This is a genomic window from Rhodococcus ruber (assembly GCF_016804345.1).
GTDB lineage: Bacteria > Actinomycetota > Actinomycetes > Mycobacteriales > Mycobacteriaceae > Rhodococcus > Rhodococcus ruber.
In genome coordinates this window covers 2924013-3154698 of sequence record NZ_CP044211.1, presented here as the reverse complement: position 1 = coordinate 3154698, position 230686 = coordinate 2924013, and the positions used below count along the sequence as shown (strand labels likewise).

The following is a 230686-nucleotide window of genomic DNA, read 5'->3' as shown; positions in this document are numbered from 1 at the left end:
CGGCGGATGTCCTCGGTGAACTGGGCGGCGTCGGTGGGCTTGTCGCCGAGGGTGCCGGAGGCCAGGCCGCGGGCGGCGGCGCGCTGGGTGCGGGAGCCGGACAGGGCGCGGGCGAACACGGCCTCGGCGATGCCGGTGACCGGGACGCCGAGGTCGAGGGCGGACTTGACGGTCCAGCGGCCGGTGCCCTTCTGCTCGGCGGCGTCGACGATGACGTCGACGAGGGGTTTGCCGGTGCTCGCGTCGGTCTGGCGCAGGACGTCGGCGGTGATCTCGATCAGGTAGGACTCGAGGGTGCCGGTGTTCCATTCGGAGAACACGTCGGCGATCTGCGGGGCGTCGTGGCCGAGCGCGTCGCGCAGCAGGTGGTATGCCTCACCGATGAGCTGCATGTCGGCGTACTCGATGCCGTTGTGCACCATCTTCACGAAGTGGCCGGAACCGTCGGGGCCGATGTGGGTGCAGCACGGGGTGCCGTCGACGTGGGCGGAGATGGACTCGAGGAGCGGGCCGAGGGCCTCGTAGGACTCGGCGGGGCCGCCGGGCATGATCGACGGGCCGTTGAGGGCGCCTTCTTCGCCGCCGGAGATGCCGGCGCCGACGAAGTGCAGGCCGCGGGCGCGCAGTGCGGCTTCGCGGCGGATGGTGTCGGTGTAGAGGGCGTTGCCGCCGTCGATGATGATGTCGCCGGGTTCCATCGCGTTGGCGAGTTCGTCGATGACCGCGTCGGTGGCGTCGCCGGCCTTGACCATGACGAGCACCCGGCGCGGCTTCTGCAGGGCGGCGACGAACTCGTCGATGGTTTCGGTGCGTACGAAGTCCCCGTCGTCGCCGTGGGCTTCGAGCAGGGCGTCGGTCTTGGCGACGCTGCGGTTGTGCAGCGCGACGGTGTGGCCGTGGCGGGCGAAGTTGCGGGCGATGTTCGACCCCATGACGGCCAGGCCGGTCACGCCGATCTGGGCGCGGGGATTCTCGGTGCGTTCGACGGTCATGGGTACAGCTTCCCCCGAACCCGGACGGGATCGAAATCGGGGGCGTGCTACCGGTGCGGACGGCGGGGGGTCACCAGGCGCGCAGCAGGCGGCTCAGTTCGGTCAGCCACGGCACGGCGACCGCGATGGTGGGCACGACGAGGATGGCGGCGGCCGCGGTGTAGGCGGTCACGGCGGTGCGCAGGTCCGGGCCGGGTTCGGCGAGGCGCTTGACGCGCAGCACGGTGGAGGGGCCGCCGACGGCGAGGGCGCCCTGGGGGGTGCGGGCGCCGGCGCAGGCGACCAGGGCCCGGGCCAGCGGGGTGGGGCCGGTGACGCGCACGGCGGAGTCGTCGGCGAGCATCTCGACGAGCAGCTGCACCGAGCCGAGCGCGGACCGGGACCGTACCCACCGCGGGAAGGCCTCGTAGACGGCGGTGAACGCCTCGAGGACGAGGTCGTGCCGGGCCCGCAGGTGGGAGTGCTCGTGGCGGAGGATGGCGCGGATCTCATCGTCGGCGAGGTGGTCGAGGGTGCCTTCGCTGAGCACGACCCGGTGCCGCAGGCCCGGCAGGCAGTAGGCGACGGGTTCGGCGGTGTCGAGGACGCGCACGTGGGACAGCTGCCGCACCGAGGCGCCGCTGTCGCGCCGGTCGAGCAGATCGACGAGCATGCGGTGCCGGGCCCGGCGGCGGCGGGTGCGGACACCGACGCGCAGAATCGAATACATCAGCCGTGCACCGATGAGCAGGGTGAGGGCGAAGACCACGACGTAGGTCAGCCACAGGGGCAGGCCGAGCGCGTCGATCTCCTGGAGTGGGGCGGTGGTGGGGCGGCCGTCCTCACCGGGGACGAGCAGCAGCGATGCGATGGCCAGGCCGGAACTGAACGCGGACAGCACGGCCGCGAGCGCCACCGCCTGCCACAGCACGAGGGCGGGGCGGGGGTTGCGGTACGGCCAGGTGGCGCGGCTGAGCAGGGCCGGGACCGGCCCGGCCAGCAGCAGCGCGAGGATGCCGAAGACCAGCGCGGTGGTCGCGTTCATGGCACCGAGTGTGCCAGTCAGCTCGCCCGACCGGTACCCGGGTCGGCGACGGTGGGACGGGTGGGCCCGTCCTGCTGGGCCTCGAGCGCGGCGAGGGCCTCGCGCAGCGCGGCGGCCTCGTCGGGGTTGACACGCCCGATGAAGTGGACGAGGGCGGCGACCCGGCCGGCGGACTCGTCGGCCTGGTCGAGGGCGTCGACCATGAGGCTGGCGACGAGTTCTTCGCGGCCGTGCACCGGGACGTACCGGTGGGCGCGGTCGTCGCGCTGCTGGATGACGAGGTTCTTCTTCGCGAGGCGCTGGAGAACGGTCATGACGGTGGTGTACGCGAGGGAGCGCCGGGCGGCGAGGGCCTCGTGGACCTGCCGGACGGTCTGCGGTTCGGTGGAGGACCACAGGTGGTCCATCACTGCGCGTTCGAGTTCTCCGAGTGCTGCCATGACACGAGTTTACCGGGTCTCCGACGAGCGTGTCGTACTACCCGAAGTAGTACGTGTTCTCGTCCGCGGTCCGCCCGCCGTGCCGAACACGTGCCGGGTGCCGATCGGCACGACCAGCGGCCGGTCCGAGACCGGGTCGTCGATCACCGCCGCGTCGAGCGCGAACACCTCCCGCAGCAGCTCCTCGGTGATCACCTGCGCCGGCGGGCCCGCGCGCACGATCCGGCCCTCCTTCATCACCACCAGGTGGTCGCTGTAGCGGATCGCGAGATTCAGATCGTGCAGCACCATCACCACGGTGCGGCCGAGTTCCGCGTGCAGGCGGTCGACGAGGTCGAGGACCTCCACCGAGTGCGCCAGATCGAGATAGGTGGTCGGCTCGTCGAGCAGCAGCACGTCGGTGCCCTGCGCCAGCGCCATCGAGATCCATGCCCGCTGACGCTGTCCGCCGGAGAGCTGGTCGACCGGGCGGTCGGCGAGCTCGGTGATGCCGGTCCGGTCCAGTGCGACGGCGACCTCACCCTCGTCGTCGGCGGACCACTGCCGCAGCCACGACTGGTGCGGATGCCGCCCCCGGGCGACGAGGTCGGCGACGGTCAGGCCCTCCGGCGCCACCGGCGCCTGCGGCAACATCCCCAGCACCCGCGCGACGTCGCGGGTGCGCATCGAGGAGATCGCGTGCCCGTCGAGCAGCACGCTGCCGCGACGCGGGCGCAGCAACCGGGCCAGCGCCCGCAGCAGGGTGGACTTGCCGCACCCGTTGGGCCCGATCACGGTGGTGATCACCCCGGGGGGCACGGTCAGGTCCAGGCCGTCGACGATGAGCCGGTCGCCGTAGCCGAGCGCGAGGTCCCGCGCGACGAGCCGCGGCGGCGGGGCGGCGCTGTCCACGGCCTCGGATGGGGGCGCGGCGGTGGGCGCGGCGACGTCGTCGGTGCGGGGGATTCTGGTCACAGCGACACCTTCCGGTTCGAGCGCACGAGCAGATACAGCAGGAACGGACCGCCGAGGGCGGAGGTGACCAGGCCGACGGGCAGCGCGACGGGCAGCACCGTGCGGGCGAGGATGTCGGCGCCGGTGACCAGGGCCGCTCCGGTCAGGGCGGAGGCGATCAACGGCGGACCGGGGGAGCGCACGAGGCGCAGCGCGATCTGCGGGGCCGCGAGCGCGACGAACCCGATCGGCCCGGCCGCCGTGGTGGCGACACCGACCAGGGCGCAGGCGGACAGCAGCAACACCGCCCGCTGGGTCTGCAACCGCACGCCGAGCGACCGGGCCGTCTCGTCCCCGAGCCGCAGGGCACCCATCGTGAAGGCGGCGGTGGCGAGCCAACCGGTCAGGACGGCCAGCGCCACCGCCGTCGGCACGACCTGCGACCATCCGGCGCCGTTGAGCGACCCGGTGAGCCACACCTGCGCCTGGGACACGTCGTTGATGTCGGCCGAGACCAGCATCCAGTTCGTCAGCGCCACGAACAGCGCGTTGGCGCCGATCCCGATCAGCACCAGTCGGAAGCCTTCCACGCCGCCACGCCAGGCCAGGACGTACACCGCCGCGGCGGTGCACAGGGCCCCGCACAGCGCCGCGAGGGGCAACCCGAGCGCGCCGAGCATCCCGGCGAGCGTCCCGGAACCGGCGGCGACGATGAGCGCGACCGCGGCCGCGCTCGCACCGGCGGTGACGCCGAGGATGTCCGGGCTGGCCAGCGGATTGCGGGACACCGTCTGGGTCAGGGCGCCGGCGACGGCGAGCGCCGCGCCGACGAGCACCGCCGCGAGGCCCCGCGGCAGGCGCAGCTCCAGGACGATGAACCGGTCGAGTTGCTCCCCACCGCCGGCGAGCACCGAGACCACCTGCGGCACCGACAGCGGATAGTCGCCGCGGCCGAGCCCGACGCACAGCAGCAGGAACGTGGCCGCCACCAGAGCCAGGCACAGGAACACCGCGCGCGGTCGCCACACGAGCGAGAGCGTGCCGATCCGCAGTGCCGGCCGGGACGGGACCGTCGCCCGGGTCGGGCCGGTGCGTGCCGGCGCGGTGGCGGTCACAGGGCCACCAGCCGGCGCCGGCGCACGAGGGCGATGAAGAACGGTGCGCCCATCAGGGCGAGGACGATGCCGACCTGCAGCTCCCCGGGGCGGACCACGATCCGGCCGACGACGTCCGCCAGGACGAGCATCACCCCGCCGAGCAGCCCGGCGTAGGGGAGCAGCCAGCGGTAGTCCGGTCCGGTGATCGCCCGGGCGACGTGCGGGACCACGAGCCCGACGAAGGCGATCGGTCCGCAGGCCGCGGTCGCGGCGCCGGTGAGAAGGGTGATGGCGACGATGCCGACGGTGCGGGCGGCGACGACGTTCGTGCCCAGGGACCGGGCGACGTCCTCGCCGAGGCCGAGCACATTGAGGCCGGGTGTGTTCACCACGGCCAGCAGCAGTCCGGCCGCGAGGAACGGCAGCACCTGCCACAACACCTCGAGGTCGCGGCCGGCGACCGAGCCGACGATCCAGAACCGGTATCCGTCGAGCGTGGTCTGGTCGAGCAGCACCACCGCATGCGTCATCGCCTGCAGGAAGAACGCCACGGCCGCGCCGGCCAGGGCCAGGGTCAACGGTCCGGCGCGGCCGCCTCCGAGGGAGGACAACCCGAAGACCACGACACTGGCGGTGAGCGACCCGGCGAAGGCGAACCACAGGTACTGCCCGGGGGTGGCCATCCCGAGCAGGTAGATCGAGAGCACCACGAAGAAGGCTGCTCCGGCGTTGAGTCCGAGCAGGCCCGCGTCGGCCAGGGGGTTGCGGGTGTGACCCTGGATGAGGGCGCCGGCGACGCCGAGAGCGATGCCCACCACGAGTCCGAGCACGGTGCGCGGGATCCGCAGGGTGTGCACGATGACGTCGGTGTCGGAGCCGTCGTCGGTGGTGAGAGCGTGGACGACCTCGGCGATGGTCATCGGCCGGGCGCCGACGGCGATCCCGGCGAGCAGCACCACCGTCAGTATCGCGGCGATGGCCAGCAGACCGAGCAGGCGGCGACGGCGGACGGCGCCGACGCTCGTGTCGGCGGCGAGGGGGACGAATCCGTCGGCGGCCGCGACGCGCTCGGTGACGACCTCGGTGCCGCGGCGCAGGAGGGCGCGCCGCGCGCCGACCGGCCCGCCGTGGCCGCGGTCGCGGGTGACCAGTCCGGTCCACTGTTTGCCGAGGCTGCGTCCGGTGGTGCCTTCGCGGTGCCCGCGGTTGTACCACCACAGGCCGACGGTGACGGCGAGGGCCGTTCCACCGAAGACGACACGGTCGGTCTGTCCGCCGCCGTGGGCGTCGGACAGGGCGCGTACGAGCAGCACACCGACGACGGCGGGCACGGCGAGCAGACCCAGGTCGCCGGCTTCGGCGGCGAGACGGCGGGGGAGGGAGGGGGCGTCCGCGACGGGCGGCGGCGTCTCCGGGGGGCGGAGGGTGGTCACAGGCGGTGGGCTCCTCGGGGACGCGTACTCGGCCGAACGAAGGTTAGGTTACCGAAGCCTATCTTCCAGGCTTGCATCCCCCACGACGTAATGGCATGGTTAGGCTTACCTAATTGTGACGATCCGCCGATCGGGAGGTGTGGATGACAACCCTGCTGCCACCGAGATCCACCGCGGTGCAGATCCCCGCGTTCGAGGACACCGACGCCCGCCTGAGGCTGCTGATGCCGCACGCTCCCCGCGTCTACGCCGTCGCCCGCATCGACGACGAACCCCGCCGACGCTGGTGGCGGCTCGCCGACGCCGACCGGGACCGGCGGATCGCGCTGTTGTACGCCCGCGCGCTCGAGGACGTCGCGGACCCGCGGATCGCCGTCGACCAGGTGGCGGCCGCCCTCGTCCACGTCGTCGCGGGCCGGGTCCTCGCCCCCTATCTGCTCGAGGCGCGCTGCTGGGATCCCGGGCTCGAGAACCTGTGGATCCACCAGGACAGCGACGGCGGCATCGACTGGGCCGCGGTCGCGGACGACACCCTGCGTGTACTACCCGACGATCCCGCCGTCGCCGACGACGCGGTCGTCGTGCTGCCGTGCGAGGAGGCGCTCGCCCGGTGGACCGCCCACCGTGCCACCACGGCGCTGCGTGCCGTCCACGCGTCGCTGGCGCAGTGCGCCCCCGCCGAGCAACTGCGCCTGTGGTCCCTGCTCGGCCGCACCGTCGTGGCGGGCGCGGCGCAGCTCCCCGCCCTGGCCGGCACCTCCCGCACCGTCGCGGCGCGCCGCGGCCAGGTTCTGCTGGATGCGTTCCTGACGCTGGGGGTGCCGGTCCGCGGACTTGCTAAATTAGGCAAGGCTTACCTATAGTTACGAGGCGTTGCTACTGCCGGACCGCGCCGGAGTCCTGAGGGCTGCAGAGACCCCCGGTCCTTCCCACGGCGGGCCTCGCGTGCACCACGCGAGGCCCGCCGGCTCGTCCCGGCACTGCGTGCCGCCCGCGATGTCCTAGCATCCCTTCCAGACCCGGCGACCGGCGCCGGGCCCGCGCCAGGGAGCTGGCACGACCCGGACGGAGTGACACATGACCGATCTGCCCACCCAGGAACAACTCTCCGACCCCGCGGCCGTCACCGCCCAGCACAACGACGGCTTCGGGTCCGTCCTCGGCCTCGAGTTCACCGAACTGAGCCCCGACCGGGTCCGCGCCCACTGGACCGTCACCCCGAACCAGCACCAGCCGTTCGGCATCGTCCACGGCGGCGTCTACTGCGCCGTCGTCGAATCCGTCGCCAGCTTCGCCGGCAGCATCTGGCTCGGCGACCGCGGCAAGGTGGTCGGCGTCAACAACAACACCGACTTCATCCGCGCCACCCGCGACGGGGTGCTCACCGCCACCGCCACCCCCATCCAGCGCGGACGCAGCCAGCAGCTGTGGCAGGTCGCGATCACCGACGAGCAGCACCGCACCGTCGCCCACGGGCAGGTGCGCCTGGCCAACATTCTCGATCCCGACGCCCTGGGCAACTGACCTGCGCCGCGGGCCTCGAGCCCCCGGCGCCCGCCGCTCAGCCCGCGGCGCGTCGCCCGGCGCTGCCGCGCTCGGCCTCCTCGGTACGCCGCTGCAGCCGGTCGATCGCGTTGCGGGCAAACACCTGCTGCTCCGTCGAGGCCATCTCGTTGCGGCCCCGGGTCAGGAACGTCGTCGCCCACGACAGCAGGGTCGACAGCTTGCTCGAGAAGCCCACCAGGTACAGCAGGTGGATCCCCAGCCAGGCCACCCAGCCGACGAACCCGCTGATCTCGAGCTTGCCGACCTTCGCGACCGCGCTGAACCGGCTGATCGTGGCCATCGACCCCTTGTCGAAATACTTGAATGGCTTGCGTTCGGCCGGATCGTGACCGGACAGGCCCGCCACGATCTGCCGCGCCGCGTACTTGCCGCCCTGCATCGCCACCTGCGCCAGGCCCGGCAGCTTGTCCAACGACATCATGTCGCCGATGACGAACACATTCGGATGACCGGGCAGCGACAGGTCCGGATTCACCAGGACCCGGCCCGCCCGGTCGATCTCGGCGCCGGACTGCTCCGCGAGCCGGCGGCCCAGCGGACTCGCCGACACGCCCGCCGACCACACCTTGCACTGCGATTCGATCCGGCGCTCGGTGCCGTCCTTGTCCTTGACCGTCAGGCCCGTCGCATCCACGTCGGTGACCATCGCGTTGAGCTGGATCTCCACCCCCAGCTTCTCGAGGGTCTGGCGGGCCTTGGCGCTGAGCTTGCCCCCGTACACCGGCAACACGTCCGGTGCCCCGTCGAGCAGCACCACCCGGGCGGCCGCCGGATCGATGTTGCGGAACGCGCCCCGGAGCGTGTGATGGGACAACTCGGCGATCTGTCCCGCGAGTTCCACCCCGGTCGGTCCCGCCCCGACCACCACGAACGTCAGCAACCGGCGCTGCTCGGCCGGGTCCTCGGCCAGCTCCGCCTGCTCGAACGCCCCCAGGATCCGGCCCCGCAACTCGAGCGCGTCGTCGATCGTCTTCATGCCGGGCGCGAACTCGGCGAAGTGGTCGTTGCCGAAATACGACTGGCCCGCCCCGGCGGCCACGATCAGACTGTCGAACGGCGTGACCGTCTCCCGCTCGAGGAATCGGGACGTCACGGTCTGCCGCGTCAGATCGATCGACTCGACGTCGCCGAGCAGTACCTGGGCGTTCTTCTGCTTGCGCAGCACCAGCCGGGTCGGCGGCGCGATGTCACCCACCGACAGGATGCCCGTCGCCACCTGGTACAGCAGCGGCTGGAAGAGGTGATGGGTGGTCCGAGCGACGACGGTGACGTCCACGTCGGCACGTGCGAGGGCCTTGGTAGCGAACAGACCCCCGAATCCGGATCCGATCACCACCACATGGTGACGACGTGGCTCAACCGACTGGATGCTCATTCCGTGCTCCTCGATGTCTCGGGTCGACCGGGCAACCGGTGGCGGAGGAGCAGCGGGGCTCCCGCGCCGCCCCCAGTCTGTCAGCTATACCCACTCGCCACAGGCTTACGCGTCCCGTGACCGCGCCGCCCCGACGTCACTCGCGCCGGTCCAGCAGCCCGTAGACCGGGTTGTGCCGGGCGGCGTGCCGGACCGCGTCGTCCGTCGCCGAGGTGTAGATCTGCACGGTCTGCAGTGACCGGTGGCCGAGCAACTGCTGCAGCTCCACCATCGTCGCCCCGCCGTCGGCCAGGCTGGTGGCGAAGGTGTGCCGCAGCGCGTGGGCGAGGGCGCCGCGCTTGCGCTCGCTCTCGATGCCCGCCATCCGGTACATCCGCCGCACCCGGTACTGCAGGGTGCCGCGCGTGATACGCCGGCCGTCGGCGCCGACGAACAGCGGATCGGCCGGGGGATAGCGCTCCCACACCGCGAGTGTCTCGTCGTCGCCGCGCCGGGGCCGATGCGTCGGCGGGAACCGGGTGTAGCGCTCCTCGAGATACGCCGAGACGATCGCGGTCCAGCTCTGCTCGAGCGGGATCTGCCGCTCCACGGTGCCCTTGCCCATCACTCGCAGCACGGGGGCACGGGTGCCGCCGAGCACGCTGCCGAGGTCGAGGCGGATCAGCTCCTCCGAACGGATACCGGTCAGCAGCAAGGTCGCGATCAGCGCCAGGTCGCGCTGCGGCCACTCCCGGCCCGAGGCGGCCGGGCGCTGCGCCTCGACGGTGAGGGTGTCCACGAGTTGCCCGATCGCCTTGGGCGTGAACGACTTCGGGGTGTGCTGGGGGCGCTTCGGCTGGGCGATCGACGCCATCGGGTTGCCCTCCGACACGCCTTCGGAGACCAGGAAGTTGCAGAAACTGTTCCACACCGACCAGGCCCGCCGCACCGACGCCGGCTGCCGCTCCCGCGCGAAGGCGGCGAACGCCGAACGCATCGCCCGGATCGTGATGTCCTGCACGCACAGCTCGTCCGGGGCGACCGAGAGGCGGACGGCGAGTTCCCCGCACACCGCCTGCAGATCCAGCCGGTACGCCTTGATCGTGTGCGCGGACCGCTTCGCCGTCTGCAGCGTCTCGAGGTACGCGGCCACCCAGTCCAGCAACCCCGGATCCACCCGGCCCGTCATGACCCTCCCCGCATCCCGGTCGTACACCTGTGCGATACCAGTGTGACATCCGGGGCCGACGGGAACGGTGCGACCCGGCGGGCGGCCACGGCCTACCGGTGTGACCCGGCCCCGCCCAGGCGCTGGGGTCCCGGGCCCCGGGCGCCCAGCACATCGCCGGGGTTGGCCAACGGGCACGACGCCAGGCTCAGGCAACCGCACCCGATGCACTCGGTGAAACTGTCCCGCAGGGCGGTGAGGGCCTCGATCCGCTCGGTGAGCCGGTCGTGCCACTGCCGCGACAACCGCGCCCAGTCCGCCGCGGTGGGCACCCGGCTGTCCGGCAGCGAATCGAGCGCCTCCCGGATCTCGTCGAGGGAGACCCCCACGCCCTGCGCGACCCGGATGAAGGCCAGGCGACGGAGCGTGTCGCGCCGGTAGGTGCGCCGGTTCCCCGAGGTGCGTCTGCTCTCGATCAGGCCGCGGGCCTCGTAGTAGTGCAGCGCGGACACCGCCACCCCCGACCGGGACGACAGCTCGCCCGGGGTCAACCACACGTTCGGCGGCATCGCCGTTCCTCCCGAATCCGGGGCCGGCCCCACGGACCTGCCGTTCGTCGAACCGACTGTACGACGAGGGGAGCGGGCCGGCGACGTCGCCGATCCACCCGTCGAGGGGGAGGTGGTGGTGGTGGTGTGCGACGGCCCGCGCCGGGACATCGCGGGCGGCGTGGGCGCGGCGGTCCGGGGGCCGGGGGCGGGGAACGAATCGGGGCGTGCTGAGGCCCGGCGTTGGCGGCGGCGTCGTGCCGGGAATGCGCGCATGCTCGCGCGCCGTGGGCGTGTGATGGATAACGGTGATTATCCATCAGTATTGTTATCAGCAATAGGTGAGTGGGTCCGCACGGGAGTGCTCGACGGGGAGAGGGCCTCGTCCGGCCCACGCAGGACGGGCGCCGACGGGTCGCGCGGTGCCGACCGACACGCCGGACGACCGCCGGTGCGAAGCGGCGATCCGGTCGATCGACGAGACGACGCGGGCGACCGGCCGGACGCCGCGCCGCCGGCCGACGGTGCGGCGAGGCCGGACGCGTCCGCCGGGGGCACTCCGGTGCGCGCCCGGTTCGAGCACATCCACCGGTTCGAGCGCCTGCATCGGTTCGAGCACCCGGGGTCCACCTTCCCGCGGGGAGGCTTCCGGCACACTACTTGACATAATGTGAATTATCGGCAATTTCGGATGTGGGGTTGACCAGCCGTTTGTCCGCGCGGCCCGCTCGGGTGTCGAAGCTTCCGGCGACCCGTGTCCGCACTGCGGGCGCTCGGCTTCCGCAACCGCGGCGCTCGCGCCGCCCGGCGTTCCTGCCGGCGTTCGCCACCGGATCGTGCGGGTGCGGGCATCCGACGGGACCGGACGCCGGCTGCCTTCCACGGATCTCCACGCGGCCTCGCTCACGTTCCGGCGTTACCCGCCTCGCCCCTCCACGGCCCCGGCCCAGACGGGACCTAATTCGTCACGGTGACGATTACCGGGTCGGGCCCGTGTCCGACCGCTCGTGCTCCAGCGTGCCGAAGTTCGACCCGCGGTGGTCCGGTGACCCGTCCGCGACCGTGGGCTGCACGCTTCGGAATCGCCCGACCGGGTCGGCGTCGCGCGGGCCGGTCGACCGGGTCCGCAATGCGGGCTCCATCCTCTCCCCTCGCCCGGGGGTTCTCCCGGGACTAATTCGTCACAGTGACGTAAATCAGTCGGGTATGTCGACCGGTGTTCGACGGGACGATCGACCCTCGATGTCACGGTGTCGATCACGTTAGGCTTTCCGGACATTCGCCGAAGGAGGCATCCGTGAGCAGCCATGAAGTGAAGATGATCGTGCTGTCGACCGACGATCTCGACGAGTCCATCAGGTTCTACAACGAGACCCTGGGCATGGCGTTGAAGTTCCGGGACGGCGCCCATTTCGCTGCCCTCGACGGAGGCGGGGTCACCCTCGCGCTCGCGACCGCAGTCGATCATCCGATCCACGGCCAGGTGGTCGTCGGCATCAAGACCGCCGACGTCGATGCCGCCGCGAAGGCCATCGAAGAAGCCGGCGGCGGCATCGTGCAGGGCCCGTACGACGACGCGCACGAGCGCCGCGCCGTGGTCTACGACAACAAGGGCAACGGGTTGGTCTTCTACAGCCCGCTGAGACGGTGATCGGGCGCCTCGGACGGTGACCGGGCACTGATCTCGGGGCACCGCCGCGACACGTCCGTCGATCGCCGGGGTCCCCTCCTTCGCTGCGGGACCTCACCCCGTCCGTGACCGTCCGCGGGGATACGGAAGATGCTGTCCCGACGGCGATTTCAGTTCCGTGGGCCCGCGCCGGTGACCGCCGGGTCCGCCAGTCGCGCCGACAGGACCTGCACGATCGCCTCGACCGCGTGCGGGGACACCATCTCGTGGTGATCGCAGTCGATCCGGTACTGGTGGATCTCCCCCGACACCACGTTGTGCCAGGCCGCGACCGCCGCGACCGGAGCGGCGGACCGGACGGCGGTGAAGAACAGCACGTCCCCGTCGAAGGTGGCGGGCGCGTGCCGGCGGGCGGCCCGCAACGCGGCGGCCGAGCCCCGGTGGATCCGCTCGAGGTGCGCGGCGGTCAGACCGGTGTCGCCGCCCAGCGCCGCATCGAGCAGCTCCGACGCCTGCTCGTAGGTCGGTTCCTGTTCGGCGTCGAACGGCACACCCAGATCGCGGAGCATGTCGCGGATCCCGACCGAGCCGGCGCCCCGGACGCTGAGGTGACTGTCGAGCAGGGCGAGGGTGTCCACCCGCTCCCCTCCCCGGCGCAGTTCCACGGCGACGGCGTGGGCGACGACGCCGCCGAGCGACCAGCCGAGCAGGTGATAGGGGCCGTGCGGCTGGATACGGCGGATCTCCTCGACGTACCGCCGGGCCAGCGCGGTGACCGACTCCGGGGCGGGACCACCACTGAGAGTGGGCAACTGGAGCCCGTAGACGGGGCGGTCGCCGCCGATGCGCTGGGCGAGCGGCGCGTAGGCCCACGACAACCCGGCGGCCGGGTGGATGCAGAACAGCGGTGCGCCGGTGCCGTCGCGCAGGGGGACGAGCACCTGCAGGGCCTCGTCGATGCCGGTGCGTTCCTGCGGGCCACCGAGGTGGGCGGCGAGGCCGGCGGGGGTCGGATGCGTGAAGATCGAGTGCAGCGGGACGGGCCGCCCGAGGCGCTCACCGAGTGCCGGCAGCATCCGGGTGGCGAGCAGCGAGGTGCCGCCGAGGTCGAAGAAGTTGTCGTCGACCGAGACCCGGTCCAGGCCGAGATAGTCGACGAATACCCCCACCACGGTGTGTTCGAGTTCCGTGGCCGGGGCGCGGTAGGTGCCGCCGAGCGCGGCGAAGTCCGGCTCCGGGAGGGCCCGCCGGTCCAGTTTGCCGGCCGGCGTGAGCGGGATCCTGTCGAGCACGACCACGGCGGTCGGCACCATGTGGCCCGGAAGCTGTTGCGCTGCAAATGCTTTTATGTCGGCGGGATCGGGGGCGCGGCCGGGGGCCGGCAGGACGTACGAGGCGAGGACGGTCTCCCCGGACGGGGCGGTGCGGCCGACGGTGTGTGCGAACACCACGTCCCGGTGCCCGGTGAGCGCGGCGTCGATCTCGGCGAGTTCGATGCGGAACCCGCGGACCTTGACCTGGAAATCGGAGCGACCGACGTATTCGAGGCTGTGGTCCTTGGTCCAGCGCACCACGTCGCCGGTGCGGTACAGCCGCTCCCCCGGCGCCCCGAACGGGTCGGCGACGAACCGCGCGGCGGTCAGGTCGGGGCGGGCGTGGTAGCCCCGCGCGAGGCCCGGTCCCGCGACGTACAACTCACCGGCGACCCCGACGGGCACCGGTCGCAGCCGGGCGTCGAGGACGACGGCGTGGAAGGCGCGGGTGGGCCGGCCGATGGTGACGGGTTCCCCCGGCGCCAAAGGATCGCTGATGGAGGTCATGATGGTCGCCTCGGTGGGGCCGTAGGCGTCGACCAGGCGGCGGCCTGGGGCCCACCGGGCGACGAGTTCGGGAGGGCAGGCCTCACCGGCGACGAGGAGAACCCCCACGCTGTCGACGGTGTCCGGGTCGAGGGAGGCCAGCGCGGTCGGGGTGATGAACGCGTGCGTGACCTGTTCGGCGTGCAGGACCTCGGCGAGTTCGTCGCCGCCGTACACGGCCGGGGGCACGATCACGAGGGTGGCACCGGCCGAGAGGGCCATCATCTGTTCGAACACCGAGGCGTCGAAGCTCGGCGAGGCCAGGTGCGAGACGCGGCTGCCGGGCCGGACGTCGAGGTGCAGGTGTTCCTCGACGGCGAGGTCGGACAGGCCGCGGTGGGTGAGCACGACGCCCTTGGGGCGGCCGGTCGACCCGGAGGTGTAGATCAGGTAGGCGGGATGGTCGGGTTCGAGGGTCGCGGTGCGCTCGGCGTCGGTCGGGGGCTCGGGTGCGTACGGCGCGAGTTCGGCGACGGTGGTGGCGGAGTCCAGCGCGAACCACGGCACGGTGGCGGGCAGCCCGTCGCGATGGGCGGTGACGGTGAGGCCGAGGGCGGCACCGCTGTCGGTGAGCATGTACTCGATGCGTTCACGCGGGTAGCTCGGGTCGACGGGCACGAACGCGGCGCCGGTCTTGGTCACGGCCCACAGGGCGGTCACGGAGTCGAGGCTGCGGGGCAGACCGAGGGCGACGACCGTCTCGGGGCCGACACCGTAGTCGACGAGCATCCGGGCGAGGCGGCTCGAGTGGGCGTCGAGTTCGCGGTAGGTGGCGCGGCGGGGCCCGTCGACGACGGCGAGGGCGTCCGGGTCGACGGCGACGGCGTCGGCGAGGATCTGCGGCCACACCCGGGTGCCGAGGGTGTGCGGGCCGTGGGCGGGGACCAGGGCACGACGCTCCTCGTCGGTGACGAGGTCGATGTCGCCGACGGGGGTGTCGGGGGCGGCGGTGACGGCGTCGAGCAGGCGGACGAACCGGTCCGCGAAGGCGGTGACGGTGTCGGCGTCGAACAGGTCGGTGGCGTAGACGAGGGCGGCGTCGAAGCCGGCGGGGGCGCCGGTGTCGTCGTGGTTCTCGCCGAGGAGCAGTTCGAGGTCGAAGTTGGCGACCGTCGGGTCGAGCGGCACGCCACTGACGGTCAGGTGCGGCAGTTCGAGGCGGGGACGTGCGGTGTTCTGGAATTCGAGCGAGACCTGGAACAGCGGCGCGTGGGCCGTGGAACGGGCCGGGTCGACGGCTTCGACGACCTGTTCGAAGGGGACGTCGGCGTGGGCGAAGGCGTCGAGGTCGGTGGTGGTGACGGCGGTGAGCAGATCGGCGTAGGTGCGCTGTCCGGGAACGTGGGTGCGCAGCACCAGGGTGTTGACGAACATGCCGACCAGATCGTCGAGGGCACGATGCCCCCGGCCGGCGATGGGAGTGCCCACCGCGATGTCGTCGCTGCCCGACAACCGCGCCAGCAGCACCGCCAGCACCGCGTGCACGGCCATGAACACGGTCGTGCCGCGGGCGGCGGCGAGGCGGGTGAGGCGTTCGTGCAGGGCGGCGTCGATCGGGAAGCGGACGACGTCGCCGCGGAAGGACTGCTGTGCGGGCCGCGGCCGGTCGGTGGGCAGGGCGAGGACTTCGGGCAGGCCGGCCAGGGCGGTGCGCCAGTAGTCGAGCTGGGTGGCGGCGAGGGAGCCGGGGACGGCGGCGTCGCCGAGGCGGCCGACCTGCCAGAGGGTGTAGTCGGCGTACTGCACGTCCAGTGGCGCCCAGGCGGGGGCGTCGCCGCGGGTGCGTGAGCGGTAGGCGGTCATCAGGTCGCGGGCGAGGGGCCCGGTGGAGAAGCCGTCCCCGGCGATGTGGTGGACAACGAGGACGGCGAGGTGCTCGTCGCGGCCGAGCGCATACACCCGCGCCCGCAGCGGCACGTCGACGGTGACGTCGAATCCGGTGGCGGCGAACTCCGCGGCGGCAGCGAGGACGGTGTCCTCGGTGGCGGGCACGACGTCGACGGTGAGACCGACGTCGTCGGCGTCGAGGATCCGCTGCACGGGCCCGTCGGGGCCGGCCGGGTAGACGGTGCGCAGGCTCTCGTGCCGGGCCAGGACGTCGCGGACGGCGGTGTCGAGCGCGGCGACGGACAGATGACCGGTCAGCCGGATCGCGAGCGGAATGTTGTAGGCCGGGGAGCTGGTGTCGAACTGGTTGACGAACCACATCCGTTGCTGGGCCGGGGACAGGGGGATGCGGTCCGGGCGGGGGCGGCGGACCGGTCCGGCACCGGTGGCCGGTTCGGTGCCCGGGGTCGCGGCGAGCCGGGCCGCGAGGGCGCGGACGGTCGGGGCTTCGAACAGGGCCCGTACCCCGAGGTCGACGCCGAGGGCGGCGCCGAGACGCGACGCGGCGCGGGTCGCGACGAGGGAGTTGCCGCCGATGTCGAAGAAGTTGTCGGTCACCGAGACCCGGTCGAGGCCGAGGACGTCGGCGAACACCCCGGCGACGGCGGTTTCGAGTTCGTCGGCCGGTGGGATGTAGTCCCCGCTGCCGCCGGACAGGTCCGGTGCGGGCAGGGCGCGGCGGTCGAGTTTGCCGACCGGGGTGAGCGGGATCTCGTCGAGGACGACGACCGCGGCGGGCACCATGTGCGCGGGCAGCCGGTCGCCGACGTGCGCGCGCAGGATGTCGGTGCCGATTTCGTGGCCAGGGGTGGGCAGCACGTAGGCGACGAGCACCGTCTCCCCGGAGGGCGCGGTGTGGCCGAGGGTCGCGGCGAACGCGACGTCAGGGTGGCTGCACAACGCGGCGTCGATCTCGCCGAGTTCGATGCGGAACCCGCGGACCTTGACCTGGAAGTCGGAGCGGCCCACGTATTCCAGTTCGAGGGCGTCGGTCCAGCGCACCACGTCGCCGGTGCGGTACAGCCGCTCCCCCGGCGTCCCGAACGGGTCGGCGACGAACCGGGCGGCGGTCAGGTCGGGGCGGGCGTGGTAGCCGCGGGCCAGGCCGAGGCCGCCGAGGTACAGCTCGCCGGCGACGCCGGCGGGCACGGGGCGCAGGGCGGCGTCGAGGACGACGGCGCGGACACCGCGCAGCGGTCCCCCGAGGGTGAGGGGGCCGGCGGCGGTCATCGGGGCGCTGATCGCGGCCATGATCGTGGTCTCGGTGGGGCCGTAGGCGTTGACCAGGCGCCGGCCGGGTGCCCAGGTGTCGCGTAGTTCGGCCGGCCAGGCCTCACCGCCGACGGCGAGGTCGGCGAAGGCGTCGAGGTCGGCGGCGGGCAGGGAGGCGAGGGCGGCGGGGGTGATGAAGCCGTGGGTGACGCTGTGCTCGCGCAGGACGCGGGCGAGTTCCTCACCGCCGTACACGGTGGGCGGTACGACCGCGAGGGCGGCGCCGGAACCGAACGCGAGCAGGTACTCGAAGATCGAGGCGTCGAAGCTCGGGGAGGAGAAGTGCATGACGGTGGCGTCGGGTCCGGCCCCGAACCGCTCCCGCTGGTCGAGGGCGAAGTTCTCGAGGCTGCGGTGGGTGGTCACCACACCCTTCGGGCGGCCGGTGGAACCGGAGGTGTAGATGAGGTAGGCGGGGTGGTCCAGCCGCAGGGGGCCGCGGCGGTCGGCGTCGCCGAGGGGCCCGGCGGGGGTGTCGGCGAGCCGGGCGGCGAAGTCGTCGGTGTCGACGGTGAGCCAGCGGACGGTGCCGGGCAGGGTGTCGTGGTGTGCGGCGGTGGTGAGCCCGAGGGCGGCGCCGCTGTCGGCGAGCATGAAGGCGATGCGGTCGGTGGGATAGTTCGGGTCGACGGGCACGAACGCGGCACCGGTCTTGGTCACGGCCCACATCGCGGCCACCGAATGCAGCGACCGCGAGATGCCCAGGGCCACGAAGGTTTCCGGGCCCACGCCGAGGTCGGTCAGGACGCGTGCGGCGCGGGTGGACCAGTCGTCGAGGCGGCGGTAGGTCCACCGGGTGGCGCCGTCGACGATCGCGACGGCGTCCGGGTGCGCGGCGGCGGTCGCGCCGAACAGCTCCGGCAGGGTGTGGGTGGTGCCGCCGACGGGACCACGGACCGGGGCCAGGGCGGCGCGTTCGTCGCCGACGAGCACGTCGACGGCCGCGGCCGGGGCGTGCAGATCGCCGGCGAGGGCGGTCAGGACCTTCTCGATGCGGTGGGCGATGGTCTCGACGGTCGCACGGTCGAAGACTTCGGGCAGGTACTTCAGCCGCAGGTGCAGGGTGGCGGTGTCCCCGCTGCCGGCCGGGTGGGCGACGATGCTCAGCGGGTAGTGCGTGGCGTCGTGGCCGCTGATCCCGGCCACCCGCATCCCGGCGATGTCGGTGTCCTCGGTCAGACCGGCCCGGTCCACCGGGTAGGACTCGAACACGGTGAGGGTGTCGAAGCCGGCGGCGGCGCCGACCCGGCGTTCGATGGTGCTCAGTCCGATGTGGTGGTGGTCGAGCAGGGCCGCCTGCTCGGCCTGTACTCGGTCGAGCAGGGCGCCGAGGGTCTCGGCGGGGCGCACGGTGACCCGGACCGGGACGGTGTTGATGAACAGCCCCACCATCGACTCGATTCCGGTGACCTGCGGGGGCCGGCCGGAGACGGTGGCGCCGAAGACGACGTCGTCGCGGCCGGTGAGCGCACCGAGCACGAGCGCCCACGCGGTCTGCACCACGGTGTTGACGGTCACGCCGCGGTCGGCGGCGACGGCGTCGAGGCGCGCGGCGAGCCCACCCGGAAGGTCCAGGTCGAGATCTTGCGAGACCGCGGCGGTGCGACCGGGCCGGTGGGTGGGGGCGAGCAGGGTGGGTTCGTCGAGGCCGGCGAGGGCGTGGGCCCAGGCGTCCGCGGCGACGTCGGTGTCCTGCCCGGCCAGCCACCGCAGGTAGTCGCCGTAGCTGCGCGGGCGGCCGAGGGCCGCGGTGTCGCCGTCGGTGGCGTAGAGCAGCAGCAGATCCTTGACCAGCAGCGGAGTGGACCAGCCGTCGAGCAGGATGTGGTGGTTGGTCAGGGCCAGTCGGTACCGGTCGGCGGCGACCCGCACGAGGGTGGCGCGCAGCAGCGGGGCGACGGCGGTGTCGAAGCGGGTGCGGCGGTCCTCGTCGAGCAGGCGCGCCGCCTGGCGGTCCGGGTCGTCGAGGCCGGTCAGGTCGAGCACCGTCCAGGGCAGGTCGACGCGGGCGGGCACGACCTGCACGAAGCCGCCGGAGCCGTCGTCGGCGAACGCGGCCCGCAGGTTGGGGTGGCGGTCGAGCAGCAGTTGCGCGGCGCGGCGCAGCCGGTCCGGGTCCACGGTGCCCTGCAGGTCGAGGACGAGTTGGACGACGTAGGCGTCGGCGGACTGCTCGGCGAGCAGGGCGTGGAACAGCAACCCGGCCTGCAGCGGGGCGACGGGCCACACGGTGGCCAGGCCGCCGGCGTGCCCGGCCGCGCGGTAGTGGCGTTCGAGGCGGTCGAGGGCGGGCTGGTCGAGGGCGACGAGGGGCACGTCGGACGGGGTCAGGCCCCCGGCGTGCGGGCGGTGGACGTGTCGGGCGAGGGCGGCGGCGGCGGCCGCCCACCGCTCGGTGAGGGCGGCGACGTCGGCGTCGGTGAGCAGGTGCTGCGGGTAGGACCAGGTGGCGCGCAGCACGGGCCCGTCGGTGGTGGGCACGGTGACGGCGTTGATGTCGACGACCGCGGCGGCCGGCATGTCCGGGCTCTGCGCGCCGCCCCGGTCGAAGGCGTCGACCGGGAGCCACGGGGTGTCCGCGTCGGTGACGCCCGGGGTGAGCCGACCCAGGTAGTTGAAGCTGATCTGCGGGGCGGGGCGGGTGCGCAACCGGGCGGCGGTGTCGGCGTTGAGGTAGCGCAGCAGGCCGAACCCGATGCCGTGGTCGGGGACGGCGGCGAGTTGTTCCTTGACGGCCTTGACGGCGGCGCCGGCAGCGTCGCCGCCGTCGAGCGCATCCGGCAGGTCGACATCGCTCAGGTCGAACCGGACCGGATGAATGGTGGTGAACCACCCGACGGTGTGGGAGAGGTCCGCGCCGGGGGCGACGGCGGTTTCGCGGCCGTGGCCCTCGAGCGCGATCAGGACGTGGTCGGTGACGGTGCCGCGGTCGCGGCGCCAGGCGGTGACCGCCAGTGCCAGGGCGGTGAGCAGGCCGTCGTTGACGGTGCCGTGGAACGCGCCGGGCACCGTGGTCAGCAGCGCTGCGGTGACGTCGGCGGGCAGGTCGGTGGCCAGGGTGCGGACCGTGGCGTTGGTGTCGACGACCGGGTCGAGCGGACGGTCCCCGAGCAGCGGGTCGTCCCCGTCGAGGATCGCGGTCCAGCGGTCGAGTTCGGCGACACGGTCGGCGCGGTGCGCGGCGTCGACGAGGGCGTGCGCCCAGCGTCGCACGGAGGTGCCGGCGGGGGTGTCCTCGATCGCGGTGCCGTGACGGGCGGCGGCCCACGCGGTCGCGAGGTCGGGGACGAGGATGCGCCAGGACACCCCGTCGACGGCGAGGTGGTGCACGACCAGCAGCAGGCGCCCGGCGCCGGCGGCGGCGTCGAACCACACCGCCTGCAGCAGGATTCCGGCGGCGGTGTCGAGGCGGTCGGCGGCGGCGTCGAGTTCGGCGGCGGCGAGGGCGAAGAAGTCGTCGGTGTCGGCGGCGGTGGTGACGGGGACGCGGTGGATGAGCGGGTCGGCGGTGACCGCGCCGGGGCCGCGGACCTGCAGGCCGACGCCGGCGGGGTCGTCGACGTCGGGGACGAGGCGGGCGCGGAGGATGTCGTGCCGGTCCAGCACCGCCTGCAGCGTGGCCGTCAGGGTGGCACGGTCCAACCCGGCGGGCAGCCGCAACAGCGCGGCCTGCGAGTAGCGGTCGATGCTACCGCCGCGTTCGAGCATCCACCGCACGATCGGGGTCAGGGGGACGGCGCCGACGCCGCGGCCGGGCAGCTCCGCGAGGACGGCGGGGCCGTCGCCGAGGGTGGCGACGGCGGCGAGGGAGGCGGGGGTCTTGCGTTCGAACACGTCCCGGGGGCTCAGCTCGATGCCGTCGGCGCGGGCGCGTGAGACCAGCTGGATGGACATGATGCTGTCCCCGCCGAGCGCGAAGAACGAGTCGTCCACGCCGACCGTGTCGAGGCCGAGGACCTGCGCGAACAGCTCGACGAGCTGCCTTTCGAGGTGGCCGGCGGGGGCGCGGGTCGTGGTGGCCAGCGCGCCGAAGTCGGGGTCGGGCAGTGCCCTGCGGTCGAGTTTGCCGGTGGCCGTGACCGGCAGGGTGTCGAGGACGACGAGGGTGGCCGGGACCATGTAGGCGGCGAGACCGACGGCGACCTGCTCGAGCGTGGCGGCCACGTCGACGGTCGCGCCGGTCTCCGGAACCACGTATCCGACGAGGCGGTCGGCGGCCCGCTCGTCGCGGTGGAGCACGACGACGGCGCGGGCGACGCCCGGGCAGCGCAGCAACGCCGCCTCCACCTCCCCCAGCTCGATGCGGAAACCGTGCAGCTGCACCTGGAAGTCGCTGCGGCCGAGGTATTCGAGCCGGCCGTCGCGGCGGCGGCGGGCGAGGTCGCCGGTGCGGTACATGCGCGCGCCCGGGCCGGCGAACGGGTCGGCGACGAAGCGCGCGGCGGTCAGGTCGGGGCGGCCGAGGTAGCCGCGGGCGGCCTGGTCCCCGGAGACGTACATCTCGCCGATCACGCCCGTCGGCACCGGGTGCAGGCGCCGGTCGAGGACGTGCACCGTCAGGCCGGGGATGGCGTCGCCGATGACGCTGGCCGAGGCGGTCGCGGCGAACTGCCGGTCCAGCGGCTGCAGGGTCACGTGCACGGTGGTTTCGGTGATGCCGTACATGTTCACCAGCGCCGGGGCGGTGTCCGGGTGGCGGCGATACCAGCGTTCGAGCTGGGCGAGGTCGAGGGCCTCGCCGCCGAAGACGACGTAGCGCAGCGACAGGGTGTGGTCGCCGGCGGCGCGGTCGGCCTCGATCAGCTGGTAGAACGCGGTCGGTGTCTGGTTGAGCACGGTGACGTGCTCGCGGCGCAGCAGGTCGAGGAATGCCTCCGGGGAGCGGGCGGTGTGGTGGTCGACGACGACGAGGCGGCCACCGTAGGCGAGGGCGCCCCACAGTTCCCACACCGAGAAGTCGAAGGCGTAGGAGTGGAACATGGTCCACACGTCGTGCTCGTCGAACCCGAACCGGCCCTGGGTTTCGGCGAGGAGGGTGACGACGTTGCGGTGCGGGACGACGACGCCCTTGGGGCGGCCGGTCGAGCCGGAGGTGTAGATGACGTAGGCGGCGTGGTCGGGGTGCAGCGCTCCGAGCCGGTCGGCGTCGGTGAGCGGGCCGTCGGGTAGGTCGGCGAGCCGGGCGGCGGTGTCGGGGGTGTCGAGCAGCAGCACCGGGGTGTCCCCGGCGGGCAGGGCGGCGGTGTCGGCGGTGGTGCTGACGATGCACACCGGCCGGGCGTCGTCGAAGAGGAACGCGAGCCGCTCCGGCGGGTAGGACACGTCGACGGGCAGGTATCCGGCGCCGGTCTCGAGGACGGCGAGCAGGGTGACGATCAGGTCGGTGGAGCGGGGCACGGCGACGGCGACGAGCCGGTCGGGTCCGGCGCCGTGGGCGATCAGGTCCCGGGCCAGGCGGCGGGCCCGCGCGGCGAGGTCGCGGTAGGTCAGCGCCGGGGTGGCCGGGTCGGTGGGGGCGGTGATCGCGACCGTGTCGGGTCCGGCGGCGACGGACCGCGCGAAGACGGCGGTGAGGGTCTCGGCGTGCCGGACGGGGCGGGGCGCGGGCGCGGGTCGTTCGGCCGGGTCGAGCAGGTCGAGGTCGCCGACGGGCCGGGCCGGGTCGGTGGTGACGGCGGTGAGCAGCCGCACGAACCGCTCGGCGAAGGTGGTGACGGTGGCGGCGTCGAACAGGTCGGTGGCGAAGGTGAAGGCGCCGGTCATGCCGGCGGGGTCGGGACCGGCGGGCGGGTTCTCCCCCATCGTCAGCTGCAGGTCGAACTTGGCGACGGGGGCGTCGGCGTCGAGGGCGTCGACGGTCAGGTCCGGCAGCTGCAGGTGGGCGCGTTCGTTGTTCTGGAATTCGAGGACCACCTGGACGAGCGGGGCATGGTCGGTGGCGCGGGTGGGGGCGAGAGCGTCGACGAGCTTCTCGAAGGGCAGGTCTGCGTGGCCGAAGGCGGCGAGATCGACCTCGCGGGTGCGTTCGAGGTGGTCGGTGAACGGCAGGGCCGGGGTGACCGGGGTACGCAGCACCAGGGTGTTGACGAACATGCCGACCAGATCGTCGAGGGCACGATGCCCCCGGCCGGCGATGGGAGTGCCCACCGCGATGTCGTCGCTGCCCGACAGTCGCGCCAGCAGCACCGCCAGCACCGCGTGCACGGCCATGAACACGGTCGTGCCGTGGGCGGCGGCGAGGTCGGTGAGGCGGCGGTGCAGGTCGGGTTCGACGTCGAAGCGGACGGTGGCGCCGCGGAACGACTGGTGCGGCGGGCGGGGCCGGTCGGTGGGCAGCGGCAGGATCTCCGGCAGGTCGGCCAGGGCGGTGCGCCAGTAGTCGAGCTGCCGGGCGGTCAGCGAGTCCGGGTCGGCCGGGTCGCCGAGGACCTCCCGCTGCCACAGCGCGTAGTCGGCGTACTGCACCGGCAGCGGGGTCCACGCCGGGTCCTGTCCCCGGGTGCGGGCGGCGTAGGCGGTCATCAGGTCCCGCGCCAGCGGCGCCATCGACGCCCCGTCCGCCGCGATGTGATGCACCACGAACACCAGCACATGCTCCCCGTCGCCGAGCACGAACAACCGCACCCGCACCGGCACCTGCGCCGCCACATCGAACCCCGCGGTCACCTCCGCCGCCACCCGCTGCGCCAGTCCATCGGCGGACACCGGGACCGGATCGAGGTCGGGGGTGGCCTGGACGGGGTCGGTGACCAGCTGCGCCGGTCCGGTGTTCTCGCTCGGGTACCAGGTGCGCAGGGTTTCGTGACGGGCGATCAGGTCGTGCACGGCGGCGGTGAGCGCTGCCCGGTCGAGGCGGCCGGTCAGCCGGATCGCCAGGGGGATGTTGTAGGCGGCCGAGGTGGTGTCGAACTGGTTGACGAACCACATCCGCTGCTGCGCCGGGGACAGCGGGATCCTATCCGGGCGCGGGCCTGCGGTGAGGGGGACGCGGGGGCCGCCGGCGTGGTCGTCGAGGATGCGGGCGGCCAGGGTCCGCACCGTGGGGGCCTCGAACAATGCCCGCACGCCGGCGTCGGTGCCGAGGGCGGCGTTGATGCGGGCGACCACCCGGGTGGCGATCAGCGAGTTCCCGCCGAGGTCGAAGAAGCTGTCGTCGACGGAGACCTTCTCGTGGCCGAGGGCCTCGGCGACGATCTCGGCGATGACGGTCTCGGTCTCGGTGGCCGGGGCGCGGTATTCGCCGGTGGCCGACAGGTCGGGTACCGGCAGGGCGCGGCGGTCGAGCTTGCCGACGGGGGTGAGCGGGATCTCGTCGAGGACGACGACCGCGGCGGGCACCATGTGCGCCGGCAGTTGCGCGGCGACGTGGGCGCGCAGCGCGGCGGTGTCGACGTGGTGGCCGGTCTCCGGCAGCACGTAGGCGACGAGGGCGGTGTCGCCGGACGGGGTGGTGTGCCCGATCGTCACCGCGAACGCGACATCGTCGTGGGCGGTCAGGACGGTGTCGATCTCGCCGAGTTCGATGCGGAACCCACGGACCTTGACCTGGAAATCGGAACGCCCGAGGTACTCGACGGTGCCGTCGGTGCGCCAGCGCACCACGTCGCCGGTGCGGTACATCCGCTCCCCCGGCGCCCCGAACGGGTCGGCGACGAACCGGGCGGCGGTCAGGTCGGGGCGACGATGGTAGCCGCGGGCGAGGCCGGCGCCGGCGATGTAGAGCTCACCGGCGACCCCGGTGGGGACAGGCCGCAGTCGTTCGTCGAGGACGACCTCGTGGAAACCGATCGCGGGGCCGCCGACGGTGACGGTGGTGTCCGGACGCATGTCGGGGCTGACGCTGGTTTCGATGGTGGCCTCGGACGGGCCGTAGCCGTTGTACATGTGCCGGCCCGGCGCCCACCGGTCGACCAGTTCCGGTGGGCAGGCCTCCCCGGCGACGACGAGCACGCGCAGCTCGTCGAGCCCGGTGGGGTCGAGGGAGGCGAGGGTGGTGGGGGTGACGAAGGCGTGGGTGATGTGTTCCTCGCGCAGGATGCGGGCGAGTTCCTCGCCGCCGTAGACGGTGGGCGGCACGATGACGAGAGTGGCGCCGGCGCAGAACGCCTTGGTCAGCTCGAACAGGGACGCGTCGAAGCTCGGCGAGGCCAGATGCGACACGCGGGCCCGGTGGGTGATCGAGAAGTGTTCGCGCACTTCGGCATTGAGGTTCGTCAGGCCGCGGTGGGTGACGACGACGCCCTTGGGTCGACCGGTCGAGCCGGAGGTGTAGATCAGGTAGGCCGGATGGTCGTACCGCAGCGGGGCCCGACGGTCGTCGTCGGTGACCGGGGCGGGCGAGACGTCGTCGAGTCCGCGGCGCAGGCCGGGGTCGTCGAGCAGCAGCCACGGCACCGAGTCGGCGGGCCACACGTCACGGTGGGCGGTGGTGGTCAGTCCGAGGACGGCCCGGCAGTCGTCGAGCATGTAGGCGATCCGCTCGGGCGGGTAGCCGGGATCGACGGGGACGAACGCCGCCCCGGACTTGGTCACCGCCCACACCGCCGCCACCGACTCGATCGATCGGGAAATCCCCAGCGCGACGAAGGATTCGGGTCCGACGCCGCGCTCGACGAGGACCCGGGCCAGCCGGTTGGACCAGGCGTCGAGCTCACCGTAGGTGACGGTGCGGCCTTCGAACGACAGCGCGACCGCCTCCGGCACGATCGCCGCCACCGACGACAGCAGTTCGGGCCACAGCTGGGGGGAGACCGCGGGCCGGCCCCGCGCCGGGGCGAGGGTGGCGAATTCGCGGGGGGTGACGATCTCCACGTCCCCCACCGTCACGGCCGCATCCGCGGTGACGGCGTCGAGGATCCGCACGAACCGGTCCGCGAACGAGGCGATTGTGGCCGCGTCGAACAGGTCGGTGGCGTACGTGAACGCCGCCTGCACGCCGGATCCGGCGGGCCGTTCGGCGATCGACAGCTGCAGGTCGAACGGGGACAGGCCGGGATCGAGGTCGAGCACGCGGGCCGTCGCCCCGGGCAGGGCGATGTCGGGGCGCTCGATGTCCTGGAATTCGAGCAGCACCTGGAACAGCGGCGGGTAGGACGTCGACCGGGGCGGGTCGAGGGCCTCGACGAGCCGCTCGAACGGGACGTCGGCCTGGCCGAAGGCCGCCAGGTCCGCCGAGCGGACGCGCCGCAGCAGCGAATCGAACCGTTCGCGTTCGTCGACCGGGGCCCGCAGCACGACGGTGTTGACGAACATGCCGACGAGATCGTCGAGGGCGCGGTCGCCGCGGCCGGCGACGGGGGTGCCGATCACGATGTCGTCGCTGGTGGACAGCCGGGCCAGCAGCACCGTGAGCGCCGCATGCACGACCATGAACAGCGACGCGTCGTGCGCGCGGGCCAACGCGAGCATCCCGCGATGGGTGTCGGTGCCGATCTCGAAGGCCACGCGGGCACCGCGGCCGGACTGCTGCACCGGGCGCGGCCGATCCCACGGCAGCTCGAGCAGTTCCGGTGCCCCGGCCAGGGTGTCGTGCCAGAACGCGAGCTGCCTTGCGGCGAGGGAGGCGGGCTCGGACTCGTCGCCCAGCACGGTGTGCTGCCACAGCGTGTAGTCGGCGTACTGCACCGGCAGCGGCGACCAGGTGGGGGCGTGCCCCTCGGCGCGGGCGGCGTACGCGGTCATCAGATCCCGCCCCAGCGGTCCCATCGAGAATCCGTCGGCGGCGATGTGGTGCACGACCAGGACCAGCACGTGGTCGGTGTCGGTGACGGTGAGCAGCCGGATCCGCACCGGCACCTCGGTGGCGACGTCGAAGCCGGTGCCGACGATCCGGTCGATGTGCGCGGGCACCGTGTCCTCGGTCTCGACGGGGGTGACGGTGAAGTCGGGCTGCCACACCGCGACGGGCAGCACGACCTGTACCGGGCCGTCGTCGGTGAGCGGGTAGCGCGTGCGCAGTGTCTCGTGCCGGGCGGCGACGTCGGCGGCGGCGGCCCGCAGCGCGGCGTGGTCCAGCGTCCCGGCCAGGCGCAACGCGACGGCGATGTTGTAGGCCGGGGACGTCGTGTCGAACTGGTTGATGAACCACATGCGCTGCTGCGCCGGGGACAGCGGGACCACCGGCGGCCGGGTCGCGGCGGCGAGCGGGGGCCGGGCGGCGGCGTCACGGTCACGTAGCCGCTCGGCCAGGGCCGCGACGGTGGGTGCGTCGAACAGGTCCCGCACGCCCACCTCGGCGCCGGTCGCGGCGGCGATCCGCGCGGCCATCCGCATGGCCAGCAACGAGTTTCCGCCCAGTTCCAGGAAGTTGTCGTGCACACCGACCCTCGGTACCGCGAGCAGATCGGCGAAGATCTCGGCCAGCACCTGTTCGACCGGGGTCCGCGGCGCGACGTGTTCCGCCGCCCGGTCGGCGGCGAGATCCGGGGCGGGCAGGGCCTTGCGGTCGAGCTTGCCGTTCGGGTTCAGCGGGAGCCGGTCGAGGACGACGACGTGGGTGGGCACCATGTAGCCGGGCAGCCGGGCGGCGGCCGCCTCGAGCAGGGCCGCGGTGTCGACGGTGCGGTCGGACTCGGGTACCACGTACGCCACGAGCACCCCGTCGGAACCGTCGGCGGCGCCGGTGGGCCGGTGCACCACGACGGCGGTCTGCGCGACGACCGGGTCGGCGAGCAACGCGTGCTCGATCTCGCCGAGTTCGATTCGCAGCCCCCGGAGCTTGACCTGGAAGTCGGAACGGCCGAGGTAGACCAGGTTGCCGTCGCGGCGCCAGGACACGAGGTCGCCGGTGCGGTACATGCGGGTGCCGGGTGGACCGAAGGGGTCGGCGACGAACCGGTCGGCGGTCAGGTCGCCGCGCCCGACGTAGCCGCGGGCGAGCTGGATGCCGGACAGGTACAGCTCGCCGACGGCACCGACGGGGACGGGGTGCAGCCGCGCGTCGAGGACGTGGACGCGGGTGTTCCACACCGGTGCACCGATCGGCACGACGTCGGCGTCGTCGTCGGTGCACGCCCACGAGGTGACGTCGACGGCGGCCTCGGTGGGCCCGTACAGGTTGTGCAGCGCGGCGGCGGGGAACGCCGCGTGGGCGGCGGTGACCGTGGCCGGTGGCAGCGCCTCGCCGCTGCAGAACAGCAGCCGCAGCGACGGGCAGCGGCCCGCGTCGGTGGCCGCGACGAACACCGCGAGCATGGACGGCACGAAATGCGCCACGGTGACGTGCTGCTGCTCGACGACGGTGGTCAGGTAGGCGGGGTCGCGGTGCCCGTCGGGTGCGGCGACGACGAGCCGAGCCCCGGTGTGCAACGGCCAGAAGAACTCCCACACCGACACGTCGAACGTGAACGGGGTCTTCTGCAGGACGGTGTCCTCGGCGGTGAGCGGGTAGGCGTGCTGCATCCACCGCAGCCGGTTGACGATCGCGGCGTGCGGGACCGCGACCCCCTTGGGGCGGCCGGTGGAGCCGGAGGTGTAGAGCACGTAGGCGAGGTGGTCCCCCGTCAGCGGGGCGGTGCGCTCCTGCGGGGTGAGGGCGGCGGCGGACTCGCCGCTCGGCTCCAGCCGGTCCAGCTCGAGGACCGGGACGGAGGTGGGCAGCGGTGTCCGGTCGGCGGTGGTGGTGAGCACGCACACCGGGCGGGCGTTGTCCAGGACGTACTCGAGCCGGTCGGCGGGATGGTCGGGGTCGAGCGGCAGGTACGCGCCGCCGGCCTTGATCACCGCGTACATCCCGACGAGCAGCTCGACCGAGCGGCGCATCGCGAGACCGACGAGACGGTCCGGACCGACCCCGGCGGCGATCAGGTGCCGGGCGAGCCGGTTGGTGCGGGCGTCGAAGTCGGCGTACGTCACGGTCTCGTCGCCGAACACGACGGCGTCGGCGTCGGGCGTGCGGGCGGCCTGTCGGGCGAACAGGTCGGCGAGGGTGTGCGCGGTGCGGGGCGCGTCGGTGGCGTTCCAGCGCCGCAGGATCAGCTCCCGTTCTCCCCCCTCGAGCAGGTCGAGGTCGCCGACGGGGACGTGCGGGGCGGCGGTCACGGCGGTGAGCAGCCTCACGAACCGCTCGGTGAGGGCGGTGACGGTGCCGGGGTCGAACAGGTCGGTCGCATACGACAGGGCGCCGGTGAGGGCGGCGCCGTCGTGGCCGGGGACCTCGGTCAGGGTCAGGTGCAGATCGAATTTGGTGGTGCCGGTGTCGATTTCGGAGACGTCGACGGTCAGGTCGGGTAGCTGCAGGCGGGCCGACTCGGTGTTCTGGAATGCCAGCATCACCTGGAACAGCGGCGCGTACGCCTCGGACCGGTGGCCGGGGACGGCATCGACCAGGGCGTCGAACGGCAGGTCGGTGTGGGCGAGGGCGTCGAGGTCCCGGTCCCGCACGCGGGTCAGGTGTTCGGCGAAGGTGTGCTGCGCGTCGACGGGGGTGCGCAGCACCACGGTGTTGACGAACATGCCGACCAGATCGTCGAGGGCACGGTCGCCGCGACCGGAGACGGGGGTGCCCACGGTGACGTCGTCGCTGCCCGACAGCCGGGACAGCAGCACCGCCAGGGCGGCGTGCACGGTGATGAAGGGGGTGGCGCCGTGGGTGCGGGCCAGTTCGCCGACGGCCCGGTACAGCTCGGCACCGACGTCGAAGCGGACGGTGGCGCCGCGGAACGACTGGTGCGGCGGGCGGGGCCGGTCGGTGGGCAGCGCCAGCACTTCCGGTGCCCCGGACAGGGTCTCGCGCCAGTAGTCGAGTTGGGCGGCGGCGAGCGAGTCCGGGTCGGCCGGGTCGCCGAGGACCTCCCGCTGCCACAGCGCGTAGTCGGCGTACTGCACCTCGAGGGGCGTCCAGGCGGGCGCGGAGCCGTCGGTGCGGGCGGCGTAGGCAGTCATCAGGTCCCGCGCCAGCGGCGCCATCGACGCCCCGTCCGCCGCGATGTGATGCACCACGAACACCAGCACATGCTCCCCGTCGCCGAGCACGAACAACCGCACCCGCACCGGCACCTGCGCCGCCACATCGAACCCCGCGGTCACCTCCGCCGCCACCCGCTGCGCCAGCCCACCGGCGGTGACGGTCGTCGCGGTGAGATCGACGGGCACCTGCTCGACCGGGCGGATCCGCTGGACGGGTCCGTCGGCGGTGGCCGGGAACTCGGTGCGCAGGGCCTCGTGGCGGGCGAGCACATCGGTGACGGCGGCGGTGAGGGCGTCGCGGTCGAGTCGGCCGCGCAGCCGGATCGCCATCGGGATGTTGTAGGCCGGGGAGGTGGTGTCGAGCTGGTTGACGAACCACATCCGCTGCTGCGCTGCGGAGACCGGGAGCACGTCCGGGCGGGGCCCGGCCACCAGCGGCGCCCGGGTGCCCGCGCCGGCGCCGGCGGTCAGGGCGGCCAGGGTCCGCACCGTGGGGGCCTCGAACAATGCCCGCACGCCGGCGTCGGTGCCGAGGGCGGCGTTGACGCGGGCGACCACCCGGGTGGCGATCAGCGAGTTCCCGCCGAGATCGAAGAAGCTGTCGTCGACACCGACGCGGTCGACGCCGAGGAGTTCGGCGAACACCTGCGCCACCGTCCGTTCGGCGTCGGAGGACGGCGCGACGTAGGTGCTGCCGTCGGGCGCGAGCACGGGCACCGGCAGCGCACGCCGGTCGAGCTTGCCGACGGGAGTGAGGGGGATCTCGTCGAGAACGACCATCGCCGTGGGCACCATGTGCGCCGGCAGGCTCCGCGACAGGTGCGCGAGGAGGGCGCCGGGTTCGGCGGTGTGCCCGGCCGGCGGCAGCACGTAGGACACCAGGACGGTGTCGCCGGACGGGGCGGTGTGCCCGATCGTCACCGCGAACGCGACATCGTCGTGGGCGGTCAGGACGGTGTCGATCTCGCCGAGCTCGATGCGGAACCCACGGACCTTGACCTGGAAATCGGAACGCCCGAGGTACTCGAGGTCGCCGTCGGTGCGCCAGCGCACCACGTCGCCGGTGCGGTACATCCGCTCCCCCGGCGCCCCGAACGGGTCGGCGACGAACCGTTCGGCGCTGAGCCCGGGCCGGCCGCGGTAGCCGCGGGTGATGCCCGGTCCGGCGATGTAGAGATCGCCGGCGACCCCGACCGGCACCGGCCGCAGTCGGGAGTCCAGGACGACCTCGTGGGTGCCGCGCACGGGGGTGCCGATCGGGATCGCCGGTGCCGGCGTCAGCGGGCCGCAGATGTTGACGACGATGGTGGCCTCGGTCGGGCCGTACGCGTTGAACATCCGTCGGCCCGGGGCCCAGCGGGCGACGAGTTCGGGCGGGCACGCGTCCCCGGCGACGGTGACCGACTCGGCGGCGACGCCCTCCGGGTCGACCGAGGCCAGCGCCGCGGGGGTGGAGAAGGCATGGGTGATGCGTTGCTCGCGGAAGAAGCGGGCGAGTTCCTCGCCGCCGTAGATCGTCGGGGGCACCACGACGAGGGTGGCGCCGATCGCGAAGGCGGTCATGTACTCGTACACCGAGGCGTCGAAGCTCGGCGACGAGAAGTGCGAGACCCGCGAGTGCAAGGTGGGGCCGTGCCGGCCGTGCAGTTCGGCGCACAGGTTCGCCAGACCGCGATGCGGGACCACCACGCCCTTGGGTCGACCGGTGGACCCGGAGGTGTAGATCAGGTAGGCGGGATGGTCGAAGTGCAGCGCGCCGCGCCGGTCGAGGTCCGACAACGGGCCGTCGGGGACCGAGTCCAGCGCCGTGACGAACTCCGCGTCGTCGAGCACCAGCCACGGCACGTCGTCCGGCAGGCCGTCGCGGTGGGCGGTGGTGGTCAGCCCGAGCACCGCCCCGGAGTCGGCGAGCATGTACTCGATCCGCTCGGCCGGGTACGTCGGGTCGACCGGCATGTAGGCGGCACCGGACTTGGCCACCGCCCAGATCGCGGCCACCGATTCGAGGGATCGGGCGATGCCGAGGGCGACGAACGTCTCCGGCCCGGCGCCGGCGTCGATCAGGACCCGGGCGACCCGATCGGACCAGGCGTCGAGCTGCCCGTACGTCATCGTGCGGCCCTCGAACTCGAGCGCACTCGCCTCCGGGACGTGCGAAGCCACCGCGGTGAGGATCTCGGGCCACAGCTGCGGGGACACGCCGGGCAGTCCGCGGACCGGGCTCAGCTGCGCCGCTTCGTCCGGGAAGACGATGTCGACGCTGCCGACCGGGGCGGTGGGGTCGGCGGCGACGGTGCCCAGAACCCGCAGCAAACGTTCGAAGAACGATCGTGCGGTGGCGGGGTCGTAGAGGTCGGTGGCGTACGTACCCCGCAGGTGGGTGCCGTCGGGGCCGGTCGCGGTGTGCAGCGCGAGTTCGGCGTGCGCGAGGCCGTCGTCGGCGGCGGTGCCGCCGGGGTCGAGAAGCACCGGCAGGGCCGGCACGTGCTGTGCGTCGAAGCACCGGGCGAGCCGGTCGGCCGGGACGTCGGCGTGGGCGGTGGCGGCGGCGTGGATCGCCGCGACCCGACCGAGCAGCTCGGCGAACGGCTCGTTCTCGTCGAGCCGCACCCGCAGCGGCAGCGCCCCGGCCGGGGTGGACAGTCCGACGAGGGTGTCGGCGCCGGCGGTGAGCCGGGCGACGAGGACCGCGGCGGCGGCGTGCAGCACCTCGGTGGCGGTGACGCCGTGGCGCCGGGCGAGGTCGCCCACCCGGTCCCCCAGCTCGGCGGGGACGGGTAGGTCGAGGCGGGCGGCGACGGGGGTGCTGCGCGGACCGGTGCGGCGACGGTCGGCGGGCAGCTCGAGGTGTTCGGGCGCCCCGGCCAGGGCGGCCCGCCAGAACCGCTCGAGGTCGGCGTCGCGGCGCAGGCGCTCGGCGACGGCGGCGGTCGCGGGGTGGATGCGCGCGACCGGCGTGTCCGGTTCGGCCCGCAGGAACTCGCCGAACAGCTCGACAAAGCGAGCGTGGTGCTCGCGCAGCTCGTCCGGCTCGTACTGGTGGGGATTGCCGCGGAAATCCACGAACGTCCGGGCGGGGGTGCCGCTCTGATAGATGTTGACCAGCAGGTCCTCGACCGGACCCGAGGTCATGATGTGGAACTCGCCGCGGATGGGGCCGAGCGCGATCTCCTGGCGGAAGAGCATCACGTTGATCATCGGTCCGCCGTAGCTGCGGGCCCGGCCGGTGGTGCCGGTCTCGCGGCGGATGTCCTCGAGGCTGAACCGCTGGTGCCGCAGCGCACCGGTCAGTTCCAGCTGGGCGCGGTGCACCAGGTCGCCGCGGGTGTCGGTGTCCTCGAGGCGGATGTGCAGCGGCGCGGTGTTGACGAGCATGCCGCCGGAGCGCTTGGCCGCCACGGTGGTCCGCGCGAACACCGGCAGGTTGAGCATCACGTCGGCGCGGCCGGTGATCCGGGAGAGGTAGCACGCGAACGCCGCGACCACCGTCGCGGCCGCCGACGATCCGCTCGTGGCGTCGGCGTCGGTCAGCCGGGCGACCAGGTCGTCGGGCAGGGTGACGCTGTCGAGGGTGCTGCGCGCGGCGGTCGGGGCCGTCCGCCGCGCCAGGGTCGATCCGTCCTCGAGCCCGGCGACCCGCCCGATCCAGTAGTCGCGGTCGCTCGTGTACCGGCTCGAACCGCGGTAGTCGAGGTCGGATCGGTAGAGGGAGTGCAGGTCGGCGGCGGTGGGCGGCTCGGGGGCCCGGTCCTCGTGGGCCGCCGAGTACAGGGCGGCGATCCGGTTGACCATCGTCATGGCGCCGAAACCGTCGAGGGCGACGTGGTGGATCCGGCTGTACCACAGGTGCCGTCGCTCGCCGAGCCGCAGGATCGTCATGTTCACCAGCGGGTCGCGGGCCAGATCGACCGGGGTGGCGTAGTCGGTGTTCATCCACTGCTGCGCCGCGGCCATCGGGTCCGGGGCCCCGGAGAAGTCGAGCAGCGGGACGTCGCTGCGGTCGAGGTCCGGATCGACGTACTGGTAGGGCTCGCCGTCGACCTCGACGACGCGCAGGTACGGCGACTGGAACTCGCGCGCGGCCTCGTGCGCGACGGCGCGCAGCAGATCCAGGTCGAGGTCTCCGGGCAGGTCGACGTACTGGGCGATGCAGACGGGGACCTCGGGTGCCAGCTGTTGCGCGACCCAGATCGAACGCTGGGCGGAGGACAACGGGAAGGCCCCGGGCGGAATGTACGGCCGCTCTTGCAACGAACTCCCCTTCACGAAAGTGATTCCAGTGCTGTCCTGGCACCCCCCGGCACCGTGCAGGAAAACCTCTCGGTCGGATCGACGTGGCTGTAGCTCTCTCCCCTTCGATCGTCCGCGCCCTCGAAGATGTGACAGCGGGCGCTCCCTCAAGCTAGACCACCGCGACGACATCCCGACCCGAAACCGGAGCGAAAAATCGACCCCCCGGGCCGCATCGTTTCCGAGTCGAGACCTCGACGGGGACCTGTCGCCGTCTCGACCGCAGATCGACGGGAAACTGTGACCGTTCCATCGCGGTCCGGTCACCGAATGAGCGCGAATCACGGTTTCGAGAGCCGTCTTTCGAGCCGGTTCACGGAAACGGCCCGCGCCGGCCCCGACCCCCCTATTGTCGAGCCGACCACGTCGTCGCCCGTGCCCGTCCCACCCTCGAGGAGCTCTGGATGCAGCAGCGTCGATGGACCGTTCGTTCGCTCACCGCCGCAGCCGCTGTCGCGGCGGCGGTGGCCGTGCCCGCGCACGCCGTCGCGGAACCCGAGCCCCCGGGACTGCCGCCGGACGCGTTGCGTGCGGCCGCGGCCGCGGAGTCCCCCGAGGCGCTGCGGGCGGTGGAGTCGCTGCTCGACGCGGCTCGCACCCCGGCGTTGTTCGAGCCGCCACCGCGCAACACTCCGCAGCCGTTCATGCAGCCCGCCCCCACGTTCGGGCTCGGCTGCGGGGGCGGTTTCACCCCCTACGCGATGACCACCGGATGGGCCCAGCCCGGCCCCAACGCGGTGCCCCCGGTGCAGATCGGCCAGCTGAAGATCTTCGTCTCCCCCACGATCCCCACCCTGCCCGCGCGGGCCGACCTGAAGTTCGTGTGGCTGAACATGGAGAACTTCCGCGGCGGCGTGGACACGCTCGACGACACCGTGGGCGGGGTGCCGCAGCTGTCGAAGACCCTCGACACCGGCACCGGTCCGGTGCTGTCGGCACTGTTCGGGTCCGTGCAGTACGTCGACGGCACCTTCTGCCAGGTGGTGTACACGATGGGGGCGTTCTTCGCCTGAGCGGGCCGGCTCAGCGGAGCCGTTCGGCGGCGCGGGCCAGCCGCACGAGCTCGTCGCACAGGGCGGCCAGTTCCGCCGGACCGGCGCCCTCCGCCACCGCGGTCGCGACGTCCTCGGCCGCGCACCGCACCTCGAAGGCACGGTCGGCGACAGCGCTCGCCTCCGCGGCGGTCAGGATCACCGCGTCCTCCGGCAGTCCCGCTTCCCGGGTGAGGGTGCGTTGCTCGTAGGCCCGCTGACGGCACGAGCGGCGGCAGTAGCGGCGACGGCGCCCGAGGGGGGCGTCGGCGACCGGCCGGCCACACCAGAGGCAGTTCTCCGGTTCACGGGTACGTCCGGTCATGGCCGTCCACCCTACCGGCCGGCGGAGCCGCGGCGGCCGGGGCGGTAGACTCACCCGCGCCCACGGCCGCGGGGCGGTCGGGAACCGATTCGACCGCGTGTGCGTTGACAGAAGAGGTCGGCATCCGCCGATGTCGACCGCACTGTGGACGCGCGCTCGCCCCGGAGGCGAGCGCACCGGGCGGAGCACACAAGAGAGGACACCACCATGGCAGATCGTGTACTGCGAGGCAGCCGGCTCGGGGCGGTGAGCTACGAGACCGACCGTGACCACGATCTGGCGCCGCGGCGGATCGCCCGCTACCGCTGTGACAACGGCGAGGAGTTCGACGTTCCGTTCGCCGACGACGCGGAGATCCCCGGCACCTGGATCTGCAAGAACGGTCTGGAAGGCTCCCTGGTCGAGGGCGCGGCGCCCGAGGCGAAGAAGGTCAAGCCGCCGCGCACCCACTGGGACATGCTGCTCGAACGCCGCTCCATCGACGAGCTCGACGAGCTGCTCAAGGAGCGCCTCGAACTGCTCAAGACCAAGCGGCGCGGCGCCTGACCTCAGGTCGACCGGTACGCACGAGGCCGCCCCCGGGATCCGTCCCGGGGGCGGCCTCGTGCGTACCGGGGGCGGTGCGTGTCCTGCCGGGTCGGCCGTGTTGCGCGCACGGCACAAATGGATCAAACGCCGACAGCGGCTCCGCGCGCGTGTCATCATGATCGAACACCGGCCGGATTCTCGGACCGGCGACCTCGGACGACGCGAAACGGAATGACCCACTGGGGTTTCGGGCCGCGGTACAGGGGGCGAGAAGCGATGGACAACAGCAACGACCACCGGGCGGACGCCACCGCCGAATCCGCACCGGACGACCTGCTCGACGGGCTGCGCACCGAACTCGACCGGGTCGACGCCCGGCTCCTCGATACCGTTCGGGACCGGCTGCGCATCTGTGCCCGCATCGCGCACCTGAAACAGCGGCACGCGATCCCGATGCTGCAACCGGGCCGGATGCAGGTCGTGCATGCCCGCGCCGAGTCCTACGCGCACCGCAACGACATGTCGCCGGAATTCCTGCACTCGTTGTACGCGCTGCTCATCGCGGAGGCGTGCCGGGTCGAGGACCTCATCATCGACGGTCCCGGCGCGGCGCCCGCCCAACTGCGCGAGACCCGGACCTGAGACCGGTCATGGCCGCCCCGCCGCCCGCCGGTTCGATCCGCACCCTGCTGATCGACAACTACGACTCGTTCACCTACAACCTCTACAGTCTGCTGGCCGAGGTCAACGGTGTCCCGCCCACGGTCGTCAGCAACGACACCCCGTGGGAGTCCCTGGATCTGGACCGGTTCGACAACATCGTCGTCTCCCCCGGGCCGGGCCGCCCCGACCGGGCCCGCGACTTCGGGATCAGCTCGCACGCCCTGCTCGACTCCGGTCTGCCCGTGCTCGGGGTGTGCCTCGGTCATCAGGGCCTGTGCAACCTGTTGGGCAGCGAGGTGGTGCGGGCACCGCAGCCGGTGCACGGCCGGCTGTCACGGATCCGGCACGCCGGCACCGGGCTGTTCGCCGGCATTCCCTCCCCGTTCGAGGCGGTGCGCTACCACTCGCTGGTCGTCGACCGGGTGCCCGACGACCTCGAGGCCGTCGCCTGGACCGAGGACGGACTCCTGATGGGGGTCGCCCACCGGACCCGGCCGCTGTGGGGGGTGCAGTTCCACCCCGAGTCGATCTGCACCGAGTACGGCCGCGAGCTGCTGGCGAACTTCCGCGACGCGACCCCCGCCCGGCCGCACCCACCCGAGCCGGTCCCGCCGCCCGCGCCGCCCGCGCCGCCCCCGGCGCTGGTCCTCGAAAGCCGCCGGATCGACCACCACCCCGACCCGCAGCGGGTGTTCGAGACGTTGTTCGCCGACGGTCCGCACAGCTTCTGGCTGGACGGCAGCGCCGCCACCGAACCGAACTCGCGGTTCTCCATCCTCGGGGACGGGTCGGGTCCGCGCGCCGAGTTCGTCACCTACAGCGTCGCCGAGACCCTGGTGCGCGAACAGCGCACCGGGCAGCCGGTGGCCGAGTTCCACACCACCTTCTTCGACCACATCGACCGCCGCCTCGCCGAGCGCACGGTCGCCCGGCGCGGCGACCTGCCGTTCGCGTTCGCGCTGGGCTACGTGGGCTACCTGGGGTACGAGCTCAAGGCCGACACCGGCGGGCAGCTCGTGCACACCTCCCCCATCGCGGACGCGGCGATGGTCTTCGCCGACCGCGCCGTGGTCCTCGACCACGAGACACGCTGCTGCTACCTGCTGGCGCTGAGCGAGCGGGCCGGGGAGCCCGCCACGACCGCGTGGTTCGACGCGACCGCTGCCGTGCTCGGGTCCCTGGCCGAATCCGCCGCGGCACCGGTCGCGGCCCCGCTGGTGCGGGCGGAGCAGGATCCGCGGGTGCGGTTGCGGCACGAGCCGCAGCGCTACCTCGAGCTGATCGCCCAGTCGATCGCCGAGATCCGCAGCGGCGAGACGTACGAGGTGTGCCTGACCAACGCGGCGACCGTGGACCGCAGCGTCGATCCCCTGCGCACCTACGAGACGCTGCGCGAACTGAGCCCGACCCCGTACAGTGCCCTGCTGCGGTTCCCCGAGGTGTCGGTGCTCAGTGCCTCGCCGGAGCGGTTCCTGCGGATCGGCCCGGACGGGGTGGTCGAGTCCAAGCCGATCAAGGGCACCCGGCCGCGCGGCACCACCGAGGACGCGGACCGGGCGTTGCGGCAGAGCCTGCTCGACAGCGAGAAGGACCGGTCGGAGAATCTGATGATCGTCGACCTGGTGCGCAACGACCTGTCTCGGGTGTGCGTGCCCGGTTCGGTGCACGTGCCGAAGCTGTTCGACGTCGAGACGTACGCGGCGGTGCACCAGCTGGTCTCCACGGTGCGGGGGACGTTGCGCCCGGATGCGACCGCGGTGGACTGCGTGCGGGCCGCCTTCCCGGGGGGATCGATGACCGGGGCGCCGAAGCTGCGCACCATGGAGATCATCGACAAGCTCGAGGACGGCCCCCGCGGCGTGTACTCGGGTGCGCTGGGATACCTGTCCCCGACGGGAGCGGCGGACCTGTCGATCGTCATCCGCACCATGGTCGCCACCGAACACGAGGTGGGCTTCGGCATCGGCGGCGCCATCGTCGCGTTGTCGGACCCGGCGGACGAACTCGAGGAGACGATGGTCAAGGCGGTGGCGATGCGCCGCACCCTGTCGGTGAACGAACCCTCCGAGGACGGTTCCCGCGCGTGAGCGACACGACCGGCCTCGTCGTCGTCGCCGGGGGTGCCGGCGCGGTCGGCCGGATGCTCGGTGAGGCGCTGCGCCGCGACGGCGCCGATGTGCTGGTGGTCGACCCGGCCGCCGGCGACGATCCGGGCGCGCTGCGCGACGATGTCACCGTCCCCACGGCGGCCGTGCGGGACGCGGTGCGGTGCGCCTCGATGCTGGTGCTGGCCGTGCCCGAGGCCACGGCGCTGGCGGCCGCCGCCCGGCTCGGTCCGCTGCTGTCGCCGGACGCGGTGCTGGTGGAGACCCTGTCGGTGAAGTCGGCGTGGGCGCAGGCGGGACGCGGGCGGGGGTGGTCCGCGCAGTGTGTCGGGCTGAACCCGATGTTCGCGCCGGCGCTGGGCATGGCGGGACGACCGGTGGCGGTGGTCGAGCACCGGCCCGGCCCGGCCGTCGACGCGCTGCTCGCGGCGCTCGACCGGTGGGGCGCGCGGGTGGTGCGGATGACGGCGGACGACCACGACCGGGTCGCGGCGGCCACCCAGGCGGCCACGCACGCGGCGGTTCTGGCGTTCGGGCTGGCGCTGGGACGGCTCGGCGTCCCCCCGTCGGTGGCGGCGGCGACCGCCCCGCCCCCGCACGTGCTGCTGCGGGCGCTGCTGGCGCGGATCGCCGGCGGCGCCCCCGAGGTGTATCTCGACGTGCAGGCCGGCAACCCGCACGCGGCGGCGGCCCGGTCGGCGCTGCGGGCCTCCCTCGACGAGCTCGAGGCGGTGGTCGAGACCGGATCGGTGGCCGGGTTCGCGGACCTGCTGGGCCGGGCCGCAACGCCGCTGGGCGCGGACACCGGCCGGTATCGTGAGCTGTGTGCGGAACTGTTCGCGGAACTGACGCACGAGGAAACGGAGAGCCGTCATGGCCGAGCCTGATCTGCCCGCCGCGCAGGGTCCGCTGCTCGTACCCGCGCTGCCCGACCACGATCCGCACGACGTCGTCGAGAGCGCCGTGGTGCGGGGACTGGCCCGGTCGTGGGGGCGGCGCGCCACGGTCAAGAAGAGCGAACCGGATCTGGACGAGCTGTTCGATCCGGGCCGGCTGGATTTCCCGGACGAGCTCGTGCCGTTCCACACCCATCCCGCGTACCGCGCCCTGGACGAGGGGCGCCGGGCCCGGCTGCGGGGCTGGGGCTGGATTGCGTACAACAAGAATGTCATGGACATCGAGCAGTACGTGGTCAACCCCGGTTTCGCGCTGATCACGACGGACTTCTTCGGGGTCGGGCCGTCGGACACCGTGACCGCGGGGGTGCTGCAGGCGATGGTCGACGAGCAGTACCACACGCTCATGCACCTGAACGCGAGCGCGGTGATCCGCCGCCGCCGTGGCTGGCACATGCCCGAGTCGGTGCTGCCGCCGTGCCGGACCGTGCGCGAGCACCGGGCCGCGGTGGCGGCGGCGCCCGATCCGCGGGGGCAGGCGCTGATCCGGTTGGCATTCACCACCGTCGCCGAGACCTCCATCAGCGCGTTCCTCGCTCTGATGACCGAGGACGCGGAGCTGCAGCCGGTCAATCGCACGACGGTGGCGCTGCACCGGCGGGACGAACTCAGTCACGCCTCCCTCGCCGCGGAGCTGCTGAAGATGGTGTTCACCGAGCTCGGGCCCGGCGACCGGGCGCAGCTGCTCGCGGCCCTGGCGGCGGGAATCGAGGCGTTCACCGGCTCGGATCTGGGCACCTGGGCGGCGATCGTGGACGCGGAGCGCGTTCCGGGTGGGCGGGCGATGCTCGCGGACGTGGCCGCGACACCCCCGCGGCGGGTGGTGCAGGACTGCAGCGCGATCCGCCGGTTGTGCACCGAACTGGGCGTCGTGGACGAGCTGCCCGTCACCTGGTAGAACGATCGAATCCGAACGAACGACACGATCGTTCGAGCGGTGTCCGGTTCGTGACCCGGCGCCGTTCCTCGAACGTTCGTGCGGGGGTTCGTCCTGGTAGTCTGCGGTGGTGAGCGACGCCTCCTCGGCGCCCGGCACGCCGATCGGGGCCACCCCCGCGACGGGCGGCCGCCGCAAGCAGTACGCCAACAGCGCCGAACGTGCGCGCGCCTGGCGCGAACGCCAGCGCCGGACCGCCACCCCGTCCCCACCCGCAGCGACCTCCGACCCGCCCCGGTCGGCGTCCTCTTCGCCGCCGGAGCGTGCGGGTACCCGCCTCGGCGCCGCCCCGGACCCGCCCCGGGCGGCCGGCACCGGGGCGGTGGACCTCGAGGCGACCCGGCTGCGCACCGAACGCGACGAGGCGCTGCGCTCGGCTGCCGAGGCCTGGCAGCGGGTGGCCGAACTCGAGGCCGATCTCGCGATGGTGCGCGCCGAACTGGCCGACGAGCGGGCCACCCAGCTACGCGAGGCGCGGATCCACATCGCCGAGCTGCGGATGCAGGTGGCGGAACTGCGGCGCGAACGCGGCCGCCCGGACCGGATCCCGACTGACGAACGTTCGCCGAACGCGTAGGCCCGAGTCCGAACGATCGTTTGGAGGGCTACCGGGGGTGCGAACGTTCGGATCTCGGGGGTCGGGACTTCCGGCCCTGTCGGGCGCGTCCCGCACGGAGTCGAATGGACACGGACCGACCTTCCGCCGATCCGTTTCCCAGGAGAGGAGCAGACATGTCCACTGTGCCAGCGCGCCGTTCCCGTTCGGTGTTCCCGGACCTGTCCGAGTTCTTCGACGCCTTCCCCTTCACCGGTCTACGTCCCGCTCTCGGCGGCAACCTCATCCGGGTCGAGGACCGTGTCGAGAACGGCCGGTACGTCGTGCGGGCCGAGCTGCCCGGCCTCGACCCGGAGAAGGACATCGACGTCGCGATCAACGCCGGGCAGCTCGAGATCACGGCCGAACGGACCGAGGAGAAATCCGAGGGGGGACGCTCGGAGTTCCACTACGGCTCGTTCCGGCGTTCGGTGGCCCTGCCACCGGGTGCGAAGGACGACGACGTCGAGGCGTCCTACGCCAAGGGCATCCTCACCGTCTCGATCGCTCTGGCCGAGCAGCAGCAGGCCGGGAAGAAGATCGAGGTCAAGAACGCCGAATGAGCCCCGCCGCCCGGATGGGGGTGACCGGTCCTCGACCGGCCCCCAGCCCGGCGGCGCTCAGCGGCGCAGCAGGCCGCGCAGTTTCGTCCACCGGTTGCGCACGCCCCACACGGTGACCTTGATCAGCGCCTCCTGCACGATGCTGCCGCTCATCTTCGATTCGCCGATGATCCGCTCGGTGAAGGTGATCGGCACCTCGGCGACCGTGAACCCGGCCTGCACCGCCCGCCAGGCGAGGTCGACCTGGAAGCAGTAGCCGTGCGAGGCGACCGCGGCGAGATCGAGGTGCTCGAGCACCTCGCGCCGGTAGGCGCGGTAGCCGCCGGTGATGTCGTGGATCCGCACCCCCAGCGCGAGCCGCGAGTAGATGTTGCCGCCGCGGGAGAGCACCTCCCGATGCCACGGCCAGTTCACCACCGCACCGCCGGGCACGTACCGCGAGCCGAGCACCAGGTCGGCGCCCGCGTCGATCCTCTCGAGCAGCAGGTGCAGCTGCTCGGGGGCGTGGCTGCCGTCGGCGTCCATCTCCACCAGCACGGTGTAACCGCGCTCGAGTCCCCACCGGAAACCGGCGATGTACGCGGCCCCGAGACCGTTCTTCTCGGTGCGGTGCATCACGTGGATGCGGTTCTCGCTCGCCGCGGCGAGACGATCGGCGACGTCGCCGGTGCCGTCCGGGCTGCCGTCGTCGACGATCAGCACGTGTGTGTGCGGCAGCGCGGCGTGCAACCGGCCGACGATCAGGCCGATGTTGTCACGTTCGTTGTACGTCGGGATGATCACCAGGGTCCGGGCGCTCGGCGCGCTGTCGTTCCCGGCCGGCGTCGCCGCTGCCATCGAAGGTCCTTCCTGTCGCACCGGCCGGCGGCCGGTCATCTCGCGGTGCCGGCTGCGGCCGGCACGGTGGTGCTCCGCCCGCGTGTGCGCACCAGCGCCACGCCGACGGCGGCGACGGCCCCGACGCAGAGCACGAGCTCCGGGATCGGTCCGAGCCGAGTAGCCAGCGTAGCCGTCGCGCGCAGCGGCACCTGCGCCACCAGTACCTCGGGCACGAACAGGGCGCTGCGCGTGGTGACCGTGCCGTCGGCCGCGACCACGGCGCTGACCCCGCTCGTGGCGGCCACCACCACGGCCCGGCCGTGCTCGACGGCCCGCACCCGGGACATCGCCAGCTGCTGGTAGGTCATCTCCGTGTCGCCGAACGTCGCGTTGTTGGTGGGCACGGCCAGCAGGTGCGCGCCGGCGCGCACCGAGTCCCGCAGTGCCCGGTCGAACGCCACCTCGTAGCAGGTGGCCACCCCGATCGGGATGCCCGCGGCGTGGACGGTGCCGTCGCCGCTGCCCGGCACGAAGTGCCCGGCCCGGTCGGCGTAGTCGGAGAACAGCCGGAAGAACGAGCGGTACGGCAGGTACTCGCCGAACGGCTGGATGATGCGCTTGTCGTGCCGCTCCCCGGGCCCGGTCGCCGGATCCCACACGATCACCGAGTTGGTCGTGGTGCCGTCCCCGTTTACCAGCACGGCACCCACCAGGATCGGGGCGCCGACCGCGGCCGCCGCGGCGCCGATGTCGGCGGCGGCGTCGCGGTTGCGCAACGGGTCGATATCGGAGGCGTTCTCCGGCCAGATCACCACGTCCGGGCGCGGCGCGGTGCCGCCCCGGACCCGGTCGGCCAGCTCGAGGGTGCGCGCCACGTGGTTGTTCAGCACGGCCTTGCGCTGGGCGTTGAAGTCCAGACCCAGCCGCGGCACGCTGCCCTGGATCGCGGCGACCGTCACGGTGCGCTCACCCGCCTCGGGGGCGGGCAGCGCCGGCCAGGTCGCCAGGGCGAGCAGCGGTGCGGCGACGGTCGTCGCCGCGGCCCGCAGCAGCGGCGACCGCTCCCGGTGCCCGCGGGTGTAGCGCAACCCGGCCCGCGCGCACGCCCACAGCCCCGTGCCGGTCAGCGCCACCGCGAACGACACCAGCGGCGCACCGCCGACCGCGGCGAGAGCGACCAGCGGCCCGTCCGGCTGACCGAACGCGAGCCGGCCCCAGGGGAACCCGCCGAAGGGCACGCTCGCCCGCAGGTACTCGGTCAGGCTCCAGCCGGCCGCGATCCACACCGGTGCCCCCGGCAGGGCCCGCACCTGCACCGCGACCACCCCGAACAGGCCGACGAACACCGCCTCGGCGGCGGCGAGCGCCAGCCACGGCACCGGGCCGACGTACTCCCCGACCCACGGCAGCAGCGGCACGAAAAATCCCAGGCCGGCGAGGTAGCCGTAGCCGAAACCGCCGCGGCGGCGCAGCGTCCGCGCCCCCAGCACCGCGGTGAGCAGGGCGATGCCCAGCGGCGCGAGCAACCACAGCGGACGCGGCGGGAAACTCGCGAACAACAGCAGCCCCGCCGTGACGGCGGCGAGGCTGCGGACCACCACCGGCCGGGCGGCGGCGCGCGACCCGATCACCGGGCGTACACGACGCGGCCGCGGTGCACGCTGCGCAGCAGCACCGGATCGGGCGTGCCCGGCTCGAGATCCGGCAGCGGCGCCACCCGCGACCGCGGGTCGGTGGACCAGCGCTGCACACTGTCCTTCGGCGCGCTGACCACGAGCTCGTCCGCGTCCCAGACCGCGTACGACGCGGGCGCCCCGGGGTCGAGGGTGCCGGCGATCCCGTCCCGCACCCCGCCGGCGCGCCACGCCCCACGGGTGGCGGCGGCGAACGCGGCGCGGGGGGAGATCCCGCTGCCCGGGGTGCGGTGGTGCACGGCGGCGCGCAGCATCGGCCACGGCCGGGCCGCGGTGACCGGCGCGTCCGAGCCGAACGCGAGGGACATGCCGGTCGCGGCGAGCGGCGCGAACGGGTTGAGGCCGGCGGCGCGGTCGGCGCCGAGGCGGGTGGCGTACAGCCCGCCCGGTCCGCCCCACAGCGCGTCGAAGCTCGGTTGCATGCTGGCGATCACGCCCCAGCCGCCGAGCCGCTCGCCCTGCGCGGCGGTGACCATCTCGAGGTGTTCGAGCCGGTGTCCGCGGGCCGCGACGGCCGGGCCGCCGAGGTCGGCGACGACCGCGGCGAATGCCTGCACCGCGGCGTCGACGGCGGCGTCGCCGATGACGTGGAAGCCGGCCTGGATGCCGGCTTCGGTGCAGGCCCGCAGGTGCGCGGTCATCTGTTCGACGGTGAGGTAGGCGGTGCCGCAACAGTCGGGGCGGTCGGTGTACGGCGCGGCGAGCCACGCGGTGTGGGAGCCGAGGGCGCCGTCGACGAACAGGTCGCCCCCGAGGGCGTGCCCGCCGGTGGCGGTGAGCAGCGCCCGGGCCTGCTCGGCGGTGGTGACGGCCTCCCCCCAGTAGCCGCGGACCTGCACCCCGTGGTCGGTGGCGAGCAGTTCGGCGAAGTCGTCGCGGCCGGCGATGTCCGGGCCGCCGCATTCGTGCACGGCGACGATGCCGTGTGCCGCGTAGTCGTCGAGGGCGGCGGCGCGGGCCCGGGCGCGTTCGGTGGGGGTGAGCAGGGCGCGGGCGGCGGCGCGGACACCGTGGTGCGCGGCCGCGGTCAGCGGGCGCTGCGGGTGGTAGCCGTCGAGTCCGGCGAGGTCGGCGGCGGCGCGCAGCGCGGTGGAGGCCGCCGCGGAGTGGGCGTCGACGCGGGTGAGGTAGACGGCGCGGCCGGGGGCGGCGGCGTCGAGGTCGTCGGTGGTGGGGGCGGTGGGGTCCAGCCAGCGGGTCTCGTCCCACCCGTGCCCCCACACGACGGCGCCTGCGTGCCGGGCGGCATGGTCGCGCACCTGGTGCAGCGCCTCCTCGCGGGACCGCGTGTCGGACAGGTCGAGACCGGTCAGGGCCAGGCCGTGCGCGGTGACGTGCACGTGGGTGTCGACGAAGGCGGGTGCGACGAACGCCCCGTCGAGGTCGACGATCTCGGCGTCCGGGTGCAGGGCGCGGCCGGGCCGGTCCTCCCCCACCCACACGACCTGCCCGTCGGTGACGGCCATCGAGGTGGCGTCGGGGGCGCTGGCGCTGTAGATGCGGCCGCCGACGAGGAGCTGAGTGTGCGGTGCGGGGGACTTCACGGCTACCCAGTGTGCCCCGTTACGGCAGGTGCGGACGGTGCGGGGGGTCGACGATCTCGCCCTCGAGCACGGTCCCGGCTCCGGAGGCGGGGGTGTCGAGGCGGGCCGGGCCGACCACGGTGTGCTCGACGACCTCGCCGTCGACGATGACGACGCGTTCCCCGCGGAAGGTGCCGCCCCGGGCGGCGGAGGCGGCGACCCGGCGGGCGGCCAGCGCCCGCACGAGCGGGCGCAGCAGCGCGCGGGTCGGGGGCAGCAGCAGCAGAATTCCCGCGGCGCTGGTCACCGGTCCGGGTACGAGCACGAGCCCGGCACCGGCGCCGACCAGTGCGCCGTCGGTCAGGGCCCGGTCCGCGCCGGCGGCGCTGCGGACCCGGCCCAGATTCTGCAGGGCACGGCGGCCCTGCGCGGCGAGCACCAGGTAACCGAGGACGCTCACCCCGAGGAACACCAGGATCGTCGTGCCGATGCCCAGGGTGGACCCGAGCCACGCCAGCACCCCGATCTCGACGACGACGTAGGCCAGGAACAGCAGCGCGATCATGGGGTGATCCTTCCAGCTGCCGGGAACGGTGCGGCGGTCATATCCGCTCAACGAGCGGCGCCGCGGTTTTGCTCCCGGCCGCTGTGATCGAATGGCCGCGTGGGTGCGGGCGACTGGGCGGTTCTGATGGTGGCGGCGACCGCCGCCGGGTGGGTCGACGCCGTCGTCGGTGGGGGCGGGCTGATCCTGTTGCCGGCGCTGTTCGTCGTCGCCCCGCAGCTGACACCGGCGGCCGCGCTGGCGACGAACAAGCTCACCGCCCTCTGCGGCACCGGCGCGGCGGTGGTGACCTTCGCGCGGCGGATCCGGCTGCAGTGGCCGGTCCTGGCTCCGGCGGCGGTCCTGGCCGCGGTCGCGGCGGCGGCGGGTGCGGCGACGGTCTCGCGGATCGACAAGGACCTGTTCGTTCCGATGGTGATGGTGGTGCTGGTGGCGGTCGCGGTGTTCGTGACGCTGCGGCCGCAGGTCGGCACGACCCTGGCGCACGAACCGCCGACGATGCGGCGCACGGTCCTGGTGGTGCTGACCGCGGCCGCGGTGATCGGCTTCTACGACGGCCTGCTCGGCCCGGGCACCGGCACGTTCCTGATCATCACGTTCGCGACGCTGCTCGGCACCGAATTCGTGCGGTCGGCGGCGATGGCGAAGGTGATCAACCTCGGGTCCAATGTCGGGGCGCTGGTGTATTTCGCGGCGGCCGGGTACGTGTGGTGGTCGCTGGGGCTGGCACTGGCGGTGTGCAATATCGCGGGCGCGGTCGTCGGGTCGCGGACCGCGCTGCGCCGCGGCGCGGGGTTCGTGCGGGCGGTGCTGCTGATCGTGGTGCTGGTGATGGTGGTGCGTCTGGGCTGGCAGCAGTTCGGGTGAGCCGACGCGCCGGGTGCGACCCAGTACGGTGGTGCCCGTGAGCACCGTCGACGCCGACTTCCTCGCCCTGCCGTTGCGGACGCTCGCGGACGCGGCGCTGTCCGCCGCCCGCGCCGCCGGTGCCTCCCACGCGGATCTGCGGGTGCACCGTCTGCACAGCCAGTCGCTGAGCCTGCGGGACGGCGCCGTGCAGGCCGCCGTCGACAGCATCGACACCGGGCTGGCCGTGCGGGTGGTGGTCGACGGCACCTGGGGGTTCGCCTCGCACGCCGAGCTGAGCCCGGCCGTCGCGGCGGCCACGGCGCGGCAGGCGATCGAGGTGGCCCGGACGTTGCGGGCGCTGAACCGGGACCGGGTCGAGCTCGCCGACGAGCCGGTCTACCCGGACGCGGTGTGGGTCTCGCCGTACGAGGTCGACCCGTTCACGGTGCCCACGGCGCAGAAGGTGGCGCGGCTGGCGGAGTTCTCCCGGCACCTGCTCGCCGCCGACGAGGTCGATCATGTGACGGCGCACTGTGGGCAGGTCAAGGAGCAGACGTTCTACGCGGACCTGGCCGGCTCGACGATCACCCAGCAGCGGGTGCGGGTGGCCCCGCAGCTCGAGGCGACCGCCGTGGACCGGCGCACCGGCGAGTTCGAGACGATGCGCACCCTGGCCCCGCCGGTGGGGCGGGGCTGGGAGTATGCGGCCGGCGACGCGCACTGGGACTGGAGTGCGGAGCTGGCGCAGATCCCCGGGTGGCTGGCGGAGAAGGCGTCGGCCCCCAGTGTGCAGGCGGGGCCGACGGACCTGGTGATCGACCCCACCAACCTGTGGTTGACGGTGCACGAATCGATCGGGCACGCAACGGAGTACGATCGGGCCATCGGGTACGAGGCGGCCTACGCGGGCACCTCGTTCGCCACCCCGGACGGGCTCGGCACGCTGCGCTACGGCACCGAGGTGATGCAGGTGACGGCGGACCGCACCGTCGCGCACGGGCTCGCCAGCGTCGGCTGGGACGACGACGGGGTCGCCGCCCAGTCCTGGGACCTGGTGCGGGACGGGATACTGGTCGGCTACCAGCTCGACCGGGTGTTCGCGCCGCGGCTGGGGCTGCCGCGTTCGAACGGCTGCTCGTACGCCGACTCGGCGCATCACGTGCCGATCCAGCGGATGGCGAACGTGTCGCTGCAGCCGGACCCGGCGGCCGACACCACCACCGCCGAGCTCATCGCCCGCGTCGACGACGGGCTCTACGTCGTCGGCGACAAGTCCTGGTCGATCGACATGCAACGCTACAACTTCCAGTTCACCGGGCAGCGGTTCTACCGGATCCGGGGTGGCACGCTCGCCGGGCAGGTGCGCGATGTGGCCTACCAGGCCACCACGACCGACTTCTGGGGCTCGCTCGAGGCGGTGGGCGGGCCGTCGACGTGGCAACTCGGCGGCGCCGTGAACTGCGGCAAGGCCCAGCCCGGGCAGGTCGCGCCGGTCAGCCACGGCTGCCCGTCGGCGCTGCTGCGGTCGGTGAACGTCCTCAACACCCGCGCGGAGGGCCGGCGATGATCGAGGCGCAGGAACAGCTCGAGCGGGCGTTGCGCTGCTCGACCGCCGACGAGACGATCGTGCTGGTCACCGACACCGGCGAGGCGTCGCTGCGGTGGGCCGGCAACTCGATGACCACCAACGGGATCTCTCGTTCCCGCAGCTGGACGGTGATCGCGGTCCTGCGCGGCGACACCACTCGCGTCGGGGTGGTGACGTCGAGCAGCGTCGACCCGGCCGACATCGCCCCGACCGTGCGGGCGGCGGGGGCGGCGGCCGCGGCGGCGGCCCCCGCCGAGGACGCGGTGCCGCTCGTCGGCGGGGAGGGCGAGCCCGGCGACTGGGCCGACGCCGCGGCCGGGACCGACATCACGGTGTTCGGGCGGCTCGTCGACGATCTCGCCGCCGGATTCGACGGTGCCGATCAGCTCTACGGCTTCGCCCACCACCGGATCTCGACGACCTGGCTGGGCACCTCGAGCGGGGTGCGACGCCGGTTCAGCGCGCCGGAGGGATCGGTGGAGATCAACGGCAAACGGGGCGGGCTGAACGGGGCCAGCGCGTGGGCCGGGGCCGGCACCCGCGACTTCACCGACGTCGACACCCCCGCCCTGCTGACGGAACTGTCGCGGCGGCTGGACTGGGCGCGCCGCACCGTCGAGCTGCCGGCCGGGCGTTACGAGACGCTGCTGCCGCCGTCGGCGGTGGCGGACCTGATGATCTACCTGATGTGGTCGATGGAGGGCCGCGGCGCCGAGGAAGGGCACACCGCGCTGTCGCGGCCCGGCGGCACCCGCGTCGGCGAACGGCTCACCGCGCTGCCGTTGACGCTGTTCTCCGATCCCGCCGCCCCCGGCCTGGAATGCGCGCCGTTCGTCACGGCCACCGCGTCGTCGAACTCGGTGTCGGTGTTCGACAACGGCATGGACCTCGGGCGGGTCGACTGGGTGCGGGCGGGGACGGTGCACGCGCTGGCGTACCCGCGGGCCGCCGCCGCCGAGTTCGGGGCGCCGGCCGCCGCGCCCGGGGAGAACCTGCTCCTGACCGGCGGCGGCACGGCCGGCGTGGACGAGATGGTGGCCCGCACCGAGCGGGGACTGCTGCTGACGACCCTGTGGTACATCCGGGAGGTCGACCCGGCGACGTTGCTGCTGACCGGACTGACCCGCGACGGCGTGTATCTGGTCGAGGACGGTGCGGTGACGGCGGAGGTGAACAACTTCCGGTTCAACGAGAGCCCGCTGGATCTGCTGCGGCGCACCACCGAGGCCGGTGGCACGCAGCGCACCCTGCCGCGGGAATGGAAGGACTGGTTCACCCGCACCGCGATGCCGCCGCTGCGGATCCCCGACTTCCACATGTCGTCGGTCAGCCGCGCCCGCTGATCCCGCGGCGACGCCCGTGTGCCGCCGCGGTCCGCTCACCCGCCGGGACCGGGATCCGGGGTGGGGTCGTCCGCCTCGACGACACAGGCGAGCCCGACGGTGCCGGCGCGCCCGCGGCGCAGCACACTGCCCTTGACCGTGAGCCACCCGAGGATCCCGTACTTGCGGGCGATCGTCGCCCGCGCCCGCTCGGTGCCGGCCGCGTCGAGCACCGTGGCGGTGCCGGGCACCGCGTCGCTGCGCGGTGTGCCGCGCACGTCGCACACCGCGACGGTGATCCGCGGATCGCGGCGCAACCGCCGGACCTTGTAGGAGTCGGTGACGGTCCACACCAGCAGCCGGTCGGCGTCGGCGGCGGCCCACACCGCGGTCGGCACCGGGGTGCCGTCCCTGCGGAAGGTGGTCAGCAGCACGTACTTCGCGGCGGCCAGGTCGGCGAAGGTCGGGGTCATGGGCCACACCCTACGGACGGGCGGGCCGCGCCGACCGCCGCCGTCTAGCCTGGAGGCCATGGCGCCCGCTGACGAACCCGTCGACCTGGTCGAGGTGTCCCTGCCCGGCGGTCGGCTCGCGGCGGCGCAGCTGCAGATCCTCGCCGAGCTCGCCCACGACCACGCCGGGGGCGCCCTGGTCCTCACCGCCGACGGTCTCGGGCTGCGCGGAAACCGGGCCGAACTCACCGCGCAGCTGTCCGGCCACGGCTTCGACCTGCCCGGACCGCATCGGCGCCGCCTGCTCGCCTCGCCGCTGTCCGGCCGCATCGGCGGGCATGTCGACGTGCGGGACATCCTCGCCGAGGTGCACCGTCGACTCACCGCGCTCGCGCCCGGCCGCGACCTCGTCGTCGGGATCGACGACGGCAGCGGCGACATCGCGGCCCTGGCCCCCGAGGTGGGGGCGGCGGCGCTGCCCGACCGGCGGTGGGCGCTGTTGCTCGACGGCACCGACACCGGCGTGCGCCTGCCCCCCGACGACGTCGTCGAGACGCTGGTCGCGGCGGCGCAGCGGCCGCCGCGGGCCGGGGTCGCCGCGACCCTCGCCGCTCTGGGCGTGGAGCCGTCGGCGCCGCCGGCGCGGCGCCCGTCGGCCCCGGCCCGGCCCGTGGGCTGGTTGGACCAGCCCGACGGTGCGGTCACCCTCGGCGGCGGTCTGCCCGGGGCGGTGCTGCCGGCGCGGACCGCGGAGTTCCTCGCGGCCGTGGATCGTCCCCTGGTGGTGACGCCGTGGTCGGTGGTGCTGCTGTGCGATCTCGACGAGTGGGCCGCCGAACAGGTGGTGCGGGTCCTCGCCCCGATGGGACTGGTCTTCGACGCCGACTCCCCCGAGCTGCGCTGAACCGCGCCGCGGCGGTCGTGTTCCGGGCCCGCACCGCCCGCACGCCGCCTACCGTGGGTTCATGAGCATCGGTGCGGGGTCCGAGTCCGAGGTGTTCGATGTCGTCGTCCTCGGCGGCGGACCCGCCGGGGAGAACGCCGCCGCCTACGCCATCGCCGGCAGCGACCGCACCGCCGTCCTGGTCGAACACGAACTCGTCGGCGGTGAATGCTCCTACTGGGCGTGCATGCCGAGCAAGGCGCTGCTGCGCCCGGGACAGGTGCTGGCCGCGGCCCGGCACATGCCCGGCGTCGCCGCCAAGGTCGCCGCCCACGGCGTCGACGTCGCCGACGTCCTCGCCCGCCGGGACGCGTTCACCGACGGCCGCGACGACACCGCCCAGGTCGAGTGGGCGCGCGGCGCCGGGATCGACGTCGTGCGCGGGCACGGCCGCCTCACCGCCCGGTGCGAGGTCACCGTGGACGGCCCGCAGCCGCGGCGGCTGCGGGCACGGCACGCGGTGGTGGTGGCCACCGGCAGCACCGCGTCCGTGCCCGATGTGCCGGGGCTGCGCGCGGCCCGGCCCTGGACCTCGCGGGATGCGACGAACCTGCAGCAGGTGCCGCGGCGCGCCGCGATCGTCGGCGGCGGCGTCGTCGCCTGCGAGATCGCGACCTGGCTGCGCGAGCTCGGCACCGAGGACCTGACGATGCTGGTGCGGGGGGACCGGCTGCTCGCCCGCACCGAGCCGGTCGCCGGCGCCGCCGTCGCCGAGGCGCTGCGCGAGCACGGCGTGCGGCTGCGGTTCGGCACCACGACGGCGGAGGTGTCCCGCCCGGACGTCGCGGACACCGGCATCGGACGCATCCACGGCGGCCCGGTGCGGCTGCGCCTCGACGACGGTGGCACCCTCGAGGTCGACGAGCTGATCGTCGCGGCCGGGCGCCGGCCCGCGACCGCCGGACTCGGACTCGACACGGTCGGGTGGGCCGGGGAGGGCCCGCTGCGCACCGACGACCACATGACCGTCGCCGGGGTGGACGGGCGCTGGCTCTACGCCGTCGGCGACGTCACCGGCCGGACCGCGCTGACACACATGGGCAAGTACCAGGGACGGGTGTGCGGCGACGTGATCGCCGCCCGCGCCGAGGGACGCGACCTCGACGCGCCGCGGTTCCGGGCGCGCGCCGACCACGGGCAGGTGCCGCAGGTGGTGTTCACCACCCCGGAGGTCGCGGCCGTGGGCCGCACCGCGGCCGACGCCCGCGCCGACGGCCTCGACGTCGAGGTGCTCGAGGTCGACATCGCCGTGGCCGGATCCGCGCTGGCGCGGGACGATTTCACCGGACGCGCCACCCTCGTGGTCGACCGCGCCGCCGACACCGTGGTGGGGGCGACGTTCGTGGGCACCGACGTCGCCGAGCTGCTGCACGCCGCGACGGTCGCGGTGGTCGCCGCGGTGCCGCTCGAGACGCTGTGGCATGCGGTACCGGCGTATCCGACGGTCGGCGAGGTGTGGTTGCGGCTGCTCGAGTCGCGCCGCCGCTGAGCGCGCCGGTCAGCGCGGCAGTCGCCGCCAGATCGGCCGCGGCAGCAGCCGCATCCCGACGAACACCGGCCGCAGCACAGCCGGCACCCACACCTCGCCGCGGCCGCGGCGCAACGCCCGCACCGTCGCGTCCGCGACCCGGTCCGGGGTGCTCGACAGCGGCGCGGGGCTCATCCCCTCGGTCATGCGGCCGACGACGAACCCGGGTCGCACCAGCAGCAGCGACACGCCGCTGCCGTGCAGCGCGTCCGCCAGGCCGGAGGCGAATCCGTCGAGACCGGCCTTCGCGGAGCCGTACACATAGTTCGCCCGGCGCACCCGCACCCCCGCCACCGACGAGAACACCACGATCCGGCCCGATCCCTGGGCCCGCAGATGCCCCGCCAGCCGCGTGAGCAGGGCCACGTGGGCGACGTAGTCGGTGTGCACGATCGCCACGGCATGGGCCGGGTCGTGTTCGGCGCGGTGCTGGTCGCCGAGGATGCCGAACGCGAGGACGGCGACGTCGATCGGCCCGTACAGCATCGCGAGGTCGGCGAGGGTCTGCTCGTGGGTGTCGAGCCGGTCGGCGTCGAACTCGACGGTGTGCACGGCGACGGCACCGGCGTCGAGCACGGCGCGGCGCTGCGCCTCGAGATCGCCGGCGCGACGCGCGGCCAGGACCACGGTGCGGCCGCGGGCCAGCCGGGCGGCCACCGCCGTCCCGATCTCGCTGCGGCCCCCGAAGACGACGATCGAACCCTGCCCGTTGTTCACCGCACCAGTGTGCCGGGTGGCGCCGCGGGGCGCGCGGGCCGGGTTCGGCTACCGTCGCAGGCATGGCCCGCACCCCCGCCGCGCTCGGCGACGCCGCGTTGCAGTTCCTCACCGAATACCATCTCGGGACGCTGACGACCCTGCGCAAGGACGGCAGCCCGCACGTGGTGGCCGTCGGTTTCACGTGGGATCCGGAGGCCGGGGTGGTGCGGGTGATCACCGATGCGACCTCGCAGAAGGCGCTCAACGCCGACCGCCGCGGATACGGTGCCGTCAGTCAGGTCGAGCGGGGCCGCTGGCTCACCCTCGAGGGGCCCGCCCGGGTGCGGGCGGAACCGGAGGCCGTCGCCGAGGGGGTGCGTCGTTACACCGCGCGGTACCGGACGCCGCGGCCCAACCCGACGCGCGTGGTGGTGGAGATCACCGTGGCACGGGTGATGGGCTCGGTACTCGACAAGTAGGGTCGCTCACCCCGGCAGCACCGTCAGTCCGTGCGGACGGTGGTTGAGCGGCTCGCAGCCGTCCTCGGTGACCACCACGATGTCCTCGATGCGCGCACCCCACTCGCCGCGGAAGTAGATGCCCGGTTCGATGCTGAACGCCATCCCGGGCCGCAGCACGTCGGCATTGCCGTCGACGATGTACGGCTCCTCGTGGACGGACAGTCCGATGCCGTGCCCGGTCCGGTGCACGAAGACCTCGGCGAGGCCGTGCGCGGCGAGGGCGTCGCGGGCGGCGGCGTCGACCGAGGCGGCGGTGACCCCGGGCCGGACCGCGTCGACCGCCGCCTGCTGCGCCGCCTCGAGCAACGCCACCTTCGCCGCGACGTCGTCGGGGGGCGCGCCGAGGCTGTAGGTGCGGGTGGAGTCGGAGTAGTAGCCGGGCTCGACCGGGCCGCCGATGTCGACGACCACGACGTCGCCGGGTTCGAGGACCCGGTCGGAGACCTCGTGGTGGGGATCGGCGCCGTGCGGGCCGGACCCGACGATGACGAAGGCGGCCTCGGTGTGGCCCTCGGCGACGATCGCGGCGGTGATGTCGGCCGCGACCTGCGCCTCGGTGCGGCCGGGCCGCAGCCACCGCCCCATCTGCGCGTGCACCCGGTCGATGGCGGCGCCGGCGCGGCGCAGCGCCGCGACCTCCTCGTCGTCCTTGACCATGCGCAGCTGCCGCACCACCTCGGTCGCCAGCACGGGCGGCACCGCGAACCGGGCCGCGAGGGGCACCAGGTGCAGGGCGGGCATGGCGTCGACGACCGCGGTGCGCGGACGCTGCGGCAGCAGCGCGGCGACCTGCGCGTACGGGTCCTGTCCGTCGACCCAGTCGTGCACCGGCAGGTTCAGGTCCGTGGCCGCGGAGTCGGTGAGGGAGGCCAGCTCGAGGCGCGGCACGACGACGGACGCGCCCTGCCCGTCGGTGGGGATCACCAGGCAGGTGAGCCGCTCGAACGATTCCGCGCGTGAGCCGAGCAGGTAGCGCAGGTCCGGTCCGGGAGTGACGAGCAGCGCGTCGAGACCGGCGTCGTGGCCGAGGGCGGCGGCCCGGGCGAGGCGGTCGGCGTAGACGGGGGCGGGGAAGCGGCGCTCGGGGGAACTCATGCGGACAGCGTAGTGGCGTTTGGCAGGATGACCGGTGTGACTGCGACGCCGGCCTCCGCCGCCCCCGTGCCCCCCACCGGCCCGTTGATGCTGCTCGACGGGGCGAGCCTGTGGTTCCGCGCGTTCCACGCGCTGCCCGAATCGCTCACCGCCCCGGACGGCCGCCCGGTCAACGCGGTGCGGGGGTTCACCGACATGGTGGCGTCGCTGATCACCAAGCATCGGCCGGCGCGGCTGGTGGTGTGCCTGGATCTGGACTGGCGGCCGGCGTTCCGGGTGGCGGCGGTGCCGAGTTACAAAGCGTACCGGGTGGCCGCCGGTTCGGACGGCACCGCCGAGGAGGTGCCGGCGGCGCTGCCGCCGCAGGTGCCGATGATCCTCGACGTGCTGGCCGCGGTCGGGCTCGCCACCGCCGGGGCGGCCGGGTTCGAGGCCGACGACGTGATCGGCACTCTCGCCGCCGGCGAGGCCCGCGACCCGGTGCTGGTGGTCAGCGGCGACCGGGATCTGCTGCAGGTGGTGCGCGGCGGCGCGGTGCCGGTGCGGGTGGTGTACGTCGGGCGGGGCCTGGCCAAGGCCGAGGTGTTCGGTCCGGCGGAGGTCGCGGCCCGGTACGGGCTTCCGCCCGGGCGGGCCGGAGCGGCCTACGCCGAGCTGGCGGCGCTGCGCGGGGACCCCTCGGACGGGTTGCCGGGCGTCAAGGGGATCGGGGAGAAGACCGCGTCGACGCTCCTGCAGGAGTACGGGTCGCTCGCGGCGCTGCGCGCGGCGGCCGCGGACCCGGCGTCGGGGCTGGCGAAGGGGGTGCGCGCCAAGCTGATCGACGCCGGCGAGTATCTGGACGCGGCGGTGCCGGTGGTGCGGGTGGCCACCGACGCTCCGGTCCGGGTGTCGCGCCCGGACACGATCCCGGGGGCCCCCGTCGATCCGCAGGGACTCGAGCGGCTGGCCCAGGATCTGGGGATCGGGCGGTCCGCCGCCCGGTTGACCGCGGCGGCGGCCGGGGTGTGAGGGCGACGGACCGGCGTGCTCAGTTGGGCCGGCTGACCTCGTAGGTGCCCTCGTCGTCGGTGAAGGTCAAGGTCACCGTCCGGAACTGCCCGTCCACCGTGAGGGTGCACTCGAAGCTGTTGCCCGCCTTGACTTCTTCGCCGTCCGGGCACTGCACGTCGGAGACGTCGGTTGCGCCGTACGACTCGGTGAGGACCTTCTCGACGCCGGCCTGCGCGGCCTCGGGGTCGAGGGTGTCGGTGCCGCCGAAGAGCAGGACGGCGCCGATGATCGCCCCGATCAGCACGAGCGCAGCGACGGCCAGGCCGACGATCAGGCCGGTCTTCGACTTCGTCTGCGGTGCACCGGCATTCCACTGGTTCGCGCCGGTCCATTGCTGGCCTTGCGGCTGACCGGGTTGCTGCTGTCCCCACTGGCCCTGTTGCGGCTGGCCCTGCTGCGGTTGTCCCCACTGCTGGCCGGGCTGCTGTCCCCATTGCTGGCCTTGCGGCTGACCGGGTTGCTGCTGTCCCCACTGGCCCTGCTGCGGCTGGCCCTGCTGCGGTTGTCCCCACTGCTGGCCGGGCTGCTGCCCCCATTGCTGGCCTTGCGGCTGACCGGGTTGCTGCTGTCCCCACTGGCCCTGCTGCGGCTGGCCCTGCTGCGGCTGCCCCCACTGCGGCTGGCCCTGCTGGGGCTGGCCTGGGCCCTGCTGAGCCCACGACTGCCCGGGAGCCTGGCCCTGCTGCGGTGTGCCGAACGCCTGCGTCGGTGCCGGCCCCTGCTCGGCTCCGGAGGACGGCGGGGGCGACGGCGCCCACTGCTTGGTCGAATCGTCGGAATCCTGCGGGTCGTGCGGACCGCTCATTGTCGCCTCCACCTGCCTTCGCTGTGTCCAATTACCGTAGTCGTAGCACCCCACCCATCACGAGGAAGCCGTGTGGCAGCGCGCGTATCAAACCACACGCGGTGTCTTCACGCCGCATCGACCGCGACGACACCGCGCCGGATCGCGCCGATCGCGCGGGCGGCCGTCTTGGCGAGCTGCGGGTCGACGGCGCCGGTGCGGATCTGATCGAGCAGATCGATGACCTGCCGGCACCAGCGCACGAAATCGCCCGCCGACAGGTCACGTCCGGCGGTGCCGGCGGCGAGCAGAGCCTCGGTCAACGACTGGGTGCTCACCCACGTGTAGATGGCGTCGACGAATCCGGGATCCGGTTCCCGGGTCGGGGGCAGCTTGAAGCGGACCTCGTCGGCGCGCAGCTGTCCGCACAGACGGACGGTGTCGGCGAGCGCGCGACGCAGCGGCCCGGTCGGCCCGTACTCGGTGGCGCCCTCCTCGGCGCGGGCTTCGTACACCACGGCCGAGACGACCGCGGCGAGCTCGGCGGGCGAGAGCCCGGCCCACACCCCGTGGCGCAGGCATTCGGCGACCAGCAGGTCGCTCTCGCTGTAGATGCGGGCGAGCCGCTCCCCCGCCTCGGTGGTCGACGGATCGTCGCCGGCGGTGAGGTAGCCCCGCTCGGTCAGCAACGCGACGATCCGCTCGAAGGTGCGCGCGAGGGAATTGGTGGTGGCCGCGGATTGGCGGCGCATCTGGGCCACCTCCCGGCCCAGCCGGTTGTAGCGTTCCCCGAGCCGGGCGAGACGGTCGAGATCGGGATGCTGGTGGGCCGGATGCCGGCGCAGCCGCCGCCGCAGCGTGTCGATTTCGCGGCTGTCGCCGTGCTTGGCGCGCTTGGGTCGGCGCGGCGCGGAAATCCCGGTGCTGCGCAGCGCCGATGCGAGGTCCCGGCGGGCCCGGGCGGTGCGGGCGTCGGCGTGCCGGGGCAGCCGGAGCTTCCCCAATGCGGTCGCCGGGGCCGGGAAGTCCGCGGCCGACACCCGGCCGGACCAGGCGTCCGCGGTGACCACGAGCGGCCGGGGATCGGTGACATCGGTGTCGGTCTCGAGGACGACGGCCAGGCCCGTGCGTCGGCCGCCGGGGATGGCGACGATGTCGCCGCGGCGCAGCGCGAGCAGCGACGCGACCGCCGCCTGCCGGCGGTCCTGCCGCGCCTGGCGTTCGCGGGCACGTTCGAGCTGGGTCAGTTCCTCGCGCAGCTGCAGGTAGTCGAGGATCTCGCCGTCCTCGCCGCCGAGCTGGTCGCGCAGCTTGGCGAGGGTCTTCTCGTTGCGCTCGATGCCACGGGTCAGGCCGACGACCGACTTGTCCGCCTGGAACTGCGCGAAGGACCGTTCCAGCAGTGCCCGCGAGTGTTCGGCGCCGACCGCGTCGATCAGGTTGACCGCCATGTTGTACGACGGGCGGAACGAGCTGCGCAGCGGGAACGTGCGGGTGGAGGCGAGCCCGGCGACGTCGGCGGGCTCGAGACCCGGCTGCCACAGCACCACCGCGTGGCCCTCGACGTCGATGCCGCGCCGTCCGGCCCGCCCGGTGAGCTGGGTGTACTCGCCCGGGGTGAGTTCGGCGTGGGTTTCGCCGTTGTACTTGACCAGCTTCTCGAGCACCACGGTGCGGGCCGGCATGTTGATGCCCAGGGCGAGGGTTTCGGTGGCGAACACCGCGCGCACCAGGCCGCGGACGAACAGATCCTCGACGGTGTGCCGGAACGCCGGGAGCATGCCGGCATGGTGGGCGGCGATGCCGCGTTCGAGGGCGGCGCGCCACTCCCGGAAGCCGAGCACCTCGAGGTCTGCGCGCGGCAGGTCGCCGGTGTGCTCGTCGACGACCGCCCGGATCTGCGCGATCTCGGCCTCGGAGGTCAGGTGCAGCCCGGCGCGCAGGCACTGACCGACGGCGGCGTCGCAGCCGGCGCGGCTGAAGACGAACGTGATCGCCGGCAACAACCCCTCCCGGTCGAGGCGGGCGACGACCTCCGGGCGCGGCAGCGGCCGGAACCCAATGCGCCCGCGGGGCCCGCCCCACCGGCCGGCCGAGTCGAGGACGGCGCGGCGGCGCACCTGCTCGACGAGTTCCCGGTTGACCACGACCCCGCGGCGACCGGTGCCGTCCGCCGCGTCCGGGTGTGCGGCGGATTCGAACAGGTCGAAGATGCGGGGACCGACCATGACGTGCTGGTGCAGCGGAATGGGCCGCACCTCGTCGACGACGACGGCGGTGTCCCCGCGCACGGTCTCCATCCAGTCACCGAACTCCTCGGCGTTGGAGACGGTCGCGGACAGGCTGACCAGGCGCACGTCCTCGGGCAGGTGCAGGATGACCTCCTCCCACACCGCGCCGCGGAACCGGTCGGCGAGGAAGTGCACCTCGTCCATCACCACGTGGGTCAGCCCGATCAGGGTGGTCGAGGACGCGTAGAGCATGTTGCGCAGCACCTCGGTGGTCATCACCACCACCGGGGCGTCCGGGTTGACGGACTGATCACCGGTGAGCAGCCCGACCGCGGCCTTGCCGTAGCGGGCGACCAGATCGGCATACTTCTGGTTGCTCAGTGCCTTGATGGGGGTGGTGTAGAAGCACTTGCTGCCGGCACGCAGCGCCAGATGCACGGCGAACTCCCCGACCACGGTCTTGCCGGCGCCGGTGGGGGCGCACACGAGCACGCCGTGCCCGCCCTCGAGGGCGCGGCAGGCCTGCACCTGGAACGGGTCGAGCGGGAAGGGCAGCCCGGCGGTGAACTCGGCGAGCCGGGACGCCGGCGGGGGCGTGGTGGATCCGGTGTCGGGTGAATCGGTCACAGGCGACTAGAGGGTGTCGGAGTAGTCGGCGGACGCGGGCCCGGGCGGCGGCGTGGAGGTGGGCGCCGGCACCGGGGCCGGCGGGGTGATCGGCGAGCTCTCGTCGTCGTCGAGGTCACCCCAGCCCTGTTCCCGGTCGCGGCGGGCACGGCGCTTGTCGTTGAGGCGGGCGATCTGGATGGCCAGCTCGAGCAGCACGGTCAGGGCCGCGGCCAGCGCCAGCATCGAGAACGGGTCCTGCCCCGGGGTGGCGACGGCCGCGAAGACGAACATCGCCATGATCAGCCCCCGCCGCCACGCCTTGAGCTTGGCGTAGCTGAGGATCCCGACGGCGTTGAGGGCGACGATGACGAGGGGGATCTCGAAGGACACCCCGAAGATCACGAGCAGGTTGATGATGAACCCGAAGTACTCCGAGCCCGACAGCGCGGTGACCTGCACGTCGTTGCCGACGGTGAGCAGGAACGACAACGCGTGCGAGACCACCAGGTAGGCCAGGACGGCGCCCGCGACGAACAGTGCCGCGCCGGAGACGACGAACCCGATCGCGTAGCGGCGTTCCTTCGCATACAGCCCGGGGGTGATGAACGCCCACAGCTCGTACAGCCAGATCGGGCAGGCGAGCACGATGCCCGCGGTCAGCGCCACCTTCAGCCGCAGCATGAACTGCTCGAACGGCCCGGTGGCGAGCAGCCGGCAGCTGTCGTCGGGGCTGATGTCGGCGCGCGCGGACGCCGGCAGATCACAGTAGGGGCCCCGCAGGATCTCGCCGAGGCTCGGCAGCCCGAACAGGCCGGTGCTGTACCAGACGAACCCGACGATCGTGGTGAGGACCACCGCGGCGAGGGCGATGAGCAGACGGGTGCGCAGTTCGTAGAGGTGCTCGACCAGCGACATGGTGCCGTCGGGATTGGTCTTGCGTCGGCTTCGACGCGGATCGAACGGGATGCGCACGGTGCGGTTCTCAGCTCCTGTCACGGCCGCCGGGATCAGCGGAGGACCGGGACATCCGCGCGGATGTCCCGGTCAGGGTAGTACGGTCAGGCCGAACGCGATTCGGGCTGCGACGTCTGCGTCTGCGGCTCCACGGGGGCCTGGGGCGGCTGGGCCGGCGGCAACGGGCTCGGAGCCGGCTGCTGCGCGGGGCGCGCATCGTCGTTCTGCATCTCCTTGACCTCGCTCTTGAAGATGCGCAGCGACCGGCCGAGACCGCGAGCCGCATCGGGCAGCTTCTTCGAACCGAACAGGATGATCACGACGATCGCGACGATGGCCCAGTGCCAGGGGCTCATTGCACCCATTATCAACCTCCACTGATCTGCTGGCGTCGATGCTACCGGACCGCCCTTGCCGCGGCGCGCCGCACAGGGGCGTTCACAGGGAGTTCGCAGCGGCTTCACACACCGTTCCCGGCGAGCGCGTCGTACGCCGTCAGCGCCGCCTGCGCCCGGTCCCGCACCGCCGCGACCAGCTCCGGCGGGCCGAGCACCCGCACCCCCGCGCCGAGGCCGACGGCCAGGCGCGCCATCCAGTCCAGCGACGCGTAGTGCATCACCGCGTCGACGACGCCGTCCTCGTGGGCCTGCACATCGGTGAGCGGATAGTAGTCGAGCAGCCACCCGTAGCCGGACTCGATGCGCAACCGTGCCGCCGGCAGCGCCGGGTCCCCCGCGAACAGGTCGAGGTGGTCGTCCTCGTCCAGCGCCCGCTCGGGCGGATCCGCCGGTTCGTCGAGTTCGGTGGCGGCGTCGATGCGGTCGAACCGGAACAGCCGCACCCCGTCGGCGGCGCGGCACCAGGCCTGCAGGTAGGTCTGCTCCCCGACCAGCACGATCCGGATCGGATCGACGTCGCGTTCGGACACCGCGTCGCGGGAGGCCGAATAGTAGGTCAGGTGCAGCGCCCGTCCGTGCTGCACGGCCGACCGCACCGTCGCCGCCACCGGATCCTCGGCGACCGGAGGTGTGGGGGCCGGGGGGCGGGCGGTGGCCGCGGCCGTGCCGGCCGCCGCCTCGATCTTCGCGATCGCCCCGAGCGCCGCGGTGGGGTCGACCACACCGGGCATCTCCACCAGCGACCGCAACGCCACCAGCAGCGCCGTGGCCTCGGTGGACGTCAGCCGCAGCGGCCGGTCGATCCCGGCGGTGAAGGTGACCACGATGCTGTCCTCGGAGAACGACAGATCGATCAGGTCGCCGGGACCGTAGCCGGGCAGCCCGCACACCCACAGCTGATTCAGGTCGTCCATGATCTGCTTCGGGGTGACCCCGAGATCGCGCGCGGCCTCGGCGGCGCTGATCCCCGGATGGGCCAGGAAGTAGGGCACCAGGTTCAGCAGCCGGGTCAGCCGACCGGACAGACGTGTGCTCATCGGTGCTCCCCCCGCTCGGCGGCCACGCCGCTGTTCGTGCCGGCGCCGGCCGCGACCGTCGGGGTGGCCAGCACCCGGCCCAGGGTGCGGCGCACCTCCTCGCGCAACTCCGGCGGGTCGAGCACCAGCGCGTCGGCGCCCTGCCCGGCGATCACCCGCCCGATCCACTCCCACGACCGCACCGGCACGTCCAGGACCGTGCCGGGCCGGGCGCCCACCACGCGGCGCTCGTGCTCGGTGCCGAGCCGGCGCAGTTCGAATGCGCGCCCGTCCGCGACCCACACCCGGGCATGACCGGTCACGTCGCCGGTGGCGGTGGCGGCGCGGGCGTGCGCCCGCAGGTCCACCCCCTCGGGGATCCGCACGGCCCCGGCAGGACCGAACTCGGTGATGTCGTCGTCGATCCGGGAGAGCCGGAAGGTGCGCGGCGCCCCCCGGTCCCGGTCGAACCCCACCAGATACCAGCGACCGTGCACCGTGACCACCCCCCACGGCTCGACGGTGCGCTCGGTCCACGGGTCGGTCGGGGAACTGCGGTGCCGGAACCGCACCGCGCGGCGCGCGTCGACGGCGGCGAGCAACCGCCCCAGCACCGGCTCGGAACCGCGACTGCGGGTGGGCATCGCGGTGATCGCGCCCGCCGGATCGGCATCGACCTGCACCCCGGCGGCGCGCAGCTTGAGCAGCGCGCCCTGCGCCGCGGAGGTGAGCTCCGGCGACTCCCACAGCGCCGCCGCCACCGCGACCGCCGCGGCCTCGGCGCTGGTCAGTTCGATCTCGGGCAGTTCGTAGGCGTCGCGGTTGATGCGGTAGCCCTCGACGGTGGAGAACCGGGACGGCATGCCGGTCTCGAGGGGGATCCCCAGATCGCGCAGCTCGTTCTTGTCGCGTTCGAACATGCGACTGAACGCCTCGTCGCTGCCCGAGTCGTCGTATCCGGCGACGGAGGCGCGGATCTTCTCGGCGGTGAGGAACTGGCGGGTGGACAACAGGCAGATGACCAGGTTCACCAGCCGCTCGACTTTGGAATTCGCCACGCGGTGCAGCCTAATCCCCCGCCCGCCGGTCGACCCGGTTACCGGACGCAGGCCCCTCTGCCGGCGACCCCGGGGCGCTCCTACATCGAGGCGATGAGCCGTTCGACGCGTTCGTCGACCGAGCGGAACGGGTCCTTGCACAGGACCGTGCGCTGCGCCTGATCGTTGAGCTTGAGGTGCACCCAGTCCACGGTGAAGTCGCGGCCCGCGTCCTGCGCGGCGGCGATGAAGTCGCCGCGCAGCTTCGCCCGGGTGGTCTGCGGCGGGGTGTGCACGGCCGCGTCGACGGACTCGTCGTCGGTCAGCCGCGTGGCCAGGCCCTTGCGCTGAAGCAGGTCGAACACCCCGCGCCCGCGTTTGATGTCGTGGTACGCCAGGTCCAGCTGGGCGATCTTCGGGTCGGACAGCTCCAGGTCGTAGCGGTCCTGGTAGCGCTGGAACAGCTTGCGCTTGATCACCCAGTCGACCTCGGTTTCGACCTTCGCGAAGTCCTGCGACTCGACCGCGTCGAGCACCCGGCCCCACAGATCCACCACCTGCTCGACGTGCGGATCGGGTTCGCGGGTGCGCAGGTACTCCACCGCCCGGCCGTGATACTCGCGCTGGATGTCGAGGGCGCTGGCCTGCCGGCCACCGGCCAGGCGCACCGGCCTGCGCCCGGTCAGGTCGTGGCTGACCTCCCGGATGGCCCGGATCGGATTGTCGAGCGCGAAGTCGCGGAACGCCACCCCGGCCTCGATCATCTCGAGCACCAGCGACGCGGAGCCGACCTTGAGCATCGTGGTGGTCTCGGACATGTTCGAGTCCCCGACGATCACGTGCAACCGCCGGTACTTCTCGGCGTCGGCGTGCGGCTCGTCGCGGGTGTTGATGATCGGCCGGGACCGGGTGGTCGCCGACGACACGCCCTCCCAGATGTGCTCGGCGCGCTGCGACAGGCAGAACGTGGCCGCCTTGGGGGTCTGCAGCACCTTCCCGGCGCCGCAGATCAACTGCCGCGTCACCAGGAACGGCAGCAGCACGTCCGAGATGCGGGAGAACTCCCCCGCCCGCACCACGAGGTAGTTCTCGTGGCAGCCGTAGGAGTTGCCGGCCGAGTCGGTGTTGTTCTTGAACAGGTAGATGTCCCCGCCGATGCCCTCCTCGGCGAGGCGCTGCTCGGCGTCGATCAGCAGTTCCTCGAGCACCCGCTCGCCGGCGTGATCGTGCTCGACGAGCTGGAGAAGGTCGTCGCATTCGGCCGTGGCGTACTCCGGGTGCGACCCGACGTCCAGGTACAGGCGCGCCCCGTTGCGGAGGAACACGTTCGAGCTGCGCCCCCAGGACACCACCCGGCGGAACAGATACCGGGCGACCTCGTCCGGGCTCAGCCGCCGGTGCCCGTGGAAGGTGCACGTGACGCCGAACTCCGTCTCGATGCCCATGATTCGTCGCTGCACACTTCGACAGTACCGCGCGGAATCACCGAGCATGAGCCGCAACGGGATTACCGTCGAACCCGTGATGTTCGCCCCCGCACTGTTGACACGCCTGGACCGGTCCCTGTTCGCGGGCAGCGCCGCCCTGCGGCCCTCCCCCGCCGACCCCGTGCTGCGCGGCCTGAGCCGCGCCGCCGACCACGGTCGGCTGTGGCTGGGCTGCGCCGCGGCGTGCGCCGCGATGGGCGGACGGCCCCGGCGCGGCGCCGTCCGCGGCCTGCTGGCCCTGGGCGGGGCCAGCGCCCTGGCCAACGGGGTGCTCAAGCCGCTGCTGCCGCGCCGCCGCCCCCCGGCCCGGCAGGACGGGCCGCTGCGCCGCTCGCTGCCGACGCCACGCTCGTCGTCGTTCCCGTCCGGGCATTCGGCGTCGGCGGCGGCCTTCGCCACCGGGATGGCCCTCGAATCCCCGCTGGCGGGGGCCGTGCTCGCGCCGGTGGCCGCGGCGGTCGCCTACTCCCGGGTGCACACCGGGGTGCACTGGCCGGCCGACGTGGTCACCGGCGTCGCCCTCGGCACGGCGGTGGCCCTGGCCACACGGCGCTGGTGGGCGGTCCGCACCGAGGAGCCCGCCCGGCTGGGCCCACCCGCCCCGGCCCCCGCCCTGCCGCAGGGCCGGGACCTGCTGGTGCTGGTCAACCCCGACGCGGGCCGGGACGACGGCGCGGACGCGATCGCCGCGGCGCTGCCCCGGGCACGGGTGATCGTCCTCGACCCGGACCAGGAGTTCACCGCCCAACTCGACCGGTACGTCGCCGAGCACGCCCCCGCGGCGCTCGGCGTACACGGCGGGGACGGCACCGTGCGGGCCGCGGCCGGCGCGGCCGTGGCGCACGGCCTGCCGCTGGCGGTGTTCCCGGGCGGCACCCTGAACCATTTCGCGCGCGACGCCGGGCTGCTCGACCTGGAGCAGACCGTGCGCGCGGTCGAGCGCGGGCAGGCCCAGCGCGTGGATCTCGGCCGGGTACAGGTCGACAGGTCCGGGCCGGAGGGTGGCCCGGTGTTCGTCAACACCGCCAGCGTGGGCGGCTATCCGGACTCGGTGCGGCTGCGCGAACGCTGGGAGCCGCGGATCGGCAAGTGGCCGGCCGCCGCGGCGGCGTTGGCCGCGGTCCTCGCGACCGCGAGCCCGCTGCGGGTGTCGCTGGACGGGGTGCCCACCGCGGTGTGGTTGCTGTTCGTCGGCAACGGACGGTACGCACCGGACGATCGGGTGCCGATGTCACGGCCCCGCCTCGACACCGGGACCCTGGACGTGCGGTATCTGCGGGCCGATCTGCACTGGTCGCGGACGCGACTGCTCGCGGCCGCGGCCACCGGCAGCCTCGCCGGGTCCCCGATCCACGTGCGGCGCGATGCGCCGGCGCTGTCGGTGCGGGTGCGTGACGGGCGGGTCGCCCTGGCCACCGACGGTGAGGTCCTCGCCGAGGGCACGCGGTTCGAGTTCCGCAGCGCCCCCGGCGCGCTGACCGTCTACCGGCCCGTCGATCAGGAACCCTGAGCGGGCTCCGCTCCGTCCGCCCCGGCGGTGTCACTGCCCGCCCCGGCGGTGTCACTGCCCGGCAGCAACTGGTCGAGCGCGGCGCCGGTGATGCGGCGGAACGCGCGGCGCGGGCGGGGCTTCTCGAGCACCGCCACCTCGAGTTCGGCGCGGCCGAGCACCCGGGTGCCGTTCTCGGGTCCGGCGGCGGGCACCTGCTGCAAGGCCTGCACTGCGACCTGCACCGCCTCGGCGAGGGACAGCCCCGGCCGGTACGACTCGCGTAGCGCGGTGGCGATGGGTTCGGTGTGCCCACCCATCACCACGAACTGCGGTTCGTCGACGATCGACCCGTCGTAGGTGATGCGGTACAGCTGCGCCGTGTCGGCGGACTCGGCGCGGCCGACCTCGGCGACGCAGATCTCCACCTCGTACGGCTTGGGCTGCTCGGTGAAGATGGTGCCCAGGGTCTGGGCGTAGGCGTTGGCCAGCGACCGCACGGTCACATCGCGCCGGTCGTAGGAATAGCCGCGCATGTCGGCGTGCACGATCCCGGCGCGCCGCAGGTTCTCGAACTCGTTGTACTTGCCGACCGCGGCGAATCCGATGCGGTCGTACAGTTCACTGACCTTGTGCAGGGCCTTCGACGGGTTCTCGGCAACGAACACCACCCCGTCGGCGTAGATCAGCACGACCACACTGCGGCCCCGCGCGATGCCCTTGCGCGCCAGTTCCGAGCGATCGCGCATGATCTGCTCGGCGGACGCATAGTACGGCAGCGTCACAGCGCACCTCCCTGCCCGGACTCGGTGACGGTGCGGTCCGCGACGACGGTGCGGGCCAGCTCGGACAATGTCTGCTCCGGTACCTCGACAGCGCCGTCGGCGGTGATGACCACCGCGGTGGGATAGATGCCGCGGGCGGTGTCCGGGCCGCCGGTGGCGGTGTCGTCGTCGGCGGCGTCGTAGAGGGCCTCGACGACGGTGCGCAGCGCCGCCGCCTGGTCCGCGTCGGCGCGGTAGAGCTTCTTGAGCGACGACTTGGCGAACAACGACCCCGAGCCCACCGCGTGGTAGCCGGCGCGCTCCTCGTAGCGGCCCCCCACCACGTCGTAGGACACGATCCGGCCGGCGCGCTGCGGGTCCGGTGCCTCGAGGTCGTAGCCGACCAGCAGCGGGACCACCGCCAGGCCCTGCATCGCGGCCCCGAGGTTGCCGCGCACCATCGACGACAACCGGTTGGCCTTACCGTCGAAGGTCAGCGGGACACCTTCGATCTTCTCGTAGTGCTCGAGTTCCACCGCGAACAGGCGCACGAGCTCGACGGCCAGCCCGGCGGTGCCGGCGATCCCGGCCGCGGAGTAGCTGTCGGTGACGAACACCTTCTGCACGTCCCGGCTGGCCACCATGTTGCCCATGGTGGCGCGCCGGTCACCGGCGATCAGCACCCCACCGGCGAACGTCACCGCGACGATCGTGGTGCCGTGCGGGGCGATGTCCGCGTCGGCGCCGCGCAGCCCGGGACGGTTCTCCGGCAGCAGTTCCGGCGCGTGCAGGCGCAGGTGGTCGGAGAACGAGGACAGCGGGGAACCGAACGGCATGTGCGGCGGGTGGACGGGGAACGGGATCGGCGAACGCTCCGCTGTCACTGGCCGCCCTTCTGCACGTACGCACGCACGAAGTCCTCGGCGTTCTCCTCGAGCACGTCGTCGATCTCGTCGAGCAGGTCGTCGGTCTCGGCCGCGAGCTTCTCGCGTCGTTCCTGACCGGCACCGCCGTCGCCGACGACCTCGTCGTCGTCGCCTCCGCCACCGCGTGTGGTCCGCTCCTGAGCCATAGCGGTCGACCTCCTCGTTCGTTCGTGGGGCCCGCCCCGGCCGCGACCGGCGCGAGCACCGACTGCTCGGACCTCCACCCTACCGAGCAGATGCGACACTCCGCGCGACTACGCGCGTGTCGCGCCCGCCCGGGCGGGTCAGCTGGTCAGTTCGTCGACCAGCGCGGCCGCCGAATCCACCGAGTCGAGCAACTTGCCGACGTGCGCGCGGCTGCCGCGCAGCGGCTCGAGGGTGGGGATGCGCACCAGCGATTCGCCGCCCAGGTCGAAGATCACCGAGTCCCAGCTGGCGGCGGCGATGTCGGCGCCGAACCGGCGCAGGCATTCGCCGCGGAAGAACGCGCGGGTGTCCGACGGCGGGGTATGCACCGCGTCGAGCACATCCTGCTCGGCGACCAGGCGCTCCATCGAGCCGCGGGCGACGAGCCGGTTGTACAGGCCCTTGTCCAGCCGCACGTCGGAGTACTGCAGGTCCACCAGATGCAGCCGCGGTGCCGACCACGCCAGGCCCTCCCGGTTGCGGAACCCCTCGAGCAGGCGCAGTTTCGCCGGCCAGTCCAGCAGGTGCGCGCAGTCCATGGGGTCGCGTTCGAGCAGGTCGAGGACCATCGCCCACTTGTCGAGGATGTCGCGGACCCGCTTGTCGTCGGTGCCGTCGTGGAACGTCGCGACCCGCTCGTGGTAGATCCGCTGCAGGGCCAGGCCGGTCAGCTCCCGGCCGTCGGTCAGGGCCACGGTCTTGCGCAGCGTGGGGTCGTGGCTGATGTGGTGCACGGCGGTGACCGGCCGCGCCAGCTGCAGATCCGACAGGTCCACACCGGCCTCGATCAGATCCAGCACCAGCGCGGTGGTGCCGACCTTGAGGTAGGTCGACATCTCGGCGAGGTTGGCGTCGCCGATGATCACATGCAGGCGCCGGTACTTGTCGGCGTCGGCGTGCGGCTCGTCGCGGGTGTTGATGATGCCCCGCTTGAGGGTGGTCTCGAGCCCGACCTCGACCTCGATGTAGTCGGCGCGCTGCGACAACTGGAATCCGGCCTCGTCGCCGGACTGGCCGATGCCGACCCGGCCGGAGCCGGTGATCACCTGCCGGGAGACGAAGAACGGGGTCAACCCCGCGACCACCGCCGAGAACGGCGTGTCGCGGGCCATGAGGTAGTTCTCGTGGGTGCCGTACGAGGCGCCCTTGCCGTCGACGTTGTTCTTGTACAACTGCAGGCGCGGCGCGCCGGGCACGCTCGAGGCGTGCCGGGCGGCCGCCTCCATCACCCGTTCGCCGGCCTTGTCCCAGATGACCGCGTCGAGGGGGTCGGTGACCTCCGGCGCCGAGTACTCCGGGTGGGCGTGGTCGACGTACAGCCGGGCGCCGTTGGTGAGGATCATGTTGGCGGCGCCGACCTCGTCGGCGTCGATGACCGGGGCCGGGCCGTTGAACCGGCCCAGGTCGAAGCCGCGGGCGTCGCGCAGGGGGGATTCGACCTCGTAGTCCCAGCGGGTGCGCTTGGCGCGGGGCACGCCCTCAGCGGCCGCGTACGCCAGCACCGCCTGGGTGGACGTGAGGATCGGGTTCGCTGTGGGCTCGTTGGGTGAGGAGATCCCGTACTCGACCTCGATGCCGATGATCCGCTGCATGACGTCGAGGTTAGGCGATCGGCGCCGGGTCGGGCGGGCCGGGACGGGCGGAAGGTGGGGCGACGGCGGTGTCGAGAAACTCCACCGAGCCGGTCGCGCGCAGAACCTGGCGGACCCCGGGCGGCGCCCAGCCCGCCGTCGGGTCGCGGCCGAGGACGGGGTCGACGAGGTCGAGACGGCGGCCGCGGTGGTGCAGGGTGCAGCCGCCCGCGGCACGCACGTTGCGCACCCAGTCGGTCCGGGAACCGTAGGTCAGTGCGATGCGGTAGCCGCCTGCGCGGCCGAACACCAGCACCGGGGTGCGATAGCGGCGCCCGCTGCGCCGGCCGCGATGTTCGACGACCGCCGTGCCCGGCAGGTGCCCGGCGACGGGCCGGGCGAGCCGGTTGGTGACCACCCGGTTGAACCGGGCGAGGGCAAAGGGCAGCGGCACGCTCACCCTCCTGCCGGTCGCGTCGGGGCCCGGTGGGGCCGCCGCTCGGTGCGGCGGCCCCACCGGGACCGCGTCACAGGTACTGGCCGGTGTTCGACTCGGTGTCGATCGCCCGGCTGGCGCTGGCGTTCTTACCGGTGACCAGGGTACGGATGTAGACGATGCGTTCGCCCTTCTTGCCCGAGATCCGTGCCCAGTCGTCCGGGTTGGTGGTGTTGGGCAGGTCCTCGTTCTCGGCGAATTCGTCGACGATGGAGTCGAGCAGGTGCTGCACCCGCAGACCCGGTGCCCCGGTCTCGAGCACCGACTTGATCGCGTACTTCTTGGCGCGGTCGACGATGTTCTGGATCATCGCCCCGGAGTTGAAGTCCTTGAAGTACAGGACCTCCTTGTCACCGTTGGCGTACGTCACCTCGAGGAAGCGGTTCTCCTCGCTCTCGGCGTACATCCGGTCGACGACCCGTTCGATCATCGCGCGCACGCACGCACCGCGGTGCCCGCCGAACTCGGCGAGGTCGTCGGCGTGCACCGGCAGTCCCTCGGTGAGGTACTTGGAGAAGATGTCCAGTGCCGCCTCGGCGTCGGGCCGTTCGATCTTGATCTTCACGTCGAGCCGGCCGGGCCGCAGGATCGCCGGGTCGATCATGTCCTCCCGGTTGGACGCGCCGATCACGATGACGTTCTCGAGGCCCTCGACACCGTCGATCTCCGACAGCAGCTGCGGCACCACCGTGGTCTCGACGTCGGAGGACACCCCGGAGCCGCGGGTGCGGAAGATCGAGTCCATCTCGTCGAAGAACACGATCACCGGGGTGCCTTCGGACGCCTTCTCCCGCGCCCGCTGGAAGATCAACCGGATGTGGCGTTCGGTCTCGCCGACGAACTTGTTGAGCAGTTCGGGGCCCTTGATGTTGAGGAAGTAGGACTTGGCCTCCTTCGAATCCTCGCCGCGGGCCTCGGCGATCTTCTTGGCGAGCGAATTGGCGACGGCCTTGGCGATGAGGGTCTTGCCGCAGCCGGGCGGGCCGTAGAGCAGCACCCCCTTGGGTGGGCGCAGCGCGTATTCCCGGAACAGGTCCTTGTGCAGGAACGGCAGTTCCACCGCGTCGCGGATCTGTTCGATCTGCCGGCCGAGGCCACCGATGTCGTTGTAGTCGACGTCGGGAACCTCTTCGAGGACGAGGTCCTCGACCTCGGCCTTGGGGATGCGCTCGAAGGCGTACCCGGCCTTGCTGTCGACCAGCAGCGAGTCGCCCGGCCGCAGCTTGAACGACGCTTCGGTGTCCTCGCCGCCCTCGCCGACCTCGACGATCCCGGCCGCGGCTGCCGCCGCGGCGGCCAGCGGCGCGGCCAGCCACACGATGCGTTCCTCGTCGGCGTGTCCGACCACGAGGGCGCGGGTGCCGTCGTCGAGGACCTCGCGCAAGGTGGTGATCTCCCCGACCCGCTCGAAGCCGCCGGCTTCGACGACGGTCAGCGCCTCGTTCAACCGGACCGTCTGTCCGGAGACGAACGACTCGGGTTCGAGGTTCGGGGACACGGTGACCCGCATCTTGCGGCCGGAGGTGAACACGTCCACGGTCTGGTCGTCGTAGATGCCGAGCAGCACCCCGTAACCGCTGGGGGGCTGACCGAGCCGGTCGACTTCCTCGCGCAGGGTGATCAGCTGCTGGCGGGCCTCTTTGAGGGTGTCCATCAGCTTGCCGTTGCGCACGGTCAGGGAGTCGATCCGGGCCTCGAGGTCACGGACCTGTTCGGACGGTTCGACGAGCCGCCGCCGCAGGGCGGTCGCCTCGGCGCGCAGCGCTTCGAGTTCTTGTGCCGCCGCAACCGAATCCGGGTTCTCTGTCGAGCTCATGTGCGACTCCCTCCACTATCGGTCATTCCACGCTACCGGCAGACGGCCGACTGTGTGGTGCGACGCGAAATCGGCATGCGGCGAATGCGTGTCGGATTCCTCACGGCGGCGATCCAGGACCCCGCGACCGATGTTAGCCTTGCCTTTCTCGCAGCCGGGTCGAAAGGACTTCCGTGACCACTCGCACCAGGTGGGCAGCTGCCGCCGTCGCCGCCACCGCACTGACCGCGCTGCCGGCCTGCGCCACCGGCGACTCCACCGGTGCCGGCGGGTCGTCCACCGCCGTCCAGTCCACCGCCGTCCAGTCCACCGCCGCCCCGTCCGCCGCGTCCGCGGCCGAACTCGACGCCGTGCTGGCGACGTTCTTCGACCCGGCGGTGCCGGCGGCCGACAAGACCGCGATCGTCGAGAACGGCGCGGCGCGGGCCGCGCTGCTCGAACAGTTCAACGGGGTGCTCGCCGGCTACCCGCTCACCGCCGACGTCGACACCGTCGAGTCCGTCGACGGCGACACGGTCACGGCGACCGTGCAGGTCACCGGCCCGCACGGCGGCGCCCCGATGCCGATGACGTTCGAGCGGGAGGACGGAACCTGGCACCTGGCGGACGAGAGCACCTGCCAGGTCCTGGCGATGGGGTCCCTGACCTGCCGGTGACCGAGCGCTCGGCCCCCGGCCGGATCAGCCCTTGCTCGGCCGGCGCTGCGGCTTCGGCGTGACGGTGCCCTCGGCGAGACGGCGGGCGCTGACCAGGAACGCGGTGTGCCCCTGCATCCGGTGCTCCGGCCGCACCGCCAGACCCACCACGTGCCAGCCGCGCACCATCGACTCCCACGACCGCGGTTCCGTCCAGCAGGTCTGCTCCCGCAGCGCCTCGACCACCTTCGACAGCTGAGTCACCGTCGCCACGTACACGATCAGCACCCCACCGGGCACCAGCGCCTTCGCCGCCGTCGGCAGAGCATCCCACGGGGCCAGCATGTCCAGCACCACCCGGTCGACCGGACCGTGCCGGTCCAGGTCGTAGTCCGCGACGTCCCCCACCGTCAGATCCCAGTTCCCGGGACGCTGCCCGAAGAAGGTCTCGACGTTGCGCACCGCATGCTCGGCGTGATCCTCGCGCACCTCGTAGGACACCACCCGGCCGGTCGGTCCCACCGCCCGCAGCAGCGAACAGGTCAGCGCACCCGAACCGGCACCGGCCTCGAGTACCCGGGCGCCGGGGAACACATCACCCTCGTGCACGATCTGCGCGGCGTCCTTCGGGTAGATCACCTGCGCCCCACGCGGCATGGACAGCACGTAGTCCGTCAGCAGCGGCCGCAACGCCAGATACGGGGTGCCGTTCGTGGAGGTGACGACGCTGCCCTCGTCCGCGCCGAGCAGCGCGTCGTGCAGGATCCCGCCCCGGTGGGTGTGGAACTCCTTGCCCGCCTCGAGCACCACCGTGTACTTGCGGCCCTTGGCGTCGGTGAGCTGCACCCGGTCACCGACCTCGAACGGTCCGCTGCGCCCGAGTCCACCTGCTGCCATCGCCGTATCCACCTTCGTCCGCTCCACCGGGACCGACACCGTGTCGGTCCCGGGCCATACCCTGCCAGGTGTGAACCCGGCCGCGACCACGCCCCCCACCGACGACCGGCCCGCGGCACCGCGGCCACCGGCGCTGTCGCCGTCCCGTGCCGCCGACTTCAAACGCTGCCCCCTGCTCTACCGGTTCCGGGCGATCGACCGCATCCCGGAGGTCCCGTCGCGAGCCCAGCTGCGCGGCAGTCTCGTCCACGCAGCCCTCGAAGCGTTGTTCACCCTGCCCGCCGCCGACCGGCTGCCCGCCCCCGCCGCCGAGCTGGTGGCACCGGCCTGGCGGCGGCTCGTCGAGCACGAACCCGCCCTCGCCGAGGTGATCGGCGAGGACCAGCGCGACCGGTTCCTCGCCGAGGCCCGCGCCCTGCTCGCCCGCTACTTCACCCTCGAGGACCCCACCGCGTTCACCCCCGAGGCGTGCGAGCTGCGGGTGGAGACCGACCTGGACGACGGGCCGCGGCTGCGCGGCTTCGTCGACCGGCTCGACATCTCCCCGCAGGGCCTGCTGCGCGTGGTCGACTACAAGACCGGCCGCTCCCCCCGGCCCGACGGCGAGGCGGCGGCACTGTTCCAACTGAAGTTCTACGCCCTGGTGATGCTGCGCACCCGCGGCGTGGTGCCGGCGCGGCTGCGACTGCTGTACCTCGCGGACGGACAGGTGCTCGACTACACCCCCGACCGGGACGAGCTGCGCCGCTTCGAGACCACCCTGCGCGCCCTCTGGGCGGCCGTGCGCACCGCGACCGACGCACAGGACTTCCGGCCCAACCCGGGACCGCTGTGCCGGTGGTGCGATCATCGGGTGCGGTGCCCGGCATTCGGCGGCACCGCCCCGCCCTATCCGGACCGCCCGGACGAACACGCCGGTGCGGACCGCACCGAGGAGGAGACGAACGAGTGAGCGACGCGGCGTACTTCGTGCCGATCGACGGGAGCAACCCCAGCGCCGACGTCGAACGCTTCCAGCCCACCGCGCACACCGTCAGCACGTGGGCACCGACGATGCAGCACGGCGCCCCGCCGTCCGCGCTGCTGGCCCGCGCCCTCGACCGCCACGGCCGACGACCCGACGCCCGACTGACCCGCATCTGCGTCGAACTGCTCGGCCCGGTGCCGCTGACCGAGATCGAGGTCCGCACCCGCATCGACCGCCCCGGCCGCAAGGTCGAACTCGTCGTCGCCGAGCTGTGGGCCGCCGGCCCCGACGGCACCGCCCGCGCCGTGGCCCGCGGCACCGCCTGGCGCATGCAGACCACCGAACTGCCCGAGGTCGCCCACACCGCCGACGCGCCGCTGCCGCCACCCGCTCGCGGCACCGTCGAACACCCCGACGCCGACTTCTGGCAGACCGGGTTCGTGCGCACCCTGGACTGGCGCACCATCACCCCCATCGGGGCGCCCGGGCCGTCGGCAGCGTGGCTGCGCACCGACGTCGCACTCGTCGAGGGCGAAGCCCCCACCCCCGTGGAGCGGCTGTTCACCGTCGCCGACGTCGCCAACGGTGTCGGCTCCAAGCTCGACCCCGCCGAGTGGACATTCCTCAACACCGACCTGACGGTGCACCTGTTCCGGGAACCGACCGGCGAATGGATCGGCATCAGCGCCGAGACCTCCACCGGCCCGGACGGGGTGGGCATGACCGCCGGCGTGCTGTACGACGAGGACGGCGCCGTCGGACGGATCGCGCAGACCGTGCAGGTCCGCCCCCGCTGACCCCGCCGCGGGCACCGACCACCGATCACCGGGCGGACGCCCGCGGACCGTGCCACACTCGACCGGACATTTCGGTCGGCGCCAGGGGAGGACGACATGCCCGCGACCGGTCCCCACCGCCGAGCCCGCGCCGCCACCGCCGCGCTGCGCACGGCACCGTGGTGGACGTCCGTGCTCCTCGGACTCGTCTGTCTGCTGCTCGGCCTGCTGCTCACGACGAGACCGCTGACCTCACTGTCCGCGCTGGGCCTGCTGATCGGCCTGGCCGCGATCACCGCCGGCGCCGCCGACCTGCTCGCCGCGCACCGCTCCCACGCCGGTGCGGCGGCCATCGCCACTGCCCTCGCCTGGATCGGGTTCGGCATCGTCGTCCTCGCCTGGCTCGGCCGGACCCTGGATCTGCTCGCCCCCGCCGTCGCGCTCGCCCTCGTCGTCGGCGGCGCCCTGCGTCTGGCCCGCGCCGCCCGCGGCGACCTCGACGAGCGACTCACCACCGCAGTCCTCGGCCTCGCCGACATCGTGTTCGGTGTCCTCGCCTGGCGCTGGCCCGACGTCACGGTCCTCGTCGTCGCCTTCCTGTTCGGCATCCGCACCGTGTTCTTCGGCCTCACCCGCATCGGCGACGGACTCGCCGCCCTCGACGACCGCACCCCCGGCCCCACCCCGACGGCGCCCCGCCGCACCCCGGCCCGGTACCGGCGACCGGCCGTGGCGGTTCTCGCGCTGCTCGTGGCCGTCGCCGCAGCCGGCGTCGCGGTCCGCCTGCGCGCCGGCTCCCCCGTCGTCGACGCGTTCTACACCGCACCGCACCGGATGCCCGATCATCCCGGCGCGCTGCTGCGCGCCGAACCGTTCACCCGCGCCGTCCCCGACGGCGCCGAGGCCTGGCGCATCCTCTACACCACCACCCGCGACGACAACCAGCCCGCCGTGGCCAGCGCCCTGGTCGTGGTCGCGAAGAACGCCCCGCCCGGACCTCGACCGGTGATCGCCTGGGCCCACGGGACCACCGGTTTCGCCGAACCCTGCGCGCCCACCCTCCTCGACGACCCGCTCGGCGCCGGCGCCCTGCCCGCCGAGTCCGCGCTCCTCGACCGCGGCTGGGCTCTGGTGGCCACCGACTACGTCGGCCTGGGCACCGCAGGCCCGCACCCGTACCTGATCGGGCAGGGCGAAGGACGCTCGGTGCTCGACGCTGTGCGCGCAGCCCACCAGCTCGACCACCTCGACCTCGCCGACCGCACCGTCGTGTGGGGGCACTCGCAGGGCGGGCACGCGGCCCTGTGGGCGGGGCTGCTCGCCCCCACCTACGCCCCGGACACACCCGTCGCCGGGATCGCCGTGATGGCCCCCGCCAGCGACACCGTCGCGCTGACCACCGGACTCGACACCGTTCCCGGCGGCAGCGTGTTCGCCTCGTACGTCCTCGCCGCCTACACCGCGGTCTACGACGACGTCGACGGCGACACCTACGTCGGGCCCGCCGCCCGCACCCTCGTGCGCGAGATGGCGACGAGGTGCCTGTCCGAACCCGCCGTCTACGTCTCGGTCCTGTCGGCACTCTCGCTCAGTCGCGACCGATCCGTGCTGCGCACCGACCCCACTACCGGACCCCTCGGCCGCCGCCTCGCGGAGAACGTCCCCACCGGCACGATGGCCGTGCCCGTCCTGCTCGCGCAGGGCGCCACCGATTCCCTCGTCACCGCCGCCGTGCAGGACGGCTACGTGCGCGACCGCTGCGCCGAGAACTGGGCCCTGGACTACCGCACCTATCCCGGCCGGGACCACCTCGGGCTCGTCGCCGAGGACTCCCCGCTCGTACCCGACCTGCTCACCTGGACCGAACAGCGTCTCGCCGGCACCGCCGCCCCCGGCACCTGCCCCGGGCGCTGACGCGCCGGGCGCTCGGCCGCGGCTACTCGACGCCGCGCATCGCGCGGCACGACCGGATGTCCGTGGCCAGGATCGCCCGCGCCCCGATCCCGGCGAGCCGATCCATCACCGCGTTGTGACCCTTGCGCGGCACCATCGCCCGCACCGCCACCGACGAATCGTCGGCCAGCGGGGAGATCGTCGGTGACTCCAGCCCCGGCGTGATCTGCACGGCCTCGTCGAGCACCGGCTTGGGGCAGTCGTAGTCGAGCATCACGTACTGCTGCGCGAACACCACGCCCTCGATGCGGGCGACGAGCTGATTGCGCGCCGAATCCCCGCGGCTCGCGCCCTCCTGTTCGATCAGCACACCCTCCGAGTCGCACAGCGACTCCCCGAACGCCACCAGATCGTGCTGGCGCAGCGTCCGGCCCGAGCCGACGACATCGGCAATCGCGTCGGCGACGCCGAGCTGAATGGAGATCTCCACCGCACCGTCGAGACGGATCACCGTCGCCTCGATCCCCCGCGCCGCCAGGTCCCGCCGCACCAGATTCGGATACGAGGTGGCGATCCGCAGACCGGCCAGATCCTCGACCTTCCAGTCCCGGCCCCTGGGCGCGGCGTACCGGAACGTGGAGTACCCGAAACCCAGCGCGAGACGCTCGGTGACCGGCGCCGCCGAATCCAACGCCAGATCGCGGCCGGTGATCCCCAGATCGAGCTCGCCGGACCCGACGTAGATGGCGATGTCCTTCGGGCGCAGGAAGAAGAACTCGACGTCGTTGACCGGGTCGATGACGGTCAGATCGCGCGAGTCGGTGCGGCGCCGGTATCCGGCCTCACGCAGGATCTCGGCGGCGGACTCGGACAACGAGCCCTTGTTCGGAACTGCGACGCGCAGCATGGACGGTCCTTTCGGCAACGGTGCGAACAGCAAGGGGCGGGAAAACGTGCGGGAGGTCTCGCGGGCACGACGGCCGGCCACGGGCCACGGCCCGGCGGCGCGCCGTCACAGATGCTTGTAGACGTCCTCGAGCTTCAGTCCCCGGCCGACCATCAGCACCTGCACCCAGTACAGCAACTGCGAAATCTCCTCCGCCAGCTGTTCGTCGCTCTGGTACTCGGCGGCGATCCACACCTCGCCGGCCTCCTCGATCACCTTCTTGCCCTGGGCATGGACCCCGGCGTCGAGGGCGGCGACGGTGCCGGACCCCTCGGGACGGGTGACGGCACGCTCGGACAGCTCGGCGAACAGGGAATCGAAGGTCTTCACGGGGGTTCATTGTTTCATGACCGCGGCACGCTCCCGCACCCAGTGTCCCCCGCCGGACCGTCAGAACCCGAGGGTGAGGCCGCTGTCGAACCGGCGCCGCCGCCCGGTGCGCGGATCGTCGAACTCGACGGTCCGCGCCAGCAGGCGCAACGGATCGGAGAAGTCGTCCGGCGCGCGGCGCCGCAGCCGCGGATAGAAGTTGTCCCCCACGATCGGCGCGCCCAGCGAGTTCAGGTGCAGCCGCAGCTGATGGGTGCGCCCGGTCCGGGGATGGAGCCGGTACCGGGCCAGCGCGCCGCGCCGCTCCACCAACTCGATCCACGTCTCGGAGTTGGCCTCGCCGGGCTCCTCCACCGCCGTGAGCTCACCGTGCCGCTTCCGGATGCGGCTGCGCACCGTGCGGGGGAACTCGAGTCCGGGCCGGTAGGGGGCGATCGCCTCGTACACCTTGCGCACCCGCTGCCGTTCGAACAGCTGCTGGTACAGCCCCCGCAACGCCGGGTCGACGGTGCACAGCAGCACGCCCGCCGTCATCCGGTCCAGACGGTGCACCGGCACCAGCTCCGGCAGACCGAGTTCGCGGCGCAGCCGTACCACCACCGTCTCCCGGATGTGCGCGCCCCGCGGGATCGTCGCCAGGAAGTGCGGCTTGTCCACGACGACCAGCCCCTCGTCGCGGTGCAGGACGGTCACCGGGAACGGCACCGGCACCTCCGGCGGCGGCTCGCGGTAGAAGTACACGAACCGACCCGGCTGGTAGCCGGTGTCCTCGGTCACCGGCCGGCCGTGCTCGTCGACGAGTTCCCCGGCCGCGACGTGGCGCTGCCAGTCCTCACCGGGTTCGGCGCGGTGCAGGAACCCCAGGATCGTGCGGGCCGGATCGGTCACCGGCAGCCGCAGCCGATCGGGGCCGAGACCGTCGCGCACCGGCAGCGGCGGCGCGGCCACGGTCAAGGCCCGGCCGGGTCCGGCACGCACGCCTCGCACACCAGGCTCAGCTCCCGGCCGTTGATGTCCGGGTGGTTGCGGTAGCGCGAGGTCGGGGCCCCGCACACCGCGCACCGCCCCAGCACCGCCGCCGCGTCCGAGAACTCGACGTTCATCCGGCCGTCGAAGACGTACAGCGAACCCTCCCACAGCCCGTCGTCGCCGAACGTCTCGCCGTAGCGGACGATGCCGCCGTCGAGCTGATACACCTGCTCGAACCCGCGGTTGCGCATCAACGCGGACAGCACCTCGCAGCGCACCCCGCCCGTGCAGTAGGTCACCACCGGCCGCGACTTGAGATGGTCGTAGCGGCCGCTGTCGAGCACCGACACGAACTCGCGCGTGGTCGCCACGTCCGGCACCACCGCCCCACGGAACCGGCCGATCTGCGCCTCGAACGCGTTGCGTCCGTCGAAGAACACCACCTCGTCGCCGCGCTCGCCGATCAACTCGTGCAGCCCGTGCGGCGACAGCGGCACACCACCGCCGACCACCCCGTGCTCGTCGACCTTCACCTCGTGCGGCGCCCCGAACGTCACGATCTCCGGCCGCACCCGCACCGACAGGCGCGGAAAGTCCCGCCCGGTCCCGTCCGACCATTTGATGTCGGCGTCGGCGAACGGCGCGTACGCGCGGGTGCCGCGCACGTACCGCTTCACGGCGGCGATGTCGCCGCCGACGGTGGCGTTGATGCCGTGCTCGGAGATGAGGATGCGGCCGGTGAGCCCGTTCGACGCCGCCAGGGTGTGCTGCCACAACCGGATCGCCTCCGGATCGGCCAGCGGGGTGAACCGGTAGAACAACACGATCTTCGGGATCGCCACCTCAGTACGCTCCGGGCAGGTGCAGCGCGTGCAGGTCCGCGGCGGTCAGCCCGTCCAGACTCTCCCGGAACACCCGTCGCGGCGAGCCGGGCACCTCCGTCAACGACGGCACCACCAGCACCGTGCAGCCCGCGGCCTCCGCGGCCGCCGCCCCGGTGGGCGAGTCCTCCACCGCCAGACAGTGCACCGGATCGAGACCGAGCAGCTGTGCCGCCCGCAGGTACGGCGCCGGGTCCGGCTTGCCGGCCGGCACCTCGTCGCCGCACACCGAATGGTCGAAGTGCTCGCGCCCCAACGTGTCCAGGGCGAACTCGCACAACGCCCGGTCGGTGTTGGTCACCAGCGCGGACCCGAGCCCGGCGGCGCGCACCGCCCCCAGCGTCCGGCGCGCCCCGGGCCGCCACGGCAGCCCCTGCGCGAACAACTCCCCCATGCGCCCGTACAGCCACGCCTTCGCCGCGGCCAGGGCGTCGGGGTCCGGGACGAGATCGAGCGACTCGAACACCGTCCGCAACGCGAACGCGCTCGACGCCCCGATCGTCGCCCGCCGTGTCTCGTCCGTCATGGGCGCGCCCAGGCGCAGCGACAACTCCCGCATCCCGATGTCCCACAACGTTTCCGACTCGAGCAGCGTGCCGTCCATGTCCCACAGGACCGCTCGCAGCGTCGACGTGGCCACCGCGCTAGACATTGAAGTACTTCGCCTCCGGGTGATGCAGGACGAACGCGTCGGTGGACTGTTCCGGATGCAGCTGCAGCTCCTCCGACAGCTCCACCCCGATCCGGTCCGGCTCGAGCAACTCGACCAGCTTGATGCGGTCCTCGAGGTTCGGGCACGCCCCGTACCCGAACGCGAACCGCGCCCCGCGGTAGCCCAGCTTGAAGAACTCGGCCACGTCCGCCGGATCCTCCTCGGCCAGGTTGTGACCGCCGGCGAGCACCAGCTCCTCCCGGACCCGCCGGTGCCAGTACTCGGCCAGCGCTTCGGTCAGCTGCACGCCGATGCCGTGCACCTCCAGGTAGTCCCGGTAGGAGTTCGCCGCGAACAACTCGTTCGCGAAGTCCGCGATCGGCTGCCCCATCGTCACCAGCTGGAACGGCAGCACGTCCACCTGCCCCTTCGCCCGCGCGTCCGCCCGCGACCGCACGAAGTCGGCGATGCACAGGAACCGGCCGCGCTGCTGCCGCGGATAGGTGAACCGGTACCGCTCGGCGGCGTCCGGATGCGGCTCGGCCAGCACCACCACGTCGTCGCCTTCCGACACCGCCGGGAAGTACCCGTACACCACGGCGGCGTGCGCCAGGATCCCCTCGGTGGACAACCGGTCGAGCCAGTACCGCAGCCGCGGCCGGCCCTCGCTCTCCACCAGCTCCTCGTACGTCGGCCCGTCCCCGGTGCGCTGCCCGCGCAGCCCCCACTGTCCCAGGAACAGCGCCCGCTCGTCGATCAGGCCCGCGTAGTCGGCCAGCGCCACCCCCTTGACCACCCGGGTGCCCCAGAACGGCGGGGTGGGCACCTCGAGGTCGGCGGCCACATCGGAGCGTTCCGGCACCTCCACCGGCGTCTCGGCGGCCTTGCGCTTCTCCGCGATCCGCTTGGACCGCTCGTGCCGCGCCTTGCGCTCGGCGGCCTTCTCCTTCGCCGCGACCGCCTCCGGGCTGTCCGGCGCCGGGCCCTCGCCGCGCTTGACGGCCATGACCCGGTCCATCAGATGCAGCCCCTCGAACGCATCGCGCGCGTAGGACACCTCACCGTCGTAGATCTCGGCCAGGTCGTTCTCGACGTACGAGCGGGTCAGCGCGGCACCGCCGAGCAGCACCGGGAACCGCTGCGCCACCCCGCGGTGATTGAGCTCCTCGAGGTTCTCCTTCATCACCACGGTCGACTTCACCAACAGCCCGGACATGCCGATCACGTCGGCGTTCTTGTCCACGGCCGCGTCCAGGATCGTCGCGATCGGCTGTTTGATGCCGAGGTTGACCACCTCGTAGCCGTTGTTGCTCAAGATGATGTCGACGAGGTTCTTGCCGATGTCGTGCACGTCGCCCTTGACGGTGGCCAGCACGATCCGGCCCTTGCCCTCGTCGCCGGTGGACTCCATGTGCGGCTCGAGGTACGCCACCGCCGCCTTCATCACCTCGGCGGACTGCAGCACGAACGGCAGCTGCATCTGCCCCGAGCCGAACAGCTCCCCGACCGTCTTCATCCCCGACAGCAGCGTGTCGTTGATGATCGCCAGCGGCGGCGTCGTCTGCATCGCCTCGTCCAGATCCGCCTCGAGCCCGTTGCGCTCGCCGTCGACGATCCGCCGCTCGAGCCGCTCGAACAGCGGCAGCGCAGCGAGCTCCTGCGCGCGGGACTCGCGCGACGACGCCGCCGACACCCCTTCGAACAGCGCCATCAGCTTCTGCAGCGGGTCGTATCCCTCGCGCCGCCGGTCGTACACCAGGTCCAGCGCCGTCTCGCGCTGCTCGTCCGGGATCCGCGCCATCGGCAGGATCTTCGACGCGTGCACGATCGCCGTGTCCAGCCCCGCCTGCACACACTCGTGCAGGAACACCGAGTTCAGCACCTGCCGCGCCGCCGGGTTCAGTCCGAACGACACGTTCGAGATGCCCAGGGTGAAGTGCACCCGCGGATGCCGGCGCTTGATCTCGCGGATCGCCTCGATCGTCTCGATGGCGTCCCGGCGGACCTCCTCCTGCCCGGTGGAGATCGGGAACGTCAGGGCGTCGACGACGATGTCCTCCTCGCCGAGGCCCCAGTTGCCGGTCAGATCCGCGATCAGCCGCTCGGCGATGCGCACCTTGTGCTCGGCGGTACGCGCCTGACCCTCCTCGTCGATCGTCAACGCGACCACCGCGGCACCGTGCTCGACCACGTGCTGCATGATCCGTTCGAACCGCGAACCCGGGCCGTCGCCGTCCTCGTAGTTCACCGAGTTCACCGCGCACCGGCCCCCGAGATGCTCGAGACCGGCCCGGATCACGTCCGGCTCCGTCGAATCGATCATGATCGGCAACGTCGACGCCGTCGCCAGCCGGCTCGCCAGATCCGCCATGTCGGCGGCGCCGTCGCGGCCCACGTAGTCCACGTTCAGATCCAGCAGGTGCGCGCCGTCGCGGATCTGATCCTTCGCGATGTCCAGGCACTTCTGATGATCCCCGGCGAGCATCGCCTCCCGGAACGCCCTCGACCCGTTCGAATTGGTGCGCTCGCCGATCATCAGGATCGACGAGTCCTGCTCGAACGGCACCGCCGAGTACAACGACGACACGCCCGGCTCCGGCCGGGGAGCGCGTTCGGCGCGCTCGGTCTCGCGCACCGCCTCGGCGACCTGCCGGATGTGCTCGGGGGTGGTGCCGCAGCAGCCGCCGACCAGCGCCAGCCCGAACTCGGCGACGAACCCGCTGAGCGCCTGCGCCAGTTCCTCCGGGGTCAACGGGTACTCGGCGCCGTTGGCCCCGAGCACCGGCAGGCCCGCGTTCGGCATCACCGACACCGGCAGCCGGGCATGCTTGGACAGATGCCGCAGGTGCTCGCTCATCTCCTCCGGGCCGGTGGCACAGTTCAGCCCGATCAGGTCGATGCCCAGCGGCTCGAGCGCCGTCAGGGCCGCCCCGATCTCGCTGCCGAGCAGCATCGTGCCGGTCGTCTCCACCGTCACGTGGGTGACGATCGGAATGCGCCGACCGGACCGCTCCATCGCGCGGCGGCTACCGACGATCGCGGCCTTCGCCTGCAGCAGGTCCTGGCAGGTCTCGACGAGGATGGCGTCGGCGCCGCCGTCGAGCATGCCCAGCGCGGACTCGGTGTAGGCGTCACGCAACACGGCGAACGGGGCATGACCGAGGGTGGGCAGCTTCGTGCCCGGACCCATCGAGCCCAGCACGAACCGTCCCATGCCGTCCGGGCCGGGACCCATCTCGTCGGCCACCTCCCGGGCCAGGCGGGCGCCGCGTTCGGACAGGTCCCGGATGCGATCGGCGATGTCGTAGTCGGCGAGGTTGGGCAGGTTGCAACCGAAGGTGTTGGTGGAAACGGCATCCGCTCCCGCCTCGAAGTACGCCCGGTGGATTCCCCGGATGACGTCGGGCCGGGAGTCGTTGAGAATCTCGTTGCACCCCTCGAGGCCGCGGAAGTCGTCCAGACTCAGATCCGCGGCCTGCAACATCGTGCCCATCGCCCCGTCTCCCACGACAACGCGCTGCGAGAGCGCATCGAGCAAGGCAGAGTGCAATGGGGTGGACATGCGTTCCAGACTAGTGGGCGGCCCGTCCGGCTCTCGCCGTAGGCTGGACAGGTGAGTGCAAGCGAGTTCGCCGAGACCCCGGAACCGGACGTGCCGACCCTGCGTGACCCGGTGCTGGTCGCCGCATTCGAAGGGTGGAACGACGCCGGTGACGCGGCCAGCGGCGCCGTCGAACACCTCGAGCTCATCTGGGACGCCGAACCGTTCGCCGAACTGGACTCCGAGGACTACTACGACTACCAGGTCAACCGCCCCATGGTGCGTCTCGTCGACGGCGTCACCCGCGAGATCGAATGGCCCGCCACCCGCCTGTCGGTGTGCTCGCCGCCCGGCAGCACACGCGACGTCGTGCTGCTGCGCGGCATCGAACCCAACATGCGCTGGCGCAGCTTCTGCGACGCCATCATCGAACTCGCCGACGAGATCGGCGTGCACACCGTCGTCATCCTCGGTGCCCTGCTCGCCGACACCCCCCACACCCGGCCCGTCCCCGTGACCGGCACCGCCTACAGCACCGACGCCGCCAAACGCTTCAACCTGGAAGGCTCGCGGTACGAAGGGCCCACCGGCATCGCCGGGGTCCTGCAGGATGCGTGCGTCCGCGCCGGCGTGCCCGCCGTGTCGTTCTGGGCCGCCGTCCCCCACTACGTCTCGCAACCCCCGAACCCCAAGGCCACCGTCGCGCTGCTGCGCCGCGTCGAAGACGTCCTCGACCTCGAGGTCCCGCTCGGCGAACTGCCGGTCCTCGCCGAGGAATGGGAACAGACCGTCACCGCGATGACCGAGGACGACGAGGAGATCGCCGAATACGTCCGCGCCCTCGAGGAACGCGGCGACGCCGAATCGGACATCTCCGAGGTCATCGCCAAGATCGACGGCGACGCCCTCGCCGCCGAGTTCGAACGCTACCTGCGGCGACGAGGCCCGGGCGGCTTCACCCAGTGAGGGCGGCACGCGCCTCGCTGCCGCGTGCCGCCCTCTACGCCGGAGGATTCCTCGGACCCTTCGGCGGCGGTGTCGTGGCGTCGATGCTGCCGGAGATCGGCGCCTCCACCGGCGTGAGCGCCGGCGCGGCCGCGAGCACCCTCACCGCCTACCTCGGACCGTTCGCGCTGACCATGCTCGTCTCCGGCACCCTCGGGGCACGGTGGGGACGGGTCCGCACCGTCCGCACCGCGTACATCGTCTACGCCGTCGCGTCGCTGGCGTCCGCGCTCGCCCCCACCCTCGGGCTGCTGCTCGCATCCCGGGCCCTGCAGGGCGTCGCCAACGCCTTCACCACCCCGCTGCTGCTCGCGGCGCTCGCCGCGCTCGTCCCGCGGGCCCGCCTCGGCCGCGCCCTGGGCCTGTTCGGGGCGATGCAGGCCGCCGGACAGACCTCGGCCCCGCTCGTCGGGGGGCTGGCCGCCGAGGTCGACTGGCGGTGGGCGTTCGTCGTGATCGCCGTGGCGGCCGCCGTCCTCGCCGTGATCGGCCTGCCCGAGCAGCTGACCGCGCCCACCGGCGAGGCCCCGCCACGGCTGCGCGACGCGCTGCGCCCCGACGTGGTGCGCATCGGGGTCGTCGCCCTGCTCGGTTGGGGAGCACTCGGCGGGTTGAACTTCCTGCTCGCCTTCCGCGCCGAGGACGTCTTCGGTCTGACCCCCACGCAACGGGGCCTGCTCCTGACCGGCTTCGGCGTCGCCGGCATCCTCACCGCCCGCCGGGTCGGCACCCTCATCGACCGCATCGGCGCCCGTCGCACCGTGCTGCTCGGCGCCCTCGCCGGCGCCGGTCTCGTCGTCGTCGTCGGCACCGCCGGACTGCTGTGGCTGGTCGCGGCCGCGTGGTTCGTCGCCGGCATCGCCTCCCAGTGTGTGCTCGTCGGGGTCAACGCCGCCGTCCTCGGCTCCTCGGGCCGCAACCGCGGCGGCGCCGTCTCGGTGGTGCAGGCGTTCCGGTTCTCCGGCGGCGCCGTCGCCCCGCTGGCACTGACCCCCCTCTACGCCGCCGCCCCGGTCGCGAGCTTCGTCGTGCCCGCCCTCGTGCTCGCCGTCGTCGCCCCGCTCGCGATGCCGCGCCGCGACTCCCCCTCCCGCTGACATCCTCACCCCGGCGGCGGTGAGCACTTCCTGACCGCCGCGTAACCCCGGTGCCGCCGAGCCGTCACCGCCCCCGGCAACCCTGGACGCATGACTCCAACCGCGTCGCACCACCACGGCCCGCGCCGGCGCCTGCTCGTCGTCGGCAACGGCATGGCCGGCGCCCGCACCGTCGAGGAGATCCTCGCGCGCGGCGGCCGGGACCAGTTCGACATCACCATGATCGGCGACGAGCCGTACGGCAACTACAACCGGATCATGCTCTCCCACGTGCTGGCCGGGGAGGCCGACGTCGACGACGACCTCGTCCTCAACCCGATGAGCTGGTACCGCGCGAACGGCGTGACCTTGTATGCCGGTGACCGCGCCACCCGTCTCGACCGCTTCGGCAAGACCGTCACGTGCGAGTCCGGCCGGCAGGTCCCCTACGACCTGCTCGTCGTCGCGACCGGATCGAACACCTTCTTCCCCAACATGGACGGGCTGCGTGAACCGGACGGACGGCTCGGCCGCGGGGTCTTCGGCTTCCGCACCCTCGCCGACACCAACGGCATGCTGCAGATGGCCGACGCCCACGACGACGTCCGCGCCGTGGTCGTCGGCGGCGGCCTGCTCGGCCTCGAAGCCGCCTACGGGCTGCGCACCCAGGGCCTGACCGTCACCGTGGTGCACTCGCCCACCCACCTGATGAACCAGCAGCTCGACGAACGCGGCGGCCGGGTACTGCGCACCGAAATCGAACGACTCGGCATCACCGTGCACACCGGCACCCGCACCACCGCCGTCCTGCGCGACGACCGCGGCGCCGTGACCGCCGTGCACTTCGCCGACGGCACCGTCGTCGACACCGACATGGTCGTGGTCACCGCCGGCATCCGTCCCAACACCGAATTCGCCCGCGCCGGCGGCCTCGTCGTCGAACGCGGCATCGTCGTCGACGACCAGATGCGCTGCGAGGAAGAATCGAGCATCTACGCCGTCGGCGAATGCGCCCAGCACCGCGGCGAGGTGTACGGCCTCGTCGCACCCGTCTGGGAACAGGCCGTCGTCCTCGCCGAGCACCTCACCGGCACGAATCCCCACGCCGCGTACGAGGGCTCGCGCACCGGCACCGCCCTCAAGGTCGCCGGCATCGACGTCGTCGCGATGGGCATCAAGGGACCCGAACACGAAGACGACGAGTTCGTCCAGTTCTACGATCCGCGCAGCGGCATCTACAAGAGCATCGTCGTGCGCGACGACCGGCTCGTCGGCGCCATGCTGCTCGGCGACGTGAGCAGAGCCACCACCCTGACCCAGGCCTTCGACGGCAGGATCGAGATCCCCGCGGACCGCGCGGCGCTGCTGTTCGACCTCGGCGACCCGCAGGGCGCCGACGTCGCCGCCGACCTGCCGGACGAAACCCAGGTGTGCAACTGCAACGGCGTCAGCAAGGGTGACATCGTCTCCTGCGTCCACGACGGCGCCGGCACCCTCGCGCAGGTGTGCGCCCGCACCCGCGCCGGGAAGGGCTGCGGCTCGTGCAAGAGCCTGGTCGCCGACATCGTCGCCTGCGCCGCCGGCGGCGCCCTCGCCGCGGACCCCGCCGCGAACTGGTACGTGCCGTGCATCCCGCTCGCCAAGCCGGACCTGATCGCCGAGATCCGTCGCCGCGACCTGCGTGCGGTCTCCCAGGTCTTCGCCGAACTCGCCCCCGGCGGCCGCGAGGAGGCCACCGCCAAGATGCCGCTCGCGTCGCTGCTGCGCACCGTGTGGGGCCCGGACTGGGTCGACGAACGGGGTGCGCTGTTCATCAACGACCGCGTCCACGCCAACATCCAGCGCGACGGCACCTTCTCCGTGGTGCCGCAGATGAAGGGCGGGGTCACCACCCCGGACCAGCTGCGGCGCATCGCCGACGTCGCCGACAAGTACGACGTGCCCATGGTCAAGGTCACCGGCGGCCAGCGCATCGACCTGCTCGGCATCCGCAAGGAGGACCTGCCGAAGGTGTGGGCCGACCTGGACATGCCCTCCGGATACGCCTACGGAAAGAGCTTCCGCACCGTCAAGACCTGTGTCGGCAGCGATTTCTGCCGCTTCGGCCTCGGCGACTCGACCGCGCTCGGCATCGCCCTCGAGGAACGCTTCCAGGGACTCGAGACACCCGCCAAGCTGAAACTCGCCGTGGCCGGATGCCCCCGCAACTGCTCGGAAGCGCTGTGCAAGGACTTCGGCGTCGTCGCGGTCGGCGACGGACGCTGGGAGATCTACGTCGGCGGCGCCGCCGGCGCCCACATCCGCAAGGGTGACCTGCTCGCCGGCCCCGTGTCCGGCGACGACGTCCTGGCCCTGGCCGGCCGGTTCATCCAGTACTACCGCGAGAACGCCGCATGGCTCGAGCGAACCTACGACTTCGTGCCCCGCGTCGGCATCGACCGGCTCCAGGCGCTGCTGGTCCGAGACGAGGAGGACATCGTGACCGGACTCGACGACCGCATCGGCGCCGCCGTCGCGGCATACCGGGACCCCTGGCTCGAACGGACAGCCCCGAAGTCGCCGGCACAGTTCCGTCCCGCGCTGCCGCTGCTCCCGCTGCCGCAGGTGCCGGTCCGATGACCACCACCGAAAGCCGGACCACCGCGCGGGAGTACGAGGTGGGCGCGCTGAGCGACCTGACCCCGGGCGAAGGCCGCACCTACACGGCGGGCGGACGGCAGATCGCCGTGTTCCTGCTCGGCGACGGCACCGTCCGGGCGCTGGACGCGGTGTGCCCACACCGGGGCGGACCGCTCGCCGACGGCCAGATCGACCCCGACCTCGTCGTGTGCCCCCTGCACCAGTACGCGTTCAGGTTCGACACCGGACGGTGCACCGCACCCGGCATCGACCCCGTCCACATCTACCCCGCGCGGGTGCACGACGGCCGGATCGTCGTCACCGTCGGGTGAGCGACGGGTGGCTGTCACGCCACCAGCAGTACACGTACAGCGTCAGCGCGGCGACGAGGGCGGTGACCACCCAGATGGTCACCGCCACGTCGACCCACGACCCGATCGGCGGCGAACCCGGCAGGATGCCTCGCAGCGGAACCACGGCGAACAGCATGGCCGCCATCCAGGCGAGCATGTCGGTTTCGACTGCCCGGCGCCGCCGGAACGTCTGCACCGCGACGAACGCGGCGAGCACCGCGAGGACGACCATCATCAGCAGCAGGATCGCCGCATACACCAGAGTGCCCCCGGTGCGCACGAACACCACCTCGGTGCCGTCCACCCCCTCGGGGAAACCGAGCTCCGGGGCCGCCACGACCGCTCTACGGTCGATCGACCACCCGTCGATGCGGCCGTCGATCAGCACCGCCGACGGCACCGGCTCCCGCTCCGCTCCCTCCCCCACGTCGACCTCCACGACGACCGGCGTGACGTCGAAGACGTCGAACGGCCAGCGGATCGCCTGCCCCCGCGCCAGCAGTTCCACCGGGTAGGCGACAGGCACGGTGTGAGCCGGGAAGAACAACTCCGACTGCGCGACAGCCGGCACGAGCAGCACACTCAGCGGCACGGCGAGCGTGGCCCCGTTCGCATCGAGGAACGACTCCCCGGGATAGATGGTGACCTCCGCATGCACCCGGTCGACCGTCGGCTGCAGCGACTTCATCGTCACCACCACGAGCACCGAGTCGGCAGCCACCTCCACGGGCCGCCACTCCCGCCGTTCGTGCGAACTCACCCCGAACAGGAGGAGTACGCCGGCATACACAGCGATCGCCGCCGCCACCAGCGACATCAGCACAGACCGGCGAGACGGGCGATTCGGACGCGGCGCAGGCACTCCCGGACTGTAGTCCGCAGGTGCCGCCCGGGGGTCTTTGCTTTGTTTGTTGGCGAGTTGTCGTGGGAGTGAGGAAGGGTTCGGTAATTTTATCTGTTCCGTATTGTTCGGAATACTTCCCGTCGTTCCGGGCGACCGCCGAGTCGGCCTCCACTTCGCACCACCCTCGACGTCCTCACGTGGCTTCGCCGGCTCGGGACCGACCGGACGGAACATCGGCCTCCGGATTCTGCTGTTCCGAGACTCTGCGCCTCGTCGCCTGTCGCTCCGCTCCCCTGCACTACGGGCCGAGGACGAGTGTTCGCAAATTGTTGGGCTTCCGTGTCGTACCGATTACCTATGGTGGGGACATGACCGCGTCCGCACCGCTCGCAGAACCAGCCGACAGCGCGACGGGCCCCCGCCCGGAGCGGCCCATCGACATCTACCGCCGCGCCATCGCCGTGGTCGAGGCGTGCCTGCCCCTGGGCTGGACGGTCACCTCCGACCGCCCCCGCTCCCCCGCGGCCCCCGACCGGATCCTCGTGACCGCGCCCGACGGCGAATCGGTGTCGTACGCGGTCATCGCGTCCCGCGGCGTCCTCAGCGGAGACGTCGCGCGCATCGCCGCGGAACTGTCCGAGTCCGACCGCGGATTCGTGTGCGCTCACTATCTCTCCGATCCGGTCCGCCGCCAGCTCGATCAGCACGGCATCTCGTACTCCGACGCGACCGGGAATCTCACGCTCGTCGCGTCCCGGCCGGCGATGTGGGTGCGCAACCGCGGCGCCGACGCCGACCCGTGGCGCGGGCCCGGCCGGCCGTCGGGCGTGCTCACCGGCGAACCGTCCGAACGCGTGGTCCGGGCGCTCGCCGACTTCACCGGGGAGATGTCCGTACCGGAACTGATCCGGCTCTCCGGTGCCTCCACCGGCGCCACCTACCGCGTCGTCGAGGTCCTCGGGGAACGAGAACTGATCCGCCGCATTCCGCGCGGCCCGATCACGATGGTGCATTGGGAGAAGATGCTGCGCGCGTGGGCTGCGGACCGTAAGCCTTGCGTCACAAGGGGATTCGCCGCGCCCGACGGCATCGGCACGGTACGGGCGGATCTCTCCGAACCGCTCGACCTGAGCTATGCGATCACCGGTCTCGGGGCCACCGACTACGCAGGCGCCGAGGTCCTCGAGGTGTACGCCGACGACCCGGACACGTTCGCCCAGGCCCTGGGTCTGCGCCCGGTCGACCGCGGCGCCGACGTCGTGGTGGCCACGCCGTGGTCGCCGGTGGTGTTCGAGCGGATGGAGCGACGCGACGGACTGCGCTTCGCGGCACCGTCCCAGGTCTATGCGGACCTGCTGGCCGGACCGTTCCGCAATCCGAACGCCGCCGAACACCTGCTCGCGGCGCTCACCGCCGACCCGAGCGCGTGGCGCCGGCCCGTGGGGCGCACCTGACCGTGGTCAGAGGCCGAGCGCGGTGACGGCATTGCCGGCGAGTCCGGCGTGCTGGCGGCTGTAGAGCGCCACCATCCGCTCGTCGGCGTGCCCCGTCTGCGTCATGATCGTCTGGGTCGTGGCTCCGTTGCGGACGGCCTGGGTGACGAACCCCGCGCGCAGGCTGTGCCCGCCCAAGGTGGCAACCACCTCGGGCGCGAACCCCGCCTGCCGCGCCCGGCGCTGGATCATCGAGTGCACCGACTGCCCGCTCAGGGCGCCGCTGCCGACGGCACCGGTGCGGTGGATCGTGCGGAACAGCGGCCGTTCCACACTCCCCGTCCCCGGCGCGACACCGCGGCAGCAGTGCTCGTCGCCGGCGGCACACTCGTCGCTCACCAACTCCCGCACCGCCGCCCCACCGTCCGCGTCCCATGCGTCGAGCACCTCGCGCCAGCGCCGGTAGGCGCACACCGGGCAGGTCTGCGGATCCCGGCCGTACGGGAGCGTGACGGTGCGCCCGCGCGCGTCCCGATCCGCCTTCGAGCGACGAATCGTCACGTACAACCCGTCGGACCGATGGGCGACGACATCGGACATGGCCAGTGCCGACAGTTCCGACCGGCGCATCGCACCGGCGAGCCCCAGCAGTAGCAGGGCGGAGTCGCGGCGCTCGGCTACCCGATCCGGCCACTCGGTGGCGGCGGTGCGCATCGCTCCGACGATCGCCCGGATGTCGTCGGTGAGCAGGGGTGTGCGGCGCGCCGGTGGCGCCGCACGGGTCCGCCGGATGCCCCGCACCACGTCTCGCACGGCCTCGTGGTGTCCCGGCTTCGGCAGTCCCGCCAAGGCGTGCATCTTGTTGATCGTCGCGACCCATCGCGCGAGGGTCGACGGGGCGTACGCCCACCGCCCGTCGGGTCGCAGTTCGCCCGACTTCTCGGTCAGGTACCAGCCCACGAGTTCGGGCGCGGCCGGAAGGGGGACGTGACCGACGGTGTCGCACCATCGGGCGAACTTGTTCCAGTCGCTGGTCACGGCGGCGCGGGTGTTCTCCGATGCGGCCTTGGCGCGGAGCCGGCGCATCGCCTCCTCCACACCGGGGGGAAGCGCCGGCGCAGGCAGTGGCGACTCGGGGGAATCATTGCCCGGCAACTGATTCGTCACGGTGACACCACTCCTCTGCCCGACCCTTCGCGCACGGACGATACGCGTCGATCGCGCCCCTCGCGTCGACGACACCGGCCGGCGCGTCGTGCCCGGCTCGGGGGTGCGACGCACGCACCCGTGCGGCGCCCCGGGCAGAAGCTGTTCCCGCCGGTCAGCGCGCGGGCGTGTGCGACCGGCCCGGGACTCGACCGTGACGGGCCTCGACTGCCTGCCGTGTCTCCTCGGCGATCAGGTCCGCGTTGATCCGGGCGGCGACGGCCGCGCCTGCCGTCGCGGCGGCACCCACCTGGGCGACGGGATCGGTGACGTTACCGGCAACCCAGACGCCGGGGACGTCGGTGCGGCCGGTCACGTCCGCCGGAATGTGCTCTCCCACCCCGGCCGGATGCTGCGCCGGCCGCACCCCGAGGGGCGCGAGAAAATCGGTGCGCACCACCATCCGCGGCGCGACCACCAGCGCCTCCCGGGCGATCGTCCGGTCCCCACGCAGCCGTACCCCCGCAAGTCGGTCGTCGACGGTCTCCACTGCCACGACTTCACCGTCGATCACCCGGACGCCACGCGCGGCCAGTTGCTCCGCCTCCTCTGCGGCGGGCCCCGGCGCCGTGTGGGTGAAGAAGGTGACGTCGGCGCTCCACTGCCGGAACAGCAGGGCCTGGTGCACGGACATGGGGCCGCTCGCGAGCACGCCGATCGCCTGGTCGCGGACCTCCCAGCCGTGGCAGTACGGGCAGTGCAGCACGTCTCGTCCCCACCGTGCCCGCAGGCCGGGTACGTCGGGCAGGTCGTCGACCGCTCCGGTGGCCACCAGCACCTGACGACCACGGGTCACCCGGCCGTCGGACAGCGCCACCTCGAACCCGCCGTCTCTGCGGGTGACAGCATCCACGCCGGCGCGCACCACGTCACCGCCGTATCCGCGGACCTCGCCCCGGCCGCGCTCGAGCAGTTCGGCCGGCGGGATCCCCTCGCGGCCCAGCAGCCCGTGCACACCCGTCGCCGGTGCATTGCGCGGCGCACCCGCGTCGACGACGACCACCGATCGTCGCGCGCGGGCGAGCATCAGTGCCGCGTTCAACCCGGCGGCTCCCCCGCCGATCACTATCACGTCGTATCCGTACCCGAGCACGTCGCTCATCTCGACCACCTCCACGACGACTGTGCGTGCCGACCGCAATGACTGGCAACATAACTTGCCGATATGGCAAAATTCCCGCATGGACGATCTCGACCAGGCGCTCGCGACGGTCGGACCCCGGCTCCGCGCGCTGCGGCGTACCCGCGAGACGACGTTGACCGATCTCTCGGCGGCGACGGGCATCTCGGTGAGCACCCTGTCCCGACTCGAGTCCGGGACCCGCCGACCGACGCTCGAGCTGCTGCTGCCCCTGGCCAGAGCGCACGGGGTGACGCTCGACGAACTGGTCGGCGCCCCGCCGACGGGCGACCCGCGCATTCACCTGCGTCCCGTCACCCGGCACGGCATGACCATGGTGCCGCTCACCCGGCGGGCCGGCGGGATCCAGGCGTACAAGCTGGTGCTCCCCGCCGACAGCAGCCGCGGGGAACCGGATCCCCAGACCCACGAGGGGTACGAGTGGCTCTACGTCCTCGACGGACGGCTACGGCTCGTCCTCGGTGAGCACGACCTGGTTCTCTCCCCCGGGGAGGCGGCCGAGTTCGACACTCGCGTGCCGCACTGGTTCGGCGCCGCCGGTGCCGAACCGGTCGAGTTCCTCAGCCTGTTCGGCAAGCAGGGTGAACGAGCGCATCTTCGCGCCCGTCCGGCCACGAAACCTGTTCCGCGCCAGTCCGATCCGTAGAGATCTCCCGCTCCCGTGTGGGCACGGAAGGGCCGATGGTTCACCGCTGAGCCCCGGCACGGAACCCCTCCCCGCTTTTCGCCCACCCACGGCGTTCTGACTCACTATAAGAGGGGGTTATGACGATCATGCCCGATCCATGCATATATGCGAATCTATGCGCCCTTTCGGAGGTCGACTGGATGGGTCTTCGTAACGTTTCGAGTTTCGTCCGCATAGCACCAGTTATCTAACTGCTATTATTTTTTCTCATTCATTTCGTTTCGTAATTCATTTCGTTTTGAGACACGTACACTGCGGCCCATAGGACGCGCCGGGGCCCGTATTCAGCCCGCCGGAAGGCCCCCTCCTCGTGTGCTCGGCTGGTGAGCTCGGTCGAGAAAGAGCTGGGCAGTGATTCGGCTAATCAAGGAATTCCGTAGGCAGCCGATTCCACTAACGCCTCCTGGCCTCTCCCTCCCCCTGATAGATATGGCGGCAACCACCGACCGAGATGAGGAATCCGTGAGCGAAGCGAGCACCGGCGACTCCCTGCCCGACCAGCGCATGCCCGACCAACGCATGCCCGACGCGCGCCCGAAGCCGGGACGGCCGCGCAAGTACGCGTCCGCCGCAGACCGGGTCCGGGCCTACCGAGAACGCGAACGGCAGAAGAGGGAGGCGGCCTCCCTGGCCGAGCTGACCACTCCCCCGGGCCCGGCCGAAGCAGCCACCAACCTGGCGTCCGCCGTCGCCGCGCTCCGCACCCTGAACGCGACGTCGCTCGCGCAGTACAACGCCGTCGCCGCGCAGATCACCGCGGCCGTCGACAAGCTCACCGACCCGGACGCACTCGAGGCGCAGATGACCCGGGCCACCACGGAGCTGGCGAAGGTGAAGGCGGACGCGGATGCCAGGATCGCCCGCCTGCGCGAGCAACTCGCCCAGGCAACCGAGGACCGCGACAACGCGGAGGCCGCCGTCGAGGCCGTCGACCGCGAGCTGGCGGACGCCCGCGCCGCGCACGACACCCGGATCCGGGACCTCGAGACCGCGCATCGCGACGAGTCGACACGAGCGGCCGAGGAGCACGCGGACACACTGCGCACCTGGCAGGAACGCATCGACGCCACCGCGGCCGCGCACGCCGCGGAGATCGCCGAGTACCGGTCGACCGTCACCACCCAGCAACAGCAGCTCGCCCGGCTCGAATCGGAGCTCGCGACCCTGCGTGACGAACTGGCGCACACCCGCGCCGCGGCGGAGAAGGAGGCGGCCACGGCCGCCGCGGCCGTGGCCCGGCTCGACACCGATCTCACGGCGGAACGCGCCCGCGTCGAGGAACTGCGCGGCGCCCTCGAGGAGGCTCGCGTCGCGGCGGCCGCCGCGCGGGCCGCCGAGACCGCGGCCCGCGATCGAGGCGACGAACTGCGGGCCGAGATCGTCGACCTGCGCGGCGAGCGGGACCGGCTCCGGGGCGAGCTCGCCGCGGCACACGCCGCGGCGGCCGAGACCCGCCGCGAGGCGGACCCGACGGAGACGACGCCGGCCGAGAGCTGACCGAGCGGCGACGTTCCCGACCCCGGCGACGACCGGACGCCCACGCGAGGCACGGCGGCGCCTCCCGCCCCGGGTGTGGCACGCACGGCACCGGGGGTTGCGTGGCACGTGGGCCGCCCCCGCCTACCCTGTCACGGTGAACGAAACGCAGCCGCCCGCCGGGCACACCGACCCGGGGCCCGGGGTGCAGCACGATCGGCTCCGGTTGTTCTCGTTCGCCACGGCCGAGAAGCGGGCCGAGTACCTCTGGGTGCTGCGGGCTTTCGACATCGCTCGGGCCAACTACGTCGTGCTGCTGCACGCCGCCGAGGTCGCGGCGATCCTCGAGCGGACCGGCTCGACGGATCCGGCGGCGGCACTGTCCGCTCAGGACGTGGCGCCCCTCCTCGAGCAGCTGCACGCCTGGGGGGTGCTCGAACGCAGCTACGACGGCACCCGGGTGGCGTCGCTGGCCGAGTACCGCAACCGGCACTACGTGTATCAGTTCGGCCGGGCCGGCTACCACGCCTTCCGGGCGGTCGAAGAGGTGCTGAGCGCGCGCGGCGAGGACGCGTCGCTGTCGCGTCTCGCCCTGGCGGATCTACTGGCCGACCTGACCGAGCTGGCGGCGGCGAACGACGCCGGGGACGGCGAGCTCGTCTACCGCAAACTGTCGCGGCTGGACACGACGTTGTCGGACATGGCCGAGCGGGCCGCCGGGTTCTACCTGATGCTCGGCGACCTGGTGCGCACCACCGAGGTCACACCCGAGTCGTTCCTGGCGCACAAGGATGCGGTGCTGGCCCACATGCGGGAGTTCAGCACCGACCTGGCCCGCTACGGTCCTAAACTCGCGGCGGCGCTGGCGCGGGTGCAGGAGACCGGGATCGACCGCATGCTCGGGTTCGCCGCCGCGCACGACGAGCGGATGCTGTTGTCCGTGGCCGAGCGGCACGCGGACTGGCGGGCCCGGTGGCGTGGGCTCGAGCGGTGGTTCGTCGGCGCCGCCGACGTGCCCAGCGAGTCGGAGCGGCTCCGGGACGGCACGATGAGCGCGATCGCGGCGGTGCTGGCGCTGCTGCGGCGATTGACGGAGACCCGCCGGGGCGGGGTCAGCCGCGAATCGCAGCTGCGGCACCTGGCCGCCTGGTTCGCGGCCGCGCCGGACGAGCAGTCGGCGCACGCGCTGTTCGACGCGGTGTTCGACCTGGGCCGCCCGCGGCACTTCTCCGTCGTGCATCCCGACCCGGAGACGGTCCCGGTGACGACGTCGTGGTGGGACGCGCCACCCGTGCCGATCGCCCGGACGCTGGCCGAGACCGGGCGCACCCCGTCGGCGGGAGCGCCGGCGCGGGTGCAGCGCAACGAATCCGGGATCCGGCGGTTGCGGGAGCGGCAGCTGGCGACGCAGCGGGCGCGGGCCGAGGCGGCACGCTCCCTCGCGGCGGGCGGCGTGGACGAGCGGGAGTTGTCCGAGCCGGAGACCGAGGTGCTGTTGGGTCTGCTCGACGCGGCGCTGTCGGCGCGGGTTCCGGTCAGCGGCACCGTGCCGGGTGCGACGGGCACCCAGAACGGGGTGCGGCTGACGCTGAGCCCGGCCCCGGAGGGCACGGTGGTCCGGACGGCGCGGGGCCGGCTGCATCTGGACGGGCTGCGGGTGAGCGTGCAGTGAGCGCCCGGCGGATCTCGCCGCTCGACCGGGATTCCTACCAGCGGGCGGCACGGCTGATCCTCTCGCACCACCTGGTGACCACCCGATACCCCGACCGGGCCGCGCTGCCCCTGCTGCGCCGGTGGGCGACGGAGCTGCGGGAGGACCTGCTCGAGTTGTTCGGGTACCGGCTCGAGGTGACCGAGACGACCGCGCGGTTGTTCACCGTCGCCGACCGGCTCGATCCCGGGGGCGGGGCGCGCTCGGTGACCGACCGGCCCTTCGACCGTCGCCGGTACGCATATCTGGCACTGGCGCTGGCGGCGCTGGGCCGCGCGGGCGGGCAGATCACCCTGTCGGAGCTGGCCGAGCAGGTCGCGTCCGAGGCGGGACAGGTGCCCGGGGTCGAACTGGCTCCCGAGCGGGCGACGGACCGGGACGCGTTCGTCGACGCGGTGGCGTGGCTGGCGGCGCGGGGGGCGATCGCACTGGCGGACGGCGACGCCGGGGGCTGGGTGTCGGACCCGGAGCGAGGTGAGGCCCTCTACGACATCGACCGGCCCGTGGTGGCCGCGTTGTTCCGGCCGCCGCGGGCGCTGCAGCACCTGCACTCGGTGCGGGGCCTGCTCGCCGCCGGTGACCGCCGCGACGGGGACCGGAGCGTGGGCACCGCGGAGGTGGCGCGGCGGGTGCGCCGGGCGCTGGTGCAGCGGCCGGTGGTGTATGCCGAGGAACTCGACGACGAGGCGCGGCTGCAGCTGGCGCTGCCGCGCACGACCGCGGGGATCGAGCTGTTGACGGGGCTGGTGGCCGAGCGCCGCGCGGAGGGCGTCGCGCTGGTGGACTCGTCGGGGCGGATGTCGGATCTGCGGTTTCCGGGGGTGGGGACGGTTCCGCAGGTGGCGTTGTTGCTGGCCGGGGAGATCTGCGCGCGGGTGTCGGAGCCGGGGTGCGAACCGGTGCGGTTGCCGCGGCCGGTGGACGCCGAGGCCGAGCTCGAGGCGGGATTGGACGCCGCGATCCCGGCGGCCGGGGTGTTCGCGCCGCTGGCGGGTGACGCGGCTGCGGCGGATGCGCCCCCGGGGCCGCGGCCGGCGCCGGCGCATCCGCTGGTCGAGGACAGTTGGCTGGCGGAGACGGTGGCGCGGCTGGCCGACGAGTTCGGCCGTACCTTCGCCGCGCAGTGGCAGGCCGATCCGGCCGGTCTGCTGGAGGCGGCGGTGACGGTGTTGGAGCGGCAGCGGCTGGTGGCCCGGGTGCCCGGCGGGGTGCTGGCGTTGCCGGCGCTGGCCCGGTTCCGGGGGGTGGTGGTGACGGTGCGCGAACGCGATCCGCGTCTCGCGCTGGCCGGCGAGGATTCGAACGAAGCGGAGATGTCGTGAGCAGTGCCCGTTTCCGGCCCACCCGGGCCGGGATCATCAACCTGTGGGACTACCGGGATCAGGAGTTCTCGTTCGCGGACGGTCGGCTGGTGCTGCGGGGGCCCAACGGGTCGGGCAAGACCAAGGCGCTCGAGGTGCTGTTCCCGTTCGTGTTCGACGGTCGCATCGAGCCGCGGCGGTTGAACCCGTTCGCCGGCGAGGAGCGCACGATGCGGTCCAACCTGCTGTATCAGGGGCAGGACAGTGCGTATTCGTATGTGTGGATGGAGTTCTGCCGCGGGCGCCGGGACGATCCGGAGGCGGTGACGGTGGGGGTCGGGATGCGCGCGGCGCGCGGCCACGACAAGGTCACGCGGTGGTATTTCGTCGTCGACGGCCGGGTCGGTGTGGACTTCTCGCTGCTGGATGCGGCCGATCGTCCGCTGACGCGGCGGCAGCTGATCGAGGAGGTCGGTGCCGATGCGGTCACGGACCGGCCGGTGGACTACCGGGCGGCGATCGACGCGCGGTTGTTTGGGCTCGGGATCGAGCGTTACGAGCAGCTGATCAACCTGATCCTGACGCTGCGCCGGCCGCAGCTGGCCAAGAATCTGGATCCGAAGGGGCTGTCGCAGGCGCTGACCGACGGGTTGCGGCCGCTCGACGAGCAGCTGGTGCTCGAGGCGGCGCGGTCGTTCGCCGACATGGAGGAGGTGTCCCGCACGCTGGAATCGTTGGCGGCGGCAGACGACGCGGCGCAGCGGTTCGTCGGGGTGTATACGACCTACCTGGGTCAGCAGGCTCGCGCCGACGTCGACCGGCTCGGGGCCCGGCTGGCGGCGGTCGACGCCGGCACCTCGGAGTGGACGGCGTCGGTGGCGGCGTTCGATCGGGCCGGTGCGGAGCGGGCGCTGACCCTCGAGCGGCTCGAGGTCGCCGAGCGGGACCTCGAGCAGACCCGCGCGGCACTCGAGGCGCTGCAGCGGTCGAGCGCGTACGAGGGCAAGCAGCAGCTCGACGATCTGGCGCAGGTGGTGGCGGATCTCGAGCGCACCACGGCCGGGCAGGCAGAGCAGGCGCAGCGCGCGCAGGTGGAGCTGGCACAACGCGAGGAGGAGGCGCGACGGGCAGCGGAGGCGGCCGTGGACGCGGCGGCCGCCGCGCACCGCGCCGAGGACGCGCTCGCCGCGTCGGCGCGCGATGCGGGCATCGAGTGGACGGTGCCGGCCGAGGACACCCGCGGTGAACAGATCGCAGCGAGGGTCGCCGCGTGCGCGGAGGAACGGGCCGCGGATGTGCGAGCGGTGCGGACCGCGGTGGCGGCCGCCGAAGGGGCGTCGGCGGCGCGGGTGCGGGCGGAAGCGGCGGCCGAGCGCGCCCGCGCGCAGCTCGAGTCCGCCCGGATGGCGGTGGACGCGGCGGACGCGGCGGTGGATGCGGCCCGCGCGGAGGCGTCGAACCTGTTGCGGGAGTGGTGGACCGGTCATCGGGATGCGTGGTCGGCAGTCGACGGACCGGAGGAGCTGTTCGAGGCGCTGGTGGCGGCGATCGCGGCGGCCGGTGGCGACGAGGCGGCGACGCCGGCGGCGGTGCTGGCCGAGCGCACGGCGCCGATGGTCGAGGAGTTGCGGTTCCGCCGCCGCGGCCTGGACGCGGAAATCACAGACGAGCAGGAGCGGATCGCGCTGCTGCAGGCCGAGCGGGACATGATCGAGGCCGAGCGCGACGACGCTCCCCCGGCGTTCCCTGCGTCGACCGCACCGACCGGCACGTCGGGAGCGCCGCTGTGGCGGCTGGTGCGGTTCGCGGACGCGGTCAGCGCCGAGGCGGCCGCGGGGCTCGAGGCTGCGCTGGAGGCGGCGAACTTGTTGACGGGCTGGGTGTGCGGCGCAGCGGAGGACGCGCCCGCGGGGGCCGCGGTGCTGGTGCCGGCGCCGCCGGCGCAGCGGCCCGCGGGCCGGACGCTGGCCGACGTGCTGGTCGTGGAACCGGACACCGGGGTGCCGGCCGAGCGGGTGCGGGAGGTGCTGGCGTCCGTCGCGGTGCCGGATGCGGTGACGGACGAGACCGGCCCGGGCGTCGACGAGCGCGGCGGCTACCGCCAGGGGGTGCAGCTGGGTCGGCACACCAAGGCGCAGGCCGAGTACATCGGGTCGACCGCGCGGGCCCGTCGCCGGCACCTACGATCGTCCGAGCTCGACGCGGAGATCGCCGCGGGGCGGGCGCGGATGGCGGACGCGGAGTCGGCGCGGGTGGCGGTCGGCGAACGGCTGGCGTGGCTGGATCGGGCCGCGTCGGCGGTGCCGCGCACCGGCGCGGTGCTCGCGGCGTTGCGGAAGGTCAGCGAGTGCGCGGGGGCGCTGCGCACCGCCGGGGAGGCGGCGGCCGCGGCCGACCGGGACCTCGATCAGGTGATCGCCGAATGCTCCGTGAAGGAGCGGCAGGTGCGGTCGGTGGCGGCCCGGCACCGGGCGCCGCACGACCCGCGAGCTCGAGCAGCTGGCGGCGGCGATCCGGTTCTTCGAGTCGCAGGGCCAGACGGTGTTGCGCACCCGGCGCGAGCAGGTCGCGGCGGCCGAGCGGGCACGGGAGGCGCAGGTGCGGCGCGAGGACACCCGGGCGGCGGCCGGTGCGTCCGCCGAACGGGCGGTCACGGCCGAGGAGTCGCTGCGGCAGCAGCAGCAGCGGCTGGCGACACTGCGTGAGGCGTTGGGCGCCGACGCGCAGCAGATCGACGTGCAACTCGCGCAGGCCCGCGAACGGATCGAGGCGGCGCGGGCGGAGCAACGCGCCGCGCGCCGCGCGCACGACGACGCGGTCGAGCAGCTCGGGAAGGCGGAGGCTGCGCATGCCGCGGCGGAGCAGGCGCTGCGGTCGGCGTTGACCGAGACGCGGGTTGATGCGGCGCAGCTGGCGCCGTATGCGCGGCCGGATGTGCTGGCGCTCTTGGGGATCTCGGAGGAGCTGCGGTGGCCGGCGGCGGTGGAGTGGCCGGCGCCGGAGCAGGCTCGGCTCGCCCGGGCGGACGGGGATGTGCCTGCGGTGCCCGCGGCGGTGGGGGCGCTGTACGCGGCGTTGTCGGCGGCGACGGCGACGGTCAAGGGCGGGGACGGAGCCCGCAAGGCGGCTCGGTCGGCGTTGACGGCGGCGTTGCAGGAGTTCGACGGTCAGCTCGCGGCGGCCGGTCAGGACTATCGGCTGCAGTGGGATGCGCCGGAGGGGTTGACGGTGGTGCGGGTGCAGGACGAGCAGGGGTTCTCGTCGGTGGCGGAGTTCGCGGTGCGGATCGGGGCGGCGCGGCGGGAGCAGGAGCTGCTGTTGACCGACGCGGAGCGGCGCATCCTCGAGGATGCGCTGTTGGCGGGCTTGGCGCAGCAGATCCACGAGCGCACTGAGGACGCGCGGGAGCTGATCGCCCGGATGGGGGCGGAGATGCGGCAGCGGCGCATGTCGTCGGGGACGACGGTGGGGGTGCGGTGGGTGCTGGCCGATCATCTCGATGATGAGGCGCGGGCGGTGTGCCGGCTGCTGGATCGGGAGGTGTCGGCGCTGGGGCCGGAGGAGCTGGCGCGGGTGCGGGCGCATTTCGCGGCGCGGATCCGGGCGGAACGGGCGGCGCATCCGGAGCGGTCGTATCCGGAGATCCTGGCGACGACGTTGGACTACCGGCGGTGGCGGGTGTTCTCGTTCGGGTTGATCGGCGCGGACGGCACGGAGGATCGGTTGACGGTGGCGCGGCATTCGGCGTTGTCGGGGGGTGAGCAGTCGGTGTCGCTGCATCTGCCGTTGTTCGCGGCGGCGCACGTGATGCTGGATTCGGCGGATCCGCAGGCGCCGCGGTTGCTGGCGTTGGACGAGGCGTTCGCCGGGGTGGACGACAACGGGCGGGCGGAGTTGCTGGGGTTGAGTGTGCAGTTCGATCTGGATCTGTTCATGACCGGCTACGACCTGTGGATCACCTATGCCGGGGTGCCGGCGTGCGCGCACTACGATCTGGCGCATTCGGTGGCCGAGCACACGGTCGGGGCGACGCTGCTGGTGTGGTCGGAGGGCGGGTTGCTCGCCGAGCACGACGGCTCCGATCTGGCCGCCGCCCTGGGGTCGCCGGGCACGCGGCGGGTACCGGTGGCGGTGGAGGGGGCGCTCGAGTTCGCGTAGGGGTGCGGACGCTCCCTGATCGGTGCGGGGGTCGGCGGATCCACCTCTACTTTGGTGCGCGGGGCGGGCCCTGCTGGAGGCAACTCCAAGACCTGACAGGACCTTCAGTCAGACACCGCAGCCAAGGCCGAGCAGGATGCGGATGTCTCCGACGAACTCGAACAGGTAGCGCAACCCGTACAGAAGAACGGTCTTGACCGGGGCAAGATCGGGTCTGCACCCGAGACAGCCAGCCGACGCATAGCCTCCGCGCTCGGTACGGTCCCGGCGACGATGTGGCTCCGCCGCTCTCGCCCGTCGATACGAACCAGCTCAGCCAAGAGCTGCTTTCAGCCATCGGCGGTGCGATGACCGGTCACCCCCGGCCGGTGACCGAGATGCTCAACATCGAACGCCGACCCGACTACACCAACAAGATGGTGTTTGGACCCAATATTGGAGTCGAGCTCCACCAAGAAACGCCACCCGGATACTGACCGGGACATCACGCCGGGAGTTTCCCGGAAACACCTGGGGGCTGCCGAAGAAATTACTTACTGTTGCCACTTTTCGATGTACGAGAAAGGGATACCCGAATGGCGGGTCATCCTTCTCTGATCAAATACACCGCAGCGACAATCACTGCTATGAACGGCACGGACGTCCAAATTCGCCTACCCGCCAGGTTGCGACACTCTTCACTTACTTCGAAGTCAATCCTTCCGATCACTATGTCAAGTCCACTTGGTGTCAATTTTCCTGAGTCTTGATCGATGCGCGCGTCGCCGTATGAAAAGGACGAGCTCGACGAACCTTCTGAACTTGAACTGCACAGACCGTCGACGTCCGTACTCCACACACTGATGGAAGGCGTAAAGGAAGACGTAGACACGGGCTCCGGAGACTCAAGGAGCGGCAGTGGATCCCGGTCTATCGGCCCGAATATCAACCGGATGGGCGTGAATAGAAGAATTGCTGCAAAAAATACAAGAATACCGACACCGAATATACTGGCAGCCACGAGTGCGACGCGTCCGAATATTCGCAGCGCTATCCAGATTCCCATTCCGATGACAGTGGTCACCGCGCCGATCACCGTCATCACTACGTTTTGGATAAAAAATCCGAGTATGAGCAAAACTATGCTCGCATAATTGCAAACGGTAAGAACCCGTGGCGACGGAGCCCCCATTACTGCCCCCCGATCTGCCCAGGCGATAAAGGGAACACGGAAATTTTACGCCCGAGCCGAAGAATGTCAAGGGGCGCGAGGGCGTGACCCTGGCGCACTTTCCGCTATTCTGTTTGCGCACTTGTTCATACGTGGTCAACGACGCGCTTGCGGAGCAGGCCGAAGTTGGCTCGCCTGTACAGCTGCCATTTCAGCATCTTCATCCGATTCACATGTCCCTCGACCGGGCCCCGAATCCAGCTCCGCCCACGACCGCACTCACCGGGCGCTGTGTACGAGTAGTGCATGACTCGGACGGGTGCTTAGTCGTCGTGGTCGGTCCGATGGATCCGGCGACACGTCGCAATGACTGCTCGGGCATGCGGTTCGTCCGCGAGCCGCACTGCCAGGGTTTCCTCGGCGAGTCCCGGTGGTAGTGCGGAGGAGAACTTCAGTCCGGCCACGGCGCTCTGCGCGACGTGTGGGAAGGTCCAACGAGGATCGGCCAGAGCCACACTCACGTTTGCCGGGGTGATGTTCGGAAGGAGACGCAAGGACTTCTCGTCGACCCGCTGACGGGGATCGACCAGCGTCGGAAGCGACGCCTGCAAAGTGCGGTTGGCCGCGGTTCCTGCCCAGGTCCACCACCGACCCGAGCCCTCAGTCGGCATCGTGAGCACGGAGGCATCCGGATCAACGCTGTCGGCGTAGCCCTGCCGTAGTTCGGCAAGCACCGTTTCCGCGCGTCGGGTCAGTGTCACTCCTGCAGGTACGGTGCCGAGCAGCACTGCGCGCATGCCCTGTGTGATGTCGTAGGACACCCCACCGCCTGTGCCGGACCACTTGGCCTTCCCACCGCCGTCCACAGGTTCCACGAAACACCGGCGCCGCTGCCAATCGATATGAGTCACCCTCCACGAGCGACCACCGAGCAACAGCACGCGGGGACCGTCGACCTCTTCGACCAACAGATCGGTGCCCACGGTGCCGACCTCGTTGCGTCCCGCCAGCACGGTGAACTCGGGAGGGGCGCTGAAGACGGCCGTCAGGTCCGAGAAGTATCGCCGTCCGAATCGGCGCTCGGCCTCGGGTCCGATGTGCAGGAAGCTCCCGTCGCGCTCGAAGAAGCCCTGCGCGCGGAGGAACGCCATGATCTCGTCGGCGTGCTCGTCGAAGATCGGCAGAGAACCCCACCAGTCCCGCCAGCTCATCTCTCCGAGTCGGTGTTCCTGCAGGCACAGCGCCAGCATCTGTTGCGCCGCGATGTGCCGCGGGGACGGGGGTGCGACAATCGGCTCCACCCATCCGCGCGACCAGCATTCGAGCATGCCCAGGGTGAGCAGTACCTGTTCGTCGTCGACGCCGAGAAACAGACAGTTGCGGGTGGTGCCGGGGCGGCGGCCGGTGCGGCCGAGACGCTGGAGGAACGATGCGACGGTGCGTGGCGAACCGATCTGGATGACGCGGTCGAGGTCGCCGACGTCGATTCCGAGTTCGAGGGTGGATGTCGCGACGATCACCGTATCCCGCGCCTCGGCGAATGCCGCTTCGGATTGGCGCCGCTCGGCAGCCGAGAGCGACGAGTGCGACAAGAAGGTGGTCACTCCCCGTTCGCGCAGAGCCGCACCGAGTTCTTCGGCGCGGCGTCGCGAGTCGACGAACACCAAGCGTTTCTCGCCCTGGTGCAGGGCAGCGATGACTTTGGCGGCGTTGTCGATCGAGCCGACGTAGTCGACGGTGATCTCGGGTGGCGTCGACACAGAGGGAACCGCGGGGTCGACAACTCGACAAGGACGTCCCGGAGTCCCACCCTGCAACCACCGCAGTAGCTCGTCGGGATTGCCCACCGTCGCCGACAGCCCGATCCGTTGCAGGGGACGGCCGGCGATACGCGCGAGCCGTTCCAGTACAGCAAGGAGGTGCCAGCCCCGGTCGTCGCCGGCGAACGCGTGGACCTCGTCGACGACGACGGCACGCAACCCCGCGAACAGCACCCGAGGGTCGACTTTGGTGGACACAAGCATCGCTTCGAGCGATTCGGGAGTGGTGAGCAGGATGTCGGGGCGGTCCCTCAGGATCCGCTGCCGCGCGGACTGGCCGACGTCGCCGTGCCACACGGCGGCGGTGCGGCCGAGCCACTGGGCGTAAGTGTGCATGCGTGGTTGGAGGTTGTTGAGCAGTGCCCGCAGCGGGCACACGTAGAGCACCGACGTGCCCTGCCAATCGTGCTCGGCCATCGCCGAGAGCAGAGGGAAAGCCGCCGCCTCGGTCTTGCCTCCCGCGGTCGGGGCGAGGACGAGCGCGTCCTCGCCCGCGAGGATCGGTTCGACGGCGACGGCTTGAGTGGGGCGAAGGCCGTCCCAACGCAGCGTGTTGACGAGGTGGTACTGCACGCCGGGATGGAGGAGGGTGAATGCGCTGTCGGTCATGAATCGAATCGCTCGATCACATGCGGGTTCGGGGACACTCGTCGATCATTCGCGTCAGGACTGTCAACAGCAACTTCACTCCCGCGTGGCGCTAGCGCATACGCTAGCATTGAGAGGTGTCGAAAGCAGAGAAGCTTCGATCGAGGATCGCCCAAAATCCCCGGAACGTCCGCTACGAGGATCTGCATCGGTTGTGTGTGGAAGTCTTCGGGCCACCTCGCCACGATGGGGGTAGTCACGCCGTGTTTCGAACACCGTGGCCGGGCGATCCACGCGTGAACATCCAGCGCGGCAAGAACGGGGAGGCCAAGCCGTACCAGGTCAAACAAGTGTTGGCAGCGATCGAGAAGATGGAAGAGGAGTCATGAGCCGACCGGACGCACGTCACTACAGCTACCGAGTTCAGTGGTCGCCGGACGACGACGAGTACGTGGCCACCGTGCTGGAGTTCCCGGGATTGTCGTGGCTCGAAAGCGATCAGAGCGAAGCATTGGCCGGCCTTGTCCGTCTCGTCGAGAGTGTGATCGGCGATATGATCACCAACGGCGAAACCGTGCCGCAACCCTTCGCCGAACGTTCCTACAGCGGTACGATCTACGTTCGCACCTCCCCCGAGCTGCATCGACGTCTCGCAATCGAAGCTGCAGAACGTCACGTCTCTCTCAACCAGCTAGCCGTCCAGCGATTGGCGAACGCATAGCCCATCGCACCCAGACACCCACTCGTTCATCGGCCCGTCGTCCGCAGCCGCAAGTAGATCCGCGACGGCGATCGCCGCGCACCTGCCGCCACACCGTGACCGGACGTTTCAACCGAATGCTTCGACCAGGGCAGCACGGAGTTCGTCTCGAGCGCCGGGCCGGTTGATTCCCGGAGGGGACGGCGATGGGCCGAAGACCACGTGCGCACCAGGCACTACATCATCGAACGAATGCTTCTTCCACCCGTCCCGAACTTTGCTGCCCAGCACCAGAACGGTTTGCGGGCAATGGATCAGTTCGGTGAAGGACCGGAAGTACTTCTTCCCTTTCGCCAGCTCGGCGTCGTCGGGATTGAACTTGCGGATCTCGAACGGGCAGATATTCCACGCAACACACCGACGCCTCTCGATCCCGAGTTCGCGGAACATCTCGAACAGTGTCGCGGCCACTTCGTCGTCGTTGTCGAGCGAGATCAACCGACCCGCTCCTCGTCTCGGATCTGCGTCGGCTTGGGGTGCCTTGAGCAACAGAATGACGTCCGCGTCGACACCGCCGTAGGTCGGATCGAGGTACGGAAGGCGGTCGAGGCTTTCTTCCCGTTTGCTGATGCGCCAGATCAGCCGGTTCAGTTCCAGAACCGATGGTGCCTTCTTCGCCTGTTCGAGCCGCGCCAGGCGGAGTGTGTCGTCACTCAACGCGCGCGGGCTGCTCGGAATCTCGAGGCAGCTCACAGGTCCAGCTCCACATCGTCCGCCGACACGACCTCTCGCTCGGCCTCAGACAACTCGGATGCCCCGATCTTGATCTCGTAATCGGTGTACGGGTCGAAGTCCGGGTGCAGTTCGATCACGTCGAGGACGTCGACGAGTTTGCGCAGAAACAACCTCGGCGCGATCCCGACGCGACCGCCGAGACTGCCGGCGACCGCACCGGCGAAGCGGCGGAGGAACTCGTCGTCCGCGGTCGCCCGCACACGTTCGGCGGAGTCGATTCCGCTACAGAACAGATCCCGCACCCGTCCACCGAGTTCGACGAGCCGATCCAGGTCGAAGCCGGTCAGCCTGAGTTGCGGGGCGCGCGGGTTGTCGAAGCGCGGGTCGCGGGAGAAGTCGGTGTGCAGGCGGTCGGCGAGCGGCGGCAGCAACTGGATGCCCTGCCGACCCTCGAAGAACGCCGGTGTGCCGGTGATCAGCAGATACAGGCCCGGGAAATGCCCGTCGTGGATCTCGTCGATCAACTGGCGCAGCGCGTTGAGGGCTTTGGCGCGTGCGTCGGAGCGCACCCGCTGCAAAGTCTCGACCTCGTCGAGCACCAGCAGCAGACCGGCGTTGCCGGCGTCGGCAAGGACCGCGAGGAGTCCGCGTAGGAAGCCGAGTGCCAGGAAATGATCGAGGTCGCCCTTGATGCCGGCGCGGCGCTTGACCGAGACTGCGACATGCGGTTGGCCGCCGAGCCAGGCGACCAGCCCGTCGGCGCCGTCGTTGTCCCCTTCCGCCACCATCCGGCGGTAGGCCCGAATCGCCATGGGAAACACCGGTGCTCGGGCGGCGACGTCGGCGAGGCGACGTTCGAGGAGATCGTCGACGCTCATACCTTGCTGGGTGGCGTCGTCTTCGATGGTGAACAGCCACGCATCGAGGATCGGACGCAGCGCGGACGGCGGAATCGAGGCGGTACGCAGGGATTCGATGCTGCGCCGGTACACGGTTTCGAGCTTGTGCAGTGGCGTGTCGATCTCGTTGATCTGTACTTCGGCGACGGCGAAACCGCGTTTGGTGGCGCGATCGGCGAGCCAGCGGGCGAAGAACGTCTTGCCGGAGCCGTAGTCGCCGCGCACGGCCTTGAACATCGCTCCCCTGCCGGCGACCACCTCGAGCTCGGCGTCGAGTTCGGATTCGAACCGGCCAAGCCCGACGGCGAGCTGGTCGAGACCGTTCGCGGGGACGGTGCCGCGTCGCAGCGCGTCGAGGATCTCTCGTCGCCTCCGTGGCGACACCGCCGCGTTCACGATTCGATCCCGAACTGTTCGCGCAGCGCTGCTTCGTCGAGTCCGACGACACCGCTGTCGAGCAGCAACACCTCGTAGCCTTCGACGTCCAGAACCCGCTTGATCTGTAGCAACGCGCCACCGACTCGGATCGGGGCCAGTCCGAGGAGGGCCGCTGCATGGGCGGTGGTCAGTTCCCGCGCCGGTGCCGCAAGCAGTGCAGCGAGCAGTGCGCGAATCTGGTCGGGACGCACCACGATCCGGCCTGCCAGCCGGATCTGATCGGCAAAGACCGTGGTGGCGAGCACCTGATCGGCCACATCCCCACCGGCGTCGGCCACGAAACGTTCTTCGCTGTCGAAGAGGGTGGGTGCCGCCGGCTTCGCTGCCGGCGCTGGGCGCACTCGGGGAGCGTCGACCTGGACGGGGCTGTGCCACCAGGGTGGCTCGACCGGACCGAGTGCGGTGAGCGTGTCGGGACGCACTCCGGTGTGCAGAGCGAGCACCGGCACCACGACCTCCGCAGGGCTGGCTCCGCCGTGGTAACCGGCGTTGACGGGTCCGTAACGGATGGTGTCGTCAACCGCGAGCACGACCGCGCCGCTGTCGGTGAGCACCCGCGGCCCCCGCACCAGGATTTCGCCGTCTTCCACGCGGTCGAGATCCCCGTGCGCGCGCTGCCCGTACACGGTGACCCGGTTGCGTTTGACGGAGGTGCGACGCTCGATGATGTGCCCGTGGTCGGAGGTGATGATCACCGCCCTACCGGCCCGCTGCGCGGCCTGCAGGAGGGCGCGCAGGTGGGTGATGGTGTCGATGCCCCAGTCGGTTCCACCCGGGTCGGTGTGGTGAAGGGTGTCGTCGACGAAGTTCAGAACCGCGGCCACGAGTGGACGGCCGGTGGTGTCGGCGATGGCGTTGGCGACGTCGGTGGCCAGGTCCGCACCGGCGGGCACGGTGTCGAGTGCCTTTTTGTGGAAGATCGGGTCGGTGCGCCCGGGGGCCGCCTCCAACTTCGCATCACGCAGCAGCTTTAGGAAGCCGGTGCGCTCGGCCGCGTCGCTTCCTTCCCGCAGCTCACCGGCTAGCAGCGAGCAGCGGCTGCGTTGGGTGAGGGTGGGCAGGACCGCGAGCGCACCCGTCCGACGGGAGGATCCGAGCACACCCGCCTCAGTCCAACCGGCTTCCGCAGCGGCCGCAGCAAGTTCGGTTGCGGCCGCGACGGGCAGCGCGTCGACCACGATCAGCAGCGTGGGCGCCGATTTGGCCAGGGGCAGCACCACGGCCGGCAGCAACTGTTCGACGAGTGCCCCGGTGGGGTGCGGCGTGTCGGCGAGGGCGGTGGCGAACCGGCGGTCGTGACCGCGACGGCGCGCGGTGACCAGGGCAATGACCCGGGTGATCGCCTCGGCCAGACGCCGATGATCCGAACCTCGATGCGCCGTCACGAGGGCGGCGTCGACCCAGCCGTCGACGTCGACGTACCGGTGGGTCAACGTGTCGAGCCCACCTGCGGTGGGGGTGTCCACGGCGAGCCACCGCAGCAATCGCACGGCCGCTTCGGCAGCTCGACAGGACGTGGAGGTGCGCGCCGACAGGTGCTGCAAGACCCTCTGCCACGCTAGTTCGACGCTGTCGATGCCGCCCTGCTTCGGACCGTACGAGGCGTCGCCGGGCAGGGCAACCTCGATCGCCCTCGCGAGCTCCTCGAGGCGCGCGGTTAGTCCCTGGGGAAGCAGTTCGGACCGCTCGGCGAGATGTTCGATGTTCAATTCGCGAACGTGCGCGGCTGCGGATTCGAGGACCGCCCGCCGTTCCCGTTCGATCAGGGTGCCGACGACGAGCCCGGAGGTGTCGTCGTGCCAGGCTTCGAGGTCCTCGATGTCGAGGCGACGGAGTCCGTACTCGCCGAGGAACAGTCCCCGCTCGAGGGTGCTGGTGGGGTCGGTGACCAGCCCGGCGAGAAGTCCGAGTGGCACCAGCTCGGTGATCCGCTGGGACTGCAGCAGCGCTGCCACGGACTTGCCGAGTCTTCCCGCTCGTTCGGCAAGCCACTCCGCGACGGCCTTCATCACCTCGGGGCCACCGTCTACGCGGAGGCGGGCGAGGTTGTCGGTCACGTCGGAACGACGGCTCCATTCGAGGATCGCCAAAGTGTCGATCTCGGTGGCGGGATCGTCGGTGATCGCGAGTACGGCGCGCGCGAGGGTGGACATCACGTGCGTGCGGGTGAGCACACCACCCGGTGCGGGGGTGATCGCGGCGGTGGGAATCGCCGCGAGCAATCCGAGAGCCAATGCCCGGTCGTTGGGTACGCGGTAGAGGGCGGGTTCGATAGTGGTGGCCGCGAACGTCGAGCGCAGCGCGTCCCACGGGTCGGGGCTGAGCAGCCGGCCGTCGATGAGGTGGGACAGCACCCCGTCGCCGAGATCCTTGTCGTCGACGGGGGTGAGGATGACGAGCCACTGATCGTCGGCGCGGGATTCGAGGGCTTCCCACACGGCGAGGGTGGATGGGCACGGCACGACCGTCACCGGGGTTCCGTCGTGCTGGAAAGTACCGCCGTCCCACGCAGGCGCGGCACGGAGACCGAGAACACCGCTCTTGTAACGCTTTTCGACGGCTTTCGCAAGCTTGGCGGTGATGATCGGACGGGTGGCGGTGAGAGTGTTCACTGCACCCACCACTTCACGTGCAGGCGTTTGCCGTGCTTCTTGTGGGCCGCGCGCAGTCGTTTGGTGACGGCGTCGATGTCCTCGATATCGTCAAGGGTCACCTCGTCGGGGTCCGTAACGACCTCGTCATCCGAGGTGTCTTCCTCGACTTCGTCGTCAGCGTCATCGTCGGGATCGTCGTCGATGCGTTCGCTCACCACCCACTCGACCACCCGAGTTTCCGTATGGTTGAGCTGGTCGGCCAGAGAGACTCCCGGAGTGGTGATCAGCTCCTTCAGCTTCTTCACGATCACCCGCGCGGATTCGCCTCGCTCACCGTCGGTTTCGGCACCGACGAGCAATGCTCCGACCAGTTTCCACTGGAATCCTCGCAGCGCTGCCGCGTCGTGCGCGGCTTCGGTCCGCATCCGACCGGCGGATTCCGCGGAGCCCGGCACGGGTGCGGTGGCGAGCAGGTCGATGAGCGCGACGTTGCCGGAGGTGCCGGCCAGGGTGTCGAGGTAGTCGACGAGCGCCCGAGCGACGCTGATCCGGTCGGTGTCGGTGACGTCCAGTTTCAGGGCTCGGTGGGCGTCGGCCAGCCGGTCGGCGAGCTGCCGGAGATCGGCGGTCTTCTCCCCCGCTTTGGCGCGTACCTGTTGCGCGAAGTCTGCGACGTTCGCGCCGGTGAGGAAGGTGCGCGGCATCGTGTAGCCGAGTAGGTAGCTGACCGTGGTGCGGGCGGCGTCCCACGCCGCCTGTTCGGGCAGTTCCTCGGCGCGCAGTTCGATGCTTTCGCGCATCCGACCGAGCGGCGGTGCCGGAACGGGCGCGCCCGCCTCGAACCAGGCGCGTTTCCGCAGCAACGCCCATGCGGCGACGATCAGGTCGCGGGCTTCGGGACGCAGACCCCATGCAGGGCTGACGGCGTCGATGCGGTGTTGGAGCGCGCCGACGGTGACGCGGTCCGCTTCGGCGGCCGCGCGGTCGAGTTCACCGGCCCAGTACGCGAAGGTGTCTTCACCGAACAAGAAGTGATCTTCGGTGGCCTTGCCCACCTTCAGCGGCGCGGCGATGCGCTGCGCAACCTTGCGTTCGGCGCCGGCGGTAGGTACCCGGCCCTGACGATCCGCGACCGTCTCCTCGACGAAACCGCGCACGATCTCGTAGTGGCGAGTGGTGACCTCGTCGTCCGGGCTGGGGTACTGCGGATGGTTCGGATACAGCGCCGCAAATGCTTGGTCGACGACCTTGTCGAAGGCGTCCCGCAGGTTCAGCGCAGTGGGCAGTTTCGGGCTGAAGTCCTTGCTGAGCGAGACGAGGATCTCGGTGTGGCCAGGGTCGTCGACGAAGTACTTCGGGTCGGGCGCTTCGATACCGTAAGCCTGCTCGAGGAGGCGTTGGAAGGAGTTGAGCGTTCCCCGGTAGAGGTTTTCGAGGATGCCTCGGGCCTGCGCCCGGTCGGCGGGCGACAGGTGGTCGGTGTTCTCCTGCCAACGATCTCCGGTGCCGCCGAACAGCCAGTCGAGCTTGACGAGCAGCGCGAGGTCTTGCCTGGCTTCGTCGGAGAAGAACTTCGGCAGCCACACGATGGTGTGCCGGTCGCCGCCCGCGAGGAGGCGGTCGATGCGGGCGATGTCGTCGGCCGCGGAGAACTCTCCCTCGTCGAAGGGGTAGTCGACGACGAGCCGCCACGTGCCGGGCCGGTTGTCGAAGTTCTGTTCGGGCACCGACGAGGCGTCGCGGACGTTGCCGAACACCACATCCACTTCGCGGCGGGAGCCGCGCCAGATGACGGTGCGGGTGGCGCCGCCGGCGAGGTCGTCCTGTTTGGTGTCGACACCGAGCGCCTGGTGGACGAGGGTGCGGATGAGCACCTTGCGCTTGCCGGTGTTGTCTTCGCCGCGGATGCGTTCGAGGACGGAGTTGTAATCGACGTTGGACAGCTGCACCCGGATGATCGGGTTGGTGCCCTCGGAGACGGTGATCTCGGGGACGTCCTTGGACCATTCGCGCACCACGCCGAGGACGACGCGGGCTTCGCCGCCCTTCATCCGGGTCTTGATGGAGCCGTGGTTGAGCGCAGCGAGCCGGGACGCGGTGATGTCGCGCAGCGCGGGGACCTTCGGGGCGATCGCAGACAGCAGCAGGGTCTTGGCGATACGGTCGTGGGCGCGGAACCCGGCAGGTACCGAGTCGGGGTCGGTGTCCAGTTGTTCCTGGGTCACCTGATGGCGGGTGAGCAGCAGGGGAAGCAGCTTGTCGTGGTAGAGGGAGTCGGCCGCTTTGAACAGGGTGGACGCGACACCGTCGATAGGTTCATCGCCGTCGACGATGGGGCCGAAGGCGTCGCCGACGGGGATGAGGTCGGCGGTGGTGAGGGTGTCGCGGCGCTCGACGAGCATGCGCTGCATCACCTTCAGGGCGGTGCGGTCGCGTTGCATCACCGAGGCGAGTTCGCGCAGCGTGGCCACCAGTGCCGGGGAGAACGGGTAGGTGAGCCGGAATTCCTGTTCGGAGGCGCCGCGATGCTCTTCGGTGGTGTTCATCGAATCGCGCAGCACGTCCCACACGTCGGGGCTGCGGGTGACGGAGCGGAAGGCGTCGTCGAGGGTCTGTTTGGCTTCGGCGTTCTTCGGTTGCAGCAGGCGGATGTTGGCGACTTCTGCGAGGTTGTCGTTGCCGAGTTCGATGGTGCGGAATCGGCCCTGCTGGTATTGCAGGGCACGGTCGGTGGCGTCCTGATCAGCGCCGGAGGCACCCGCATCGGCGAGCCACTTGCGCAGGTCCATCTGCCGGGAGATGAAGGAGACCAGCGGGATGGGGCGGGGGTTGCCGGAGCCTTCGACGAGTTTGGTGATCTTCTGCGATTCGCGGCTGAAGATCTCGTTGTTACGCACGTAGAAGATCAGCCAGAGGATCAGTTCGTCGAGGAACAGCACCACGGCGTCGTAACCGAGTTCTTTGGCGTGCTCGGAGATGACACTCAGGCCGCGGTCGAGGTCGACGTATTCGGCTTGCTCGAGGAACGATGAGAAGTAATTGCGCACCAACGCCGAGACGAGTTCCTTGCGCTCCTCACTCTCCGCGCGGGCGACGAGCCCGGCCCGGTACCGCTCGAGGGTCCAACTGTCGGAGACCAGTCCGCCCCACGCGTCGTCGCCGTCCGCGCTGTCGCCGCCGAGGCCGGAGAGGAACCGCTCATCACCCATCTTTTCGCGCAGGTGCTCGGCGTCGGCGAGGAGGGTGTCGGACACGTGCAGGGCGGGCAGCGGCGCTTCGGGGTGGAGGCGGCGGATCTGGTCGACGTAGCCCCGGAAGATCGCTTCTTCCATCGACTTGGTGCCGAGGAAGTGGTAGGTGAGGCTGAGGATCTTCTTGCCAGCGATGGTGGCGTCGTAGCGGTCGGAGAGATCACGAAATCGTTCGGTGCGCAGACCCGGGTGATTGCCGAGGAGGGCGTAGAGCACCGCCATGAAGTGCGACTTACCGGAGCCGAACGACCCGGCGAGGTAGGCGCCGCGGGAGGTGTTCTTGGTGATCGCGTCGGAGATGAGAGAGATCGCGGCCGCGAAGTTGTCTTTGAGCGAGTCGGTGAGTACGTAGGAGTCGACGGTGGCGCGGATGTGTGCGTCGTTGTCGGTGCTGTCGGTCAGGCGCAGCACGTAGTCGTCGGCGCCGATGCGTTCAGGAATGTCGATGACGTCCCGCAGCAGAATGCTCACGCTTACTCCGCCCCTCCTTCATGGTTCTCGGGACAGCGGCCGTGGTGGAGGTCGCTGTGAAATTCATCCTGCCAAAGGACGGCGACGTTACCGGGCACCACCCACGCGCGCGGCGGATCGGTGACGCCTCTGCATCCTCGACAATGGGCGCGCGGCGGACCCGGATCCGGCGGCTCACCAATTCGCGCGACACGAACATGCGTTCGAGGTTGACGCTCCCAACCACACGTGGGACCATCCCAGCACCGGCCTGAATACAGGTCGACCCCGGCTGGTGCGGGAACACCGAACCGGGGTCTGGGCACACGACAGGAGCGCTGTCATGCACCGTACGGTGGAGTCTATCCACACGCCCCCAGGGCGCAATTCTCATGGTTCGGCATTCGACGCCGACCTCCTCATTCTCACCCCGCTGGGGTCCTCACTGACGTCCTGACCTATCGAGCCTCTCGCCCTCTCCGGTCGAGAGGCTCGAGGTGTTTCGCTGCGACGTGTGCGCGGGCCGTTCCGGTAGCCGCGGCATGTCGGGCATTCGTCGCTCATCTCCCGAGGTCCGACGTCAGCGCTTCGACGCTGCGCGCAAGGGTGCCATTCCCGTACGCGAAACCGACTGGGCGCCAGTATCCTTCGTCTCCATTCTGGCGGTGGAGCACCCGATCGTGAGGGTCGACACGAACGACCGGGTCCAGCGCAAGCCGCACGTCATCTGCGACGTGGGGCCAGAAGTGCTGGCCGAGATGGTCTATCGGGGCATGGCGACCGGGCAGCGTTGGGCCTGAGTTGCACCAGGTTGGCCGATTCTCGGGACGGATCCGGCGTTTGTGCTGGTGACAGCGGTGCGGGTTCGGGAAATGGCACACTAACGGCTCGGTAGACTCCCGCTCTGTGGCTGCCTACATCCGCAAAGTCCGCACCGCGTCGGGCGCGACCGCGGTGCAGATCGCAGCTAAGCAAGGCCGCCGAGACAAGGTGCTCGAGCACCTCGGCTCGGCGCATACCGACAGTGAACTCGCCGCTCTGCTCGAGACCGCCCGCGAGAAACTTCTTGCCGGCCAGCAGCAACTCGATCTCGACCTGGGGGCGGGTACCGGCGGGGCATCGGTGATCACCGGCAAGCGCTCCCGCTGGCTGATCGAGGTCATCGACACCGCGTGGCAGCACCTCGGGTTCGATGTGATCGACAACGAGGCGTTCTTCCAGCTGGTGGCAGCCCGCATCGTCGAAGCGACCTCGGTCAGCGACACGGGTCGCGTGCTCGGCGAGATCGGCATCGTCCCCGCACACCGCAACACGTTCGTGCGGACCCTGCAGCGCTGCACCGAGCATGGCTACCGTGACCGGATCGCGCAGCGCTGCTTCGAACACGCCGCCGCCGCGGGCGACCTGAACCTATTGCTCTACGACGTTACGACCTTGTACTTCGAGGCAGAGAAGGAAGACGAACTGCGCAAGGTCGGGTACTCGAAGGAACGTCGGGTGGACCCGCAGATCGTCGTCGGGCTGCTGGTCGACCGCACCGGATTCCCTTTGGAAATCGGTTGTTTCGAAGGAAACCACGCCGAGACCCGCACGATCGTGCCGATCGTGCGCCAGTTCCAGGCTCGTCACAATATCGAGGGCGTGGAGATGGTCATCGCTGCCGACGCCGGCATGCTGTCCGCCTCGAATCTGAAAGACCTCGATGCTGCCGGACTGAAGTTCATCGTCGGTTCCCGGGTGATGAAAGCACCCTCGGATCTGGCCAGTCATTTCCACTGGAACGGCGACGTGTTCACCGACGGCCAGGTCATCGACACGGTCACCCCGCGACACGCAAAGAGCGTGGTCAACGATGTCAACCGTCGTGCCGAGCCGGTGTGGGACCCCGCCGACACGTCAGCGTGGCGAGCGATCTGGGCGTACTCGGCCAAACGCGCCGTGCGGGACAACCAGACGTTGAACGCTCAGGAAGCTCGGGCGAAGGCCGTCATCGACGGCACCCGAGCTGCACGATCGCCGCGGTTCGTCAAGACCACCGCGAAGGGCAAGACCCTCGATACGGCGGGCATCGCCCGGGCCCGTTCCCTTGTCGGGCTCAAAGGCTACGCCACGAACCTTCCTGCGCACGTGATGAACCCGCATGAGGTGATGGCGAAGTATCACGACCTGTGGCAGGTCGAGCAGTCGTTTCGGATGTCGAAGACCGACCTGCGGGCCCGGCCGATCTTCAGTCACACCCGGGATGCGATCGAGGCGCACCTGACCATCGTGTTCGCTGCGTTGGCGATCTCACGCTATCTGCAGGACGAGACCGGGATGTCCATCCGGAAGATCGTGCGGACCCTGCGTCCACTGCAGGAAATCACAATCTCGATCGCCGGCCACGAGCACACCGCCCTCGATCCACTCACCGCCGACGCCGCGAGCATCCTCGATTCCCTCGAAATCTGGCTCTTCGCACTTCGTAGGGGCGTGATGTTGTCCGACCCCGTGCCGTGTCGGTGATTGAAAAAGGGCCCGCGCCCTTGTGAGCTGGGTGTTCTTCAGGCAACCAGACCAGCAAGGAACGCGGGCATGCTCCACAGTAGTGGTTCACTGCTGCTCGATCTCGACGGCGTCGTCGTCGAATCGGTGCGGCGCCTCGACGACGGCAGCCGGATCGTCCGGCTCGGCACCGACCCCCGGTGGGTCGGGGTGTGCCCGCAGTGCGGGCAGAAATCGACACGGTCGAAGGGCTGGGTGACCACCCGTCCCCGCGACGTGCAGGTCGGCCCCGACCGCCCCCGACTCGAATGGGACAAGCGGAAGTGGTTGTGCACCAACACCTCATGCGATCGGAAGGTGTTCACCGAGTCCGTGCCCGGCATCCCTCCCCGCAGCAGGGTCACCCCGCGGGCGAAGACGATGATGGCCGCGGCCGTCCTCGACGACGACCGCTCGGTGGCCGCCGTCGCCGCCGAGTACCGGTGCGGCTGGCACACCGTCCACGATCGGGTCGTCACCGTCGCCGACACCGTCCTCGACGACGAGCCCGGGCCGGTGACCGTCCTCGGTATCGACGAGACCCGCCGCGGCAAGGCGAAGTGGGAGACCGACCCGGTCACCGGAACCCGGCGGTGGGTGGACCGGTGGGACACCGGCCTGGTCGACATCGGCGGCGATCAGGGCCTGCTCGCCCAGGTCAACGGCCGCAGCGCGGCGACGGTGATCGACTGGCTCGACGCACGCGACGAGCAGTGGCGACGGCAGATCACCCACATCACTATCGACCTGTCGTCGGTCTACGCCAAGGCGGTACGTGAGGCGCTGCCGCACGCCGAATTGGTGGTCGACCGGTTCCACCTGGTCAAGAAGGCCAACGAAGTCGTCGATGCGGTGCGCCGGCGGGTCACCCAGACCCACCGCGGTCGGCGCGGCCGCAAGTCCGATGTCGAATGGATCAACCGTCGCCGGCTGCTGCGCGGCGCCGAGACTCTCACCGCCGAGCAGCGCACCGAGCTGTTCACCAAGCTGCTCGCCGCCGACCCCAGCGAGGAGATCGCCGCCGCCTGGATCGCCAAGGAGCTGCTGCGGGACCTGCTCGCGTGCACCGCCCGCGGCGGGCTGCGGCACGAGATCCGGGCCGCGTTGTATCGGTTCTACAAGTTCTGTGCGGCCTGCTCGGTGCCCGAGGTCACCGCGCTGGCCCGCACCGTCGAGACCTGGCAGGACCCCATCGTCCGGGCCATCCAGACGGGCCTGTCCAACGCGCGCAGCGAGGGCTACAACCGAATCGTCAAGCACGTCGGGCGGATCGCATTCGGATTCCGCAACCCCGACAACCAGCGACGCAGGGTACGGTGGGCCTGCACCCGCCGCTCCCGGCGGAGCACACCCAGTCGGCGTCAATGCCACTGCTAACTGCGAAGAGCCCGAAATCTCGAATCGTCGATCAGGGTTGGCACACTAAACTGGTGCAACTCAGGTGCTGGCCGAGATGGTCTATCGGGGCATGGCGACCGGGCAGCGTTGGGGAAGGGGCCGAAGGCAATACAGGGACCCGTAGGGTCTCCGATCGGTCAGGCGCAGTCGCCCGCAGGGCGTCCGCCTCTCGATACTCTCCATGGCCTGTACCACGAACCCCGTGGCCCAACCCGCGAGGAGTCGGGACACGCACCCCGTGCATCTGGGACGCCCACCGGCGACTTACCCCGGTTCGGTCTCCTTCGTTGCCTTCTTGGCTGTGCGACGGCCCCGGGTGGGTGCGGGCGGCCGCCACGCCGCAAGATCCTCGATGGTCAGACCGAGTTCCGCGCAGTGCGAGCGCAGCACTTCCTCGATGGTGTCGGCGACGGACTCGCCGTATTCGGGGTCGATCTCACCGTGCCATTGCCGCACCCACGGCAACAATTCGGCGAGGCCCGCCAGCATCGGAGCCAGCTTCTCGGGAGACGCCTGATCCCAGCCGTCGGTCGCGATGCGTTCATCGACGAGTCCGGCGAGCGCGAGCGCCTGCTCGGCGTGATCCCACCCCGCCCAACCGAGCAGCATTGTCGGGTCGGTGTCGCGGTTCGCATTCGGGTACGAGATGAACCGTTCCTTGGGAACATCGAGTTTCCCGCGCCGCGACCAATACGAGGTCTTGAGGAAATCGGCAGGCTTGTACTTCGGCGGCACCGGAATCGGACCGTCCAACTTCTCCCCCGCGTCCTCGCGACGCTGAAGATCCCACGTGTGTTCCCACGCTTCGCGCTTGATGAGACCCGACGGCTTGTACCGCAACGCTGCCTGATACGGGACACCCTCTTCATCGAGAAGCTTGGCCAATGCCGCCGAGGTGGACACCTCATTGCTGCCGGCCCACAACCGCAGCACCTGACGGAAGTCCTCGTCACGGTCGAGCCGGTCGGCAAGTTGCGCGATGCTGCGCGGGGCCGGATGGTCACCTTCGAACCACAGGCCACGGCTCTCGACGCGATCCAACAGCCAGTCACGCAACGCTTCGGTGACGCGCTTGTCCCACGGCTCGGAAGCCCACCGCCGCTTGTGCTCGGGCTTCTCCAGCAAACGGATGTGCGAATTCGCCGCGATCACGTAGAGGCGGCGCTGCAGAAGATCGCGGTAGTCGGCAGGCAGATGCGACGGAATTTCGGTGATCGGAGTGGAGCGGTGCCGCTCGAACCACGCGGTGTGCTCGCCGGATTCGACTGCACGCGCGAGAGCGATCTCGAATGCCCGCTCCCCTAGGGCAATTCCAGGAAGCTCACCCGAGTAGGTGAGATCTTCGTCGATGAGGCCGTAGAGCCGGTAGCAATCCCAGTCGAGTTCCTCCTGATGCGCGATCATCAGTGCACGAATCCGCTCTGACTCGGAGCGCGCGTGTTCCAGCGCTTGGGCGGTCGGCACGCCGGTCGCGGCGACGGAAGCCGGGGTATGCGCGGCAAGTTCCTGAGCAAGGGCATCGAGGGTACGGGCGCGTTCCAGAGGGTAGGACGACGAGACGGGGAAGTCTTTGAGGGTCGTACCGTTAGCTTGATAGAAGACTTCCCAATGGTCGCCGCGATACCCCTCGTTGACGCCACCGTTGCCCTTGCTATGGCACTTCTGCTTGAGCCAAAAGCACGCCAACGAACTATTCAGCACGCCGAGCAGCCGAAGGTGATCGTCCTCGCTCGCCCTTTCCGGCAACTTGATCACCGGCGCGGTCTGCTTGAACACCTTGCCGCCGCGGTCCAAGACGAAATGGTTGTGGGTCGCGACTTCGGCGAAGGTGATGGTAAGAGGAGAGGTTCCCTTATCCTCAGGAACCTGATGCCACTCGTACCATGGTCGCCCATCCGAAAGATAGGTGCCTCCGCCGAACGTAGCACGCTGCGCAAGTCCAGTTCTCACACGCCAGAGTTCGCTGAAACCAGATTCTTCCCCACCGCCTGAAACGAGCTTTGTTCCCCTATACGGGAACCAAGTAACAAGCAAGGGGTTGATCACGTAGTCACGGACGTCAGTTCCAAGTACGAGTGGCTTCCAGAACGCACCGTCGAGTCGCTTACGAGCCGTTAGAGCAGGCGGTCGCGTGAACTCTTCGTCTGCATGGCTCATCGCATGGAACCCGATTCGGCGCACAACGTCGCCAAGCCGCGCGGCGTATGCAGAATCAACGCGCGTAAGGAGTTCAACCGCCCCACCACCGGATAAGCTCCAAGGGTGCGACCTCAGGAGACTTCTATCTAAGTCGGCAACACTTATCCAACCGTTGTCGAAACCCGGTTCATCGACGTGCCCCACGATCGCCGACCATACGATTCCGTGCGAAGGATCGTCCGGTCGACCAGGCTCCCCTCGCACTCCGAGCACCGCGCGAACCGTCTCACCGACCGCAGCCCGGTTGCGGCCCACCAAAATCACTGTTGGTGTCCCGTGTCCGGGAATGTACGCGCCTGACGTGTCAATTACCCGTTTGAGATCACGGGTACTCAGAAATTCCTCGATGAGCTTTGACCCGAACTCCCGTTTCATGAACGAGTTCGACGTAATCTGCCCGACCCACCCTGGCTTGCCATCGGAGTCGTTCTTGGCTAGGTCGAAGAACAATTCCATGAACGGCACCGTCAGTGCGTACTGCCTATGGCAGGTTGAGTAGAGCTGACGGTATGTCACGTTCAGCGCCGCGTCTTTAACGGTGATGTACGGCGGATTCCCCACCACCACATCATGTTCCCGCTGCAGAATCGCCTTCAAGGCATCCGCATTCTCCGTCGCGTACGCCATCTGCTCGGAGTCCGTAGACCACAGGTCGTCCGCAAGCGCCTGCTGCCGCGCGCCCCACAGCAACGAGTCACCAGCGGCGAGGTTCAGTTCAATGTCGATGAGCTTCTCGATCGACTTGTCCCCACTCGCATCCAGTGCTGCGACCATCAGCCGGAACCGCGCGATAGCCACGGCGAACGGGTTGATGTCTACACCGAACACAGAGGCCAGCGCCTTCTGCACCACCACGCGCCGGCCGAGGCCGGGGGCCTCGTTCTCCCACCGTTCCAGCAACCGGTGGAACGCGCCGAGCAGGAAGTGACCGGACCCGCAGGTCGGGTCGATCACCGTGAAACCCTCGAGCGGCCGCTCTTTCAGCGCCGGTTCGAGTGTCTGGTCGAGGATGAATTCCTCCACGAACTCCGGCGTCTGCAGCAGCGCGTACGTCTTCTTCGCGAATTCCGACAGATCCTGATACACGTCACCCAGGAAGCGGGTGTCGACACCGGCAAAGCTCCACAGCGGCTCACCGGATGTGTCCTTGTCCCACCAGAATTCGAGAAGGCTGCGCGCCGCGTCACCCGACGGAGCTACCTGGTGCATCGGCGAGTAACTGTCGACCAACCCGCGGGTGGCTTCCATCTTGGCGAAATGCGCGACGATCGTTTCGAGCCACTCACGGTCGGTGTGCTCCGGGAACTCGGTGAAATACGCGCGCCGCGCGTCGAGCGCCTGCTGGCGCGCATCCGCGTCCGGTCCGCCGATCCACGCCTTCGACACCAATGCGTGGTCTTCGCAGTAGCGCGCGAACACCGTCAGCAGCACCCACGCCACCGCGGCTTGCGTTACCCGTTCGTCACGCCATGCTTGCCACGAAGCAGCTGTCCGCTGTGCGTGCAGCGCGGCGGTGTACTCGGCTCGCCACCGCTGCTCCACCCCGGGCTGTCGGGTGTCGATGTCCGGACCGTCGACGCGCGCACGCAGATCGTCCTCGAGGACCGTGACCTGCTTGCGCAGCGCCTTCACCAATTCGGTCGCGGAAAAATCCGCCATCACACCTTCTCGCTCTCCACGATTCCGGTCTTCCAAACCGGATACACAACGAACTGTCCACCGGGTGAACCCAACTGGATCGGCTGGCCATCCACCAACGCGCCGCGTTGCCCGCGCATCTGCGGTAACACCACCCACACCGGACGACGTCGCGGCGCCGACAGATCCGCCAGCCGCGCCAGCACGTCGAGGTAGTCGTAGCGGGCCAGCGGCGACACCTCGGTGAGAACCAACGGCCTCGCCTGCGCGGCCTCGCCGAACACTCGCTCCTCGAGGTCGGCGCAGACACGCGGCATCACCTGCTCGAGCACCGCTCGCAGGCCCCGCGCATCCTTGCTTCCCGCCGCCGCAGCATCTGCGCTGCGCACGAGATCCCACGGCACACCCCGCTCGGACGAGAAGGTCCGCATCGCGTCGATGATCGCTCCGGTAACGTCGACGACCTCACCCTCGTGCGCCTCGACGAGTTCTCGCGCGACGACCTGGTGGTCGCCGGGCCGGCGGACGGGCACCCCGAAGACCAGGAAGCCGTTCTCGGCCAGGGACCGTGTCACCAGCGAGTTCCGCGCGGCGCCACCGTCGCCGATCGCTGCGGACGCGACCGTCCCGGCGGGCGGACCTGTGTGCGTGGCCGTGCGGGTGTGCAGCGAGGTTTCGCTTGGCGGCGCGGCCTGCTCGTAGCGGTAGGCGGTGCCGTCCCAGGTGAGGCCGAGCCCGGCACGGTCGATGTGCGCATCGAGAGCGGGCCGGCCGGGAAGTCGGTCGAGTTCCGGGAATCGCGCAGCGACGCGAGCCCGGATCTCCGTCGGCGACAGCGCTTCGGTCTGGGCGAGGCCGGCGAGGGCGATGCGCAGCGCATCGGACGGGCCGAGGCTGCGGCTGTGGAGTTCCCCGCGGCCGGACACTGCGGCGAACTTGGAGCTCGCGGCCGCCAAGCGAACGAGCCTCCCGTCCGGCGGCAGCGGCACCGGCACGTCCGGTCCGGCCGCGGCGGTGTAGGCGCGGGTGAAAGCGCCGCGTAGCTCGCGTGCTGCGGTGCCCATCGGGACGACCTGGGACATCGGGGTGGCGACCATGAGGTCGTCGGCGCGGCGGCCCGCGGCTTCGGCTCCGGCGAGCAGGAGTTCGTCGTCGGCGATCAGCGCGAGCCGGCCGCCGTGGCGGCGCCGCACCCACCGGCGGGTACCGTCGGCAGTTTCGTGTTCGGTGAGGCGATCCAACGCGACGCGCAGCAATCCCGCGGCGGCGCGCTCCGCGAGACGCGGGGCCAGGGCATCGGCAGCCCCGGCCGGAGCCTGGGGCAGCCGCGCCCGGATCTCGGCGGTGAGCGTGGAGATCGCCACCACCCCACCGGAATCGCGGATGACCTGGTCGGCAAGGTCGATGAGTTCGTCGAGAAGTTCCCGGGTAGCCGGATTCTCGGCCCAGTCGGACTGCAGTTCCTTGAGCAGTTGGTTTCCCCGGGGACTGCTCTTCTTCAGCGCCGAGGCCAGGTCGTTGCCCGACGCGAACGCGTCGAAGGATCCGGTAACACCGAGGAGCAGCTCCGCGGCGCTGCGACGGGTACTGGCCCGCCCCGTGCCGACCGCCGACACCAGCAGGGCGACGGCGTCGTTGAGACCGAGCAGACCCTGCTGTGCCGGGGGCTTGACGGTGGATCGGCCGAGTTCCTTCACCCATGCACGGTGCCGGTCGCGGATCTCGGTGCGGGTGGCCTTCGCTTCCTTCGCGACCAGGCGGTTGAGCCGGGTGGAGTCGAGCGCCAGCAATTCGCCGACCGTGGTGACCTGGGCCGCGGCGAGCGCCGACACGGCGCGCGCACTCAACCCTGCTGCGACGAGGGTGGTGGTCGCGTCGACCTTGACGGCGCGAGCGGACGTCGCGGGCTTCGCGGGGGCGGCGTCGAGTTCGGTGAACACCCGCCGCCAGTCGCGGAGCATCTCCTCGGCGGTGTCGGGGCGGGTAGCGACATCGCGGGACAGCGCAGAGGTGAAGTATGCGGTCAGACCGGCGGCGACGGGCGCCTCGAACATGCCGGGTAAGATGGTGACGTCGTCGTCGACGGTGGCGGGGTTCGCCTGCGGATCGGGCCCGTACTGGGGCGCGGCGCCGGTCGCCATCTCGAACAGGACGACCGCGGCGCCGTAGCGTTCGGCGGACGTGTCGTACTGGGTGCGGCCACCGACTCCGAGGAACGGGTCGAGATAGGGCGGGGTGCCCGCGTCGGTGTTGCGCAGATCCACCCCGGCCATCGAGAAGTCGAACAGGCGAAGGTGCGCGTCGGCACGCGGACTGGATTGGTGCACACCGAGATTCGACGGTTTGAGATCGCGGTGCACCACCCCGGCCCGTTCGAGGGCGACGAGTGCCTGCAGCAGGTCGGTGCCCCAGCGTTCGAGCAGGTCGATCGACAACCGGCCGCCCTTGGCGGCCAGTTCCTCCGCGAGGGTGGTGCGTCCCGCGTAGTGCACGACGAGAGCCGCACGGCCGCCGACGTTCTCCTCGGAAGCGAGCTGCACGATGCGAGGATCGTCGAGTTTGCCGAGCACCTGCGCCTCGGCGTGGAGACGAGCGGCGGCCTCGTCGTCGCGGGCGACCTTGAGGACCCGCTCGTGATCGCCCGCCTTGCGGTCCACGACAAGGATGCCGACGGCGGTCGACCCTGCTCCCAGGCGCCGCTTGTAGACGAAGCGACCGTCGCCGAGTTCGTCGCCGGGTTTCGCGTCGAGCGGATCGGTTTCCCCCTCGGCGCGGAACAGATCCGAGCGCACCGCCTCGAGTCGCTCGAGGAAGTCCGCGACCGACGAGATCCGTTCTGCGGGGCTGGGATCGGTGGCATCGAGCACGAATTGCCGCAGGATCGACGGGACCTGCGGCAGTTCCACCGCCAGGTCGAGACCACCGTCGCGGCGCAACCGGTCGAGCAGTTCGCCGCGTTCCGTTGCCGGGGACTGCCCGCCGGTGAGCAGGTAGAACGCGAGCGCACCGAGCCCGAAGACGTCCATGCGGGCGGGGTCGGTGGGGTTCACACCCTCGGGGGAGGTGAACAACTTGGCCTGGTCGCTCAGGCTGCCAGCCATCAGACTCAGCGGTCCCGCCGACAGGCGAGTCACCCCGGTTTCCGCGTTGGCGGGCAACACTCCCGCGGTGTCCCAGTCGGTGACCTGCGCCTGCGGACCGGACTTGCGGTCGCGGACCACGATCGCCCGCGGGTTGAGGGTGCGGTGCACCACGCGGTGCCGATGCGCATAGTGGACGACCTCGGCCACCTCGGTGAGCAACTCGAGTTGCCGTTCGAGGGTCATCTCGCCGTGGTGGTCGGCGAGCCACAGGTCCAGGCGCACGTCGGTATCGGATTTCGGGAACACCAGGCCGATGCCGAGTTCCTTGTCCTTGACCACGTCGACAGGGACCTGGAGGCCGTCGTGCTTGAGCCGGGACAGCAGCTTGTATTCGTGCTCGACCCCGCGCCCCCGGGCGTGTTCCTCCGCGGAAGTGGCACCGGGTTTGGGCAGGTAGAAGCGGATGCGGGCGGCGCGTTCCATGTCGACGTGGTGGAAGGCGGGCCAGTCCTGCCAGCCGTCGCCGTCGCCGAGGGGTTGGTCGTCGATCACCCATGAGCCGACCTCGCGTTGGCGGCGCGGGGCGAGGCCGATCGCGGTCATGAGGTCGCGGATGAGCAGCGACTTCTCCTCGGACACCGGCCCGTGCTTGGCCGGGGCGAGGAGCCGCTCGCTGATCCCTGGCAGTCGACTGCGGTCGTCGTTTCCGTCGATGCCGTAGAGGTTGATCTTGGAACTGGTGGGCAGTGCGCACACGAAGTCCGGATGATGCAGGTACACGAGTTCCTGCACGAACGGGATGATGCCCTTGAGGTTCTTCTGCCCGGTCTTCTCCGCCAATCGGTCCTTGAGCAGCGACGAGAAGTACTGCGCCTTCTTACGGGTGAGGAGCAGCGGCGAATCCTCGGAGCGATTGCCGCGCGTCCATACGTGGTCGTTGCCGCGCAAGATGCCGCTGTAGTACTTGAGTTCGATCAGGTACAGGGTGTCGCGGGCGAGGACCAGTAGGTCCACCTCGTGCCAGCGGCCGCGGTTGTCGCGGAACTCGAAGTTCGACCACGCCCGGAACGGTGGGGCGTCGGGAAGGATCTCCTTGATCCGTTCGAGTCCTTCGCGTTCGTGGTCGAACGGGGAGGGACTGACCTCGACCCAGCGGTCACTCTGCACCTGCCCCCGCACCTCTCGCTCTCATCCGTCACCCATGTATAGAGGGTCGGGCGTGCACATCTCGTCGTTACGCCTCGGCGTGTCGCGACGAGATGTGCACACTCGAAAGGCGCTCTATCGCAGCGGGATGCCGAGCAGGGCGTCGACGGCGTCCGCGAATACGGCGGGCGCCGAGGGGTCGTCGCCGCCGCGCTCGACCGCGAACTTCGCCCACGCATCCAGTGCGTCGAGGGCCTTGGGCGTGTCGAGGTCGTCGGCGAGGTGCTGGCGCAGCCGGGCGACGGTGTCGTCGACCGAAGCTGCGGACGGCAGGGCCGCAGCGTTGCGCCACAGGGCGAGGCGGGCCTGGGCGTCGGCGAGGACCTGGTCGGTCCAGGCCCGGTCGGTGCGGTAGTGCCCGGCGAGCAGACCCAGTCGGATGGCGGCGGGGTCGACGCCCTGGCCGCGGAGTTTGGAGACGAAGACGAGGTTGCCGCGGGACTTGGACATCTTCTCGCCGTCGAGGCCGATCATCCCGGTGTGCACGTAGTGCCGGGCGAAGCGGCGCTCGCCGGTGACGGCCTCGGCGTGGGCGGCGGAGAACTCGTGGTGCGGGAAGATCAGGTCGCTGCCGCCGCCCTGGACGTCGAAGCCGCTGCCGATCCGGTTGAGGGCGATGGCGGCGCATTCGATGTGCCAGCCGGGACGTCCGTCGCCGAACGGGGACGGCCAGGCCGGTTCGCCGGGCCGTTGCGCGCGCCAGAGCAGCGCGTCGAGCGGGTCGCGTTTGCCGGGGCGGTCGGGGTCGCCGCCGCGTTCGGCGAAGAAGTGTTCCATGGTGGCGCGGTCGTAGCCGGACTCGTAGCCGAACTGCTCGGTGGCGTCGGCGCGGAAGTACACGTCGGCGTACTCGGCGTCGTCGACGATGTAAGCGGCGCCGGAGGCGACGAGTTTCTCGACCAGTTCGACGACCTCGCCCACGGATTCGACGGCCCCGATGTAGTCGCGGGGCGGCAGGACGCGCAGCGCCTCCATGTCCTCGCGGAACAGCGCGGTCTCGCGCATGCCGAGCACGATCCAGTCCTCGCCGTCGCGGGCGGCGCGTTCGAACAGCGGGTCGTCGACGTCGGTGACGTTCTGGACGTAGTGCACGTCGTGGCCCGCGTCGCGCCACACCCGATGGACCAGGTCGAAGGCGAGGTAGGTGGCGGCGTGGCCGAGGTGGGTGGCGTCGTAGGGGGTGATGCCGCAGACGTACATCGTGGCCGTGCGACCCGGGGTGACGGGGCGGACCGCGCGGTCCGCGGTGTCGTAGAGCCGCAGCGGGGGGCCCTGGCCGGGGACGGACGGGAGCGCGATGTCGGACCATGACAGCATGCGCACGAGCCTAGTGGAGGGCGCAGAGCGCTCCGGACGGAGGCCGGGTCCTCAGAACGCCGGCCAGGGGATGCGCCGCTCGCCGACGGGACGGGGCATGACGGGGCGGCGGAGCAGGGCGGCGATGCGGGCGCGCAGGGCGGCGACCTCGCGGTCGGTGATGTGGGTGCCCAGCTGCCGCCCGAGTTCGCCGTCGAGTTCGCGGGCGAGTTTGTCGAGGTCGACCAGGAGCGACGGGTCGATCGGGCTGCCGGCCCAGCCCCACAGCACGGTGCGCAGCTTGTTCTCCTGGTGCAGGCAGATGCCGTGGTCGACGCCGTACACGCCGCCGTCGACGCCTTCGAGGGCGTGCCCGCCCTTGCGGTCGGCGTTGTTGAGGACGACGTCGAGCACGGCCATGCGCTGCAGGCGCGGGTCGTCGGCGTGGACGAGGACGACGTCGGTGCCGTCGAGGTCGCGGGCACGCAGGACGGGCAGCCAGCCGGGGGGGACCGCGTCGATCGGGCACAGGTCGACCAGGTCGAGACGGCCCGCGGGGTCGGGCGGATCGGTGGGCTCGGGGGTGTCGATCCACTGCTGCACCATGCCGGTCCCGAAGGGTCCGTCGCGCAGCACGGTGGTGGGGATCACGCCCCAGCCGAGGGCTTCGGAGACGAGGAAGGAGGCGACTTCCCGGCCGGCGAGGGTGCCGTCGGGGAAGTCCCACAGGGGCCGTTCGCCGCGGACGGGCTTGTACACGCAGCGCACGGTGGTCGCGCCGAGGGTGGCGTCGCACACGAGGGTGGCGTTGCTGGCGTGGACGACGCGGCCGACCACGGTGAGCTCGCCGTCCGTGAGCACGGTGCGGACGTCGGGGCTGCCCACCGGGTCAGGTCTCCTCGCCGAGCCAGGCGGCCGGGTCGAAGCCCTCGGTGCGCAGGTACCCGTTGGTGCGGACGCAGATGTGGCCGCCGCCGACCGGTTCGCCGCACAGCGGGCACGGGGTGCGGCCGGCGGCGACGACGAGTTCGGAGCGGGCGGCGAAGTCGCGGGCCTGCTGGGGGGTGAGGAAGACACGGACGGCGTCCGGGCCTTCCTCGGCGTCGTCGAGGACGACGGACTCGTCGACTTCGGTGTCGGTGACGGCGAGCAGTTCGACGACGACGTTGCCGCTGTCGGCGTCCCAGCCCAGGCCCATGGTCCCGACGCGGAACTCCGCGTCGATGGGGGTGACGAGCGGACTGATGTCGACGTCCGGGTCCTCGGGCAGGTCGGTGCCGAAGCGGCGGTGCACCTCCTCGAGGAGCAGGCCCATGCGGTCGGCGAGGATCTGCACCTGTTGCTTCTCGAGCATGACGCTCACCACCCGGGAGGCGTGCACGGCCTGCAGATAGAACACCCGGTCGCCGGGTTCACCGACGGTGCCGGCGACGAACCGGTCCGGGGTCCGGAAGACATGTATCGCGCGGGCCATCGCACCTCCTCGTTGTCGTATCCATCCGGTGTCGCTCTCCCATTATCCGCCGCGGGGGGCGACCTCCCCGCCGGGCGCGGGCGCCGGTTGGGCGGGCGGTGCGAGCCCGGACAGGTCCGAGCCGGTGTCGTTGACCCGCAGCACGAACGGGCGGGTCTCGGTGTAGCGGACGACGCTGAGGGAGGCGGGCTCGGCGACGATGCGCTGGTAGCCGTCGAGGTGCGTGCCGAGCGCGTCGGCGAGGACGGCCTTGATGACGTCGCCGTGGGTGCAGGCGATCCAGACGACGTCACCGCCGTGGGCGGCGGCGAGGCGGCTGTCGTGTTCGCGGACGGCGGTGACGGCGCGGGCCTGGACCTGCGCGAGGCCCTCGCCGTCGGGGAACACGGCGGCCGAGGCGTGCTGCTGGACCACCTTCCACAGCGGTTCCTGCAGGAGTTCGCCGAGTTCGCGGCCGGTCCACTGCCCGTAGTCCACCTCGACGAGGCGGTCGTCGACGAGGGGGGTCAGGCCGCGGTCGGCGGCGAGGGGGGTCACCGTCTGGTGGCAGCGCAGCAGCGGCGAGTGCACGATCTCGGCGATGGTGAGGCCGGCGAGCCGCGCGACGAGGCCCTTGGCCTGGATGTGGCCGACCTCGTCGAGTTCGACGCCGGGGGTGCGTCCGGCGAGGACCCGGGCGGTGTTCGCCGTCGAGCGCCCGTGCCGCAGCAGGATGACCGTCATGAAGCCAGCCTAATGGGCCGGGCGCCCGACGAGCGGGCCCGGCGGGGTCCCGGCCTCAGGTGGCCGAGATGGTGCCGGTGGCGAGCAGGGCCAGGACGAGGGTGCCGAGGGCGATGCGGTAGCCGACGAACCAGTACATCGAGTGGTCGACGACGAATTTGAGCAGCCAGGCGATGGAGGCGTAGCCGACGGCGAACGCGACGGCGGTGGCGACGAACAGCTGGGCGCCGGAGGCGCTGAGGCCCTCCCCGGCGGGTTCGAACGCGTCCGGGAGGCTGAACAGGCCGGAGGCGACGACGGCGGGGATGGCGAGCAGGAACGAGTACCGGGCGGCGGCCTCGCGGGTCAGGCCGAGAAACAGGCCGGCGCTGATGGTGCCGCCGGAGCGGGACACGCCGGGGATCAGGGCGAGGGCCTGCGCGGAGCCCATGACGATGCCGTCGCGGAGGGTGAGTTCGTCGAGCTTGCGGGTCTTGCGGCCGTAGCGTTCGGCGGCGGCGATGACCAGGGCGAACACGATGAGCATGGTGGCGATGAGCCACAGGTTGCGGGCGCCGGTGCGGATCTGGTCCTTGAACAGGAAGCCGAGGACGCCGACGGGGATGGTGCCGACGATCACGTACCAGCCCATGCGGTAGTCGAGGTCGCTGCGGTGTTCGCGGTGGGCGAGGCCACGGAACCAGGCGGCGACGATCCGGACGATGTCCTTGCCGAAGAAGACCAGGACGGCCGCCTCGGTGCCGAGCTGGGTGACGGCGGTGAAGGAGGCGCCGGCGTCGGTGCCGAAGAAGATCTCCGAGACGATCCGCAGGTGGCCGGAGGACGAGATCGGCAGGAACTCGGTCAGGCCCTGCACGAGGCCGAGGACGAGCGCCTGCAGCCAGGTCATGGATTCGCCGGTCACGCGGCGGCCTCCGGGTGGTCGTGGGGACGGTCGCCGGGGGTGGGGTCGATTTTCACCTGGGCGAGGGTACGCGGCGCGGCGGAACGGTTTTCGCGGCCTCACGGCACTAGGGTGCTGGGTCAGGGGCGGCGGTCGCGGTGACGGCGGCTCGACCCCGTCGGTCGGATCGTGACGAGGCGCGGGCGGATATGGAACACAGAACGGTGGGTGCGAGCGGGCTGCGGGTCTCGCGGCTCGGCCTGGGCACCCTGAGCTGGGGACGCGGCACGGACGGGGACGAGGCGGCGGCGCAGCTGTCGGCGTTCGTCGACGCCGGTGGCACCCTGGTCGACACCTCCCCCGCCTACGGTGACGGGGTGGCGCAGCGGATCCTGGCGGAGCTGCTCGACGACGTGGTGCCGCGCGATCAGCTGGTCGTGTCGGGCAGCTCGGGCATCGACACCTCGAAGGTCGGGGCGGGGCGGGTGGACTGTTCCCGTGCGGGTCTGCTCACGCAGCTGGACCGCACGCTGCGGGACCTGGGCACCGACCATCTCGATCTGTGGCAGGTGGCGACGTGGGATCCACGGACGCCGGTCGACGAGGTGGCGGCGGCGCTGGAGTTCGCGGTGACCAGCGGCCGGGCCCGGTACGTGGGGGTGCGCGGGTACCTGGGGTGGCAGCTGGCGACGGCCGCGTCGGTGGCGACGCGGCACGCACCGCTGGTGGGAACGCAGGTGGAGTATTCGCTGCTCGCGCGCGGGGTCGAGGAGGAGCTGATCCCGGCGGCCCTGCACCACGGGGTGGGGGTGTTCGCGGCGGTGCCGCTCGCGGGCGGGGTGTTGACGGGCAAGTACCGCGACGGCATCCCGGCGGACTCGCGGGGCGCCGACGACCTGCACACCGAGGAGGTGCGCAGCTATCTGACCGAGCCGGCGGCGCGGGTGGTCGAGGCGGTGGCGACGGCCGCGGACGGACTGGGGACCTCCCCGCTGGCGGTGGCGTTGGCGTGGGTGCGGGACCGGACGGGAGTGGCGTCGACGGTGGTGGGTGCGCGGGATCTGGCGCAGCTGACCGGGGTGCTGGTGGCGGAGGAACTGGAGTTGCCGGCGGCGATCGCGGCGGCGCTCGACGACGTCAGTGCGTGACGTCGGGCCCCCGGGCCCGCGACCCCGCCACGAAGTTAGGTTAGCCTGTGGTCGAGGTCGGTGCACCGGCACCGGACGGCGGGCACGAGGAGGGACCGGTCGATGACCGCGATCGAGGCCGCGGGGTTCGCGCAACGGCTCCGCCGGGAGACCGCGCAGGCGCACAGCGACACCGAGAACGCGCAGTTCGTCACCGAACTGCTGGCCGGCCGGCTCACCCGGCAGGGGTATGCGGCGCTGCTCGCGCAGTCGTGGTTCGTCTACGAGACGCTCGAACGGGTCGGCCGCTCGCACGCGGGTGACCCGATCGCCGGGCCGTTCCTGGACGACGCGTTGCTGCGCACTCCGGCGCTCGAGGCGGATCTGACGTTCCTGCTCGGCCCGCGGTGGCGGGAGACGATCGCGCCGCTGCCCGCGACCGAGCGGTACGTCGCGCGGCTCGAGCAGGTCGCCGCGGTGCGCCCGGAGGTGTTCCTGGCGCACCACTACCTGCGGTATCTGGGGGATCTGTCGGGTGGGCAGATCATCCGGCGCCTGCTCGAGCGCGCGTACGGGCTGGACCGGGACGGGTTGCGGTTCTACATCTTCGACGACATTCCCCACCCCAAGCCGTTCAAGGACGCCTACCGGGCGAAGCTGGACGCGGCGCCGCTCGACGAGGGCCGGCGGCGCACGGTGATCGACGAGGCGAACCTGGTGTTCGGGCTCAACGCCGACCTGTTCGCCGATCTGGCCGCCGACCTGGACCGGTACCGCACGACTTCCGCCCTGCCATGACGCGACGCGGCATCCTCGCGTTCCTCGCCGCGGCGCTCGCGCTCGTCGCGCTGCTCGTCGGGTGTTCGACCGCCCCGACCGGGGGCGGCGGGACCGGGGCGCGCACCGCGGTGGTGGGCGATCCGAATCCGCGGCCGATCGCCGAGGCTCCCGTGCCGGCGCTGCCGGTGACGGTCCGCGGCGTCGACGGGGTCGACGTCACCGTCACCGACGCCTCCCGCATCGTGACGGCCGACCGGTCGGGCACCCTCGCCCAGACCGTGTTCGCGCTCGGTCTCGGGGACCGGCTGGTGGGTCGGTCGACGGCGGGTTTCCCCGCCGTCGAGCAGGTGCCCAACGTCACCCCCGGCGGGCACGGGCTCTCGACGGAGGCGATCTTGGCCCTGGCCCCGACGGTGGTGCTCACGGACACGTCGGTGGGGCCGCTCGCGGTGCAGGAACAGCTGCGGGCCACCGGGGTGCCCGTGGTGTTCGTCGACCCGCGCCGCACCCTGGCGACCGTGGGCGAGCAGATCCGCTTCGTCGCCCGGGCGCTCGGCGTGCCCGCGGCGGGTGAGGCACTGGCGCAGCGCACCGACGACGAGATCGCCGCGGCCCGCGCGGCGGTGCCGGACGACGGGACACCCCCGACGGTGGCGTTCCTGTATCTGCGCGGGTCGGCGATCAAGATGCTCGGCGGTCCCGGATCGGGCGCGGACGCGCTCGTCGAGGCGCTCGGCGGCCGCGACGCGGGCACCGTCGCCGGCCTGACGTCCGAGTTCACCCCGATCACCAGCGAGGCGATGATCGCCTCCGCCCCGGACGTGATCTTGATCATGACCGAGAGCCTGGCCTCCGTGGGCGGGCCCGAGGGCCTCGCCCGGCTGCCCGGCGTCGCCCAGACCCCGGCCGGGCGCGACGGCACCATCGTCGACATGGCCGACTCGGTGCTGCTGAGCTTCGGCCCGGACACCGGCCGGGTGCTCGCCGCGCTCGCCGCGGCGCTCTACCCGGCCGCACCGGCATGAGCGCCGTCGACTCCCCCGCCCCCGTCCGTCCGGCCGCCGCCCACCGCGGCCGCACCGCGGCGGTGGTCGCGGGCCTGACGGCCGCCCTGGTGGTGCTGGCAGTGCTCTCGGCGTGCCTCGGGCAGGTGCCCACCTCGCCGGCCGAGGTGATCGGCAGCGTGCTGCACCGCCTCGGGCTCGACCTCGGGCCGCTGCCGGCCCACCCGGCCGGTGAGGTCACCCTGTGGGAGGTGCGGTTCCCGCGGGTGGTGCTCGCCGTCGTGGTGGGGGCGTCGCTGGGCTGCGCGGGCGCCCTGCTGCAGGGCGTGTTCGCCAATCCGCTCGCCGAGCCCGGGGTGATCGGCGTCTCCGCCGGGGCCGCCGTCGGCGCGTGCGCGGCGATCGTGCTGGGCGGGGCGTTCACCGCCGGGTGGGCGCTGGCGGGCGCCGCGTTCGTCACCGGGCTGCTGACCACGACCCTGGTGTACGTGCTGTCGCGGTCCGAGGGCCGCACCGAGGTGGTCACGGTCATCCTCACCGGCGTGGCGGTCAACGCGTTCGCCGGCGGCCTGATCGCCCTGTTCACGTTCGTCGCCTCCCCCGCCGCGCGCGACCAGATCGTGTTCTGGCAGCTCGGCAGCCTGGGTGGGGCCACGTGGGAGGTCGTGTCGGTGGTCGCGCCGCTCGCGGTCGGCGGCGTCGTCGCGGCCGTCGTGCTCGCCCCGAAGCTGGACCTGCTCTCGCTCGGCGAGCACGTCGCGCGCCACCTCGGGGTCGACGTCGAGCGGGTACGGCAGGCCGCGATCGTCGTCGTCGCCGTCCTGGTGTGCTCCGGGGTGGCGTTCACCGGCATCATCTTGTTCGTCGGGCTCGTGGTGCCGCACCTGATGCGGATCGCGCTGGGGCCCGCGCACCGCGTGCTGATCCCGGCCGCCGCGTTGTGCGGCGCGGTGGTGCTGCTTGCCGCGGACCTCGGTGCCCGCACCCTGGTGCCGAACGCGGACCTGCCGCTGGGCATGCTGACCTCGCTGGTCGGTGGCCCGGTGTTCTTCTGGATGCTGCGCCGCACCCGGGCACGCCAGGGCGGCTGGGCGTGAGTCCGCGGCGGCCGTGGCCGGACCGGCAGGTGCCCGCCCGAGCCGGGCGGGGCGCGGTGACGCTGCGCGCCGAGCAGGTGGCCGTCCGCCGCGGCGACCGCGTCGTCCTCGACGGCGTCGACCTCGAGGTGCGGGTCGGGGAGGTGCTCGCGCTCGTCGGGCCCAACGGCGCCGGCAAGTCCACCCTGCTGGCCGCGCTCGCCGGCGATCACCCCGTCGCGGCGGGCGAGGTGACGGTCGGCGACCGTCCGCTGGCCGAGTTCTCGGCCGCCGCCCTGGCGCGACGACGGGCGGTGCTGCCGCAGCAGCACGCGGTCGGGTTCGCCTTCACCGCCCTGCAGGTGGTGCGGATGGGCCGTGCGGCCTGGGCGCGCACCGACCGCAGCCGGGACGACGAGACGACGGTGGCCGCGGCGCTGGCCGAGGCGGACGTCACGCACCTGGCGCACCGGCCGTTCCCGGCCCTGTCCGGCGGCGAGCGGGCCCGGGTGGCGCTGGCGCGGGTGCTGGCGCAGGACACCCAGACGCTGCTGCTCGACGAGCCCACCGCGGCCCTGGATCTGGGGCATCAGGAGACGGTGATGCAGGTGGTGCGCGGCCGCGCCGACGCCGGCACGGCCGTGGTGGTGGTGCTGCACGATCTGAATCTGGCCGCCGCGTACGCGGACCGGGTCTGTGTGCTCGCCGGAGGCCGCGTCGCCGCCGACGGTCCGCCCGCGCAGGTGCTGACCGGGGAGCTGCTCACTCGCGTGTACCACTACCCGGTGCGGGTCCATCCCCATCCCGGGACCGGCGCACCGCTGGTGCTGCCGCTGCGGGCCGGCGACGCGGCGGCGTCACCGGCCGGGCAGCCAGCCGAGCACGCGGTCGAGCCACGTCGGTGACCGGCACGGCCGGGCGCGGGCGACGGTGTCCCGCACCGCCGCCGCCACGCTGCGTTCGTCACCGAGGTCGATCTCGGCGACCGACGCCCGCGCCCGGGCGATCACGTCCGCCGCGGTGGGCACGGTGGACGGGCCCGCGGGCCGGTACACCTCCACCCGCAGGGTGGCGCGGCGCACCCGGAACGAGAACGGCCGGCCCTCCTCGGTGCGACCGAACCCGTGCGCGTGCACACCCGGGCTGAGGTACTCGACGACGAAGCCGTCGGGGGGCCGGTCGGGGGAACCGGTGGGCCAGGTCACATCGGCCTCCTGGCTGGGTGACGGGGGGCGAGGCGGCTGCGGCGCCGCCACGGCGATCAGGAACACTGGGGGTCGGGTGCGCCGCCGGCGACGGTGCCGCACGCCACCGACCCCGGGCGACGACGAGGAGCGAGACGATGGGCAGACCGGCAGCACGTGCGACCGCCGCGGCGGTGGGGTTCGCGTTGGCGCTGGTCACCGGGTGTTCCTCCTCCAGCGGCGGCGACAGCCTGCCCACCATCGACCCGGCGACCCCGGCCGTGGCGCCGGAACCGGCCGTCCCGCCGGCGGGGACGGTGCAGGCACTGGGCCGCGCCGTCGAGGCCCTCGCCGTCGATCCTGGCACGAGTACGGTCGCCGCGCTCGCCGGCGACGGGTCGCGGCTGCTGCTGCTCCGGGCCGCCGACCCCGCGGCAGCGCCCCGCGAGGTCACCCTGCCGGCCGCGGCGGCGACCGTGCTCGCCGGTGTCGACGGCGAGGTCCTCGCCCCCGGCGCCGGCGTCGTGGCCCGGGTGGATGTGCGGTCGGGCGCCGTCACGGAGGTACCCGTGGACGGGGATGCGCGGGCGGCCGCCGTGCTGGCGGACGGTCGCCTCGCCGTGGGCACCGCCGACGGCGTCATCCACCTCGTGGACCCGGCGTCGGGTGCGACGCAGACCGTCCCCGGTCTGGCGTCGGTCGACGCGCTCGCCGCCGTGGGCACCGAGCTGGCCGCGCTGGATCGGCGCCAGACGTCGCTGACCGAGGTCGACGTCGCCGACGGGGATCTCGGCCTGGCGTTGCGCGCCGGGGAGGGTGCCACGCAGCTGGCCACCGACCCGTTCGGCCGGGTGCTGGTGACCGACACCCGGGGTGGGGAGCTGCACGTGTACACGCTCGATCCGCTGGTGTTGCGCCAGCGGTATCCGGTGCCGAACGCCCCGTACGGCGTCGCCTACGACAGCGCGAACGACCTCGTGTGGGTCACTTCGACCGGGAGCAACGAGGTCGTCGGCTACGATCTGTCGACCGGGATTCCGCAGGAGCGAGGCCGGTACGCGACGGTGCGGCAACCGAACTCGGTGGTGGTCGACACCGCCGGCGCCGTCCTGGTGATCGGATCCGGGACCGGGGACGGGCTGCAGAGGATCCCGATCGGGGGTGTGTGATGGCAGGTCCACGCGACGTGGGCGGCCGGTGGACGCGGATGCCGGTGGGCTGGGACACCAGCAACGACGAGTACGACTACGTGCCGCTGCGGCTGCCGCGCGACGTCTCGCGGGTCAGCGCGTCGCTCCGGCTCGCCATCCAGGCCGAGTTCCACGGGTGGGAGCTGACGCGGGTGCGGCTGTATCCCGACGGCAGCCGCCGGGTGCTGCTGCGCCGCCGCAAGACCGGCCACCACGTGCCCGAACCCACCGTTCGTTGACGCCGACCCCGGGCGCCGCCCGGGCCAGCAGGGAGTGTTCCGTGTATCGCTTGTTCCTTCGACTGCTGTTCCTGCTGCCGCCGGAGCGGATCCACCACCTCGCGTTCACCGCGATGCGGCTCGCGACCCGGGTCCCGCCGCTGCGGACGCTGATCGCGAAGGTTCTCGTCGTCGACGATCCGGTGCTGCGCAACACGGTGTTCGGGGTGACGTTCCCGGCCCCGCTCGGTCTCGCGGCCGGCTTCGACAAGGATGCGGCCGGGGTGAACGCCTGGGGTCCCCTGGGCTTCGGGTTCGCCGAGATCGGCACCGTCACCGCCCAGGCGCAGCCCGGCAACCCGGCGCCCCGGCTGTTCCGCCTGCCCGCGGACCGGGCGCTGATCAACCGGATGGGCTTCAACAACCACGGGGCCGGGGAGGCCGCGAACCGGCTGCGCACCCGCGCGCACACCGTCCCGATCGGCGCGAACATCGGGAAGACCAAGGTGGTCGCGCCGGCGGACGCGGCCGAGGACTACACCGCGAGCGCCCGGCTGCTCGGCCCGCTCGCCGACTTCGTCGTCGTCAACGTCTCGTCCCCCAACACCCCCGGGCTGCGCGACCTGCAGGCGGTCGAGTCGCTGCGGCCGCTGCTCGCGGCGGTGCTGGACACCGTGCACGTACCGGTGCTGGTGAAGATCGCCCCCGACCTGTCCGACGAGGACGTCGACGCGGTCGCCGACCTCGCCGTCGAACTCGGGCTCGCGGGCATCGTCGCCACCAACACCACCGTCCGGCGGGACGGGTTGCGCACCGATCCGGCCCTGGTCGCGGAGATCGGCGCCGGCGGGCTGTCCGGTCCCCCGGTCGCACAGCGCTCCCTCGAGGTCCTGCGCCGGCTGCACGCGCGGGTCGGGGACCGGCTGGTGCTGATCTCGGTGGGCGGCATCGAGACCGCCGAGCAGGCGTGGGAGCGGATCCTCGCCGGCGCGTCGCTGGTGCAGGGCTACACCGGTTTCATCTACGGCGGCCCGTTCTGGGCACGCCGCGTCCACAAGGGTCTCGCCCGGAAGGTGCGGGCAGCCGGGTTCGCGTCGATCGGCGACGCGGTGGGCGCAGGCGCCCGCGTCTGATCCGCCGCGCCCGGATCCGGCGGGCCGGGCCACACCGCCGGACAGGCACACCCCTCGGGACGGGTGCGCCTGCCCGATTCCGGTGCGGAGCCGGCCCGCCGAACGGGTCTACTGCTCGAACGTGCCGTGCAGCGTCGCGCGCGCGATCGCGTGGGAGAACACGTTGAATCCGAGGAACGCCGGGGTCGAGTCGGGGCCGACCCCGTCGAGGGTCTCCACGTCGAGGGCGTGCACGGCCACGATGTAGCGGTGCGGGCCGTGCCCGGCCGGCGGGGCCGCGCCGAGGAAGCGGTGCAGACCGCCGTCGTTCTTCAAGGTGACCGCACCCTCGGGCAGCGCGGAGCCGGTGTCGTCGCCGGCCCCCGCGGGCAGCGACGTCACCGACGCCGGGATGTTCGCCACCGCCCAGTGCCAGAACCCGGACGCGGTGGGCGCGTCGGGGTCGAACACGGTGACGACGAAGCTCTTGGTTTCGGGGGGAAAGCCCGACCACGACAGCTGCGGGGAGATGTCCTGCCCGCCGGGCACCCCGAAGATCCCGCTGGCCTGTTCCGGCTTCAGCGGGCGACCGTCGGTGATGTCCTCGCTGGTGAGATCGAAGGTGGGCAGGTCGGGCAGCGGCGCATACGGGTCGTGGGCCATACCGGTCCTTTCTCTGGGTGCTGGTGTGCTCAGGCGTGCAGCAGGAAGTGTTCCATGACACGGGTGCCGAAGCGCAGCGCGTCGACCGGGACACGCTCGTCCACCCCGTGGAACAGCGCCGCGAAATCCAGTTCCGGGGGCAGCTGCAGCGGGGCGAATCCGAAGCAGCGGATGCCGAGCTTGGCGAAGGCCTTCGCGTCGGTGCCGCCGGAAAGCATGTACGGCACGGTCCGCCCGAGGGGATCGTGGGCCAGGATGGCCGCGTTCATCGCCTCGACGAGGTCCCCGTCGAACGTGGTCTCGTACGAGTCGAGGTCGGTGATCCACTCGCGGGTGACGTCCGGGCCGATCAGCTCGTCGACGGTGCGTTCGAACTCGGCGCGCCGGCCCGGCAGGATGCGGCAGTCGACGACGGCCTGCGCCGTCTGGGGAATGACGTTGGCCTTGTACCCGGCGTCGAGCATGGTCGGGTTGGCGGTGTCGCGCAGGGTGGCGCCGACGATGCGGGCGATGGACCCGAGCTTGGCGAGGGTGCCGTCGAGGTCCGGCGAGGCCGGATCGAAGTCGAGTCCGGTCTCCTCGGCGACGGCGGCGAGGAACTCGGCGACCGAGTCGGTCAGCACGAGCGGGAAGGTGTGCGTGCCGAGGCGGGCGACGGCCTGGGCGAGGACGGTGACGGCGTTGTCCTCGTGCAGGAACGAGCCGTGGCCCGCGCGGCCCTTGGCGGTCAACCGCATCCAGCCCAGGCCCTTCTCGGCGGTCTCGACGAGGTACAGGCGGCGCTCGCCGCCGTCGCGGCGCGGCACCGTCAGGGAGAACCCGCCGACCTCGCCGACGGCTTCGGTGATGCCGTCGAACAGGTCGGGGCGGTGCCGCACGAGCCAGTGGCTGCCGTAGGTGCCGCCGGCCTCCTCGTCGGCGAGGAACGCGAAGACCAGGTCGCGTGGCGGCACGATGTTCTCGGCCTTGAAACGGCGGGCGACGGCCAGCATCATCCCGACCATGTCCTTCATGTCGACCGCGCCGCGCCCCCACACGTAGCCGTTCTCCACGGCCCCGGAGAACGGGTGCACGCTCCAGTCCGCCGGTTCGGCGGGCACCACGTCGAGGTGCCCGTGCAGCAGCAGCGCACCCCGGGACGGGTCGGCACCCGGCAGGCGGGCGAACACGTTGCCGCGGCCGGGAGCGCCCGATTCGACGTATTCGGTGGTGTAACCGACCTCCTCGAGCCGCGCCGCCACCCACATCGCGCAGTCCCGTTCCCCGCGGGTGGTGGCCAGGTCTCCGGTGTTGGAGGTGTCGAAGCGGATCAGCTGCGACACCAGGTCGACGACTTCGGCCTCGGCGCGGGATCCGTCGGCCGGCTGGGCGGGATTCGATGTTGTGGACACGGTCCCCTGTCTACCATCGATCTCGGCAAACCCGCAGGTGGGCGGGGCGATTTGGGCGCCGCGACGCGGTGGGTTACTCTTTCACAGCGCCCACGGACGTGGGAGCGCAGCAGGTCCGAGTGGCGGAATGGCAGACGCGCTAGCTTGAGGTGCTAGTGTCCTATTAACGGACGTGGGGGTTCAAGTCCCCCCTCGGACACTCTGAGTTGAGACAGACGGCGAAGGCCCCGAACCGAACAGGTTCGGGGCCTTCGCCGTTGCGGCGCCGGGCCACGCCGGATCGGCCGTGCGTCGCCGCCGGAGCCGGCCGGGCCGTCGACCAGCGGATTGGGACGGGGCGCCCGGGTAGGCTACGCTGAAACGGCACCCGCGGAGCGGGGAGCATCAGCATGTCCGAGTGGCGGAATGGCAGACGCGCTAGCTTGAGGTGCTAGTGTCCTATTAACGGACGTGGGGGTTCAAGTCCCCCCTCGGACACTCCGAATCGAGATCGTCGACGAAGGCCCCGAACCGAGCAGGTTCGGGGCCTTCGCCGCCCGCGGCGGTGGGCGTTCGCCGCCCGCGGCGGGTGGGCGGCTCAGCCGATCCGGCCCCGGCGGAAGTAGGTGATCGGGCCGATCCAGTTCACCGCGATGATCGCGGCCCATTTCGCCTTGCTGCCCGCGACCCGGTCCGCGGGGCGCCGCGCCAGATCGGTCCACGCCGTCGCGGCGAGCGAGAGCTGCACAGCGGCGAGGGTGAGCACGAGCGTCTGCTGCCCCGGGGTCAGGTCGCGGAACTTCGGGCGGCGCCGTGCGGTCATCGTCGTCTCCTTGGGTCGAGGATTCCTTCCCGCCGAGCCTGCCACGTTCCCGCCGTCGCCGGCAGAGCCACAGGTCCCACGGGGCCGGCCGGCGCGGCCCGCCCGATACCATCGGTCCGTACCGCCCCACACGACGAACAGGCCCATGACTTCGCACACCGACGCGCCGGGTATCGACCCGGCCGACCTCGCCACCTGCCTCCGCGTCCTGTCCCTCGTGGGTGAGCTCGACGCCGACCACCCGGATTCGGTGGCGGTGCAGCGCGCCGTGGGGCACATGTTCAAGAAGCTGAAGCGGCTGCGCCGCAACGAGGCCCGCCGGGCCAAGGTCGCCGCGGACCGGCAGGTGCTCGCGACGACCGCGACCGGATCGCCCACCCGCATCGACGACGAGACCGCCGGGATCGCGTTGAGCTCGAACGCGCCGGGCGCGAGTGCGGGCACCCTGATCCGGCCGCGGGCCTGCTACGTGTGCAAGGACAAGTACACCCGGGTCGATGCGTTCTATCATCAGCTGTGCCCGCGCTGCGCCGCGGAGAACCACGCGAAGCGGGACGCCCGTACCGATCTGACGGGCCGGCGTGCGTTGCTCACCGGCGGCCGCGCCAAGATCGGCATGTACATCGCGTTGCGGCTGCTGCGCGACGGCGCCCACCTGACGATCACGACCCGTTTCCCGAACGACGCGATCCGTCGTTTCGCGGCCATGGAGGACAGCGCCGACTGGCTGCACCGCCTGCGGATCGTCGGCATCGACCTGCGCGACCCCGCCCAGGTCGTGGCCCTGGCCGACGACGTGGCCGCGCAGGGTCCGCTCGACATCCTCGTCAACAACGCCGCCCAGACCGTGCGCCGCTCCCCCGGCGCGTACTCCGCCCTCGCCGAGGCCGAGTCCGGTCCCCTGCCCGCCGGCCCGCGGCCGGAGGTGCTCACCTTCGGCAAGCCCTCGGACGCGCACCCGGCCGCGCTGGCCGGGTCGCTGCCGTCGCAGCTGACCGCGGAGTCGCTCACCTCGCTCGCGCTGGTGGCCGGGTCGGCCACGGCCGACCGGATCGCCGCCGGTGTCGCGGTCGACGCCGGGGGGCTGCTGCCCGATCTGGTGTACACCAACAGCTGGGTGCAGACCGTCGGGGAGGTCGAGCCGCTGGAACTGCTCGAGGTGCAGCTGTGCAACTCCGTGGCACCGTTCATCCTGGTCAATCGGCTGCGGCCGGCGCTGGCGGCCTCCCCGGCCCGCCGCACGTACGTGGTGAACGTCTCGGCGATGGAGGGGCAGTTCGCCGGGCGCCGGTACAAGGGGGCCGGGCATCCGCACACCAACATGGCCAAGGCCGCGCTGAACATGCTCACCCGCACCAGCGCCGAGGACCTGCGCGCCGACGGGATCCTCATGACCGCCGTCGACACCGGCTGGATCACCGACGAACGGCCCCACCACACCAAACTGCGCCTGGCCGAGGAGGGATTCCACGCCCCGCTCGATCTCGTGGACGGGGCGGCCCGCGTGTACGACCCGATCGTGCAGGGCGAGGCCGGGGTGGACCTGTACGGCTGCTTCCTCAAGGACTACCGCCCGGCCCCGTGGTGAGCGCGTCCCGCCGGCCGGGTGAGATCCACCCGACACGTCCGCGCAGGTAGAGACCAGTTCCACACCGCCGGGAGCGGCCTGGGCGCCCCGGGACGGGGATACTGGAGACATACGCCGTCGCCGCCCCCGGAGGACCCCATGCCCGTTGCCGTAGTCCACGCCGACACCCCGGAAGGACACGCCGCGCTCACCACGGCCGCCCGCGAGGCCGCCCACGGCGACGGCACGACCCTCGTGCTCGTCGCGGTCGACGACGACGGCGCGGCCGGGCAGCGCGAACTCGACTCGATCCGCGCGGACGTCGCCGCCGCCCTGGGTGCCGACGGGTGGGAACTGCGGACGGCGGTGCACGACGGGGACCCGGTCGCCGCGCTGGTCGACCTGGTCGAGCGGTCCGGCGCGGACCGTCTCGTGGTGGGCAGCCGCGACCGCAACGCGCTCGGCAAGTTCCTGCTCGAACGGCGCCTGCAGCGGCTGCTGCTCGAGGCGCCGGTCCCCGTCCTGGTCGTCAAGGGCACCGACTCGGACGAGTAGTCGTCCGGAACGGCCGCTGCCCCGCCCGATCCGGTTAGGCTGGCGGTATGGCGTACCGGCTGTTGGCCGACGTCACCGTGGCCGCGCACCTGGCCTTCCTGCTGTATGTGACGTTCGGCGGTTTCCTGGCGTGGCGGTGGCCCCGCACGCTGGCGCTGCACGTAGTGGCGGTGGTGTGGGGGTTCGCCACCGTCCTCGCCGGGTTCGACTGCCCGCTGACCGATCTGGAGAACTGGGCGCGCCGCCGCGCTGGGATCGAGGGCCTGCCGCCGAGCGGGTTCATCGACCACTACCTGACCGGGGTGATCTACCCGGACTCGGCGGTGGGACTCGTGCGGGCCGCGGTGGCGGTGACGATCGTCGTGTCCTGGTTCGGGTGGTGGCTGCGGCGCCGTCGTGTGAGCCGCGTCGCATCCTGACTTACCCGGCAGTAGGGTGTGGCGCATGACTGCCTCCCGCGATCTCGACATCGTCGTCTACGGCGCCACCGGCTTCGTCGGCCGGATCACCGCCGCCTACCTCGCCGAACACGCCCCCGAAGGGGTGCGCATCGCCCTCGCCGGCCGCTCCCGCACCCGTCTCGACCGCATCCGCGCCGAGCTCGGGCCCGCCGCGCGGGATTGGCCGGTACTCGAGGCAGACGCCGGCGACCCGCAGTCGCTGGCCGCGCTCGCCGCCCGCACCCGCGTGGTGGTCACCACGGTCGGCCCCTACGTCAAGTACGGGCTGCCGCTGGTGCAGGCCTGCGCCGAGGCGGGCACCGACTACGTCGACCTCACCGGCGAGGTGTTGTTCCACCGCGAGAGCATCGACCGGTTCGACGACCTGGCGCGCCGCACCGGCGCCCGCATCGTGCACTCCTGCGGATTCGACTCGATCCCCTCCGATCTCGGCGTGCACGCGCTGCACCGGGCCGTGCAGGCCGACGACGCCGGCGATCTCACCGACACGACGCTGGTGGTGCGGGCGATGCGGGGCGGCGTCAGCGGCGGCACGATCGACTCGATGCGCACCCAGGTGGACGTGGTGCGCCGGGACGCCGCGGCCCGCAAGGTCGCCCTCGCCCCCTACTCGCTGTCGCCGGACCGGTCCCGCGAACCCGACCTCGGGCGCCAGAACGACCTGGCGACCGTCGACGGCCGATCCGTCGCGCCCGACCTGTCCGGCCGGCTCGCGCCGTTCTTCATGGGCCCCTACAACACCCGGGTGGTGCGCCGCAGCAACGCGCTCAGCGGCTGGGCGTACGGGCCGCACTTCCGCTACCGGGAGACCATGAGCGTCGGTTCGTCGCGGCTGTCGCCGCTCGTGGCGACCGGTGTCGCCGCGGGCTTCGGCGCGCTGGTGGCGGGGCTGGCGTTTCCCCCGACCCGGTTCGTGCTCGACAAGCTGCTGCCCGCGCCCGGACAGGGCCCGTCCGAGTCTGCCCGCGAGCGCGGCTTCTTCACCATCGACCTCTACACCACGACGAGCACCGGTGCCCGCTACCGCGCCCGCGTCGCCGCCCAGGGCGACCCCGGCTACAAGGCGACCGCGGTGATGCTCGGCGAATCGGCACTGTCGCTGGTCCTCGGCGGCGACCGCCTCCACGCCGGGGGCGGGGTGCTCACCCCCGCCACCGCCTTCGGGGACGTACTCACCGACCGGTTGCGCGCCGCCGGATTCGAGATCACGGCCCGGCGCCTGCCGTGACCGCCGCGGCGCCGTCGCGGGAGGCGGCGACACGCCGCCCGGCGACGGCGCCGCCGCGCGCGACCGGCTATGCTCGGACGGATCGTCGCGAGAGCGGCGAACGGCAGACCTGGGAAGGGACACGAACGTGCACACGACGAGCATCGCGGCGGCTCCGGCCACCCTGCTCGCGTTGATGGCGTTCTGGCCCACCCGACGGGGCGCGTGCTTCGACCAGGAGTGTTGCTGAGCGGCGTCCGCCGCCCTCTCCCCTCCCCGGTTCGCTCCTTCGTGGTCGGAGTCTTCTGCATGTTCGCTCTTCTGGTGTTCACGCTCGTCGGTATCGGTGCGCAGCTCGTCGACGGGGCCCTCGGCATGGCCTTCGGGGTCACCGCCACCACCTTGTTGATCTTCAGCGGGATCGGTCCCGCGCACGCCAGTGCCGCCGTGCACCTCGCCGAGGTCGGCACCACCCTCGTCTCCGGCGCCTCGCACTGGCGGTTCCGGAATGTGGACTGGGGGGTGGTCGCGAAGCTGGGCGTGCCCGGCGCGCTCGGCGCCTTCCTCGGCGCGACGGTGCTCTCGAGCCTGTCCACCGCGGCCGCGATCCCGGTGACGTCGACGATCCTGCTCGCCATCGGTGTCTATGTGGCGCTGCGGTTCTCGGTCCGGCCACCGGCCGTCGCGCACGCCCGCACCTCACCGCACTCGGCGAAGTTCCTGTCCCCGCTGGGCCTGTTCGGCGGGTTCATCGACGCCAGCGGCGGTGGCGGATGGGGGCCGATCACGACCAGCACCCTGCTCTCCCGCGGCAAGACGGCCCCCCGGACCGTGATCGGCTCGGTCAGCGCCTCCGAGTTCCTCGTCGCACTCGCCGCGAGCATCGGCTTCCTCGTCGGTCTCGGCCGGGAATCGCTCGGCAACCTGCTCGTCGTGGCCGGTCTCGCCCTCGGCGGGGCCATCGCCGCACCGATCGCGGCGTGGCTGGTCAGCCGGGTACCGGCCACCCTGCTCGGCACCGCTGTCGGCGGCGTCATCGTGTTGACCAACGCACAGAAGCTGTGCACCTCGTTCGAGATCTCCGCCACGGCCACTACCTTGCTGTACCTGCTGATCGTGGCCGGCTGGATCGCGCTGCTCACGGTCTCGTGGCGCCGGTCGCGCCTCACCCGCGCCGAATCCGCCGGGGCGCTCGAGCGCCTCGAGCCGGCCCGCCCCGAGCTGCGGGAGCCGGCCGCGGACCGCACGAGCTAGCGTCCCGCTCTACGCTCGGCGCATGACGAGCCCCCTCGCCGTGCTCGACGCCTACGGCGTCGCCCTCGCCGCCGCCGGCCTCGACGTCCCGGTGGAGCCGGCGCCCGGCATCGACTGCGCCCCGGCCGGGCGGTTCCTCACCGCCCGGCTGCCGGTGGCCGACCTCGCCGCCGGGGCCGTGGCGGCCTTCGCGGCGGCCGCCGACCGCTACCGCCATGCCCGCGGACTCGCCCCGCAGGGGGCGCGGCTCGACCCGGAGCGGATCGCCGCGTCGTTCGGCGGGGACCGGATGCTGCGCATGGCGGGCCGGCCCGTAGAGGGGTTCGCGGCGCTGTCCGGGTTCTTCGCCGCCGCCGACGGGTGGGTGCGCACCCACGCGAACTACCCGCATCACCGGGCGCGCCTGCTGCGCGCCCTCGACCTGCCGGACGGCACCGACCGTGCCGGCTGCGCCGCCCGGCTCCGGCAGCTGCCGGCGGCGGCGGTCGAGGACGCAGCCGCCGCGCACGACGCGATCGCGGTGCGGGTGCGCACCGAGCACGAGTGGGCGACGAGCCCGCCGGGCCGGGCCGCGGCGTCGGGCCCGCTGGTCCGGATGCTCGCGCGGGACGACACCGCCGACCGGACCGTCGCAGGCGACGATCCGGCGCGGCCCCTGACCGGGCTCCGGGTGCTGGACCTGACCCGGGTGATCGCCGGGCCCGTCGCCGCCCGCGCGCTGGCCCTGCTGGGAGCGGAGGTGCTGCGCATCGATCCGCCCGCACTCCCCGAGATCACCTGGCAGCACGCCGAGAACGGGCAGGGCAAGCGCACGGCGCTGCTCGACCTGCACACTCGTCGCGGGCGGGAGACGTGGTGCCGTCTGCTCGCCGACGCAGACGTGCTGCTCACCGGCTACCGGCCCGGGGCGCTCGACGCGCTGACCGGTGCGCCCGGCACGATCCGGCCCGGTCTCGTGCACGGCCGGGTGTGCGCGTGGGGATGGTCCGGGCCGTGGGCGGCCCGCCGCGGCTTCGACTCGATCGTGCAGGCCGCGTCCGGGATCGCGGTGGCCGAGGGGGACTCCGACACGCCCGGCGCGCTGCCGGTGCAGGTCCTCGACCACGCGAGCGGTTACCTGCTGGCGGCCGGGGTGCTCGATGCGCTCGCCGCGCGGCACCGGGACGGGCGGGGCCGCGACGTGGCGGTCGCGCTGGCCCGCACCGCGGCGTGGCTGCTGCAGGCGCCCGGCCGGGACCCGCACCCGCCGGTGCCGGCGCGTCCCGGGCCACGGACCGTGGCCACGCACGCGGCGGTGACCACGGCCCGTCCGGTGCTCGCCGAGTACCCGGACTATCCGTTCCCGGCCCGGGCCTGGGGCGGCGATCCGGCGGCCTGGTGGTCCAGGGGCTGGGTGGTCTAGGGGCTGGGCGGTCTGGGGGCTGGGTGGCTAGGGTGCGGCGTCGAACGCGTCGAGGATCTGCTGGGCGGCCAGCGCCGCGGTGAGCGAGCCGTCGCGCACGGCGCGTTCGACGTCGCCGCGGAGCGCACGCACCCGGGGGTTGGTCTCGAGCCGGCGCAGCAGCTGGTCGTGCACCATCGTCCAGGTCCAGTCCACCAGCTGGCGGCGCCGGTTCTCCTCGAACAGGCCCGCCGCGGTGAGGACCCGGCGGTGCTCGAGGACGGTGTCCCAGAACGTGTCCAGGCCGGCGCCCTCGAGGCCGCTCATGGTGATCACCGGCGGCTTCCACACCGCGTCGTGCGGATGCACGAGCCGCAGGGCGCCGGCCAGTTCCCGCGCCGCGACCCGCGCGTCGCGTTCGAAGGGGCCGTCCGCCTTGTTGACCGCGACCAGGTCGGCGAGTTCGAGGACGCCCTTCTTGATGCCCTGCAGCTGGTCGCCGGTGCGGGCGAGGGTCAGGAAGGTGAAGCAGTCCACCATGTTCGCGACGGTCACCTCGGACTGCCCGACCCCGACGGTCTCGACGAGGATCACGTCGAACCCGGCGGCCTCGAGCAGCACCATCGTCTCGCGGGTGGCCTTGGCGACACCCCCGAGGGTGCCGGCCGTCGGGGACGGCCGGATGTAGGCGTCGCGCTGCACCGACAGCCGCGCCATGCGGGTCTTGTCACCGAGGATGGAGCCGCCGGTGCGGGTCGACGACGGATCCACCGCGAGCACCGCCACCCGGTGCCCCTTGCCGAGCAGGTACATGCCCAGCGCATCGATGAAGGTGGACTTGCCGACGCCGGGAACGCCGGTGATGCCGACGCGCATCGCGCCGCCCGCCTTCGGGAGCAGGCGCAGCAGCAGTTGCTGCGCCTGCTCCCGATGGTCGTCGCGGGTGGATTCGACGAGGGTGATCGCCTTCGCCAGGCCGGCCCGCCGGTTGGCGAGCACGGCCTCGGCGAGGGCGTCGACGTCGACCGCGGGCCGGCGGGTGTGACTGCCGACGGGGGTGCTGCCCATTGCGGGTCAGGCCCCGAGGTCGTGGTCGAGCTGGTCGGCGAGCTTGTGCAGCAGCCCCACCGCGGCGTCCGCGATGACGGTGCCCGGCGGGAAGATCGCGGCGGCACCGGCCTGGTACAGCTCGTCGAAGTCGCCGGGCGGGATGACCCCGCCGACGACGATCATGATGTCCGGGCGGCCCACCTCGGCGAGGGCCTCCCGCAGCGCGGGCACCAGGGTGAGGTGTCCCGCGGCCAACGACGACACGCCGATGACGTGCACGTCGTTGTCGGCCGCCTGGTTGGCGACCTCCTCGGGGGTCTGGAACAGCGGTCCCACGTCGACGTCGAAGCCGAGGTCGGCGAAGGCGGTGGCGATCACCTTCTGCCCGCGGTCGTGGCCGTCCTGGCCCATCTTCGCGACGAGGATACGCGGCCGGCGGCCTTCCTCCTCGGCGAACTTCTCGACCAGTTCGGTTGCCGTGCTGATGTTGACCGCCTTTCCGGCCTCGTCCCGGTAGACCCCGCTGATGGTGCGGATCTCGGCCTGGTGGCGGCCGTAGACCTTCTCGAGGGCATCGGAGATCTCGCCGACGGTGGCCTTGGCGCGGGCCGCGTCGATGGCCAGGGCCAGCAGGTTCGTGTCCGGCCCGGTGTCGGTCGCGCCGGCGGCGCGGGTCAGGGCGTCCAGCGCGGCCTGCACGGCCTCGGGGTCGCGGTCGGCCCGCAGCTGCTCGAGCTTGGCGAGCTGCTCGGCCCGCACGCGGGAGTTCTCGACCTTGAGGACCTCGATCTCGTGGTCCTCGGTGACCTGGTACTTGTTGACGCCGATCACCGGCTGGCGGCCGGAGTCGATGCGGGCCTGGGTGCGGGCCGCGGCCTCCTCGATGCGCAGCTTCGGGATGCCCTCGGAGATGGCCTGCGCCATGCCGCCGGCCTCCTCGACCTCCGCGATGTGCTTGCGGGCGCGGTTGGCGAGCTCGTGGGTGAGCCATTCGAGGTAGTACGAGCCGCCCCACGGGTCGATCGGCCGGGTGGTGCCCGACTCCTGCTGCAGCAGCAGCTGGGTGTTGCGGGCGATGCGGGCGGAGAAGTCGGTGGGCAGCGCGAGGGCCTCGTCGAGGGCGTTGGTGTGCAGCGACTGGGTGTGGCCCTGGGTCGCGGCCATCGCCTCGATGCAGGTGCGGGCGACGTTGTTGAACACGTCCTGCGCGGTGAGCGACCAGCCGGAGGTCTGCGAGTGGGTGCGCAGCGACTTGGACTTGGCCGACTTCGGGTGGAACTTCTCGACGAGCTCGGCCCACAGCAGGCGGCCGGCGCGCATCTTGGCGATCTCCATGTAGAAGTTCATCCCGATGGCCCAGAAGAAGGACAGGCGCGGGGCGAACTTGTCGATCTCCATGCCCGCGTCGAGGCCGGCGCGGATGTACTCGACGCCGTCGGCGAGGGTGTAGGCCAGCTCGAGGTCGGCGGTCGCACCGGCCTCCTGGATGTGGTAGCCGGAGATCGAGATGGAGTTGAAGCGCGGCATGTTCGCGCTGGTGTAGGCGAAGATGTCGGAGATGATCCGCATCGACGGCTTGGGCGGATAGATGTAGGTGTTGCGGACCATGAACTCCTTCAGAATGTCGTTCTGAATGGTCCCGGCCAGCTGCTCGGGCTTGACGCCCTGTTCCTCGGCGGCGACGACGTACAGCGCCAGGATCGGCAGCACCGCGCCGTTCATGGTCATCGACACCGACACCTGCGACAGGTCGATGCCGTCGAACAGCTGCCGCATGTCGAGGATCGAGTCGATCGCGACGCCGGCCATGCCGACGTCGCCCTGCACGCGGGGATGGTCCGAGTCGTAGCCGCGGTGGGTGGCGAGGTCGAACGCCACCGACAGGCCCTTCTGCCCGGCCGCGAGGTTGCGCCGGTAGAAGGCGTTGGACTCGGCGGCGGTGGAGAACCCGGCGTACTGCCGGATGGTCCACGGCTGGTTGACGTACATCGTCGGGTACGGGCCGCGGACGAACGGCTCGAGACCCGGGTAGCTGCCCAGCGGGTAGCCCTCGGCGACGATCCGGTCGCGGTCGGCCTTGGTGTAGACGGGCTTGACGTCGATGCCCTCGGGCGTGGACCACACCACCTGCTCGGTCGTGTAGTGGTTGGCGGCGGCGACCCCGTCGACGAGCGCTGCGGCCTGCTCCTCGGTGGGGGCGGCGGGGGCCGGCGCCGCCGGATCCGTCAGCGGGACGTCGGCGAAGCTGCCGATCTTGTGTTCGATGCTCACTTACGCTCCCAGGGTGTTCAGCAGGTCGGTCAGCGCGGCGATCGCGTCGATCTTGGCGGTGAGGAACCCGTCCGGGCGCGCGGCGCCGCCGGTCTCGCTCACGGCCTTCTCCGGCCCGGCGAGCAGGACGGTGCCGACGCCGGCGTCGCGGAGGGCGGTGACGGCCGCGCCGGCCTGTTCGCCGTAGCGCTTGTCGGTGCCGCACACCACGGCGACGGTGACGTCGGCGTCGCGGACGGCGGCGGCGATGCTGTCGTCGTCGACGGACAGCGGACCGGGATTGACCGTCTCGATGCCGCCGGAGGCGAGCAGGTTCGCGGCGAACGTCGTGCGGATGTTGTGCTCGGCGATCGGCCCCAGCGGGGCGAGCAGCACCCGGGGCCGGGCGCCGTGCGCGGCGAGGTGGACGTCGGAGCGGTCGCGCAGCGCCTCGAAGGCGGCGGCGTACCGGGCGACGGCGGCCCCGGCGTCGGCGGTCTCCGCGGGCAGCGGCGCCTCGGCCAGGTTGGGGAACTCGTTGACGCCGGTCACCGCGGTCCGGCGGTGGGCGATGTCGGATTCGCGGCGGGCGCGGGTGGCGGCGATCCGCTCGGCGATCAGGCCGGCGTCGAGGGCGGCGCGGTAGCCGCCGGCCGCCTCGATCTGCTGGAAGAACTCCCACGCCTTGGCCGCGATCTGCGCCGTCAGTTCCTCGACGTACCAGGACCCGGCGGCCGGGTCGAGGACGCGGCCGAGGTTGGACTCCTCGAGCAGCAGCAGCTGGGTGTTGCGGGCGATGCGCGCGGAGAAGGCCTCCGACACCCCGAGCGCGCCGGCCGGCAGGGCGGCGTCGAACGGGAGCACGGTGACCGCGTCCGCGCCGCCGATGCCGGCGCCGAACGCGGCGAGGGTGGTGCGCAGCATGTTCACCCAGGGGTCGCGCTGGGTCATCATCGCGGCCGAGGTGACGGCGTGCTGGGGGGCGTGACCGGCGTCGGCCGCACCCACGACCTGCGCGATGCGGGCCCACAGTTGCCGGCCGGCGCGGAACTTGGCGATGGTCTGGAACTGGTCGTCCGTGGCGGCGAACCGGAACTCGATCTGGCCGAGAGCCCGGGCCGCGGACTGGCGGCTGCCGGTCAGCTCGCGCAGGTACTCGAGTCCAGCGGCGACGGCGGCACCGAGTTCCTCGGCGTCGGCGGCCCCGGCATTGTGGAATGCGGTGCCGTCGACCGTGAGGGCCCGCACGGTCTCGGCGCGGCCGGCGGCGGCGTGGGCGAGCTCGACGGCCTGGGCGACGGTGACGTCGGCGCGTCCCGAGAAGGCGCTGGTCAGCGGGGCGGCCCCGAGATGCAACCGCACGGCGGCGCGCTCGGCGACGTCGGTGCGCGCATCGAGCAGCGCGTAGAGGGCGCCCGCGGCGGCGGCGGTGTCGGCGCCGGCGTCGAGGGTGAGCGGCGCGAGATCGAGCAGGACCTTGTCGAGCGCGGCGGGCAGGTCGGCGATCGCGATGCCGTCCGCGCCGACACGCAGCCACAGGGCGCTGACGCCGTTCTCGAGGGCGTCGAGGATGCGCTCGTTCACCTCGCCGGGAGTGTCACCGAAGCGGGCGCTGACGAGCCATCCGGTGTTGACGTCGCGGACCGCGGAACCGCCACGGACGAAGGGGAAGGAGCCGGGCAACGGCGCCTCGGGACGTTCGTCGCGCAGGCCGTAGAGGGGCGCGACGGCGACGTCGTCGTAGGTGGTGGTCTCGAGCAGCCGCTGCGGTTCCGGTCCGAGCTCCGCGGGGTCGACGCGGCGGGACTTGGCCAGCACCCCCGCCACCGCCTCCTGCCACTGCGCGTAGGCGCGCGCGGCATCCTCGGCTTCTGAAGCTAATGACACGTGAGGTCCTCTCGTACGCAGCGGGCGGGCTCGCCGAACACGGCCGTGGAAACCTTAAACTGATTCCGTTGTGATGCTAGCCGCATACACGCCGCCCCTATTGTGGGGATCACCACAGTTTCCCTAGCGATCGATAATGTCGTCGCCTAAGGAATCTACCGGGCGCCGGCGTGACGGCCCGAGGGGCCCCGCCCCCGGCCGTGCACGGCCGCGCCCCGGCGCGCGAAGCCCGGTATCGTGACCGGTCGTGACGAAGATGCTGCGGGACCGGCGGATTCTCGCGGCGGCGGCCGCGCTGGCCGTCCTCGCACTCGTCGCCCTGCTCCTGCCCCACCCGTCCGTCGCCGAGGTGCGCGCCTGGGCCGAGGCGGCCGGGCCGCTGCTTCCGCTGCTGTTCTTCCTGATCCACGCCGTGGTGACCGTGGCCCCGTTCCCCCGCACGATCTTCACCCTCAGCGCCGGGGTGCTGTTCGGGTCGGCCACGGGCATCGCGGTGACCGTCGCCGCCACGACCGTCAGCGCCGTGCTGGCGCTGCTGCTGGTGCGTGCGATCGGCCGCGGGGTGGTCGAGGAGCATCTGAGCCACCCCACGGTCCAGGCGGTCGACGAGCGACTGGCGCGGCGTGGCTGGCTGGCGGTGGGGTCGCTGCGGCTGATCGCGCCCCTGCCGTTCGCGGTGGTCAACTACTGCTGCGGGATCTCGTCGGTGCGGGTGGTCCCGTACGCGCTGGCCACCGCCGCCGGCATCCTGCCGGGCACGGTAGGGGTGGTCCTGCTCGGCGACGCCCTCACGGGACGCACCCATCCGGCACTCCTGGGGATTTCGGCGGTGTGCATCGCCGTCGGCGCCTCGGGACTGTGGCTCGAGTCCCGCCTCCCGGCGCCCCGCCCCGCGACCACCACCGTGTCATCAAGCCCTGAAGCTTGATTTTTGCTATTCAAGGCTCCATCCTTGATGAATGTTCGTGTTGACTGTCGATCAGCGCGGCAGCCGACGGGACGTCGACCGGGTCGCGGACCTGCTCGGCGAGCTGCGCGGCGCCGAGCTGCTCCGCCCCTTCGAACGCACCGCCGGCGACGAGGTGCAGGCCGTCGCAGCCGACCCGGCCGTCGTGGTCGATCTCGCCCTCGACCTCGTCCGCCGGGGCCATTGGAGCGTCGGCATCGGCGTCGGGCCCGTCGAGCAGCCCTTGCCCGCGCAGACCCGCGCCGGCCGCGGCCCGGCCTTCGAACATGCCCGCCGCGCCGTCGACCGCGCCAAGAACGCACCCGCCCGGGTCGCGGTGGAGGGACCGGACGCCGCCGCGGCCGCCGACGCGGACGCCGCCCTCACCCTGACGGCGCTGCTGGTGACCCGCCGCTCCGATGCCGGGCACGAGGCCGTCGAACTCGTCCGCCGCGGGCTCACCCAGGCCGAGGCCGCCACGCGGCTCGGCATCAGCACCCAGGCGGTGTCGCAGCGTCTGGCCGCCGCCGGATGGCAGGCCGAACCGGCCGGCCGCGACCTCGCCCGCCGTCTCCTGGAAAGGGCCGATCGTTGACTGTCGTCACCCTGGTTCTGCTCGCCGTCGCCGCGCTGGCCCCGGTCCTGGGTCTGCGCCGCGGCACCCCCGTGTGGCTCGTCGCCGGACTCGCCGCGGCGGCCCTTGCCGGTGCCGCACTCGCCGCGACCGCCACCCCCGCGGTCCGTGGCGTCGCCCTGGCCGCGACCCTCGTGCTCACGACCGCGGCGGCGGTCACCGGCGGCGGCCCCGCCGTGCTGGCCTCGTTCCGCATCGCACGGCGGCAACCCGATGCGGGACCGGTCCCGCCGTCACCGGCCGGACCCGAACCGCCGCCCGGACCGCTGCGCGGCGGCCGGGTGATCGGCCTGCTGGAGCGGGCGGCGGTCGCCGCCGCGATCCTGGCCGGAGGGCATCGCCGTCGTGCTCGCCGTCAAGGGCCTCGCGCGCTATCCCGAACTGCGCGAACCCCAGGCCTCGGAGCAGTTCATCATCGGCACCTTCACCAGCGTGCTGTGGGCGATCGCGGTGTGCGGGGTGGGACGGGGCCTGCTCACCTGAGCGTCCCTGCGGTCCCCGGGTCCGGGTCCCGAGGCCCGGATCCCCGGGTTCCGGTCACTGGGGTTCGCCGTGCCGTTGCCCGGGCTGCGGCTGCACCCATCCGCCCGTGATCGGCTCCGACGGCGGCAACGCCGCCGACGAGGGCTCACCGCCCCGGCGCTCGGCGCCGGTCGGGTTGTGCACCGCCGGATCGACCGGTTTGCGGGCGACGGCCTCGGCGGCGGCGACGGCCTGCGCGACCTCCGGATCCCGCGCGGTGGAGAACCAGTCGGCCACCTCGTCGGTGTCCTCCTCCGGTCGCGGGAGCCGCTCGTCGACCGGGCTCGGCTCGAAGCGGAACACCCCGTCCTCGCCCGGCGCACCGAGATGCCGGGCGAAGCCCTTGAGGGCATCACCGAAATCGCTCGGCACCATCCACACCTTGTTCGCGTCGCCCTGCGCCATCTGCGGCAACGTCTGCAGGTACTGGTAGGCGAGCAGCTCCGGGGTGGGCCGGCCGGACTTGATCGCCGCGAACACCTTCTCGATGGCCTTCGCCTGGCCCTGCGCCTCGAGGTACTTCGCGGCGCGGTCACCCTGAGCGCGCAGGATCCGCGACTGGCGGTCGGCCTCCGCCTCGAGGATGGCCGCCTGCTTGGCGCCTTCGGCCGACAGGATCCGGGACTGCTTGTCACCCTCGGCGGTCTTGATCGCCGACTCCCGGTGCCCCTCGGCGGTGAGGATCATCGCCCGCTTCTCCCGGTCCGCCTTCATCTGCTTCTCCATCGACTCCTGGATCGACGGAGGCGGATCGATGCTCTTGAGCTCGACCCGGGCCACCCGCAGACCCCAGCGGCCGGTCGCCTCGTCGAGCACCCCGCGCAGCTGGCCGTTGATCGAGTCCCGGGAGGTGAGCGTCTCCTCCAGGGTCATGCCGCCGACGACGTTGCGCAGCGTGGTCACCGTCAACTGCTCCACCGCCGCGATGTAGTTGCTGATCTCGTACACCGCCGCCTGCGGGTTCGTCACCTGGAAGTACACGACCGTGTCGATGCTCAGGGTGAGGTTGTCCTGGGTGATCACCGGCTGCGGCGGGAACGAGACCACCCGCTCGCGCAGATCCACCTTGGCGCGGATCCGGTCCACGAACGGGACCAGGAACGTCAGCTGACCCGACACCGTCCGGTAGTACCGGCCCAGCCGCTCGATCACCGCAGCCTCGGCCTGCGGCACCAGCGCCACCGATTTGACGACCACCAGCGCGACGAACGCCACGACAACGGCGAGCACGATCAGCGCTTCCATCTACGGTCCCTTCCACACGACGGCCGTCGCGCCGTCGATCTGCATCACGGTCACGGTCGTGCCGGGCGGGTACACCTCGGTGACGTCGAGCGGACGCGCCGTCCACACCTCCCCGTCCAGCTTCACCTGCCCGGAATGCGCGGCCACCTCCTCGAGCACCAGCGCCTGCTTGCCCGGCAGGGCGTCCACGTTCGTCGCCTTCGCCGGTGGCAGCGCGTAGCGGCGGCGCAGCACCGGCCGCACCCCGCCCAGCAGCACGAGCGACGAGACCGCGAACACCAACGCGTCGGCCCACACCGGCAGGTCCGTCGCAGCGGACACCCCCGCCGTGGCCAGAGCGGCCGCACCGAGCATCAGCAGGACGAAATCGCCCGTCAACGCCTCCGCGGCGGCGAGCACCAGCCCGGCGATCAGCCAAATCAATGCCGACACGACGCCATCCAACCACAAATCGGACATCCCGGGTGGAACCGCAGGCCAGGGCCGCGGTGCCGTCAGTCCCCGGCGGGCTCGGTGACGAAATCGACGAGCTGCTCGACCGCCCCGATCAGCGGCGCCTCGAGATCGCGGAAGCTCGACACCGCCGAATAGACGCGACGCCACCCGTCCTGCGGGCTGCCCCACCCCAGTGCCCGGCACACCCCGGTCTTCCAGTCCTGTCCACGCGGAATCGTCGGCCACGCCTCGATGCCCAGCGCCTTCGGCCGCACCGCCTGCCACACGTCGACGAACGGATGCCCGGTGACGAGCACGTGCGGCCCCAGATTCGCGGTCAGCCGCTCCTCCTTGGAACCGGCGACGAGGTGGTCGGCGAGCACCCCCACCCGGCGACCGGGACCGGGGGCGAACCCGGCGAGCCGCTCCCCCAGATTGTCGAGACCCTCGAGCTGTTCGACCACGACACCCTCGACACGCAGATCGTGCCCCCACACCCGTTCCACCAGGGCGGCGTCGTGCACCCCCTCCACCCAGATCCGGCTGCCGCGCGCGACCCGCGCCCGCAGCCCGGCGACCTTCGTCGACCCGGACGCGGACCGGCCGGCGCCGGCCGCCGCGGGGTGCGGCGTGGGCCGCACCAGGGTCACCGGGCGGCCGTCGAGGAGGAACGCCGCGGGACGCAGCGCGAACAACCGGGTGCGCCGCGCGGCGTCCTCGAGCCGGACGAAGTCGCCGTCGTAGGTGCGCTCGAAGCCGACGACTGCACCGCACCACCCGGACGCGGCGTCCTCGACCACGAGGTCCTTCTCGGCAGCCACCTCGGGAACTGCGGGTCTACGGGCGCGCGGATGGCCGGCGAAGATGTCGCCGCCGTACATGTCGGGACTCACCCGCGCCACGTTAGGGCCGCCGCGGCCGCAGCCGCGGGAGGGCACGCCGACGGTCGTGACTGCGCCGTCGCGACGGCGCCTATGCTCGGAAACCGTGAGTTCCCCCGGTCAGACCCTGACGGTGTGGGCCGGTTCCTGGCTGGCCGGACACGCCGCGCCCGACGACGTCCTCGACGCCCTGCACGCCTGGGCGCCGCTGCACCTGGTGGTCTCCCACGACGAGCCCGCCGGCGACGTCTCCGGCGTGCCCGCACGCTCCCCCGTCGACGGCGCCGCCGTGCTGCTCACCGCGCTGCGCCGGGCCGACCCGGCCGGCGCGGACGGGATCCGGCTGGTGCTGCCCGCCCCCGGCGACGTGCGCGGCCTGCCCCCGGGCACCGCGCTGGCCCGCGCCGCGGTCGCGGCCGGCGAGGCGGTGCTCGCGGGCGCACCCGGAACACCCGGTCTCGGCTTCGTCCCCTCCGTGGAGGGCCCGGACGTGCTGCGCTGGACCCTGTTCGCGGTCCCGGCGGTGCCCGAGCCGCCCGCCGAGCCCGGCCTCGGGGAGGCCGAGTTCGCCATGCGCGAGGCGGTGCGGGAGGCCGCGACCAGGGTGGGCGGGGTGCTGACCGTGGGCGCCGGCGGCCGCGCCGCCGATCCCCGGGAGCAGATCGCAGCCGAGATCGCCGAGCATGCGCGGCACCGCTATCCGGAGTCGATGCCCGAACGCGCCGCCCGCATCCTCGACTCGGCCGATCAGGTCGCGGCGATCCTCACCGTCGCCGGCCGCGGCGCGGAACCGGACGCGGCCTCGGCCACCGGGCAGGCGGCGCGGGAGCAGGCGCTGCGCCCGCTGTGGGCCGCCGTGCGCGCCGCCCGCCTCGGGGCGGTGGCGGCCACGGTCCGGGCCGGCCATCACGCCTGACGCACTGCCGGCGACACCCCGCCCGGGACGTCCCCCGGCACGATGGCGCTCTTCTCCGTCCGGATCGCCGCCCGCACCACGATCAGCAGCAGCAACGACACCGCGAACCCGGCCAGCGCGCCGAACTGGCGCAGGTCGAACAGGAACACCTGGGTGACGAGCAGGTTCACCGCGACGGAGGCGTACAGCAGCCGCAGCGCGGACAGATCGCGGTGCCGCGCGAGCTGCCAGAGTCCGGCCACGATCAGCACGGCGCTCACGGCACCGGAGAGTTCGGCGCCGATCTCGGAGATGCCGGCGTCCTCGGCCTCCCACCCCGACCCGGCCAGTACGATCGCCAGTCCGACGAGGGTGTGGGCGGCGTGCACGGCGAACACCACCAGCACGAGCCGGCGGGCCGCGGCGGTCGCCGCCCAGGCCGTGACCCGATGCTCGATCCGGTCCCGGGCCGCGGCGATGCGCCCGTCGAATCCGGTCGTCGCCGCGACCGGCGCGGCCAGCGCGGCCCGTACCGAGCCGGCCAGCTCACGCTGCGCCGGATCCTGAACCCCTGCCAGGACGTCCAGCGCGCGGCGGCGCCCGAGCTCGTCGAGCCGGCCGAGCACGAGATCGGTCAGCGCCTCGAGGCCGACGGCGAGGCGCTGCCGGTCGGTCGGGCCGCGCCGCGCCAGTGCCACGCGGGCACCGAGGTAGAACGCGACGAGCACCACGTACATCACGGCCACGGCGGGCCGGAAGAAGTAGTCGACGTCGGTGGTGAGGAACTTGCCGACCTCGTCGAGGAACAGCCCGAAGCCGATCCCCCCGAGCAGCGCGGCGCGCATCCGCACCCGGCTGCCGTGCCGGATCAGGGCGCCGACGAGGGCGACGGCCATGAGCAGCCCACCCCACAGCACGTGCGCGATGTGCAGGGTGCCGCCGCCGATCTGCGGATAGCCGGTCGCGGCGAGGTAGCCGCGGGTGACGAGCACGGTCGCGACGGTGGCGACGAGGAAGACCTCGACGCGGGTGAGGGCGGCGTCGTCGACGGTCATGCCGACATCTTCCCCCGGGTCGTGGCGGCCGAGCCCGATATCGGCGCGACCGCCTGCCCGTCCGGCTCGGGGCACCGGGCAGCACGGTCGGCGAGTCGACCCGGCGCGGCAGGTGGTGGCTGTCGGCCGGAGCCCGCACGCCGGGCCCGCGGGCCGGGCCCGCCCGGTCAGCGGCGCGGCCGTGCCGGGGGCCGGCAGCATTCGGGGGCGCAGAGCTCACCGTTGCACCCGACGCCGAGCAGCGGTTCGGTGCCGCGCCGCACGGGGGCGGCACCGTCGAGGCGTTCGCGCACCAGCTCACGCACCATCTGCACGAACCGCGGGTCGGTGCCGGCGGTGGCGGCGCGGACGAATGCCATGCCGAGTTCCGCGGCCCGGTCGCGCGCCTCGGTGTCGAGATCCCAGACGACCTCGAGGTGGTCGGAGACGAATCCGACCGGCACGACGACGACCGCGTCGATGCCGCGGGCGTGCAGAGCGTCGAGGTGGTCGACGATGTCCGGCTCGAGCCACGGCACCTGCGGGGGTCCGGACCGGGACTGCCACACCAGGTCGTGGTCGCCGGTGCCGGTGGCGGTGGCGACCAGGCGGGCCGCCTCGGCGACCTGCCGGCTGTAGAGGTGCCCACCCAGATCGGGGGGGCCACCGGTGGCGTCGGCGGCGGTGGGCACCGAGTGCGCGGTGAACACCAGGCGCGCCGCGTCGCGACGGTCGGCGGGCAGCTGGGCCCGGGCCGCGGCGACGGCGTCGGCGACGGCGGCGAGGAAGAGCGGATGATCGTAGAAGTGCCGCAGCTTGGTCAGCGCGGGCGCGTCGTCGCCGACGGCGGCGCGGGCGCGGGCGATGTCCTCGTGATACTGCCGGCACCCCGAATAGCCACCCCAGGCCGAGGTCGGGAACACCAGGGCGTTGCGCACCCCGTCGCCGCGCATGGCCGCGACGGTGTCCTCGATCATCGGGTGCCAGTTGCGGTTGCCGAAGTAGATCGGCAGGTCCAGCCCGGCGGCGGCGAAATCCACCTCGAGACGCGCGATGAGGTCGCGGTTGAGGGCGTTGATCGGGGACACACCGCCGAAGTGCAGGTAGTGCTCGGCGACCTCGTCGAGGCGTTCGGGTGGCACCCCCCGCCCGCGGGTGACGTTCTCGAGGAACGGGCGCACGTCGTCCGGCCCTTCCGGGCCGCCGAACGAGAGCACCAGCAGCGCGTCGTACGGCTCGGGGGTACGGGTCATGGCTCGACCCTAGGCGCCGGCACCGAAGCCGACCTGGGAATGGAAGCCCCCGTCGACGTAGACGATCGACCCGGTGGTGCCGGGCAGCCAATCCGAGAGCACCGTGCACACGGTCTTGGCGACGGGCGTCGGATCCTCGACGTCCCAGCCGATCGGGGCAGCCGCGGACCAGCCCTCGTTGAGCCGGTTCATCTCCGCCCCGGGACCGGTGGCGTCGCCGGCGATGGCCTTGGCGGCGAGGGTCTTGATCGGCCCGGCGGCGACGAGGTTGGAACGGATGCCGCGGCCGCCGACCTCCTTGGCGACGTAGCGGTTGACGGACTCGAGGGTGGCCTTGGACACGCCCATCCAGTTGTAGAAGGGCACGGCCCGGGCCGGGTCGAAGTCCATGCCGACCAGGGACGCACCGTCGCTGAGAACGGGCAGCAGCGCCTTGGCCAGTGCGGCGTAGGAGTAGGCGGACACTTCGAGGGCGACGGCGACGTCGGTCCACGGCGCGTCGAGGAACGGGCTGCCGAGGCAGGAGCGGGGCGCGAACCCGATCGAATGCACCACGCCGTCGAGGCCGTCGGGGGCGAGTTCGCGCACCCGGTCGGCGAGGGTGGCGAGATGCTCGGTGTTCTGCACGTCGAGTTCGAGGGCCGGCGGCACCGGCTGCGGCAGCCGCTGCGCGATGCGGTCGATCAGGCGCAGCCGGTCGAAGCCGGTGATGATCACCTTCGCGCCCTGTTCCTGCGCGACCTTCGCGGTGTGGAAGGCGATGGAGGCGTCGGTGATGATGCCGGTGACGAGAATGGTCTTGCCCTCGAGCAGTCCGCCCATGAGTGTGTCGGTCCTCCAGTGAGTTTCGGATGTGGTGGCGTGCGCCGGTGTCAGTGGCCCATGCCGAGGCCGCCGTCGACGGGGATGACCGCGCCGGAGACGTACGCGGAGTCGTCGGACGCGAGGAAGCTGACGACGGCGGCGACGTCCTCGGGTCTGCCGAGACGCTGCAGCGGGATGAACTTCTTCGCGGTGTCGCGGACGTCGTCGGAGAGTTCGGCGGTCATGTCCGTCTCGATGAAGCCGGGCGCGACGACGTTGGCCGTGATCGACCGCGAGCCGAGTTCGCGGGTCACCGAGCGGGCCAGGCCGATGACGCCGGCCTTCGAGGACGCGTAGTTGATCTGCCCCGCCTGACCGGCCATGCCGACGACCGAGCCGAGGAAGATCATCCGGCCCCAGCGCCCTCGCAGCATCGCGCGGTTGGCGCGCTTCGCGCACCGGAACGCACCGGTGAGGTTGGCGTCGACGACCTTCGTGAACTGGTCCTCCGTCATCCGCATCAGCAGCGTGTCGTCGGTGATGCCGGCGTTCGCGACCAGAACCTCGACCGGTCCCTGGTGCTCTTCGACCTCCTTGAACGCGGCGTCGACGGAGTCGCTGTCGGTGACGTCGCAGCGGACGGCGAACAGCCCGTCCGGGGCGCCGGAGCCGCGGTGGGTGACGGCGACCCTGTGGCCGTCCGCCTGCAGGCGGCGGGCGACGGCGAGGCCGATGCCACGGTTGCCACCGGTGACGAGAACCGAGCGGGGGGTGGCCGCGGGGCGCGGCGATCCGGCGGGGCTGCTTGCGTCAGTCATGGGGTCAAACCCTATCTGGTGGCGGTACGGGTCGGTAACAAGGCGCCCCGAGCGGCGGACGGACCGGCTGCTACGCAGGTCAGGGCAGGCGTTGGCGCAGCAGCAGGGCGGCGCCGACCCCACCGGTGACGGCGAGGACGCCGAGGATCAGCCAGGGGCGGCTGGCGTCCCCGCGGGTGGTCTCGTACCCGATCTGTTCCTCGAGGGTGTTGTAGGCGTCCTCGAGTTCCTGCAGGTTCGACGCGGTGAAGAAGGTGCCGCCGGAGAGGTTTGCGATCTCCTTGAGGGACGGATCGTCCACCGGAACCGGGATGCGTTCGTTCTCGATCGAGACGGTGCCGTACTCGGTGCCGAAGGAGATCGTCGAGACGGGCACGTCCTTGTCCGCGGCCTGCCGGGCGGCGGTGAATCCCCCGCGTGGGTCGTCGGGGCTCTCCGGGACGGTCTGCTTGCCGTCCGAGAGCAGCACGATCCGGGCCGGGGGTGCCTGGTCGCCGCCGCCGAGCACCGCGGCGAGGGTGTCGACGGACTGCAGGGCCGTGAAGATCGCCTCGCCGGTGGCGGTGCGTTCGCTCAGCTGCAGGTTGTCGATCGCGGTCTTGGTGGCCTCCCGGTTGGTGGTGGGCGAGACGAGCACCGACGCGGTGCCGGAGAACGCCACCAGGCCGAGATTGATGCCGGGTGTCAGGTCGTCGGCGAAGGACTTGGCGGCCGCCTGCGCGGCGGCCAGACGGGTCGGCTCGACGTCGGTGGCCTGCATCGACAAGGACACGTCGATCACCAGGACGACGGTGGCGCGGTTGCGCGGGACCCGCTGTTCGGCGGTGGGCCCGGCCGCGGCGACGGTGAGCAACGCGAGACCGGCCAGCAGCAACGCGACCGGGACGTGCCGGCTGCGGCCGGGCCGCTGCGGCGCCACCTTCTCGAGCAGTTCGAAGTTGGTGAACCGCAGCGTGTGCCGCATGCGGCGGCGCTGCACCGCCACGTACCCGGCGGCGAGGGCGAGGACGACGGCCAGGAACAGCAGCCACCACGGCGCGGTGAAGTCGGAGATGCTCACCGGGCCCCCTTCACGGGCGCGCCGAAGCTGTGGCGGCGGGCGGCGACGAACCGGACCACGTCGTCGATCCAGTTGCGGTCGGTGCGCAGGCTCAGCAGGGGGGCGCCGCAGCTGCGGACCGCCCGGCGGACGGCGTCGCGGTGTTCGGTGGCGGCGCGCGCGTAGTCGGCGCGCAGCTGCTCGGTGGTGGTGAACTCGCGGGTGCGCCCGGTTTCGGGGTCGTGCAGCACGACGTCGCCGAGGTCGGGGAGTTCGAGATCGCGGCGGTCGAGGACTTCCACCGCGAGCAGGTCGTGCCGGCCGGAGAGGGCACGCAGCGACCGTTCCCAGTCGAGGGGGCCGAGGAAGTCGCTGACGACGACGACGAGGCCGCGGCGCCGCTGCGGGCGCCGCAGCGACTCGATCAGGCCGCGCAGGTCCCCGCGGGTGCCGTCGGGGGCGTGCGGGGTCGTCGCGATGGCGCGGAGCATCGCCTGCGTGTGCAGCTGGCCGCCGCGGGCGGGCACGCGGCGGGTGTGCGCCCCCGTCCCGACCACCGCGCCGATCCGGTTGCCGCCGCCGCCGGCGAGGTAGCCGACCGCGGCGGCGGCGGCCACGGCGAGGTCCCGCTTCTCACAGACCCCGGTGCCGAAGTCGAGACTGGGCGAGAGGTCGATCGCCAGCCACGTCTCGAGCTCGCGGTCGGCGACGGTCTGCCGCACGTGCGGGTGGGTGGTGCGAGCGGTGACGGACCAGTCCATCTGGCGCACGTCGTCGCCGGGCTGGTACTCGCGGGCGTCGCCGGGCTCGGAGCCGGGGCCCGGGATGAGTCCGAGGTGGTCGCCGTGCAGCACGCCGTCGAGGCGGCGCCGCACCGTCAGCTCGAGGGTTCGCAGCGCCGCAGTCAGGGCGGGGTCACGCAGCTCGCCGGAACGGAAGGTCGGCGGAGTGACCGGGGGGCGTCGGCTCACCGCTGCCCCGCACCGGCCTCCGGCCCGGGCATCCCTGCCGCCGGCGCGGCCGCGACCCCGACCGGCGCCGGGGCGGGGACGGGCGGTTCGGCCTGCGGGGCCACCTGCGGCATGCCGACGGTCTGCAGGATGCGGGCGATGATCTGGTCGGGCGAGACGTCGTCGGCGAGGGCGTCGTAGGACAGCACCAGCCGGTGCCGCAGCACGTCCGGGATGACGTCGACGACGTCCTGGGGCACGACGTAGTCGCGGCCGCGCAGCAGCGCCAGGGCCCGCGCGGCGGAGATGATGCCGAGCGTCGCCCGCGGGGACGCTCCGTAGGCGATCCAGCCGTCGACCTCGGTGAGACCGATCTCGCCGGGAGCGCGGGTGGCGAAGATGACCCGCACCACGTAGTCGACGAGGGCGTGGTGGACGAACACGCGGTTGGCGACCTGCTGCAGGCGGATCAACTCGTCGCTGTCGAGGATCTGTTTGGGTTCGGGTGCCGCCACCCCCATGCGGTAGACGATCTCGCGTTCCTCCTCCACCGTGGGGTAGTCGACGAGGACCTTGAACAGGAACCGGTCGCGCTGCGCCTCCGGCAGCGGATACACGCCCTCGTTCTCGATCGGGTTCTGGGTGGCCATCACCAGGAACGGGTCCGGCATGGGGAAGGTCCGGCCACCGATCGTGACGTGCCGTTCGGCCATCACCTCGAGCAGGGCGGACTGCACCTTCGCCGGGGCACGGTTGATCTCGTCGGCGAGCACGAAGTTCGCCACGACGGGGCCGAGTTCGGTGTCGAAGGCTTCGCGGCCCTGCCGGTAGATGCGGGTGCCGACGAGGTCGGTCGGCACGAGGTCGGGGGTGAACTGCACCCGCGAGAACGATCCGCCGACGACCTTGGCGAACGTCTCGACGGCGAGGGTCTTCGCCACGCCGGGGACTCCCTCGAGCAGCACATGGCCGCGGGCGAGGACGCCGACGAGCATCCGCTCGACGAGCCGGTCCTGACCGACGATCACCCGTTTGACCTCGTAGATGGCCTGTTCGAGCAGCCGCACATCGTGTGCCTGGTCCGACGTGCGGCCCGCCTCCCCGGTCGGGGCGGACGCGGCGGTCTTCGCGTCCGACGTTGCCGTGCCCGACGTGCCACCCTCGCGTGAGGTCACCAAGAATCCACCGCTTTCGCCTCGTTGCTGCTGGAAGTCACCTACCCACACCACTATTCCAGGTGGCGGACGTCGGCGCCGTCGCCGAGCCGGTGCCCGCGGTCACCGGTGTCGGACGAGCCTCCTCCGGCCGGGTGGGAGCAGTGTGTCAGGACACCATCCGTACCACGTACGGGGTCATGCCGTCCCAGCGTACCGGTGAGATCTTCACGTGCGAACCCGACTGCGGGGCTTCGATCATCTGCCCGTCGCCCAGGTACAGGCCCACGTGCTGGCTGGCGTTCGGGCCGTAGAAGATCATGTCGCCGCGGCGCATCTGAGCCGACGGCACCTGCTCGCCGGCGGTGTACTGGTAGCCGGTGTAGTGCGGCAGCGAGATCCCGATCCCGGCGAACGCGTAGATCATCAGCCCGGAGCAGTCGAAGCCGACCTTGTTGTAGTCGCCGTAGCTGTCCGCGACGCCGCCGTCGCGGATGCCGAGGGTCGGACCGTTCTCGTCGCCACCGCCCCACGCGTAAGGCACCCCGATCTGGGACATCGCCCGGTCGATCACCGTCTCGACGGCGGCCGCGCCGGTGAGGGTCGAGCCCCGCTCGGGGCTGGTCCGGGGCCGGCTGCGGGTGGGCGGAGTGGTGGTGGTGTCCTCCTCCACCACCGGGTCGGCGCGGTCGGGACTCGTCGCGTCCTCGGAGCCGGACTCGTCGCTGCCGTCGGTCGACGAGTCGCCCGAGCCGTCGGTGCCCGCACCATCGCTGCCCGAGCCGTCGCTGCCCGAGCCGTCGCTGCCCGAACCGTCGCTGCCCGAGCCGTCGCTGCCCGAATCGTCGGTGCCCGAGCCGTCGCTGCCCGCACCATCGGTATCGGACCCGCCCGTACCCGACCCGTCCGCGCCGGATCCGTCGGCACCGGATTCGTCGGCACCGGATTCGTCGGCACCGGATTCGTCGGCGTCCGATCCGTCCTGCCCGGACGTGGCGCGCCCAGGCCGGGTCGTGCCGGAGGTCGGCGGCAGCGGCGACTCGAACCCGACCTCGGACTCGCCGGAGTCGGCGGCCGCGGCCTGGGGCCGCACGTAGCCGTCGATCTGGGTGTGGGGGCGCTGCCCGTTGGCCAATTCGGCCGCGCGGGCATTGGCGTCGGAGTCGGCGGCGACGCGTCGGGCGGCGTCGGCCGCCGCCTGCCGCGCGGCAGCCTCGGCCGCCGCCGTCGCGGCCTCCTCGGCCTGCCGCTGCCGATCCCACTCCGCATACTGCGCGCGCTGACCCTCGAGTCCGGTGACGGTGCCGCGGGCCCGGTCGAGTTCCGCCTGCGCCTGTGCGCGGTCCTGTTCGATGCGTTGCTTCTCGGCCGTCTGCGCGGCCAGCGCGGTGCGCGCCTCGCTGATGGCGGCCTCGGCGGCGGCACGACGTTCCTCCGCCGCCGCGGCGGCGGCGTCCGCTTCCTGCTTGCTGGCGCGCGCTCGCGAGTCCCGGTTGGCCTGCTCGGTGCGGGCACGTTCGAGCGCGTCGAGGACGGCGGTGCGGCCCGCGGAGAGCAGACGCATGATCTGGGCGCGGTCGAGCAGATCGTCGGGCCCGGTGGAGCCGATGAACGAGGCGAGCGAGGCGACATTGGTGCCCTGGACGTAGCTGTCGCGGGCGAAGGCGTCGAAGTCCTGCTGGGCCTGCCGGATCCGGGTGCCCGCGTCCTTCAGCGCCTGCTGCGACAGGGTGACGGCGTGGGCGGCGGCGTCGGCGGCGTCGCGGGCGGACTGCAGGTCGACCAGGGCGCGGTTGACGTTCTCCCGTTTGATCGCCACCTGGTTCTCGAGTTCGGCGAGGTGCTGGTCGGCTGCGGCGATGCGGAGGATGAGACCGCCCACCTGGTCCAGCCCGGCGGCGACGGCACCCCCGGCGGCCGCGAGATCGGCATCGCTCGGATTGGGTGGCGGGGGCGGGACCGCCCCGGCGGACGCGGCAGTGCCGGCGATCAGCGAGGCGGCCAGGCCGATGCCGAGGACCAGCCGCGCCGTGCGGGGCAACCGGCGTCTTCGGGGCGTCCGCGACGACTGCCGGGACATCGCCTGCCGTATTCCGCTACGCCTCACATCGCCCTCCCTCGGTCGCGCCGGCGGGACGCACCCGAGCGCAACCGGGAAAGGGGTCGGTGCAGCAGCGATCCACCACGGACGAGGCCGCGGTTGCACCGCTCGACGGCCCGGCGTCGACTCACGGTTCGCACCGCAACCCGGCACCGGGTATGTGTGACACCCCTTCCCCAAGAGCGCCAAGTGCACCGTACGACACTTCGCACCCCGAGGAAACTCCAGTCACAGAAGACGGAAGCGTACTGAGACCTGTGTCAACGGCCTGAGCTGTGACGACGGCCACAGTCGGGGGCGAAAATTCTCCGTCGCGTCAGCGCGGGATCCGGTCGGCGGCCGCCGTCGTCGTGTCGGTGTCGTGACGGCGACGGACCGCCTTGGCGAGATACGTGGCCCCGGCCGCGCCCGCGACCGCGAGCAGCAGCAGCACCGTGAGCAACGTCCAGGGCGGCGCGGGCTCGGTGAGAGCGTCGACGAAATTCGACGCCGAGACGACCGGGTCGCCGGTGTAGGTGCGGTCCTGCGCGGACTCGAGAACCACCCGATCGATGCTGTCGCTGTGCGCGCCCACCCAGCCGGGGCTGAGCACGAGCACGGTGCCGCCGTCCTCGCCGGCGACGTCCGTGGCGAGGTCGCGCAGCTGCGAATCGAGGCGCGGATCGCGGTCGAGCACGACGATGCTCAGGTCGATCCCGTGCTGCTGCGCGCGTTCGACGACGGCGACGAGATCGTCGACGCGCTCCGGGGGTGCCGAGACCTGGTCGTCGGCGAGCTCGGCGAGGACCTGCTCGAGCGAGACGCCCGGCGGGAGGTCGGTGGCCGACGGCGTCAGGACACGTGGCAGGGGCGCAGACATCTCTCTCCGTGGTACTCGACGGCCACCGCTCGTGCGGCGCCGTTCGTACCCTACGCGACGAGGCGATCGCGGCGGCCGGACGCCGGATCGGCGGTTCCGTCCCACCGCTTCACAGGACAAGCGTACTGTTAGACTTGCCGCGAGACGCCTCCGACGCCGTCCGGCCCTGTTCTGCGGCCCGGCCCGGCTGCGGAGCCTCGCTTCGGCCGTCGACACAGCCCCGTCGGCGGCGAGCCTCATCGACGAGTGGAGCTGACGTGAGCACCAGTATTGATTCGTTCGGCGCCAAGGGGACGCTGGAGGTCGGAGAGAACTCGTACGAGATCTTCCGCCTCTCGGCCGTTCCCGGCACCGAGAAGCTGCCCTATGCACTGAAGGTTCTCGCCGAGAACCTGCTGCGCACCGAAGACGGTGCGAACATCACCGCCGATCACATCCGCGCCCTCGCGAACTGGGATCCGTCGGCCGAGCCGAGCGTCGAGATCCAGTTCACTCCCGCCCGGGTGATCATGCAGGACTTCACCGGCGTGCCCTGCGTGGTCGACCTCGCCACCATGCGTGAGGCCGTCACCACCCTCGGCGGCGACCCGAACAAGGTCAACCCGCTCTCCCCCGCCGACATGGTCATCGACCACTCGGTCATTCTCGACGTCTTCGGCCGCGCCGACGCCCTCGAGCGCAACGTCGACCTCGAGTACGAGCGCAACGGCGAGCGCTACCAGTTCCTGCGCTGGGGCCAGGGCGCCTTCGACGACTTCAAGGTCGTTCCCCCGGGCATGGGCATCGTGCACCAGGTCAACATCGAGTACCTGGCCCCCACCGTGATGGTGCGCAACGGCCAGGCCTACCCCGACACCTGCGTCGGCACCGACTCGCACACCACGATGGTCAACGGCCTCGGCGTGCTCGGCTGGGGCGTCGGCGGCATCGAGGCCGAGGCCGCGATGCTCGGCCAGCCGGTCTCGATGCTCATCCCGCGCGTGGTCGGCTTCAAGCTGACCGGCGAGATCCGGCCGGGCGTGACCGCCACCGACGTCGTCCTCACGGTCACCGACATGCTCCGCAAGCACGGCGTCGTCGGCAAGTTCGTCGAGTTCTACGGCGCGGGCGTCGCCGAGGTGCCGCTGGCCAACCGCGCCACCCTGGGCAACATGAGCCCCGAGTTCGGATCCACCGCCGCGATCTTCCCGATCGACAGCGAGACCATCAACTACCTGCGCCTGACCGGCCGCAGCGACGAGCAGCTCGCGCTCGTCGAGGCGTACGCCAAGGAGCAGGGCATGTGGCACGACGCGGACAAGGAGCCCGCCTACTCCGAGTACCTCGAGCTGGACCTGAGCACCGTGGTCCCGTCCATCGCCGGCCCGAAGCGCCCGCAGGACCGCATCCCGCTCACCGAGTCGAAGACCGCCTTCCGCAAGGACATCCACAACTACGTCGAGGAGCAGCACCCCGTCGAGCACACCCAGCTCGACGAGGCCGTCGAGGAGTCCTTCCCGGCGTCCGACCCGGTCGCGCTGTCCTTCGCCGACGACGGTGCCGTCGACGTCCAGTCCGCCGCCAACGGCGCGGACGGCCGGCCCACCAAGCCGGTGCGGGTCGTCTCCGAGGAACGTGGCGAGTTCGTGCTCGACCACGGCGCCGTCGTCGTCGCGGGCATCACCTCGTGCACCAACACCTCGAACCCGTCGGTGATGCTCGGCGCCGCGCTGCTCGCCCGCAACGCCGTCGAGAAGGGCCTGTCGTCGAAGCCGTGGGTCAAGACCAACATGGCACCCGGTTCGCAGGTCGTCTCCGACTACTACGAGAAGGCCGGGCTGTGGCCGTACCTCGAGAAGCTCGGGTTCTACCTCGGTGGCTACGGCTGCACCACGTGCATCGGCAACACCGGGCCGCTGCCGGAGGAGATCTCCAAGGCCGTCAACGACAACGACCTGTCGGTGACCGCCGTGCTCTCCGGTAACCGCAACTTCGAGGGTCGCATCTCCCCCGACGTGAAGATGAACTACCTCGCGTCCCCGCCGCTCGTCATCGCGTACGCCCTGGCGGGCACGATGGACTTCGACTTCGAGACCGATCCGCTCGGACAGGACCAGGACGGCAACGACGTCTTCCTGAAGGACATCTGGCCGTCGGCCCAGGAGATCGACGACACCATCAAGTCGGCGATCAGCCAGGACATGTTCCGCAAGTCCTACGCCGATGTCTTCAAGGGCGATCACCGCTGGCAGAACCTGGAGACCCCGGAGGGCGACACCTTCGCGTGGGACGCGAACTCGACCTACGTCCGCAAGGCTCCGTACTTCGACGGCATGACGATGGATCCGGCTCCGGTCTCCGACATCAAGGGTGCCCGCGTGCTGGCCCTGCTCGGCGATTCGGTCACCACCGACCACATCAGCCCGGCCGGCCCGATCAAGCCCGGCACCCCCGCCGCGCAGTACCTCGACTCCCACGGGGTCGCGCGCAAGGACTACAACTCGCTCGGGTCGCGGCGCGGCAACCACGAGGTGATGATCCGCGGCACGTTCGCGAACATCCGCCTGCAGAACCAGCTGCTCGACGGGGTCTCGGGCGGGTACACCCGCGACTTCACGCAGGACGGTGCTCCGCAGGCGTTCATCTACGACGCCTCGCAGAACTACCAGAAGGCCGGCATCCCGCTGGTCGTCCTGGGCGGCAAGGAGTACGGTTCCGGCTCGTCCCGCGACTGGGCCGCCAAGGGCACCCGCCTGCTCGGTGTCAAGGCGGTCATCACCGAGTCGTTCGAGCGCATCCACCGGTCGAACCTGATCGGCATGGGCGTCATCCCGCTGCAGTTCCCCGCGGGTGAGTCGGCGAAGTCGCTCGGACTCGACGGCACCGAGGTGTTCGACATCGCGGGCATCGAGGAGCTCAACCAGGGCACGACGCCGCGCACGGTGCACGTCACCGCCACCAAGGCGGACGGCAGCACGGTCGAGTTCGACGCGGTCGTGCGCATCGACACCCCCGGCGAGGCGGACTACTACCGCAACGGCGGCATCCTGCAGTACGTGCTGCGCAACATGATCCGGGGCTGACACCCCCCCGGATCGGCCGCCCGCACCCGCGGGCGGACCACGCTGTGCACCGGCGGCGGGCTCGGGGCGACTTCGTCTCGGGCCCGCCGTCTCCGCCCCGAAAGGACGTTCGCGGTGCCCAAGGTCAGTGAGGACCACCTCGCCGCGCGCCGGAGACAGATCCTCGCCGGCGCCCGCCGGTGCTTCGCCGAGTTCGGCTACGACGGCGCCACGGTGCGCCGCCTGGAGGACGCCACGGGACTGTCCCGCGGCGCGATCTTCCATCACTTCAAGGACAAGGACGGCCTCTTCCTGGCCCTGGCACAGGAAGACGCCGCGCGGATGGCCGACGTCGCCGCCGAGCAGGGCCTGGTGCAGGTGATGCGCGACATGCTCGCCTCACCCGAGCAGTTCGACTGGCTCGGTACCCGGCTCGAGATCACGCGGCGCCTGCGCACCGACCCGGACTTCGCGAAGGCCTGGACCCAGCACTCCGCGGAGCTGACCAAGGCGACGGTGGGCCGGCTCGAACGGCAACGCGAGGCCGGCCGGCTGCGCGACGACGTGCCGACCGAGGTCGTGCTCAGCTACCTGGACCTGGTTCTCGACGGGCTGATCGCGCGGCTTGCCTCGGGCACCGCCGACGGCGAGCTGGCGGCGGTACTGGACCTGGTCGAGGAGTCCGTGCGGCGCACCGCCGCCGGCTGACCCGGTCAGGTCGAGGCGCGTGCCGCGCTGCGCCGGTTCGGTCCGCCCCGGCCGCGCAGCGCGACGTGGGACTCCACGAGCACGTTGTGCACGAACCCGTAGGAACGGCCCGTTTCCTGCGCCAGCGTCCGAATGCTCGCCCCGGCCTCGTAGCGGCGTTTCAGTTCTGCCTGCAGACGGTCACGCGATTCCCCCGTGACCCGTGTGCCCTTGGTCAGTACGCTCCCGGCGTGCTCGGATTTGCGTGCCATCGGATCCTCCCGTCGGCTCGGCAAGGCCCCGCCTCCCAGGCTAGTTCACGGCGCGGGGCACCGGGAGGAATCGCGCAGGTCCGGGCCGCAGCGGCCGACTCCGGGGCCGGCTCGGCACCGGAGATGCGCCCGCACCCCGCACGCAGGGTCGAAGCTCAGGCGAGCTGGATCAGCTCCAGGTACTCCTGCGACCAGTGGTCCTCGGTGCCGTCCGGAAGAAGGATGACGCGCTCCGGATCGAGCGCTTCGGCGGCCCCGGGATCGTGGGTGACGAGCACGACCGCACCGGCGTAGCTGCGCAGCGCGTCGAGCACCTGTTCCCGCGAGACCGGGTCCAGGTTGTTGGTCGGCTCGTCGAGCAGCAACACGTTCGCCGCGGAGGATACGAGCCCGGCCAGCGCCAGGCGGGTCTTCTCGCCACCGGACAGCGTCCCGGCGGGCTGGTCGAGCTGGGGGCCGGTGAACATGAACGCCCCGAGCAGCCCCCGCAGGTCCTGCTCCCCGGCGTCCGGTGCCGCGTGCCGGATGTTCTCCCACACTGTCGCATCGTCGTCGAGGGTGTCGTGCTCCTGGGCGAAGTATCCGATCTTCAGGCCGTGTCCGGGCACCAGCCCGCCCGCGTCCGGGGTCTCGACCCCCGCGAGCAGCCGCAGCAGCGTGGTCTTGCCGGCACCGTTGAGGCCGAGCACGACGACGCGGCTGCCCCGGTCGATCGCCAGGTCCACGCCGGTGAAGATCTCCAGCGAGCCGTACACCTTCGTCAGGCTCTCGGCGGTGAGCGGGGTCTTGCCGCACGGCGCCGGGTCCGGGAACCGAATCTTGGCCACCTTGTCGGCCACCCGCACCTCGTCGAGTTCGGCGAGCAGCTTGTCGGCGCGCTTGGCCATGTTCTGCGCGGCGACGGCCTTGGTGGCCTTCGCGCCGAGCTTGGCCGCCTGCTGACGCAACGCGGACGCCTTCTTCTCGGCGTTGGCACGTTCGCGGCGACGGCGCGCCTCGTCGGTGGCCCGCGCGTCGAGGTACTTCTTCCAGCCCATGTTGTAGATGTCGGCCTCACCGCGCACCGCGTCGAGGAACCACACCTTGTTCACGACGTCGGCGAGCAGGTCCACGTCGTGGCTGATGACGACCAGCCCGCCGTCGTGGTTCTGCAGGAATCCGCGCAACCAGGTGATCGAGTCGGCGTCGAGGTGGTTGGTGGGCTCGTCGAGCAGCAGGGTGGTGGCGGACTTGCCGGAACCGTCGGAGGCGGCGAACAGGATGCGGGCCAGTTCGACGCGGCGGCGCTGGCCGCCCGACAGGGTGCGCAGCGGCTGGCCCAGCACCCGGTCCGGCAGGCCGAGGCTGGTGCAGATGCGGGCCGCCTCGGATTCGGCCTCGTACCCGCCGAGGGCCGAGAAGCGTTCCTCGAGCGACCCGTACTTGCGCACCGCCCGGTCGCGGACGTTCTCGTCGACGGCCTCGGCCATGACGGCCTGCTGCTTCTCCATCGCCCGCAGGATCTCGTCGAGGCCGCGGGCGGAGAGCACGCGGTCCTTGGCGAGCACGTCGAGGTTGCCCTCGCGGGGGTCCTGCGGCAGGTACCCCAGGTCACCGGAGCGGACGACGGCACCCGCGTACGGCTCCCCCTCCCCCGCGAGGATGCGCAGGGTGGTGGTCTTGCCGGCGCCGTTGCGTCCGACCAACCCGATCCGGTCGCCCGGCTGCACCCGCAGCGCCGGTCCCGGCGCCGAGAGCAGCGTCCGCACGCCGGCGCGGACTTCCAGATCGGTGGCGGTGATCACGCGTGGGACTCCTCAGGGATGTTTCGGATCGGTTGCCGATGATGCCGCAGGGGCAGGCGCACGAACCATTCATTTTACCGTCCGCAGCGCCGACTCCCGACGTGAGATGCGCTACGTTCCCCGGCATGACGACTTCCCCCCTATATCCCGCCGGCTCGGACCTGACGGGCCGGACGGCACTGGTGACCGGAGCGAGCCGCGGGATCGGCAAGGCGATCGCCGCGGCGCTGCTCGCCCGCGGCGCGAACGTGGCCCTCACGGCCCGCAAGGCCGAGCCGCTCGCCGAGGCCGCCGGCGAGCTGCGCGCCATCGGTCACCGCGGACGGGTGCTCGAGCTGCCCGGCAACGCCGGGGACGCCGAGGCCCGCGCCGAGGCGGTGCGGCGCACCGTCACCGAGCTCGGCACCCTGGACATCCTGATCAACAACACCGGCATCAACCCCGTCTTCGGGGCGCTGATGGACGCCGACCTCGACGCCGTCCGCAAGATCTTCGACGTCAACGTCGTCGCCGCGCTGGGATTCGTGCAGCAGGCCTACCGCGCATGGATGGGTGAGCACGGCGGGTCCGTGGTCAACATCGCGAGCGTGGCGGGCCTGCGGTCGACCGGGGTGATCGCCGCGTACGGGGCTTCGAAGGCGGCGCTGATCCGGCTGACCGAGGAGCTGGCCTGGCAGCTCGGCCCGGGCGTGCGCGTCAACGCGGTGGCGCCCGGGGTGGTGAAGACGAAGTTCGCGGCCGCACTCGTCGCCGACGGCGAGGACAGCGCCGCCGCCCGGTACCCCATGCGCCGGCTCGGCACCCCCGCCGACGTCGCCGAACTGGTCGCCTTCCTCGTCTCGGATGCGGCCGGGTGGATCACCGGGGAGACTGTGCGGGTGGACGGTGGACTGCTGGCGACGGGAGCGATGTAGCGGGTGATCGACGCGAAGGTGATCGACGCGGAGGTGATCGTCGTCGGGCTCGGGCCCGCCGGGCGCGCGCTGGCCCACCGCGCCGCCGCGGCCGGTCTCGACGTGCTCGCGGTGGATCCGCGGCCGGACCGGCCGTGGACGGCGACCTACGCGGCGTGGCTCGACGAGTTGCCTCCCTGGCTGCCCGAGTCGGTACTCGCGGCGCGGGTGGCGGAACCGTCGGCGTGGACCGTGCGGCCGCACCGAATTCCGCGCCCCTACGGTGTTTTCGACACATCGGCACTGCAGCGAAGTCTGTCGCTGGACGGCGTGCGGGTCTGCACCGCCCGGGCGGACGTCGTCGCCGCCGACCACGTCGCCCTCGCGGACGGTGCGGCGCTGCGCGCGCGGGCCGTGATCGACGCGCGCGGGGTGCCTGCCCACCGCTCCCGCGCCCAGCAGACCGCCTTCGGCGTGATCGTCGACACCGCGACCGCTGCACCCGCGCTGCAGGGTCGCGACGCCTGGTTCATGGACTGGCGGCGCGACAACCGCACCGACTCGGGGGATGCGCCGTCGTTCCTGTACGCGGTGCCGCTCGGGCAGGACCGGATGCTGCTCGAGGAGACCTGCCTGGTGGGCCGGCCGGCGCTACCCCTCCCCGAGCTGCGGCGGCGACTCGAGGTCCGGCTCGCCGCGCGCGGGGTCGAACTGAGCGGATCGGAGCCCGTCGAGCGGGTGCGGTTCGGGGTGCAGCCGCCGCCGGAATCGACGCGCGGGGTGGCCCGGTTCGGGGCCCGCGGCGGTCTGATGCACCCGGGCACCGGGTACGCGGTGGCGGCCTCGCTGGCGGCGGCCGATCCCGTGGCGCACGCGCTCGCCGGGGGCCGCAAGGCCACGGCGGCGTTGTGGTCGCCCTCGGCGCGGGCGGTCGCGCAGTTGCGCGCCTCGGGGCTGCGGGTGCTGCTGAAACTGCACCCGGAACAGACCCCGGCGTTCTTCGCCGGGTTCTTCACGCTGCCGCCCGAGCGTCAGCGCTCCTACCTGTCCGGTCGCACCGACCTCGGCGGGACGGTGGCGGCGATGACCCGGATGTTCACGACGGGCTCGCCGGCCCTGCGCGGGGCCATGCTGCGCGCCCTGTGGTGACGAGTTCGCCGGGTTCCGCGCGGCGGACGCCGATCTCGATCATGATGGAACCATGCGTTCGATCTGGAAGGGTGCCATCGCGTTCGGACTGGTGAACGTGCCGGTGAAGGTCTACTCCGCCACGGAGAGCCACGACATCCGGTTCCACCAGGTGCATGCGAAGGACGGCGGCCGGATCAAGTACGACCGTGTCTGCACCGAATGCGGCGAGTCGGTGCCCTACGCCGAGATCGACAAGGCCTACGACTCCGACGAGGGCGTCCGGGTCGTGCTCACCGACGAGGACTTCGACAAGCTGCCCGTCGCGGAGAAGCACGAGATCCCGGTGCTGCAGTTCGTCCCGTCGGAGCAGATCGACCCGATCTTCTTCGAGAAGTCCTACTACCTCGAGCCGGACTCGTCGTCGCCGAAGGCGTACACGCTGCTCGCCGAGACGCTCACCCAGACCGATCGCACCGCGCTCGTGCACTTCACGCTGCGCCAACGCACCCGGCTGGCGGCACTGCGCAACCGGGACGGCGTGCTCGTGCTGCAGACCCTGCTGTGGCCGGACGAGGTGCGGTCGGTGTCGTTCCCGGTGCTCGACGACGCGGAGCCGCCGAAGCAGAAGGAAATGGCGATGGCGGAGATGCTCGTCGAGTCGATGGCCGACGATTTCCGGCCGGACGAGTTCACCGACGAGTACCAGGCCGAGCTGCGGTCGCTGATCGACGACATCATCGCCCGGGGCGGCGAGAAGGTGCTGCCGGTGACCCCGGCGGGCGAACCCGCGGCCGAGGACGCCGAGGTGCTGGATCTGGTGGCTGCGCTGCAGCGCAGCGTGGACGCCGCGTCCGGTGAGAAGAAGGGGGAGGGGGCTGCGCCGGCCCGCGGCTCGGCGGCGAAGAAGTCACCCGCCCGCAAGAGCGCCGCGAAGAAGACTCCGGCGAAGAAGACCGCCGCGAAGTCCGGCGGCACGTCGGCCGCGAAGAAGACGGCGGCAACCAAGTCGAGCGCGAAGAAGTCCACCGCCCGCAAGCGGGCCTGAGGCCCCGGCACCGGCCGGGGCCTCAGGCGTCGGACGGTACGCCCTCAGTCCAGTCCGTCGCCGAGACGGCGCAGCAGAGCGGTGAGCTGCTCGACGTCGGCGGGATCCCAGGTGGACAGGCGGCGCCGCCACCGCGCTGTCTGTTCGCGCTGCAGTGCGGTCAACCGTTCCCGGCCGTCGGCGGTGAGCGCGACGAGCCGTGCGCGGGCGTCGTGCGGATCCGGCGTCCGCTCGACCAGCCCGAGCCGGACGGCGGCGTCGATGCGTCGCGTCAACGTCGACTTCTCGATCGCGAGATCGCGGAGCAGCTCCGACATCGCCACCGCGTCCGCGCGGCCGAGCAGCACCAGCAGCGGGTAGCACGCGGGATCCAGCTGGGGGTGGACGGCGCGGGCCCGCACCCCCATCTGGTCCCGGCCGCGGCGCATCAGCGCCATGAACTCGTGTTCGAGTGCGGTGATCGGATCCACGGAGCCGGCGGCTCCCGGGTCCGCGGAGCCGGCGGCTCCCGGGTCCGGGGACACCTGGGGGACGTGCCGGGTCACCGGCCGCGTCAGACGGTGAACCCGAGCGCGCGCAACTGCTCGCGACCGTCGTCGGTGATCTTGTCCGGTCCCCACGGCGGCATCCACACCCAGTTGATGCGCAGCTCGTCGCACAGTCCGCTGCGGACGAGGGCGTTGCGGGACTGGTCCTCGATGACGTCGGTGAGCGGGCAGGCCGCCGACGTGAGCGTCATGTCGATGGTGACGGCGTCGTCGTCCTCGGAGATGCCGTAGACCAGGCCCAGGTCGACGACGTTGATCCCGAGTTCGGGGTCGACGACGTCGCGCATCGCCTCCTCGAGCTCGTCGTACCGCTCGGGATCGAGGGCGGGGGACGCGTCCGGGGCGGCGGGGGCGGTCTCGTCCGCCGGGGTCACGGGTTCGGTCATCAGTTCTGTCCTCCACTGGCTACGGGTGCGGTCCGGTGAGTGCTGTCGGTGCCGTCGGTGATCTGCACGACGGCGTCCTTGAACGCCATCCAGCCCAGCAGCGCGCACTTCACGCGCGCCGGATACTTCGAGACCCCGGCGAAGGCGATGCCGTCGCCGAGCACGTCCTCGTCACCCTCGACGGTTCCCCGGCTGCCGACCATCTCCGCGAACGCGTCGACGGTGGCCAGGGCGCGGTCCAGCGGGAGCCCGATCACCTGGTCGGTGAGCACCGAGGTCGACGCCTGGCTGATCGAGCAGCCCTGCCCGTCGTAGGAGACGTCCGCGACGGTGCCGTCGCCGGCGAGCTGCACCCGCAACGTCACCTCGTCGCCGCACGTGGGGTTGACGTGGTGCACCTGCGCTCCGTAGGGCTCGCGCAGGCCCCGGTGGTGCGGGTGCTTGTAGTGGTCCAGGATGACCTCCTGGTACATCTGTTCCATCCGCATCAGCGTGCTCCGAAGAAGTCCTGGGCCCGGCGGATCGCCGCACCGAGCGCGGCCACCTCGTCGAGCGTGTTGTACACGGCGAAGGAGGCCCGGGCGGTCGCCGCGATCCCGAATCGGCGGTGCAGCGGCCACGCGCAGTGGTGACCGACGCGGATCTCGACGCCCTCGTCGTCGAGGATCTGTCCGAGGTCGTGCGCGTGGATCCCGTCGACGACGAACGACACGGCCCCGCCGCGCTGCTCGGCCGTGGTGGGGCCGACGATCCGCACGCCGTCGATGCCCGCGAGTTCGGCCAGGGCCGCCGCGGTGAGCTCGTGCTCGTGCGCGGCGACGGCGTCCATGCCGATCTGCTGCAGGTACCGCACCGCGGCACCGAGTCCGACGGCCTGCGACGACATCGGCGAGCCCGCCTCGAAGCGCTGAGGTGGCGGCGCGAACGTCGAGGCCTCCATGGTGACGGTCTCGATCATCGAGCCGCCGGTGATGAACGGTGGCACGTCGGCGAGCAGCTCGCGGCGTCCGTAGAGGACGCCGACGCCGGACGGGCCGAACATCTTGTGGCCCGAGAAGGCCGCGAAGTCGACCCCGAGCGCGTGGAAGTCCACGCCCATGTGCGGCACCGACTGGCAGGCGTCGAGCACGACGACCGCGCCGACGGCCTTCGCGCGCCGCACCAGCTCCTCGACCGGCGCCACGGCCCCGGTGACGTTGGACTGGTGGGTGAAGGCGACGACCTTGACCCGGTCGGTGAGCTCGAGGGAATCGAGATCGATGCGGCCGTCGTCGGTCACCCCGTACCAGCGCAGCGTGGCGCCGGTGCGGCGGGCGAGTTCCTGCCACGGCACCAGGTTGGCGTGGTGTTCGAGCTCGGTGACGACGATCTCGTCGCCGGGCCCGACCCGCCGGGGGAACCGGGCGTCGGCGAAGGCGTAGGCGACGAGGTTGAGCGACTCGGTGGCGTTCTTGGTGAACACCAGCTCGTCCGCGTCCGCGCCGACGAAGTCGGCGATCACGGCGCGGGCACCCTCGTAGGCGTCGGTGGCTTCCTCGGACAGCTCGTGCGCTCCCCGGTGCACGGCCGCGTTGCAGGTGGTCAGGAACGCCCGTTCGGCGTCGAGGACCTGCGTCGGGCGCTGCGAGGTGGCCCCGGAGTCGAGGTAGACCAGGGGTTTCCCGTCGCGCACCGTGCGCCCGAGGATCGGGAAGTCGGCCCGGATCCGGGCGACGTCCACCGTGGGCACCTGCACCGTCATCGGCTCACCGTTCCTTACTTGTCGGCACCCGCGGCCGCGGCGGCCTGGGTGAAGCGCACGTAACCGTTCGTCTCGAGTTCGTCGGCGAGCTCCGGGCCGCCGGACTCGACGACGCGGCCACCGACGAACACGTGCACGAACTGCGGCTTGATGTAGCGCAGGATGCGGGTGTAGTGGGTGATCAGCAGCACGCCGCCGTGCTCGCGTTCCTGGTAGCGGTTGACGCCCTCGGAGACCACGCGCAGGGCGTCGACGTCGAGGCCGGAGTCGGTCTCGTCGAGGATGGCGATCTTCGGCGCGAGCAGGCCCAGCTGGAGGATCTCGTGGCGCTTCTTCTCGCCGCCGGAGAAGCCCTCGTTGACGGACCGGTCGCCGAACGCCGGGTCGATGTCGAGTTCGGTCATCGCCGACTTGACCTCCTTGACCCAGTGGCGCAGCTTCGGGGCCTCACCGCGGACCGCGGTCGCGGCGGTGCGCAGGAAGTTCGACATGGACACGCCCGGGACCTCGACGGGGTACTGCATGGCCAGGAACAGGCCGGCGCGGGCCCGCTCGTCCACGCTCATCGCGAGCACGTCCTCGCCGTTGAGGGTGATCGACCCGGAGGTCACCTCGTACTTGGGGTGGCCGGCGATGGCGTACGACAGGGTGGACTTGCCCGAGCCGTTGGGGCCCATGATGGCGTGGGTCTCCCCGGACCGGACGGTGAGGTTCACGCCCTTGAGGATGTCGATCGGCTCGGCGTTGTCGTCGGTCTGGGCGACGCGGACGTGCAGGTCCTTGATCTCGAGGACGTTCTGCTCGGTGGACATGTCGGTAACGGTTCCTTCGCGAATATGGGAGAACGGGTGGGGGTCAGGCGCCGACGGCGGCGAGTTCGGCCTCGATGGCGGCCTCGAGCCGCTCCCGGACGGCGGGCACGGTGATCTTCTCGACGAGTTCGTGGAAGAACCCCCGGACCACCAGCCGGCGGGCCTGCTCCTCGGAGATGCCGCGGGCACGCAGGTAGAACAGCTGCTCGTCGTCGAACCGGCCGGTGGCGCTGGCGTGGCCGGCACCGACGATCTCGCCGGTCTCGATCTCGAGGTTGGGCACCGAGTCGGCGCGAGCCCCGTCGGTGAGCACCAGGTTGCGGTTGAGCTCGAAGGTGTCGGTGCCCTCGGCCTCGGCGCGGATGAGCACGTCCCCGATCCACACCGTGTGCGCGTCCGGCTTGCCGGAGCCGGGATCGCCCTGCAGCGCCCCCTTGTACACGACGTTGGACTTGCAGTGCGGCTGCGCGTGGTCGACGAGCAGGCGCTGCTCGAGGTGCTGGCCGGCGTCGGCGAAGTACAGGCCGAGCATCTCGGCGTCGCCGCCGGGTGCGTCGTACCGGACCGTCGGGGACACGCGCACGAGGTCACCGCCGAGCCCGACGGTGAAGTGCCGCAGCACGGCGTCGCGGCCGAGGCGGGCATGGTGGGCCGCCACGTGCACCGCGTCGTCGGCCCAGTCCTGGACGGCGACGATGTTCAGGCGCGAGCTGTCGCCGAGGACGAACTCGACGTTCTCGGCGTAGGTGCCGGAACCGCGCTGGTCGAGGACCACGGTGACCGACGCGAACGGCTCGAGCCGCAGTTGCAGGTGCCCGAACGCGACCTTGCCCTCGCCGGGGCCGGTGACGGTGATCGTGACGGGCTCGGGAACCTCGACCTCGCGGCCGACCGTGACGACGGTGGCGGTGGTGAAGCCCGAGTAGGCCTGGGCGGCGACGCGGTCGGCGGGCACGCCGCCCTCGCCGAGGCGGGTGTCGTCGCGGCCGACGGTCTCGACCTGCACGCCGTCCACGGGGGTGACCTCCACGGTGGCGGTGCCGTCGGCGACCGCGGTGCCGTCGTGCAGGCCCCGCAGGCGGCGCAGCGGGGTGAATCGCCACGCCTCGTCGCGGCCGGAGGGGATCTCGAAGGCGTCCACGTCGAACGACGTGAACACCTCCCCCTTGTTCACGGCCGGCCCGGCGGCCTTCTCCGAGCGCGCGGCTCCCTGCACCCCGGTGGCGACGACCGGCGAGCCGGTGGCGGGGGTGTTCTTCGCTTCCGCAGTCATTTAGCCGACTGCCCCTTCCATCTGCAGTTCGATCAGGCGGTTGAGCTCGAGCGCGTACTCCATCGGCAGCTCCTTGGCGATGGGCTCGACGAAGCCACGCACCACCATCGCCATCGCCTCGTCCTCGGTCAGGCCGCGGCTCATCAGGTAGAACAGCTGATCGTCGGAGACCTTGGAGACGGTCGCCTCGTGCCCCATCGTCACGTCGTCCTCACGGATGTCGACGTACGGGTAGGTGTCCGAGCGGGAGATCTGATCGACGAGCAGCGCATCGCACTTGACGGTCGACTTCGACCCGTGCGCGCCCTTGTTGACCTGCACCAGGCCGCGGTAGGAGGCGCGTCCACCGCCGCGGGCCACGGACTTCGACACGATGGTCGAGGAGGTGTGCGGCGCCAGGTGCAGCATCTTCGCGCCGGTGTCCTGGTGCTGGCCCTCGCCGGCGAACGCCACGGAGAGCACCTCGCCGCGCGCGTGCTCGCCCATCATCCACACGGCCGGGTACTTCATGGTGACCTTGGAGCCGATGTTGCCGTCGATCCACTCCATCGAGCCACCGGCCTCGACCTTGGTGCGCTTGGTGACGAGGTTGTAGACGTTGTTCGACCAGTTCTGGATCGTCGTGTAGCGGCAGTGCCCGCCCTTCTTGACGATGATCTCCACCACCGCCGAGTGCAGCGAGTCCGACTTGTAGATCGGGGCGGTGCAGCCCTCGACGTAGTGCACGGAGGCGCCCTCGTCGACGATGATCAGGGTCCGCTCGAACTGGCCCATGTTCTCGGTGTTGATCCGGAAGTAGGCCTGCAGCGGGATGTCGACGTGCACGCCGGGCGGGACGTAGATGAACGAGCCGCCCGACCACACGGCGGTGTTCAGCGCGGAGAACTTGTTGTCGCCGGCCGGGATGACCGACCCGAAGTACTCCTTGAAGATCTCGGGGTGCTCGCGCAGGCCGGTGTCGGTGTCGAGGAAGATCACGCCCTGGGACTCGAGGTCCTCACGGATCTGGTGGTAGACCACCTCGGACTCGTACTGGGCGGCGACCCCGGCGACGAGGCGCTGCTTCTCGGCCTCGGGGATGCCGAGCTTGTCGTAGGTGTTCTTGATGTCCTCCGGCAGTTCTTCCCAGCTCGTGGCCTGCTTCTCGGTGGAGCGCACGAAGTACTTGATGTTGTCGAAGTCGATGCCCTCGAGGTTCGAACCCCACCCCGGCATCGGCTTCTTCTCGAAGGTGCGCAGCGCCTTGAGGCGGATGTCGAGCATCCACTCGGGCTCGTTCTTCTTCGCGGAGATGTCGCGCACGACCGCCTCGGACAGCCCTCGCTGGGCCGTGGCGCCGGCCGCGTCGGGATCCGACCAGCCGTAGCCGTAGTGACCGAGGGACGCGATGGTCTCCTCCTGTGTCAGCGGCGCGCCGGCCGACGCCTGATCCGATGTGACGGTCATGTGAGCTCCTTCCGGAGTCTTGTTCGGTGCCGGCGAGGGCTGGTCGCCGGCGGACAACGTCGTGCTTCTGTCGGGGATGTGCGGGTCCTGCTCAGGTCTTCCGGGCGTCCGACGGCGGCACCGGCACGTGGGTGGTGCAGAAGCTGTCGCCGTTGGCGATGGTCGCCAGCCGCTGGACGTGGGTGCCGAGAATCCGGGTGAACGCCTCGAGCTCGGCCTCGCAGAGCTCGGGGAACTGCTCGGCGACGTGCGAGACCGGGCAGTGGTGCTGGCAGATCTGCACGCCGGTGCCGACCCGCCGGGTCGAGGCCGCGAACCCCGCATCGGTGAACGCCGCCGCGATGTCCTCGGCGGTGTCCTCGATCTCGGCGCCGCTCCCGGACTCGACCGGGGTGACCCCGCCGAGCAGGGACTGCACGCGACGCCGGGCGAAGTCCTCGACCGCCGCCTCGCCGCCGACCTCCCGCAGGTGCCGCATCGCGGCGCTGGCCAGGTCGTCGTAGGAATGCCCCAGCCGTGCCCGGCCCACCGCGGTGAGCTGGAAGCGGCGCGCCGGCCGTCCCCGCCCCCGGCCCTCCCGCCGAGGTGGCGGAGCCGCCTGGGCCTCGCCGGTGTCGATGAGGGCGTCGAGGTGGCGGCGCACCCCGGCCGCGCTCAGTCCGAGACGGGCGCCGATCTCGGTGGCCGTGATCGGTCCCTCCTCGAGCAGCAGCTGCACCACCGCCGCCCGGGTCTGCCCCTCGTGGGCGCCCGGCACCTGGGCGACCGGCAACCCGGCAGGCGGATGACCTGCGCGTTCCCCGTGCACCCCGGTATCGGACGTCGTTTTCACAACACCAGTGTGACGGAATTGCCCCGGCCGGTCTACAAAGGGTGCCCTACCTTACAGGCGGCAAAGTCCCGGTTTCCGTCCCCGCTACGCTGCTCGCGTGCCGTCCACCGTGGAACCCGACCCGACCGGGCCGGCGCCGAGCCGCCGCGCCGCGGCCCTCGGGGCCCGCGCCGCCGAACTCGGCCGGCGCGCCCTCGGACTCGACGGGCGCGGCGGCGGCCCCGCCGTGGCCACGATCCTGCACGGCGACGAACTCGAGGGGCGTGGTCTCGACGCCACCGAGACCACCCAGCTGCACCGCATCCGGCTGTTCGGCGCGACGGGCACCGTGCTCATGGCGGTCGGCGCGCTCGGCGCGGGAGCGCAGCCGGTGCTGCAGAACCCCGTCCAGGGCCTGCGGGTGCTCGGGCTGCCCGCGCGCATGCCCAGCGCCGCGCTGACGCTGACCATGACGGGCACCGTGCTGGTGGTGCTGGCCTGGCTGCTGCTCGGTCGCTTCGCCGTCGGCCGCCGCGACCCGGACGGGGTGCCCCGACGCCTGAGCCGGTCCCAGCTCGACCGCACCCTGCTGCTGTGGATCCTGCCGTTGACGGTGGCGCCCCCGATGTTCAGCAAGGACGTCTACTCGTATCTGGCGCAGAGCGAGATCGCCGCCCGCGGCCTCGATCCCTACGGGATCGGCCCCGCCGGCGCCCTGGGGGTCGACCACGTCCTGACCCGCACCGTGCCCAACATCTGGCGCGACACGCCGGCGCCGTACGGGCCGGCGATCCTGTGGCTCGGGCAGCGGATCACCGACCTGACGGGCGAGAACATCGTCGCCGGGGTGTTCCTGCACCGCTTGACCGCGCTCGCCGGGGTCGCGCTGATCGTGTGGGCGCTGCCGCGGCTCGCGCGCCGCTGCGGTGTCGCCGCCGTCAGCGCCCTGTGGCTCGGTGCGGCCAATCCCCTGCTGCTGTTCCACCTCGTCGCCGGCATCCACAACGAGGCCCTGATGCTCGGTCTCATGCTGGCCGGTCTCGAGCTGGCGCTGCGCGGCATCCACACCGCCGATCCGGCGGCGCCGCTGCGCGGCCGGGCGCTGGGCTGGCTGCTGGCGGGCTCCGCGGTGATCGCGCTGTCGGCGATGGTCAAGGTGCCGTCGCTGCTCGCCCTCGGCTTCGTCGGGATGGCGCTCGCGCACCGCTGGGGCGGCACCGTGCGCGCGGTGGTCTCCGCCGCCGCGTTGCTCGCCGTGGTCGCCGTCGTCGTCGTGGGCGCGGTCAGCTGGGGCAGCGGGCTCGGGTTCGGCTGGACGCAGACCCTCGGGACCGCGACGGAGGTGCGCAGCTGGATGTCCATCCCGACGCTGCTCGGCCTGGGCACCGGCCTGGCCGGGGTGTTGCTCGGTCTCGGTGATCACACGACCGCGATCCTGTCGCTCACCCGGCCCGTCGCCGCGCTGATCGCGGCGCTGGTGACGGTGCGGATGATGCTGGCGGTGCTCACCGGCCGGCTGCATCCGGTGGGCGCGCTCGGGGTGTCCCTCGGCGCGATCGTGCTGCTGTTCCCGGTGGTGCAGCCCTGGTACCTGCTGTGGGCGGTGATCCCGCTGGCCGCGTGGGCCACCCGGCCGATCTTCCGGCTCCCCACCGTGGCGTTCTCGTCGCTGGTGAGCGTGATCCTGATGCCCAACGGCGGCGAGTACCAGCCGTTCATCATCGTGCAGGCGGCCATCGCGACGGTCGTCGTGGTGGGGCTCGCGATCTTCGCCACCCGCAACCGGCTGCCCTGGCGCGACGAGGACGACGCACCACCGCGTCCCGCCGATTCGCCCGGCGCCTACGCTGGAACCTCGTGACCTCGAGATCCCCCGTCGCTGCGCCGCCCGCCGTCCGCCTCGAGGGCGTCGTCAAGCGGTTCGGCGACCTCACCGCCGTCGACGGGCTCGACCTGACCGTCGACCGCGCCCAGGTGCTCGCGCTGCTCGGCCCCAACGGTGCCGGCAAGACCACCACCGTGGAGATGTGCGAGGGCTTCGTCACCCCCGACTCCGGGACCGTGCGGGTCCTCGGGCTCGACCCGATCGCCGACTCCGAGGCCCTGCGCCCGCGGATCGGGGTCATGCTGCAGGGCGGCGGCGCCTATCCGGGGTCCAAGGCCGGGGAGATGCTCGATCTGGTGGCCGCCTACTCCGCGGATCCGCTCGATCCGGCCTGGCTGCTGCGCAGCCTCGGGCTCGAGGAGGCACGGCGCACCCCCTATCGGCGGCTGTCCGGCGGGCAGCAGCAGCGGCTCGCGCTGGCCTGCGCCCTCGTCGGCCGGCCCGAACTCGTCTTCCTCGACGAACCGACCGCCGGTCTGGACGCGCAGGCGCGGCTGCTGGTGTGGGAACTGATCGACGCCCTGCGGCGCGACGGCGTCGCGGTGCTGCTCACCACGCACCTGATGGACGAGGCGGAGGAACTCGCCGACGAGGTCGTCATCATCGATCACGGCCGGATCGTGGCCGCCGGCACCCCCGCCGAGGTCGCCAGCACCGGCGCGGAGGGCCAGTTGTGGCTCACCGCCGCCCCGGGGCTGGATCTCGCTCCCCTGCGTGCCGCGGTGACGGACGCGTTCCGGGTGCGCGAGGCCGGTCCCGGCCGGTATCTCGTCGAGGGCCCCATCGATCCGCAGGTCGTCGCGGCGGCCGCCGCGTGGTGCGCCGACCAGGGTGTCCTGGCCCGCGAGATCCGGGTGGACCAGCGCAGCCTCGAGGACGTGTTCCTGGACCTGACCGGACGGGAGATCCGCGGATGAGCACCTCGCACGAGCGCCTGGCGGCGAACCGGTTCGCGCCCGGCACCTTCGCTCCCGCGCCCCGCCCGAACGGCCCGGCGGCGATGCTCGCCGCGCAGACCCGCATGGAGCTGGTGCTCCTGCTGCGCAACGGCGAGCAGCTGCTGCTGACGATGTTCATCCCGATCACCCTGCTGATCGGGCTCACCCTGCTCCCGATCGGCGATCTGGGCGAGGCCCGCGTCGAGCGCGTGCTGCCGGCGGTGATGATGGTCGCGGTGATGTCGACGGCGTTCACCGGGCAGGCCATCGCGGTCGGATTCGACCGCAGATACGGTGCATTGAAAAGACTCGGCGCCACCGCCCTGCCGAAATGGGGCATCATCGCAGGCAAGAGCGGTGCGGTGGCCCTCGTCGTCGCACTGCAGTCGATTCTGCTGGGCGGCATCGGTCTCGCCCTCGGCTGGCGCCCGGACCCGGTCGGGCTGCTGCTCGGCGCCGCCGTCATCGCCCTGGGCACCGTGACGTTCGCCACCCTGGGTCTGCTGCTCGGCGGCACCCTGCGCGCCGAGATCGTGCTGGCGCTGGCCAACATCATCTGGTTCGTGCTGCTCGGGATCGGCAGCGTCGTCCTCGCCGGCGGCGGTCTGCCCGATGCGGTGGTGCATCTGGCGCGCCTGGTCCCGTCCGGGGCGCTCGCCCTCGCCCTCGACGCGGCGCTGCGCGGCAGCGTCGACTGGCTGGCCGTGGCGATCCTCGGCGCGTGGGCGGCCGCCGGCGGGGTCCTGGCGAGCAGACTGTTCCGGTTCGTCTGACCGGCACCCCACTACAGGCTGTAGTGGACCGGCCCGTACCATCGTCGATGTGCTGTATCGCGGCTTCCTGCGCCTTGTCGACCGTCTGCCCCTGCCGTCCCTGCGGACCCAGCGGCTGCTCGCGCTGATCGCGATCCTGACCCAGGGCGGCATCGCCGTGACCGGGTCGATCGTCCGCGTGACCGCGTCCGGCCTGGGGTGCCCCACCTGGCCCCAGTGCTTCCCGGGCAGCTTCGTGCCCGTCGGTGTCTCCGAGGAGGTCGCCACCCTGCACCAGGTCGTCGAGTTCGGCAACCGGCTGCTGACGTTCGTCGTCGTCGCGTCCGCCGCGGCGGTCGTGCTGGCCGTGACCCGGGCCCGGCGCCGCCGCGAGGTTCTCGTCTACGCGTGGCTGATGCCCGCCGGCACCGTCCTGCAGGCCGTCATCGGTGGCATCACCGTGCTCGCCGGCCTGGCCTGGTGGACCGTCGCGGTGCACCTGCTGGCGTCGATGCTGATGGTGTGGCTGGCGGTGCTGCTGCATGCGAAGGTCGGCGAGCCCGACGACGGGGCGGTCGTGGAGACGATCCCGCGCCCGCTCCGGACCCTGACCGCGCTGTCCGCCGTACTGCTCGCCGGGGTGCTCGTCGCGGGCACGATGGTCACCGGCGCCGGCCCGCACGCCGGCGACAAGAGCGCCGATCGGCCGGTGCCGCGCCTCGAGATCGACATCGAGTCCCTGGTGCACCTGCACGCCGAACTGCTCGTCGGATACCTCGGCTTGCTCGTCGGCCTCGCCTTCGCGCTGTACGCCGTGGCCGCGCCGCAGGCGGTGAAGACGCGCCTGCACGTGCTGCTCGCCCTCGTCGTCGCCCAGGCCCTCGTCGGGGTCGTGCAGTACTTCACCGACGTGCCCGCCGCCCTCGTCGCCGTGCACGTCGCCGGCGCCGGGCTGTGCACGGCCGCGACGGCAGCGGTGTGGGCGGCGGGACGGGTCCGCACCACCGAACCGGCCCGCGAACCGGTCGCCGTCTGACCCCCGGGCGCACGCGCGCCGGAGAAACGGTTCCGGGGGCCACCCAGGACGGGTGACCCCCGGAGCCGTTCGAGGATCGGTCAGCGTTCGTTGCGGGCCCGCGGGAACCGGGTCTGACGGGCCACCCAGCCGGCCATCTTCTTCCAGTGGCCCTGCTGCGGCGTCGCGATGCTGGTCACTTCGCGATCCCACTCCGAGACCGTGACGCCGGGCAGCGCCTCGACCACCGCGTGCGCCGTGGCGAGATCGCGCACCACCCGGTCGCCGAGCACCCCGTCCTCGGCGACGACGGTGATGCGCACCGCGCCCCGCGCGACCGGCTGCAGCACCGCCTTGGCGGAGCCACCGTGCGCGGCGACGAAGCTGCGGAGGGATTTCACGATGTCGGCCGGTGCGGCCACGACCTGAGTATCGGCGCTCATGCCTGCAGAATACTGTGAACGTATGCGTGCAATCGAAGTGGCACGGTTCGGCGGCCCCGAGGTGCTCACCCCCGTCGAGCTCCCCGCTCCCGAGCCGGGGCCGGGCGAGCTGCTGGTCCGGACCGACGCCGTGGGCGTCAACTACATCGACACCTACTTCCGCACCGGGCTCTACCCCCGGGAGTTGCCGTACATTCCCGGATCCGAGGGCACCGGACGGGTCGTCGCGGTCGGTGAGGGCGTGGGCGGCGTCGCGGTCGGCGATCGGGTGAGCTGGGCAGCGGCCGACGGTTCCTACGCCGAACAGGTGCTCGTGCCGGCGGCGGTGGCGGTGCCCGTGCCCGACGCGGTTCCCGCCGAGCAGGCGGCGTCGGCGCTGCTCCAGGGCATGACCGCGCACTACCTGCTCAATTCGACGTATCCGGCGCAGCCCGGCGAGACCGTGCTCGTGCACGCGGGCGCCGGTGGGGTGGGCCTGCTGCTCACCCAGCTCGCCGCCGCGAAGGACGTGCGGGTGATCACGACCGTCTCCTCCGACGAGAAGGAAACCCTCTCGCGCGGCGCGGGCGCCGCCGAGGTGCTGCGCTACACCGACGACCTCGCCGAGCAGGTCCGGGAGCTCACCGGCGGGGAGGGCGTCGCGGCGGTCTACGACGGCGTCGGCGCGGCCACGTTCGAGTCGTCGCTCGCCTCGCTGCGCATCCGCGGCACGTTGGCGCTGTTCGGCGCGGCCAGCGGTCCGGTGCCGCCGTTCGATCTGCAGCGGCTCAACCCCGCCGGCTCGCTGTACGTCACCCGGCCGACCCTCGCGCACCACGTGCGCACCCGCGAGGAGCTGATGTGGCGGGCGGGCGAGGTGTTCGCCGCCGTCGCGGACGGGACCCTCACCGTCCGGGTCGGCGCGCGGTACCCGCTGGCACAGGCGGAGCAGGCACACCGCGACCTCGAGGCCCGTCGCACGACCGGCTCGATCGTGCTGCTCCCCTGAGGTTCGCTCCGGGCGGAAGTACCGTTTCCGTCGCTCTCCGGCAGCGGACGGTACATTCGCCGGGTCCCGGAGCCGCGCGGAAGGCGGATCAGAAGAACGAGGCGATGGTGCGCAGGTCGAGCACCGAGTCCACGGCCAGGCCCAGGCACACCAGGGCGAGGTAGTTGTTCGACTGCAGGAACAGCTTGAGGGGCTTGACCGCCGCCCCGCCCCGGACGCTGCGGTACAGCTGATGCGCGACGAGCAGGAACCAGGCGCCGGCGGCGACGGTCACCGCCGCGTACACCAGGCCGGCGGCCGGCACGAGCACCAGCGTCGCCAGGACGGTCGCCCAGGTGTAGAGCAGGATCTGCTTGGTGACGTGCTGCTCGCTCGCGATCACGGGCAGCATGGGCACGCCGGCGGCCTTGTAGTCCTCCTTGTACCGCATCGCCAGCGCCCAGGTGTGCGGCGGTGTCCAGAAGAAGATCACCAGGAACAGCACGATCGGTTCCCAGCTCAGCGAGCCGGTGACCGCGGCCCAGCCGACCATCACGGGCATGCACCCGGCGGCCCCGCCCCACACCACGTTCTGCCAGGTCCTGCGCTTGAGGACCATCGTGTACACCAGGACGTAGAAGGCGATCGTGGCGACCACGAGCAGGCCGGCGAGCAGATTCGCCCGCCACCACAACCACAGGAACGACACGACGCCGAGCACCGCGCCGAACACGAACGCGTGCCGGGTCGGGACGGCCTGCCGGGCCAGCGGCCGCAGCGCCGTCCGCTTCATGACCTTGTCGATGTCGGCGTCGACGACGCAGTTGAGGGCATTCGCGCTCGCCGCACCCATCCACCCGCCGAACAGGGTGCTCGCGATGAGCACCAGGTCCACCTCGCCGCGGTCGGCGAAGAGCATCGCCGGGATCGTCGCCACCAGCAGCAACTCGATCACGCGCGGCTTGGTCAGCGCGATATAGGCGAGCACCGTGCCCGAAACGCGTCCCCACATCGTGTCGGGGCGAGGCGGTCCAGGTGCCTCGGGGGCGCCGAAGCCGTGACCTCCCGGCCGTTGCCCTGCCCGCACCCTGTCTCCTTGCACCACGCGATTACGCACCTTCGCTCGCCGTCGCTCTACTACGAACGATGGTAGACGTCGCGCAGGCCCGGACCGAATCGACCCGCAAAGCGCAGCACATTACTCTGGAGGGGCGCTCGAGGCTCTCGCGCCCGCACGCTCCCCGTATACCCATGTCAGGAGACTTCTGCTCGTGTCGATCACAGACGAGATCCGCTCCCTCACCCAGGCAGTGCACCCCGCCGACTGGACCGACCTCGACACCAAGGCCGTCGACACCGCCCGCGTGCTCGCCGCCGACGCGGTCCAGAAGGTGGGCAACGGGCACCCCGGCACGGCGATGAGCCTTGCCCCCGTGGCCTACACGCTGTTCCAGAAAGTGATGCGGCACGACCCGACCGACCCGCACTGGGTGGGACGGGACCGGTTCGTGCTCTCGTGCGGACACTCGAGCCTGACGCTGTACATCCAGCTGTACCTGTCGGGGTACGGGCTCGAACTCGCCGACCTCGAGGCGCTGCGCACGTGGGGTTCGAAGACGCCGGGCCACCCCGAGTTCGGGCACACCGCGGGGGTGGAGATGACCACCGGCCCGCTCGGGCAGGGCCTGGCCTCCGCCGTGGGCATGGCGATGGCGGCGCGCCGGGAGCGCGGCCTGTTCGATCCGGACACCGCGACCGGCGCGAGCCCGTTCGACCACCACATCTACGTCCTCGCCTCCGACGGCGACATCGAAGAGGGCGTGACGTCGGAGGCCTCGTCCCTCGCGGGCGTGCAGCAGCTCGGCAACCTGATCGTCTTCTACGACGACAACAAGATCTCCATCGAGCACGACACGGCGATCGCCCTCGGTGAGGATGTCGCCCGGCGCTACGAGGCCTACGGCTGGCATGTGCAGACCGTCGAGGGCGGCGAGAACGTCACCGCGATCCTCGACGCCGTCGAGGCCGCCAAGGCCGTCACCGACAAGCCGTCGCTCGTCGTGCTGCGCACGATCATCGGCTACCCGGCGCCGACCAAGATGAACACCGGCGACGTGCACGGCGCCGCCCTCGGCGCCGAGGAGGTCGCCGCCGTCAAGACCGCCCTCGGGTTCGACCCGGAGCGGCACTTCGACGTCGACCCGGCGGTGATCGAGCACACCCGCGGCGTCGTCGAGCGCGGCGCGGCGGCCCGCACCGCATGGCAGGCCGAGTTCGACGCGTGGGCCGGCCGGGAGCCGCAGCGCAAGGAACTGTTCGACCGGTTACAGGCCGGGGAGTTCCCCGCCGGCTGGACCGAGGTCCTGCCCACCTACGAGCCGGCCGCCAAGGGCCCGGCCACCCGTAAGGCGTCCGGCAGCGCCCTCGCCGCGCTCGGCCCGGTGCTGCCCGAGCTGTGGGGCGGTTCGGCCGACCTGGCGGGCTCGAACAACACCACGATCCCCGGCTCGGACTCGTTCGGCCCGGTGTCGATCTCCACGAAGGACTGGAACGCCCAGCCCTACGGGCGGACGCTGCACTTCGGTGTGCGCGAGCACGCGATGGGTTCGATCCTCAACGGCATCGCCCTGCACGGCCCGACCCGCCCCTACGGCGGCACCTTCCTGGTGTTCAGCGACTACATGCGTCCCGCCGTGCGGCTCGCCGCGCTCATGCAGACCCCGGCGATCTACGTGTGGACCCACGATTCGATCGGTCTCGGCGAGGACGGCCCGACCCATCAGCCGGTCGAGCACCTCACCGCGCTGCGCGCGATCCCGAATCTGGCCGTGATCCGTCCCGGCGACGCGAACGAGACCTCGTTCGCGTGGGCCGCGGCGCTGGAGAACAAGACCGGCCCGACCGCCCTGGCCCTGACCCGCCAGGATGTGCCGGTGCTCGCGGGCACCCGGGAGAAGGCCGCCGAGGGCCTGCCCCGCGGCGCGTACGTGCTCGCCGAGGCGTCCACCGGCACGCCCGAGGTGATCCTGCTCGGCACCGGCTCCGAGCTGCAGCTCGCCGTCGCCGCCCGCGAGGTACTCGAGGCCGACGGTGTGCCCACCCGCGTGGTCTCCGTGCCGGTCCTCGACTGGTTCCTCCAGCAGGACCAGGCGTACCGCGACGAGGTGCTCCCGCCGGCGGTGCGTGCGCGTGTCTCCGTCGAGGCCGGACTGGCGATGCCGTGGCACCGCCTGCTCGGCGACGCCGGCGAGGCCGTCTCGCTCGAGCACTTCGGCGCCTCCGCCGACCACAAGACCCTGTTCCGCGAGTTCGGCATCACCGCCGAGGCCGTCGTCGACGCCGCCCGCCGCTCGCTGACCCGAGTGAAGGGATGATCCCGATGACCCAGCAGGTAACCCAGAACGCGAATCTCGTCCAGCTCTCGGCCGCCGGGGTGTCCGTGTGGCTCGACGACCTGTCCCGGGACCGCATCGAGACCGGCAACCTCGCCGAGCTGATCGCCACCCGCAGCGTCGTGGGTGTGACCACCAACCCGTCGATCTTCCAGGCGGCGCTCAGCAAGGGCCACGTCTACGACGCCCAGGTCCGGGAGCTCGCGCTGGCCGGCGCCGATGTGGACACCACCATCCGCACCGTCACCACCGACGACGTGCGCTCCGCGTGCGACGTCCTGGCCCCGGTGTTCGAGGCCAGCGACGGTGTCGACGGCCGGGTCTCCATCGAGGTCGACCCGCGGCTGGCGCACTCCACCGACGCGACCGTGCAGCAGGCGATCGAGCTGTGGCGCATCGTGGACCGGCCCAATCTGCTCATCAAGATCCCCGCGACGGTGGCCGGCCTGCCGGCCATCGCCCGCGTGATCGGCGAGGGCATCAGCGTGAACGTGACGCTGATCTTCTCGGTCGAGCGCTACGAACGGGTCATCGAGGCCTATCTGGACGGTCTGACCGCCGCCAAGTCGGCCGGGCACGAGCTGTCGACGATCCACTCGGTGGCCTCGTTCTTCGTCTCCCGCGTCGACACCGAGATCGACGCGCGGCTCGACGCGATCGGCACCCCCGAGGCGCTGGCGCTGCGCGGCAAGGCCGGCGTCGCCAACGCCCGCCTGGCGTACGCGGCGTACCGCCGGGCGTTCGAGTCCGGGGCCCGGTTCGAGCAGCTCGCCGCGGCCGGTGCGCGTCCGCAGCGCGCCCTGTGGGCGTCGACCGGGGTGAAGAACCCCGACTACTCGGACACCCTGTACGTCACCGAACTGGTCGCCCCGAACACGGTCAACACGATGCCGGAGAAGACCCTCGAGGCCGTCGCCGACCACGGCGAGGTCACCGGCGACACGGTCACCGGTACCGAGAAGGCGGCCGAGAACGTGTTCTCCGCGCTGTCGACGATCGGGGTGAACCTGCCCGAGGTGTTCCGCAAGCTCGAGGACGAGGGCGTCGAGAAGTTCGAGGTGTCCTGGAACGAGCTGCTCGCCGCCACCTCCGAGCAGCTGATCGCGCACGGCGCGAAGAGCTGACGCGGTGCGCGGACCCGAGACGGCGGCGTGGGTCAATCCACTCCGGGACGAGCGTGATCGTCGGCTACCCCGGATCGCCGGGCCGTGTGCCCTGGTGATCTTCGGGGTCACCGGCGACCTCGCCCGCCGCAAGCTGATGCCGGCGGTGTACGACCTGGCCAACCGCGGTCTGCTGCCGCCCGGGTTCGCGCTCGTCGGCTTCGCGCGACGGGACTGGGCCGACGAGGACTTCGGTCAGGTCGTGCACGATGCCGTGAAGGCCAACTCGCGCACCAAGTTCCGGGAGGAGGTGTGGAATCGTCTGGCCGAGGGCATCCGGTTCGTGCAGGGCAGCTTCGACGACGACGCCGCGTTCACCGAACTCGCCTCGACGCTGGCCGAGCTGGACAAGGCCCGCGGCACGGGCGGCAACCACGCCTTTTACCTGTCCATCCCGCCGAACGCGTTCCCGGTGGTGTCCGCGCAGCTCAAACGGTCCGGACTCGCGATCGCGCAAGACGGCACCTGGAGCCGGGTGATCATCGAGAAGCCGTTCGGTCACGACCTGACGAGCGCCCAGGAACTGAACCGGCTGGTCGCCGAGGTGTTCCCCGAGGAGGCGGTGTTCCGCATCGACCACTACCTCGGCAAGGAGACGGTGCAGAACATCCTGGCGTTGCGATTCGCGAATCAGTTGTTCGATCCGCTGTGGAACGCGCACTACGTCGACCACGTGCAGATCACGATGGCGGAGGACATCGGTCTCGGCGGCCGCGCCGGCTACTACGACGGCATCGGCGCCGGCCGGGACGTGATCCAGAACCACCTGCTGCAGCTGCTCGCGTTCATCGCGATGGAGGAACCGATCAGCTTCGACCCGGCGGAGTTGCGGGCGGAGAAGATCAAGGTGCTGTCCGCGACCCGGCTCGCCGAGCCCCTCGACGAGACCACCGCGCGCGGCCAGTACATCGCCGGCTGGCAGAACGGCGGGCAGGTCGTCGGCCTGCACGAGGAGCAGGGCTTCGCCGCCGACTCGACCACCGAGACCTACGCGGCGATCACCTGCGAGATCGACACCCGCCGCTGGGCCGGAGTGCCGTTCTACCTGCGCACCGGCAAGCGTCTGGGCCGGCGCGTCACCGAGATCGCGATCGTGTTCAAGCGGGCCCCGCACCTGCCGTTCGACCAGACGATGACCACCGAGCTCGGCCAGAACGCCCTCGTCATCCGCGTGCAGCCCGACGAGGGGGTCACCCTCCGCTTCGGTTCCAAGGTGCCCGGCTCGAGCATGGAGGTCCGCGACGTCAACATGGACTTCAGCTACGGCCAGGCGTTCACCGAGTCCTCCCCCGAGGCGTACGAGCGGCTGATCCTCGACGTGCTGCTCGGCGTGCCGTCGCTCTTCCCTGTCGACGACGAGGTCGAGCTGTCGTGGAGGATCCTCGACCCGGTGCTCGAGCGCTGGGCGGCGCACGGCAAGCCCGAGCCGTACGAGGCCGGCACGTGGGGGCCGTCGTCGGCCGACGAGATGCTCCGCCGCTCGGGCCGCGAATGGAGACGCCCGTGAGGATGCAGCTGCGCAACGCCACCGCGATCGACATCAGCAAACAGCTCGTCCAGCTGCGGCAGACCGGCGGCATCGTCACGCAGGGGCGCGTGCTCACCCTGGTGGTGTGCACCGACGGTCCACGCGGCCTCGAGGCCGCGATCACCGCGGCCATCGGGGCGTCGCGGGAGCATCCGTGCCGCGTGATCGTCGTCGGCCGCGGCCGCGCGGGCGACGAACCGCGCATGGATGCGGAGATCCGCATCGGCGGTGACGCCGGGGCCTCGGAGGTGCTGATCCTCGCGTTGCACGGCCCGCTCGCCGACCACCAGGAATCGGTGATCGTGCCGTTCCTGCTGCCGGACACCCCGGTGGTGGTGTGGTGGCCGAACACCCCTCCCGAGGTGCCGGCGGCGGACCCGGTGGGGCGGCTCGCCGTGCGACGCCTGACCGATGCGACGAACTCGTCGCGCCCGATGACCGAGATCGTCTCGCGGCTGTCCGGCTACACCCCCGGCGACACCGACCTCGCGTGGGGCCGGATCACGTATTGGCGGGCGCTGCTCGTCTCCGCGCTCGACCAGCCACCGTTCGAGCCGGTCGAGTCGGCGCTGGTATCGGGACTCGGCAGCGAACCGGCGGTGGATCTGCTCGCGGGCTGGCTCGCGAGCCGTATCGACGGCCCGGTGCACCGCGCGGTGGGCGATCTGCGGGTCGAGTTGCGCACCCGAACCCAGACGATCTCGCTCGAGCGGCCTCAGGACGGGCGCGTGGCCACGCTGCGGCGCACCGGCAAACCCGATTCGCTGATCACGCTCGCACGCCGCGACTCCTCGGAATGCCTCGCCGAGGAACTGCGGCGGCTCGATCCCGACGAGGTGTACCACGCGGCCCTGACGGCCCTGTCGAAGGTGGAATATGTCTGACGCGCGCCACATCTCCGGGAACGTCCACGTGCGGCGCTTCGAGTCGGGCGACGAGCTCGCGCGGGCGGCCGCCGCAGCGTTCGTCGAGACCGTGGTCGCCGCGCAGCGCGACCGCGGCCACGCCGCGGTGGTGCTGACCGGCGGCGGCACCGGCATCGCCGTGCTCGACGCGGTCCTGCGGGCTCCCGGCGGAATCGACTGGTCCGCGGTCGACGTGTACTTCGGTGACGAGCGGTACCTGCCGCCGGGCGATCCCGAGCGCAACGAGGTCCAGGCCCGCGCGGCGCTGCTCGACCACGTGCCGCTCGATCCGGCGCGGGTGCACGCGATGCCCACCCTCGACGAGGCCGGGGCCGGTTCCCCCGAGTCGGCGGCCCGCGCGTACGCGCAGGTGCTCGCCGCGAACTCCTCCGACGGCAGCACCCCCGAGTTCGACGTGCACCTGCTGGGGATGGGCGGCGAGGGACACGTCAACTCGCTGTTCCCGCACACCGACGCGGTGCGCGAGCAGGATCGCTTCGTCGTCGGCGTCGACGACTCCCCCAAGCCGCCCGCCGCGCGGGTCACGCTCACCCTCCCGGCGGTCCGCCGTGCCCGGCAGGTGTGGCTCCTCGTCACCGGCGCGGCCAAGGCCGAGGCCGTCGCGGCCGCGGTGGGCGGCGCCGACGCGGTGGACATCCCGGCCGCCGGGGCGCGGGGCCGCGAACAGACCGTGTGGTTCCTCGACACGGAGGCCGCCGCGGCGCTGCCCGCGGGCTGACCGTCACCACCGCCGCCCGTCCCGGTCGGGTCCGCCGGACCGCGGATCCGGGGGCACACGGCCGTCGGTCACGCCGCAACGCAGGCGTGCCGCCCAGCTCGGATTGCGGGTCGCGCGCAGCCCGGTGAGGCGGCCACGGCGGCATCGCTCCGTCCTACGGTCCATCGCGAAGCTCCTCCCCTACGGTGTTCCCTGCCCAGTTCGGTGTTCCCAGTTCCGTGTTCCCTGCCCAGTTCGACGCCGCGGCCACCCCCGCGGTTCCCGCGGGACGGCCCGGCGCATACCCGGCGGGCTGCGCTCCGGCGGACCACAATGGGGACAGCACTGCGTGGAAAGGAGCCTTCGATGAGCACCCCGACCACCGTCCTGGGCGAGATCCGGCCCGAGCACGGCTGTCCGGACGGGTCCTCCCTCGTCACCCTGCACTACGTGCGCAGCTTCGCCCTGCCGGTCGGCGAGGTGTGGGCGGAGCTGACCGACCGGCTCGAACACTGGTACGGACGGTGGACGGGCGACCCCGCCTCGGGACGGGTGCAGCTGACGATGACCGACGAGCACGACACGGCGACGACGGACGTGCGGATCCTGCGCTGCGACCCGCCCCACGTCCTCGTCGTCGACCAGGACGGGTGGCAACTCGAGCTCACGACGAAGCAGGTGGGGGTCGTCACCACCCTCGAGTTCTCGCACCGGCACGTCCCGCGGTCGGAGACCTCGGAGATCGGTCCCGGCTGGCAGTACTACCTCGACCGGCTCGACGCCGTGCTCGGCGGCCGGGCCCTGCCGCACTGGGAGGGCTACCTCGAACTCGCCGACGAGTATCGGTGAGTCGCACCCGATTCCGGTGATCACCGGCCTGCGCCGGCAACGTCCTCTACGCTCGGGGCACCGCGCAACTTCCGGGGAGGACGGCGGCCATGAGCGCTTCCGGTGCCAGCGAGACCACTCGGCGGAACCTGCAGGCCGCGGCGGCCACGCTGCCCGCGGACGACGGGCAGGACTTCGAGGATGCGACGCGCGGGTTCGTCGGCCGCAGCGAGCAACGGACGATCACCACCGCGGACGGACGCGTGGTGTGGGACCTCGACGCCTACGCGTTCCTCGACGGGCCCGCCCCGCCGACGGCGCATCCGAGTCTGTGGCGGCAGAGCCGGCTGCTCACCGAGGACGGCCTGTTCGAGGTGGTGCCGGGGATCTACCAGTTGCGCGGGTTCGACCTGTCGGTGATGACCGTCGTCGAGGGTGACACCGGGGTGATCGTGATCGACCCGCTGATCAGCGCGGAGACCGCCGCGGCGGCGCTGACGCTGTACCGGCGGCACCGCGGCGACCGGCCCGTGTCCGGAATGATCTACACCCACTCCCATGTCGACCACTTCGGTGGCGTCGAGGGGGTGCTCGACGCGGAACTCGTCGCGGCCGGGACGGTCCCGGTCGTCGCCCCGGCCGGGTTCCTCGAACATGCGGTGTCGGAGAACCTGTTCGCGGGCACGGCGATGTCGCGGCGCTCGGGTTACATGTACGGGGCGGCGCTCGGGAAGGGGCCGGCCGGTCAGATCGGTGCCGGGCTGGGCCAGACCACGTCGGCCGGCACCGTCACGCTCATCGCGCCGACCGTCGACATCACCGCGACCGGGCAGGAGCTCACCGTCGACGGGGTACGGATGGTCTTCCAGCTGACCCCCGGCACCGAGGCCCCCGCCGAGACGAACATCTGGTTCCCCGAGCGGCGCGCGCTGTGCGCGGCCGAGAATGCCACCCACACCCTGCACAACATCCTCACGTTGCGCGGTGCGGTGGTGCGCGACGCGCACGCCTGGGGCCACTACCTCAACGAGACGATCGGCCTGTGGGGCGACGCGCTCGAGGTCGTGTTCGCCTCGCACCACTGGCCGACCTGGGGCCGGGAGCGAGCGCTCGAATTCCTCGCCGTGCAGCGCGACATGTACCTGTACCTGCACGATCAGACGGTGCGGATGATGAATCAGGGCCTCGTGGGCGCGGAGATCGCCGAACGGTTCGAGTTGCCCCCGGCCCTGGCGGCGGCGTGGCACACCCACGGCTACTACGGCTCGGTGAGCCACAACGTCAAGGCGATCTACCAGCGGTACATGGGGTGGTACGACGGCAACCCCGCCAACCTGTGGGCCCATCCCCCGGCCGAGGCCGCCCGCCGGTACGTCGACGCCATGGGCGGCGCCGACGCCGCCCTCGCCGTCGCGCGAGGTGCCTTCGAGGAGGGCGACTACCGCTGGGTGCTCGAGGTCTGCAAACATCTGCTGTTCACCGACGACACCGATCAGGCCGCCCGGGACCTGCAGGCCGACGCGATGGAGCAACTCGCGTACGGCGCCGAGAACGGCACCTGGCGCTGCGTCTATCTGGCCGGCGCGAAGGAACTCCGCGAGGGAATCTTCGGGTCGCCGGTGCAGTCCTCGGGCGACTTCCTCGATGCGCTGACCGTCCCGCAGCTGTTCGACAGCCTGGCGGTGCGGGTGGACGGACCCCGCGCGTGGGATCTGCAGCTGGTGATCACGTGGGTCCTGACCGACCTCGGGACCACGTATCTCACGGAACTGCGCCACGGCGTGCTCAACCATCGGACCGTGCCCGAGCCGCCGCCGGACAGCACCGTGTTCACCCTCACCCGCCGCGCCCTGATCGGTGCCCTCACCGGGCAGCTGGATGCGGCGGCGGCCCTCGCGGACGGGACGATCGCGGTGACGGGCGACCCGACAGTGGTGGCCCGGCTCGTCGAGGTACTCGCACCGGTGGATCCGGACTTCGCGATCGTCACGCCCTGACGTCCGCCTCGGCCGGACCTGCGGTGCACGCGCCGCGGGTCAGCCGGGCCGGAGGACGCCGAAGTCGCCGAGGTCGTGGGAGATGGTGAAGGTGCGCGACGTCAGGCGCCAGCCGTCCCGGGTGCGGACCCACCGGTCGTCGTACTCGCCGAAGCACTCGTAGCTCGCCCCGGCGGCCGGGCCCGCGCCCACGTGGTGGACGCGGGCGTACGTCAGCGACCGGGCCCGGTCGCCGTCGACCTCGATGCGGTGGTTGCCCAGCAAGTGCTGCGAGGGTCCGCAGCCGCCGAGATGGGCGCGGACCACGGCGACGATGCCGTCGCGCCCCGCCGCGCCGTAGCCGGTCGCGGAGTCGGTGAAGGCGGCACCGAGACCGGCCCAGTCCCGGCGGTCGAGGGCGGAGGCGAGTTCGGCGAGCCGTTCGACGATCTGTTCGCGGTCATGAGTCACCCGTCCAGGTGTAGCGGGTCACGGCCGTTCGGCGCGCCGTCGTCCCGCTGAGCGGGCAGCTCCGGCCGGTCCGGCCCGGCCGGACCGGCCGCTGCCGCCCCGGCCTGCTGCCCGGCGCTAGCCGCTGTTCCGCAGCGCGGTCGCGAGGCCGTTCATCGTCAGCTGGATGCCGCGGCGGACCCGGTCGGTGTCCTCCCCCGCCCGGAACCGGCGCAGCAACTCGACCTGCAGGTGGTTCAGCGGCTCGAGGTACGGGAAGCGGTTGTGCACCGACCGGGCGAGCGCCGGGTTGTCCGCGGTGAGCTCGGAGTGCCCCGTGATCGCCAGGTAGACGCGCACGGTGCGCTCGTGTTCCGCGGTGATCTTGTCGAACACCCGGTCCCGCAGGTCCGGGTCCGGCACCAGTTCGGCGTAGCGCGCCGCGAGACCGAGGTCGGACTTGGCCAGCACCATCGCCATGTTGGACAGCACGGTGCGGAAGAACGGCCAGCGCCGATACAGGCCGGTGAGGGTGGCCAGGCGCGCCTCGTCGCCCGCGATCCAGGTCTCGACGGCCGTCCCGGTGCCGTACCAGCCGGGCAGCATGACACGGGACTGGGTCCATGCCAGCACCCAGGGGATCGCCCGCAGGTCGGCGATCGACGACGTCGGCTTGCGCGAGGTGGGCCGGCTGCCGATGTTCAGGGCCCCGATCTCCGCGACCGGCGTGGCCGTCCGGAAGTACTCGACGAAGCCCGGGGTCTCGTGCACGAGATCGCTGTAGGCGGCGCGGGCAAGTTCGGCGAGCTCGTCGAGCACCGCGTACGCCGGGCCGGCGTCGCTGCCGAGTCCCTCGACGTCGAGGAGGGTGGACTCGAGGGTCGCGGCGACGAGGGACTCGAGATTGCGGCGCGCCAGCTTCGGCTCGGCGTACTTCGCCGCGATCACCTCACCCTGCTCGGTCAGGCGCAGCGAGCCGGCGACGGCCCCGGGCGGCTGCGCAAGGATCGCGTCGTAGCTCGGTCCGCCGCCGCGACCGACGGTGCCGCCGCGGCCGTGGAACAGGCGCAGCCGGATCCCGGCGGTGCGCGCGGCCTCCACCAGGTCGAGTTCGGCCCGGTACAGCGCCCAGTTCGCGGCGAGGTAGCCGCCGTCCTTGTTCGAGTCCGAATAGCCCAGCATGACCTCCTGGACCCCGCCGGCGGAGTCGACGAGGTTGCGGAACTCGGGGACGGCGAGGGCGGCGGTGAGGATCTCGGCGCCGTGCCGCAGATCGTCGATGGTCTCGAACAGCGGGATCACCGCGACCGGGCAGCGCGGCCCGGCGATGTCGTGCTCGACGAGGCCGGCCTCGTCGAGCAGAACCAGCGCCTCGAGCAGATCCGAGACCGAGCTGCACATGCTGACGATGTAGTGCGGCACGGCATCCGGGCCCAACCGGGTCACGGCGTCGGCGGCGGCACGGAGCACGCCGAGTTCACGGGCGGTGTCGGCGCCGAGCCGCGCGCCGGGCGCGCTGAGGGGACGGCGGGTGCGCAGTTCGGCCGCGAGCAGCGCGACCTTCTCCTCCTCGGGCAGCGCCGGGTAGTCGTCGGTGACACCGGCCCAGCTGAACAGTTCGGCGATCACCCGGCCGTGCACCTCCGCGTTCTGCCGCAGGTCGAGGGAGGCGAGGTGGAAGCCGAAAGCCTCGACGGCGCCGCGCACGTGCGCGAGCCGGTCGTCGGCGAGGACCGCGCTGCCGCCGGCGCGCAGGGCGGCGTCGAGGATGTCGAGGTCGGCGAGCAGTTCGGCGGGCGTGTCGTAGGCGGTCAGCCGGCTCGGCACCGCGTGCGGCGGTGGGTCGTCGAGCAGTCGCGCCGCGGTGGCGGTCAGGCGGCCCCGGATGCCGCGCAGCGCGCGGCGGTACGGTTCGTCGGCGCGCGACGGGGCGGCGTCACCGGAGGCGTCGGCGAGGCGGGCCAGGTCGTCGGTGACGCGGACCAGACGTGCGGACATCGACAGCTCCTGCTCGAGCCGTTCGAGCTCGGCGAGGTGATGGCCGAGGGCGGTCGCGGCGGCCCGGTCGGTGGCGCGGTGGACGACCTCGGCGGTGACGTTGGGGTTGCCGTCGCGGTCGCCGCCGATCCAGGTTCCGGTGCGCACCAACGGGTCCGGCAGCAGCGGGACGCCGGGCCAGCGTTCGCGCAGGGCGCGCCGGACCTCGGCGTTGAGGGCCGGGACGACGCGGAACAGGGCGGCGTCGTAGTAGCGCAGGCCCACTTCGATCTCGTCCTGGATGCGCAGGCGGGCGAGCCGGATGAGGGCGGTCTGCCACAGGGTGAGGATCTGCCGCCACAGGTGCAGGTCGATGTCGGATCGCTCGTCGGGTTCGGCGCGTTCGCGGCGGCGCATGAGATCGGTGATGCGGGTCTGCACGTCGAAGACGGTGCGGCGGCGGGTCTCGGTGGGGTGGGCGGTGATCACCGGGGAGACGAGGGCGCCGTCGAGCGCGGCGGCGACCTCGGCGGGGTCGAGTTCGGCGGCGTCGAGCTTGCGGTAGGTGGCGGCCAGGGAGCTGTCCTGTGCCGGCTCCCCGGCGCGCACGTGCACGGCGCGGCGGCGTTCCCGGTGCAGGTCCTCGGCGAGGTTCGCCAGCAGCGCGAAGTGGCTGAAGGCCCGGATGACGGGGAGGGTGTCGTCGGTGGGGACGTCGGCGAACATCGCCGCGAGTTCGGCGCGGTCGATCTCGGAGCGGCGCACGCGGAAGCTCTCGACGCGGGCGCGTTCGACGAGGGCGAAGAGGTGCTCGCCGGCCTGTTCGCGGACGATGCGGCCCAGCATCCCGCCGAGCAGCCGGATGTCCTGGCGCAGAGGTTCGGTGGCGGAGCGGGACCCGGAGGGGTCGGCCGGGCGGGCGGTATCCGTCATCCGGTCAGTATCGCGGCCGACGCACGACGGCGCGACCCGGAAGTCCGGGTCGCGCCGTCGTGCGCAGTGCTCAGCTGAACTTGATCTGCAGGCCGATGCCGAGGATGGCGATCAGCCAGACGATGCCGGTGAACACGGTCAGCCGGTCGAGGTTCTTCTCGGCGACACTGGAGCCGGACAGGCTGGACTGGACACCGCCACCGAACAGGGTGGACAGACCGCCGCCCTTGCCGCGGTGCAGCAGCACGAGCAGGATCAGCAGCAGGCTGGTGGTGATCAGCAGGATGTCGAGGAACAGTGCCATGGCGCCAGACTACAGGGCGCCGTCGCGGCGCCCTTCCGGGCCTCGGGGGATCCGGAAGGGCACCGCGGGTGCCTTACAGCGGCCCGCCCGCGGCGATGGCGGACAGCTGGGCGAACTCGTCGGCCTTGAGCGAGGCACCGCCGACGAGACCGCCGTCGATGTCGAGCTGGGCGATCAGTTCGCCGACGTTCTTGGCGTTGACCGAGCCGCCGTAGAGCACGCGGACGGCGTCGGCGGTCTCCGGGGAGGCGAGCTCGGCGAGGGTGGCGCGTACCGCCGCGCACACCTCCTGGGCGTCGGCGGCCGAGGCCACCTTGCCGGTGCCGATGGCCCAGACCGGCTCGTACGCGACGACGATCTTCGCGATGTCGTCGGACGAGAGCCCCGCGAGGGATCCGCGCAGCTGGGCGACGTTGTGGGACACGTGCTGACCGGCTTCGCGGATGTCGAGGCCTTCGCCGATGCACACGATCGGGGTCAGGCCGTGCCGCAACGCCGCCTTGGTCTTGGCGAGGACGATCTCGTCGGTCTCGCCGTGCAGGGTGCGTCGCTCCGAGTGGCCGACCACCACGTAGGTGCACCCCAGCTTGGCCAGCATCGCGCCGCTGATCTCTCCGGTGTAGGCACCCGAGTCGTGGGCCGAGACGTCCTGCGCACCGTAGGTGAGCAGCAGCTTGTCGCCCTCGATCAGCGTCTGCACGCTGCGGATGTCGGTGAACGGCGGCAGCACCGTCACGTCCACCTTCTCGAGGTACTTCTCCGGCAGCGCGAAGGCGATCTTCTGCACGAGGGCGATGGCCTCGAGGTGGTTGAGGTTCATCTTCCAGTTGCCGGCGATGAGCGGCTTTCGGGTCATCTCAGGCCTCCGGTGCGGTGTCGTCGAGGGCGCTGATCCCGGGCAGCTCCTTGCCCTCGAGGTATTCGAGGGAGGCGCCGCCGCCGGTGGAGATGTGGGAGAACCCGTCCTCGGGGAGGCCGAGCAGACGCACGGCCGCGGCCGAGTCGCCGCCGCCGACGACGCTGAACGCGCCGGAGCGGGTGGCCTCGACGATCGCCTCGGCGACCCCCTTGGTGCCGGCCGCGAACTTCTCGAACTCGAACACGCCCATCGGGCCGTTCCAGAACACGGTCTTGGCGCCGGTGAGGTACTGGGCGAACCGGGCCACCGACTCGGGTCCGATGTCCAGGCCCATCCAGCCGTCGGGGATCTCGGTGGTGGGCACCGTCTTCGCCTCGGCGTCGGCGGCGAAGGAGTCGGCGACGACCACGTCCTGCGGGATGTGGATGACGTCGCCGAACCGCTCGAGCAGGTCCTTGCACGTCTCGGTCATCGATTCCTCGAGCAGCGAGTTGCCCACCGGGATGCCTTGCGCGGCAAGGAAGGTGAAGCACATACCGCCACCGATGACGAGGGTGTCGACCTTGGGGGCGAGGGCTTCGATGACGGCGAGCTTGTCGGAGACCTTCGAGCCGCCGAGCACCACCGCGTAGGGCCGCTCCGGGTCGCTCGTGAGCTTGGCGAGGACCTCGACTTCGGCGGCGACGAGGTTGCCCGCGTAGTGCGGGAGCAGCTTCGCCACGTCGTACACCGAGGCCTGCTTGCGGTGCACCACGCCGAAGCCGTCGGAGACGAAAGCCCCGTCGTCGCCGACGAGTTCGACGAGGTCGCGGGCCAGCGCCTGCCGCTGCGCCTCGTCCTTGCTGGTTTCGCGCGGATCGAAGCGAATGTTCTCGAGCAGGAGGATGTCGCCGTCGGTCAGGCCTTCCGAGCGGGCCAGCGCGTCCTGCCCGACGACGTCGCCGGCGAGCTGGACGTTGCGGCCGAGCACGTCGCCGAGTTTCGCCGCGACCGGGGCGAGGGAGAACTTCGGATCGGGCTCGCCCTTGGGCCGGCCCAGGTGGGCGGTGACGACGACCTTCGCGCCCGCCTCGGCGAGCGCGGCGATCGTCGGGGCGGACGCGATGATGCGACCGGGGTCGGTGATCGTCGCGCCGTCCAGCGGGACGTTGAGGTCCGAGCGCACCAGCACGCCACGGCCCTCGACGCCGGCGGCGAGCAGATCCTCGAGAGTCTGAACTGCCACTGTTCGACTGTCCTGTTCGGTCAGAGGGACTTCGAGACCAGGCCGATGAGGTCGACCAGGCGGTTGGAGTAGCCCCACTCGTTGTCGTACCAGGAGACGATCTTGACCTGGTCGTCGATGACCTTGGTCAGGCCGGCGTCGTAGATCGACGAGTGCGGATCGGTGACGATGTCCGAGGAGACGATCTCGTCCTCGGTGTACTTGAGGATGCCCTTGAGCGGGCCCTCGGCGGCCGCCTTCATCGCCGCGTTGATCTCCTCGACGGAGGCCGGGGTGGCGAGGTTGGCGGTCAGGTCGGTGACCGAGCCGGTGGGGATCGGCACGCGCAGGGCGTAGCCGTCGAGCTTGCCGACCAGCTGCGGCAGGACGAGACCGATGGCCTTGGCGGCGCCGGTGCCGGTGGGCACGACGTTCAGGGCGGCGGCGCGGGCGCGGCGCAGATCCTTGTGCGGGCCGTCCTGCAGGTTCTGGTCCTGGGTGTAGGCGTGGACCGTGGTCATCAGGCCCTTGACGATGCCGAAGCTGTCGTCGAGGACCTTGGCGATCGGTCCGAGGCAGTTGGTGGTGCACGAGGCGTTGGAGATGATGTTCTGGCTGCCGTCGTACTTGTCGTCGTTGACACCCATCACGACGGTGAGGTCCTCGCCCTTGGCGGGCGCCGAGATGATCACCTTCTTGGCGCCGGCGTCGAGGTGACCCTTCGCCTTCGACGCGTCGGTGAAGATGCCCGTCGACTCGACGACGACGTCGACGCCCAGGTCGCCCCACGGCAGCGCGGCCGGGCCTTCCTTGACCTCGAGGGCCTTGATCCGGTGGTCGCCGACGACGATGGTGTCCTCACCGTCGAGGCTGACATCCTGCGGCAGCCGGCCGAGGATCGAGTCGTACTTGAGCAGGTGGGCCAGAGTCGCGTTGTCGGTGAGGTCGTTGACCGCGACGATCTCGATGTCGGTGGTGCCGAGCGCCTTCTGCGCCTCGACAGCCCGGAAGAAGTTACGTCCGATACGACCGAAGCCGTTCACGCCTACCCGGACAGTCACAATTACGCTCCTTTGCCCATTTCTTCTGGTTGTGCCAGTGTTGCCCGCCGCGGCGCCGGAGACATCGGCGCCCACCGGCAGGACTCATCGGTCGATGTGACCCCTACCCTATCTGCGGTGCCGGCGGAGCGCGGCAGGAGGCCCGGGCCGGCCAGCCAGCGTGCCTGGACATCACAGCTAGGCCTCGTCGAGCAGCTCCGGGGTCACTGCCGATTCGGTGTCGGGGATGCCGAGATCCTTGGCGCGGCGATCGGCCATGGACAGCAGTCGGCGGATGCGTCCGGCGACGGCGTCCTTCGTCATCGGGGGGTCGGCGAGCTGGCCCAGTTCCTCGAGGGAGGCCTGCCGGTGCTGGACGCGCAGGGCGCCCGCCGCGGCGAGGTGGTCGGGCACGTCGTCGCCGAGGATCGCCAGGGCCCGTTCGACGCGGGCGGCCGCGGCCACGGCGGCGCGCGCGGAGCGGCGCAGGTTGGCGTCGTCGAAGTTGGCGAGCCGGTTGGCGGTGGCGCGGACCTCGCGCCGCATCCGGCGCTCCTCCCAGGTCAGCCGGGTGTCCTGGGCACCCATGTGGGTGAGCAGCGCCCCGATGGCTTCGCCGTCGCGCACGACGACCCGGTCGGCGCCGCGCACCTCGCGGGCCTTGGCGGCGATGCCGAGGCGGCGGGCGGCGCCGACGAGCGCGAGCGCGGCCTCCGGGCCGGGGCAGCTGACTTCGAGGGCGGAGGAGCGGCCCGGCTCGGTGAGCGAGCCGTGGGCGAGGAAGGCGCCGCGCCACGCCGCTTCGGCGTCGGCGATGCTGCCGCCGACGACCGGGGCGGGCAGGCCCCGCACCGGGCGGCCACGCACGTCGAGCAGGCCGGTCTGACGGGCGAGGGCCTCGCCTTCCTTGGCGACGCGCACCACGTAGCGTGAGCTCTTGCGCAGTCCGCCGGCGCCGAGGACGTGCACCTCCGCCGAGTAGCCGTAGAGCTCGAAGATCTCGCGGCGCAACCGGCGGGCGATCGACCCGAGGTCCACCTCGGCCTCCACGACGACGCGGCCGCCGACGATGTGCAGCCCGCCGGCGAAGCGCAGGAGGGCGGACACCTCGGCCTTGCGGCTGCTGGTGCGGGTGACCGCCAGCCGGCTCAGCTCGTCCTTGACCTCCGCTGTCATTGCCACGTCGGGATCTCCCTTCCGTCCCGCTGCGCGAGATCCCGGGGGCGGGCCGCGTCGGGCAGGTGTCGTTCCAGGACCGCCGCCAGTTTGGCGGGATCGTGTCGGTGGGTGCCGGTCTCGGCGACGTCGGCGTAGACCACCCGGGCGCCGAATCCGGCGGCCGCCCGGCACAGGTGTTCGCGTTCGCGTCCTTCGGGTACCGACGCGGAGTCGACGACCACGTGGTCGACCCGGAAGTCGGGGGCGTGCTGGGCCAGCACGTGCAGATGCCGCTCGGTGGAGAATCCGGCGGTCTCCCCCGGTTCGGCAGCGAGGTTGAGCACCAGCACCTTGTGGGCGGGCGCCGCCACCAGCGCCTCGTGCAGCTCGGGGACGAGCACGTGCGGGATGACGCTCGAGAACCACGAGCCGGGCCCGAGCACGACGAGGTCGGCGGCGCCCACCGCGTCGAGCGCGTCGGGGCACGCCGGCGGGTCGGCCGGGATCAGCCGCACGCGCCGCACCTTGCCGGGGGTGGTGGCGACGGCGACCTGCCCGCGGATGATCCGGCTGGCGCGCGGATCGGATTCGAGGCCGGACACGTCCGCCTCGATGTCGAGGGCGATCGGCGACATCGGCAGCACCCGGCCGCGCACCTCGAGCAGCTCGGCGACGCGGTCGAGCGCGGCCACGGGGTCGCCGAGCACCTCGGTCAGTCCGGCCAGGATCAGGTTGCCGACCGAGTGTCCCGCCAGGGCGCCGGTGCCGCCGAACCGGTGCTGGACCGTCTCGGTCCAGGTGTGGATGCGGGGGGTGTCCGCGGCGAGCGCGGCCAGGGCCATGCGCAGGTCGCCGGGCGGTATGACGCCGAGTTCGGCGCGCAGCCGCCCGGAGGACCCCCCGTCGTCGGCGACGGTGACGACGGCGGTGACGCGGTTACTGAGCCGGCGGACGGCGCTGAGGGTGGCGTACAGGCCGTGGCCGCCGCCCAGGGCGACGATCGACGGTTCCGGCGCGGCGACCTGCCCGCCGGGCCCGGGTGCGGGGGCCGCGGTGCCGGGGCCCGTCATTCGCGCCCCAGATCCCGGTGCGCGACGTGCACCGCCAGCGTCGGGTCGGTTTCCAGGCGCGCGGCGAGGGCCTCGCTCATCGCCACGCTGCGGTGCTTGCCGCCGGTACATCCCACCGCGATCGTCATGTAGCGCTTTCCCTCCCGGCGGTAGCCGGCCGTGGTCAGTTCGAGGAGCCGATGATAGGTCTGCAGGTAGTCCTGGGCCCCGTCCCGGCTCAGCACGTAGTCGCGGACGTCGTCGTCCTGGCCGGTGTGCGGGCGCAGTTCGGGCACCCAGTGCGGGTTGGGCAGGAACCGCACGTCGCACACCACGTCCGCGTCCATCGGCAGACCGTACTTGAACCCGAAGGATTCGACGGTGACCCGGATCGAGTCGGCGTCGCCGTCCCCGAACGCGGAGTCGATCTTGCGGCGTAGTTCCGGACCGGACAGCGACGACGTGTCGACCACCAGATCGGCGGCCGCCTTCACCCCGGCGAGCTGGGCGCGTTCGGCGGCGATGCCGTCGGTGAGGGTGCGGTCGGCGGTGTCGGCCTGCAGCGGGTGGCTGCGCCGGACCTGCTCGAAACGACGCACGAGGACCTCGTCGGTGGCCTCGAGGAACAGCACCCGGGTGCGCACGGGCCGGGCGGCCAGTTCGGTGACGACCCAGCCGAGGTCGCCGGTGAACAGGCGGCTGCGGACGTCCATGACCACGGCGAGGCGCTGCAGGGGCGGGTCGGCCTGCACCGCGAGATCGACCATCGAGGTGACCAGTTGCGGGGGCAGATTCTCGGCGACGAACCAGCCGAGATCCTCGAGTGCCGTCGCGGCGGTGCTCAGGCCGGCCCCGGACAGGCCGGTGACCAGGGCGACCTCGGCGCGCGGGCGGAGTTCACCCCGCGGCCGGGGTCGAGGCTGCGCCGTCTGCGCCTGCTGCGTCACCGTTCCGTCTCCGTTCGTCCGCCCGACACGCCGACGGTGCCATCATCACTCACCGGCGTGTCCGGCGCAGCCTCGCCCGCCGTCTCGGTGTCCGGGGCGTGGCCGCGCAGGGCGTCGAGCACGGCGCGGGCGGTGGCGACACCGATGCCCGGCACCGCGGTGATCTCCTCCACGCTCGCCTCCCGCAGCCGGGCCACCGACCCGAAGTGCGCGACGAGCGCGTTGCGCCGCGCCTGCCCGAGCCCGCGAACCCCGTCGAGCGCGGACGCGGTCATCCGCCGGGACCGCTTGCTGCGGTGGTAGGTGATGGCGAAGCGGTGCGCCTCGTCGCGCACCCGCTGCAGCAGGTAGAGCGATTCGCTGGTGCGCGGCAGGATGACCGGGTCTTCCTCTCCCGGCACCCACACCTCCTCGAGCCGTTTGGCCAGGCCGATCACCGCGACGTCGGTGATGCCGAGTTCGTCGAGCACCTCCGCCGCGGCGGCGACCTGCGGGGCACCACCGTCGACGACGTACAGGTTCGGCGGGTACGCGAAGCGGCGGGGCCGCCCGGTGGCCGGGTCGAGCGCGGCCTCCAGGGCGAGGTCACCGCCGTCGCCGTCGCGGGCGGCGACCGGGTCACCGCGGCGGGCCGCGTCCGGGTCACCGCGGCGGGCCGCGTCCGGGTCACCGCGGCGGGCCGCGTCCGGGTCACCGCGGCGGGCCGCGTCCGGGTCACCGCGGCGGGCCGCGTCCGGGTCACCGCGGCGGGCCGCGACCAGGTCACCGCCGGCCGCGGCGAGGTCCCGGTTGTGCCGCAGGAATCGGCGCCGGGTCACCTCGGCGATGGAGGCGACGTCGTCGGAGCGGCCGTCGCCGGCGGCCTCGCGGATGGCGTAGTGGCGGTAGTCGGACTTGCGGGGCAGGCCGTCCTCGAACACCACCAGCGACGCCACGACGTCGGTGCCCTGGACGTGGCTGATGTCGACGCACTCGATGCGCAGCGGGGCCGAGTCCAGGTCGAGGGCCTCCTGGATGCCCTGCAGGGCGGCCGAGCGGGCGGTGAAGTCACCGGCGCGGCGCAGCTTGTGCTGGGTCAGCGCCTCGTGCGCGTTGCGCTGCACGGTCTCGGCGAGGGCCTTCTTGTCCCCGCGTTGCGGTACCCGCAGCCGCACCGGCCCCCCGCGCAGGGTGCCGAGCCAGCGGCTCATCTCCTCCGGGTCGGGCGGCAGGGCGGGCACGAGCACCTCCCGCGGCACCGCGCTGCCGGCCGGTTCGGCCCCGGCCGCCGACAGCGCGGCCTCCTCGCCGTAGAACTGGGTGAGGAACTGCTCGACGAGCAGCGACACCTCCGTCTCGGCGTCGGACGCGCCTGCCGCGGTCTCGGGCCGGTCGACCACGTCCCCGGACTTCTCCACCACCCAGCCGCGCTGTCCGCGCACGCGGCCGCCGCGCACGTGGAACACCTGTACGGCCACCTCGAGCTCGTCGCCGGCGAAGGCGACGAGGTCGGCGTCGGTGCCGTCGCCGAGCACCACCGCCTGCTTCTCCATGGCCCGGCGCAGCGCCCCGAGGTCGTCGCGCAGGCGCGCGGCGGTCTCGAAGTCCAGGTCTTCGGCGGCGGCCTGCATGCGCTGTTCGAGGTCGCGGACCAGCTTGTCGGTGCGGCCGGCGAGGAAGTCGCAGAAGTCTTCGACGATGCGCCGGTGCTCGTCGGCGTCGACGCGGCCCACGCACGGCGCCGAGCACTTGTCGATGTAGCCGAGCAGGCACGGGCGGCCGATCTGCGCGTGACGCTTGAACACCCCGGCGGAGCAGGTGCGGGCCGGGAACACCCGCAGCAGCAGGTCCAGGGTCTCGCGGATGGCCCAGGCGTGGGAGTAGGGCCCGAAGTACCGCACGCCCTTGCGGCGCGGTCCTCGGTAGACGAACAGCCGCGGGTAGTCCTCGTTCAGCGTCACCGCGAGCATGGGGTAGGTCTTGTCGTCGCGGTAGCGGACGTTGAAGCGCGGATCGAACTCCTTGATCCAGTTGTATTCGAGCTGGAGCGCCTCGACCTCGGTGCCCACCACGGTCCACTCGACGGACCCGGCGGTGGTCACCATCTGGCGGGTCCGCGGGTGCAGCGACGCGACGTCGGCGAAGTACGAGTTCAGCCGCGAGCGCAGGCTCTTGGCCTTTCCGACGTAGACGACGCGGCCGTGCGGGTCGCGGAACTTGTACACCCCCGGCTCCACCGGGATGGTGCCGGGAGCAGGGCGATAGGTCGAGGGGTCGGGCACGGGTCCAGGCTAGTCGGCGGTGCCGACGCTCCCGCCGTACCGCTGTTCGAGCTCGCGGAACGCGGTCAGCGCCGCGACGGCGTGCTCGCCGTCGCGGGCCTGTACCGCGACGACGGGCACGTACTCGTCCTGCGGCAGCTCGAGCCTCGGCCACGGCTTGCCCTGGGGGAAGCTCATGCCCCGGACCTGATCCCAGCCGAACGTCTTCTCGCCGAGGATGTTGCGGACCGCCACGCCGGCGGCCCCGGCGCGCAGCCGGGGCCGGGTCAGCAGCAGCACACCGCCGGAGACGACCACCCCCACGCAGACGATGGCGATCTGATCGGCGAGGCGCAGGTTCACGCCGGTGTCGCCGCCGGCGCGCAGCACGAGCGCGGCCCCGATGTGGCCGAGCATGAGCAGGACCGCCGCGACGATCGCCCACCGGGTCATCTTGCGGCTGCGGACCTCGAGGTCCCAGACGGTGTCGGCGGCGGAGGTCACCGCGCGGCCCCGCGCAGCCGCCGCAGGGTGACGGCGGTGTCGAGGGCGGCGGCGCACGCCTGGCCGCCCTTGTCCTCGACGGAGCCGGGCAGTCCGGCCCGGTCGAGGGCCTGTTGTTCGTCGTTCGTGGTCAGGACGCCGTTGCCGACGGGGGTGCCCTCGTCCAACGCGATGCGGGTCAGCCCGTAGGTGACCGCGTCGCACACGTACTCGAAGTGCGGGGTGCCGCCGCGGATCACGACGCCGAGGGCGACGACCGCGTCGTGGGTACGGGCCAGCTGCTGGGCGACGACCGGCAGCTCGATCGCACCGGCGACGCGTTCGACGGTGACGTCGGTGACGCCGGCCCGCTCGGCGACGCGCTGCGCCCCGGCGACGAGCGCCTCGGAGATCTCGGTGTGCCAGCGGCCGGCGACGATGGCCAGCTTCAGCCCGCCCGCCTCGGACAGCTGCAGCTCGGGCAGTCCTTCGCCGCTCATCTACGCGTCCCCCGCCTCGTAGTCGTCCAGGCCGATCAGGTCGTGGCCCATGCGGTCCCGCTTGGTGCGCAGATAGGTGATGTTCTCGGAATTCGCGCGCAGCGGCATCGCCACCCGCTCGGTGATCTGCAGCCCGTAACCGTCGAGGCCGACCCGCTTGGCCGGGTTGTTGGTGAGCAACCGCATCGACGAGATGCCCAGGTCCACGAGGATCTGCGCGCCGATGCCGTAGTCGCGGGCGTCGGCGGGCAGGCCGAGCTGCAGGTTCGCGTCCACGGTGTCCGAGCCGGAGTCCTGGAGCTGGTAGGCCTGCAGCTTGTGCATCAGCCCGATGCCACGGCCCTCGTGTCCGCGCATGTACAGCACCACGCCGCGGCCCTCCATGGCCACCATCTCGAGTGCGGCGTCGAGCTGCGGACCGCAGTCGCAGCGCAGCGAGCCGAACACGTCGCCGGTCAGGCACTCCGAGTGCACCCGCACGAGCACGTCGGCGCCCTCGCCGTCCGGGCCGGGGATGTCGCCGAGCACCAGCGCGACGTGTTCGACCTCGTCGTAGACGCTCTGGTAGCCGACGGCGGTGAAGTCGCCGTGCCGGGTGGGGATGCGGGCCTCGGCGATGCGCACCACGTGCTTCTCGTGCTTGCGGCGCCAGGCGATCAGGTCGGCGATGGAGATCAGGGCGAGCTTGTGTTCGTCGGCGAAGACCCGCAGTTCCTCGGTCTGAGCCATGTGGCCCTCGTCCTTCTGCGAGACGATCTCGCAGATCACCCCCGCCGGACGCAGGTCGGCCATGCGGGCGAGGTCGACGGCGGCCTCGGTGTGGCCGGGCCGGCGCAGCACGCCGCCCTCCTTGGCGCGCAGCGGCACCACGTGCCCGGGGCGGGTGAAGTCCTGCGCGGTGCTGTTCGGATCGGCGAGCAGGCGCATCGTCGTGGCCCGGTCCGACGCGGAGATGCCGGTGCCGATCCCCTCGCGCGCGTCGACGGTCACCGTGTAGGCGGTGCCGTGCTTGTCCTGGTTGGTCGAGTACATGGGGGGCAGGCCGAGGCGGTCGCAGTCCTCGCCGGCCAGCGGCACGCACAGGTACCCGGAGGTGTAGCGCACCATGAACGCCACGAGTTCGGGGGTGGCCTTCTCGGCCGCGAAGATGAGGTCGCCCTCGTTCTCGCGGTCCTCGTCGTCGACCACGACGACCGCCTTGCCGGCTGCGATATCGGCGATCGCGCGCTCGATGGTGTCGAACCTCGTCACTTGCGTGGGCTCCAAAATCTCGTGTACGGACAAACTGATTGCCGAGTTCAACAGTACGACTCAGCGGCCGGCGGCCTGCAGCCGCTCCACATACTTGGCGATGACGTCGACCTCGAGGTTGACGAGCGTGCCGGGCGCGGCACTGCCCAGGGTGGTCAGCGACAACGTCGTCGGGATCAGGGAGATCTCGAACCACTCGTCGCCGGGCGTCCCGCCGAGGGCGGAAACGGTCAGCGAGACCCCGTCCACGGTGATCGAGCCCTTGTGCACCACGTACCGGGACACCTCCGCCGGCAGCGAGATCCGCACCACGGTCCAGTTCTCCGACGGGGTGCGGGAGAGCACGGTGCCGGTGCCGTCGACATGCCCCTGGACCAGGTGCCCGCCGAGACGGCTGTTCAGCGCCGCGGCCCGCTCCAGGTTGACGCGGCTGCCCGGACCGAGCTGCGACAGGCTCGAACGGTCGAGGGTCTCCTTCATCACATCGGCGGTGAAGGAGTCACCGCCCTGGACGTCGACGACGGTCAGGCACACACCGTTGACGGCGATGGAGTCGCCGTGGCCGGCGTCGGAGGTCACCACGGGCCCGCGGACGGTGAACCGCGCCGCGTCGGCGAGGTCCTCCCGCGCGACGATCTCCCCCAGTTCCTCCACGATCCCGGTGAACACGTACCCGCTCCTTCACTCCCGGTCGGGGACCAGGGTCAGCAACACGTCGGCGCCGACGGTTTCGACGCGCTCCCGACGAAACCGTAGCGCCTCGGCGATCGTGCCCACGCCCGCGTCCCGTACGGCGGACGGTCCGGCCCCGAGCAGGACCGGCGCGAGGTAGGCCTGGATGCGGTCGACCCGGCCGGCGGCGAGGAACGCCCCGGCCAGGCGCGGGCCGCCCTCGAGCAGCACGTCCGCCCGGTCCGCGAGCGCGCCGAGCACCTCGTCGGGGTCGTGGGTGCGCAGCACCAGGGTCGGCGCGGCGTCGTCGAGAACCCGTGCGGTCCTGGGGATTTCACTTCGGCCGACGACGACGCGCAGCGGTTGGTGCGGGGCCAGCGAGCCGTCCGGCCGCCGGGCGGTCAACCACGGGTCGTCGGCGAGGACGGTGCCGGTGCCGACGACGATCGCGTCGAGGCGGGCACGCTCGGCGTGTACGCGGGCCCGTGCCTGCGGGCCGGAGATCCAGCGGCTCGTGCCGTCGGCCGCGGCGCTGCGCCCGTCCAGGCTCGCCGCGTACTTCCAGGTCACGTGGGGACGTCCCGTGCGCTGCCGGTGCAGCCAGGCGCGCAGCGCGCCCGCCTCGGCGAGTTCGGCGCCGAACCCGCCGTGCACGCTCACCCCGGCGGCGCGCAGGGTCTGTGCGCCGCCGGCGGCGGGCGGATTCGGATCGGTCACCGCGTAGTAGACGGCGGCGACGCCGGCACGCAGCAGCGCCTGGGCGCACGGCCCGGTGCGGCCGGTGTGGTTGCACGGCTCGAGGGTGACCACCGCGGTGCCGCCGCGGGCCCGCTCCCCCGCTTCGGTCAGGGCCACGACCTCGGCGTGCGGGCCGCCCGGCGGGCGGGTCGCCCCCACCCCGGCGACCTGCCCGGCCGCGTCGAGGATCACCGCGCCGACCGGCGGGTTGGGGGTGGTGGTGCCGCGCACCGATTCGCCGGCGTCGAGCGCGAGGCGCAGGGCCGCGTCGAGCGGTGCGCCGCTCACCGCCGCCCCGCGCGGAGCACCGCTCACGGGGCCAGGGTCAGGTGCGGGGAGGCGTGCGCAGCCCGCTCGCGCAGCTTGCGCACCGCCTCGCCCGGGTCGTCGGCCCCGTACACGGCCGACCCGGCGACGAAGCAGTCGACACCGGCCTCGGCGGCCGCCTCGATGGTGTCGGCGTTGATGCCCCCGTCGATCTCGACGAGCAGGGTCAGCTCGCCGGCGTCGACGAGGCGGCGGACGGCGCGGGCCTTGTCGAGCACGTCCGGGATGAAGGACTGGCCGCCGAATCCGGGCTCGACGCTCATCACCAGCAGCGTGTCGAACTCCTCGAGGATCTCGAGGTACGGCTCGATCGGGGTGCCGGGCTTGACGCTCAGCCCGGCCCGCGCACCGGCGGCCCGGATGTCGCGGGCGACGGCGACGGGGTTGTCGGTGGCCTCGACGTGGAAGGTGACGTTGTGGGCGCCCGCCTCGGCGTAGGGCGGCGCCCAGCGACCCGGATCCTCGATCATCAGATGGCAGTCGAGCGGGATGTCGGTCGCCTTCAGCAACGACTGCACGACCGGAAGGCCGAGGGTCAGGTTCGGGACGAAGTGCGCGTCCATGACGTCGACGTGCAGCCAGTGCGCGTCGGCGACCGCGGCGGCCTCGTCGGCGAGCCGGGCGAAGTCCGCGGAGAGGATGGAGGGAGCAATCATCGGGTGGGCCACGTCCACCGAGTTTAACGGTCCCGGCGGCGGACTCTGCCGCCCGTCACGGTGCCCGCGCCGCCGGCGCGGGTTTTCATGACTTTCGACCCCTGGTTCGGTCTGCTGGGCGATGCTTGAGTGGACGATGGCGGGTCCGGAACCGCTGGGCCCGATGCGGCAGTGGGGAGCGAGAATGGCCACGCACACGGTGTGGGTTCGACCGATCGGCGACGTGGGCGCGGAGGACGCGCCGACGGTGGGCGGCAAGTCCGCCAACCTCGGGGAGATGACCCGCGCCGGGTTCCCCGTGCCGCCCGCCTTCGCCATCACCACCGCCGCCTATCTCGATGCGATGGCCGCGGCGGGAGTGCGCGACCGGCTGCGCGCCGAGGCCGTCCCGGCCCCCGACATCGACGACGCGACGCTGATCCGCACCTCGGCGGAACTGGCGGCGCTGGTGACCGAGTCCACGGTGCCCGACGAAATTCGCGCCGCCATCGTCGCCGCCTACGAGAAACTGGGCGTGGACGTGCCGGTGGCGGTGCGGTCCTCCGCGCCCGCCGAGGACGCCGCGGACACCTCCTTCGCGGGAATCCACGAGTCGTACACCAACATCGCCGGTGCCGACGCGGTGGTGCGCGCCGTGCAGGCGTGCTGGGCGTCGCTGTGGTCCGAACGCGCCCGCACCTACCGCGGCCTGCGCGGGGTGACCGACGAACCGTCCATCGCCGTCGTGGTGCAGGTGATGGTGCGCTCGGAATCGTCGGGGGTGGCGTTCACGGCCGATCCGCGCACCGGCGAACTCGATCGCATCGTCGTCGAGGCCGCCCTCGGTCTGGGCGAGGTCGTCGTCGGGGGGCAGGTCGAGCCCGACACCTACGTCGTCGCCAAGGACGGCTTCACGGTGCTCGATGTACATCTCGGGCATCAGGAGTTCCAGATCGCCTCCACCGACGCCGGCGACAGCCGCGTCGCGGTCGATTCGTCACGGCAGATCCGCGTGCTCGACGAGGAGCAGCTCGGGAAGGTCGCGCGGCTCGCCGCGGACGTCGAACAGCACTACGGCCGGCCGCAGGACCTCGAGTTCGCGTTCGCCGAGGGTGAGCTGTGGATCGTGCAGACCCGCCCGATCACCACCCTCGGGATGCCTGCCGCCGCTGCGGCGTCGGGCAACGGACAGGCGGCGCCGCTGCTGACCGGGCTCGGTGCCGGCCCCGGCCGGGCCACCGGACGGGTCCGGGTGCTGCACGAGCTGGTCGACGGCAAGCGCCTGAGCGACGGGGAGATCCTCGTGGCCCCGATGACGCGCCCCGACTGGCTGCCGATCCTGCGCCGCGCCGGCGGCATCGTCACCGACGGCGGCGGCATCACCTGCCACGCCGCGATCGTCGGCCGCGAACTCGGCAAACCCGTCGTCGTGGGTGCCCGCACCGCGACGCAGGACCTGCAGGACGGCCAGCTGATCACCGTGGACGGCGACGCCGGCGTCGTCTTCGACGGGGAGGTCCGCCCCGAGCGGCCGGCCGCGGCCCAGACCGCCGCCCCGGCGGCCGCCGCATCCGCGCCGACCGTCACCGCGACAGCCGTGTACGTCAATCTCGCCACCCCGGACGCCGCGCAGGCCGTCGCCGACACCGACGTCGACGGGGTGGGGCTGCTGCGGGCGGAATTCATGATCACCGAGGCGCTCGCCGGCCAGCATCCCGCCTACATGATCGCGCAGGGCCGGCGCGAGGAGTACGTGTCGAAGATGGCCGACGGCGTCGCGCGGATCGCGGCGGCCTTCGCCCCGCGTCCGGTGGTGTACCGCGCGATCGACCTGCGCAGCAACGAGTTCGCGAACCTCGAGGGCGGCGAGACGGAGCCGGACGAGGAGAACCCGATGATCGGGTACCGCGGCTGCTTCCGCTACGTGCGCGACCCCGAGCTGTTCTCGCTCGACCTCGACGTCCTGCATCGCGTACGCGCGCAGCATCCCAACGTGCACCTGATGATCCCGTTCGTGCGCACCCGCTGGGAGCTGAAGGAATGCCTGGGCCAGCTCGACGCGCATCCGCTCGGCACCGATCGGCGGATGCTGCGCTGGATCATGGCCGAGGTCCCGTCGGTGGTGTACTGGCTGCCCGAATACGCGAAGCTCGGCATCCACGGCGTGTCGATCGGCAGCAACGACCTGACCCAGCTCGTGCTCGGCGTCGACCGCGACTCCGAGATGTGCAAGGACCTGTTCGACACGCTCGACCCGGCGGTGCTGGACGCGATCGACCACATCATCGAACGCGCGTCGGCGGCCGGCCTGACCACGTCGCTGTGCGGGCAGGCCGTCTCCACCAGCACCGAGCTCGCCGAGCATCTCGTGCGCCGGGGCATCACGTCGGTGTCGGTCACGCCGGACGCGGCCGCACAGACCCGGCGCACGGTGGCGCGGGCCGAGCAGCGGATCGTTCTGGACCGCGCCCGGCACGAGCACTGACGACCCCGGGCGACCGGACCCGTCGGCCCGCTCGGCACCGCCCGGACGACGGGGACGATCGGGTGTCACCGCTCGCGCGCGAGGACGTCGAACCGTTCGACGTCCTCGCGCCGGCAAACCTGGCTGCCCGGGGTGAGCAGCGCCGCCGAGCCGGCGGCGATGCCCAGTGCCAGGGCGTCGCGCAGCGACCGCCCCCGCAGCAAGCCGACGACCAGTCCGGCGACCATGCTGTCGCCCGCGCCGACGGCGCTGCGCACGGGCACGTCCAGCGCTTTCACCCGCGCGGTCGTGTCGGCGGAGACCAGCAGCGCCCCGTCCGGCCCGAGCGAGACCACCACGACCTCGGCGATGCCGGCGTCGACGAGCTCGTGGGCGGCCGCGGCCTGTTCGTGCGGGGTGCGCAGTTCCCGGCCCACCCACTCGCGCAGCTCCCGCAGGCTCGGTTTGACCAGGTGCACACCGGACTTGATGCGGCGCAGCGCGTCCCCCGACGAGTCGAGGACGAAGCGGGCGCCGGCATCGGTGGCCGCGTCGGCCACGCGCTGGACGAACTCGCCCGGCACACCCGGCGGCAGGCTGCCGCTGGCGACGACGTACCGCGCACCGGTGGCGGTCTCGACGAGCACGTCCAGGCACCGTTCCTGATCCCGCACGCTCAGCTCCGGGCCGGGCAGCACGAACCGATACTCCTGGCCGGTGCTGCGCTCGATCGCCGTGAACGACTCCCGGGTCATGCCGTCGATGTCGATGCGCCGGCTGTCGACGCCGCCGCCGGACAGCAGCGCCGAAAGCATGTCCCCGGTCGGGCCGCCGGCCGGATACACCGCTGCGGCCGAGACACCGAGCACCCCGGCGACCTTCGCGACGTTGATCCCGCCGCCGCCGGCCTCGAGTCGCGGCGCCTCGCAGCGCAGTTTACTGGTGGGCCGCACCTGCTCGGTATAGGTGGTCATGTCGAGCGCCGGGTTCATGGTCACGGTGACGATGTCGGGCACGACGTGCCTCCTGCCGGGAGCGGGCGGGTCGCGTCCGACCGTATCCGAGCGCGGACCGATTCTCCCGGCGTTCGCGCGGCGAGCTCGCCGGTCAGCTCGCCGGGGCGCGCAGCGCGGCCATGAACATCGCGTCGGTGCCGTGCCGGTGCGGCCACAGCTGCACGGACGGACCGTCGCCGAGACGCGGCACGCCGGGCACGAGCTCGCGCGTGTCGAGCTGCTCGACCCGGTGCCGCCGGACGGCGTCGGCGACGACGGCGAGGGTCTCGGACGTGTGCGGCGAGCACGTCGCGTACAGCACCACCCCACCCGGCCGCAGCAGCCCGATCGCCGAGGCGAGGAGCTGCTTCTGCAACCGCACCAGCTCGGCGACGTCGCCGGGGTTGCGCCGCCACCGGGATTCGGGCCGGCGACGCAGGGCGCCGAGCCCGGTGCACGGCGCGTCGACCAGGATGCGGTCGTAGCCGGGTCCCAGGCCGGGCTCGCGGCCGTCGGCCACGTGCACCGTCACGGGGAGGCCGCGGGTGGACTTGCGGACCAGTTCGGCGCGGTGCTCGACCGGTTCGACGGCGTCGACGGTGAAGCCGTCGATGTCGGCGAGCGCGCCGAGCAGGGCGGCCTTGCCGCCCGGGCCGGCACACAGGTCCAGCCACCGGCCGTGGTCGGGCCCGTCGAGGGGGGCGAGGGTGAGCGCCCGCGCCACCAGCTGACTGCCCTCGTCCTGCACTGCGGCCATGCCCTCGCGCACGGCGTCGAGCTTGCCGGGATCACCGCCGGCATCGAGATGCACGGCGTAGGGCGACCAGGCCCCGATCTCGCCACCGGTGGCCAGCGCGAGTTCCTCCGCGGTGATCACCCCCGGGCGGGCCACCAGGTGCACCACCGGTCGGGCGTCGTCCGCCGCGAGCACCTCCTCGAGCTCCCCGGCGTCCGGGCCGAGCGCGACCGCGAAGGCCTTCGCGATCCACTCCGGGTGCGCATACCGGAAGGCCAGGTGTCCCACCGGGTCGCGAGCCGGGTCGGGGGCGAGCTCGGCGATCCACTGTTCCTCCGGCTTCTCCGCGACGCGGCGCAGCACCGCATTGACGAAGCCGGACTTGCCGTGGCCGAATTCGCCGCGGACGATGTCGACACTCGTCGCGACGGCCGCGTGCGGGGCGATGCGGGTCCGCAGCAGCTGATACGTGCCCAACCGCAGGGTGTCCAGCAGCGCCCCGTCGATCTCGGTGACGGGCCGGTGGGCACAGGCGGCGATCACGGCGTCGAGCAGGCCCTGGGCGCGGGCGGCGCCGTATGTCAGCTCGGTGGCCAGGGCGGCGTCGCGCCCGTCGAGTCGTCGCTCGCGCAGCAGCGCCGGCAGCACCAGGTTGGCGTAGGCGTCGCGCTCCCGGACGGCGCGCAGCACGTCCCGGGCGGCGAGCCGAGCCTGGTCGAGGCCGGCCTCGGCGGGCGACGGCCGGCGGGCCTGCCGGGGCTTGTTGTTGCGGTCCCCGGGCCCGCGGCGGGACCGGCGGGCGGGGCGGCGGGACTCGGTCACTGGGCGCGTACCTCCGGGTCGAGGCGGGCGCCGCGAACCCAGTCCGCGGCCGCCATCGTCTTCTTGCCGGGCGGCTGGACCTGCCCGAGTCGCACGGCGGTGCTGCCGGTGCCGACGAGGACACCGTCCTTGCGGGCCAGGATCTGCCCGGGCGCGAGGGTCTCGTCGGTGCCGGTCACGGGTCCGAGCTTCACGCGCAGGTCGCCGATCATCGTCCAGGCCCCGGGCGCGGGCGTGACCGAACGGATGTGGCGGTCGACGAGGTGTGCGGGACGGTCCCAGCTCACCCGAGCCGACTCGACGGTGACCTTCGGGGCGTGCGAGACGCCGTCCGGGGGTTGGGGCACCGCCGTGAGCACCCCGTCCTCGAGGCCGTCGAGGGTCGATTCGAGCAGCACGGCTCCGGAGTCGGCGAGCCGGGCGAGCAGATCTCCCGCGGTGTCGTCGGGCCGGATCGTCTCGGTGACCACCCCGTAGACCGGGCCGGTGTCGAGGCCCGCCTCGAGCCGGAACGTGCTCGCGCCGGTCACCTCGTCCCCCGCGGCGAGCGCGGCCTGGACGGGCGCGGCGCCGCGCCAGGCGGGCAGCAGCGAGAAGTGGAGGTTCACCCAGCCGAACTTCGGGATGTCGAGCACCGGCTGCGGGATGAGCGCGCCGTAGGCGACGACCGGGCAGCAGTCGGGGGCGAGTTCGGTCAGCCGGGCGACGAAGTCGGGGTCGCGGGGCCGCTCCGGGGTGAGGACCTCGATGCCGTGTTCGTCGGCGAGCTGCCCCACGGCCGAGCGGACGACCCGCCGTCCGCGGCCGGCGGTGGTGTCGGGCCGGGTCACGACCGCGACCACCTCGTGGCGCGGCGAGTCGAGCAGGCGGCGCAGGGCCGGTACGGCCGGTTCGGGGGTCCCGGCGAACACCAGCCGCACGTCAGCGGCCCGTCCGCGGGCGGGAAACGAGGCCCCGGCCCCGGGACGAGGACCGTGCTGGGCCGACCGAACTGTTCACGAATGCTGCTCCCGGATCTCGACGACGAATGGTGCCCTCAGTCTAGGGACCGGGCCTGCGGGCGGTGACAGCCGTCCGCGAACCCGACGGGCCGGGCCGGGCGTGACGAATCCCGGCACCCGTCGGGCCGCGTCGATAGGCTGAGCCGATGGCAGAGACGCGAGAACGGATGGAACGGTCCCCCCGGGTGCGCTCGGCGGATCCCGCGGGCGTGCCCTGGCCGGCGGCGCAGGAGCAGGACGTGGTCCTGGTGGACACCACGTGGGGCGAGCTGCAGCCGCTGCAGTGCGCGCCCGGGGTGGTGACCGTCGGCGAGCTGGAACTGACCGAGCTGGTCGCGAACGGAGCGGTGCTCGTCGACACCCGGGTCCCGGACTCGCGCAAGGGCAGGTCCATTCCGGGCGCGATCAATCTGCCGCACGGCCGGATCACGGAGCTGCGGGACCGGCTCGATCCGTCCCGGGTGTCGATCCTGTTCTGCAACGGCCCGCAGTGTCCGCAGTCCCCGATGGCGATCCGGGAGCTGCTCGAGGCGGGGTACCCGGCGTCCGCGCTGGCGTACTACCGCGGTGGCCTGCACGACTGGGTGACGCTGGCGATGCCGCTGGAGCAGGTGGACTGACCTGCGGGGCACGCCGCGCCCCGCGGCGCGCCTCCCAGGCTCGGGCGGCCAGGACGGCGAGCCCGACGTAACCCCAGCCGAGCAGCACGTCGACCAGGTAGTGTTCGCCGCCGTAGACGAGCGTGAAGGCCATGGCCAGCGGGAACGCCACCAGCAGGGCCCGTATCCAGGCGCGCCGCGCGATCGGCCACAGGGCGACCGCCACGAGCAGGGCGAATGCCGAGTGCAGCGACGGCAGCGCGGCGACCGGGTTGCCCTGCGCCTCCAACCATCGGGTGCCGACGTCGATGGGCACTACGCCGAACCCGAAGCCGGTGACCCGGCCGACGCCTTCCGGCAGGACGCCCACCTCGGACGCATACCACGGCGGCGCCGCGGGCACGAGGATGTAGGTGATGAGCCCGAAGTAGGACAGGAGCAGCACCCGTCGCATGTATCCGGCCCAGCGCGACCGCGACTGCAGGTACAGCAGGGCCGCGAGCAGCCACGGCACGAGGAAGTGGCTGGTGTAGACGACCGCGGTGATCATCGTCCAGCCGGGCCGCTCGCCGTCCGCGCCGAGCAGACGCTCCTGCAGCCACACCGTCGGGATCGTGCCGCCGAACAGCCAGCTCTCGACGGCGGCCGGTTCGTGCACCCGGACGGGCAGGCCGAGTTCGTCGGCGAGGCCGCGGGTGTGGTCGTAGACGACGAGCGCCGCGACCAGGGGCAGCCAGTCGACGACGACGCGCAGGTGCCCGCGCCACGGCCGGTCGATCGCGAAGGCGATCAGCCCGGCGACGATCCAGGCGGCCTGGTACAGCCGGTCGGCGGGGATGCCGTGGGTGACGACGGTCCCGATCAGCGCGATGAGATACCCGCACCGCGCGGCCACCCGGGCGTACTGCCGCGGCGGCACGAGCTGCGGCGCCCGCCGCGCCGCGCGACCGGGAAGGAACTGGGTGTTCACCGCTACCTCCCTCCCGTGTGACCGGCCCGGACGACTGGGCACGCACCGCCCGCATACCCATGATCGGGGCACCGGGGCGCTCACGGGGGTGGATCGGGTCAGGAGTTGCTCTCGATGATCAGTTCGGGGATGCCCGTGCCGAGCGGTACCGGGACGCATTCGCCGGGGGCATACCGTTCGGGGTCGAGGGCGTGCCGGATCACGGTGAGCGAGAACGGGTCGTACACCATGTTGAAGTGGCCGGTCTGGTCCTGGGGGCACAGGTCCTGGATGGTCAGGTTGACCGCCCCGGGCCCGCGCAGCGCGACGTTGGTGGCCGGCTGGATGACCTCGTCGACGCGGGATCCGATGGTGGTGTACCGGACGCCGGGAACGGTGTCGACGGGGGTGTTGAGTTCGGTGAGCAGTTCCGAGCCCTGCAGTTGCTGGACGAGGGCCACCGAGAGGAAGGCCTCGACCGCGTCGGTGGCACCGGGCGCGGCCACGACCGCGGCGCCGAGCCCGTAGAAGGTGCCGCCGTAGCTGGGTGAGGCCACGCCCACCCAGCGTTCCACGACGGCCGAGCCGCCCAGCAGGTTGACGTAGTACCGCGCGACGGTCGCACCCTGCGAGTAGCCGACGAGGTCGACCTCGCCGGCACCGGTGCCGGCACGGACCCGCTCGACGAACGCGCCCAGCTGCGCGGCGCTGACCCGGATGTCGCCGGTGCCGTATTCGTCGGCGCCGTCGGCCTTGCCGTAGTCGAGGGCGAACACGCACCAGCCGGCATCGGCGAGCATCGGTGCGACCGCAGCCCAGTCCGAGTAGGAGTTGGAGTCGGTGCCGTGGGCGAGCACCACCGGTCGTGGATGGTCCGGGGACGGCACGCACCCGAAGTCGTTCGATCGCGCCGGCGCCGTTCCGGGATGTTCCTCGGCGTAGCCGGCGGCCTGGGCGTGGGTGGTGGCCACCGGTCCGGGGGCGACGGGCACGGACGCCGACGAGCCCGGCGCGGGTGCGGCGGTGACGGTCGCGGCGCCGGTGACGGCCGCGACGGCCGCCGCGATACCGGCCAGCGCGCCGGCAATCCTGCGTGCCCCGTTCACGGCCCCTCCCTCCGGCTCGCCCGCAGCCGGGCTCCGTCACCAGGATCGACCCCCACCCCTGTGACCTATCGTGACACAGTTGCGCCCCGCCGGCATGCCATCTTTCCGCAGGTGAAGGGAGGGTCTTGCCTGCCCTGCCCCCCGGGGTGTCCCTCCGCGCGGACCCGGGGCCCCGGGGGGCGTCACCCGACGCGCAGCGGATCGATCTGCACCCGCAACGCTCCCTCGGCGCGGCGGGCGCTGCGCGCTGCCTGCGCCTCGCGCAGGGCGCGGCCGAGCGCGAGACCCCGGCCGCGTGGCACCCGGATCACCATGCGCTGCACCTCGTCGGGCTCGGGGTCGTCGGCCCCGAACGGCAGCCGCTCCCCCGGCGGCAACGGCACCGGTCCGAGCACCTCCGCCTCCGGTGGGAGGGTCGCGGCGGCGAGCAGGTCGGCGACCGCGGCCGCGGTGCCGTCGACCGCGGCCATGTGCACCGCGGGCGGGAAGCCGACCTCGGCGCGTTCGGCGAGCTGGGACTGCGCGTGCCCGATCGGGTCCCAGCGCACCAGTGCTTGCACGGTGGGGATGCCGGCGTCGGCGACCACGACGACCTGGCCGCCGTCGGCGAAGGGCCGCACCAGCGACGACGCGGTGAGCCAGCGACGCATCGTTTCCTCGGCGGCCCGCAGGTCGGCGCGGCCGAGCAGGGCCCACCCGTCGAGCAGCAGGGCCGCGCCGTACCCCCCGGCGGTGACGGGTTCGGCGCCCACTGTGGCCACGACGAGCGCGGGTCCGGCCGGGGCGGTGGCCTTGACCTCCGTCCCACCGGAGGTGACCACCGGGACACCGGGGAACGCGCGACCGAGTTCCTCGGCGGTCCGCCCGGCGCCGACGACGACGGCGCGCAGGGCGCGGGCACCGCACGCGTGGCAGCGGTGGGTGGCGTCGGCGATGCCGCACCAGCGGCAGGCGGGGGTCGCGGTGCCGTCCGGCCCGGCGGCCTGCGGCAACGCGAGCGGACCGTTGCAGTGCCGGCAGCGGGCCGGGGTCCGGCATTTGGCGCACGCGAGCGCGGGCACGTAGCCGCGGCGGGGCACCTGCACGAGCACCCCGCGGTCGGCGCCGAGGGCGGCACGGGCGGCGGCGAAGGCGATGGCCGGCAGCCGGGCGGCACGCGCGGCGGGGTCGCGGGCCAGGGCCTGGTCGCTGTCGGCGAGGGCGGTGATCTTGGGGGCGCGGGCGCGGACGACGTCGCGGGGGGCGGCGAGGTCGTGGGCCCACCCGGTGTCGACGAGGGCCTGGGTCTCGGCGGTGCGGGCGTGCCCGGCCAGGACGACGGCGGCGCCGGTGGCGTGCGCCCGCAGCAGCGCCACCTCTCGGGCGTGCGGGTACGGCGCGCGGGGCTCGGAGTGCAGGTCGTCGCCGTCGTCCCACACCACGAGCAGGCCGAGGGCGGGGGTGGGAGCGAACACGGCGGCCCGGGTGCCGACGACGATGCGGGCGGTTCCGCGCAACGCCGCGAGCCAGCGCCGGTAGCGCACGGCCGGACCGAGCCCGGCGGCGAGCCCGACGACGCAGTCGGCGCCGGCGAGGTCGGTGCAGGCCGTCACGACGCGGTCGAGGTCGCGCTGGTCGGGCACCACGAGCACCGCGGCGTGCCCGGTGGCGGCGACCGACGCCGCGAGTTCGGCCAAACGACGCGGCCAGTCCTCACCGGGCAGTGCCTGCCAGGCCGCGCGGGGGGCGCGGCCGGCGGCGAGGGCGTCGAGGAAGTTCTCGCCGTGCCGGTATCGGGACCAGGCGGTCCGGTCGATCTCCGGTGCCGTGGGGGGCGGGGCGGGTGGCGGGTCCTCCGCCTCGACCCGGGCGTGCCGCGGTGGCACGGCGAGGCGCAGCACGTCGGCTCGGGTGCCGGCGTAGCGGGCGGCGACGGCGTCGGCGAGCGCGGCGATCTCCGGGGTCAGCACGACCTCGGGTGAGACGACCCGGTCGAGCCAGCCGAGCCGGCCGGTGTGCTCACTGGTCGCCGCGCGGGACAGCACGAAGCCGTCGACGAGCCTGCCGGCGAACCGGACGCGCACCCGCACGCCCGG

178 protein-coding genes, 2 tRNA genes and 4 pseudogenes (2 of these 184 only partly in view) are annotated in these 230686 nt (G+C 72.1%); 78 read left to right on the top strand and 106 right to left on the bottom strand.

Features of this window, described 5'->3' with window-relative positions:
* The 6 genes from gndA to F1734_RS14520 all read right to left on the bottom strand — a co-directional run.
* On the bottom strand, positions 1-992 hold the 5' portion of the coding sequence (gene gndA / locus F1734_RS14545) for an NADP-dependent phosphogluconate dehydrogenase (protein ID WP_010596511.1). Its footprint begins 460 nt before the window's first position; only the first 992 of its 1452 coding nucleotides appear in the window; the start codon lies at positions 990-992; the stop codon falls past the left edge of the window.
* Between the two features lie 70 nt (positions 993-1062).
* Positions 1063-2016 (bottom strand): M56 family metallopeptidase, encoded by a 954-nt coding sequence (locus tag F1734_RS14540; RefSeq protein WP_010596510.1) that lies wholly within the window; start codon positions 2014-2016, stop codon positions 1063-1065.
* A gap of 17 nt (positions 2017-2033) precedes the next feature.
* The gene (locus F1734_RS14535; protein ID WP_010596509.1) at positions 2034-2456 is read right to left on the bottom strand and encodes a BlaI/MecI/CopY family transcriptional regulator; all 423 of its coding nucleotides are present in this window, start codon (positions 2454-2456) and stop codon (positions 2034-2036) included.
* A 9-nt stretch (positions 2457-2465) separates the two neighbouring features.
* A complete protein-coding gene (locus F1734_RS14530; protein WP_048773831.1) occupies positions 2466-3347 on the bottom strand; it encodes an ABC transporter ATP-binding protein in 882 nt (293 codons plus the stop codon).
* A gap of 59 nt (positions 3348-3406) precedes the next feature.
* Complete coding sequence (locus F1734_RS14525; RefSeq protein WP_203010723.1) at positions 3407-4504, bottom strand: FecCD family ABC transporter permease; 1098 nt, start codon at positions 4502-4504, stop codon at positions 3407-3409.
* Positions 4501-5919: a FecCD family ABC transporter permease gene (locus tag F1734_RS14520; protein WP_010596506.1), complete on the bottom strand. Its 1419-nt coding sequence runs from the start codon at positions 5917-5919 to the stop codon at positions 4501-4503. The genes F1734_RS14525 and F1734_RS14520 overlap by 4 nt, the downstream gene beginning before the upstream one ends.
* Before the next feature lie 143 nt (positions 5920-6062).
* Here F1734_RS14520 and F1734_RS14515 point away from each other — a divergent pair, with 143 nt between their 5' ends.
* Both F1734_RS14515 and F1734_RS14510 read left to right on the top strand, forming a co-directional pair.
* Positions 6063-6782 (top strand): hypothetical protein, encoded by a 720-nt coding sequence (locus F1734_RS14515; protein WP_010596505.1) that lies wholly within the window; start codon positions 6063-6065, stop codon positions 6780-6782.
* A 214-nt stretch (positions 6783-6996) separates the two neighbouring features.
* Positions 6997-7443 carry a PaaI family thioesterase gene (locus F1734_RS14510; protein ID WP_010596504.1) on the top strand — a complete coding sequence of 149 codons (447 nt, stop codon included), beginning with the start codon at positions 6997-6999 and terminating at the stop codon, positions 7441-7443.
* Positions 7444-7480: 37 nt separating this feature from the next.
* Here F1734_RS14510 and F1734_RS14505 read toward each other — a convergent pair whose 3' ends face one another.
* The 3 genes from F1734_RS14505 to soxR all read right to left on the bottom strand — a co-directional run bounded on the left by F1734_RS14505 (position 7481) and on the right by soxR (position 10576).
* Positions 7481-8860, bottom strand: coding sequence for an NAD(P)/FAD-dependent oxidoreductase (locus tag F1734_RS14505; RefSeq protein WP_026138129.1), 1380 nt, complete (start codon positions 8858-8860; stop codon positions 7481-7483).
* A gap of 136 nt (positions 8861-8996) precedes the next feature.
* Entirely contained in the window at positions 8997-10028 is a 1032-nt protein-coding gene (locus F1734_RS14500) for a tyrosine-type recombinase/integrase (RefSeq protein WP_017682306.1), read from the bottom strand.
* A gap of 92 nt (positions 10029-10120) precedes the next feature.
* Complete coding sequence (soxR, locus tag F1734_RS14495) at positions 10121-10576, bottom strand: redox-sensitive transcriptional activator SoxR (protein WP_010596501.1); 456 nt, start codon at positions 10574-10576, stop codon at positions 10121-10123.
* A 1276-nt stretch (positions 10577-11852) separates the two neighbouring features.
* Between soxR and F1734_RS14490 the strand changes: the two genes are divergently transcribed.
* Positions 11853-12206, top strand: coding sequence for a VOC family protein (locus F1734_RS14490; protein ID WP_048773801.1), 354 nt, complete (start codon positions 11853-11855; stop codon positions 12204-12206).
* Positions 12207-12355: 149 nt separating this feature from the next.
* Here the strand turns inward: F1734_RS14490 and F1734_RS14485 are convergent, their stop codons facing one another.
* Positions 12356-34360, bottom strand: a complete 22005-nt coding sequence (locus F1734_RS14485) for a non-ribosomal peptide synthetase (protein WP_238423950.1) — start codon at positions 34358-34360, stop codon at positions 12356-12358.
* A 443-nt stretch (positions 34361-34803) separates the two neighbouring features.
* On the opposite strand from F1734_RS14485, the gene F1734_RS14480 reads away from it, so the two are divergent.
* Entirely contained in the window at positions 34804-35412 is a 609-nt protein-coding gene (locus F1734_RS14480; protein WP_017682078.1) for a hypothetical protein, read from the top strand.
* A gap of 10 nt (positions 35413-35422) precedes the next feature.
* On the opposite strand, the gene F1734_RS14475 is transcribed toward F1734_RS14480, so the two are convergent.
* Positions 35423-35755 carry a hypothetical protein gene (locus F1734_RS14475; protein WP_010596419.1) on the bottom strand — a complete coding sequence of 111 codons (333 nt, stop codon included), beginning with the start codon at positions 35753-35755 and terminating at the stop codon, positions 35423-35425.
* 207 nt (positions 35756-35962) lie between these two features.
* Here F1734_RS14475 and F1734_RS14470 point away from each other — a divergent pair, with 207 nt between their 5' ends.
* The 7 genes from F1734_RS14470 (at position 35963) to F1734_RS14440 (ending at position 42102) form a co-directional block, all read left to right on the top strand.
* Positions 35963-36301 carry an RNA polymerase-binding protein RbpA gene (locus F1734_RS14470; RefSeq protein WP_010596420.1) on the top strand — a complete coding sequence of 113 codons (339 nt, stop codon included), beginning with the start codon at positions 35963-35965 and terminating at the stop codon, positions 36299-36301.
* Between the two features lie 258 nt (positions 36302-36559).
* Positions 36560-36925, top strand: coding sequence for a chorismate mutase (locus F1734_RS14465; protein ID WP_010596421.1), 366 nt, complete (start codon positions 36560-36562; stop codon positions 36923-36925).
* An 8-nt stretch (positions 36926-36933) separates the two neighbouring features.
* Positions 36934-39033, top strand: a complete 2100-nt coding sequence (gene pabB / locus F1734_RS14460) for an aminodeoxychorismate synthase component I (RefSeq protein ID WP_017682077.1) — start codon at positions 36934-36936, stop codon at positions 39031-39033.
* The gene (locus tag F1734_RS14455) at positions 39030-39938 is read left to right on the top strand and encodes a prephenate dehydrogenase dimerization domain-containing protein (RefSeq protein ID WP_010596423.1); all 909 of its coding nucleotides are present in this window, start codon (positions 39030-39032) and stop codon (positions 39936-39938) included. The genes pabB and F1734_RS14455 overlap by 4 nt, the downstream gene beginning before the upstream one ends.
* Complete coding sequence (locus tag F1734_RS14450; protein WP_017682076.1) at positions 39925-40905, top strand: AurF N-oxygenase family protein; 981 nt, start codon at positions 39925-39927, stop codon at positions 40903-40905. Before F1734_RS14455 ends, F1734_RS14450 begins: the two co-directional genes overlap by 14 nt.
* A 109-nt stretch (positions 40906-41014) precedes the next feature.
* On the top strand, positions 41015-41521 hold the full coding sequence (locus tag F1734_RS14445) for a hypothetical protein (protein ID WP_234420188.1): 507 nt from the start codon (positions 41015-41017) through the stop codon (positions 41519-41521).
* Positions 41522-41676: 155 nt separating this feature from the next.
* A complete protein-coding gene (locus tag F1734_RS14440; protein WP_010596426.1) occupies positions 41677-42102 on the top strand; it encodes an Hsp20/alpha crystallin family protein in 426 nt (141 codons plus the stop codon).
* A gap of 57 nt (positions 42103-42159) precedes the next feature.
* Here F1734_RS14440 and F1734_RS14435 read toward each other — a convergent pair whose 3' ends face one another.
* From F1734_RS14435 to F1734_RS14420, 4 genes are read right to left on the bottom strand one after another with little or no spacing between them, the layout of a single operon-like run.
* The gene (locus tag F1734_RS14435; RefSeq protein ID WP_017682073.1) at positions 42160-42939 is read right to left on the bottom strand and encodes a polyprenol monophosphomannose synthase; all 780 of its coding nucleotides are present in this window, start codon (positions 42937-42939) and stop codon (positions 42160-42162) included.
* A gap of 35 nt (positions 42940-42974) precedes the next feature.
* Entirely contained in the window at positions 42975-44552 is a 1578-nt protein-coding gene (lnt, locus tag F1734_RS14430; protein WP_203010721.1) for an apolipoprotein N-acyltransferase, read from the bottom strand.
* Positions 44549-46159 carry an amidohydrolase gene (locus F1734_RS14425; protein ID WP_203010720.1) on the bottom strand — a complete coding sequence of 537 codons (1611 nt, stop codon included), beginning with the start codon at positions 46157-46159 and terminating at the stop codon, positions 44549-44551. The genes lnt and F1734_RS14425 overlap by 4 nt, the downstream gene beginning before the upstream one ends.
* A 19-nt stretch (positions 46160-46178) precedes the next feature.
* The gene (locus F1734_RS14420) at positions 46179-46703 is read right to left on the bottom strand and encodes an FxsA family protein (RefSeq protein WP_010596430.1); all 525 of its coding nucleotides are present in this window, start codon (positions 46701-46703) and stop codon (positions 46179-46181) included.
* A gap of 99 nt (positions 46704-46802) precedes the next feature.
* Between F1734_RS14420 and F1734_RS14415 the strand changes: the two genes are divergently transcribed.
* Genes F1734_RS14415 through F1734_RS14405 form a run of 3 tightly spaced genes read left to right on the top strand, consistent with a single transcriptional unit; the run spans position 46803 to position 50483 of the window.
* Complete coding sequence (locus F1734_RS14415; protein ID WP_010596431.1) at positions 46803-47570, top strand: TSUP family transporter; 768 nt, start codon at positions 46803-46805, stop codon at positions 47568-47570.
* A gap of 37 nt (positions 47571-47607) precedes the next feature.
* Positions 47608-49119 carry a TldD/PmbA family protein gene (locus F1734_RS14410; protein WP_203010719.1) on the top strand — a complete coding sequence of 504 codons (1512 nt, stop codon included), beginning with the start codon at positions 47608-47610 and terminating at the stop codon, positions 49117-49119.
* Positions 49116-50483, top strand: a complete 1368-nt coding sequence (locus F1734_RS14405) for a metallopeptidase TldD-related protein (protein ID WP_203010718.1) — start codon at positions 49116-49118, stop codon at positions 50481-50483. The genes F1734_RS14410 and F1734_RS14405 overlap by 4 nt, the downstream gene beginning before the upstream one ends.
* A 35-nt stretch (positions 50484-50518) precedes the next feature.
* Here the strand turns inward: F1734_RS14405 and F1734_RS14400 are convergent, their stop codons facing one another.
* Positions 50519-50935, bottom strand: a complete 417-nt coding sequence (locus tag F1734_RS14400) for a PPOX class F420-dependent oxidoreductase (RefSeq protein ID WP_017682068.1) — start codon at positions 50933-50935, stop codon at positions 50519-50521.
* 58 nt (positions 50936-50993) lie between these two features.
* Here F1734_RS14400 and F1734_RS14395 point away from each other — a divergent pair, with 58 nt between their 5' ends.
* Together F1734_RS14395 and F1734_RS14390 are read left to right on the top strand one after the other, a co-directional pair.
* Positions 50994-51818 (top strand): precorrin-3B synthase, encoded by an 825-nt coding sequence (locus tag F1734_RS14395; protein ID WP_203010717.1) that lies wholly within the window; start codon positions 50994-50996, stop codon positions 51816-51818.
* A 61-nt stretch (positions 51819-51879) separates the two neighbouring features.
* The gene (locus F1734_RS14390) at positions 51880-53346 is read left to right on the top strand and encodes a dihydrolipoyl dehydrogenase family protein (protein WP_040269792.1); all 1467 of its coding nucleotides are present in this window, start codon (positions 51880-51882) and stop codon (positions 53344-53346) included.
* A gap of 9 nt (positions 53347-53355) precedes the next feature.
* On the opposite strand, the gene F1734_RS14385 is transcribed toward F1734_RS14390, so the two are convergent.
* Positions 53356-54102 (bottom strand): decaprenylphospho-beta-D-erythro-pentofuranosid-2-ulose 2-reductase, encoded by a 747-nt coding sequence (locus tag F1734_RS14385; RefSeq protein ID WP_010596439.1) that lies wholly within the window; start codon positions 54100-54102, stop codon positions 53356-53358.
* A 62-nt stretch (positions 54103-54164) separates the two neighbouring features.
* Here F1734_RS14385 and F1734_RS14380 point away from each other — a divergent pair, with 62 nt between their 5' ends.
* Positions 54165-54563 (top strand): TIGR03618 family F420-dependent PPOX class oxidoreductase, encoded by a 399-nt coding sequence (locus F1734_RS14380; RefSeq protein ID WP_010596440.1) that lies wholly within the window; start codon positions 54165-54167, stop codon positions 54561-54563.
* A gap of 6 nt (positions 54564-54569) precedes the next feature.
* Here the strand turns inward: F1734_RS14380 and F1734_RS14375 are convergent, their stop codons facing one another.
* Entirely contained in the window at positions 54570-55700 is a 1131-nt protein-coding gene (locus tag F1734_RS14375; RefSeq protein WP_010596441.1) for a M24 family metallopeptidase, read from the bottom strand.
* A 27-nt stretch (positions 55701-55727) separates the two neighbouring features.
* On the opposite strand from F1734_RS14375, the gene F1734_RS14370 reads away from it, so the two are divergent.
* Entirely contained in the window at positions 55728-56711 is a 984-nt protein-coding gene (locus F1734_RS14370) for a 5'-3' exonuclease (RefSeq protein ID WP_203010716.1), read from the top strand.
* 19 nt (positions 56712-56730) lie between these two features.
* Here the strand turns inward: F1734_RS14370 and F1734_RS14365 are convergent, their stop codons facing one another.
* From F1734_RS14365 to pafA, 7 genes are all read right to left on the bottom strand, one after another.
* On the bottom strand, positions 56731-57558 hold the full coding sequence (locus F1734_RS14365; RefSeq protein WP_203010715.1) for a DUF4333 domain-containing protein: 828 nt from the start codon (positions 57556-57558) through the stop codon (positions 56731-56733).
* Between the two features lie 107 nt (positions 57559-57665).
* Positions 57666-60395, bottom strand: coding sequence for a DEAD/DEAH box helicase (locus F1734_RS14360; protein ID WP_203010714.1), 2730 nt, complete (start codon positions 60393-60395; stop codon positions 57666-57668).
* Positions 60396-60401: 6 nt separating this feature from the next.
* Positions 60402-61349 (bottom strand): twin-arginine translocase subunit TatC, encoded by a 948-nt coding sequence (gene tatC / locus F1734_RS14355; protein ID WP_017682297.1) that lies wholly within the window; start codon positions 61347-61349, stop codon positions 60402-60404.
* 86 nt (positions 61350-61435) lie between these two features.
* On the bottom strand, positions 61436-61696 hold the full coding sequence (gene tatA, locus F1734_RS14350; protein WP_026138124.1) for a Sec-independent protein translocase subunit TatA: 261 nt from the start codon (positions 61694-61696) through the stop codon (positions 61436-61438).
* A gap of 95 nt (positions 61697-61791) precedes the next feature.
* Positions 61792-62766 carry a helix-turn-helix transcriptional regulator gene (locus tag F1734_RS14345; RefSeq protein ID WP_017682296.1) on the bottom strand — a complete coding sequence of 325 codons (975 nt, stop codon included), beginning with the start codon at positions 62764-62766 and terminating at the stop codon, positions 61792-61794.
* Positions 62763-63803, bottom strand: coding sequence for a helix-turn-helix transcriptional regulator (locus tag F1734_RS14340; protein WP_119699797.1), 1041 nt, complete (start codon positions 63801-63803; stop codon positions 62763-62765). The genes F1734_RS14345 and F1734_RS14340 overlap by 4 nt, the downstream gene beginning before the upstream one ends.
* A gap of 80 nt (positions 63804-63883) precedes the next feature.
* Positions 63884-65242, bottom strand: a complete 1359-nt coding sequence (pafA, locus tag F1734_RS14335) for a Pup--protein ligase (RefSeq protein WP_003937216.1) — start codon at positions 65240-65242, stop codon at positions 63884-63886.
* 64 nt (positions 65243-65306) lie between these two features.
* Here pafA and F1734_RS14330 point away from each other — a divergent pair, with 64 nt between their 5' ends.
* Positions 65307-66779, top strand: coding sequence for a bifunctional phosphatase PAP2/diacylglycerol kinase family protein (locus F1734_RS14330; protein ID WP_203011872.1), 1473 nt, complete (start codon positions 65307-65309; stop codon positions 66777-66779).
* Here F1734_RS14330 and prcA read toward each other — a convergent pair.
* The 6 genes from prcA to arc all read right to left on the bottom strand — a co-directional run bounded on the left by prcA (position 66767) and on the right by arc (position 72517).
* Entirely contained in the window at positions 66767-67543 is a 777-nt protein-coding gene (prcA, locus tag F1734_RS14325) for a proteasome subunit alpha (protein WP_064066610.1), read from the bottom strand. The two genes, F1734_RS14330 and prcA, sit on opposite strands and share 13 nt — an antisense overlap.
* Positions 67540-68358 (bottom strand): proteasome subunit beta, encoded by an 819-nt coding sequence (gene prcB, locus F1734_RS14320; RefSeq protein ID WP_017681810.1) that lies wholly within the window; start codon positions 68356-68358, stop codon positions 67540-67542. Before prcB ends, prcA begins: the two co-directional genes overlap by 4 nt.
* A gap of 44 nt (positions 68359-68402) precedes the next feature.
* Positions 68403-68594 carry a ubiquitin-like protein Pup gene (locus tag F1734_RS14315; RefSeq protein ID WP_003937722.1) on the bottom strand — a complete coding sequence of 64 codons (192 nt, stop codon included), beginning with the start codon at positions 68592-68594 and terminating at the stop codon, positions 68403-68405.
* A gap of 138 nt (positions 68595-68732) precedes the next feature.
* A complete protein-coding gene (dop, locus tag F1734_RS14310; protein ID WP_010596453.1) occupies positions 68733-70226 on the bottom strand; it encodes a depupylase/deamidase Dop in 1494 nt (497 codons plus the stop codon).
* 10 nt (positions 70227-70236) lie between these two features.
* Positions 70237-70659 carry a nitroreductase family deazaflavin-dependent oxidoreductase gene (locus tag F1734_RS14305; protein ID WP_203010713.1) on the bottom strand — a complete coding sequence of 141 codons (423 nt, stop codon included), beginning with the start codon at positions 70657-70659 and terminating at the stop codon, positions 70237-70239.
* 73 nt (positions 70660-70732) lie between these two features.
* Positions 70733-72517 (bottom strand): proteasome ATPase, encoded by a 1785-nt coding sequence (gene arc, locus F1734_RS14300; RefSeq protein WP_099527978.1) that lies wholly within the window; start codon positions 72515-72517, stop codon positions 70733-70735.
* 173 nt (positions 72518-72690) lie between these two features.
* Between arc and F1734_RS14295 the strand changes: the two genes are divergently transcribed.
* Positions 72691-73173, top strand: coding sequence for a WKL family lipoprotein (locus F1734_RS14295; RefSeq protein WP_140188617.1), 483 nt, complete (start codon positions 72691-72693; stop codon positions 73171-73173).
* 24 nt (positions 73174-73197) lie between these two features.
* Here the strand turns inward: F1734_RS14295 and F1734_RS14290 are convergent, their stop codons facing one another.
* Entirely contained in the window at positions 73198-74049 is an 852-nt protein-coding gene (locus F1734_RS14290; protein ID WP_010596458.1) for a tRNA (adenine-N1)-methyltransferase, read from the bottom strand.
* A gap of 70 nt (positions 74050-74119) precedes the next feature.
* On the opposite strand from F1734_RS14290, the gene F1734_RS14285 reads away from it, so the two are divergent.
* The 3 genes from F1734_RS14285 (at position 74120) to F1734_RS14275 (ending at position 77706) form a co-directional block, all read left to right on the top strand.
* Positions 74120-75001 (top strand): RecB family exonuclease, encoded by an 882-nt coding sequence (locus F1734_RS14285; protein ID WP_203010712.1) that lies wholly within the window; start codon positions 74120-74122, stop codon positions 74999-75001.
* Positions 74998-75813, top strand: a complete 816-nt coding sequence (locus F1734_RS14280; RefSeq protein WP_010596460.1) for a thioesterase family protein — start codon at positions 74998-75000, stop codon at positions 75811-75813. Before F1734_RS14285 ends, F1734_RS14280 begins: the two co-directional genes overlap by 4 nt.
* 96 nt (positions 75814-75909) lie before the next feature.
* Positions 75910-77706 (top strand): alpha/beta fold hydrolase, encoded by a 1797-nt coding sequence (locus F1734_RS14275; protein ID WP_072786404.1) that lies wholly within the window; start codon positions 75910-75912, stop codon positions 77704-77706.
* A 22-nt stretch (positions 77707-77728) separates the two neighbouring features.
* Here the strand turns inward: F1734_RS14275 and hisG are convergent, their stop codons facing one another.
* The 6 genes from hisG to metH all read right to left on the bottom strand — a co-directional run bounded on the left by hisG (position 77729) and on the right by metH (position 85025).
* A complete protein-coding gene (gene hisG, locus F1734_RS14270) occupies positions 77729-78592 on the bottom strand; it encodes an ATP phosphoribosyltransferase (RefSeq protein ID WP_010596462.1) in 864 nt (287 codons plus the stop codon).
* 105 nt (positions 78593-78697) lie between these two features.
* Positions 78698-78961 carry a phosphoribosyl-ATP diphosphatase gene (locus tag F1734_RS14265; RefSeq protein WP_003937712.1) on the bottom strand — a complete coding sequence of 88 codons (264 nt, stop codon included), beginning with the start codon at positions 78959-78961 and terminating at the stop codon, positions 78698-78700.
* Positions 78962-79021: 60 nt separating this feature from the next.
* Positions 79022-79909, bottom strand: a complete 888-nt coding sequence (locus tag F1734_RS14260; RefSeq protein WP_026138018.1) for a pseudouridine synthase — start codon at positions 79907-79909, stop codon at positions 79022-79024.
* 2 nt (positions 79910-79911) lie between these two features.
* Complete coding sequence (gene trhO / locus F1734_RS14255) at positions 79912-80772, bottom strand: oxygen-dependent tRNA uridine(34) hydroxylase TrhO (protein WP_010596464.1); 861 nt, start codon at positions 80770-80772, stop codon at positions 79912-79914.
* A 1-nt stretch (position 80773) separates the two neighbouring features.
* Positions 80774-81463: an HAD family hydrolase gene (locus F1734_RS14250; protein ID WP_203010711.1), complete on the bottom strand. Its 690-nt coding sequence runs from the start codon at positions 81461-81463 to the stop codon at positions 80774-80776.
* The gene (metH, locus tag F1734_RS14245; RefSeq protein WP_203010710.1) at positions 81456-85025 is read right to left on the bottom strand and encodes a methionine synthase; all 3570 of its coding nucleotides are present in this window, start codon (positions 85023-85025) and stop codon (positions 81456-81458) included. Before metH ends, F1734_RS14250 begins: the two co-directional genes overlap by 8 nt.
* A 51-nt stretch (positions 85026-85076) precedes the next feature.
* Between metH and F1734_RS14240 the strand changes: the two genes are divergently transcribed.
* The 4 genes from F1734_RS14240 to F1734_RS14225 all read left to right on the top strand — a co-directional run bounded on the left by F1734_RS14240 (position 85077) and on the right by F1734_RS14225 (position 90036).
* The gene (locus F1734_RS14240; protein WP_010596468.1) at positions 85077-85970 is read left to right on the top strand and encodes a PAC2 family protein; all 894 of its coding nucleotides are present in this window, start codon (positions 85077-85079) and stop codon (positions 85968-85970) included.
* Complete coding sequence (locus F1734_RS14235; protein ID WP_010596469.1) at positions 85967-87106, top strand: MFS transporter; 1140 nt, start codon at positions 85967-85969, stop codon at positions 87104-87106. The genes F1734_RS14240 and F1734_RS14235 overlap by 4 nt, the downstream gene beginning before the upstream one ends.
* A 90-nt stretch (positions 87107-87196) precedes the next feature.
* A complete protein-coding gene (nirB, locus tag F1734_RS14230; protein ID WP_017681800.1) occupies positions 87197-89704 on the top strand; it encodes a nitrite reductase large subunit NirB in 2508 nt (835 codons plus the stop codon).
* Entirely contained in the window at positions 89701-90036 is a 336-nt protein-coding gene (locus F1734_RS14225; RefSeq protein ID WP_010596471.1) for a Rieske (2Fe-2S) protein, read from the top strand. The genes nirB and F1734_RS14225 overlap by 4 nt, the downstream gene beginning before the upstream one ends.
* Here F1734_RS14225 and F1734_RS14220 read toward each other — a convergent pair.
* The gene (locus tag F1734_RS14220; protein ID WP_172603596.1) at positions 90023-90874 is read right to left on the bottom strand and encodes a DUF4436 family protein; all 852 of its coding nucleotides are present in this window, start codon (positions 90872-90874) and stop codon (positions 90023-90025) included. The two genes, F1734_RS14225 and F1734_RS14220, sit on opposite strands and share 14 nt — an antisense overlap.
* 395 nt (positions 90875-91269) lie before the next feature.
* Here F1734_RS14220 and F1734_RS14215 point away from each other — a divergent pair, with 395 nt between their 5' ends.
* Complete coding sequence (locus tag F1734_RS14215; protein ID WP_010596473.1) at positions 91270-92355, top strand: hypothetical protein; 1086 nt, start codon at positions 91270-91272, stop codon at positions 92353-92355.
* 6 nt (positions 92356-92361) lie between these two features.
* Here the strand turns inward: F1734_RS14215 and F1734_RS14210 are convergent, their stop codons facing one another.
* Both F1734_RS14210 and F1734_RS14205 read right to left on the bottom strand, forming a co-directional pair.
* Entirely contained in the window at positions 92362-93420 is a 1059-nt protein-coding gene (locus tag F1734_RS14210; RefSeq protein WP_010596474.1) for a site-specific integrase, read from the bottom strand.
* A 235-nt stretch (positions 93421-93655) separates the two neighbouring features.
* Positions 93656-94642: an NAD(P)/FAD-dependent oxidoreductase gene (locus F1734_RS14205; RefSeq protein WP_238423949.1), complete on the bottom strand. Its 987-nt coding sequence runs from the start codon at positions 94640-94642 to the stop codon at positions 93656-93658.
* Positions 94643-94721: 79 nt separating this feature from the next.
* Between F1734_RS14205 and F1734_RS14200 the strand changes: the two genes are divergently transcribed.
* From F1734_RS14200 to F1734_RS14175, 6 genes and pseudogenes are all read left to right on the top strand, one after another.
* Complete coding sequence (locus F1734_RS14200) at positions 94722-95327, top strand: helix-turn-helix domain-containing protein (protein ID WP_048774377.1); 606 nt, start codon at positions 94722-94724, stop codon at positions 95325-95327.
* A 504-nt stretch (positions 95328-95831) separates the two neighbouring features.
* Complete coding sequence (locus F1734_RS14195) at positions 95832-96866, top strand: coiled-coil domain-containing protein (protein ID WP_048774379.1); 1035 nt, start codon at positions 95832-95834, stop codon at positions 96864-96866.
* Between the two features lie 184 nt (positions 96867-97050).
* Positions 97051-98517, top strand: a complete 1467-nt coding sequence (locus F1734_RS14190) for a TIGR02677 family protein (RefSeq protein WP_119700306.1) — start codon at positions 97051-97053, stop codon at positions 98515-98517.
* Positions 98514-99878, top strand: a complete 1365-nt coding sequence (locus tag F1734_RS14185; RefSeq protein WP_119699790.1) for a DUF2398 family protein — start codon at positions 98514-98516, stop codon at positions 99876-99878. The genes F1734_RS14190 and F1734_RS14185 overlap by 4 nt, the downstream gene beginning before the upstream one ends.
* Positions 99875-104015 (top strand): annotated as a pseudogene (locus F1734_RS14180) (TIGR02680 family protein). The gene F1734_RS14185 and the pseudogene F1734_RS14180 overlap by 4 nt, the downstream one beginning before the upstream one ends.
* Before the next feature lie 275 nt (positions 104016-104290).
* On the top strand, positions 104291-104491 hold the full coding sequence (locus F1734_RS14175; RefSeq protein ID WP_203010708.1) for a hypothetical protein: 201 nt from the start codon (positions 104291-104293) through the stop codon (positions 104489-104491).
* A 997-nt stretch (positions 104492-105488) separates the two neighbouring features.
* Here F1734_RS14175 and F1734_RS14170 read toward each other — a convergent pair.
* Positions 105489-107594, bottom strand: coding sequence for a DEAD/DEAH box helicase (locus tag F1734_RS14170; protein ID WP_203010707.1), 2106 nt, complete (start codon positions 107592-107594; stop codon positions 105489-105491).
* 116 nt (positions 107595-107710) lie between these two features.
* Here F1734_RS14170 and F1734_RS14165 point away from each other — a divergent pair, with 116 nt between their 5' ends.
* Together F1734_RS14165 and F1734_RS14160 are read left to right on the top strand one after the other, a co-directional pair.
* Positions 107711-107962, top strand: a complete 252-nt coding sequence (locus F1734_RS14165; protein WP_037216603.1) for a toxin HicA — start codon at positions 107711-107713, stop codon at positions 107960-107962.
* Positions 107959-108294 carry a type II toxin-antitoxin system HicB family antitoxin gene (locus tag F1734_RS14160; protein ID WP_003934890.1) on the top strand — a complete coding sequence of 112 codons (336 nt, stop codon included), beginning with the start codon at positions 107959-107961 and terminating at the stop codon, positions 108292-108294. The genes F1734_RS14165 and F1734_RS14160 overlap by 4 nt, the downstream gene beginning before the upstream one ends.
* 108 nt (positions 108295-108402) lie before the next feature.
* Here F1734_RS14160 and F1734_RS14155 read toward each other — a convergent pair whose 3' ends face one another.
* The 4 genes from F1734_RS14155 to F1734_RS14140 are packed head-to-tail and all read right to left on the bottom strand — an operon-like array spanning position 108403 to position 116661.
* Positions 108403-109026, bottom strand: a complete 624-nt coding sequence (locus F1734_RS14155; protein WP_203010706.1) for a uracil-DNA glycosylase family protein — start codon at positions 109024-109026, stop codon at positions 108403-108405.
* Positions 109023-110303 (bottom strand): BREX system ATP-binding protein BrxD, encoded by a 1281-nt coding sequence (gene brxD, locus F1734_RS14150; protein ID WP_203010705.1) that lies wholly within the window; start codon positions 110301-110303, stop codon positions 109023-109025. Before brxD ends, F1734_RS14155 begins: the two co-directional genes overlap by 4 nt.
* Positions 110300-112957: a BREX-2 system phosphatase PglZ gene (gene pglZ / locus F1734_RS14145; RefSeq protein ID WP_203010704.1), complete on the bottom strand. Its 2658-nt coding sequence runs from the start codon at positions 112955-112957 to the stop codon at positions 110300-110302. The genes brxD and pglZ overlap by 4 nt, the downstream gene beginning before the upstream one ends.
* Complete coding sequence (locus F1734_RS14140) at positions 112954-116661, bottom strand: DUF6079 family protein (RefSeq protein WP_203010703.1); 3708 nt, start codon at positions 116659-116661, stop codon at positions 112954-112956. Before F1734_RS14140 ends, pglZ begins: the two co-directional genes overlap by 4 nt.
* A 521-nt stretch (positions 116662-117182) precedes the next feature.
* On the opposite strand from F1734_RS14140, the gene F1734_RS14135 reads away from it, so the two are divergent.
* The 3 genes and pseudogenes from F1734_RS14135 to F1734_RS14125 all read left to right on the top strand — a co-directional run bounded on the left by F1734_RS14135 (position 117183) and on the right by F1734_RS14125 (position 120540).
* Positions 117183-117440 (top strand): hypothetical protein, encoded by a 258-nt coding sequence (locus tag F1734_RS14135; protein WP_203010702.1) that lies wholly within the window; start codon positions 117183-117185, stop codon positions 117438-117440.
* 106 nt (positions 117441-117546) lie between these two features.
* Positions 117547-119145, top strand: a complete 1599-nt coding sequence (locus tag F1734_RS14130; protein ID WP_203010701.1) for an IS1634 family transposase — start codon at positions 117547-117549, stop codon at positions 119143-119145.
* 22 nt (positions 119146-119167) lie between these two features.
* Positions 119168-120540: pseudogene (locus F1734_RS14125) on the top strand (ISL3 family transposase).
* Between the two features lie 285 nt (positions 120541-120825).
* Here the strand turns inward: F1734_RS14125 and pglX are convergent.
* The 7 genes from pglX to F1734_RS14090 form a co-directional block, all read right to left on the bottom strand.
* Complete coding sequence (gene pglX, locus F1734_RS14120; RefSeq protein ID WP_203010700.1) at positions 120826-124419, bottom strand: BREX-2 system adenine-specific DNA-methyltransferase PglX; 3594 nt, start codon at positions 124417-124419, stop codon at positions 120826-120828.
* Positions 124419-128648 carry a BREX system serine/threonine kinase PglW gene (gene pglW / locus F1734_RS14115; RefSeq protein ID WP_203010699.1) on the bottom strand — a complete coding sequence of 1410 codons (4230 nt, stop codon included), beginning with the start codon at positions 128646-128648 and terminating at the stop codon, positions 124419-124421. Before pglW ends, pglX begins: the two co-directional genes overlap by 1 nt.
* A 114-nt stretch (positions 128649-128762) precedes the next feature.
* Complete coding sequence (gene mshC, locus F1734_RS14110) at positions 128763-130004, bottom strand: cysteine--1-D-myo-inosityl 2-amino-2-deoxy-alpha-D-glucopyranoside ligase (protein ID WP_203010698.1); 1242 nt, start codon at positions 130002-130004, stop codon at positions 128763-128765.
* Between the two features lie 51 nt (positions 130005-130055).
* Entirely contained in the window at positions 130056-130868 is an 813-nt protein-coding gene (locus F1734_RS14105; RefSeq protein WP_203010697.1) for an SCO1664 family protein, read from the bottom strand.
* 4 nt (positions 130869-130872) lie between these two features.
* Complete coding sequence (locus F1734_RS14100) at positions 130873-131457, bottom strand: DUF3090 domain-containing protein (RefSeq protein ID WP_003934901.1); 585 nt, start codon at positions 131455-131457, stop codon at positions 130873-130875.
* Positions 131458-131499: 42 nt separating this feature from the next.
* The gene (locus tag F1734_RS14095; RefSeq protein WP_010596485.1) at positions 131500-132180 is read right to left on the bottom strand and encodes a histidine phosphatase family protein; all 681 of its coding nucleotides are present in this window, start codon (positions 132178-132180) and stop codon (positions 131500-131502) included.
* A gap of 55 nt (positions 132181-132235) precedes the next feature.
* The gene (locus F1734_RS14090) at positions 132236-133069 is read right to left on the bottom strand and encodes an undecaprenyl-diphosphate phosphatase (RefSeq protein ID WP_010596486.1); all 834 of its coding nucleotides are present in this window, start codon (positions 133067-133069) and stop codon (positions 132236-132238) included.
* Between the two features lie 203 nt (positions 133070-133272).
* Here F1734_RS14090 and F1734_RS14085 point away from each other — a divergent pair, with 203 nt between their 5' ends.
* From F1734_RS14085 to F1734_RS14065, 5 genes are all read left to right on the top strand, one after another.
* Entirely contained in the window at positions 133273-134211 is a 939-nt protein-coding gene (locus F1734_RS14085) for an aldo/keto reductase (RefSeq protein ID WP_003934904.1), read from the top strand.
* 102 nt (positions 134212-134313) lie between these two features.
* Positions 134314-134988 (top strand): biliverdin-producing heme oxygenase, encoded by a 675-nt coding sequence (locus F1734_RS14080; RefSeq protein ID WP_010596488.1) that lies wholly within the window; start codon positions 134314-134316, stop codon positions 134986-134988.
* On the top strand, positions 134985-135995 hold the full coding sequence (locus F1734_RS14075; protein ID WP_010596489.1) for a heme/hemin ABC transporter substrate-binding protein: 1011 nt from the start codon (positions 134985-134987) through the stop codon (positions 135993-135995). The genes F1734_RS14080 and F1734_RS14075 overlap by 4 nt, the downstream gene beginning before the upstream one ends.
* On the top strand, positions 135992-137071 hold the full coding sequence (locus F1734_RS14070; protein WP_203010696.1) for a FecCD family ABC transporter permease: 1080 nt from the start codon (positions 135992-135994) through the stop codon (positions 137069-137071). Before F1734_RS14075 ends, F1734_RS14070 begins: the two co-directional genes overlap by 4 nt.
* Positions 137068-137955, top strand: coding sequence for a heme ABC transporter ATP-binding protein (locus tag F1734_RS14065; RefSeq protein WP_048773508.1), 888 nt, complete (start codon positions 137068-137070; stop codon positions 137953-137955). The genes F1734_RS14070 and F1734_RS14065 overlap by 4 nt, the downstream gene beginning before the upstream one ends.
* Here F1734_RS14065 and F1734_RS14060 read toward each other — a convergent pair.
* Entirely contained in the window at positions 137908-138255 is a 348-nt protein-coding gene (locus tag F1734_RS14060) for a hypothetical protein (RefSeq protein WP_010596492.1), read from the bottom strand. The genes F1734_RS14065 and F1734_RS14060 overlap by 48 nt on opposite strands.
* 137 nt (positions 138256-138392) lie before the next feature.
* Here F1734_RS14060 and F1734_RS14055 point away from each other — a divergent pair, with 137 nt between their 5' ends.
* From F1734_RS14055 to F1734_RS14045, 3 genes are read left to right on the top strand one after another with little or no spacing between them, the layout of a single operon-like run.
* On the top strand, positions 138393-139403 hold the full coding sequence (locus F1734_RS14055) for an NHL repeat-containing protein (protein WP_064066675.1): 1011 nt from the start codon (positions 138393-138395) through the stop codon (positions 139401-139403).
* Positions 139403-139663 (top strand): DUF5703 family protein, encoded by a 261-nt coding sequence (locus F1734_RS14050; RefSeq protein ID WP_017682199.1) that lies wholly within the window; start codon positions 139403-139405, stop codon positions 139661-139663. The genes F1734_RS14055 and F1734_RS14050 overlap by 1 nt, the downstream gene beginning before the upstream one ends.
* Before the next feature lie 41 nt (positions 139664-139704).
* Entirely contained in the window at positions 139705-140775 is a 1071-nt protein-coding gene (locus F1734_RS14045) for a quinone-dependent dihydroorotate dehydrogenase (protein ID WP_017682200.1), read from the top strand.
* A 108-nt stretch (positions 140776-140883) separates the two neighbouring features.
* Here F1734_RS14045 and F1734_RS14040 read toward each other — a convergent pair whose 3' ends face one another.
* Both F1734_RS14040 and F1734_RS14035 read right to left on the bottom strand, forming a co-directional pair.
* Entirely contained in the window at positions 140884-141417 is a 534-nt protein-coding gene (locus F1734_RS14040) for a YbhB/YbcL family Raf kinase inhibitor-like protein (protein ID WP_010596495.1), read from the bottom strand.
* A gap of 29 nt (positions 141418-141446) precedes the next feature.
* Complete coding sequence (locus tag F1734_RS14035) at positions 141447-142808, bottom strand: M20/M25/M40 family metallo-hydrolase (protein ID WP_017682201.1); 1362 nt, start codon at positions 142806-142808, stop codon at positions 141447-141449.
* A 113-nt stretch (positions 142809-142921) separates the two neighbouring features.
* Between F1734_RS14035 and F1734_RS14030 the strand changes: the two genes are divergently transcribed.
* A tRNA-Leu gene (locus F1734_RS14030) sits at positions 142922-143007 on the top strand.
* Positions 143008-143199: 192 nt separating this feature from the next.
* Positions 143200-143285 (top strand) — tRNA-Leu (locus tag F1734_RS14025).
* A 100-nt stretch (positions 143286-143385) separates the two neighbouring features.
* Here F1734_RS14025 and F1734_RS14020 read toward each other — a convergent pair.
* Positions 143386-143610 (bottom strand): membrane protein, encoded by a 225-nt coding sequence (locus F1734_RS14020; RefSeq protein WP_010595039.1) that lies wholly within the window; start codon positions 143608-143610, stop codon positions 143386-143388.
* A 145-nt stretch (positions 143611-143755) separates the two neighbouring features.
* Here F1734_RS14020 and F1734_RS14015 point away from each other — a divergent pair, with 145 nt between their 5' ends.
* From F1734_RS14015 to F1734_RS13990, 6 genes are all read left to right on the top strand, one after another.
* On the top strand, positions 143756-145198 hold the full coding sequence (locus F1734_RS14015) for an SDR family oxidoreductase (protein WP_203010695.1): 1443 nt from the start codon (positions 143756-143758) through the stop codon (positions 145196-145198).
* A 138-nt stretch (positions 145199-145336) separates the two neighbouring features.
* Positions 145337-145732, top strand: a complete 396-nt coding sequence (locus F1734_RS14010; RefSeq protein ID WP_064066672.1) for a universal stress protein — start codon at positions 145337-145339, stop codon at positions 145730-145732.
* Between the two features lie 47 nt (positions 145733-145779).
* On the top strand, positions 145780-146151 hold the full coding sequence (locus tag F1734_RS14005; protein ID WP_040271570.1) for a DUF2784 domain-containing protein: 372 nt from the start codon (positions 145780-145782) through the stop codon (positions 146149-146151).
* A gap of 25 nt (positions 146152-146176) precedes the next feature.
* Positions 146177-147421 (top strand): saccharopine dehydrogenase family protein, encoded by a 1245-nt coding sequence (locus F1734_RS14000; RefSeq protein WP_203010694.1) that lies wholly within the window; start codon positions 146177-146179, stop codon positions 147419-147421.
* Between the two features lie 288 nt (positions 147422-147709).
* The gene (locus tag F1734_RS13995; protein ID WP_010595045.1) at positions 147710-148654 is read left to right on the top strand and encodes a sulfite exporter TauE/SafE family protein; all 945 of its coding nucleotides are present in this window, start codon (positions 147710-147712) and stop codon (positions 148652-148654) included.
* Positions 148655-148676: 22 nt separating this feature from the next.
* Positions 148677-150056: a CoA transferase gene (locus tag F1734_RS13990; RefSeq protein WP_202637528.1), complete on the top strand. Its 1380-nt coding sequence runs from the start codon at positions 148677-148679 to the stop codon at positions 150054-150056.
* Between the two features lie 27 nt (positions 150057-150083).
* Here the strand turns inward: F1734_RS13990 and meaB are convergent, their stop codons facing one another.
* From meaB to mutA, 3 genes are read right to left on the bottom strand one after another with little or no spacing between them, the layout of a single operon-like run.
* Positions 150084-151103 (bottom strand): methylmalonyl Co-A mutase-associated GTPase MeaB, encoded by a 1020-nt coding sequence (gene meaB / locus F1734_RS13985; RefSeq protein ID WP_040271567.1) that lies wholly within the window; start codon positions 151101-151103, stop codon positions 150084-150086.
* 6 nt (positions 151104-151109) lie between these two features.
* The gene (gene scpA / locus F1734_RS13980) at positions 151110-153356 is read right to left on the bottom strand and encodes a methylmalonyl-CoA mutase (protein WP_102030712.1); all 2247 of its coding nucleotides are present in this window, start codon (positions 153354-153356) and stop codon (positions 151110-151112) included.
* Entirely contained in the window at positions 153357-155222 is a 1866-nt protein-coding gene (gene mutA, locus F1734_RS13975; protein WP_040271566.1) for a methylmalonyl-CoA mutase small subunit, read from the bottom strand.
* 247 nt (positions 155223-155469) lie between these two features.
* Between mutA and F1734_RS13970 the strand changes: the two genes are divergently transcribed.
* The 3 genes and pseudogenes from F1734_RS13970 to F1734_RS13960 all read left to right on the top strand — a co-directional run bounded on the left by F1734_RS13970 (position 155470) and on the right by F1734_RS13960 (position 157285).
* A complete protein-coding gene (locus tag F1734_RS13970) occupies positions 155470-156150 on the top strand; it encodes a TVP38/TMEM64 family protein (protein WP_017682219.1) in 681 nt (226 codons plus the stop codon).
* Positions 156151-156181: 31 nt separating this feature from the next.
* Positions 156182-156763, top strand: a complete 582-nt coding sequence (locus F1734_RS13965; RefSeq protein WP_010595051.1) for a hypothetical protein — start codon at positions 156182-156184, stop codon at positions 156761-156763.
* Positions 156760-157285: pseudogene (locus F1734_RS13960) on the top strand (hypothetical protein). Before F1734_RS13965 ends, F1734_RS13960 begins: the two are co-directional and overlap by 4 nt.
* A 54-nt stretch (positions 157286-157339) precedes the next feature.
* On the opposite strand, the gene F1734_RS13955 reads toward F1734_RS13960, so the two are convergent.
* The 3 genes from F1734_RS13955 to F1734_RS13945 form a co-directional block, all read right to left on the bottom strand.
* Positions 157340-158569, bottom strand: coding sequence for an SPFH domain-containing protein (locus tag F1734_RS13955; protein WP_003934929.1), 1230 nt, complete (start codon positions 158567-158569; stop codon positions 157340-157342).
* Positions 158570-159001 (bottom strand): NfeD family protein, encoded by a 432-nt coding sequence (locus F1734_RS13950; RefSeq protein ID WP_003934930.1) that lies wholly within the window; start codon positions 158999-159001, stop codon positions 158570-158572.
* 62 nt (positions 159002-159063) lie between these two features.
* On the bottom strand, positions 159064-159885 hold the full coding sequence (locus tag F1734_RS13945; protein ID WP_010595055.1) for a DUF3097 domain-containing protein: 822 nt from the start codon (positions 159883-159885) through the stop codon (positions 159064-159066).
* 106 nt (positions 159886-159991) lie between these two features.
* Between F1734_RS13945 and F1734_RS13940 the strand changes: the two genes are divergently transcribed.
* A complete protein-coding gene (locus F1734_RS13940; RefSeq protein WP_010595056.1) occupies positions 159992-160801 on the top strand; it encodes a hypothetical protein in 810 nt (269 codons plus the stop codon).
* Here F1734_RS13940 and F1734_RS13935 read toward each other — a convergent pair.
* The 9 genes from F1734_RS13935 to F1734_RS13895 form a co-directional block, all read right to left on the bottom strand.
* Positions 160792-161835: a hypothetical protein gene (locus tag F1734_RS13935; RefSeq protein WP_203010693.1), complete on the bottom strand. Its 1044-nt coding sequence runs from the start codon at positions 161833-161835 to the stop codon at positions 160792-160794. The genes F1734_RS13940 and F1734_RS13935 overlap by 10 nt on opposite strands.
* 167 nt (positions 161836-162002) lie before the next feature.
* Complete coding sequence (locus tag F1734_RS13930; RefSeq protein WP_010595058.1) at positions 162003-163067, bottom strand: ferrochelatase; 1065 nt, start codon at positions 163065-163067, stop codon at positions 162003-162005.
* Between the two features lie 9 nt (positions 163068-163076).
* Positions 163077-163889, bottom strand: coding sequence for an NADH-dependent enoyl-ACP reductase InhA (gene inhA, locus F1734_RS13925; protein WP_017682356.1), 813 nt, complete (start codon positions 163887-163889; stop codon positions 163077-163079).
* 50 nt (positions 163890-163939) lie between these two features.
* Positions 163940-164689 carry a 3-oxoacyl-ACP reductase FabG1 gene (gene fabG1 / locus F1734_RS13920; protein ID WP_010595061.1) on the bottom strand — a complete coding sequence of 250 codons (750 nt, stop codon included), beginning with the start codon at positions 164687-164689 and terminating at the stop codon, positions 163940-163942.
* Positions 164690-164768: 79 nt separating this feature from the next.
* On the bottom strand, positions 164769-165749 hold the full coding sequence (locus tag F1734_RS13915) for a VWA domain-containing protein (protein ID WP_010595062.1): 981 nt from the start codon (positions 165747-165749) through the stop codon (positions 164769-164771).
* Positions 165746-166699, bottom strand: coding sequence for a DUF58 domain-containing protein (locus tag F1734_RS13910; protein WP_010595063.1), 954 nt, complete (start codon positions 166697-166699; stop codon positions 165746-165748). Before F1734_RS13910 ends, F1734_RS13915 begins: the two co-directional genes overlap by 4 nt.
* Positions 166696-167853, bottom strand: a complete 1158-nt coding sequence (locus F1734_RS13905; RefSeq protein ID WP_010595064.1) for an AAA family ATPase — start codon at positions 167851-167853, stop codon at positions 166696-166698. The genes F1734_RS13910 and F1734_RS13905 overlap by 4 nt, the downstream gene beginning before the upstream one ends.
* 148 nt (positions 167854-168001) lie before the next feature.
* A complete protein-coding gene (locus tag F1734_RS13900; RefSeq protein WP_203010692.1) occupies positions 168002-169912 on the bottom strand; it encodes an NlpC/P60 family protein in 1911 nt (636 codons plus the stop codon).
* Between the two features lie 337 nt (positions 169913-170249).
* On the bottom strand, positions 170250-170792 hold the full coding sequence (locus F1734_RS13895) for an Rv1476 family membrane protein (protein WP_010595067.1): 543 nt from the start codon (positions 170790-170792) through the stop codon (positions 170250-170252).
* A gap of 257 nt (positions 170793-171049) precedes the next feature.
* On the opposite strand from F1734_RS13895, the gene acnA reads away from it, so the two are divergent.
* Together acnA and F1734_RS13885 are read left to right on the top strand one after the other, a co-directional pair.
* The gene (gene acnA / locus F1734_RS13890; RefSeq protein WP_203010691.1) at positions 171050-173854 is read left to right on the top strand and encodes an aconitate hydratase AcnA; all 2805 of its coding nucleotides are present in this window, start codon (positions 171050-171052) and stop codon (positions 173852-173854) included.
* A gap of 114 nt (positions 173855-173968) precedes the next feature.
* On the top strand, positions 173969-174541 hold the full coding sequence (locus F1734_RS13885) for a TetR/AcrR family transcriptional regulator (RefSeq protein WP_010595069.1): 573 nt from the start codon (positions 173969-173971) through the stop codon (positions 174539-174541).
* A gap of 5 nt (positions 174542-174546) precedes the next feature.
* On the opposite strand, the gene F1734_RS13880 is transcribed toward F1734_RS13885, so the two are convergent.
* Entirely contained in the window at positions 174547-174792 is a 246-nt protein-coding gene (locus tag F1734_RS13880; protein WP_010595070.1) for a helix-turn-helix domain-containing protein, read from the bottom strand.
* Between the two features lie 155 nt (positions 174793-174947).
* The gene (locus tag F1734_RS13875; RefSeq protein WP_010595071.1) at positions 174948-176576 is read right to left on the bottom strand and encodes an ABC-F family ATP-binding cassette domain-containing protein; all 1629 of its coding nucleotides are present in this window, start codon (positions 176574-176576) and stop codon (positions 174948-174950) included.
* 125 nt (positions 176577-176701) lie between these two features.
* Here F1734_RS13875 and F1734_RS13870 point away from each other — a divergent pair, with 125 nt between their 5' ends.
* The 3 genes from F1734_RS13870 to ku are packed head-to-tail and all read left to right on the top strand — an operon-like array spanning position 176702 to position 179645.
* Positions 176702-177490, top strand: coding sequence for an SDR family oxidoreductase (locus F1734_RS13870; protein ID WP_040271551.1), 789 nt, complete (start codon positions 176702-176704; stop codon positions 177488-177490).
* Between the two features lie 3 nt (positions 177491-177493).
* A complete protein-coding gene (locus tag F1734_RS13865; protein ID WP_082061251.1) occupies positions 177494-178618 on the top strand; it encodes a lycopene cyclase family protein in 1125 nt (374 codons plus the stop codon).
* 52 nt (positions 178619-178670) lie between these two features.
* The gene (gene ku / locus F1734_RS13860; protein ID WP_010595074.1) at positions 178671-179645 is read left to right on the top strand and encodes a non-homologous end joining protein Ku; all 975 of its coding nucleotides are present in this window, start codon (positions 178671-178673) and stop codon (positions 179643-179645) included.
* A gap of 44 nt (positions 179646-179689) precedes the next feature.
* Here the strand turns inward: ku and F1734_RS13855 are convergent, their stop codons facing one another.
* The 8 genes from F1734_RS13855 to F1734_RS13820 all read right to left on the bottom strand — a co-directional run bounded on the left by F1734_RS13855 (position 179690) and on the right by F1734_RS13820 (position 186683).
* Complete coding sequence (locus F1734_RS13855) at positions 179690-180082, bottom strand: MarR family winged helix-turn-helix transcriptional regulator (protein ID WP_048773575.1); 393 nt, start codon at positions 180080-180082, stop codon at positions 179690-179692.
* Between the two features lie 116 nt (positions 180083-180198).
* The gene (locus F1734_RS13850) at positions 180199-180579 is read right to left on the bottom strand and encodes a metal-sulfur cluster assembly factor (protein WP_010595076.1); all 381 of its coding nucleotides are present in this window, start codon (positions 180577-180579) and stop codon (positions 180199-180201) included.
* A complete protein-coding gene (gene sufU / locus F1734_RS13845) occupies positions 180579-181067 on the bottom strand; it encodes a Fe-S cluster assembly sulfur transfer protein SufU (protein WP_010595077.1) in 489 nt (162 codons plus the stop codon). Before sufU ends, F1734_RS13850 begins: the two co-directional genes overlap by 1 nt.
* Entirely contained in the window at positions 181067-182320 is a 1254-nt protein-coding gene (locus F1734_RS13840) for a cysteine desulfurase (protein WP_010595078.1), read from the bottom strand. Before F1734_RS13840 ends, sufU begins: the two co-directional genes overlap by 1 nt.
* 14 nt (positions 182321-182334) lie before the next feature.
* Positions 182335-183132 (bottom strand): Fe-S cluster assembly ATPase SufC, encoded by a 798-nt coding sequence (gene sufC / locus F1734_RS13835; protein WP_010595079.1) that lies wholly within the window; start codon positions 183130-183132, stop codon positions 182335-182337.
* Between the two features lie 43 nt (positions 183133-183175).
* Complete coding sequence (gene sufD, locus F1734_RS13830) at positions 183176-184405, bottom strand: Fe-S cluster assembly protein SufD (RefSeq protein ID WP_017682206.1); 1230 nt, start codon at positions 184403-184405, stop codon at positions 183176-183178.
* On the bottom strand, positions 184406-185851 hold the full coding sequence (sufB, locus tag F1734_RS13825) for a Fe-S cluster assembly protein SufB (protein ID WP_040271542.1): 1446 nt from the start codon (positions 185849-185851) through the stop codon (positions 184406-184408). It abuts the gene before it with no gap.
* 91 nt (positions 185852-185942) lie between these two features.
* On the bottom strand, positions 185943-186683 hold the full coding sequence (locus F1734_RS13820) for a helix-turn-helix transcriptional regulator (protein ID WP_228287153.1): 741 nt from the start codon (positions 186681-186683) through the stop codon (positions 185943-185945).
* 97 nt (positions 186684-186780) lie between these two features.
* Between F1734_RS13820 and mptB the strand changes: the two genes are divergently transcribed.
* The 4 genes from mptB to F1734_RS13800 are packed head-to-tail and all read left to right on the top strand — an operon-like array spanning position 186781 to position 191273.
* Positions 186781-188523 (top strand): polyprenol phosphomannose-dependent alpha 1,6 mannosyltransferase MptB, encoded by a 1743-nt coding sequence (gene mptB, locus F1734_RS13815; RefSeq protein ID WP_072786414.1) that lies wholly within the window; start codon positions 186781-186783, stop codon positions 188521-188523.
* Positions 188520-189464, top strand: coding sequence for an ABC transporter ATP-binding protein (locus tag F1734_RS13810; RefSeq protein WP_010595086.1), 945 nt, complete (start codon positions 188520-188522; stop codon positions 189462-189464). The genes mptB and F1734_RS13810 overlap by 4 nt, the downstream gene beginning before the upstream one ends.
* On the top strand, positions 189461-190258 hold the full coding sequence (locus F1734_RS13805) for an ABC transporter permease (protein WP_010595087.1): 798 nt from the start codon (positions 189461-189463) through the stop codon (positions 190256-190258). Before F1734_RS13810 ends, F1734_RS13805 begins: the two co-directional genes overlap by 4 nt.
* 49 nt (positions 190259-190307) lie before the next feature.
* Positions 190308-191273: a COX15/CtaA family protein gene (locus tag F1734_RS13800; RefSeq protein WP_010595088.1), complete on the top strand. Its 966-nt coding sequence runs from the start codon at positions 190308-190310 to the stop codon at positions 191271-191273.
* Between the two features lie 80 nt (positions 191274-191353).
* Here F1734_RS13800 and F1734_RS13795 read toward each other — a convergent pair whose 3' ends face one another.
* On the bottom strand, positions 191354-191695 hold the full coding sequence (locus F1734_RS13795; RefSeq protein WP_010595089.1) for a hypothetical protein: 342 nt from the start codon (positions 191693-191695) through the stop codon (positions 191354-191356).
* Positions 191696-191717: 22 nt separating this feature from the next.
* Here F1734_RS13795 and F1734_RS13790 point away from each other — a divergent pair, with 22 nt between their 5' ends.
* Positions 191718-192683 carry a quinone oxidoreductase family protein gene (locus F1734_RS13790; RefSeq protein ID WP_203010690.1) on the top strand — a complete coding sequence of 322 codons (966 nt, stop codon included), beginning with the start codon at positions 191718-191720 and terminating at the stop codon, positions 192681-192683.
* Between the two features lie 88 nt (positions 192684-192771).
* Here the strand turns inward: F1734_RS13790 and F1734_RS13785 are convergent, their stop codons facing one another.
* Positions 192772-193749: a heme o synthase gene (locus F1734_RS13785; RefSeq protein ID WP_026138082.1), complete on the bottom strand. Its 978-nt coding sequence runs from the start codon at positions 193747-193749 to the stop codon at positions 192772-192774.
* A gap of 184 nt (positions 193750-193933) precedes the next feature.
* On the opposite strand from F1734_RS13785, the gene tkt reads away from it, so the two are divergent.
* The 7 genes from tkt (at position 193934) to F1734_RS13750 (ending at position 203193) form a co-directional block, all read left to right on the top strand.
* A complete protein-coding gene (tkt, locus tag F1734_RS13780; protein WP_017682096.1) occupies positions 193934-196036 on the top strand; it encodes a transketolase in 2103 nt (700 codons plus the stop codon).
* A 5-nt stretch (positions 196037-196041) separates the two neighbouring features.
* A complete protein-coding gene (gene tal / locus F1734_RS13775) occupies positions 196042-197178 on the top strand; it encodes a transaldolase (protein ID WP_026138081.1) in 1137 nt (378 codons plus the stop codon).
* 4 nt (positions 197179-197182) lie between these two features.
* A complete protein-coding gene (gene zwf, locus F1734_RS13770) occupies positions 197183-198724 on the top strand; it encodes a glucose-6-phosphate dehydrogenase (protein WP_203010689.1) in 1542 nt (513 codons plus the stop codon).
* Positions 198721-199629 (top strand): glucose-6-phosphate dehydrogenase assembly protein OpcA, encoded by a 909-nt coding sequence (gene opcA, locus F1734_RS13765; protein WP_371851032.1) that lies wholly within the window; start codon positions 198721-198723, stop codon positions 199627-199629. The genes zwf and opcA overlap by 4 nt, the downstream gene beginning before the upstream one ends.
* Positions 199622-200389, top strand: a complete 768-nt coding sequence (gene pgl, locus F1734_RS13760) for a 6-phosphogluconolactonase (protein WP_010595097.1) — start codon at positions 199622-199624, stop codon at positions 200387-200389. The genes opcA and pgl overlap by 8 nt, the downstream gene beginning before the upstream one ends.
* Positions 200390-200734: 345 nt before the next feature.
* Positions 200735-201217: an SRPBCC domain-containing protein gene (locus tag F1734_RS13755; protein WP_203010688.1), complete on the top strand. Its 483-nt coding sequence runs from the start codon at positions 200735-200737 to the stop codon at positions 201215-201217.
* 89 nt (positions 201218-201306) lie between these two features.
* Entirely contained in the window at positions 201307-203193 is a 1887-nt protein-coding gene (locus F1734_RS13750) for an alkyl/aryl-sulfatase (protein ID WP_010595099.1), read from the top strand.
* A 39-nt stretch (positions 203194-203232) separates the two neighbouring features.
* On the opposite strand, the gene F1734_RS13745 is transcribed toward F1734_RS13750, so the two are convergent.
* From F1734_RS13745 to rpe, 16 genes are all read right to left on the bottom strand, one after another.
* A complete protein-coding gene (locus F1734_RS13745) occupies positions 203233-203643 on the bottom strand; it encodes a nuclear transport factor 2 family protein (protein ID WP_040271526.1) in 411 nt (136 codons plus the stop codon).
* A gap of 117 nt (positions 203644-203760) precedes the next feature.
* Positions 203761-206532 (bottom strand): phosphoenolpyruvate carboxylase, encoded by a 2772-nt coding sequence (gene ppc / locus F1734_RS13740; RefSeq protein ID WP_010595101.1) that lies wholly within the window; start codon positions 206530-206532, stop codon positions 203761-203763.
* A 70-nt stretch (positions 206533-206602) separates the two neighbouring features.
* A complete protein-coding gene (secG, locus tag F1734_RS13735; protein WP_003939471.1) occupies positions 206603-206836 on the bottom strand; it encodes a preprotein translocase subunit SecG in 234 nt (77 codons plus the stop codon).
* 73 nt (positions 206837-206909) lie between these two features.
* On the bottom strand, positions 206910-207692 hold the full coding sequence (gene tpiA / locus F1734_RS13730; RefSeq protein WP_010595102.1) for a triose-phosphate isomerase: 783 nt from the start codon (positions 207690-207692) through the stop codon (positions 206910-206912).
* A 1-nt stretch (position 207693) separates the two neighbouring features.
* Complete coding sequence (locus tag F1734_RS13725) at positions 207694-208920, bottom strand: phosphoglycerate kinase (RefSeq protein WP_010595103.1); 1227 nt, start codon at positions 208918-208920, stop codon at positions 207694-207696.
* A 20-nt stretch (positions 208921-208940) separates the two neighbouring features.
* Positions 208941-209960: a type I glyceraldehyde-3-phosphate dehydrogenase gene (gene gap, locus F1734_RS13720; protein WP_010595104.1), complete on the bottom strand. Its 1020-nt coding sequence runs from the start codon at positions 209958-209960 to the stop codon at positions 208941-208943.
* A gap of 177 nt (positions 209961-210137) precedes the next feature.
* Positions 210138-211115, bottom strand: a complete 978-nt coding sequence (whiA, locus tag F1734_RS13715; RefSeq protein ID WP_017682091.1) for a DNA-binding protein WhiA — start codon at positions 211113-211115, stop codon at positions 210138-210140.
* Positions 211112-212167 carry a gluconeogenesis factor YvcK family protein gene (locus tag F1734_RS13710; protein ID WP_010595106.1) on the bottom strand — a complete coding sequence of 352 codons (1056 nt, stop codon included), beginning with the start codon at positions 212165-212167 and terminating at the stop codon, positions 211112-211114. Before F1734_RS13710 ends, whiA begins: the two co-directional genes overlap by 4 nt.
* The gene (rapZ, locus tag F1734_RS13705; protein ID WP_172603666.1) at positions 212164-213018 is read right to left on the bottom strand and encodes an RNase adapter RapZ; all 855 of its coding nucleotides are present in this window, start codon (positions 213016-213018) and stop codon (positions 212164-212166) included. The genes F1734_RS13710 and rapZ overlap by 4 nt, the downstream gene beginning before the upstream one ends.
* A 71-nt stretch (positions 213019-213089) precedes the next feature.
* Complete coding sequence (uvrC, locus tag F1734_RS13700; RefSeq protein ID WP_203010687.1) at positions 213090-215354, bottom strand: excinuclease ABC subunit UvrC; 2265 nt, start codon at positions 215352-215354, stop codon at positions 213090-213092.
* A gap of 9 nt (positions 215355-215363) precedes the next feature.
* Entirely contained in the window at positions 215364-215837 is a 474-nt protein-coding gene (locus tag F1734_RS13695) for a PH domain-containing protein (protein WP_017682233.1), read from the bottom strand.
* Positions 215834-216316: a 6,7-dimethyl-8-ribityllumazine synthase gene (ribH, locus tag F1734_RS13690; RefSeq protein ID WP_124259435.1), complete on the bottom strand. Its 483-nt coding sequence runs from the start codon at positions 216314-216316 to the stop codon at positions 215834-215836. The genes F1734_RS13695 and ribH overlap by 4 nt, the downstream gene beginning before the upstream one ends.
* The gene (locus F1734_RS13685; protein WP_006937680.1) at positions 216317-217567 is read right to left on the bottom strand and encodes a bifunctional 3,4-dihydroxy-2-butanone-4-phosphate synthase/GTP cyclohydrolase II; all 1251 of its coding nucleotides are present in this window, start codon (positions 217565-217567) and stop codon (positions 216317-216319) included.
* 60 nt (positions 217568-217627) lie between these two features.
* Positions 217628-218236, bottom strand: coding sequence for a riboflavin synthase (locus tag F1734_RS13680; protein ID WP_010595111.1), 609 nt, complete (start codon positions 218234-218236; stop codon positions 217628-217630).
* A gap of 12 nt (positions 218237-218248) precedes the next feature.
* Positions 218249-219292: a bifunctional diaminohydroxyphosphoribosylaminopyrimidine deaminase/5-amino-6-(5-phosphoribosylamino)uracil reductase RibD gene (gene ribD, locus F1734_RS13675; RefSeq protein ID WP_238423948.1), complete on the bottom strand. Its 1044-nt coding sequence runs from the start codon at positions 219290-219292 to the stop codon at positions 218249-218251.
* Positions 219289-219972: a ribulose-phosphate 3-epimerase gene (rpe, locus tag F1734_RS13670; RefSeq protein ID WP_026138115.1), complete on the bottom strand. Its 684-nt coding sequence runs from the start codon at positions 219970-219972 to the stop codon at positions 219289-219291. Before rpe ends, ribD begins: the two co-directional genes overlap by 4 nt.
* Positions 219973-220144: 172 nt before the next feature.
* On the opposite strand from rpe, the gene ppsA reads away from it, so the two are divergent.
* The gene (gene ppsA / locus F1734_RS13665; protein ID WP_203010686.1) at positions 220145-222424 is read left to right on the top strand and encodes a phosphoenolpyruvate synthase; all 2280 of its coding nucleotides are present in this window, start codon (positions 220145-220147) and stop codon (positions 222422-222424) included.
* A 65-nt stretch (positions 222425-222489) separates the two neighbouring features.
* Here ppsA and F1734_RS13660 read toward each other — a convergent pair whose 3' ends face one another.
* From F1734_RS13660 to fmt, 3 genes are all read right to left on the bottom strand, one after another.
* Positions 222490-223419: a 1-phosphofructokinase family hexose kinase gene (locus F1734_RS13660; protein WP_048773529.1), complete on the bottom strand. Its 930-nt coding sequence runs from the start codon at positions 223417-223419 to the stop codon at positions 222490-222492.
* A gap of 91 nt (positions 223420-223510) precedes the next feature.
* On the bottom strand, positions 223511-224956 hold the full coding sequence (locus F1734_RS13655) for an RsmB/NOP family class I SAM-dependent RNA methyltransferase (protein WP_040271520.1): 1446 nt from the start codon (positions 224954-224956) through the stop codon (positions 223511-223513).
* Complete coding sequence (gene fmt, locus F1734_RS13650; protein ID WP_040271518.1) at positions 224953-225876, bottom strand: methionyl-tRNA formyltransferase; 924 nt, start codon at positions 225874-225876, stop codon at positions 224953-224955. The genes F1734_RS13655 and fmt overlap by 4 nt, the downstream gene beginning before the upstream one ends.
* A 290-nt stretch (positions 225877-226166) precedes the next feature.
* Between fmt and F1734_RS26275 the strand changes: the two genes are divergently transcribed.
* Complete coding sequence (locus tag F1734_RS26275; protein ID WP_010595119.1) at positions 226167-226577, top strand: rhodanese-like domain-containing protein; 411 nt, start codon at positions 226167-226169, stop codon at positions 226575-226577.
* A gap of 46 nt (positions 226578-226623) precedes the next feature.
* On the opposite strand, the pseudogene F1734_RS26425 reads toward F1734_RS26275, so the two are convergent.
* From F1734_RS26425 to F1734_RS13635, 3 genes and pseudogenes are all read right to left on the bottom strand, one after another.
* A pseudogene (locus tag F1734_RS26425) lies at positions 226624-227685 on the bottom strand (phosphatase PAP2 family protein); the annotation flags it as partial.
* Positions 227625-228611: an esterase/lipase family protein gene (locus F1734_RS13640; protein ID WP_203010685.1), complete on the bottom strand. Its 987-nt coding sequence runs from the start codon at positions 228609-228611 to the stop codon at positions 227625-227627. The gene F1734_RS13640 and the pseudogene F1734_RS26425, both read right to left, overlap by 61 nt.
* Before the next feature lie 182 nt (positions 228612-228793).
* On the bottom strand, positions 228794-230686 hold the 3' portion of the coding sequence (locus F1734_RS13635; RefSeq protein ID WP_203010684.1) for a primosomal protein N'. Its footprint extends 126 nt past the window's final position; only the last 1893 of its 2019 coding nucleotides appear in the window; its start codon lies beyond the right edge, outside the window — the gene reads right to left on this strand; the stop codon is at positions 228794-228796.

Excerpts from the sequence above, each read along its gene's own strand:
- F1734_RS14215 (WP_010596473.1), top strand. The coding sequence starts at position 91,270 with ATGACCGCGTCCGCACCGCTCGCAGAACCAGCCGACAGCGCGACGGGC.
- hisG (WP_010596462.1), bottom strand. The coding sequence starts at position 78,592 with ATGCTGCGCGTCGCAGTTCCGAACAAGGGCTCGTTGTCCGAGTCCGCC.
- F1734_RS13805 (WP_010595087.1), top strand. The coding sequence starts at position 189,461 with ATGAGCACCTCGCACGAGCGCCTGGCGGCGAACCGGTTCGCGCCCGGC.
- F1734_RS14500 (WP_017682306.1), bottom strand. The coding sequence starts at position 10,028 with ATGACGGGCCGGGTGGATCCGGGGTTGCTGGACTGGGTGGCCGCGTAC.
- F1734_RS13750 (WP_010595099.1), top strand. The coding sequence starts at position 201,307 with ATGAGCGCTTCCGGTGCCAGCGAGACCACTCGGCGGAACCTGCAGGCC.
- F1734_RS13850 (WP_010595076.1), bottom strand. The coding sequence starts at position 180,579 with ATGACCGAACCCGTGACCCCGGCGGACGAGACCGCCCCCGCCGCCCCG.
- metH (WP_203010710.1), bottom strand. The coding sequence starts at position 85,025 with ATGTCCACCCCATTGCACTCTGCCTTGCTCGATGCGCTCTCGCAGCGC.
- F1734_RS14345 (WP_017682296.1), bottom strand. The coding sequence starts at position 62,766 with ATGAGCACACGTCTGTCCGGTCGGCTGACCCGGCTGCTGAACCTGGTG.
- secG (WP_003939471.1), bottom strand. The coding sequence starts at position 206,836 with ATGGCACTGTTCCTCGACATCCTGCTGATCACCACCAGCCTGCTGCTG.
- F1734_RS14100 (WP_003934901.1), bottom strand. The coding sequence starts at position 131,457 with ATGGCCCGCGCGATACATGTCTTCCGGACCCCGGACCGGTTCGTCGCC.
- F1734_RS14010 (WP_064066672.1), top strand. The coding sequence starts at position 145,337 with ATGCCCGTTGCCGTAGTCCACGCCGACACCCCGGAAGGACACGCCGCG.
- nirB (WP_017681800.1), top strand. The coding sequence starts at position 87,197 with ATGACTCCAACCGCGTCGCACCACCACGGCCCGCGCCGGCGCCTGCTC.
- F1734_RS14370 (WP_203010716.1), top strand. The coding sequence starts at position 55,728 with ATGACCGGTGTGACTGCGACGCCGGCCTCCGCCGCCCCCGTGCCCCCC.
- F1734_RS14160 (WP_003934890.1), top strand. The coding sequence starts at position 107,959 with ATGAGCCGACCGGACGCACGTCACTACAGCTACCGAGTTCAGTGGTCG.
- F1734_RS14085 (WP_003934904.1), top strand. The coding sequence starts at position 133,273 with ATGGAACACAGAACGGTGGGTGCGAGCGGGCTGCGGGTCTCGCGGCTC.
- fabG1 (WP_010595061.1), bottom strand. The coding sequence starts at position 164,689 with ATGACTGACGCAAGCAGCCCCGCCGGATCGCCGCGCCCCGCGGCCACC.
- F1734_RS14315 (WP_003937722.1), bottom strand. The coding sequence starts at position 68,594 with ATGGCTCAGGAGCGGACCACACGCGGTGGCGGAGGCGACGACGACGAG.
- F1734_RS14375 (WP_010596441.1), bottom strand. The coding sequence starts at position 55,700 with ATGAGTTCCCCCGAGCGCCGCTTCCCCGCCCCCGTCTACGCCGACCGC.
- meaB (WP_040271567.1), bottom strand. The coding sequence starts at position 151,103 with ATGGGCAGCACCCCCGTCGGCAGTCACACCCGCCGGCCCGCGGTCGAC.
- sufD (WP_017682206.1), bottom strand. The coding sequence starts at position 184,405 with ATGACTGCGGAAGCGAAGAACACCCCCGCCACCGGCTCGCCGGTCGTC.
- F1734_RS14420 (WP_010596430.1), bottom strand. The coding sequence starts at position 46,703 with ATGATCGCGCTGCTGTTCCTGGCCTACGTCGTCGTCGAGATCGGGGTG.
- inhA (WP_017682356.1), bottom strand. The coding sequence starts at position 163,889 with ATGGGCGGACTGCTCGAGGGCAAGACCATTCTCGTCACCGGCATCATC.
- F1734_RS13965 (WP_010595051.1), top strand. The coding sequence starts at position 156,182 with ATGTTCGTGTTGACTGTCGATCAGCGCGGCAGCCGACGGGACGTCGAC.
- sufB (WP_040271542.1), bottom strand. The coding sequence starts at position 185,851 with ATGACCGTCACATCGGATCAGGCGTCGGCCGGCGCGCCGCTGACACAG.
- F1734_RS14535 (WP_010596509.1), bottom strand. The coding sequence starts at position 2,456 with ATGGCAGCACTCGGAGAACTCGAACGCGCAGTGATGGACCACCTGTGG.
- F1734_RS14020 (WP_010595039.1), bottom strand. The coding sequence starts at position 143,610 with ATGACCGCACGGCGCCGCCCGAAGTTCCGCGACCTGACCCCGGGGCAG.
- F1734_RS14465 (WP_010596421.1), top strand. The coding sequence starts at position 36,560 with ATGGACAACAGCAACGACCACCGGGCGGACGCCACCGCCGAATCCGCA.
- F1734_RS14365 (WP_203010715.1), bottom strand. The coding sequence starts at position 57,558 with ATGAGCGGTCCGCACGACCCGCAGGATTCCGACGATTCGACCAAGCAG.
- F1734_RS13990 (WP_202637528.1), top strand. The coding sequence starts at position 148,677 with ATGACGAGCCCCCTCGCCGTGCTCGACGCCTACGGCGTCGCCCTCGCC.
- F1734_RS14015 (WP_203010695.1), top strand. The coding sequence starts at position 143,756 with ATGACTTCGCACACCGACGCGCCGGGTATCGACCCGGCCGACCTCGCC.
- F1734_RS14170 (WP_203010707.1), bottom strand. The coding sequence starts at position 107,594 with ATGACCGACAGCGCATTCACCCTCCTCCATCCCGGCGTGCAGTACCAC.
- F1734_RS14275 (WP_072786404.1), top strand. The coding sequence starts at position 75,910 with ATGCCCGCGACCGGTCCCCACCGCCGAGCCCGCGCCGCCACCGCCGCG.
- F1734_RS14450 (WP_017682076.1), top strand. The coding sequence starts at position 39,925 with ATGGCCGAGCCTGATCTGCCCGCCGCGCAGGGTCCGCTGCTCGTACCC.
- arc (WP_099527978.1), bottom strand. The coding sequence starts at position 72,517 with ATGAGCTCGACAGAGAACCCGGATTCGGTTGCGGCGGCACAAGAACTC.
- ppsA (WP_203010686.1), top strand. The coding sequence starts at position 220,145 with ATGGCCACGCACACGGTGTGGGTTCGACCGATCGGCGACGTGGGCGCG.
- tpiA (WP_010595102.1), bottom strand. The coding sequence starts at position 207,692 with ATGACCCGAAAGCCGCTCATCGCCGGCAACTGGAAGATGAACCTCAAC.
- F1734_RS14075 (WP_010596489.1), top strand. The coding sequence starts at position 134,985 with ATGACGCGACGCGGCATCCTCGCGTTCCTCGCCGCGGCGCTCGCGCTC.
- tal (WP_026138081.1), top strand. The coding sequence starts at position 196,042 with ATGACCCAGCAGGTAACCCAGAACGCGAATCTCGTCCAGCTCTCGGCC.
- dop (WP_010596453.1), bottom strand. The coding sequence starts at position 70,226 with ATGCAGCGGATCATCGGCATCGAGGTCGAGTACGGGATCTCCTCACCC.
- F1734_RS14225 (WP_010596471.1), top strand. The coding sequence starts at position 89,701 with ATGACCACCACCGAAAGCCGGACCACCGCGCGGGAGTACGAGGTGGGC.
- F1734_RS14515 (WP_010596505.1), top strand. The coding sequence starts at position 6,063 with ATGACAACCCTGCTGCCACCGAGATCCACCGCGGTGCAGATCCCCGCG.
- F1734_RS14210 (WP_010596474.1), bottom strand. The coding sequence starts at position 93,420 with ATGCGCCGGCTCCGCGCCAAGGCCGCATCGGAGAACACCCGCGCCGCC.
- F1734_RS14390 (WP_040269792.1), top strand. The coding sequence starts at position 51,880 with ATGAGCATCGGTGCGGGGTCCGAGTCCGAGGTGTTCGATGTCGTCGTC.
- tatA (WP_026138124.1), bottom strand. The coding sequence starts at position 61,696 with ATGGGTGCAATGAGCCCCTGGCACTGGGCCATCGTCGCGATCGTCGTG.
- F1734_RS14405 (WP_203010718.1), top strand. The coding sequence starts at position 49,116 with ATGATCGAGGCGCAGGAACAGCTCGAGCGGGCGTTGCGCTGCTCGACC.
- F1734_RS13955 (WP_003934929.1), bottom strand. The coding sequence starts at position 158,569 with ATGGAAGCGCTGATCGTGCTCGCCGTTGTCGTGGCGTTCGTCGCGCTG.
- F1734_RS14070 (WP_203010696.1), top strand. The coding sequence starts at position 135,992 with ATGAGCGCCGTCGACTCCCCCGCCCCCGTCCGTCCGGCCGCCGCCCAC.
- F1734_RS14400 (WP_017682068.1), bottom strand. The coding sequence starts at position 50,935 with ATGACCCCGACCTTCGCCGACCTGGCCGCCGCGAAGTACGTGCTGCTG.
- F1734_RS14290 (WP_010596458.1), bottom strand. The coding sequence starts at position 74,049 with ATGGCAGCAGGTGGACTCGGGCGCAGCGGACCGTTCGAGGTCGGTGAC.
- F1734_RS14435 (WP_017682073.1), bottom strand. The coding sequence starts at position 42,939 with ATGGCAGCGGCGACGCCGGCCGGGAACGACAGCGCGCCGAGCGCCCGG.
- soxR (WP_010596501.1), bottom strand. The coding sequence starts at position 10,576 with ATGCCGCCGAACGTGTGGTTGACCCCGGGCGAGCTGTCGTCCCGGTCG.
- pabB (WP_017682077.1), top strand. The coding sequence starts at position 36,934 with ATGGCCGCCCCGCCGCCCGCCGGTTCGATCCGCACCCTGCTGATCGAC.
- F1734_RS14380 (WP_010596440.1), top strand. The coding sequence starts at position 54,165 with ATGGCCCGCACCCCCGCCGCGCTCGGCGACGCCGCGTTGCAGTTCCTC.
- F1734_RS13995 (WP_010595045.1), top strand. The coding sequence starts at position 147,710 with ATGTTCGCTCTTCTGGTGTTCACGCTCGTCGGTATCGGTGCGCAGCTC.
- F1734_RS13790 (WP_203010690.1), top strand. The coding sequence starts at position 191,718 with ATGCGTGCAATCGAAGTGGCACGGTTCGGCGGCCCCGAGGTGCTCACC.
- F1734_RS14200 (WP_048774377.1), top strand. The coding sequence starts at position 94,722 with ATGGACGATCTCGACCAGGCGCTCGCGACGGTCGGACCCCGGCTCCGC.
- sufC (WP_010595079.1), bottom strand. The coding sequence starts at position 183,132 with ATGTCCACCGAGCAGAACGTCCTCGAGATCAAGGACCTGCACGTCCGC.
- ku (WP_010595074.1), top strand. The coding sequence starts at position 178,671 with ATGCGTTCGATCTGGAAGGGTGCCATCGCGTTCGGACTGGTGAACGTG.
- prcB (WP_017681810.1), bottom strand. The coding sequence starts at position 68,358 with ATGCCGTTCGGTTCCCCGCTGTCCTCGTTCTCCGACCACCTGCGCCTG.
- F1734_RS13855 (WP_048773575.1), bottom strand. The coding sequence starts at position 180,082 with ATGGCGCTGATGCGCCGCGGCCGGGACCAGATGGGGGTGCGGGCCCGC.
- F1734_RS13870 (WP_040271551.1), top strand. The coding sequence starts at position 176,702 with ATGACGACTTCCCCCCTATATCCCGCCGGCTCGGACCTGACGGGCCGG.
- F1734_RS14395 (WP_203010717.1), top strand. The coding sequence starts at position 50,994 with ATGGCGCCCGCTGACGAACCCGTCGACCTGGTCGAGGTGTCCCTGCCC.
- F1734_RS13755 (WP_203010688.1), top strand. The coding sequence starts at position 200,735 with ATGAGCACCCCGACCACCGTCCTGGGCGAGATCCGGCCCGAGCACGGC.
- F1734_RS13895 (WP_010595067.1), bottom strand. The coding sequence starts at position 170,792 with ATGTCTGCGCCCCTGCCACGTGTCCTGACGCCGTCGGCCACCGACCTC.
- F1734_RS14480 (WP_017682078.1), top strand. The coding sequence starts at position 34,804 with ATGCAGCAGCGTCGATGGACCGTTCGTTCGCTCACCGCCGCAGCCGCT.
- whiA (WP_017682091.1), bottom strand. The coding sequence starts at position 211,115 with ATGACAGCGGAGGTCAAGGACGAGCTGAGCCGGCTGGCGGTCACCCGC.
- F1734_RS14050 (WP_017682199.1), top strand. The coding sequence starts at position 139,403 with ATGGCAGGTCCACGCGACGTGGGCGGCCGGTGGACGCGGATGCCGGTG.
- F1734_RS14505 (WP_026138129.1), bottom strand. The coding sequence starts at position 8,860 with ATGAGCATCCAGTCGGTTGAGCCACGTCGTCACCATGTGGTGGTGATC.
- ppc (WP_010595101.1), bottom strand. The coding sequence starts at position 206,532 with ATGACGGATACCGCCCGCCCGGCCGACCCCTCCGGGTCCCGCTCCGCC.
- F1734_RS14090 (WP_010596486.1), bottom strand. The coding sequence starts at position 133,069 with ATGACCTGGCTGCAGGCGCTCGTCCTCGGCCTCGTGCAGGGCCTGACC.
- F1734_RS13710 (WP_010595106.1), bottom strand. The coding sequence starts at position 212,167 with ATGACGGGCCCCGGCACCGCGGCCCCCGCACCCGGGCCCGGCGGGCAG.
- F1734_RS14540 (WP_010596510.1), bottom strand. The coding sequence starts at position 2,016 with ATGAACGCGACCACCGCGCTGGTCTTCGGCATCCTCGCGCTGCTGCTG.
- F1734_RS14330 (WP_203011872.1), top strand. The coding sequence starts at position 65,307 with ATGTTCGCCCCCGCACTGTTGACACGCCTGGACCGGTCCCTGTTCGCG.
- F1734_RS13795 (WP_010595089.1), bottom strand. The coding sequence starts at position 191,695 with ATGAGCGCCGATACTCAGGTCGTGGCCGCACCGGCCGACATCGTGAAA.
- F1734_RS14205 (WP_238423949.1), bottom strand. The coding sequence starts at position 94,642 with ATGAGCGACGTGCTCGGGTACGGATACGACGTGATAGTGATCGGCGGG.
- F1734_RS13935 (WP_203010693.1), bottom strand. The coding sequence starts at position 161,835 with ATGACCGTCGACGACGCCGCCCTCACCCGCGTCGAGGTCTTCCTCGTC.
- F1734_RS14055 (WP_064066675.1), top strand. The coding sequence starts at position 138,393 with ATGGGCAGACCGGCAGCACGTGCGACCGCCGCGGCGGTGGGGTTCGCG.
- F1734_RS14475 (WP_010596419.1), bottom strand. The coding sequence starts at position 35,755 with ATGACCGGACGTACCCGTGAACCGGAGAACTGCCTCTGGTGTGGCCGG.
- F1734_RS14135 (WP_203010702.1), top strand. The coding sequence starts at position 117,183 with ATGTCGGGCATTCGTCGCTCATCTCCCGAGGTCCGACGTCAGCGCTTC.
- F1734_RS14095 (WP_010596485.1), bottom strand. The coding sequence starts at position 132,180 with ATGACGGTCATCCTGCTGCGGCACGGGCGCTCGACGGCGAACACCGCC.
- F1734_RS13840 (WP_010595078.1), bottom strand. The coding sequence starts at position 182,320 with ATGACGGTGCAGGTGCCCACGGTGGACGTCGCCCGGATCCGGGCCGAC.
- F1734_RS14000 (WP_203010694.1), top strand. The coding sequence starts at position 146,177 with ATGACTGCCTCCCGCGATCTCGACATCGTCGTCTACGGCGCCACCGGC.
- F1734_RS14220 (WP_172603596.1), bottom strand. The coding sequence starts at position 90,874 with ATGTCGCTGGTGGCGGCGGCGATCGCTGTGTATGCCGGCGTACTCCTC.
- F1734_RS13930 (WP_010595058.1), bottom strand. The coding sequence starts at position 163,067 with ATGACCCGTACCCCCGAGCCGTACGACGCGCTGCTGGTGCTCTCGTTC.
- F1734_RS14470 (WP_010596420.1), top strand. The coding sequence starts at position 35,963 with ATGGCAGATCGTGTACTGCGAGGCAGCCGGCTCGGGGCGGTGAGCTAC.
- pglX (WP_203010700.1), bottom strand. The coding sequence starts at position 124,419 with ATGGCGGATTTTTCCGCGACCGAATTGGTGAAGGCGCTGCGCAAGCAG.
- F1734_RS14080 (WP_010596488.1), top strand. The coding sequence starts at position 134,314 with ATGACCGCGATCGAGGCCGCGGGGTTCGCGCAACGGCTCCGCCGGGAG.
- F1734_RS14005 (WP_040271570.1), top strand. The coding sequence starts at position 145,780 with ATGGCGTACCGGCTGTTGGCCGACGTCACCGTGGCCGCGCACCTGGCC.
- F1734_RS14040 (WP_010596495.1), bottom strand. The coding sequence starts at position 141,417 with ATGGCCCACGACCCGTATGCGCCGCTGCCCGACCTGCCCACCTTCGAT.
- ribH (WP_124259435.1), bottom strand. The coding sequence starts at position 216,316 with ATGAGCGGCGAAGGACTGCCCGAGCTGCAGCTGTCCGAGGCGGGCGGG.
- F1734_RS14250 (WP_203010711.1), bottom strand. The coding sequence starts at position 81,463 with ATGTCTAGCGCGGTGGCCACGTCGACGCTGCGAGCGGTCCTGTGGGAC.
- mshC (WP_203010698.1), bottom strand. The coding sequence starts at position 130,004 with ATGCTGTCATGGTCCGACATCGCGCTCCCGTCCGTCCCCGGCCAGGGC.
- F1734_RS13880 (WP_010595070.1), bottom strand. The coding sequence starts at position 174,792 with ATGGCACGCAAATCCGAGCACGCCGGGAGCGTACTGACCAAGGGCACA.
- pgl (WP_010595097.1), top strand. The coding sequence starts at position 199,622 with ATGTCTGACGCGCGCCACATCTCCGGGAACGTCCACGTGCGGCGCTTC.
- sufU (WP_010595077.1), bottom strand. The coding sequence starts at position 181,067 with ATGCGGATGGAACAGATGTACCAGGAGGTCATCCTGGACCACTACAAG.
- F1734_RS14510 (WP_010596504.1), top strand. The coding sequence starts at position 6,997 with ATGACCGATCTGCCCACCCAGGAACAACTCTCCGACCCCGCGGCCGTC.
- F1734_RS14440 (WP_010596426.1), top strand. The coding sequence starts at position 41,677 with ATGTCCACTGTGCCAGCGCGCCGTTCCCGTTCGGTGTTCCCGGACCTG.
- F1734_RS13900 (WP_203010692.1), bottom strand. The coding sequence starts at position 169,912 with ATGTCCCGGCAGTCGTCGCGGACGCCCCGAAGACGCCGGTTGCCCCGC.
- F1734_RS13945 (WP_010595055.1), bottom strand. The coding sequence starts at position 159,885 with ATGTACGGCGGCGACATCTTCGCCGGCCATCCGCGCGCCCGTAGACCC.